The following is a 230,686-nucleotide window of genomic DNA, read 5'->3' as shown; positions in this document are numbered from 1 at the left end:
ACCCCGGGCGAGTTGAGAGAAGAGACCTTCACCTTCGATAAGCGCACTCATTATATCGGCGTCATGGCGGAATATATCCGTTACGACGACGCTTCCACCAAAGTGGTCTTCCAGATCGATCAGAACACCGGCAACAAACTGGATCTGTTCGTTGACCGCCTTGGCATGCGCATCAAGGATTAATCCGGGGCTATTCGATGTCATTTGAAAACCGCGTCGTATGGACGGAGGGCATGTTCCTTCGTCCTCAGCACTTCCAACAACAGGATCGTTACCATGAATCGTTGTTGGAAGCCCGCTGCAAGCCTCTAAAGGCTTTTTTCTGGGGATTTTATGATCTGGAGATAGACACCCAGGTGCTGAAACTTGGAAAGTTCTCCATTAATCGCTGCCGAGGTATTTTCCCCGATGGAACGCCGTTCAACGTTCCAGACATAGATTCTGAGCTTGATATTCTGGAGCCCGAGAAAGGACTACAGAATCAAACTGTCTATTTGGGTATTCCTGTTAAACGCCCAGGTTCGCCTGACACGCATCTGGAAGAAGACAATCAGACGCTGGTGCGGTTTAACGCCCGTGAGCTGGAGACCTTCGATTCCACATCCGAGCATAGCGACAGCACCAAAATTCAGATTGGACAACTGCGTTTTCGTATCCTGTTGGAAAGAGAAGACCGCAGTGGTTACGCTGTGCTGCCTATCGCACGGATACAGGATAAACGGGACGATGGAGAAATCGTTCTCGACTCCCAGTTTATCCCTCCCATGCTGGATGTCCGAGCGCATCCGCGCCTTGCCAATCTGTTGCAGGAAGTGGCGGGCAGCTTGAATTTACGTGCGGAAGCTTTGGCTGGACGCTTGAGAGACAGCGGCAGGCAGGGCACTTCCGAGATCGCGGATTTCCTGATGCTGCAGATGATCAACCGAGTTGAGCCATGGTTGTTGCACTTGGCGCAAATTCGTCCTTTACATCCTGTGGACGTTTTCGGCGAATTAATGCAAATAGCCGGTGAACTGTCTACGTTCACCAGTGTGCAACGCAGACCTCCCGCGATCATGCCGGCGTATCATCATGACGAGTTGGAAAAATCCATCCCGCAGTTGATGCAGATTCTGAATCAGTACATGAATACGGTGAGTGAAACCTCCGCCGTGTCTCTGGATCTGGTTGAGCGTCGTTATGGTATTTATGTATCTCCGATTACGGACCGGTCTTTGGTAGAGAAGGCGACATACATACTGGCGGTCAAAGCGCAGATGAAGTCGGACCAGATCCGCAGCCGCTTCCCAAGCCAGGTGAAGATTGCGCCGGTCGAAAGTATTCGCGACTTGATCAATGCGGCGTTGCCTGGCATCGGGCTGCAAGCCTTGCCAGTGGCGCCGAGACAGATTCCATTCCATACCGGTTTCACCTACTTCCAGTTGGACCGCAATAGCGATTACTGGCGAGCCCTGGCGCAATCCAGCGGCTTTGCCGTACATATCGGCGCGGATTTCCCAGGTTTGGAAATGGAGTTTTGGGCAATCAGGGATTAATCGTTTTTTGCTTCGAGAGAGGCGTTTAGCCCTCGCCGCGTTTCATTGCGAGACGCGGCGTTTTAATATGAAGCGAATGGACGGCTTTGAGCGAGATTAGAAGTCATGAGCAACGATTCTGATAAAACATTTTTCGGTGGCGCCGGCGGCGGTGATCGTACAGTCATTGTACCCACACCCGGAGGGCGCTCTTCTGGCGGGCTGTCAACGCAGCCTCCGCCGACTGCTTTTGCGCCCCATCAGGCGCCAGCGCCTCCTCCCGGCGCTATGGAAAGCGGGCAGGGCCTGGATGTAAAGCAGGGGTTAAACCCTCTTACCGCCAGCGCTTCGGAGCTGATCGCGTTACTGGGAGAGTTGCGTCAGACCGTTCAGGTGCAAAACCCCAATCAATTGCGCCAGCAGGTTATTCAGCAGATTCGCCGATTTGAGTCCGAAGCGCAGTCAAAGGGAGTCGCCTCTGACGTAGTGTTATCGGCTCGCTATGTTTTGTGCTCCGCACTGGACGAGGCGATCATGAATACTCCCTGGGGAGCGGAAGTCGGCTGGTCGCGAGCGACTCTTCTCAGTACGTTCCATCGCGAGAACGTGGGCGGTGAGAAAGTATTCCTGATCTTGGACAAGATACTGGCGACCCCAGCCAAGTATATCGACCTCATTGAGTTGATATACGTGTGCTTGAGCCTGGGCTTTGAAGGGAAATATAAGCTGGACCCCCGTGGCAGGGACTATCTGGAGACCATTCGCGATAACTTGGTGCGCACCATTCAAATGCAGCGCGGCGAGTTTGACGGAGACCTGTCTCCACGCTGGCGGGGCTCTACTCCTGCGAAAAAGCGTATTTCGGAATACGTGCCGCTGTGGGTTGTCGCGTCCATTATGGCGGCGGCGCTGTTGCTGAGTTATAGCGGCTTCCGTTATTGGCTGGGTACGGTGACCGACGCGCAGGCGCAGCAGCTTCAGGAACTGACGCAAAAGTATCAGTCTTAAGTTGATGAATTGATCGGACCGCTCCCCGAATCGGATATCCGGTCCTGTAGTTTGAACTCTCTTTTTCGGTTGCATGAGGAGACTTATGTCCCGCTTTTTTAAATGGATGATTGACCCACGGTTTTTGACGGTAGTGGGACTTATAGCGCTTTCTCTGGTGATATGGTTCGGGGCCGATTATGTCCGCTTCGGAGAAAAGGCGGAGCCTGCTTCAGGGGCGGTCAGACTGGTCGTCATACTCTGCGTCTGGTTTGTCGCCACCATTATCTTCTTGATAAAAATGCTGGGGCAGCGCAAGCAAAACAACTCCATGGTGGAGGCGATTCAAGAAGAAGCCAAACCCTCCGCATCTGATGAAGAAGCGAGAGTTGTTGGCGAGCGCTTCCGTGAGGCAATGAGTCTCCTGCGCACCGCAAAGTTCGACACCAAGGCGGGACGGCGTTCAGTCTATCAGTTGCCCTGGTATATCATCATTGGGCCGCCGGGCGCAGGTAAAACGACTGCGCTGATCAATTCCGGCCTGCATTTTCCGCTGAAGGAAAAGCTGGGACTGCAGCAAATTGGTGGCGTTGGCGGTACCCGTAACTGCGATTGGTGGTTTACGGATGAAGCCGTATTAATTGATACCGCCGGTCGTTACACCACCCAAGACAGCGACGCCGCGCAGGACCGCACAGGCTGGCGTAACTTCCTTGCGTTGTTAAAAAAGCATCGTATGCGCAGGCCGATCAACGGCGTTCTTTTGGCGGTGAGCGTCCAAGATCTGCTGAGTTCCAGCGAAGCTGAACGCTTGCAGCATGCGGAACGCATTCGCAATCGAATTCAGGAGCTGGCGGAGAACTTCCAGGTTCGTTTCCCTATTTATTTCCTCTTCACGAAAGCGGACCTTATCTCCGGCTTTAATGAGTTTTTTGAAAACCTTGGCGCCACTGAGCGTGAAAAAGTTTGGGGCATGACCTTCCCCAATACGGAAGATCAAAACGCATCTCAAACAGCGGAGTATTTTGCTCCTGAATTCGAAGCACTGGTCAAGCGATTAAATGAGAGGGTGATTTGGCGGGCGCATCAGGAGCGAGACACCCGCCGCCGCTCTAAGATTCTCGCTTTCCCTGGGCAAGTGGAGAACATGCGCTCAGTGCTGGACAGCTTTATCAAGTCTGTTTTCAAAACCAGCCGCTTCGAAAAACAATCTTTGCTCCGCGGCGTGTATTTTACCAGCGGCACCCAGGAAGGGCGCCCGATTGACCGGATTCTTGCGAACCTGTCTTCTAACTACGGCATCAACTATAACGTTGCCGCCAATGCTCCAGGCGCGGGTAAAAGCTTCTTCCTGAATAAACTGCTGAAAGAAGTTATCTTCCCCGAAGCAGAAATCGCCACGCTAAACACCCGCTATGAGGGCCGTATAAAGTGGACGCGTCGCGTCGCCTTTTTCACGCTGCTGCTCGCCTTTGGCGGGGCTCTCGCCGCTTGGACTTCTAGTGTGGTGAGCACGCAGAACATGATGGCTGATATTCAGGAACTGTTGAACAAACACAATCAGTTGGCGTCGGCTACTCCTGAACCCAATGAGTTTGAGCAAGTACTGGATATCTTGAAGCCACTGGAAGACGCTCAGCAGCTTTACTCTGAAGTGGATCATCCTTGGTTGAGTAATTTGGGTCTCTACGACGCAGGCGTTGTTGCGGAAACCGAAAAAACTTTCGATGCTTCATTGCGCCACTTTTTAACTCCGCTGTTGCGCCAGAGGTTGGAAGGCGTGCTGGTTACGGAAGATAACAACGACGCCATTTATGAGGCTTTGCGTGTTTACCTGATGATGGGTAACAGCCGCGTCCGTGACGACAACGAGATAAAGGCTTGGTTTGCGCGTTATTGGGAAGAAAAGCTTCCTGGTAAGGCGTCTGAGCAAAGCGCTTTGAAAACGCACCTGAACCAGGTGTTGGACGACAATTTCACCGATTTGACGCTGAAAGATACGGTTGTTGAGCGTAGTCGTGAAAAGCTGAGAACCATTCCGATCGAAAGACGTATCTACCAGCAAATCAAACGTCAGCCTGAATTCGCTGGCTTCCTGAACTTGCGTGATGACTTGGGCGTGGACTTCGCTGGCACTTTTGTCGTGGATTCGCAAGTAAGCTCAGATCTGAAGATTCCGCGTCTGTACACCAAAGCGGGGTATGGCAAGCTGGATCTTTCACCGGACTCTAATCTGGTTAAGCGCTACTCAAGCGAGCAGTGGATTCTCGGCGCGCAAGTGGAAGAAGACTTCTCTGAAAAAGATGTGGAGAACATTGTAGAGAAGATCAAGCACCTCTATTTCACCGATTACATTGATGTCTGGAACCGTGCGCTGAACTCGCCCAAAGTAGTTGATTTTGGCTCTATGGATGTGGCGCGTAACAAGCTGGCCAATAACCTGGACCGTACACAGTCTCCAATTCTGACTCTGTTGAACCGCGCCAGCAAAGAAACGCTGTTGACGCCTCCGCTGCCAGACGCAAATGTTAGTGGTCGTACTGGACAGGCTTTGGATGCAGCGGCGAATCTGGTAGCGCAGCAACGTGAACCTACGCCAGTGGATGATGCTTTCAAGTCACTGCATAGGTTGATGGAAGATAAAGAAATTGACCGCTATTGGGAAAAACTGCGCGGCATATTCGACAAGTTGGAAGAGACCTCTCTTGCGCCGAACTCATCTGAGGCCGCATTCAAGTTCGCACTGGCTCGTTTCAGTGGCGGAGAAGATCCAGTCAAAGCGCTACGTGTGACCGCGTCAAGAGCGCCAGGTTATTTGAAAGGCTGGCTGGAGTCCATGGGCGACCAGAGCTGGAAAGTACTGTTGGGTGCAGGTGGCTCACACTTGAGCGCGGCTTGGAATAGAGAAGTGTACTCTGTCTACCAGAAGACGTTGGCGAAGAACTACCCATTCTCTTCCCGGTCATCCAGTGACGCCTCCCTGAGCGACTTTGCTGCGTTCTTCAAGCCAGGCGGCATTGAAGACAGTTTCGTCAAGGCGAACATCGCGCCATTCATCACTTCATCCTGGCGCGCGAAAGGCGTGGATGGTCGTGGTATCGGCATCAGCAGCCAGGCCCTGCAGCAGATGCAGGTGGCCGACTCTATCCGTCGCGTCTTCTTTGGCGATAAAGGTGAAGATCCGCACGTACGCTTCCAGGTAAAACCGCATAAACTGGATAACACCGTTCGCCGTTTCGATTTCGAGGTCGGCAGTCAACGTTTGCGTTATACCCACGGTCCACAGCTGAAAATGAGCATGGATTGGCCAGCCGATAAGAGCGGCGCCAGAGTGGTGTTTGAAGACTTGAATGAGACGCTTCACACGGACGCGTACGAGGGGGATTGGGGGCTGTTCCGGTTATTGGATGCTCACAAGGTGAATAAAGGAAGCACTTCCCGTCTGTATAACGTAGTGATCAGTGTGGATCACCGCAATGGAGAAATGGAGCTTTTCGCCAGTAGCACGGTTAATCCATTCACGCCCGGATGGATAAAGCGGTACGACTGCCCGAGCGGTTTATAGAGAGTTAATGGTAGTGAAAACAGAACTAAATGGCTGTTCTAACTGGGTTGGGATGGTAGGGCTTGATAAGCGAATGGGGAGCAAGTGAATAACTCGTCTATTGGCTATTTTGGCAAGTTGCCGTCTTCGGGGGACTTTATCCAGCTGAACCTGCCTGGCGGGTTTGGTTCGGCGTGGGATAAGTGGTTGCAGAACAGTCTGTACGCAAGTCAGCAGTCTTTGGGGCAACGTTGGTTGGATTACTATCTTGTGGCGCCCTGGTGGCGCTTCATGATTATGCCCAAAGTCCTTGATGAACAGGCATGGATTGGGTTGTGGTGTCCCAGCGTTGACAGCGTAGGTCGATATTTTCCATTCACTGTACTGCATCCGCTGAGCTCTCGTATCAGTTATGTCGATACTTTGTTGAGCAATGGCGAGTGGTATGAAACATTGGAAACTCTCATTGGGCGCCTGCTTGAGCAGATTATTGATTTCGGCGAGTTTCGGTCAGAGCTTGCGGCCATGACGCCGCCGCTTGAGAAGTCTCTGGCGGGCGGCTCCATTCAAAGTCTCAGTCTGGAGATTCCTGAAGAGGATGAATCCACTTTTCCTGTGGCTATCGGGGCGTTGGACGTCATGCTTATGAAGCAGGAAGAGCCGCATAGCTTCTGGTGGACTCAGGGGTCCACCTGGGTGTCGCCAAGGTTTGTCACGGCAGAAAGGTTGCCTAAATTTCAAGGATTTACAGCTTTCCTCGATGGAAAATGGCAGCAGTGGGGATGGAACGATAGATAGGAATGGAAAATCGGACATTTTTCATCGGGCGCTACCTGCGTCCGGCGACCTGTGAACAGATGTAATTTTCATGGCGAACCACCTTAACTGGAAGTCTGAGCTGCGCACGCATGTGGGCAATGTAAGAAAACACAATGAAGATGCTGCGCTAGCCCGGGATGCGGGTGGGCTATGGGCGGTGGCTGACGGCATGGGCGGGCATCACGCCGGCGAAGTCGCCAGTCAGAAAATTGTCGAGCAGCTTGATCATCTGCCCCTGCGAGCATATCTGGTGGATGTGGTCGAGCAAATTGAAGACGCATTGATCAAAACAAACGATGATTTGCTGGCTTATGCGCAGCAAGAACTGAACGGCAGCAAGGTTGGTTCGACAGTAGCTTGCCTGTTTGTCAGATATGGTGTGGCGGTTGCGGTCTGGGCGGGCGATTCTCGCGTATATCTCATGCGAAACCATAAGCTGCATCGTATTACGCATGATCATAGCAAGGTGCAGGAGCTGGTTGATAAGGGTGATATGACGCCCGCGCAGGCTGAGCAAAGCAGCTTTCGCAACATGCTTACCCGCGCCGTTGGCGTGCATGAGCAATTATGTGTGGACGTTAACGCCATACTGGTTGAACCTTCTGATCGATTTTTAATTTGTACGGATGGCCTGTACAACGAGGTCGGAGAAGCTGGCCTGGCGAAAGCTATGCAAATTAGAAGTCTGAGCGAGGCGGCCGACACGCTGCTTACAGAAACCTTAAACGGGGATGCAAAAGATAATGTCACCTTTGTCGCCCTCCAAGCGCACTGAAGAGTGCGGGAGCAAACTGCATCCTGATCTGATGAGCATCAATTATCAGCAGTTAAAAGGGCAGATTGGCCGGGGAGAAGTGCGTCGCCAGAGGCGTGTGGTTTTGGAACAGCTTTTAGAAGAGAGAGCGCACGTCAATAAAGTTTCAGCCATTACCAAATCCCGTTTCAGGAATATTCTATTGACGCTGGTGGCGTCTTGCTGTGTGGCGGCTGGCGTCGCAGGTTTTTATCTTATTCTGCGTTAACATCTAGGGAACCTCTGAAAAACTACCTGCATTGCCATTGCGGCGTCAAAAGTCGGCTCAAAATGCTCATTTATTCACGATAAACTGCGCTTTTTCGCCGACTTTTTCCTTGCACTGGCGGTCTCGCCAACGTTTTTCAGAGGTTTCCTAGATTTGATTCGATTTGGGGCCGCTTTATGATGGCTTGACGTGGGCCGGCTAATCATATATTTCAACGATAACAAAAAAGGCGAGGGGGAAATCCCACTCGCCTTTTTTGTTTGCTTGGCGAGTCGCTCGTGAAGGAGCGACTCCAGATCCAAATTAGATCTTTTTGCCAGCTTCCAGGTCGTAACCAACGCGCTCTGGAGTCTTGCCAGCGTGCTTCTTGTCAGCAGCAGTGTAAGACATAGTTACTTTGGAGAAGCTCAGGGAGATAGACTCAGCTGGAGCGGATTCAGCGCCAGCGGAAATGCTGTAGCTGCTTACCATTACGTCTTCCATTTCGTAGGAAACGTACTTCTCGATTTTGTCAGCTTGAGTGCGAACGATATCAACCAGAACTTTAACGCCAGCAGTACCAGTCAAAGACTCTTTGAACAGACCGGAAGAAGCGGTGTCCATCAGTTTGGAAACTGAAATTTCGCTGATGCTAGGACGAGTAGCTTCGCGGTTGGACATGTGGCCGGCTTCCATAGTGATGTGGCGACCAACGCCGAATTGGAAGCTGTCCAGACGAATCCAGTCTTTGTAGCCTTCAGCAGTTACGTTGCCTTTAACTTTCAGACCGTCGTAGTTCATGTAAATAGCCATGTTGAAATTCCTCTAGTTGAGTTGTCTGTTTTAATTCATCTTCGAGAGTTAAAGCGTCGAAGATTTTGGAAACCCTTCAAAATTTTTTTCAGAAAATTTCTATCGCTTTTACTGCATCGGGTTACCTAAAGCGTGGATGCAGTATGAGCGGATATACTTTGATCTTCAAGGCTAAAAACCCATGTTTTTCAATAAATTAAAACGACTCTGACACTATTTAAAACCAGAAATTAAAGCGACTCTGGGCGATAATTAAACTTTATTTCTGCTTCACTCTGGCACTAATAAAATACTGATGTATTCGCTTTGGATACATATATAAACGAGGCAGGGAAGATTAACTCTGACACCATTTTTATTAAGTCACTCTGACACTAATTAATAAGAATTCTTCTGTGAAAGCACCGCGACTCGGTTTCCTATTTCGCCTTCTTTTTTTGAGCTAACGTGATCTGGTTGGCAAAATTTGGCGTGGATTCGGTAGACTTTTACTCCGCCACTCTCAACGAAGCGAATTTCTCCATTTTGCGTAGTACCTATGACCAGCGCTGATAGGGTGTTTGCAGGAGTGTTGTTGTTGTGCGCCTTTAGTATTCTTTTTCCAGTGTAAACAGGCTCTTAGCAAGCGTCGCTTGTCGTGGGGCTACCTATCTATAATTGGGAGAATCCTATGGCGTTACTGGGAAGATTATTGCTGCCGGCTCTAGCGGCTCTGAGTTTGGCTCCTCTGGCGCTTGCTGACACTTTTCAATACGACGCTCCAACTCGCATTGATCGCAATGCGGGTTCTGCGACCTGGAAAGAGGTCGTATTGCCTGTCTCTTATGTGGATAGCATAGAGAGCATCAGCGTGAACCTGAATTTAACTGACGCTAAATCCATTAACGCCGTGCTGACAGATCCTAGTGGGATGATGGTGGGGCGCTTCGCTGGTGTCGTTGGCGCGGGAGAGGGGTCCTTGAGTAAGCAGTACGTGATTGACCATACGTCAATCCCCGAGGTCAGTGGAAACTGGACGTTGCGCATCCTGGCGTATGGTAAAAGCCTGGACGCGCCAGTCACTCTGGATAAATGGAGCATTACCATCGACGATGGCAAGCAGACGACCGGAAATGACGACGGCGATGACCAAACTGATAGCCCTTCTATTTATACCTTTGATAAGGCCAGTCGTATTGATCGTGGAGCAGAGGGCAGCGCCTGGAAGCAGTTCAAGTTAAATGTGCCTTTTGAGAATAATGCGCAAAGCGTCGCCGTCACCTTGAACTTCCTTGATATAAAGTATGTGAATGCTGTGTTGACGGGTCCTTCTGGAACTCAGTTGGGTCGCTATACCGGCAAAGTGGGGACGGGGGAGGGCTCCGTCAGCAAACAATATATTATCGGTCCGATGGATCTGGCAGAGCTTCAGGGAGACTGGACATTGACCATCATGGGGTATGGGAAAACCTATAAAGCGCCCGTGATTCTGGATAGCTGGAGTGTCACGGTCGAGTAGATCGTCCAGGTCGCTGCGCTATCTTGGCTCTGATTTAAAAGGCGAAGGGGCTCTGATGGTTGGGTTTACCGGAAGGATATGTAGTAAGAGGGCTGTTAAGCCCTCATGCATTCAGCTTAAAAACAATCTAATGTTTAAGGCGCAAAATGCAGTGACTTCCAGGAGTCGGGCTCAAACTTAAACCCAGGAGACTTTCTGGCGACCTCTGGGATTTGAGAGTAGTTTATTGCCGTCTTTATCCCTTTTTTCTCCGCTAAGCGCAGCAAGGCGAATGCTTCAATGGAAAAATAACGGGACCAGGCCAATATCTCATCAGGAAGCGACTCATTTTCGGCCATTTTATCCAGTCTCGCCGCCCGCACATCCAATAGGGCACAGATGGCGTCATGCAACGCATCGCTGTCTTCGTCGAGAAAAGCTTCGCAAACATCTCTGTATTCTGAGTCTGCGCTTTCCGCTGCATCGTCATGACGTTCAATAATGCTCCTGCACTCATCTTCGTCTGCGCCAAGGAAAAAGTGTTTGATGATGAACAGGACAAAAAGAAAGTCCTCTTCCAGCTCATGTTTTTGATTCCAGGTCAGGCGACTATGTTTTGCGATATCTTCCGCGCACTCCCAATAACCTCCGCCGATGGCGTCATAGAAAGGCATCGCCCGGCTGGTGACTTTGTCGTTCTCCGGCGCAAAGTGAAGGTAGTGCTGATGTAGTGCGGCGCTTTGCATCAGGTTGACATACAAGGCGTCTGGCTCACCGGTCAGCAGTAATTCGCATGCGCCTCGTTGCCGAAAGTACATGCATACCGATTGCGCCTGCATGTTGGTCAGAGTTTCTTTTATTGCGATAGGAAGGGCTATTTCCAGTTCGTACTCTGCGTTTTCCTTATAATCTTCGAGGTAGGGTGAGCTCATAATAAAGGTTCCGTAATTTTGGCTTGCTCTATCTTAATGGATTTTAATTTCGCTAAAAACCAAATTTGTATGGTCGGCATTTAGTAATGCATTAACAAGCACTTCGCTGAATATGTACTCATCCGTCAGGTACTGGATACGAAACAGATGAGGGGGATTGCACATTTTGTTCTTATCAATGACCAGCCTTTCATAGCTGGAAATGTCGCCATTCTCTCTACGATCACAAACTGTTTTCTTCCAGTTAATGCAGTCGATAGAGCCTACAGGATTAAGGAAAACATAGTTTGTGCTATGTATCTTTCCTTTATGGTCAAATAGAGTGAATGGGATGACTTCGATCTCGGATTTTGGCCCGGACTGCGCCGTTGAGGTGATTAAGTCCGCTGAACTTTTACTAAATGCGAGAATACTGTTTGGGTTTCCAATATAGGAAGCAAGCTCTAGCCCTGCAAAGTTATCACCAAACCGCCAACAAACATCTTCTATTCTATCCGGGTATTCGTCAGAAAGTCTAAAGCCGGCAATTAAGTCATAATAGTCAATCCCACCTTCAGGAGCTTTTGAGGTGAAACAGTAACTATCATTATCGGTGTCACCTAGAGAATTAAATATAAAGTATTTCATCGTTTAGGTAACTTCAATATCATTGAATATTAGGTTTGTATGACCTTTACTCAGCAAAGTATTTGCTAGCAGCTCACTAAATAGGTAGAGGCTACTATTGAATCTAATGCGAAATAAGTGAGGAGTATGCTCTAGACTTTCTCTTGCAAAAACTAACTTTTCGTAAATTTCAATGTTACCTTCATTATCTCTAGTGCAAATAGATTTCTTCCAGTTAAGGCAATCCACAGCGCCAACAGGATTGATGAAGACATAATCCTCACTTCTAACTTTGCCTTTGTAGTCAAGTAGAGTAAAGGGGATGATTTCTGTCTCATTCTGGTTGATATCTATAATGACCTTCGCAGCATCGTTGCGAAAAGCAAGCATACGATCAGCGTTTCCAATATAGGAAGCCAGGACAAGGCCTGGATATTCTTCTTCCAGTCTCAGCACGGTTTTTTCAATTCCATTTGGATATTCGTCAGCTATGCGATATCCCGCGATTAAGTCCCAGGAATCAACGCCTCCTTCAGGTGTGTCAGAGGTGAAACAGTAGCCATCGTTGCTGGTGTCGCCGAGAGTGTTGAAGAGGAAATATTTCATATCAAGCCTGTCAGACTGCTTCGATATCTTCAAAAATTAAGTTTGTATGGCCGGCGTCTAGTAACGCTTTAACCAATGTCTCGCTAAATAAATATAAGCTGGTTTTGTGTTTTACGCGAAAGAGATGTGGAGCGCCTACTAGCTTGCCTTTGGAGAATGCAAGCCTATCATAGGACTCAATATCTCCCTCTTTATCCCGTTCACAATGGGACTCTTTCCAGCTTATGCAATCCCAACATCCTACAGGATTTACAAATACATAATCTTTGCTGTGTATCTTTCCTTTGCTATTGAGTAGCGTAAAGGGAACGGTTTCAGTCTCGGCTTGGTTGATGGACGTAATTATTTGAGCGGCTGTTGCTCTAAACGCAAGCATTCTGCAGGCGTTACCAATAAAGGATGCTAGCTCTAAACCGTGAAACTTATCATCTAGGCTTAAGGTAACTTCTTCTATTCCATCTGGATATTCATCCGACAAGCGGAATCCTGCTACTAAGTCATAAGAGTCAATGCCGCCATCAGGCGTTTTGATAGTAAAGCAGTAATTTTCATTTTGTTTATCGCCTAAGGAACTAAATGAGTAATATTTCATTTTTTAACTAGGCGACCTCGATGTTTTTGAAAATTAAGTTCGTATGACCTGCATCTAATAACGCATTTTCGAGCACTTCGCTAAAGAGGTAACAGCTAGTGTTAAACTTTATCCGAATGAGGTGTGGTGCGATTTTTAACTTTTCTTTTGAAAAAACTAGTCTTTCGTGTGTCTCAATATCGCCTTCGTCGTCTTTGGTGTAAATTGATTCTTTCCAATTTATACAGTCAAAGGGTTCTACAGGGTTAATAAAAACGTAGTCGTTACTATAAACCTTTCCTTTGGGCGTTAAGAGTATGAACGGAATAACCTCTATTTCAGACTGTGCTATTGATATAATTAGGTCTGCCGCCTTTTTGCTGAAAGCAAGCATTTGATTTGGGTTTCCTATATAAGAGGCCAAGACAAGGCTAGGAAACTGATGCTCAAGCTTGAGGGTAACCTCTTCAATGCCGTCAGGATATTCGTCAGCTATGCGATATCCTGCGATTAAGTCCCATGAGTCAATCCCTCCTTCCGGCGTATCAGAGGTAAAACAGTAGTCATCGTTACTGGTGTCGCCAAGGGTGTTGAAGAGAAAATATTTCATTTGGAATTAGGCGAACTCAATTTCTCTGAAAACCAAGTTTGTATGTCCAGAATTTAGTAGTGTATTAACTAGAGTTTCGCTGAATATATACTCTGAGGTCAAATGTTTAATACGGAATATATGGGGGAGGTCATCGGATTTTTCTTTGTTAAGGACTAGTTTTTCATAGTTGGCTACGTCACCATTATTTCTACGGTTACAAACTGTCTCTTTCCAATTAATACAATCAATGGAGCCTACTGGGTTGATGAAAACATAGTCTTTGCTATGTACCTTTCCTTTATAGTCCAATAAGGTAAATGGGATGATTTCGATCTCAGATTGAGTAGTTGAGGTTATCAGGTTTGCTGCGCTTTTATTGAACGCGAGAATTCTGTGCGTGTTTCCGATATAAGATGCAAGCTCCAGTCCTAAAAAGTTATCTCCAAGACGCCAATAAACATCTTTGATACCTTCTGGATACTCATCAGACAGTCTGAAGCCGGCGATTAAATCGTAGGAGTCAACTCCACCGTCCGGTGTTTTGGAAGTAAAGCAATAGCTTTCGTTACTTTTATCGCCTAATGGATTGAATATAAAGTATTTCATTGCATGGCTAAGAGATTTCAATTTCGCTAAAAAACAAGTTTGTATGGCCAGCGTCCAGCAAGGCTTTGACCAGCTCCTCGCTGAACAAACAGTAGCCAGTATGATTTTTTACTCTGAATATGTGAGGCGCTTCATTTAGTTTTGCTTTTGAAAAGACAACTTTGTCGTAGGTGGAGATATCCCCCTCGGAGTCACGAGTGCAGATAGATTCTTTCCAATTGATGCAGTCTCTATCTCCAACTGGATTAAGGAAGACATAATCCGTGCTATGTACTTTGCCTTTCTGGTTATAGAGGATAAAGGGAACTACCTCTATTTCAGACTCGCTCATTGACGTGATCAGCGTGGCGGCTTTTTTGTTGAAAGCGAGCATTTTATCAGTATTGCCGATGAAGGAAGCCAGCTCAACGCCTGGAAATTGGTCTTCCAAGCTCAGAGTTACTTCCTCTATGCCATCAGGGTATTCATCCGACAAGCGGAACCCTGCGATTAGGTCGTAGGAGTCAATGCCGCCATCAGGAGTTTTGGACGTAAAGCAGTAGTTTTCTTCTTTTTTATCGCCTAAGAAATCGAATAAATAATATTTCATTTTGAATTAGGCGAACTCAATTTCGCTAAAAATTAAGTTTGTATGTTCCGCTTTTAGTAGTGTATCAACCAGAGTTTCACTGAATATATATTCGCGAGTTAAAAACTTGATACGAAGTAGGTCTGGAAGGGTGTCTATTTTTTTCTTGTCAAGGACTAGCCTTTCAAAGTTGGAAATATCACCATTATCTCTGCGATCACAAACAGTTTCCTTCCAGTTGATGCAGTCGACAGATCCTACTGGGTTAATGAAAACATAGTCATTGCTATATAATTTTCCTTTAGCGTTAAATAGAGTGAATGGAATTGTTTCTATCTCAGATTGTACAACTGAACTTATTAATTTTGCTGAGCTTTTATTAAATGCGAGAATGCTGTTTGGGTTTCCAATATAGGAAGCGAGCTCTAGCCCAACGAAGTTGTCTCCGAGACTCCAATAAACATCTTCTATACCATCTGGATATTCATCGGAAAGCCTAAACCCGGCAACTAAGTCATAGGCATCAACGCCACCTCTAGGAAACTTTGAAGTGAAGCAATAATCATCGTTGCCGGTATCACCCAGGGTGTTAAATAAAAAGTATTTCATTGTCTGACTAAGAGATTTCAATTTCGCTAAAAACTAAGTTTGTATGGCCAGCGTTTAGTAATGCTTTAATCAGGGCTTCGCTAAACAAATATATGCTGGTTTTATGTTTTACGCGAAAGAGATGTGGCGCCCCCACTAGTTTTTCCCTGGAAAATACGAGCTTCTCATAAGACTTTATATCTCCCTTTGCATTTCGCTCACAGACTGACTCCTTCCAATTTATACAATCCCAGCTTCCTACAGGATTAATAAATACATAATCTTTACTGTGTACTTTGCCTTTGCTATTGAGTAGCGTGAAGGGGATGGTTTCAGTTTCTGCCTGGCTGATGGAAGTAATTATTTGAGCGGCTGATACGCTAAACGCAAGCAGTCTGTTGGCGTTGCCAATGAATGAAGCAAGCTCTAAGCCAGGAAACTTATCTTCCAGTCTTAGAACAACATCTTCTATACCATCCGGGTACTCGTCAGATAAACGAAATCCTGCTATAAGGTCGTAAGAGTCGACTCCACCTTCAGGGGTATCCGTAGTGAAGCAATAGTCATCATTGCTCTTGTCCCCTAAGCATTTGAAAAGAAAATATTTCACTTTTAACTAGGCCATCTCAATCTCACTGAAAATTAAATTTGTATGATTTTCATCTAGTAGTGACTTGGTCAAAACTTCGCTAAATATATATGCGTTAGTTAAATACTTGAGCCGAAAAAGGTGAGGAGGATTGTCTATTTTTTTCTTATCTAGAACTAATTTATCAAAGCTGGAAACATCGCCGTTCTTTCTGCGGGAGCAATCAGTTTCTTTCCAGTTTATGCAGTCAATCGCGCCCACAGGGTTAATAAAAACGTAGTCGTTACTATAAACCTTTCCTTTGGGCGTTAAGTGTATGAACGGAATAACCTCTATTTCAGACTGTGCTATTGATATAATTAGGTCTGCCGCCTTTTTGCTGAAAGCAAGCATTTGATTTGGGTTTCCTATATAAGAGGCCAAGACAAGCCCAGGAAACTGATCTTCAAGCTTGAGGGTAACCTCTTCAATGCCGCCAGGGTATTCGTCAGCTATTCGATAACCTGCGATTAAGTCCCATGAGTCAATCCCTCCTTCCGGCGTATCAGAGGTAAAACAGTAGTCATCGTTACTGGTGTCGCCAAGGGTGTTGAAGAGAAAATATTTCATATTAAACCTGTCAGATCACCTCGATATCTTCAAAAATCAAGTTAGTATGCCCCTTTTCAATAAGTGCATTAGCTAGGAATTCACTAAATAAATATAAATTTGTCTCAAATCTTACACGGAAAAGGTGAGGGGCTCCTTGTAATTTTTCCTTGGAAAAAACCAACTTATCGTAGGAGTATATGTCGCCATTATCTTCACGCTCACAACTGGACTCCTTCCAGTTTACGCAGTCCCAGTCTCCTACGGGATTAACGAAAACATAATCGGTACTGTGGACCCTCCCTTTGGGGTTAAATAAAGTAAAGGGAATAATCTCTGATTCTGCTTGATTTATGGAGATGATTATGTTGGCGGCTTCCTTGTTAAAAGCTAACATGTCATTAGCGTTACCGATGAAAGAGGCAAGCTCTAAGCCAGGAAACTTATCTTCCAGTCTTAGAATTACATCTTCTATGCCATCTGGGTATTCATCAGATAAACGAAACCCAGCTATAAGGTCATAGGAGTCGATTCCTCCTTCTGGGGTGTCGATAGTGAAACAATAGTCATTATTGCTTTTATCTCCCAGGCAACTGAACGAATAGTACTTCATGATTTTCAAGCCACTTCGAGCTCAATAAAAACTAAGTTGTTGTGCTGAGCTTTCATTAGGGCATCTACTATGGTTTCACTAAATACGCATAAGCTGCTTTTATTTTGTATGCGGAATAAATTTGGAAAGTCTTTTACTTTACTCTTATCCATGACAATTTTTTCATAGTTCGCTATATCCCCATTTTTTCTTCGGGTGCAAACCGTTTCATTCCAATTTACGCAATCAATGGCGCCTATCGGGTTGACAAAAACATACTCCTCGCTATGCACATTTCCTTTCGGATTTAAAAGGGTGAATGGTACTAGTTCTATCTCATATTCGCTTAACTGGTATATTAAATTTGCAGCCGAAGTGTGGAAAGATAATAAATTACTTGCATTACCAATATAGGAAGCTAACTCCAATCCTGGGAATCTATCATCAAGCTTCAAGAATACCGGTTCTATACCATCTGGATACTCGTCTGATAGGCGTAAACAAGAAGTTAAATCATACGTGCCTACGCCACCATCAGGTGTTTTTACTGTAAAGCAATACTCTTCTTTATCTCTGTTCCCTAAACAATTAAAGAGAAAGTATTTCATGCTTAAATCAGGCGACTTCAATATCCTTGAATACTAAGTTTGTGTGGCCTGCATCCAGTAGGGCTTTGACCAGCTCCTCACTGAACAAGCAGTAGCCAGTATGATTTTTTACTCTGAAGATGTGAGGCGCTTCATTTAGTTTTGCTTTTGAAAAGACAACTTTGTCGTAGGTAGAGATATCCCCTTCGGAGTCACGAGTGCAGATAGACTCTTTCCAATTGATGCAGTCTCTATCTCCAACTGGGTTAAGGAAGACATAATCCGTGCTATGTACTTTGCCTTTCTGGTTATAGAGGATAAAGGGAACTACCTCTATTTCAGACTCGCTCATCGAAGTGATGAGCGTGGCGGCTTTTTTGCTGAAAGCGAGCATTTTATCTGTATTGCCGATGAAGGAAGCCAACTCAACGCCTGGAAATTGGTCTTCTAGGCTCAGTGTTACTTCCTCTATGCCATCAGGGTATTCATCCGACAAGCGAAACCCTGCGATTAGGTCGTACGAGTCAATGCCGCCATCAGGAGTTTTGGAAGTAAAGCAGTATTTTTCTTCTTTTTTATCGCCTAAGAAATCGAACAGAAAGTATTTCATATGCTTTCCTTGGAATTGAGAGTATTAAAGTAGATTGGAAGAAGGTCTATAGCTTTAACGGGCCAGCAAGCTTTTTGGCGATACATCGTTAATCTTTGTTGCTTTAGCTTTTGCCCGATTAGCCGCCGCATCTCCCATAATTTCTTTATAAAGTTTCTTGGATGCGTCTTCTAATTTCTTCTTCAGCTCTACTGGGTCGGGTTTGCTGTGAGGCTTGTTCTTTTTCATTTCATTTGCGATTTTTTTGTAGGGCTGCAAAGCCTGCTTCACATGCTGCAATATGTCCTTGCTATAAGAAGGGTGGCTCCCGTAGTGAGAGGGAAGGCCGGTTTTGGCCGAAGCGCTTCGTTGTGTTGGCAGTATCAGGCTGTTGTCTTTATAGTTAATATTGTACTTTTCATCCAGCAAACCATTAACGATTAATACTCTAAGGTCGGGTAGATCTTTCGCTATTTCTTCAATACCGTTTCTTACCGAACTAATATTAACTATGTGATGCACCTGATTGCCGTAAGGGGCGAAGCCGGTGGTGAAGTTATTCACTTCCACTAAAGTCAGTGCATCACCTTTTTTGCTGGTGAAGCTTTTGCCCGCTGCGCCGTCGTGGCCGCTGCCGTCTTTGGTGTAGTTAGAGAGGTTGGAGGTGGCGACGGGGCCGGTACCTCTGCCTGTAATGTGATACTTTTCGTTTGGGTGTGCATTGTAGGCGTCGCAGCCGGGTTTCGTTTTGGCTTTTTCTACGCCCTGCCAGCGATAAGAGCAGCTGTTGTTTTTCTTGTAAGACTGTTCATGGCGAGCCAGGCAAGAACCGCCCTCCATGCCTTGCACCGTTTTGTGCGGGCCATAGCCGTCGGTGTAACACTCATGAGGTCCTTCTGACTTTTGCTTTTTGCTCATAACATCGCCTTTTGTAATATACACGCACAGGTGTCGCCGTAATCCGAGCTGGACAGGATCGTCGCATAAGGCGCCTGGGATTGTCCCAAGGCTAATGCCTGGGCGGCGATGGCGATATTCAGCGCGCCGCTGGCGGCGCCTGTTTCGCCCACTGACTCCGCCACCGCTTTGAATCCGCCCGCCAGGCTTGGTCCAATTGACGAGCCGGGAATCACCATGCCTAACTCAGTACTGCGCCAGTGCTCTCCGTTAATATCGGTATAGAGTTCTGTCTGAAAGTCCGGCCCGAAGTTCTGCATGGCTTGATTCAACGCATTGATCAATCCGCGCCCCTGGGTGCGGCCAATTTGCCAGAATCCATAATCGTCTTCGCTGCAGGCAGTGGCTTTCAACCAGGCCATTGGCTTGCCCCCGCGTTGCTGCAGGGCGTCGGCCCGCTCCAGAATCAGAGCTACTGCCGCCTCTCCCGGCGCCAGGCCGTGGGCGGAGTCAGGCGTTTTCAGACGCCCGGCTTCGTTCAGCCACAACAGGGAAAAACCATCCAGCATCGAGTCGACGGCTATGATAATGCCCCGGTGAATCGCGCCAGCTTCCATTTTACTTTTTAAAGCGAGAATTGCCTCACCGATCCCGGCATGGCCACTGCAAAAATATCCCCGTTGCTCCAGCGGGATGTTTAATCCGTGCTTGATCAGCAAGCCGCTGAGCAGGCTTTCAGAGCTGTAAGGAGGGCGTATTCTGCGGTCATAGTAGAAGCGGTCGCCTTCCAGGGTCGGCAAGACGATTGCGCAGCCGGTGGGCGTCTGAGTCAGTTTGGCTCCGGGAGTTTTACCTCGCTGGATAAGATTGCCCAGAGCGTGGTCCGCCAACAGGCGCCAGCGGGCAAGGGCGGAAAAGCCCTCAGTGACTGCGGCGACCGGATGTCCAATTAACGGAACCATGTCGTGCTCATCGCCATCGAACACTTTAAACCCGCTCACTTCAGTGCTTCTGGACATGCCGGCGAGGATCGAGGCGAAGCTGTCTTGCATGCCTCTTCCTACGGAAGTGATCGCGCCGACTTCGCTGACGGCGATAGGAAGCTCAGTATTAAAGTCCTGTGGGGTGCTCATAGGAAGGCTCTCTTACCACTGTCCTGGAGTATGGGCTGATCCGTGCTCTTGCACCCACTGGGCGATGCCGGATAACTGTCTATATTGTTGTTTGACGGGGTTCTCTACCGAGAACGGTGCACCGAGTCCGAACCGGATGCACAGTTCATACTGAATCCAGCGGCGCAGGAAGTCGGGCGTACGAGGGCTGGCCAAACTTCTGCCGATAGTTTGTGGGCAGGCGGGTTCCCCATAACGGTAGCGTAAAGCCGGATCAAATCGGCTCTCATTATCCAGCATCCATTGGCGCCATTTCGCTGGGTCCCGGGAGAGCTGCTCTATGTTCTCGCCATAGGGGCGTCCGCCTGGATGCTGGGGAGATTTACCGTTCTTAAAGTCCGCAATCTCATGATCAAACAGATCTTCTTCAAAAAAGCGTTCTTCATGGAAGGCTTCTTCATAAAGATTGGCGCCGACCAGTAGATTCAATGCGTGTGCGGCATGATAGGCCAATTCATCGTCAGCCAGGGCGGGCAATAAAAAGTTCACAGCTCTGAGATCGCCGCTGATGCCCAGCGCGGCAATCAGGTCGATATTCATTTCTTCCTTATTGATAGCCTGCAGAACGATCTGTATTTGCTGTCTAATGCCGGCCAGAGCAATAGGGATGGCGAATGTCAGAGGCTGATTGAGCAACTGAGGGAGGACATGGGTTTCGCCAAGCCGCAACATTCCCACCGCCGCCAACTGCCGTACTGCGGCGGACTCATGTTCCAGCAGCGGATAAAGCAGTTTGGCGTGGCTTGTCGTATGGTTCTCCGCTACATTTTCAAGCGCGCTTGGAAGAAAGGGAGAAGGCATGTTCTCAAGAAGGTTTTTAGCGCCTTTGTCCGACATTTTGCGGGTGATCGCTGCAGCGGACGCGATAATCGGAAACAACTTATGGTGAGTGGTTTCCAAAATCGCCGCCAGCTTGATGCGCCACTCTTGAGGGTAGTCCTGGCGCAGTGCGCGTGCGGCGGCGGTTATCTTGTCATATTCTTCAGACTCTTCCTCAAGCTCATCGTCGATGCCTTTCAGCAAGGTTTCCCATAACAGAGATATGCATTGCCCGTCATGAGCCTGACAAAAAAATCTTGCGATAGCGTAGATCTCGCCTGAGTCGGCTTTTGACAAATGCTTCAGACAGGTTTGCTTGGCCGCATCGCCGCCTGACGTGAGCGCGAAAATATGCGCATCCAACCGGTCCTCCAGATCTTGAAGATCTCTCCAGGTTATTTCCGGGTCATTTCTCCATGCGAGATAGCTGTTGTATAGAAAAGACGCTTCTTCCAGGTGCTCCAAATATAGCTGACGACAAAACTCGTCTACAGGAGCGAAGTTAAGAGGTCCTGCTCCCATGTATCTAAGACTCCAGTTTCACATGTTTCATGACTTCGACGCCGGGGATCTGGGCGTTTATTTCCGCTACGCTGTTAAAGCCGCCGTTAAGCGGTATGACGCAGCGCCAAATCAGGAACACCTTATGTTCGTCGGTGTTGACGATGAGCGTATCCAGTTCGCCTTTGTCCCTAAGAACGCCAGCTCCGCCTTGAAGCTGCACGTGACATTCCGGTGCAGGCAGGTTGGGCAGGAAAAACTGCAGGCGGCCACGAGGGGAAGCGTTCACTATGGTGACTTCTTCGTTGCCTGCCAGATAGCCGTCCAACACCAGTCCGGGCGATGCGGCGTTGTAAAACTTCTTGTTGAAGTCAAAAGGGAGTAAGGGCCTGCGCGTCTTCTCCCAGGTTTCATCGTAGGTGCCCGCGTACTTGATGCGCGGTTCCCAATGGCCTTCGATAAAGCCGAACCCAACGGGCGCTGGCGCATCATTGTAAGCGCGGATCAAATCGTCCGGATTCTCCAGGTTCGGCAGAGGAACGCCTTCTTCGAAATCTTCCAGCGGGTCGCGATACCCCACTCCCATGGGATTGCGGGACTCCTGGCTGATTTTTTCGCCATCGTCGCCACGGGGATCTTTGCCGCCAAATGCGCGCTCGTAGATCAGCGGTATTTTTTCGAAGGGCGCAGGAGCGGTGGCGATGGGGTGGGAAGGTCCCATTGTCCATTGCCGGTCTCCGAACACTTGCACAATTTTTCTTGCCGGGCCTACGCGGATGCCAACTTTAACGCTGGCGTCGTTTTTCCGTTCAGGGTAGGCGTGGCCGATCAGAACAATATCGGCGGCAGGTTTAAAGTAGACGCATTCAGGCTCGTATTTCAGGCTGGACTCGCCAGGTTCGCCCCAGTATTCGCCAGCTAAACATAGCGGCGCCTGTTCGTCCGCCAGTCGTAGCTGCTGGTTGCCGACGATGTCATAAGTCGCCTTCACAACCAGCGTCAGGACGGGGACGAACTCTTCATCATTCAGGTAAAGGGGCTCAACAACAAAAGGGGTTTTATTGGTTATTTCCGGGTGCGGCATTGTTGATCGTTATTCACTGACCGAAGATTAAAGTTCTTTTTTGCAAATGATGCACTTTGGTTTTTCGGTGATCGGCATCGCTATGATGGGTTTTTGCAGCACAGGGAAAGGCGGCGTATTCATCTTGTTGTGCAGCATGATGTCAAAGGCGCGCGGCACGTTTTTCCCTTCGAATTTGGTGTCGAAGGAGTACATGGAAAACTCCGCCTTATTCTTGATGGTGCCTGAAGCGACGCCGCCTCCCGCCGTACCGCCTTCGTCACCTGTACTGGTTGAGAAATTCGAGTCTTTCAGACAGACGGGATTACCGTCGCATTTAACTTTTTTAGCGCCCTTGGCCGAGTTGCTGGACATGGCGATGTTGGGATAGGGGATCGGAACAGGGCCGCCCGGCGTGGGTGTTTTACAGACGTCCGGGAAACAGATGGTCACTCCACCGCTGTCCTTGTGCACTACGGACATATGATTTACGCCGACTGTAACGCCCATTGCTATATTCCTTAATCTCTTGAAATCTCGTGTATATTCGCCCAGCGTCGTCTTCGACGCAACCGTTCTTAGTTGATCGCGACGTTGGCGCCTTTGATTTTGTTGGATGACATGGCGCGGTTCAGAATATCTTTGCCTTTGATGATGACCTTGCCGTCAGCTCGCAACAGGATGCTGCTTTTGCCGCACACTAATTGAATTTCATCACGCGCGTCGAAACGTACCTTTTTACCATCTATAACGGCGCCATCTGTCTTTCCAACAGGCAGCACGACCGTCTGACTTTCATTGGGAACCAGCGCTTCGCCAATGACGCCGATAATGATCGGAGATTTTTTGCGTCCGCCTTCGAATAACATCAGCAGTTGTTGACCTGGAACGGCCTGGCTGGGGGGGAGTGTGATGGTGGTTTTGGCGAGAAGCGCGCCTTCGCTGTTGCCGGGAAAGTCAATCCATGCGCGACCTTTAGCGTCCACTTCCACCAGTTTTCCAATAATTGGCGTGGCGGCGGTTTCCGCTACGGATTCAAATAACTCGTTGACTGCACCCATGGTCGCGCCTCTTTCCTTTGGTGTTGAAAATAAACTTAATAATCAAGCGACGTTTGACGTCGAAAACCGTCATGCAAAGTGGGGCGACGGTCAAAAAATTGATTCCACCAACTAGCCCAAACCCCTTGTAATAAAAAGGCTGTTGGCCGATGTGATTTGGCGGATCATTCATAAATACAAGTGTGACTAAAGGATACATCAGCCTATCACGCCTTACTACCGCCATAAGGCCGAGAGGGGCTCAGTGAGTTTGAGTTGGCCAGTTGAGACGGCTTGGTTTAAGGTTCCTGAAACAATAAGCAAATATGGAACAGGGAATGGACTTGCATATGAAACACGGTGGCGATCTGGTGGCTGAGGTCTTGTTGGAGCAAGGCGTTGGGGCGTTATTCACTCTGTGTGGCGGGCATATTTCGCCCATTCTTTCTGGTTGCCGCAAAGCGGGAATGCAGGTGATTGACGCGAGGCATGAGGCGAGTGCGGTATTCGCCGCTGACGCATACGCGCGCTTGACGGGAATACCAGGCGTAGCGGCGGTGACGGCGGGTCCAGGGGTGACCAACGCAGTCACGGCGTTGAAAAATGCGCAGATGGCGCAGTCTGCATTGATCCTGCTTGGCGGGGCCAGCGCTACGGTACTGCGCGGACGCGGCTCCTTGCAGGATATCGATCAGACCGGGCTATTGGAAACCACGATCAAACAATGTTTTGCGGTGGAGAAAGTTCGCGACATTGCTCCGACATTACAGGAGGCGTTCAGAGTCGCCTGCGCTGGCGTGCCCGGGCCCATATTCGTTGAACTCCCCATTGACCTGCTTTATCCAGAGCAAGTGGTAAGAGAATGGTATGGCGTAAAAGGAGGAGAGCAGGGGAAAGGCAGTCTTGGTGGGAAGGCGGTGCAATGGTATCTGGACTTTCATGCGGAACAGATGTTCAAAGGGGCTCAGGATTCGCCGCAGCGCAGCACGTTACGAGCCCTACGCCACACTGCGACGGACGTGTCTCTGGATGTGATTGATGCGGTCAAGAATAAATCGTTGGCGGCGGTGGCGGCGCCGTCCCTGCGTAAGGCGAAGCGTCCCGCCGTGGTGATTGGCGGTCAGGCGTTGCGTCATCCTGAGCAGGCGGACAAGCTCATCTCCGCGATTGAGGCATTGGGCGCGCCGGTTTATCTCTCTGGCATGGCGCGGGGCCTGTTGGGTCCGGATCACCCACTGCAGCTAAAGCATCATCGCAAGCAGGCATTGCGGGAGGCGGACTGGGTTTTATTGGCTGGCGCGCCTTGTGATTTTCGTCTCGACTATGGCTCTCATATCTCCCGTAAAGCGACGCTGGTGTCTGTGAATGCACAGCGCGAGGACCTGTTTAAAAATCGCTTGCCAACCATTCCGGTTTTGGGAGATCCCGCCGCTTTCCTTGTGCAATTGGCGGAGTCATGTGGAGAGACGGTGCAATGGGACGCTGATTGGCTGGAATCATTGCGTGAAAGGGATCGGCAAAGAGAAAAAGACATCTGTGCGCAAGCGTCAACAGCGGGCGGACGCATTAACCCTCTGGATCTGCTATTGCAAATCGACGCGGCGATGGACGAGAGAAGCGCGATCATTGCCGACGGTGGCGATTTTGTGGCCTCCGCCGCTTACACGCTGCGTCCTCGCTCGCCGTTGAGCTGGCTTGATCCTGGCGTGTTCGGGACGCTTGGCGTTGGCGGCGGTTTTGTATTGGGGGCCGCGGCGGCGACGCAAGGGGCTGAGCTGTGGCTGCTGTATGGAGATGGATCTTGCGCCTATTCCCTTGCGGAATTCGATACCATTGTTCGTCATAACATCGGCGTGATAGCCGTGGTCGGCAATGACGCCTGCTGGAGCCAGATCGCCCGTGATCAGATGGAAATTTTGCAGGACGATGTGGGCGTTATGTTGCGTCGCACGGACTATCATAAAGTCGCCGAGGGCTATGGCGGGGTTGGCTTTCTGCTGGATAAGCCGGCCGATATCGCTCCTGTGTTACAAGAGGCGAAAGTGCTGGCGCGTCAGGGCAGGCCTGTATTGATCAATGCGATTCTGGACCACTCGGACTTTCGCAAAGGCTCAATATCCGTCTGATCAGTCTCTCGAAGCCTCTATGTTAAGAGCGCTGTGATAACGATGTTCTATGGCTTCGTCGATTGGCTCGTCGCCAGCGTCGCACAAGGGGAGGGGAGATACCTCCGGCGGTGAGGCGCTGCCGGTGAAAGGCAGTTTTAGATGCATGAGACCGCTGCGAAACAGTTCGATTGGCATGATTTTCAGCTTGGGGGAAATACGTGGGCGGAACCCCATATGGGCGAGAATATCCCGATCAATCTGCACTCCGGGCGCAATTTCCGTCAGCTCCAGGCCGTCCGGTCGCAGACGAAACACGCAGCGCTCTGTGATGTAGGTGACCTTTTGTCCGCGCTCCAGGGCGTAGCGACCGCTGAAGGTGAGGTGCTCGACGTTGTTCACCAGCTTCATGGTGGCGTCCGCTACGCCGAACTCCAGGCCGTTGCCGGTGATGCGGATGTCGTAGTCGCCCGCCAGGAAGGTGCCGAGAAAGTACACTTCCTTGGCGTTCTGGCTGATATTGATAAAACCGCCGGCGCCGGACATGCGCTGGCTGAAGCGGCTGACATTGACGTTGCCCTCACTGTCCATCTGCGCCATGCCCAGGAACGCCTGATCCAGGCCGCCGCCATCGTAGAAGTCGAACTGGGAGGGGTGATCAATGATCGCCTCGGCGTTCATAACCGCCCCAAAACTAAGGCCGCCAGCGGGAAATCCACCGATGCCGCCAGGTTCGATAGTCAGCGTGACTTCATCCATCAAGCCTTCCTCCGTCGCAACCGTCGCCATGGTTTCGGGCATTCCGATACCGAGATTGACGATAGCGCCGGGACGCAGCTCCATTACTGCGCGGCGGCAAATCAGTTTGCGAATATCCAGCGCCGCTTTGTGATCGCATAAGTGCAGATTGATTTCGCCGCTGTAAGCCGGGTTATAGCTCTCCGCAAACGTCTGTTGATGGTGTTCGGGCGGCGCCACCACAACCTTGTCCACCAATATGCCGGGGATGCGTACACGGGAAGGGTGCAGACTGTGACGGGCGGTCAGTCTTTCTACCTGAACAATGACCAGACCGCCGCTGTTATGAGTGGCCTGGGCGATGGCCAGACTCTCCAGAGGCATCGCCTCTTTTTCCATCGTGATGTTGCCTTTGGGGTCTGCGGTGGTGCCGCGCAGCAGGGCCACATGAATGGGGAAGGCTTTGTATAGCAAATATTCCTGGCCTGCTACATTGAGCAGCTCTACCAGTCCCGGAGGCGTATTGTCGTTGATGCGCCCGCCATCGTAGCGGGGATCGACGAATGTATGCAGCCCGACATGGGTAACGACGCCGGGCTTGCCGGCGGCGATATCGCGATATAAATGCGTGATGACCCCTTGAGGCAGGTTGTAGGCTTCGATTTTGCCCTCGCAGGCCAGTTTGCCGAGTTTCGGCACCAAACCCCAGTGCCCGCCGACCACCCGTTTTACTAATCCTTCATGGCCAAGATGATTCAGCCCGCGCTCTTTGCCGTCCCCCTGGCCTGCCGCATAGACGAGGGTCAGGTCGCGAGGCGACTGGGTTTCCTTAAATCGCTTTTCCAACGCTACGGCGAGAGTTTCCGGAAAACCGATGCCGACGAAGCCTGCGGTGGCGACGGTGCGTCCGTTTTCAATCAGGTAAGCAGCTTGTTCGGCACTAATTACTTTCGGGTGCATAACAACCTCGGAGTCATGGATTGGCGTAAGCTTGCTGGGGTAGCCAGGTGACCAGTTGCGGCCACATGAATACCAGCACCAGGGCGGCCAGCTGGAGGAAAATAAAGGGGGTAACGCCGCGGTAGAGAGTTCCGACTTTGATTTCCGGCGGCGCGACGCCTTTGCAATAAAACAGGGCGAATCCTACCGGCGGCGTCAAAAAAGACGTTTGCAGGCAGACGGCGAACATGACGGTGAACCACACCAGATCGAAGCCGAGTTGCTGCACGACCGGCGCCACCAGCGGCAGGATGATCAAGGTGATTTCGATCCAGTCCAGGAAAAAGCCGAGCAGAAACGCGCAGGCGAGAATACATATGATGACGCCGTTAGGGCCAAATGGCAGGCCGGTCAGGGCGTTCTCAATTAACTCATCGCCTCCCAGTCCCCGTAAAACCAATGAAAACGCGGTGGCTCCGATCAGTATGGCGAAGATAAACGCGGTGGTTTTGCTGGTTTGGCGGCAGACATCGCGCAGCATGTTCACATTCAGCTTTTTATTGCGCCAGGCCAGGAAGGTGGCTCCGAAAGCGCCGACGCCGGAGGCTTCTGTGGGCGTCGCCAGACCGAAGAATATAGAACCCAGCACCGCCAGAATCAGTAACGCCGGCGCCATGATTGAACGTAATGCCGCTAATGCGACCTTACCGCTGAGAGGTTCTGCGTCCGCGGCGGCGGGTGCGATGCTGGGATCGAAGCTGGCGCGGGCGATGATATAAATAATGTAAGCGGAACCCAGAAGCACGCCAGGTATGACGGCGCCGAGAAACAAGTCGCCGACAGACATGGCCAGTTGGTCAGCCATCATCACCAGCATGATGCTGGGAGGAATCAGGATACCCAGGGTGCCGACGGCGCACACTGAGCCGACCGCCAGTTCCGACTGATAGTGGTTTTTCAGCATCACTGGCAGCGCCAGTAAGGTCAATAGCGCGACCGATGCGCCAATGATGCCGGTGGATGCGGCCAGCAGCAGTCCGATGATCACGACGGCGACGGCGGTGCCTCCGTTCATGCGACCAAATAACTTGGAGATGTCGTTCATCAGGTTTTCGGCGACGCCGGAGCGATCCAGCATTTGTCCCATGAAGACGAACATGGGCAGCGCCACCAGCACCCAGTTGTTCATGATGCCCCAGATGCGATCCACCGATAGCGCGGTGTAGTCCCAATCGACGCCGACGAATGCGTCCAGATAGGTGTCCGCGAACAGGGCGACGCCAGTGAATACCACTGCTACGCCCCCCAGTAACCAGGCGACGGGAAAACCGGAAAAAATAAGAACAATGAATGTGGCGAACATTGCGATGGCCAGGACTTCATTCAGCTCCATCGCATTACCTCGGTTTCAGAAAAAGATAGACGAACACGCGGCTGAATCGGGACGCCGTCGCGATGGAAAGAAGCAGCAAGCCAATGGGCAGCGCCGCCTTGATCGCCCATCGATAGGGCAGTCCGCCGGGAGACAAAGAGCGTTCGCCACTGAGCCAGGCGCCATAAACGTATGGAAATGCGTAATAAGTCAGCAGCGTAAGGAACGGGATCAGCAACAACAGAATGCCGAGAAACTCAATCCAGCTACGGGATCTCAGTGAAAGGCGTTCGTGGATGACATCCACTCTCACGTGATCGTCGGACTGATAGCAATAAGACAGGGCGGTGAGGAATCCAATGGCGTACAGATGCCACTGCAACTCTTCAAACTCAATGCGCCCTTCGCCGAAAAAGTAGCGCATCACCACATTGGTCATGATCACCAGCATCAGGACAGGCCAGATCCAGGCGCTGGCTTCGCCAATACGGCGTACGAATGTGTCCAGTAATCTGGACAGTCGCGTATGCGGCAGCTCCTGCGGTGGAGGCGGGCTCGCTTCGGCGCTCAAGTTAGAGAAAGCGTCATTAGGTTCAGAAGAAGAGGGCGAGAGGTGTTGTGAGGATGCGTTGAGGCCGCGCTCATGGCGCAATCGTTCGCTCTGAGACGGTAATGCGCCGCTCAGTGCGTCAGTGTTGGCGCTTTCAGCCTTGATAGGATGCGCCTGCATAAGGATACTCCTGCTTATTATTCTTACTGCGGGCTATAAAACGGGCGTCCCTTTGGCGGAACGGGATGGCCTCCAGCCGAAAAAGGTGGGGGCCGGGCCCCCACAAAGTGTCGTAGCGACACCCTAGAACGCTATGGGTACTGCTTACCTCAAGGAAATCAGACAAGGCTGCGCAACTTTCCGGCTAACCGCCTAGAAATCGCGCGGCAAATATCCCAGCTGCTTCCACCGCTTGTACTGCGCTTCGAAGGCCAGCTGATTTTCGTAAACCTTTTTGAAGTCCGCATCTTTGGCGGCTTCCGCATCGAGTACTTTTTTGGTCACTTCCTGCAGACTGCGCAGGATGTTCTCCGGCAATCTGCGCGCGGCGGCGCCGTCTGCCTCCAATTGCTCCATGGCGCGACCCTGAATGGCTTCGCTGCGCGCCAGATCGCGCGTAACGCCAGCCTGACACGCCATATTGATCATTTCCTTATCGCTATCGGAGATAGCCTCCCACTCCTGCTTGTTGACGACCAGGTGGAATGCGGAATGCGGTTGATGCCAGCCAGGGAAGTAGTTGTATTTGGCGACTTTGTTGAAGCCCAGTTTCTGGTCGACGGCGGGAAGGGAGAATTCCGTCGCATCAATGGCGCCTTTTTCCAACGCCTGGAAGATTTCGCCACCGGGCAATACTGTCACGGAAGCGCCGAGATCCTGCATGATTTGGCCGCCGATGCCGGCGAAACGGACTTTCAGACCTTTGAGGTCTTCAAGGCTATTGATTTCTTTTTTGAACCAGCCTGCGGTTTCCGGCCCGGTCAGGCCGCACAGAACGGGATGAATGTTGTCGCGATGATAGACGTCTTCCGCCATCTGGCGGCCTTCGCCCTCATACCACCAGGCGATGTATTCCCAGGGCTCCATGCCGAAGGGTACGGAAGAGAATAATACGGAGGAGGCGATACGGCCCTGGTCGTATCCCAGCCAGGTGTAGCCGGCTTCGATTTTCCCGCTTTTGACAGCTTCGGTGATGTCCAGCGTGGGCGCCAGTTTATTAGGCTCATAGTGCTTGATCATGATGCGGCCGCCGGAGGCTTTGTTAAGCGACTCCATGACGCCGGGAATCGTGTCGCCCAGAGCGGGAAGGTTACTGCCGTACGCCGCCTGCATTTTCCAGCGTACTTTGTCGGTCGCCTGCGCCACGCTTGCGCAAGTCAGTGTGGCGACAATCAGGACTTTGGCGAGCGCGCGCAAAGATAAGGATGAGGTTCCATGTAAATGCATAGTATTTCCCTAAATTTCTTTTTATTGCCGACTACTACCGGAAGGCAGAATACATATATTAGGCCAGCTTTTAAACTCCTTAATTTTCATATAGATACGTATCAAATATGACCTGTTGTCCAGCAGGTGTACGGAAGCCCGGACAGAAGGTCTGCCTGGCGCCCCTGGGAGCTTGTAATCGCTGACATTAGTGAGGCTATGGAGTTGTCCGTATTTTCAGACAATGTATGAAGAGTCGGACAAAAACGGTGGGGAGGTTAGTTATAAAATTATTAGTACAAGTTTATCTGTGCAGGCAGATTAAATATGTTTTTTATACCGTTTTTCTGCATATATCTGGCTAAAAAAGCTTGGAAAAGGCGTCTGGCGACGCCTTATATCAACTCATGCTTTTGTAGTTTTTCGTAGAAGGTGGCGCGGGATATCCCCAACGCCTTCGCACTGGCGGAGCGGTTGCCATTACAGGCGGACATCGCCTGCTTGAGAAAATTACGCTCCGCCTCCGCCATGGCCTCTGATAGTGGCTTGACGGCTTCGCGGCATTTTTCTTTATCTCCGGCGCCCTGCAGGTGGGCGAAGTCCGCGACGGTCAACTCAGTTCCCTCTGCGAAAATAAAGGCGCGCTCCAATGTGTTGTGAAGCTCCCGCACGTTGCCGGGCCAGTGATAGGTGTGCAATAACCGCATCGCTTCCGCGTTGGGTTTGCGCAAAGGTAATGCGGAGGCGTCGCAGAATTGTCGCAGCATGTTGCCAACTAATAGCTCAATGTCGCCTTCTCTATCTCTCAGTGGCGGCACCTCGATAGGCAAAACGTTTAAGCGATAGTACAAGTCGGAACGGAATTCACCGGTCTCCACCATTTGCTTCAGATTGCGGCTGGTGGCGGCGATGATGCGTACGTTGACGCGAATGATGCGATTGGAGCCCAGGGCTTCGAATTCCTGTTCCTGCAGCACCCGCAATAACTTGGTCTGCAGGCTCAAAGACAAATCGCCCACTTCGTCCAAGAACAGCGTGCCGCCGTCGGCAAGCTGGATTTTTCCGATGCGCCCTTTGCGGTCCGCTCCGGTATAAGCGCCAGGCGCTGCGCCGAAGAATTCCGCTTCCAACAGGCTTTCCGGTATCGCCGCCATGTTGACGCCGACGAACGGTCGCTCCGCGCGCACCGATGCGTGATGGATGGCGTGGGCCAGCACTTCTTTGCCAGTGCCGGTTTCGCCCAGCAGTAACACGGTAGTGTCCAGCTCCGCCGCTTGTCGCGCGCGCCGGATGAGTTCACGAATGACCGGGCTTTGTCCGATAAAATCCGCGAAGGAGTATTTCGCCTGCCGCATGTCCGCCAGCTGCTTTTCCGCCGTGGTGGGCACGCCGCGCAGGCGACCGAACTTTTCCACCAGGGGTTTCATGTAGTCCAGCTGCTTGTAAAACACGAAACCAATGCCGCCAATGACTTGATCCTGGTCGTCCCGGATCGGCATACGGGTCACCACCATCCAGGTGCCGCGAATGCGCATGAGATCGAGAAGAATAGGGCGGCCGCTTTCCACCACCTGGCGCATCATGCTGTTGGGAATGGCTTCTTCCACCGGGCGGCCGACGTATTTCGCGGCGTCTTCCGGCAGTTCCAGCAGAAGGCGATATTTGTCGCTGAGCCAGCGAATTCGGGCTTTTTGATCGACGATGATGCTGCCTTCGCAAAAACTGTCCAGCAGATCCATCAGAGGATTATCTTGAATAAAGGCTAATTGGGCTTCGATGGGAAGCCGACTGTCTGATATTGAGGTTGCCATGTCTACGCCGTCCGTTTCTTAATCCGACCCTGTCCATTGAGAGGGACCGAATGACAACAAAAGTACTCCACGTGTAACCGGGAAACATACTCCGAAAGCCGTCGTCAGGCAATGAAACTGTGGGGTTACAACAATGGTTTAGGTAAAAAGTTCAATGTTTGAACAATTCGGGCGGCGATTGCTGTTATTGACGCTGTGATCAGGTTTTTAGTTAGTGTGGGTCTGAAGGTATGATGGCTCGAAACGACGTCGTCACCTGATGTCGAGCCTATGTTTTAACAAGGACGCCCTGAATGCCGGAGAACGACTTGTTTACCCGCTGGCGACAATTGTTTCCCCATGCGGCCTCAGAAACTGTCAACAGCTGCTTTGACGGATTGCGCAACGCCTATTCGGAACCCCATCGTCATTACCATACCTTGGCGCATATTCAGGCTTGCCTGAGCCATCTTGATCAGGTTGTTGGCGATTTAGAAGACCCGCGTGGGGTGGAGTTGGCGCTTTGGTATCACGATATTGTCTATCAGATAGGACATGCGGATAACGAAGCGGACAGCGCGCGACGCGCGGTGGCTGAACTGGGTCAACTGGGTGAAAGGCCCGAGATGGCGGCGCAGGTGCGGGACTTGATTCTTCACACCCGCCATCCGTCGCAACCGGACTCTCATGACGCCGCGTTATTGGTGGATATTGATCTGGCGATATTGGGCGCCGCTCCTGCTTTGTATGACCAATATGAAGGCTGGATCAGGCAGGAATACCAAGACATCCCCTGGCCGCAATACTGCGCTGGGCGCTGTCGAGTGCTGCAAGGTTTTCTGAATGACGCCTTTATTTATCAGACGGATAGGTTCCGTAATGAGCGGGAGTCCAATGCCAGAGCAAATCTAAAGCGGGCGTTGACGAGCCTTGAGGAGCAGTCGGGAGATAATAAGAAGGCGTAGGCGAATCAGGGTTGTGAGGGCTTCAAGCCATAGCGCAGCATGTCCGTCGCGATGGTCGCCGGGACCGGTTTGCTGAAGTAAAAACCCTGGGCTTCGTGGCACCCCAGTTCGCGTAATTTTTCCAGTTGCTGAACGGTTTCGATGCCTTCCGCGATAACCTTGAACCCCATGTGCTCGGCGATCGCCAGGATGGCTTTGACGATGGCGATATCGTCGCTGGATTCACAGATATTGCTGATAAAGGAGCGGTCGATTTTGAGGCGGTTGAACGGGTACTTTTTCAGATATTCCAGATTGCTGTATCCCGTGCCGAAATCGTCGATGGCGATATCGAACCCCTGTCGCCACAGCGCTTGCAGTTGCCCGCCGCCTTTGGGGTCCATCAGGCTGCTTTCAGTCAGCTCCAGTTCAAAGTCGTTCGGAGACAGGTGATAGCGGCTGAAAACGTCGACAAAATCTTCGGTGAAGTCGTCTCGATACAGTTGCACCGGTGAAATATTTATCGCCATGCGCACCCTGGGCCCCATCCTGCGCCAGGCGACGATCTGCTGGCAGACCTGCTCGATCATCCACAGACTCAGGTCATAAATGTGTCCATTCTCTTCCGCCAGCGGGATAAAACGCGCAGGGCTGATAAAGCCTTTGTCCGGATGTTGCCAGCGTAGCAGGGCTTCAAAGCCAACCAATGTCTCTTTATGTATGTCCACCAGAGGTTGGAAGTACACCTCAAACTGTTGTTCGCGCATGGCCTGAAACAGCGCCTGGGACAGCCACCAGCGCTCGTAGTTCTCCGCATCCATTTCCGGAACGAACTTCTTCAGCAGGTTGCCGCCTTCTTTCTTGGCCTCCAGTAACGCCATTTCCGCTTTATTGAAAAGAACGCGCCATTCTCGCGAAGGCATGCTGGGCGGCATGTAGCCGATAGAGAATTTCAGCAAAAACTCTTGCGACTGGATCATAAACGGCTGTTGCAACCGGTGCTGCAACAAACGCAGCTGGGAGGCAGCTTCGTTCTCAGAGGCTTCCAGCACGACGCCGAACTTGCCTGGTCCGAGACAGCCCATCAATATGCCAGGCGGAAAAATGGCGGACATGCGCTCGACTACCGTGCGGCTGATCTGTTTTTCGGAGGTATCACGATCCTGGCTGCTGAGCAGGCCGATCAGGGTTTGGTCCAGGTCGACTTCACACACGCCGACGCAGAATGAACTGTCTTTTTTCTTCTTGAACAGCGTGTTGGCGATTTCCAGCAGGATTTCTTTGCGCGGCAGGCCGGTGACCGGGTCGTATTGCTCAAGCAGACGAATATTCTGATTCTGAAAGTCATGCAGCTTTTTCAGCTTCAGCAGGTTGTTGACCCGGGCGCGGAGCTCCCGGCGATTAAACGGCTTGCTGACATAATCTTCCGCGCCAGCCTCAAGTCCCGATACGCAGGAGTCCCTGTCCGCCAGTGCGGTCAGCAGAATAATAGGGATATGTTTCCAGGCTTCATGAGATTTGATCTCCCGCGTCAGCTCAAACCCATTTTTACCCGGCATCATTACGTCCAGGATGATCAGGTCCGGCTCATAACTGGCGACGGTTTTCAGTACGTCGCAACTGTTGTTCAGCTCGTGAACGTCACAACCTTCCGCGCGAAAGATATCCGCCAGCAGTCTGGTGTTGCGCTGTTCGTCATCGACTATTAACAGCCTGCTTCCCTCGAGCTGGAGCATAAGGTTCTTTTCCATCGCCTGATCTTTAAAGTCTAGTCAAGAATTGCAGCAAATTTAACGTCTCAAATCAGGACTTTTTGTAATAGGTGAGTTGTTTCTAATGCGATGGAGAGGGGGCGGATTCGACTGGCCAAGCCGCTAAGGCCGCTGTGTGTTTTTTTGTTAATTTCCAGCTTGTTTCTATACTGAGATTAACGGTTCAAGGGAGTTTCGAGGATATGAAACAACGACCGTCCGACCTCGCGAAAATAGCTGGATGTTGGCTGATGGCGCTATTTTCCACCACGGTATCTGCGTCAAGAGATGACCTGGTGCTGGATATTAAAGGCGCCAGTCTGGAGCAGCTTATGGGGCTGAAAATCTCCACCTTGTCTCGCAAGCAGGAATTACTCGCCAGAGCCCCGGCGGCGGTTTACGTCATTACCCGGGACGATATCCGACGCATGGGCGTCACTCATATTGCGGAAGCGCTGCGCTATGTTCCCGGGCTTGAAGTGAATCGCTTTGAGGGAGGCAAGTGGAGTGTGAGCGCCCGCGGATTCAGTTCCGCCACCACCAACGCGAATAAGATGCTGGTGCTGATCGACGGGCGCAGCATTTATAGCATGCTGTATTCCGGCGTGTTGTGGGAGGAAAAGGACGTCATGCTGGAAGACGTGGACCGCATCGAAGTGGTGCGTGGACCCGGCGGCACCTTATGGGGCGCCAATGCGGTTAACGGCGTCATCAACATTATCACGCGTAACGCCGCGGAGACGCAGGGTGGGGCGGTGACTGTCGGAGCAGGATTGGAGGAACGCGGTCTGTATCAACAGCGTTATGGCTGGAAGGTTGGTGAAGAAGGTTTTGCGCGGATCTATGGCAAAGGGGTCTATCGCGACAATAGTGGCGGCCTGGGGACGGAAGACGACAGTGAACATCTGCAAACTGGGTTCAGAGTGGATCTGGGGCGCGGCCGTCAGGATGAATACACGATTCAGGGAGACTACTATCGGGGCGAAGCCGGCTCGACGGAGGATTTCCACGGCGGCAATCTGATGTTCAATTGGAGCCATGCTTTTTCTGAGCAGCGTAGCCAACAACTGCTGTTTTATTTCGATAACACTGTGCTGGAAACCACCGGCCTCGACGATAAGCGCGATATCTGGAACCTGGAATACCAGCTGCGCAATCAGTTTGGGCTTCACGATGTCGTAGCGGGACTGGGTTATCGGGTGGTTCATGATGAAGTTCTGTCGCCTTCGGAGACATCCGGCTTAAGACCGGAGAGACGGAGTGATGAGGTCAAGAACCTGTTTATTCAGGATGAAATCAAACCCTTCGGCGAGAATTTTCGTGTCATCGCGGGAACCAAATATGAAGTGAATGACTACTCCGGCGAGGAGTGGCAGCCCAGTGTACGACTGGCTTATGACTTCCCTGACGCCATTCTCTGGGCGTCCTGGTCCAGGGCGGTGCGCGTGCCGACGCGACTGGAGCACGACCTGTATGCGCCGGGATTGGTGGGGGCTCAGAGCCTGCTGCCGGAGCGCGCTAAATTTTACGAGTTCGGGGGCCGAAAATCCTGGAAGCAGTGGACGCTGGACCTGTCCGCCTATCACGGCGAGTACGATGATCTAAGAACGGTAGGGCCTAGTGGCATCCACAATGAAATGACCGGCGATGTCCGAGGCGTAGAAGTCTCATTGGATTACAAGCCAAACCCCATCTGGCGGTTGCGTCTCAACGCCAGTCATATGGAAATGGATATGGAGCCAGACCCATCCAGCGTTTCACTGGTCAGTGCGGAGAGTCTCGAAGATGCGTCCCCCAGAGACATGGCTCAATTGATTTCTTACTGGGACATTTCACCCTCTTGGAGTTTGAACGCCTACCTGCGTTATGTGGATCGCATTCAGTATTCCAATATCCCCAGCTTTCTTGTGGCTGACCTCAGCGTGGTGTGGAAGCCGACGGAAGACCTGCGCGCGCAATGGGTTCTGCGTCATTTGGGAGACCCGCATCCGGAGTCAGTGGGTCTGAATGGCGAAGTCGAGTCTGACGCCGCGTTTTATCTGGGCTGGGAGTTTTAGCGGATGCTGACTCGACAGATGAGCTGGAAATGGGCGAGCGGCTTGGCGGCGGCGATTACCTTGTCACTTTCCGCCCTGGTTGGGGCGGTGGATGTCGAGTATCAGATCAAAGCTTCTTATCTTTATAACTTTATGCAGTTTGTCAGCTTTCCTCAGGAGTCCCTGGCTCACGATGGTCAGATCAAAGTCTGCATCGTTGGCGTAAACCGCTTCGGCGACGCGCTGGATGAAATAAACGGGGCCAAAGCGCCGCAAGGGACAGTCGTCGTCAGCAACCTGGGACGATACCGACCCGACCTGCCGATATATGGCTGCAACGTGCTGTTCCTGTCTTCGTCGGAAGAGAGGGAAACGGAGCGGATTTTAAAGCTGGTGGATGTGCGCGAAGTGCTGACCATTAGCGAATACTCCCCATTTATCTCCTTTGGCGGTTTGATCGAGCTGTACCAGAAAGATGACAGCATACGCTTCAGAGTCAACGCGTCTCTGGTCACGGAAACCAAATTCAAAATGGCGGCGCAGTTGGTGCAATTGGGAGTGGAATAACATGCAAGATGCGCAAGCGACGGAGTGGAGCTGGTGGCGGCGAGTTAGCATTCGCGCCAAGATGCAGATAGGCGTTCTCGGTTTTGCGCTGCTGCTGTTAGTGATCTGCGCGACCACCCTGACGGTGATGGCGAATCTCTATTTTCATCAGAAGATGCGCCAGGATCTGCAAATGCTCAGCAAGGTGCTGGCGGAGAACAGCGGCGCGGCGCTGACTTTCAATGATGCGACCTCCGCCGGCAAGGTGTTGTCGGCGCTGAAAGAAAATGCCTCTGTGGAGGCGGCAGCGTTATATCAAAATGGGGACGCCAAGGCCTTCGCGGAATATCCGCAACACGGCGCTGCGGTTGGTCTGGCGGCGATGGCGGGTAAGGATGGGGTTTGGCTGCGACAGGAATTTTACGTCACCTCGACGCCCGTGAAGGTGAATGAGGAAACCGTCGGATATCTGGTGCTGAAATCGAATCTGCAAGAGTGGGACAGATTCAAACAGAAGCTGTTGAGTTTATTTCTGGTGCTGATCGGCGGCATGCTGGCTCTGACGTTGCTGGTGTCCTATTGGCTGAAGTCTCATATAACGCAGCCGTTGGCGTCGCTATCGGAGTGGGCGATGCAGGTTTCCAAGCACAAGGACTTCAACGCCCGCGCCAGCAAGCGCAATGAGGATGAAATCGGACATTTGGTGGACAGTCTCAATGTCATGTTGTCGGAGTTGGCGCGGCAGGAAACCATCGTCTCGCTGAACCGGGAGCTGGAGTGGGAGATTCAGGAGCGCAAAGTGGTGGAGAAAGACCTGATCGCCACGCGCAATCGGGCGGAGGAAGCCAACAAGGCGAAAAGCCGTTTCCTCGCCAATATGAGTCATGAACTGCGCACGCCGCTCAACGCGATCATCGGTTACAGCGAAATGCTGCAGGAAGTCGTGGCGGAGGACGATTATGAGAGAGAGGAAATTCTCGATGATATCGGCAAGGTGCGCTCCGCTGGTAAACACCTGCTCAGTCTGATCAACGACATCCTGGATATCTCCAAGATTGAAGCCGGCAAGATGCAGATCAGCATTGAGGCGTTCAGCATGGAGGATTTGGTGGATGAAGTGGCCGGCGCATTGCGGCTATTGGCGGATGAACGACGCAATAAGCTGGTTGTGCGCGGCGCTGGCGAAGTCGGCGTGGTGCATAGCGATCTGGTCAAAGTCCGGCAGATCCTGTTTAACCTGTTGAGCAATGCAGTCAAGTTCACCCAGGACGGCGTTGTGGAGCTGATATGCGAACGGGAGTCTGCTGAAGGGGAGGACTGGATGTTGTGCAGGGTGCGCGATACGGGAATCGGTATCAGCGCCAGCGCGATCAAAGAGCTGTTTCGTCCTTTCAGTCAGGCGGACCCTTCCACTACGCGCCGCTACGGCGGCACCGGCCTGGGACTGGCGATCAGTCGCTCCTACGCCACGATGCTGGGGGGGGAAATCAGCGTTACCAGTAAAGAAGGCGAAGGCTCGGAGTTCTGCATACGTCTGCCCACCACGGCTGAAATCCACGGTCCGGAAGAGCGCACCGAGGGCGGGGAGACGGTGGCGTCCAAGCCGCCGTTGGCTGCGTCAGACACGGCGACGCCTGCGTCTAATGCGATGACTGGAGCCAGGCTGTTGCTGATCGACGATGACCCCACAGTGCATGACATCCTGAAACATCAACTGAACAAGCATGGCTTCCTGGTCAGCTCGGCGCACTCTGGCGCTGAGGGCCTGACTTTGGCGAAACAGGAAGAGTTTGACGTCATTGTGCTGGACATATTCATGCCAGGACAGGATGGCTGGCAGGTGTTACAGATGCTGAAATCCGATACAGCGACGGCGCATATTCCTGTGGTCATGCACACCATCGAGTCCAACGCGCAGAAGGGATACGCCCTGGGCGCGTCTGATTTTCTGGTGAAACCGATCAACGGCGCGCGCCTGTTGTCCATCCTGCAGCGCTTTCAGAAAAAAGATACTGGCATGAAAGTGCTGTATGTGGATGACGACGTACACAGTCTGGAGCTGGTGCGCGCGTACATGCATGGAACCGGGTGGAATCTGATCATGGCGGAGGACGGCCGGGAAGGCTTGGAAAAGCTGAGTCAGAACCCGGACGTTTCTATGATTTTGCTGGATTTGATCATGCCGGAAATGAACGGTTTCGAATTTCTTGAACAGATCCGCCGCAATGAGAAAACCGCGGATACGCCTGTCATTGTGATCTCCGCCAGAGATTTAACCCAGGCCGAGCGCAGCCTGTTGCGACAGCACACCCAGGCGGTGCTGCGCAAAGGCATGTATGACAAGAGTGCGCTGCTGAGCCGCATCAAGGAAGTGCTGGAGGAAAGGATGCCGGTAAGTTAGGGAGAAAGTCATGACGTTGCTGCTGATTGTCGAAGATAACGATATGAATGCGGACATGCTCACGCGTCGACTGCGTCGGAAAGGATACGACATCGCGCTCGCCTGCGACGGCGGCGAGGCGGTGACCATGGCGCAGGAATGCCGCCCTGCGCTGATCCTCATGGATCTGAGCTTGCCCGTGATCGATGGCTATGAGGCGACTCGAAGGATAAAGGAAGGCGGAGGGTGCGACGCGCCGATCATCGCGCTGACCGCTCACGCCCTGGCGGAAGATCGCGATAAAGCACTGGCGGCGGGATGCGATGATTACGAAACCAAGCCGGTGAATTTCCCCCGCCTGCTGGAAAAGATCGAGCGCTTTTTGGCGGCGGAATAACGGAATGAAAAGACGTTTCAGCGAAGATCGGGCAAAGGGTGCGCGCTGGATGGGCGGAAACGGTTGTGGAGATGGCGATGGCCCAAACGACAGATGTGCTGATAGTTGAAGATGACCCGGCCTCCAGACGTTTGCTGCTGGATGTCCTCGAAAATGCAGGCTACCGCTGTCAGGCCACGGATAACGGCGAAGAGGGCGTGGGGCTGGCGTCCGAGTTGTCGCCTCGGGCGATCCTCATGGACATCAAACTCCCAGGCGTCAGCGGTATCGTCGCCGCCGGCCGCATCAGAGAAGCGGAATCGCAACAGCGGAATCAAGCAGATAGGCGGGCCATGTTGATCATTGGCATGTCCGCCCACGCCATGAAAAACGATCTGGAGACTATCGAACAGGCGGGATTCGATTACTTCATCACCAAACCCTTTAGTTATCGCGTGCTGTTGCAGTACTTGCAGGAAAACCTCGCCATCGACTAAACGGATCATTGAGCGCACATCGCTTTGAATTGGCGCTCAATGAGAGTCTATTACCAATTGTTCATGGAAAATGCCCAGACCGGGCAATATTGTAGGAGTAAGTTGCAAATTCCGCTGGAGGCAGCGCTGGTTGCGTTCCTCTAACGGGCGCGTCATGGGAGCGCTTTATGTTTCACAAGCGAATGCTTGGCGGGATATCCGCCATTTTGGTTACGTTGACCTTAACCACCAACCTGTCCGGCTGCGCCACGAAAGCGGCGCGATATGACTATCAGCCCGGCAGAGACTTTTCCTCTCTAAAAACCTATGCCCTGACGCCGCCCAGCGTTAACGGCGGCGCGACCACGCTGAGCGACGCCCGGGTTGAAAACGCCATACGCCTGTTTATGCAGAACAAAGGCTTTCAAATGGTCGACAAGGCCAAAGCGGATGTCTGGAGCACCTGGCGGATCAAAGAGGAAAAGGAAATTCGCCGCGATGGAATCAGTTATGGTTTTGGCTATGGCATCGCGAGCGGCCGCACCGGCGTTGGCATCAGTCTGGGAACCCGGCCGCCGGCGGAAGAGGTGATGCGAGGCAAATTGGTGCTGGAGATGATCGATCCGCAGAACGCCAATGTTATCTGGAGCGCGGAGGCCGCTCGTCCTTTGAGCGAGAACGATACCCCGGCGGCTAAGGAAGCGGAAATCCGCAAGCTGGTGGGAGAAATGCTACAGAATTTTCCACCGAAAGACGCCTGATGGCATGAGTGATAGATTAGGCGTCAGGCTGACGCTGGTTGTGGAATGTAGGTGAGGAGACCTCAATGAACCTGTGCGGACAACTGAATTGGCTAAGTCGTGTGGCGACGCTGTGCGCGCTACTGCTGTTGGGCGGCTGCGCCGGTTATCAAGTGCGTGGCGATTACGCCGAAGAGTTCGACTTCTCCAGCATCCATACCTACCGCTGGGCGACGCAGAATCGCGACGCTCAGGGAGTGGTGGGACTGCGCGAACAGCGCATGCGTCAGACTGTCGAGCAGGCGCTGCAAGGTGAAGGCCTGTCTCCTGCTGAGTCGGCGGACGTGCTGGTGCGTGTCCTGTATCGCATTGATGACCGGCGGGAATTCCGTCAGGAGCCTGGGTTTGGGTTCTGGCGGCCTTTCTTTTCGCATGATCGCGATGTGGTGGAGCATGACTACCAAATGGGCGTGCTCACAGTGGAAATGATCGAGCCCAGTACGAATCGCGTCGTATGGCAGGGCTCTTCATCCAGGCGTATGAGTTACGACCAGACCCCTGAAGAAAAGATCAAAAACCTGGAAGAAGAGGTGCGCGCCATCTTCGAGCGCTATCCGCCGCAGCCGGCGGCGCAATAGTCTTTCCGGCTTCCTCGTCCTGTCAAAGCATCCTGCCGGGATGCTTTTCCCTGATCCCGAGACCGGGAAAATTTCTTTTTCGTGTGTTGTCAGGAAGAGTCACCCATACAGGTGATTCTTTTTCGTTTGTCGCTTTATTAACCTGAAAACGCTGTTGAGAAGTACAAAAATAAACATTAACGAAAGCAGAAGGTAGCGTAATGGAAAAAATAACGCACGCTGTATGTTTGGTCGTGGCAGCTTCACTCTCCTCCCTCTCACACGCTGATGGATGCAGCGCCTGGGCGGGTTCTTCAGATGGTTATACCGATACTCAACATCCCTTTCTGATGGTGCATGGCATTACCGGTTTCGATACCGTCGGCGGATTGTTGGGATACTTTCACACCGTGCCTATGAATCTGTGTCGTAGCGGCGCTGATGTGGTGATCGCCAGCGTATCGCCGTTCAACGATAGCGAACAGCGCGGTTTGTCTTTGGCGGACGATATCAATAGCGGCGTCTATGGCGATGCGGTGAAGTACAACGTTTTCGCCCACAGTCAGGGTTCGCCCACCACACGCGCCGCCATCACGTTTGACGCGCACGCCAATGGGGAAGGGCAAGGGCATATCGCCTCGCTGACTTCCGTGGATGGCGTCAACAATGGCTCCCGGGTGGCGGATATGATTCGCGGCGTCATTCCTGCGGACAGTTCCATTGAAGGCGGCGTCGCTGCGGTGGCGAACGCCTTCGGCGCTCTGATCGCCTGGATTGCGGGGGACGAGCATCAGCAAGACTCCATTGCGGCGCTGGATTCACTGACCTCAGTCGGCACTGCGGATCTCAACAGTCGTCACCCTTATGGGACTGCGTCTGGAGAGTGTGTGGAGGATCGCGATACCGTTGTGACTTATCGCGGCAATGAGATCCGTCTGTATTCCTGGGCGGGAAGAAGCGTGATGACCAACATTCTGGATCTGCTGGACCCGTTTCTCTTCACCACCTCATTGGCGTTCGGCGGGCAGCCCAACGACGGTATGGTCTCCGTCTGTTCGCAAAAATTGGGCGAATACCTGGGTGACTACGACGCCAACCATATCGACGTGATTAATCACGTGATGGGCGTGGGCTCCATCTGGCATAACCCGGTGTCGCTGTACCGCGTACAGGCCAACCGCCTGAAAAATATCGGACTCTAACCAGTAGTTTGAGCAGTGCGCCCTCACTATGACATGCGGTGAGCGCGCGCTGCGATTTGTCCCCCCGAGTTAATCGTAACAGTATGTTATAAAAATCAGGACGTTATAAAAATAAAAAGGAACCTCGCCATGAAAAATCTCTCCCTCGCCTTGTGCGTTGCAGCGCTGGCTGCCGCGGTGTTATTGCTTCTACAACCTGACGTCACTGAATCTCCCGTCGCGGCGGAAGCCAATCCCGAGGGCTCTCAATCAATGGGAGCTGGCGCAGTTAATGAGCCGCAGCCCCCCAGGCTTTCTCAATCCGATGCGCCAACGACGACGCCGGCATGGAATGGCGCCAACTTCGCCCGCGCCCTCGCTGGGACAGATATCGACGGTGATCTGCGAGTGGATGAGAATGGTCTTTTGATCATGGACATACAGGTGAAGGATTTTTTTGATTACTTCTTCCTCGCCGTCGGCGAGCGTACGTCGGAAGAAGTGGTCGCGGAGATTCGGCGACGTATTTATGAGCGGTTGCCGGGGCCGGCTGCAGAACAGGCGATGGGCTTGCTGAACGACTACATCTCCTATCAGGAGCGTATAGGCGAATTGATGGCGGCTCCGTTGGCGCCGGCGGAGAGCCAGAACTATGAATACTATGCATCGGTAATGGCGAACACCTTCGAGCAGCTGAAGTCACTGCGTCGGCAAATATTCGCCCCCGATGTGGTCGACGCCTTTTTTGGCCTGGATGAAGCCTATTCCGGTTATGCGCTGGCGGTTATGCAAGTGAAGGCGGATGCGCAGTTGAGCGACAGTGAGAAGGTCAGCCAAGTGGAGGCCTTGCAACAAAAACTGCCGGCGCAGATGCGCGACGCCCATCTTCAGGCCACGCAGCGGGAGAGTCTGACGCGGGAGGCGCGACGCATGTACCGGGAAGGATATGACGCGGACAGTGTGCGACAGGCTCTGCGAGGGCAGTTTAGCGATGAAAAGGCGGAAAAGATCATTGCTTATTATCAGAGGCAAGATGAGTGGCGCGCCCGCCTGGATGATTATCAACGCCGCAAGCAGGATATCCAGGCGGCTGCGCGTACCGATGCGGAAACCGTCGCCGGACTTACACAGTTGCGCAACAGCCTGTTTACCTCAGAGGAATTGAAGTTGGTGGATAGTTACGACGCAATCGACAGGAAAGCCGCACAATAGGATAAACCCTGAGCGACGCTGATGGCTTGAAGGTGGCGGCGTTGTTAAAGCGCCGCCACTGCTTCGATCTCAATATCCACCTCGGGAGAGAAAAAGCCGCTGACTTCCACCAGCGTACTGGCGGGGTAGGCGCCCTGATAATGTCTGTTGAGGCCCTCCCTCACCAGCGCGAGATGTTCGGTGGACTTGATGTAGGCCGTGACCTTTAGAACTCTGTCCAAACCAACGCCCTCTGCCTCAGTGATGCGCCTGATTTGAGCGAAAATAGCGTCGATCTGCTGATCCATCGGTTTGCTGACGCCACTGTCGTCATACGCTGTCAGCCCACTGATGAACAGCAGGCCGTTGAATGCGGTGGCGTGACAGTAAGGCCCAACGGGCTGCCCCAGCGCTGAATAATTTTGACGCCGGATTGGTTGCTTGTTTTCCATGTATCGACTCCCACTGTTTGCATTTTTTAGAAGTTAAGAGTCCGACCTGCGGCTTAATGTGGCGCTCGCCGCCATCAACTTCTCGGTGACTTTATTAACCGTCGGCCCCAGTGCGAAGGCGATGGTGAAAGCGGTCGGCCACGCCAACAGAAAGGCGCGCATCCAGTGTGCGGTGAAATCTCCCTGTAAACCCAGGTTGAGAAAAGTCACCCATGCGCTCATCAGAAAACTGAGAGCTAAAGACATGGTCAGGCTGTAGAAAAAACGAAATTTTACTGACATAAATTTCTCCTACTGATTACGAACGGAACTCAAGGTTTGCGGGTCAACCTGCGTTTTGATTGACTGGCGAATGCACGACTATTTTCTCGACTTGCGTCAGATTGAGAGCCATATAGCGCCGGGTGTGTTCATAGGTGAAGTGCTGGTCCAGCGCCTTTGGGCTTATCCATGACTCCCAAAGGATAAAGTGAGTGGGGTCGGCGGCGTCCTGGAAAATCTGGAAGGTCAGACAACCTAATTCTTTCTGCGTGTCCGCCTCCAGTTGCGCCAGTTCCCGGCGGATTAAATCCGGGTCGCTTCCTTCTGTGGCGCGTATGTGGGCGGTTAGATGGTGGGGCATGTTTGACCTCTTAATCCTTGTGAAGGGTTGACGTTATTAACTAAGGCCGACATGCTAGTGCCATTCATAAATAGAATATACGCGTATAAATTAAATCTTAAATTCCAAATTTGAAATCATGCTTGATGACTTGGCGTTATTCATAAAAGTGGCGGAGCTTGGTAGTTTTTCTAAAGCGGCTGCGGCTGCCGGAGTTCCCGCGCCGACGTTAACGCGGCGGGTGCAGAAGCTGGAGGCCGAACTGGGATGTCAGTTATTGCATCGCTCCGCACGACGATTGCAACTGACTGCAGCGGGGCGAAAGGTATTTGATGAGTCGTACCTGCATCTGTCCAGCCTCGATAAACAAATGGCGTTGATAAAAAAGGATATTTCGGCGGAAGAGGGCGAGGTCCGTGTGTTGGCCCCGGTGAACTTGGCCAATGGGCCGCTACGCCCTTTGTGGGGGGACTTTATGTCCCGTTATCCCAATATTCAGCTGACTTTGCAGCTAAATAACAGGGTGGAAGATTTCACTGGTTCGCAAGCGGAGCTGGCGGTGCGCGTCGGACCGCTCGCCAATTCCGCATTACGGCAAAGACTCCTTGGGTCGATCCGCACGGTACTGGTGGCGACGCCTGACGCCGCCGCGGAAATCGAGGCGCAAGGCGCAGAGTTAACCCCTTCAGAACTGGGACGCTGGCCCTGGGTGGCTTCAATCTCCGAGAGCATTCGCCGTCTGCGTCACCGCCATACAGGCGAGATGGTGAATATTGACTGGCGTCCTCGCGCTCACATCAACGACCTGTCCCTGGCGATCGATATCCTGAAAACTTGCGGAGGGTGGATGTTATGTCCCGTTTCCCTGGTCTGGGAGGACCTGCAACGCGGCGACCTACGGCAGATACTGAGTGATTGGGAGGGAGCCAACAGGGAAGTGCATGTGGTTTGGAACGACCGCAATATCCTGCTTAGACGCACCCAGCTGTTACTGGATTTCCTGACGGAAGAAACCAGACGCATACCGAGCTTGCTTGGTGAATTGCCTGCTGTATCAAAAGCCCGTAGATCGGGATTGGAGAGCAAATGAGTAACTTTGAAATTATTGACGTCATCACTTCACCGATAGGCGAGGACTATTTCCCCGAGCATTTTTTAAGGGAAAGCCAATACATAAGACAGATTCAATATGCTTCCTCCCCCAAAGCAAGCAGTAATGCAATACAACATTACAGGGGAAGCGTAGATGCAAACTGGCATGGGTGGTTGGAAGCTTATATCAGGCTTGTCGCCGAAGGACGTTTTCCCTATCTCTGGCCTTTGAGGCAGTACGGTCTGGGTTTTGATTTCGCTGGACAATTGGATGACTTCAAAGACGGCGCAAGTTTTTACTCTCTAGGTAGCGACCCCATTGGAGATTGGTTTGTTATGTCTATCGACACAGGATCTTGGGTCCATTTATGCGATCACCATGTTTATACATTGTATGACGGTTGGGATACGCCGAACCACCTGTTGGCCTGGGCTTTGAGAGTGGTGTTGGGCGATGAGTACGAGATTACGGCTGACGAACTTAGAGACCATTGGCGCACCAGGAAGCAACGTATAAACGAAGAGACGCTTGAAAGAATTATTGATGATTTGAGTTAGGCCGATAGGCTCTTTTTGTTTCTTTGAAAAGCTGAGAGGTATTGAGCGCTTGGGTTTCTGCCGCTATTTCAGATCAGTGTCTTGCCTCTTATGTTTAAGCCATGTCGCGTTACGACATGGCTATATAACTATTAATTTTACTTGTCCTCAGGCCCAACCCAGGCGTGAGGATTCCAGGCGATTTCCCACAGGTGGCCGTCAGGATCGGCGAAATAGCCGGAGTAGCCGCCCCAGAAGGTGTCTTCAGCGGGTTTGACCAGTTTGGCTCCGACCTCGACGGCCTGTTGGATCTGTGCGTCTACTTCTTCCTTGGACGCCAGATTATGGGCGAGGGTGACGCCTTTGAAGCCTGAGCCGTTGTCAGGCACTGTCGCATCTTCCGCCAGCAAGTGACGAGGGTAGAGGCCCAGCCAGGTCCCGTTGAGGGTGAAAAACGCCACATTGGCGCTTTCCGTTGGCATCTTGGGCAGACCCAGGCCTTTCTCGTAGAAGTCCACGGAGCGCTGTAAATCCTCAACGCCCAGTGTGATCATGCTGATTCTTGGTTTCATTGCGCCTCCATGTACATTGGGACTGAGCGAATCCGATCAGGATTTCGCTGCGTCTTTCGGGGGGCGGCCTCGTTTCATCGGCCGGACGGGTCGGTCCACCAGATCTTCAATCTGATTGATGAAGCGGTCTCCGCCTAATACCAGTTCATTGAGTAATGTCTGTTCGATATGCCGGCGTATCCAGGGTTCCATTTCGTACTGCATGAGATCCAGGAACGATTGCTGACGTTCTTCCGCATCATCCCCGAGATCGGTATACATGGGATGGTTACGAATCAGGCCGAGTTCGTCTTCGCCCCTGGCGTGCGCATGATAGCTTGACCAGGGGTATTCCGATTCATTCGGCGCCAGGCCGCGAAACACGGCCAGGGAGTCGATATAGCGATAGCACGTCAGCATATAGCCGGAGGAATCAATCAGACTGGATTTATAACGGCCTTCCCACAGCGTGCCGCTACGGTGGTAGCGGTGATTCACATACTGCACGTAACGGCGTCCCAAAGACTGCATCATCTGAGGGATGCCGTTTTCGATGTGCGGCGTGACCAGCAAGTTGAACTCATTTTTCAGCAACACGTACGCATGCACGTAGCACTGATATTGTTCAGACGCCTTGCCCACGCATTCAAGGAAGTACAGATAATCCTCTTTATCAAAAAAGCAGGGGAGGCGATTGTGCCCCCGCTGCATGATAAGTTGTGGATGGCCGGTAAGATTAAATCGTGTTTTTCTCGCCATGCGCGTCCAGTTGCACTCCTGTTAATTATTCGGCTGCGTCCGCATCGGCATCCACGTCTGCGTCGACATCAGTATCCACCACCGCCTGCGGTTCCGCAGACGCTGCAGCCGCGGCGTCGGCATTGAACAGATAACCGAAGTTACCTTCTTCCGTGGCGCTGATGTGGATATGCTCGATATGCTCCCCGTTCGCCAGTCTGCTCAGACATTCTGTGGACAGTTCAGGCAGCACGGTGCGGTTCAGTATATGTTCGATATTACGCGCGCCGGTATCCACTTCCTGCGAACGGGCGACGATGTTGAGCAATACGTCTTCGTCGTAGGTGAATGCGGCGCCGTAGTGATTGCGTACTCTCCGCGCAATACGATCCATGTTGATACGACAGATTTTGAACAGGTTCTCGTCGTCTAACGGATAATACGTAATAACGTTGGCGCGGCCCAAAAACGCGGGTTTGAAGTACTTCAGCAGCTCATGACGCATGCTGTCGAGCATGACATCCGGCTCCGGCTTCTCTTCAGACTGCGAGCAGATAGCGCGAATCGCTTCTTCGCCGGCGTTGGACGTCATGATGATGACGGTGTTCTTGAAGTCGATGTCGCGGCCTTCGCCATCTTTGATGGTGCCCTTGTCGAACAGGTTGTAGAACACGTCCTGCACGCCCTGGTGAGCTTTCTCCATTTCGTCCAGCAAAATGACTGAATAGGGCTTCCGACGAGCGGCTTCCGTCAACACGCCGCCTTCGCCATAACCTACATATCCGGGAGGAGAACCCAACAGCATGGAAACTTTGTGCTCTTCTTTAAACTCGGACATGTTGATGACGGTCAGATTCTGCTCGCCTCCGAACAGCGTGTCCGCCAGCGCCAGAGCGGTTTCGGTCTTACCTACGCCGGAGGGACCGACCATCAGGAAGACGCCGATGGGCTTGCGTGGGTCCGTCAGGCCTGCGCGGGAAGTACGGATCGCCTGGGCGACGGCTTCCAGAGCGTGGGACTGACCAATAACGCGTTTTTCCAACTGATCATGCAGATTCAGGATGCCGTTGATCTCGTCGCTCACCATTTTGCCGACCGGGATGCCGGTCCAGTTGGCGACAACTTCCGCCACGGCCTGGCCATCCACATGAGGCATCATTAACGGCTGATCTCCCTGCGCAGACGCGAGGGCGGAGAACAGGTTCTTGAACTCGACCTGCAGTTCCGCGACTTCTTCGTCGCTCAGGCGGTCGCCGGCGTCTTCAGCGCCTTTCTTGGCCTGGAAGTCTTGTTCCAGCTTGGTGCGCACATCCAGGATTTTGGCGATCAGGTCTTTTTCATTCTCCCACTGCTCGGTTTGCGCGGCGAGAGAAGCTTCCAAAGCGGCTTTTTCTTCAGTGAGCAGATCCAATGTCTCGTGATATTCACCGGAAGAGATATTCTCCTGGGAAATCAGGTCGAGGTTGGTGTCGATCTGTTGAATACGGCGACGGGTGTCCTCAATCAAAGACGGCGTAGCGCTTTGGCTCAAGGATACGCGGGCGCAGGCGGTGTCGAGCAGACTCACGCCTTTGTCCGGCAACTGACGGCCTGGAATGTAACGTGCGGACAGTTTCACCGCCTGGACAATGGCGTCATCAGAGATGCGCACATTGTGGTGTATCGCCAGGATTTTTGAGATGCCGCGCAGCATGTCGATCGCAACGGCTTCTGACGGCTCTTCCACTTTCACCACCTGGAAGCGGCGGGTCAGCGCAGGGTCGCGTTCGAAGTATTTCTTGTATTCCGCCCAGGTGGTGGCGGCGATGGTGCGCAGTTCACCGCGCGCCAGCGCAGGCTTGAGCAGGTTGGCGGCGTCGCCTTGGCCTTCTTTACCGCCCGCGCCGATCATGGTGTGCGCTTCATCGATAAACATGATGATCGGCACAGGAGACGCTTTGACTTCTTCAATAACGGATTTCAGACGCTGCTCGAATTCGCCTTTCATGCTGGCGCCGGCTTGCAACAAGCCCAGATCCAGAACATGGATGTGTACGCCTTGCAGAGGCTCCGGTACGTCTTTTTGCGCGATGCGCAGCGCCAGACCTTCAACGACGGCAGTTTTACCAACGCCGGCTTCACCGGTCAGGATGGGGTTGTTCTGGCGGCGACGGGTCAGAATGTCGATACACTGACGAATTTCCGGGTCGCGACCCAATACAGGATCGATTTCGTTGTTCAGCGCTCTTTCGGTTAGGTTGACAGTATATTTCTGCAACGCGCCGCCTTGCGCTGTCGGCGCCGCTGGAGCGCCGCCGCCCGCAGCGGCTTTCAGGTAGGCGCGGCTCTCGGAAGATTGTCCGGTGACGGCTTTCACCGCCGGCAATACTTTCTCCAGGGAGATTTCCTGCAGGGTTTTGACTGAGCTCAGCAGCTGGTTGCGCATAGTGTTGTGCGACATGATCGCCGCGAACAGATGCGCGGAGCTGATGAAGTTTACGCCCATCTCTACTGACGCCAACAGCCAGCCGGCTTTTAGCGCATCCACCACCAATGGTGAAAAGGGCACCATATCCCGGGGGTTGTCGCGGTGGAATTTGCCTACGGTCTGGCTCAGTTCTCTGCTGATTTTGCCGATGTCGACGCCCAGCTGTTCAAGCACTCGGTCCAGATCGCTGTCGCTTTGCTCCAGCACCTTCAGCAGCACATGTTCGATTTCCAGTGAGCTGTGACGTTCCTGTTGGGCCAGACGCAAGCCATCTTCCAGCGATTTGCGTACGACGGAAGTGGTGGGTTCAATGAGTTGGCGTAAGTTTAACTCAATCATAAGGTTTCCCTTTTCTTTTGTAGTCTTTCTATAGTTCGCTGCATTGCGTGCCGGGATACAGACACGGTAATGAACCGATCTTGTTGTCGTGTTGAAAACAGTTTTGAGTTCCAGCCCAGCAACGGCGGCGCCGTCGGGTGCGCAAGCTGGCTGTTTGGCAGTCGGTCCTGCCGGACTTTAAGCGATAAGTCAAAGTCTAGAGCAACCCCCGCCATAGTTCGAATCAGCTTGTACATGGCTCCCAGGATTTCCGTGCCGGAAACGATGGACAGGAAACGTGGGTAGTCGATGTCGTCGAAGTGGACGGTGAAACGGTTCTGCACCGACCAAGTTTTCTCGCCCAGAATAGCCTGCTGTCCCAGACAGTGATTCACGCCGGGGAAGCGGCTGCCGCCCAGGCGGGTTTGCACGTCGTCCGGCATGCGTCGCCATTGTCCGCGGAAGTGCAGGATGCTCACCTTGAGACCAAAATGCTGTCGGATGGCTTGCGACAGCGCCTCAGCGGAACACACGCCGCGACTCATCAGTCCGGCGACGTTGAAGATATCGCCGGACGATTGATAGAACTTGGCGCTGCGCATGCTGGCCAGGCCCATCAGTCCTTTGATCATCTCCGCATGCCGGTCGCGGTTGTATTTGGGGTCAAGCTGGTGGTTGGCCTCAAAAGTCAGCGGAATGCGGTACTTTTTCCAGGAGCGATAAAACAGCGACAGGGTGCGGTGGTCCAATAAGTCGAAGAAGTGCTTCATCGACTTATCTTTCTGCCGCAGACGCTGCAGAATCAGGTCGCGATAGTGGAACGGCAGTACGCCGCGCGAGCCGACCAGTCCCCAGAAATTCACAGACATCGCCCACTGATCGCGAGACGCCAGCGACTTATCGCCGCCGCGGGTGATCTTGTCTACAGCGCCGCCTTCGAAGCCCATGCTGGGGTTCACGACGAAGCGCACGGGCTCGTTCCTGGGCGGATAAAATCCCCCCAGAGGAGTGCGAGGTCGCGCATCCTGTGGATCGAAATGCTCCAGCAGACGCACCAGCTGGAAAAAATCGAACCGCCAGGGGTCCTGCTGCAGCCGTTTGGTTAGATGAGAGGCTGGGAGCCGATTCTCGGTGGCCATTTCTTGAGAATATCCTGTCGCCCTTTGATTCGGGCAATTAATCGGGTGAACGCGTTAATCGAACAATACATGGCGAAGAACCTTTCCAATATCGAGGCGAACAGGAAGGTGCTGTTGCCTGACATCAGGTTGTCGTCAAAGGTGACTTCGATTTCCACCCCACGGCACACGGTGGTTTTGCCGCCGATTGTGATCGGCGCCGTCATCGGCCGGGTCTGTACGTTGACCACGGCGGCGATGATCGCCCGTGAGGCCGCGCTGTCCTGAAAATCATATAGCGCCAAAATTTCTTTAAGTACGTCAATGGCTTCCGGACTATCGAGCGATAAATAGTTTAATGTCAGATGCGACACAAGACGCCAGCGCGCGCCATCCCGTAATGGTGGCCGTACGGTGGGCGTCAGGTGCGTCAAAGAGTCGATGCCGCGCAAGGAAACGCCTACGTCCAGACAGGTGAAGCGAGGCTGTCCGCCGCCAAAGGGCAGTTTCTCCGGCGTATTGCGATTGAAGCACATCACGTCGACGGTCAGAGTCTCGTCAGACAAATTCGCTGGCGCGTAATTCAGGTCCACGAGAGATATTTCCAGCTCGCTGCCGGGCTCGTTGCCAAGCTCGCCGCCAATTTTTGGATAGCGCTGGGCGTGCCAGAAAAGCTGGGTTTCTCGACCGATATCAAAGTGACTTAAGCCATAAAAGGGCTTGTATTCCTTTTTCTTGCCATCGCCGGTTAAACCTTGGACGCGATCAATGGAATATACTTCATAGTTATCCGGGAAACGCGCGTCGGGAATAATCGGATAGCTGTACTGATCATGCTCGATATCAATGGGCTCGGCGCGATGTTTGAAAAGATTGATGATCGGCGTGCAACCCAGGGCGAAATTGCTGGCTTCCAGATTGCGTTCCAGCTCCGCATGGGATTTGTTCAGATAGAAATACAAATCCAGGTTGGGGCCGAATTTCTCATTCAAGCGTTCGCCAAGGCCGGTCAGGTCAACGAACAGGAATTTTTCCGGGAACACCATGTATTCGGTAAGCAGGCGATAACCCGGGAAGGATTGCGGCGGCGTTGGAATCAGCGCCTCTTCCTCGGCGAATCCGACCGGCTGCAGACAACTGCTGTACAGGAACATCGGGTTGACGTCGTCAGCGCCTTTGGACGCCACGATCTGCACGCAGTGATTCATCAGCAGCTCATAGAGCGAATAGGCGTATTGCGACTGGCCGCGCAGGAAAAAGCGGAGTTTATCCAGCGGCAATTGCCCTAAATCGATTTCCGGCGCGAAACCTTCCAGGCGAACGTGAATCACCGCGGAGGCGCCTTGCACGGTTTGTGATCCTGGAGCAATGAAAGGGCGCTCCTTGAGGCTTGCTTTAGTGACTTCGATCGGAAGCAGATCCAGGTCGTAACCGGTGCTGAATCGACACACTTTATTCTGGAATACGTCGCTCTCCAGGCGTGAATGGCGCGCGACATGTAAGGGGCCATCCAGATCTTTCGCCGCTCTGAACTGCACTACCGCCATAGAGGGTATCGGGCGCAAATAGTGTGGATAGAGCTGGTCAAGCAGGGCGTCGGACAGTTCGGAGAAATCATCCTCCAAACGATACTGAATACGGGCGTTCAAATACGCGACGCCTTCCAGCAGGCGCGAAACGTGTGGGTCTTCCACCACGTCGCCGGAAATGCGCAACCGACCGGCGATCTTTGGATGTACGCGGGCGAACTCCGCGCCGGACTGGCGCAGGTAGGCCAGTTCCTTCTCGTAATAGGGTAATAATTCGTCGCTCATTAACGCGCCTCCTGAACGTTGACGATAGCCGAAATCGGCTCCAGGGAGGAATCAAAGGAGATTTCCTCGGGAGCCGGTTCGGCGAACAACACCGCCTCGATGCGGAAATGCAAGGTGGCGCCTTCCGCCCAGTCCTCATCCAGGGTTATGACCCTGACAGACTTAAAGCGGGGCTCAAACATGGCGATATGTTGTTCCACTGTACGGCAGAACTGACTTTTACCTTCCGCACTAAGGAAGTTGATAGTGTGCAGATCGGGCAGACCGTAATTGATCAGCGATTCGTCCAGCTGACGCAGATTGTCAGATGCGGAGATAGGGCGATAGCGCGTGTTGAGGAGGTCCTCAAGATCGCGGCGCACGGATTCGCGGAGCTCATTGAGCACCTGATGGCGATTTTTTTCCGGTTCAACTTTCAGGTCCGGCCTCTCATCTATCAGCCGGTCCAGCACCGAAGGGCGCAGTTTTTGGCTCTTACTTATTTTCGTCATCCGAATCCCTTAACTAGCGGTGTTAACCTCTGTCGTCAGATGCAGCTCCGACACCAGGCGATCGGCCTGATAATGTGGGCGCAAGTAAATAGTGGTGGCGAAGGAGCCGGGCTTCTCGGGAATCTCTTTGACCTGCACTGAGCCTTCACGCAACGGATAGCGCGCCTGCATGAACCAGTCCGCATCTTCCTGCGAGGTGACATACTGGGTCAGCCAACGCTGCAGCTCGCGCTCGCAGTCTTCCGCCCGCCTGACGGAGCCGATCATATCGCGGGTAATCACTTTGATATAGTGGGCGAAGCGAGAGCCGCACAAAACATGCTGTAGCAGTGAGGACAACCTGGAGTTGGCGCTGGCGATCCGGTCCTGAAATACTTTCGCACGGTGCAGGGTGGGAGTGCTGTAAAACACGCCCATGGGAACGTCGTAGCACTGACAGAGCGCAATGAGTCCATGCTCACTGAGCGCGCGTTCGCGTTCGTCGGAAAAAACGGCGTCAACAATCGGCTTATGCGCGATTTTCTTGGCGTCCGTAGCAAAAGCGTCCACGACCAGATTGTCGACAGCGCCCCCCGCCATGTGATCGCGAAGCAAACCGCGAATATGCGAAAACCAGCCTACTTCAGTGAATTCGCGTATCAATACCTTGGCCAACGCAAAGTTGGCGTATCCCCACAAGTAGTTTTCATTGGAGGCCTGGGCGCGCTTTTCTGAGAAAAGCAGTCCGCCATGAGGGGCGATCTGAATAGAGTAGGGATTGCGGATCAGCACGCGAGGCATCGTCAGTCCCAAAAAGCGCGTGTCAGGGTGATCGCGCAAACTGTTCCAGGAAATGTAGTCCTGCTCGCTGAAAAGTTGCTTCAGGCTGATCGGGCTGGTGATTTCCGGGAAACTCGCCATTTCAAACAACTGGGGCGCGGCGTTAAGCAGTATTGGCGAGAAAGACGCTGCGCCGATTTCCGCCAGACGCTCCAGAGTGGGAATATCGTTAAAACGGTGTCCCGCAAAGGGTTTATGGGCCACCTCAAAATTCATCAAGATGATGCCGTAGGGCTCGCCCCCAGGCACGTCGTATTCTTCGCTGTATATCTTGTGGAATAACTGACTCTGGTCGAACTCCACGGAGCGATTTACGTCCTTGGTGATTTCAGACCAAGTGATATCCAGGAAACGGATCTTCACCAGCTTGCGGCCATATGAATAACTTACCACGTCATACAGGCTGCGCCAGGCGCGCTCTAAATCCTGAAACTTGCTGTGGTGAAGGATATGGTTGACCTGGTTGATGATCTTGTTGTCGATCTGGGCGACGGCTCTTTGCAGCCAAAGAATCAGGTAGTCGTAGTCCAGTGGCTTACCGGCGGCTTTGTCCTCGTAACACCAATCTGGAAGTTTGATCAGTTGAAGTATCTTCTTGAGCGCGATCACTTCAGCGGAGCTTGGCCCCTGCGTGCGCTTCTGCACAACTCCGTAGGTAAACGGCATGGGGTTGTCGTTTGGAGATACTTTATTCTGCATCTTGGATTTGCGTAAGTCTGCCCGGAGAACGTTTATTTATTGGTTTAATTCTAAAATTTAAGCCGGGCTTGCACTCTAAGAGAGCAGGCCCGGCCCAAGCATGTCGCTTACTGTTCCTGAGCGGTTTTATCAACCGGACTTAGGAATTTCCGCAACCAGACGTAGAGAAGTGGTGAGCTCTTCCATTTGCAGCCATGGGCGCAAGTGAGCAACGGCGCTGAAAGAACCAGGAGATTCTGGGTTCTCTTTAACCTCAACGCGCGCTTCAGCCAATGGATACTTCGCCTTGGATTCGGGCGATGCGTCCGGGTTGCTGTTGCAGTAAGTGTTGATCCAGTTGTTCAACCAACGTTCTGCGCCTTTGGCGTCCATGAAGGAGCCAATCTTGTCGCGAGCCATAACCTTCAGGTAGTGAGCGACGCGCGAGGTTGCCATGATGTAAGGCAGTCTTGCGGAGATCGCTGCGTTTGCGGTCGCGTCGGCTTTGTCGAACTTCTTGGCCTTCTGGCAGGTCTGTGAACCGAAGAATACGGCATAGTCAGTATTCTTGTAGTGCAACAGCGGCAGGAAGCCTTGTTTGGACAATTCAGCTTCACGACGTTCAGTGATGCCCACTTCGGTCGGACACTTCTGGTCAACGTCGCCGTCATCGCTGACGAACAAGTGAGAAGGCAGGCCAGTTACTTTACCGCCATTCTCTGCGCCACGAATTGCTACACACCAGCCGTGTTCAGCGAAAGCCTGAGTCAGGGTGGTGCCCATAACATAGGCGGCGTTCATCCACGCAAACTTGTCGTGCTCGACGTTCGCGGCTTTGCCAGTTTTGGAGTCGATCGGCAGCTCTTCATAGTTGAAGTCTTCGATGGACTTGCCGTTTCTGCCGTAGGGCATGCGAGACAATACGCGCGGCATAACCAGGGTGACGAAACGGGAGTCGTCGGAATCCCGGAAGCTGCGCCAGGGGATGTATTCCTGAGTCTCAAATATTTTCTCCAGATCGCGTGGCGTGGAGAGTTCGGTGAAGTCATCAAAGCCGAACATCTGTGGGCCAGCAGCGGAAATGAAGGGGCAGAAACCAGCGGCGGAAACGCCCGCCATGTTTTGCAGCAACTCTACGTCTTCCGGGTGGTTGGAGAATTCAAAGTCGCCGATCAGCGCGCCGTAAGGCTCGCCACCTGCGGTACCAAATTCTGACTCGTAGATTTTCTTGAAGATCTGGCTTTGGTCGAACTCAACTGCGCGGTCCAAATCTTTATACAGCTCACGCTTGCCGATGTTCAGCATACGGATTTTCAGCGAGGAGCTGGTCTCGGAATTCATGATCAGGTGGTGCAGACCGCGCCAGGAGCCTTCCAGCTTCTGGAATTTATCGTCGTGCATGATGGCCGCCAATTGCTTGGACATCAACGCATCGATCTGGTCAATCGCTTTATTTATGGTGACGGTGAGGTTGCGGTCCCATTTGACCATACCTGCGCCCGCTTGTTTCGCCAGGTTTGCGATCAGGTCCTGGGCTTGCTCAGGCTCGGTTTGCTTGGTGGCGGTAATCGCCATGTCCAACAGACTGGAGCTGGATTCTTCCGCTGCTCCGGATTCCTGACCTTGTAATTCTGCGTCGCTCATTAGGCATCTCCTCCGTCTTCATCTTTGGCCGGGCTACGCTCTTCCACTTCTTTGCTCAATACCGCCATCTTGTCTGCGTCAGATAGAACCTGTTCCAACAAGCCCTCCAGCTCCTCAGAGCGGTCAGCCTTGCTCAGCAGGTCGCGCAGGCGGTTGCGCGCTTCCAGCAGCTCTTTCAGCGCTGGGATTTGTTTAACGATATTTTGTGGCTCGAAATCTTCAATAGAATTGAAAGCGAGACTCATGCCTACTTGCTTGTCAGGGTCGCCGGAAATTTCGTCTTGTACTTTAAGGTCCAAAGTAGGAGCGACTTTCTCCATGATTTCATTGAAGTTGTCACGGTCAATGTTGACGAACTTGCGCTCTTTCAGGGATTTCTTGGCGTCAGTATTGTCGCCTGAGTAATCGCCCATGACCCCAACTACAAATGGCAGCTCTTTTTTGACTTCCGCACCACCAGTTTCCACATCATAAGTGATGTGCACTCGCGGTTTGCGGACTCTGTTTAATTTATCCTGTAGGCTATCTGACATTATTAAGTCCTCTTTGATTTAGCTGTAGGTATCCGGTTAAGCGTCAAAAAAAATTTTAACCCTTTAATCTGTTGATTTGTCACCAACCCTCGCCACTGCCGCCGTCTCTACCCCAGTTTTCACTCGAGCTTTGCTCGGGCTCGGAAGCATCCTCGGCTTTCGCTTTTGGCTCAGGAATGGTGACCGCTCTCGCGGTTTGCGATAACTGGCCGATAGGAGCTGCGTCTTCGCCAATTTGAATACCCGTCATTAAAGCATAGCGCGCCCGCGCTTCTTCGTCAGGTATCAGCTCCATGAGCAGTTCTTGAATAGACATTCTACCCCAGCTGGCGGCTCTTTCAATGGCTCCGCAGAGAGGGGAGTGAGGCTCTGTCTTGCGGAAATATTCGGCGATCACCAATAGATGGTTGATAGCGTCTTCGCGACTTCTGAAGGGGCCGTGCGCAACGCCGCCTCTCATTTGCTGACCGCCTCCTCCGCCAGTGTTTCCGCCTGATTGGCCGTCATCGGACTGCATCGGCGCTTCATCATCATCGGAAAGCAGCTTGTTTTTCATCAGGCGCTTATACAGCTCTTCAACTTCCTGCAGCGCATTCTTGACGCCACTGGTGGGAAGGCTGGCTTTGCTGCCGCTTTCTGAGCATTTGGCGTCGACCAGCTCGCCAATCTCCTGCCATAACGCCAGCGCTTGCTGAATATCCTCGTAAGTATTCTGCGCTTTGTCAGGACTTATAGTGAGGAGCTGCTGGTTAACGATATCCTCACTAAGACTCAACTCTTCAAAGCGGCGAATGCGCTCCTCTGGATCTTCGATGTCCAGGGCGTCCTGAAGGCGACCGTAAGAGGTCAGCGTCAGCACATTTTCCGTATCATCTGTCAGTGGCGTATTCTTAATAGGCAGGACCAAAGTGCCAGAGCCATCGTCGCCGTTGAGCGATATCAGCGGGTAGATGCGGGTTTCCACGCCATCTTCGTCAGGAAGCGGGTAGACCGTGTCCCAAAAGTTTTCGACCAGGCCTTTAATGATCTGAAGACCATCGCGAAGTCCGGTGAAACCTTCCAGTTTAAGCAACGCTTCGGTAAGCCAAGCGGCGACTTCAAGGTCTTTGCTTTTGCGTTTAAGAATCGTTGGGGCGAGGCGACGGATCTCCCGCCATTGTTCAACCAGCTCCAGTTCGCCGTTGGCGTCAAAGCGCGCAGCCTTGGCCAGAGATACGACTTTGCGACGCGCGGCCTTGGCGGCGCTGAAGTCACTGTCGTTTTCATCTCTTAGGTCGGTTCCGGATGGATTCTCGTCACTGATTGGCGAGAAGAAAGGCTCTAACTCAATAATATTGTCAGACGCCATAATGTATTTACTCCATAAAATCGTTCGGCGCTCGGAAATAGAGGAGTATGTCCGATTTTTCCCTGAAATCAATGTTGTTTAAGACATCGGCCGGTCGTGAATCTTGTTTTTCACGGCTGGCAGGGGGCTTCTCACAACCCTTGTCCAGGGTTCCGGGAAGGCCGGTTAATATACTAAAGTATTCGCTTTCAGGCTAGCTCGCCCCTTACTTTTTTGGCGCTAGCCCTTTGTTTTAAAAGCTTCCTTTTGGGATTAGGGCGAATGGTTTAGCTGGGTGTCGTGCATTTGGCGGACCCAATTTTCAGGTCTGATTACTGAACGGAAACGGGCTTATTAAAGGTTGGGATAATTTGCAAAAAGCAGGTTTGTATAGTTTGACGTGGGGTGCTTCACATTGCCTTGTTAAGGGAAAAAAGCGCGGTAAATTCATTGTCTTACTAATGGTTTTATTGTGTTCTTTTGTTACTGGATGCGCAGGACTCGCTACTCCGCCGGATGTGGAAGAGGGCGTGGCGGGCTATGTGAATGCTGACGACTTTAATATGTGGCTGGCGTATAAGAATGAAGCCGTCATAGGGGCGGGCAGCATGCTTCATGCATCCGGCTTGCAAGCGCCCCTGATTGTTGCAATAGAGGGGGACGGCCTGCCTTGGAGTCGCCCTTGGCGCATCTCCTCCGATCCAACGTCTCCAGATCCTCTTATGTTTGACTGGTATCAACAATGGCAGGGTGAAGCATTGTATCTAGGGAGGCCTTGCTATTTCGGGGCCAGATCCAGTCGCGTTCCGCCAGCGCCCTGGGATCAGGAAAAACCGCCGGAAGCGCAGCCTTGTTTCGCCTATTGGTATACGCATGGTCGTTACAGTGAAGAAGTTGTGACGGCGATGGCTCAGGCTCTGCGAATGAAAGCTGGCGATCGCCCATTGTTATTGCTAGGGCATAGTGGCGGCGGGACCTTGGCGATGCTGCTGGCGGTGCGGATGAATAATGTTGCAGCGGTGATGACGCTGTCTGGAAATTTGGATGTGGCGGCATGGACGTCAGGGCACAATTTCTCCAGGTTGACGGGATCTCTCGACCCGGCAGTTTTGCCGCCTCTTTATCGTGATGTCAGGCAATGGCATTGGGCCGCCAGCGGAGATGAAACCGTGAAGCTGGAATGGATAGAGAAGGAAGCAGCGCGGCAGCAAGCGATTTTTCAGTTAGGCCCCGCCATTAAGCATGGCGACTGGCGACTCTATTGGCCGCAGATAAATGAAGCCATTTCGCAGCTAAAAGCAACTATAAGCCGACAAAGATAAACAATAATCGCGTTGCACAGGCGTTGGATGCGATCAATACTTTATTTGTAAAAAATTATTCTCTGTATCGAGCGGAGGCCGGACCGTCGGCGTTCAGGGTTTTGGGCGAGAACGTCGCTTTATCTGTTGCCTGTTCGGATAAGCAGGAGGCGCCATCGTTTGCGGTGACGCCAGGGCAGTACAGCAGCGTTGATAAAAGTGAGATGAATTATGACACGCAGACAAGGTATGAGCAGTAAACAGCACAGGTCATTAAAAAAGCGTACCCCATGGGGGCTGCCTGTCATGGTCGCAGCGGGCGCCTTGGCTGCGTGCAGCAGTCAGCCGGTGGATCAAGCTGGCGATAAGGGAACGGAAGCGGACAAATTAATGGTGGTGGACTGTCTGTTGCCAGGGCAGATTCGTCAGTTAGGGGCCAACGCCCGATTTTTGACCGCCCGCCGCCCGATTAAGACGACTGCCTCTGAGTGCGCTATCCGAGGAGGCGAATTCACCGCCTTTGATAGAGCCGATTACTCTACTGCGTTGAAAGTCTGGCTGGAGCAGGCCAAATCCGGAGATGCTGAAGCGCAGACATACGTCGGCGAGATTTATGAAAAAGGTTTGGGACTGGCGCCGGATTATGAAGTGGCTGCGGTTTGGTATCGCCGCGCCGCGGACCAGAATTTCACACGGGCTCAGATTAACCTGGGCAATCTTTATGAAAAAGGACTTGGGGTTAATAAAGACCCTATCATGGCGTTGAACTGGTATCGTCGCGCCTCAGGCCTGGATGGCGACAATCTGCAATATGCGTCCACCATTATTGCGAATGATGCCCTGCAGAAAGAACTGTCCAATCTGCAAGGCGAAGTAAGCAAGCTGGAGCAGTACAAGGCGCAAACAGAGGAAGAGAAACGTCGCGCGGCCGAAAAGGCGAGGGCGGAACAGCTGGCTAAGCAGGAGCGTGACAAAGCCAATCAGGCCACTCAGACTGCGACGCTTGAAGTAGCAAGCTTAGACCCCACTCTGGCGCCACCTTCCATCCAGATCCTTGATCCTCCTATTTCGTTGACTCGCAGTGGCCCCACGGTCCTGTTGCGCAACGCGGTGAGCGAGAAAGAGATTATCGGTAAAGTCGATTCCCCCGCAGGCTTGAAGTCGTTCACGGTGAACGGCAAAAGAGTTGATGTGGATGAATTCAACTTATTCTTTATCAAGGTGCCGGTACAGGGGCGTAAAACAGACGTCGCCATGAACGCAACGGATAAAGTGGATCAACGCGTCGGTTTCGGCTTTTCCATGTTCCTTGACCAGGCGGCGAATCAGTCCCGCACTCAGAAAATCGAGTTTGACGCCAGCTCGCAGTCGCCTAAATTCGATGGCGTCAGCTTTGGTCGCTATTACGCGCTGGTGATTGGTAACCGTGATTACGCCTATTACACGGATCTTGAAACACCAGAAAAAGATGCTCGCACCATTGCAGAAATGCTGAGCAAGCAATACGGCTTCAACACCAAACTGCTGCTTAACGCGACGCGCTATGAGCTGTTGTCCGCGCTAAACGAAATGCGTGAAAAACTGACGGAGCATGACAACCTGCTGATCTACTATGCAGGTCATGGCGAGTTGGATTCGCAGAATGATCGCGGCTACTGGCTGCCGGTGGACGCGGAGCCGGGCAACACGGCGAACTGGTTGTCCAACGTATCGATTTCCGACCAGTTGAACACCTTTAAAGCCAAGCATGTGATGGTGGTGGCGGACTCCTGTTACGCAGGCACTCTGTCTACCGCCTCGGTGGCGCGCCAGAGCGCAGTGGCGGAAAACGAACTACAGAAAGAGTGGTTGGAGCTGATGGTCGATGTCAAAGCTCGCACTGTGCTGACGTCTGGAGGCGTGCGTCCGGTATTAGATAGCGGCGGCGGCGATCACTCAGTGTTTGCGCGGGCGTTTATCGAAGCGTTGAACACCAACAATGGTCTGATGGACGGTAACCGTCTGTTTATCTCTGTGCTCGGCGATGTGCGTAAGCGCTCACAGCAATTCGGTATTGATCAGATCCCAGATTATGGCGCGATCAAATACGCGGGCCATGAAGCCGGTGAGTTCTTCTTCGTAAAAGCGAAATCCATCTAATTCGACATACTCTCCCCAGGGGGCGGACTTCTTCCGCCCCTTTTTAATTCTCCCACCGCAAACGTCGCTTTTTTCGTAGAGCATTAATTTGCTGGATGAAACTGACAGTAAGACGTTATTATTTTTCCACTGACGATTTCCCGGCTTACTCCAGGCACTTCGGATTTTGACGCTATAGTTATACTAATAGCGCTTCCCATATAGCGTTTGCGCGAGCAGGCGAAGTGCTTGGACAAGCGGACCTAACCCTTTGAATTAATTGATAGCGCTGGACAGTAATTGAACGATGTCTGATACGCAAATTTTCGATCCCGCCTCAATGGACTCTCAGTATTTCGGCAAATACAAGGTGCAGCGCGAACTGGGGCGCGGCGCCATGGGGGTGGTGTATCAGTGTTTTGACCCTGATTTTGAACGCATCGTCGCCGTCAAGGTATTGCTGCCGGAGTTGTTGGGCGCAGACGTGACGGGTGAGTTCCGCGAACGTTTTCGTAACGAGATGCGGGCGGCGGGCAAGATATCTCACCCTAATGTGATTAATGTATTCGACGCTGGCGATCAGGATGGCGCGCCGTTTTTCGTCATGGAGTATGTAGAGGGGTATGAGCTGAAAAGCGCGCTCGACGACGGGCAGCGCTTCCCCATCGACAAGACCCTGAAGATCATGACGGACGTGCTTTCCGGTCTCGGTCATATCCATGAACATGGCATCATTCACCGTGACCTGAAGCCCGCCAACATCTTTATTACCAAGAATGGCGTTGCGAAAATCGCCGACTTTGGCGTCGCCAAACTGGAGTCTTCCGAGCTGACCCGGGTGGGCACCATCATCGGTTCCCCCAGGTATATGTCTCCTGAACAGTGTCAGGGCCTGCCGGTAGACGCGCGTTCGGATTTGTTCGCCGCTGGCATTATTTTTTATCAGCTGTTGACCAATGAGCATTGTTTTAACGCCAACTCGCCGACAGCGATCATGCAGAAGATTCTGCACGCGAAACCCGAACTGCCCTCAATGTTGATACCGACTTTGTCCAAGCATTATGACGCGGTTGTCGTAAAAGCCCTGGAGAAGAGCCCAGAGAAACGTTACCAGTCTGCGGAAGATTTTATTCAGGGATTGATGCAGGCGGCTGAAGGTAAAAAAAGCGGTAATATCAAGGGCCCTATGTTCGCTGGCGTCGGTGGTTTGCTGGCTGTGGCGGCGGCAGGGTTGCTTTACGTTTTGATGCCTTCGGTGGGGCAGAATGGCGTAACGCCTCCCGCTGAGACGACCAAATTGGTCCCGAGCAGTGTTAATGGAACGGAAGCGATTTCCAGGCAATCCGACAACGGCGCTCAAGCGCATGCTGATAACAATGGCAATAGTAACCCTGATAGCGCTCAAAACGGCTCAACGCCTCAAAATGCGTCAACTGCAAATACTGACAATCCTGTACGTCCCGCCAACACTGAAGTGCAAAGCCTTAATCCGGAAATTTCCGCCAAGATTGAACGGTTGCTCAAGGTGGCCAAAGTCCATCGCTTGCAGGGACGATTGGTGACCCCTTCCGGCTCCAGCGCCTACGACGCCTATAAAATTGTGCTTGAGATTGATCCTACTAACCAGGTGGCGCAAGAGGGGCTGAAGACTCTGGAACACGATTTGGTGACTCGCATTGATGAGTTGCGGGATCAGGGAGAGTCGCAGATGGCTCTGGCGGAAGCTACCACCGGGAGTCAACTGTTTCCCAGCTCCGAGCAATTATCGAAGCTGGCGACGCAGCTGAAAAAGTAGCTCAGGCTTCCTCCGGTTCAGGCGCGATAGCGCCCTGGACCGAGCCGGACGCCAGGGGCAGCTCCACATAAAAAGTCGCGCCTTTGCCGACTTCAGATTCGAAATCAATCCGTCCATGCATGCCCTTGGCCAATTCTCTGGAGATAAATAAGCCCAGCCCGGTGCCGCCTTTTTGTCGGCGATCAGAGGAGTCAGCCTGGGAAAATTTCTTGAAGATGCGGGTATAAAACTCGGGCGGAATGCCGGGACCGCGGTCTGTGACGGAGATGCGCACGTAGTTCTCCCGACGCTGCACCGAGATGTTCACGGTTGAACCTTGCGGAGAGAATTTGGCGGCGTTGGAGAGAAAGTTGGCCAATATTTGCTGAAATCTCAATGGATCAACGTTCACGAGACTCCCATCTTCACGGTGGGTGATCTGATACTCCACCTCATGCTGCTGACCATAAACCAGATTGGTGTCAATGGACTGCTCCACCAGCGGCATCACGGGTTCGACGGAAAAGCTATATTTCACGCCGCCAGCAGTGATTTTCTCCATATCTAACAAGTCATTGATCAACAGGGCGAGTCGCTGACTGTTTTTGTAGGCGATTTGCAGAAAACGGGCGAATTCTTCCGTCGGCTGGCCCACCGCGCCGTTCAACAGGAGGCTGAGCGCCCCGGTGATGGAGGTCAGTGGGGTGCGCAGTTCATGGCTGACGGTGGAGATAAACTCATTTTTCATGCGATCGACGCGTTTGCGCTCGGTAATGTCGCGCACCACCACAATAAACAAACGTTCCGATCTGCGGTGTACTTCCGACACGGATATGCCCACGGGAAAGCGCTCGCCGTTCTGGCGTACGCCCTCTATTTCATGTTCTTCGCCGCTGGCGTCGCTACGTATAGAGGCGGATAGATAGTCCGACATGGTTTCCGAGGCGTCGTCGTCGGAATAGTTGGCGAATAATCGTTTAAGGTTGTAGCCGATGACGGAATCCGCGTTGTAGTGGAATATGCGCTCCGCCGCCCGATTGAAGGAAGCGATGAAGCCAATCTCATCCACGGTGATGATGCCGTCGTTGATATTATTCAGAATCGCCTGGGTATGCTGCGCATGTTCTTCCGCCTCCGCTTCCGCCATTTTTTGCTGGTGGATGTCGGAGATCGAGCCGGCCATTCTGATGGCGACATTCTCTTTGTTGCGAATGGCGGCGCCCCGGGAGCGGAACCAGCGCCATTCACCGGAGCGGGTCAGCAATCGATGCATGATGTCATAAGGCGACTCGCTCTCCAGATGCGCCTTGATGGCCTGCAGAACCGGGTTTTTGTCCTGGGGATGAATTTTCTGCTCAAACTCAGTAAAGGTGTTGCTGAAGCTGCCTTCCTCATAGCCGAGCAAAGCCTGGAAGCGAGGCGCGTAATACATGTGGCCGGTTTCCAGGTTCCAATCCCAGATCCCGTCATTGGAGCCGCGCACCGCCAACTGGTAGCGCTCCTCGCTCTGACGCAGGCGGGTTTCGTTGTCGCGAATAGTTTGCGTCATGCGCTTGGCCAGCTCTAACGCCTGCTCCCGTCGAAATGACAGGAACCAGACCAGTAGCGTCAGCAATAGACTGACCACGCCGCCGAGCCCCACCACTAGTTTGTCCAAGTGGGTGATAGCGTCGGCTTCAAACGCTGGCGTGTTCTCAAATACCACCGTCCAGTCATGTTGATAGAAAGTCAGCGTACGCGAGGCGGTATAGCGGGGAGGGGGGGCGTCTTCTATCTCCTGTAATCCAGTGTGGAAATCGTTTTCTTCTGTCTCGAACATCAGCGTTTCGTCACTGATGGTGTTGTTGTCGTAGATTCGAAATGAAATCTGTAAGCGACGCGGGCCAAGGATGCCGGCCATTAAATCGTCAATGCGATAGGGGCTGTATACGAAACCTTGCAGGGCGCGCCAGCGCGCCTGTTCCGTTTCAGGGATCACGCCTTTGGCGTAAATAGGCACGTACATAAGAAATCCGGACTGCACTTTTCCATGGGTCTCCTGCACCAGCGTGACCTTGCCGGACAGGGCGGTTTCCGCTGATGACGCCGCTTGGCGCATAGCGGCGGCGCGGGTTTCCTCGGACATCATGTCGTAACCGAATGCGGCCAGGTTGCGTCCCAGAAAAGGCTCCAGGTAAACAATAGCGGAATAAATTTCCCGATCGCCCTGAGGTTTGACGACATAGTTGGGAAATCCTTCTGCTCTTATGGTTGCGATATGTTGGGCGAGTTGATGCCTGGGGATGACGACGGAGTAGCCGACGCCAAGAATGCCTGGATAGTTCTTGTTCAGATTGAGGCTTTCGATATAAGTGCGCCACTCATCACGCCTGACTTCATTGCTGGCTTTGAACAAGGCTCCGCCGCCGAGCAGGATCTGCTCATGATCGCGCATGCGCTGGGTGATGAGAGAGGAGACCTCATCGACATAGAGTTGGAACTGTCGCTCGGCGCTGAGTTGCTCCTGGTTGCGAATAACGCCGGCGGCCAGAACCACCATGGCCAGACTGGCGATCAACACTCCCCAGGCGGCAAGTAGGCGGCGTCTGAACAGAGGGGCGACGGAGGCCCAAAATGCGTTGCCGGATTGAGGTCTGATGTTCGCCATCCTTTTTTAATGCGTTGCTGGCCGCCGCCGAGACGGCCGATTGATCATTGGCGCTTATGGAAAGTTCAGTTGGCGGGGCTGAACTTGTCAAGGAGACTTCCGCCTCCTGTCCATTGACGCGGCGACGCGCTGATGGGCGCGCCGCCGGAAAGAGATCGGGCGCAGACTAGAATTGATAAGAGACGCCAATGGCGATGACCGGCCAGTATTTGGCGTTATCCAGGTCATCGTTATTGATATTGTCCTCTTCTTTCGCCAATTCACTCTCCAACTGTGCTTTCAGCGCGGGGTTGGCGTCTGCGGCGGGACTATCCGCCGACAGGTGCGCCTGGGCGGTGTCGGTGAACAATATGCCCAGATCTGCGTTAAATCCCCATCCTTTGGTCGGCGCTACGGCATTGCCCCAGCCAATGCCCAGATAAGGCGAAATGGCGCGATCATAATCGATCTTGGCGTGCAGCGTGCCGACTTGTTCGGGGGTAAAGGTAAAGTCACCGATTTCCACATTTTCTGTTGGCGTTGCGGTACCGGTGAATTCATTGCGGTTGGAGAACAAACCGCCGCTGACGCGGAAGCCGCCTTCGAAGGGATGCCAGTCCATGATGAGGCCGTATGATTCCAGATCGATATCAATATCGTAGTCCACATCGTCCAGAGAGCGATCAACGGAGTGTGAGAAGCCGTTGACCATGCCACGCATATTCCAGCTCAGGTCATGCAGTGGAATAGTGACGCTGATGCCTGCGCCCAGGGTGCCTAACATAATGCCCGGGGCGATGGATTGTCCTTCAAGAGTATGGAATACACCGCTTTCTGCTTGCGGACCGCCCAGCTCCATACGCACGCCTGCCTGCCAGACGTCGGTGGAGAGGTTGTCGCGGGCGAAGTCGGTTCCATAGCGAACGTAGGCGGATGTGCCGCTTTTGAAAACGCCGGTGAGAGATAGACCGGCGTTCATATAAGTTTTATCCGCTTCCTCTGTTTGCAGCTTGAACGAACCTGCTTCAGGGAAGATTGATAACTGGGCTTCTATTTCGGTGGGATCGTTTTTCAACTCGTTCACGAACGCCAACTCCAGTTGTGGAATCAGCACGCCGAAGTTGTAGCTCAACGCCTGACTGACCCGTGCGCCAAGGGTGCCGGTCATGAGGTCTGTAGAGTATTCCATTACGTCCAGTCCCAAACCTGCGTCATTGCTTTCGCTGTAAGCGTCCACATTAACGGTGCGGTATTCAATATTAAGGAAGGCGTCGACCTGCCATTGCTGAACCTGGTAATTGATGCCGGTCCCCATAGCGGCGTTCCATTGGTCGCCGTCGGTATCGCCTTTGGAGGTCGAGGTGACGCCAGGAAAGTTGACGGCGCGAGTTGAGTCGATCGAGACGCCGCCGTAACCGGCGATCCAGTCAAAATACCAATTGTCCCGTGGATAATAGTTACCGTAGAAGGCAAGGTTCCAGGTATCGGTTTCCAGCTTGGTGACGGAGTTGTTTTCTTCGCTGTCTGTCGTGGTGTACCCGGCGGAAATACCGAGAATCAGTTTATTGGTGAAGCGATAGTCAACGCCGGCGAGCAGTTGTTGCGCGTCATAATCGTATGCGCGCTGATCGCCGTGTGCGTCAGCGTCGCCAAATATCAAAGAGCCGCTTAAGAATACGCCCAGGCGATTGTCGGCGAACATAGACTCGTCATCCCCAGCGGCGCCGCCGGTTCCTGTGACGCCTAATAACTTGCCGACGCTGAAATTCTGGCCTTGTACTTCCGTGCGTAGTCCTACCAGGCTTAAACCGGTAGATCCGTTGCGCAGATTGCTGAGACGGTCGCCCAAGCTTTTTACCTGTGACGCAGCGGCTTCTTTCATGGCGCCAGCCTGAGCGCCAATCTGGCGCAGCAGAATTTGTTCCAGCGCGTCCGCTCTTTCCGAATCGCTCAACGCGGCGAGAGCGTTACAGGTGGCCTGGAAGGTGGCGTCCGTCTCTCTGACAATGCCGGCGGAGTTGGCGTCGCAGGCGGCTTGCAGCACCCCGGCAAGCTGTTCTTGCTCCTCGTCTTTGGCGCCCGCCAGTAGCGGTTCTGAATCGGGATCGACGGAGATGGTCACGGTAGCAGTACTGCTGCCGACGCCTTCGTAGGTGACGGTGTAGTTGAGTACGACGTCGGTTGGTTCAGTTAAGTCGCTGGGAGGCGTGTATTTGTAAAGTCCGCTGATGCCGCTCAGTTGGGTGATGGAGCCTTGCTCTGGCGTATCAATGGTGAACTCCGATGGATTGCCGCTGGGTTTGACGTCGTTTTCCAGAGGGAAGATGGTGATGGCTTCTCGTCCCGCCAGATATTTATCGTTCACCGCTTGTAAGCTGCCAGCCTCTACTGTCAGGTCGACCGTCACAGTGGCGGTGCTTGTGCCCCGAATATCCTGCAGCGTGTAGGTGAACGTGACGGTGCCTGAAAATGAAGGATTAGGCACCAGGTTAACAGAGAGGTTATCGTCAGTATCGATCGCCACGCTACCCGCTGAACTGTTGCTCAGTGCAGATACGCTGGTAATCTTGGCTGCATTGATCGCCTCCTGAGTGCTGATATCGATAGTGTCGTTGTAGGTGACGACCAGCTTTTCCTGCCCGCCCCCTGGGTCGACGATGTAGGAATCGTTTACTGCAGTGGCGGCGAGGGAGTGTGAAGCGATGCAATTGAGTAGCAAAAAAAGCGTGGAGCAGAGGAGTGATCGGAGTCTGAGCGTCATGTTGCGTACCTTGCCTTTTTCTTGAGGTTGTTACAGCTGTCAATGCGATTGGATCGCGGCCGTGACCAAGACTTCAGCAGCTACCGCTGGCGGGCCAATTTTATTTTTAATTAGGAAAGTGTAGGCGAGGCCTATGGAATCGTGTAGGAAATTTGCGGATGTTTTTGCGCATCCGGCCCCATGAGGGCCGGATTCGTTCGCGAAAGACGTGAGCGGCCTCAGGGCGCTTCCGGCAACTCCAGGTAGGACTGTGCGGCGCTGCTATGCCGGAAGCTGACGGCGTAAGGCGTCAACGTCGGCGGGCCATAAAGAATATCGAAGGTATCAAAGGCAATGGCGATGCGATGTCCAGCGGGCACGTCATAAGCCGCCGCCGTCAACTCCATGTCCAGACTCTGATCCCGCCAGGGAGCGGCGTCGTGCAGCGTAGCCGGCGCATGGGTAATCAGTTTGCCAACGCTCAGCACATCGACGTCATACAGATAGGCATTTAACTGCACCTTGTTGTAGCTGGGTTCGATATTCAGATGTATTTTCGCCATCCCACGGATTTTCAGCGTTTCCGACAGCGCGCCGCTTTGATAGACGATGCCGTGAACGCGATTAATCAGCGGCATAGAGGCGTAAACCGGCAGGCCCAGACCATCCAATAGCGCGGACAAAAGGGGAATGCCGGTGCTGGCGCCGGAATCGAGCCCGGAATAGATCGTGTTGGTGCGGGGCAACCAGGAATCGTATTGAGTGTTTGATAGGCCCCCGTTGCTGAGCAGTCCTCTAGGATGCATATACAGCGTGCGTTTTTGCGCGCCGGGGATGGGCCACGCGGCGTATTCTTCCCGCTTGTGTTTGAGGTCGGTCAGCATGGTCAGGGGAGGGCGCGCCATGATGCCGGTATCTTCGCCTTTCAACCAATAGTCAAACCAGTCACTTGCGTTGTCCCAGGTGTAGTTGGGGATGCCGAGCAAACCAAGTCCTTCCGCAGACGCGTGCGTGCCCTGGTTCAGGTCCAAACGCTTGGGCCCGCTGAGCTGTTCGAAGAAGCGCAGCAGATTGTTAGGCTGGAACAGGTTATCGCCAAAGCTGTTGGCCAGATACACCGGCGCCTGGCGGGCGTTGATCTGATCCACGACGCGGGAGGGCGAACGTTCGTAGCCCCAGGCCATGGTTTCCGGGATATTTTTATGCTCCACCAGATTGCGGTATTTCTGCGCGATAGCTGGGTCCATATTGGCGGTGATCAGGCCGCTGGACACTAGGAAAAAGCCCCAGAACAAACGTGGCGTTTGCTGCGCGTACAGCGACTCCACCAAATCCCCCCAAGTGCTCATGGCGACGGCGGTTTTGATGCGCGGCTCATGAGCCAACCCCAGCAAACTGATGCCCGAGCCGTAGGAAATGCCGGTGACGCCGATAGCGTTGGGATCGGCCTGGGTGTTGGCCAACAGCCAATCCACCATGGCTGACAGGTCCGCCATATCGTTGGGGCCGGCTACATCCACCATGCCCTCGGAACAGCCCCAGCCCCGGGAACTGTAGCTCAGAGCCTGATAACCTCTTTCCGCGTATTTGGCCGCTTGCAGAAAGTATTCATGCTCGTCCAATACCCAGCTATTGATAAAAATCACCGTAGGGTAGCCGCTCGCCGGAGGCGGCGTATTGGGGATGAACAGATTGGCGTCGAGAGAAATACCGTCGTGGGCGGTGACCTTGATGTTGTCGTTAAAGCGATAATCGGCGTGATCAGGGAGGTCGAAATTGACGCAGATATTGGCGCTGGCGAGACTGGACCAGCCGAGCGCTAAAAGGGTCCATAACAGAACGGATCGTAACGTGACGTTCATGGGGAGTATCCTTGTCATGTTATTTTTGTTTTGTGTTTGATCCTTCCGCGCTAACGCACTCCTTCAACGGGGAGGACCTGACAAAGTATTCCATAAATAAACGTCGTTCATTTCACCCGAACGGGTGAGAGCGCGCGTTTTTGTGAACTGCGTTAAGGTTAGCTCTGACTATCCAGGGTGAAGTAGAACGTGGTGCCTTCGCCGCTGGAGGAATCCAGCCAGATTCGACCGCCATGCCGCTCTACGATTTTCTTCACGATGGTCAGGCCGACGCCGGTGCCGCCGTATTTGTCCTGAGGGTGCAGGCGTTTGAAGATCTTGAAGATTTTCTCATACAGATTAGAGCTGATGCCGATGCCGTTGTCCTTGACGTAAAAGATGTGCTGGGCGTTTTCCTCAAAGCTGCCCACCGTGATCCACTTTTCTTCTTTGTCGTTATACTTCATGGAGTTGGTGATGAGATTGCGGAACACCTCCGCGACTCTGACGCGATCGCATTTTATTTCCGGCAGTTTGTTGGCGATGCGGCAGTTGACGGCCAGCTCATTCAGGCGCGGCTCCAGCGTTTCGATCACTTCGGTGACCACGGTGTTGAGGTTGCAGCTCTCTATGGAGAGATCGGTTCTGCCCAGACGGGAGTAATGCAGTAACTCGGTTATCAGGCGCTCCATGCGACTGGTCAGACGCACCAGGCTCTGCAGCATTTGACGACCGCTGTCATCCAGCCGGTCCTGGTAATCCTCAATCAGGAAGGAGGCGTAGTTGCTGATGCCGCGCAGCGGCTCTTTCAGGTCATGTGACGCAATATAGGCGAAATCATCCAATTCCTGATTGGAGCGCAGCAGCGCTTCTTTATGCTTGATCTGCTCGGTAACGTCCGCAGCCATACCGATCAGGCAAATGAGCCTTCCATCGTCGTCCAATACGCCGTGACCTTTGTCTTCGATATAGCGCAGGGAGCCCCAGGCGTCGATGATGCGGTAGCTATGGGACCATTCGCCCTGCTTGTGTCGTTCCAGGCCCTTAAGGATACGATCGCGGTCTTCCGGCACGATCGCATCGATAAAGCCCCTGGGGTTTTCATACAGAGACTGGCAACTGCGTCCCCAGATTTCCTCGTAGCGACGGTTGATGAAGTAGATGCGGTCGAGTCCGGGGGCTGACATCCAGACCACGCCGGGCAGGGTTTCTGCGATAGTGCGAAATTTCGCTTCGCTTTCTTTCAGCGCTTTTTGGATCTCGTTGGTTTCACGGATGTATTTCTGGTGCGCCTGCTCGATTTGCTCCTGCATGCGCTTGCGTTCAGTGATGTCGATGACAGTGGCGATAATGGTATGGCTGTCATGCTCGTGGACAGCGGTCAGGCCGACTTCCACGGGGATCTGACCGCCATTTTTATGCCGCGCCCACAAGTCCCGGCCCACGCCCATCTTCCGGGTTTCAGGGCGTTTCAAGTAGGCGTTGCGTTGGATTTGGTGCTGGTGGCGGATACTCTCCGGCAATAACAGCTCAATCGGTTGCTGCTTCAGTTCATCTTTGGCATATCCCAACATTTCTGTCAGGACGGAATTAAAGGACTGGATCAGGCCATCGCTGTTGACCACTACCAGGCCATAACCGACGGCGTTGCTGATCGTGTTGGCGCGCTCTTCCGCCAGACGACGCTCAATATTCTCGCGCTCCAGGCGGCGGTTGAGATTTTGTAACTCCTCCGTGCGCTGCGCCACCTGTTCCTCCAGATAGGCTTTCACCTGGGTGAGTTCGTCACTGCGCAGACTGCTCAACGCCAGCTTGTTCTGCAAGCTATCCGTGAGTTCGCGCCACTCATTAAAAGAGGGGAGCTGGGTGATCTTGGGCAAGAGGGGCCAAACGACGATGGCGGTGATGGCGGAAACCAGCGCCGTCGCGACCTTGATGGCGCCTTCCGCGTAGTAGTACCCATTCCAGACGTTGACGATTTCCATGACGTGAGTCATGCCGCAAAACAGGATGAAGCAGGCGAACAGCGCGAGGGTCCAATTCAGTTCAAACTGCCGCTTGCGGTAAATGAAAAACAGCAGGGCCAGGGGAATACTGAAATAGGAGACGGCGATAATCAGGTCCGATCCCACATGCATGATCAGCAGGTCGTATTGCCAGAGCAGGCAGTGGCCATGAGGCATGTAGTCGCCGGAGAGAAGCCGGTCGATGATTGACATTGCGGTTTACTCCATAAACGCTGAAAGGCGTATTCAGGAGGATTTCAGCCCTTTCGCTGAATACGCGGGAAGTGTTCCATGAATTCTTTTAAAGACTGGTTTTCGCAGGGCGTTGGCTTGCCGAACAAATAGCCCTGCGCCAGGTCGCATCGCGATTTTTTTGCGTCATTCCATTGCTTATCGCTTTCAATGCCTTCCGCTGTCACTTTCAGTCCCAGGTGGTGTCCCAGTGCGACGACGGTTTCAATGACCTTCTTGTTGCGTTCATCGTGCTGCGCTTCCAGAAAGAAGCACTTGTCGATTTTCAAAATGTCGATGGGCAGACGGGTGAGATAGGCCAGGGAGCTGTAACCGGTGCCAAAATCGTCTACGGCGATGCGCAGACCCAGCTCATGCAAATTATTGAGCAGGCGAATGCTTGCGTCAGGCTGCCGCATCAGCGTCGTCTCAGTGATCTCCAGTTCGATAACCGAAGGGTCGATAGGATAACGACTTAGCTTGTTGCGAAACATATCCACCAGATAACTGTTATGGAACTGGTTGGCGGGCATGTTGATGGACAGAGAAATCTCCGGGAACTCCTTCGTCCACAGCACCGCCTTACGACAGACTTCGTCGATCAGCCATTCATTGAACGGTTCCATCAATCCCAGGCTTTCCACCATCTGGATCAGCTCCATGGCCTGAATATTGGGATAATCCGGCTTTGGCCAGCGACTCAGCAGTTCAAATCCACGCAGGCATTCACCGGGAATATCGACAATGGGCTGGAAATAGGGCTGAAGCTCTCCCTTTGCAATCGCTCTGGGCAAAGCCGCTTCCAGCGCTTGTTTGCGTTGCCAGATTTCCTTCTGCGACTGGGAAAACTCATGATACGTAGAGCGTCCGCGCCCTTTGGCGGCGTAGAGCGCAAGATCTGCATGCTTCAGTAGCTCCTGCGCGGTTTTCGCCGTGGCGGGATAGCGGGCGATGCCGATAGAGGAACTGACGGCCACCTCATGTTCAGCGATATGCGTGGGCCGGTTAACTTCTTCCAACAGTTTTTCCGCAACGCTGCGGGTGATATTGACGTCGACATTCTCCAGCAGCACCACAAATTCGTCGCCGCCGATGCGGGCTACGCTGTCGGTTTCCCGCACGACAGACTTGATACGGCTGGCGACGGCCTGCAACAGTGCATCGCCGGCGTCGTGGCCCAGGGAATCGTTGACGGGTTTGAAATGATCCAGGTCCAAATAGAACAGGCTGCATTCGTGGCTATTGCGTTCGGCTTTCTTGATCGCCAGCTGCAGACGATCAAGAAACAGCGCCCGGTTTAAAAGTCCGGTGAGCGCGTCGAAATGCGCCATGTAGTTCAATTGATGCTGCAGACTGCAGGTGCGTACGGCGTTGCCGATAGCGCGATGCAGCGACTCGGCGGTCAGGTCTCCCTTCACCAGATAATCATGAGCGCCATTGCGCATCAGTTGCACGGCGATGGACTCGTCTCCCTGACCAGTCAGCACCACCACCGGGATCATGTCGTCGATCCACAGCTTCTTTAGCTTGCGCAAGAACGTCAGGCCATCCATGCCCGGGAGTTGATAATCCAGCAAGCAGCAAATCGGTCGATGGTGCTGCAGGAGTTCAAGCGCCTCTTCCGCGCTTTCCACTTCTTCAATACTGGAGAAGGGTTCTTGGTATTTGGCCAGTAGTCTTCGGTATAAATAGCGATCGTCGGCGGAGTCTTCGATGATTAACAGGGAGGTGTCGCCGCGCATTCCATTCATGCCTCGTTGCCGCGTGGTAGAACTGCAATTTCAAACCAGTACTGCTTGAGCTCGCCAACTGCTCGAATCAAACCGGATAGATCGACCGGTTTGCAGACGTAGGTGTTCGCGCCAGAGAGGTAGCAGCGGGCGATATCCCTTTCATCGCTGGATGTGGTGAGTACGATCACGGGAATGCGGCGCAATTCGGGGTCGCTTTTGACTTGCTTCAGCACTTCGAAACCGTCAATGCCGGGAAGGTTCAGGTCCAGCAGGATCAACGCCGGCAGTTCGCCTCTGTCCTCGAAACGGTTGCGCGCAAACAGGTAGTCCAGCGCTTCCTCCCCCAACTGACAGTGGACAATGGGGTTGATCAATCCTGCTTTGGCGAAGGCGCGTTGCATGGCGGCATAATCATCCATGCTATCTTCGACCACCAGAATAAGCCGGGTGGACTGGTTTCCTGTCATGATTCCCGCCTTGAGAAACGTAGAAAGTCCATGCTGGTTGAGAGCGCCGCGTCTCATCGTATAACTATAGACAAATAGTCGCTGTTTGGCGCAAGTGCAAGCGGTTCATTTTTATTACATATTTATAGAGCTGCTTTGACAGGCTCAGATGCGTAACGCCTTCGCGCCCGAGCGGATGGTCTTCGCGGCGACCTCGCGTCATTTTGGCAGTGGTCTAAACTGATAATTGTCGGAAAAAGAAAGCGTTGAACATTTCCTGGCGACGTCTTTCGCGTCCGCTGGTACGTCGGGCGCAAACTGCTATGCCGTTTGCAGGACCACTCATAAAAAACTGATATCCGGGACATTGTGTGACTGAATCCACGACCTCCGGCTCCGCTTCCATCACCAAACAGATTTCTGTGCTGGAGAAAAAGCGGTCCGCGTTATTGCGCTTGGTAAGAGCGACGTCTTCCCTGGAAAAGCTGCGCCAGAGCTTCCAGGCGGTGCTGCAGTTGGGCGCGACGAAGATGACGCTGTCCACCTCTGCGTTGAAATCATTTGAATCACTGGGGCGCAAAGTCCGCAACCTGCCTGACTCCGAGGTGAAAGTTCGCCTGGGCAATCTGGACGACCACGTGCAGAGCAACCTGGGTCGGGTCACGGAAATGGCTTTGCAGCTGGTGGACGCTGAGGAGGCGATTGACGAAAAATTCGAAGAAATCAATCTGGTGGTAGGTGATTTCAGTCGTTATGCGCGCACCTCCATCGCCATGCGGGTGTTGTTGGAACGGCGCGGGGTGAAAATTGCGCCCCTGAAAATCAGCCTTCCCGTTGAGGATATCAAGCGGCGTTTGAGTCGGGTTTGTGAGCAGGAGAAGAGTTGCCGCAAGCAAGCGGAAGAGCAGATTGTCAGCATGCACGAGGACATTGGCGTCATGCTGAGCAATCCTACCTGTACGGGGATGCAGCGGCAGGTGCTGGAAGCTGTGGATACCGCGCTGATGGATAATCTGGAGCATATTCAAGCGGGTAAAAGCCTGGCGGATTTGCCCACGCCAATCGAAGAAATTGAGCTGGAAACGCCGCGGCCGGGTGCGGTGACGAAGACCGCAGAAGAGAAGGAGTCTGCGCAAGAAAAAGAGCAAGCAGCCAAAAGTCGCGAAGCGCCGCCGCATCCTCCAGAAAAGGCCAAGAAGCCGAGCGCCAAGCAAGCTGCTCAGCCGGAATCTTCGCCCAAACGTCCTTCAGGCGTGATGGGACGCTTTCTTGAATGGTTGAACACGCCTTGGAGCGTGGGTTGGAAAGACCTCAGGAAGAAGAAGCGCGATACGAGGCGCAAGTAAGTCTCAGGCCTTGTCTTTTGTAGACGAGATTCTGAAGCGGGCTTTGTCGATGCCATGTTTCTTGATCATTTTCCCCAGGGCGCGCCGCTCTTTACCTGACCGGCGCGCTGCTTCACTGATGTTTCCACGTGTGGTCTCCATCAACCAGTTCAGATAGTCGCTCTCGAAACGCCGAACCACTGCGCTTTTGGCGTCATTAAAGGATTGAGCTTCGAAGCTGACGTCAAACTGGGGGGGAATGGCGTTTGGCGACGAAGGCAGAGAAAATTGCAATTCCGCATTGTCGCTGAGCAGGTATTCCCGTTGCAGAAGATTCTCCAGCTCTCTGACATTTCCCGGCCAGGCATAGGACTTCAGCGCCTGTAAGGTCGCCATGTTGAGCTGTTTCTCGGGACGACGGTATTGTTGACTGAATCGTTGCAGCATATACCGGGACAGCAGCTCAATGTCTTCTTCGCGACCCCGCAGGGCTGGCATGGTCAGGGTCAGGATATGTAGGCGAAAGAACAGGTCTTCTCGAAACTCTCCCTGCGCTACTTGCTGCGCCAGGTTGGCGTTGGTGGCGGCGATAACGCGGATATCCGCAGTACGGTATCCCGCGCAGCCCAGCGGGCGGTATTCTCGGGTTTGCAGAAAACGGAGCAGGGCGACTTGGGCTTTGGCGGACAGGCTATCGATTTCGTCGAGAAAAAGGGTTCCCCGGTTGGCTAATTCGATCAACCCCGGCTGTGCGCTTTTGGCGTCGGTGAAAGCGCCCTTGGCGTGGCCGAATAACTCATTTTCCAGTAATTGCTCTGGCAATGCGCCGCAATTAATAGGAATAAACGGAAACTGTCGGCGCTCCCCCAGATAATGAATCGCCCGCGCCGCCATCTCCTTACCGGTGCCGGTTTCGCCTTCGATCAACACTGGCGCATCGCAGCGCGCGATCCGGGCAATTAGACGCAACGTAGCGGTGAACGCGGCGGAGCGACCGATCATATTCAGCGCATCGAACTGTTCCCATAAAGCGGCTTCCTGATGGGAGTCATGGGTATCTGCTTCAGCACCTTCCCGATGGCGTAGACGATCCAGTCGCAAGGCCAGTTCCGCCTTATGACAGGGCCAGCGCACAAACTCATCGAAACGCTGCATGAAATCCGCGTCCCACTCTCCCGCATCGGAGCTGTATACGCACAGACTTCTGCCGCGCTGTTCCGGCGTCAGGGCGGCGAGGATGGCGTCTTTGGGATACGGCTGGGCGCCAAGCAAAAACAGAGTAATAGCGTTGGAGCAAGGCTGAGGTTGATTCAGCCAGACGTCACCGGACACAAACTGAGGACGGTAGCCCAGCTCAGGCAGAATCCGGCTGAACTCAGAATGATGCTGTGATGAAGAGCTGAAGGCGATGCAGTCTAAGGTTTCCATATGCCTGCTCCAGGCGTTTCTTGTTATCGTCAGAGACGCGCCCGCCGATGACTGCACTGAGTAAACGCGTCCATGAATAAGCGCGCCGCTAACCCGAAGCGCTGCCAGGGAGTTTTAGTATAGTTCGAAATTTTCACTTTGCAGGGAGATCAAGAACACATTGTGTTATTACTCGGTCTGTGGCGCGCTGAGATCAAGAGAAAGTCAGCTTCCCTGCTGAATCCTCTAAATCAGTCCAACAAGCTCAGCGCCTTCTCTATTCCGCTGCCTTTTCCGGCGTAAACATCTTCCGGTTGCATGTAGGGCATCTCATATTTGGTAGGGACGCCGATGTTTTCGAACACTTCTCCTTGAGGGGAGGCGTAGACTTCGTTGGATAGTTGGGGCTAATCGCTGAAGCGCTTCACAAAATACAGCTCCTTAATGTCCTCCACTTGCTTGAGTTCACTAAGAATGGCCGCTGGCGCGCTGTTGACTAATACCAATGGCGAGTTTTGTGAGAAACTGTTTTGCATTACTAATCTGCAACAACATCAAACAAGCCATAGAGTTGATTAGGAGACCCGTAGTGAAAGACATCATCGAAGGCTTTCTGAAGTTCCAGCGCGAAGCATTTCCTGAGCGTAAGGAGTTGTTCAAAGACCTCGCCACTCAGCAGCAGCCGCGTACTCTGTTTATTTCCTGTTCCGACAGCCGTTTGGTTCCGGAACTGGTCACCCAGAGAGAGCCAGGGGATCTCTTCGTCATCCGTAATGCGGGCAACATTGTGCCTCCGTATGGGCCGGAACCCGGTGGGGTGTCGGCGTCGGTGGAATACGCCGTGGCGGCGTTGCGGGTGGCGGATATCGTCGTGTGTGGGCATTCCAACTGCGGCGCGATGACAGCGGTTGCTACCTGCCAATGCATTGATCACATGCCTGCAGTCGCCCACTGGTTGCGCTATGCGGACTCCGCCAAAGTGGTGAATCAGGCGCGTAAGCACGCCGATGAACGAGCGAAGATTGAAGATATGGTGAGAGAGAATGTCATCGCCCAGCTGGCGAACTTGCAGACACATCCGTCTGTACGTCTGGCGCTGCAGGAAGGCCGCCTCACCATGCACGGCTGGTTCTACGACATCGAGTCTGGCGGCATCGAGGCATACGACGGTTCCAGACATGCCTTCGTGCCGCTGGCGGAACATCCTGAAGCGCGGGCGATTCCTGGGAAGTTGTCGCACGCGGTCTGACTTGATCGCATAATTCTCATGCGGCGTCATCGTAGCTCAGGTCCTGGGCTTCGAGACGCCGTATTTTTTAGGTGGAGATTGCCGCTTATGAAGCTCCGCTTGCCTCGGCGTTTTTAAGCTGGATACTAATTCCGGCGAGCTTCCATCCCAGTCCTTCATACACGTAATGCAGCGCAAAGGTAACTCTCGTCGGTTGCGTGGGATAATAACCTTCGATGACCATAAACCCGTTCTCTTTTATCTCAGCTTCGCCATTGAAAATGGGCGAAGACTTGGAGAGGGCCGTCAGCTTGAGATCCAGATTAAAAAACTCTTCGAAGATGTTGTTCATTTCCTCAACAGAAGACTGGCTTTGCCATAGATTGGACGAGCTGCTGTACAACTTCTCCATCGATTTGTCTTCCACCCCTTGGGCGAAAGTAAGTATGGCGGTATTTACCAGTTTGATCTGGTCTTCTTCACTCGGTATATGAGGCGCGGAGCCCTTTTGAAAACCCGCACTGGGAATATACAAAGAGAGTATTTTCCACTCATCTTCCGTCTTGATAAGGGTTAGGTTGACGGAAAGCGCCTGACCGCCTTCTTGCTCAATCTCTCCTTCCAGAAACCCGCGTTTACCGCTAATCCGGCGGGAACTCCAAGTGGCGTCCACGTATTTATCGAAGCCGTTCTGGATGAGGTAGTTTTCGAGATCGGCGCGGCTAGTGTCGGATTTAAAGTCTTCGGAAAGGTAGCTGTAGGCTTGGTCAAAGTTCTTGTTTTTTGTGGCCAAGAAAAATTCGTCAGCAGCAGTGACGATATCGCCGGTGAGATAGAATATAGCTGCGAATAACAGAGCGACGAGGCCAATGACGGCGGAAATAATAATCGTCAGTTTGCCCATGTATCCTCCTTTGATTGGGTATGTATAGAATTTATGACGCTCGTTGAAAGCGGCCAGTGGGATTATAGAGACCTTTAGTAAATACAGACACGGCATACCGGCCGATTGGCGGTATTCTTGTGTAGAAGGCGGGTGGTTAGCCCTTTTGGCGTGTGACGACTATACGAACTGATGAGGCGGTCTGTAGGGGGCCTTGAATAAGACGGGAAGGCGTCGCCCTGAATAGAGAGACGGCTTCCTGATCTTGGTGCGGATCCAAAAAGTTAAATCCCCAAGTAATTCCCCACCTCAAACATATCCGGCTGGCCTTCTTCAAAGCCGAAATAACAGACGTCTTCCTGTTCACCGGTCTTCTCGTCGATGATGCCGATAACAAACTCGCATTTGAGGCGCTTGGCGATTTTATAAAGGCCGTCGAGAGGTTCTTTAAGTTGCTTCTTATTGCGGATGTTCATATTGACGCCGATGCGCCAGTCAGAAGGATCGTCCAGATCAATGTCTTCGGCGGCTTCCGGCTCGATCTGACGGTTATCGACAAACGTGAGGTCCAGAGCGGATTCTTTTACCCAACTTTCGATTGCTGAAGAAACATCTCCGGCAATGTCTTCCAAGTCTGTTCCATCGACGTAGATGTATAGCAACATGCTTGCTCGCCTCTGATTTCACTGATGCTTTATCTGTAAGAAATAAGATAGCCGAATACGCCCGGCGCGAAATGAAAATGGCGCGCTATCAGGCGTGAAAAAGTTCGGCTATTGATATGGCCGCACATTGTAAGCGTCTGCGGCCTAACTTTCTAACATTCCATGGCTTTCAGGCCCAATGAGGGATGGGTGGGGTAGTCAGAGGCGATTTAATCGCCGGTAATCGCTCAAATTCAATACAACTTATCGCGCTATGACGCTTACGCATTATTTTTGTTGCGGGTTTTGTTGCGGGTTTTGTGGCGCGACGCCGCATACCACTTTGCCTTTGTATCCTGGCTTTGGGATCACTACAATGCGGCGCGCGACAATAAATGCCGTTTCGAAGCTTATAAGAGCGGCCTTTCCAGTAGCTCTGTGCAAAGCGGACAAGTCAGAGCTAGTGACGAACATCGAATAAATTAAGCTGTGTGGAGAACAATAAAATGAAGATCGGGGTAGTGGGATTCAGCAAGCGCTGGTTTGACCAGCAAGCGGCCAGCGAAATCCTGGAGCGCTCTATCAAGACCTGGGTCGACGGAAAGGATAAGAGTGAGGTGGAAATTGTCAGCGGACTGACTAACGCCGGCGTGCCCAAACTGGCCTATGAACTGGCGGTGCGCATGGGGCTCACGACGGTGGGAATCTCCGCGAGAAGGGCGTTGAAAGTGCGTAGCGGTATATTTCCATGCGATAAGCAGATTCTGGTTGGCCAGGACTTTGGCGATGAATCCGAGGCGTTTATCGATTATATCGACTGCCTGATCCGCGTTGGCGGCGGCCCTCAGAGTCGCAAAGAGGTCGAGCTTTTCAAAGAGCGCAAAGGCTTCACTGCGGAGGAGGCCGGGTCTTATCTGTATGAAGAAGAAGTGGAGTGGTTCGGCAAAGACTGACCTGCGTACGCTAGGTCGAGCCTACGCGCAACTTAACGAATTTTGCAGCCACTCACAAAATACGGCGCGATTGTTATACAGTCGCGCTAATTTTTGGAGTAATATTGAAAACGTTTTCACTGTGTGAAGCTGTCGCAGCCTAGTTGCTGCGTTCCGCATAAAACGACGCTGAGGCCATTGTACCTATTGCGTCGGGCGAACCTGAGGGAGTGAAGGGCGCACTGGCGCAAGGCCTTGTAACTCAATTATGACAATAAGGATATCGCTATGCGTAAAAAGAGGTTTTTCACGTCGTCATTCGCCGCCTTGTGTCTGCTCAGCGCGGCTGTACAAGGGCAAACCCCGTCAGCCCATGAGGAGTATCTGCAATTCGCCCAAAACGAGGATGGGGAAATCCATCTCGATGACGGGCGCACCTTGTTTTACACCGTCAAGTCGCGCTCGAAGGTCAATGGAGTCGAGGTCATTCGCGCACAGGTGGATGATCCTGCTCTGGCGGAATTCATGGACTACAGCAGTTTTATCGTCACGTTGGATCACGACAAGCAGGAAATGTCGGGCTATTTGGAAACGGGTTCTGGTCAATTTCGTCTGCAGTCGTCTTCAGATGGAAATGAAAACGTTTTCTGGCGAAAAATCAAGTCGCCGAAAATGGACGATCGTATTCTGAAGAATCCAGATACGAGCTTTATGAGGCGCTTCAATCAAGAGGCGGCGGGAGAGAAAGACGCCTCAGGACGTTATGTCATTGACGTATTCATCGGATTCTCCGAGCAGGCGGCGCAGGACGTCGGCAATATCAACACCGAAGCGCAAATATACGTGGAGTCGGTGAATGAAGCCCTCAATAACAGCCAGATAGAAGGGGTATACCTGCGTTTGGTGGGAGTCGGCGTGTCGCCGCAAAACCCCGGTGTGGTGACTTCCGTGCTACGGGACGGCAAAGAGTGGTTTAAGGACGATATCGAGCGTTACGCGCCGGATCTTATTGGTTTGGTGCAACGGCCGACGGATGCGCCTGGAAGCGCAGGAGGCTGGGGTAATGTGCCGGGAGACATTGTGGTGATTGGCGCACCCTGGCCTGGCGCCTACCGTCATGAAGTGGGCCACAATGTCGGTGGGATGCACTGCAAATCCGAGGGTGACACGGGTTATAACTATGGGTTTAGCGTCAGACAGGGAAGAGGGACGGCGCAATGCGGCAATGATCTGAGCTACTACTCGTCTCCGTTGATCATGGATGATGAAGGCAACGTGCTCGGGACGACGCACTCACAGGATATGGCGCGCTTGTGGCGTGAACGTTCCGCCGCGATGTCCGCCAATCGAATCCATAAAGTACCGTTCCCGGGCGAGACCGGTGGCCGTTATCGAATGCAGAACTATTGGCGCGCCGATCAGTTTTTGCATATGGAAAACGGCGGACTGGAAAGTGGCGCTATTGAACAAGGCTGGTGGAGCGCCCAATGGGATATCAAAGCGGTTGGCCAGGATGATTATGTGCGAATCTGTAACCGCTGGCGCGCGCAGGCCTGCATGAATGTTGAAGATGGCGGTTTGCAGGCGGGCGCCATTGAGAGCGGCTGGCATAGCGCGCAGTGGAAGCTGGTGCCGGTGGAAGGACAGCCTGACCTGGTGCGCATCCGCAACCGCTGGAAACCGGACCAGTATCTGCATATTGAAAACGGGACGCCTGAGGCGGGGCCGATTCAATCCGGCTGGTTCAGCGCACGCTGGAAACTGACCTCTACCGATTAATCCATACAACGCCGTTCGCTTCGGTGGACGGCGTTTTTACTTGGCCCCTCATTGCGCGGAAGCGTCGCTTGCGTTAATTTGCTTCGTCTCGCGAGCCATCTTCGCCAAAAATCTGTAACGGAAAATGAGTTGTCCGCTGTCGCGGTCATCCGTCAGACTGCGTTTATGGAGATGATTGTGAGCGCCGCAAAATAATTGACGACGGGCCTGTACAAACGTGGAAGTGATTAAGTTTTATAGCGTAAATGATGAATTTGGAGAGTTTTCCAATTTCGCCCAATATCCGATCAAGCTCAAAGGAAAAGTGTGGCCCAGCAGCGAGCATTATTTTCAGGCCATGAAATTCGAGGAAGAAAAGGACCGCAGCGATATTCGCAAAGCCAAGTCTCCGCTGGAAGCCGCGCGTAAAGGCCGTGATCGGAAAAGAAAGCTGCGCAACGATTGGGAGACCGTCAAACTCAATATCATGCGTGAGGCCATTCTCGCCAAATTCACCCAACACGAAGCCCTGCGCGAACGCCTGCTCAGCACCGGTTCCGCCAAAATCGTCGAACACACGGACAACGACGACTACTGGGGCGACGGCGGCGACGGCAGTGGCCAGAACATGCTGGGCCGCATCCTGGAAGAGGTGAGAGCTCAGCTCAGCGAAGATTGACGCCTGCGCTGGGCTTGCAGCCATTCTGTTTACACATACTTATTGGAAAGTTTATGAAGTCTTCCAAACTGCCCGCAGTACTGGCGGTGGTTTATTTCTGTATTAGCTTTATCGCGGCTTATAGCCCCTCCTTCGAAACATTTTTGGGCGAATATGTATGGTCGATATTCAGCCGCGTGCCGGCTTTTAAAAGTTATACACAAGGCGCCCCTGACCCAATCGCAATCCAAAACGCGATTGTTGTAATGTGGGTGCTTAATTTTGCACTGCCAGTCGTGTTCGCCTTTAAGGCGTCCCATAGAGAAAACTTCAAGGACATGGAGATTACACGTCCGAAATGCATGAAGCGGGCGTTGATGGGAGCGCCGCTAATCGCGCTACTGTTTTCTATGTTTTTCTTTTTCGGATTGAATATGGAAAAGACGGATGGCGCCGCCGCTTTCTTCAGTAGCATATTCCAGCACTCTACTCCTGGCGCAATTGCCGTATTAGGTATGATCGGTTGCTCCGTCATGTTATTTATGAGCTTTTGGGCGTTGGATGTTAAGGGCGCAGTCTGGGGCGTTGAGACGGATAATAATCCGGCGGATAAATAGCGTTATCCTACTTGCCTGTAAACGACAAACCCTATCTTTTGCGGCTTGTCGCCAGGTAAGTCCGTCCCCGCTGTTTTTATGATCCCAATGCGATTTGGCGTTTTCACCTTTGCAGTCAAGGAAATGAGATGAAGCAGATACAGCAGTCTCCAGATAGCGTGACGCCTTTTTTGGTGATGGCGGCGTTGTCGGCGGTGTTTATGGGGACGATTGGCGTTATCGCTAAATACGCGCAATTAGGCGCGGAAACCGTGACTTTTTATCGGTTGTTTTTTGGCGCGGCGATGATGCTGGGGTATCTGCTGCTTATCCGTAAAGCGAATCTGCTGTGGTGCTGGCCTTCCTGGCGGGTGCTGATCAACGGCGGTTTTCTGGCGGGATTTATAGTGTTTTATATCCAGGCCATGGAGCACACCAGCATGGCCAATGCGATTATGACCATCTATCTGGCGCCAGTGGTCGCCTCCGTATTCGCGCATCTGTTTTTGTCAGAGAAACTCAGCGCCAGCGCGATAAGTCTGATTCTTACTGCGCTTTTCGGCTTTGCGATGATGATGGAATTTCGTCTTGAGTTCGGCGGTTCCCAGGACGCTTTGGGCATGTCCTACGCTGGGCTGGCCATGCTCTGCTATGCGGGTTTTATTATTATCAACCGCGCCACGTCTGCGCATGTGCATGTTTACGCAAGAAGCTGGTATCAAATGCTGATCGGCGCGCTGTGTATGGCTCCATTGATGCTGCAGCAACAGGAAGTGATTGCGCCAGCGCAGTGGGGCTGGTTGCTGGCGGCGGGCCTTGTGCCTGGCTTTCTCGCTATCCTGTTTGCAGTGATCGCACTGCGTGAGCTGCCTTCCGCCACCTTCGGCACGCTGGCCTATTTAGAGCCCATCGCTGTGGTGACATTCGGCTGGGCTCTGTTTGATCAGGCGTTGAGCCCTTTGCAGATGGCGGGCTGCGGCCTGATTATGTGCTCCGGCATCGCACAGGCGGTCCTGACGCAACGACGGAGCGCCGCCACATCAGGGCAAGCCTGTTCCGTCGCTCAGAACTGATGGGACTAACGGTTTTTAGCGTATTCCGTTAATTGATCTAAAAACGTTGTTTCATCTCTAATGCCGACCCGGTTACCGTCCGGGTCCTGGATATTGATGACTGACCCCCAGGCGTATCGCTCAATCTCCGCCGTTATGCCAAAGGCGCGCACTTCTTCCAACGCTTGCTCCAGATTGCTCACATTGAACCTTAGTTTAGTGGGGCGCTGGTGTATCAGGTTTTCCGGGGTTCCGGCGTAAGCGCTGCCCCCGGTTTCCACTAATAAGTAAGCGCCGCCGTAGCGAAAACAGGTCATTTGGAAGTCGCCGCGTTGTTCTTGAAATTGGATTTCGAGGTTAAACAGATCCCGATAGAAAACCACGCAGGCGTCGTAGTTTTCCGTGTTCAAAATGATTCCTGTTCTGGCTATATCCATAATGATTGGGCTCCAATAGCAGTTTGGTAAAACATGTGTCGTTTTAAATGCTAGGTTGCCGATTCTACAAGACGGCTCGACCAGGAACATTAACATGCTCACTACGCTCTCCATCAATAACTACCGTTCCATACTGCAGCTGACGATGCCATTGGGGTCGCTGAATGTGATTACCGGGCCTAACGGCAGCGGCAAGTCTAACTTGTATCGGGCGTTGCGATTGCTGGCGGAGACGGCGCAAGGCGGGGTGGTTAATTCTTTGGCCGGAGAGGGCGGATTGGGCTCCACATTCTGGGCTGGGCCGGAGAAAATCACTCGTCGGATGCGGACTGGCGAGATACCGGTGCAGGGCGGCCCACGTCGCGATGCGGTGCGCTTGCGGCTCGGCTTTTCCAGTGAGGATTTCGGCTACGCTATATCGCTCGGGCTACCCAAACCATCCCCTTCAGCCTTCGCATTAGACCCAGAAATAAAACGGGAGTGCATCTGGGCAGGACCGTTTTATCGCCCCGCTGGATTGCTGGTGGACCGGGACGGGCCGATGGTGAGAGTGCGCGACGGGCGCAGTTGGAACGTAGCGGCGCAGAATCTCAGCCTTTTCACCAGTATGTTCGATCAGCTGGCCGACCCTGGCGCTGCGCCGGAGGTATTTCGCGTACGCGAAACGATTCGCAACTGGCGTTTCTATGATCACTTCCGTACCGATCGCGATGCGCCTGCTCGTAAACCTCAGTTGGGCACACGCACGCCGGTGTTGCATCATGATGGGCGCGATCTGGCGGCGGCGGTGCAGACCATTCGTGAAATCGGCGACAGCGAAGCGCTTGATGCGGCCATCAGCGACGCCTTTCCCGGCGCCAGACTGGATGTAAGACTACACGAAGACGGCCGCTTCTCGTTGATGTTTTATCAGGAAGGACTGCTCAGGCCTCTGACCGGCGCCGAGCTATCCGACGGCACCTTACGCTATATCCTATGGGTGGCGGCGCTACTGACCCCGCGCCCGCCATCACTGATGGTGCTGAACGAACCGGAAACCAGCCTGCATCCTGACTTATTGCCGGCCTTGGCGCGTCTGATTTTACGCGCCTCGGAACATTCCCAGGTCTGGGTGGTGTCTCACGCCTCCCGTCTCGTCGCCGCTCTTAATGAACACCCGGAATGCAATGCAGTACAACTGGAAAAGCCCCTGGGCCAGACAGAAATCATTGGACAAGGCATTCTGGATACGCCGGCCTGGCATTGGGCGGATAAGTAGAGATTGTTGCGTTGGAAAGGGCGGTTCGAAAGGTGAATGAGAACAATAGGCAGGTGAGGGAAGTGGCGACCCTAATCTTTGAATAGGGTAGAAGGAAGGACCGCCATAGCCTCGCAACGCAGGATAACATTGGCCCGGCGGTGGCGTCCACCAAGAGGTAAGACTCGGTTGCAACCATGTTGATGGTATGGATTTATCCTCTACCAGCACCTAAAGTGTGGAGCTGTTCTTATCCACTTTACAGCCCTCGTTATGACACCCAAAACGCTTGCTCCAATGATTCCCCGTTTATCTATTCAAGAAGTCGCCCTCCGTAAAAAGCAGGCATTATATTTCAGCTCCGAAGCAGTCGGTTCATCCAACGCGCCAGCTGATCAGGTGGCGCAGTTGCAGGTGGAAGCCATGTGCCTGGGATTCGTATTCAGCGATAACACCTTACAGGCTTTGGCTGCCGGGCCAGGGCAGCGTGAAGAAGTCTTCCTCATTCTGCAAAAATTGGTCGGGGCGGATAAAGTCTGGCGACCCATGTATCCCAACTTCCCCTTGCAAGTGTTCAACGCATCGGAATGCGAACTGTTTTTTAACGCGCTGGCGCATTACCGGACACATGGCCAATGGCTGCCTGAGTATGTCGTCAATGAGCGCATGCCGGTCTTTGAAAAGGTGAAGCTCAAACCAATTGGGCTGCTTGCGGGCGATGCGTTATTGAGGCTGTTTCATGATTTATTGGCCGCCAATGGCTCCTTGGCGCCGATTGATAAAGCCTGTCTCCGCACCTTGTTGGAATACTTCGACGAGTCACTTTTGTTACCGCAAGTTCCTGACAAAATCCCGTTCAAAGAAACACTATGCCAGTTGGCGGCGGACGCTTATGCGTTGGATAAAAGGGCGTTGGCGTCAACCGGCGTCAGCAACGCGACGGACGTGCTGCGCATCGCCACTCACTTGTCCGGGGGAGATATTTCCCTGGCGACCAACACTCGGTTCAAGCTGAGCAAAGCGCAACGGAAATGGCTGGTCGGGCTGCTGGAACCGGTAGTCAATGAGACGGACCTCAGACGACACAAGGGGAAATGGAAACGGCTTTTCCACTGCCTGCATATAGGAACATTCGCCTCGGCGCCTAAAACCAATGCTCTGGCGGCGCGTTTAAGGGAAGACCAACTGCAGGGCGATAACCGACAAGTCGAAGCGGCGCTGGAGGCGGGAGAAGCGAATATATTGGTGCGGTTGTTAAGTCGCAAGCCAGGCGAATTCGCCCGCCGACTGGATCACTTGCTGAGACGCTTTTCGATCGATGTCGCCAAGAGCATTCTGGAGGCGTTTCTGCAAAAAATCGATGCAGTGGACACCCGGGTGTTAGTCCAGTTATTGGGTCACTTTGCTTATCGGCAGCAAATGTCTGATGAAGAGATTGCGCACGGAGAGATGGGTGCTGAGCGGGCGAGAATATTTCTTCCTAAAGGACAAATCGCGAGAGCCAAAGTGTTGCATGCGGCGCTTCCTGAAATTGATATTGAAATATTGCAGCGACTCCTTATCGCGATTCGCAAAGAACTTACAAAACGCTTCTCCAGATTGCCGCCGTTGGGCAAGGTCTGGATTGACCCGGCGCTTAGGCATTGTCCGACCCCTTTGCAAATGCGCAGCGCTTCTGAGGGGTTGAAAATCGTCCCGCGGGGCGCCCGACTGGAGATGGGAGATAAAAATACGCTGCGTTTCTTCCTGCATTGGGTGGGGCATGACTTGGACTTGTCCGCCAGCTTTCTGACGGAAGATCTGAAATACCATTCCTCTATCGCCTATTACGCGTTACGTGGCAAGGCTGCCGAGGTTGGATATCGCGCCGCGCACAGCGGGGATATCGTAGAAGCGCCTGAGCCGGATGGCGCCTGCGAATTTATCGACATTGATCTGGGTTCCATCAGTGATCCGTCCATTCGGTATATCGGCATGGACGTGCGCGTGTTCAGCGGCCCTTCACTAGCTCAACAGAACGCCAACGCCGGTTGGATGATGCGAAGGGGAGTGGGTGAAGGCGGAAAGGTGTTTGACGCCACGACTGTAGAGCAACGCATCGCTATCAGCGCGGCGACGCGCACCTGTTTGGCGGCGTTTTTTGATATCAAGCAACGAGAGGTAATCTGGCTGGATTTGGTCGGCTCTTCTGAAAGTCTGCATCGTGGCAACAATGCGGTAAGTAACGCCAGCAACATAGAGCAAATGCTTATGGCGGCGTTGAATTTTCGGCAGCTGTCTTTGTATGAGTTGTTGTCCCTACATGCTCAGGCCCGAGGGGATATGCATCCTGGCGCTGAAGGCGCTGATATGGTCTTCGGGCGGGATATGGTTTTTCAGTATGAGCAGATTCTGGCGCACTTTCTCCAGTAAATTCACCGGGTGTATCCATAGGCATAAAGGCCGCTGTGAAGCGGCTCGGGCTTATTTCCTCACATTTGAAATGTGATTTTTTCCACTGTGCTTTTTCTTCGGCGGCGTTAATTTGGAAATAACGACGGAGTTTCCTGTCGCACCAATAACAAGCGCTCACAATGAAACGGTGGAGAGTCATCATGGGACAACCCTGGGAAGATCGATTATTACAGGTGGATATGCGGCGTGTGGATTATCCCAACGCGCTATGGTCGCCGGCGGCGAATTTCAGAATACCGCCGGGGCGGCGGGACATTCGCTACATTATCATCCATATTACTGGCGGGCCCGCTTTGACCGAACGCAACGCCTTGAATACGTTTCGGGCGGGCCCCGCCAGCGCCCACTATGTTGTCAATCGGGAAGGGCGTGTGGTGCAGACCGTGAGAGAGGCGCACATCGCCAACCATGTCGATAATATCCATTCCCAAACCAATCGCGAGAGTATTGGCATTGAGCATGTGAATCCCTGGGACCCGAATCCAAGGACTTATCCCACGGATGCGCAATACATGGCGTCCGCGCGACTGGTGGCTTGGTTATGTCATCGCTATGGCATTCCCGTGCGTCATGAAACCGCGCCGCACACCGCTGGTATTCGAGGTCATATCGAGGAAGCGCCCCATTCCGGTCATCGTACCTGTCCTAATCCTGCTTGGAATTGGGATTTGTATATCGATCTGGTGCGCAGTATTCGTGTAGAAACCTTCGACGAAATGATTGGTGCTTTGGCGCGCTAAACGCTCGGATATTCACATCATTGCAAGCCTTTTCCCCAAAAACGCCTGACGACTGCCTTTACGTTTAAAGGCGGTCGTCAGGCGCCTTAGCAGTTGTTAAACCCGCCATAAGCCGTCAGTATAAAAATTCGACCCACTTGCAGAGTATTTCCGGCTCTATTCTTCCAATGGACGAGGAGGTCGCCGATGTCTCTTTCCTATAAGGCGTTGTTTCTTGATCTCAGTGGTGTGATTTATGAGGGAAGTCAGGCCATACCAGGAGCCGTCTCCGCCGTAGAGAGGGCAAGGGATAAAGGCCTGACGCTGAGGTTTGTCACCAACACCGCCAGCCAGTCGTCTCGCGATTTGCTGCAACGTCTGAGAAGCATGGGCCTCAGCTTGCAGGACTCAGAGTTATTCACCGCGCCCCTGGCCGCCAAAGCGTATATCCTCGAACACAAACTGCGGCCACTGTGCATTATCAACGACGCGGTGAAAGAAGATCTGGCTGATCTGGATCGCCATGACCCCAATTGCGTGTTGCTGGGGGACGCTCGCGACGGCTTGAACTACCCTAATCTGAACCGCGCATTTCGTCTGTGCCGGGCGGGCGCGCCTTTGATAGGCATTGGCATGAATAAATATTTTAAAGACGATGAAGGCCTGATGCTGGATGCGGGGCCTTTTATCCGCGCACTGGAGTGGGCGGCGGACATCTCGGCGGTGATCATGGGCAAACCCAGCCGGGAATTTTTTGATCAGGTGCGGGCCACAACCGGTTTCTCTCCAGAGCAGTGCCTGATGGTGGGAGACGATGTTGGCGGTGATGTGGAGGGAGCAATGAACGCTGGCCTGCAAGCCTGTCTGGTGCGCACCGGCAAATACCTCCCTGAGGATGAGCGGTGCTTGCCTGCCGGCGCTCAGGTGGCGGACAGCCTGGCGAAACTGTTTTAGCGCGAGGCTGTGCTAATATCAAAACACGGATGTTGTCCCTACCAATAACGGCAATCACGCCGAATAAGACGAATAATTATGGCGACGGTCACTTTCACTAATAACCTCAAACGTTACCTGTCTTGTCCGCCGCAGGCTGTTCCGGCGGAGACGGTGGCGGAAGCGCTGCAGCGGGTCTTTGCGGATAACGCGCGTCTGGCGGGGTATATTCTCGACGATCAGGACCGATTGCGTAAAAACATAGCGATTTTTGTGGATGGACAGATGGTCCGGGACCGACTTCATCTGACCGACGCGTTACAGCCAGACTCCGAAGTACATGTGCTGCAGGCGCTCTCCGGCGGATGACGGCGGCCCCAATCCTTCAATCTGATGGGAGCGGCGGCGATGAATCAAAAACTACGTATAGGAACGCGTAAAGGCTTGTTTGTCTACGAGCGTACGGGAAAGGGGCGATGGCGCTGCGGGGAGCCGGATTTTCTGGGCGACCCGGTGTCCATGGTGTTGCGGGACCCGCGTAACGGCAATAAGTACACTGCGCTTAATCTGGGTCACTTTGGCGTGAAGTTGCACAGGGCGGAGTCCGGTTCGCGTGAGTGGACGGAAATTGACGCCCCTAAATTTCCCAAAAGCGGCGACGAAGATGGTCCGGCGGTGGATCTGATCTGGGAGCTGGTTCCCGGCGGCGCGGATCAACCGGATACATTATGGGCGGGGACCATTCCCGGTGGTTTGTTCAAATCCACGGACCGGGGCGAAAGCTGGACGCTGATTGAGTCGCTCTGGAATCGGCCGGAACGCGCGAACTGGTTCGGCGGCGGGTATGACAAACCTGGTATTCACTCTATCTGTGTGCATCCCAATAACACCCGTTGCGTCCGGCTGGCGATCTCCTGCGGCGGCGTATGGGAAAGTCAGGACGCTGGCGACAACTGGACCCAGACCGGGCAGGGACTGCGCGCCGCCTTTCTACCACCGGATCAAGCCTACAATCCTGTGTCTCAGGACCCTCATCGCATGGTTAGTTGTCCCGCATCGCCGGATCATATGTGGATTCAGCATCATAACGGCATCTTTCGTTCCGATGACGGCGGGCATAGTTGGACGGAGCTCACGGATGTTCCTCCCTCTGTGTTCGGTTTCGCAGTAGCCGTGCATCCCCAGGACCCAAACACGGCCTGGTTTGCTCCGGCGATTAAGGATGAACGCCGCGTCCCGGTGGATGGCAAACTAATCATCAACCGCACGCGGGACGGCGGCAAAAGCTTCACGGCGCTCAGCAATGGTCTGCCGCAAGGCCCGGCTTATGATTTGACCTATCGTCATTCCTTAGATGTGGACGACAGCGGCGACATACTGGCGTTTGGCTCCACCACGGGCGGACTGTGGGTGAGTGAAGATCAGGGGGGCCATTGGCAGTGCCTGAGCGAACATCTGCCGCCGATTTATGTCGTACGCTTCGACAAGCATTTTTAGTCCGGTCGCAGCGGCCCCTAATTAAAGCGCAGGTGGAGATGGGAGCGGATCAATAGCGGGGCATGTCTGGGTCGACTTTGGCCGCCCAGGCGAGAATGCCTCCGCTTAAGTTATAGACGCGTTTGAAATCAGCATCGCTGAATAGCGCGCGGGCGCTGGCGGAGCGTCCGCCTGACTTGCAGTAGAACACCAGCGTTTGCTCTTTGTTGAACTCGTTTATTCGCGCCGGCAGGGTTTGCAGTGGAATGTGCAGGCTGCCGGCGATGGCGCAAATCTCTCGCTCGTAAGGCTCCCGCACGTCAATCAGCGTCAGATTCTCTCCCTGTTGCAGTCGCGCATGTAGCGCCTCTGGACTGATATCGCTTTCCTGCGTCAGGGTTTTGGGGATGCCGCAAAAGGCGTCGTAATCGATCAGCGCTTTGATGCTGGGATGATCTCCGCAGACCGGACACTGGGGATCTCTTCGCAGCCGCAACTCCTCAAAACTCATACTCAATGCGTTGTATTGCAACAGGCGGCCGCTCAAGGTGTCGCCTATGCCAGTGAGGATCTTGATAGCCTCGGTCGCCTGTATGCTCGCGATCATGGCGGGCAATACGCCCAGTACGCCGCCCTCCGCGCAGGAGGGAACCATGCCCGGGGGAGGCGGTTCTGGAAACAGGCAGCGATAGCAAGGGCCGCCATCATGATGAAACACGCTGGCCTGTCCTTCGAACTGAAAGATGCTGCCATACACATTGGGTTTGCCGGTGAGCACGCAGGCATCGTTGGTCAGGTAACGAGTGGGGAAGTTGTCTGTGCCGTCGATCACCAGGTCATAGTCATTGATCAGCGCAAGGGCGTTTTCTGAGGACAGCGTCATCGCGTAGGGGCGTGCGTCTACGTGAGGGTTCAGCGCGCTTAAACGAGCGGCGGCGCGCTCGGCTTTGAAGTGACCAATGTCATTTACGGTATACAGAACCTGCCGCTGCAGATTGCTTTCCTCCACCACATCGCCATCCACAATCCCCAAAACACCCACACCCGCCGCTGCTAAATACAATCCAAGGGGAGACCCCAATCCGCCTGCGCCCACGATCAGCACACGGGAAGCCCGCAGTCTCTCCTGACCTGTGCGTCCAAACTCCGGCAGGCTCAGGTGACGGCTATAGCGGCTGAGTTCAGCTGAAGTAAGCACAGTATGTCCTCCTTAGGGGAAAGTGATGGCGTTGAAAGTGCTGTTTTTATTCTAGGCGTGGGGTGGGAACTAAACCAATGAAGCGAAGAGGATTTGTTTTATTAAGGAAGGCAATAAGTGAGCAATGCTCAGGTGTCATATTTCTGATACAAAATAATCAGCTTGTTGCGCGAGCCATTTCGTGGTTAGGCTTATGTCTTTCAATAACAAAGAGAAAGTGAGGTATCTTGTGGTAAGTAAAAGGAAGTTTGTTGCGCTGTCATTATGTTTAAGCGCCGGTTCGGCGTGCGCGGGGGATTTCATGCTCGGCGTTGGCGCAGCAGCCTGGAAATCGGAGTACGAAGGCGTCAGCGGCTCAGATGAGCTGGCGGTCTATCCGGCGATTTCATACGAAGGAGATCGTTTCAGCATCAGCGGCACTGAAGCTGATTATCGCGTATTGGGCGATGGCGATAGTGGTTTGAGCGCCTATATCAGCCTGGGGATGGGAGACGGCGGATATGATGCGTCAGACTCCGTCGTCTTTGCCGGAATGGACGATAGAGACGCCAGTATCGACTTGGGCGTGGGAGTGGAGTACGCATTCGATCAGGGCTCGTTGAACGCCGCCATCGCCCACGATGTATCCGGCGCTTATAAAGGACTGGTCGCCAGCGCCAGTTTTTCCGCGCCGCAAAAGTTAAGCGATACGCTTTATCTGACGCCTTCAGCAGGCTTTTACTATCGCAGCAGTGACTACGTAGACTACTACTATGGCGTTCTTGACAGTGAAGCAACCTCCGACCGCGCCGCCTATGAAGGCGATGACACGCTGACGCCTTTTGTCGGCTATGAGCTATTCACTGCATTGTCGGAACACTGGCGTATCTCTCACTCAGCGGAAGTGCGCTGGTTGGGAGACGAAATCACTGATTCGCCGTTGGTGGATCGAAGCACGGTATGGAGCGCCGCGTTAAACTTCCTGTACTTGTTCTGAGCTGACCATGCTCGGATCAGCCATCAGACAGGGGCCAAATACGCCTTAGGGCTTGGCCTCTTCGCCTCAACCGTCGGTCAATCTTGCCTATTAATTCTGCAGTTATTTGAAAAAGTGAACTACCTCCCTGATTTTGATGAAAAATAACAGGTAATTGCTTTTCAAGTTTTGACTATCTTGGCAGAATCACTCGTAACAAGGAATCTTCCCGCCGGCATGGAGCACGCTAAATCGTCGCCCTGTTGAGAGAGCTCGGAAGCCTTTCGAATCGATTGCTCACAAGGAGACGTTATTCATGGAGAAGACTGTTTGTTTTATAAGCGGTCATCTTGATCTTACCCCACAGGAATTCGAGCAACACTACGCTCCCGCCATTGACCAGGCATTGGAAAGCCAAGCCGGTTTTGTTGTCGGGGACGCCCGCGGCGCGGACAAACTCGCGCAAGACTACCTTTTCGGAAAATCCAGCGCGGTGACTGTCTATCACATGTTCGACACTCCCAGAAACAATCCCGGATTTCCCACCCAAAGCGGCTTCACCTCCGATAACCAACGAGATAAACAGATGACCGCCGACTCTACCTGTGACATCGCCTGGGTCAGACCAGGGAGGGAGAAGTCCGGGACGGCTAGGAATTTGGCGCGTAGGAAGAGGTAATAGACCGATATCGTTCTGGTTACTTTAAAAGTGCATGTTCTTGCGGTGGAAAAGCCCCTCAGATTTTCGCCGAAATCTGTGCGGAGACGGTGTTTTTCAGGCTACGAATGATGCCTAAGTGCTACGCTTATTGTATAGTTGCCCAGCTTTTTGCGCCGTATGGCGCGATATTCAATGACGATGCAGGAGTAAGTGAACAATGAAAGGCGCTGGCGGAACCTCCGGTGGAGTAGGGCAGTTTTTTGTCGGATTAATCATGCTGTGCGGCGGGTTGTACATGTTGTTCAACTCTATCGTCGTCTCATCAAGTTTCGGTATGGGCATGCGTTTATATGGCTTCAATGCATTTGGCGGCCACTGGGGCATCACCTCAGGTATGGTGATGATTCCTTTCATGTTTGGCGTAGGCCTGATCTTTTTCAGCGCCAAAAACATTCTTGGCTGGATACTGACGATTGGCTCACTGACGGCGCTGGTGTTTGGCGTTATTTCCTCCATCCACTTCAGCATGCGTTCCATGACTGCTTTTGAATTGATTGTGATATTGGTTCTGGCGGTAGGCGGTTTAGGTTTGTTTCTGCGTTCTTTGCGCAACCTGGGCGGGGATTGATCCCCCGAACAAATCTTGTCATACCTCATGCAAGGCGTCTCAATCGAGGCGCTTTTTTATTGCCTCTCCAAATTTAGAGCCCGCAAACTCCCTCCTTATTTTCCCTGACTGGCTGATAACTAGCTTCCTGAGCGCGGGCGTCGGCGCCTGCACTTTATGATGCGGATCAAGCCGCTAACACTTATTAAGATTCTGTTACAGCTTAAAAATGGTTGATATTTGACCTGTGATCTATGCTTTTAAAGGGCTCGACAGGCGTTAGTAGGTGGTAGTTATGGCGGTTGGCGCTTTTTCCCGTTTCTTCTTTTTACGTTTCAATAGCATAGGCTTCCGCGTCGCGGCGTTGCTGCTAATCACCGCGGTGATAATCTCTGGCGCTTTTTCTTTTACCTGGAGCGGTATGTCATCGGTGCGGGACCGGTTTACGCACCTGATAGAAAACGTTAATCGTTCCGGTGACCTGGCCGACGAACTGGCGGTTAACTATCTGATCACCACCAAGGGCGTGAATAATATTCTGTCCGTCAATCAGGCGAGCGAGATCCGCGCCAAACACGAGACCATTAAGGCGCTTACCCCCGGGTTTATGGAGAACGCTTCGTTGCTGGCGGAGCTATCGCCGAGCACGCGGGAGCAAGTGGATCTGCTGATTGATCATCGCAACCAACTGGACAGGTTGGTGGACAGCATCGTCAAGAGTCAGACCGACGCTATTGAGCTGGAGCAGCGCAATATTACCGCTCTCGCTGCGTTCAGGGCGGAAGGGGATAAAATTTCCAAAATGCTGGCGGATATGATTTCCCTTATCAACATGTTCGAAAGCGATTATCCGGTGGTGATCGAAGCGCAGAATTTAAAGCAAACAATTTTGAGTCTGCAGATAGCGGTAACGCGCTACACCTCAGAAAAAGACCGCAATGCGATGAAGAAGCTGCAGGTGGAATTCGACGATGGCGTCAAAGAGGGCGTAGCGACGTTAGAGACTCTCAAGCGCATGGTGGAGGATGAAGCGACGCTGGCGGATATCGAAGACATTTATCGCGAATATAACGGCTGGATCAAAAAGCTGCAGGAGGAAAACGACATCTTTAACGCTTACCTGCTGCGCCTCAATAATCGGGATCAGGCCATTAAGCTCGCCAACGACAGCGATGCGATCATCGCGGATATGAATGCGGCGATTACCCGGATTAACCAAATCACCGGAGATCTGGTCGCCCAATCCAGCGAGGAGACTAATCAGGTCGTGGACGGGGTGAATCGCGCCATTGGTTTCGGCGCTATTGGCTCGCTTATTTCTTTTGTATTGGTGTCGATCATTATTCTTAACGTGGTGATCAAGCCTATCAAGGCAATTACCCGGCGTGTGATGGATATCGCCGAAGGGGAAGGCGATCTGACGCAACGTGTGGAGGTCGGCAGCAAAGGTGAGATTGCAGTGCTGGCGTCTTACTTCAATGCGTTTATCTGCAAGATTCAGGATGTCATCGTCAGCATCCAATCCGCCAGCGCGAGCATGAAAGATAACATCAGCGAGCTGGACAAGTGCGCCCACAATACCTCGGACGTCAGTCAGCGTCAGCGTAACGAGTCAGTAGTGTTGCGCGAAGATATGGAGTCTCTGTCGCAATCGGTGGATACCGTTTCGAAGTTTTCCGAAGACTCGATCTTGCTCGCGGAGCAGGCCAATCAAATTGGCGAGAAAACTAAAAATCTGGTGGTGGACTCCATTGAGTCCATTGAAGGACTGGCGACGGACATCAGCCAGGGGGCGGAGATTATTAAGGAACTGGGTTCTGAGATTGAGCAAATCGACTCCGTTGTCAGCGTGATTCGTTCCATTGCGGAGCAGACCAATCTACTGGCGCTAAACGCCGCCATTGAAGCCGCAAGGGCGGGGGAGCAGGGTAGAGGCTTTGCCGTGGTGGCGGACGAAGTGCGCTCTCTCGCCTCGCGGACCCAGGACAGCACCGCAGATATCCAGGCGATGACGGAGAAGCTGCAGGAAGGCTCGAAAAAAGCCATCAGTTTTATGAATAAAAGTCAGGTGAAAGGCAACGCCACAGTGGAAGAAGCGCGCGCCACCGGTGCGCATCTAGACGAAATGGCGCAGGCCATTGAAAGAGTGCGCAATATGAACAGCGAAATCAGCACCGCGGCGACTGCTCAAATGCAACTCGCCCATGGGGTGAATGATCGTATCCGCCTGGTGGACGAGATAAGCCTGGAGACCGACAAGGAAGCCCATCGCAGTGCGGAGAACAGCGAACATCTAAGCAACCTGAGTGAACAGCTGACGCAACTGGTGCGTAAGTTTCGCATCTAAAATTTGCTCAAGCCCCACAGTCAGATCCTGGTTCTTTTTAGTGGGGCGTCAGCGCGAGTTTTTGTCGTCATCCCCATTTGTCTATGTGTGTGATCACAAAGCCTTTTGACATTGTTATGGCTGGTTGTATTTAGCTGCCGGCTGGGGTATACCTCTGCGACAAATCCGCTTCGGTAGTTAATCCATGAAGAAACCACTTGCTCTGATAAGCGGCGTCTTGCTGCTTACTTCGTTTGTTCAATCCGCTTCCGCCGAATGGTTCAGTAAAGACTGGAATGGCATGGGGACAAAGATTCGCGCCGAGGTGTGGGTGGACGAGGGCGGCGCTGATGCGGCGGAAAAAGCGTTTACGGCAGTGGATGAGGAATTTGATCGACTTGAAGCGCTGATGAGCGTTTACATTGACAGTAGCGAAGTATCCAAAGTGAATCGGCTTGCCGCTAAACAGGCGGTGGTGATCACGCCAGAGCTGTTCCATCTGATTGAAAAAGCGCAGCGGGTTTCTGAGCTGAGCGGTGGGGCTTTTGATATCACTTTCGCATCCATCGGCAAGTACTACAACTACCGCGAAGGGCTGGAGCCAGATGCCAGGCAGATAGAGGAAAATCTGCCGGCGATTAATTATCGATGGATAGAAATGGACCCGGCGGCGCTCAGCATTCATTTTAAAGATCCGAGAGTCACCATTGATCTGGGCGGCATCGCCAAGGGCTACGCAGTAGACAAGGCCATCGAAAAACTGGCGGGGCTGGGCATTCAATATGCGCTGGTGAGCGCCGGTGGCGACAGTCGCCTAATGGGGGATAAACATGGCCGACCCTGGATTGTCGGCGTGAAAGATCCGCGCCTGGAAGATAAGAACGCCGTTCTGATACCTTTGGAAAATACCGCCATCTCCACTTCTGGAGACTATGAACGCTTCTTTATGCACGATGGCGTGCGGGTTCATCACATCATCTCACCAAAAACAGGAAAGTCAGCAGAAGAGTCTCAAAGCGTGACCATTATCGGCCCGGACGCGACGACGACGGATGCGCTTTCTACGACCGTCTTCATTCTCGGTGCGGAAAAGGGCTTGGAGTTGATTGAAAAGCTGCCGGGCATCGATGCGATTATTATCGATCGCAATCGCAAAATGCATTATTCATCAGAGCTGCAACCGCCGACGGCTGAGTAACCGTTGAAAATCTGCAGCTAAATCTCAGACCTACCTGTCTAGTCCTGAAATAGGTGTCAACCCTATTCAGGACGGGGCTCCACAATAAAAAAGGGCCCAATGGGCCCTTTTTCGCATGTCGTTCCAGTGAACGATAAACTTAACCGATGGTGCCGCTTACGATAGGTTGAAACGCTGTCAAACGGTCCAGATCGGAAGAGGAGCCCAGGCCGTGTTGTTCAAATCCTTTGGTGGAGGCGAACTGACTTTGTTCTCCATGCAGCGCCATATAGTTCAGCACAACAGTGTTCACCAACAGGTTGACGTTATTCGCCGCTGGACTTGAAGCGGTTTCTACTGAGGCGTCGGCGCGCATATGGCCAATCTGGCGATGTCTTTCCTGTAGCTCCGTGGTGGAGCCCATCAGCGCCGGGCGGCCGTTGGGGTTGTAGACCAGGAAGAAAGAGGCGGCGGTGGATGAGTTGTCCCCCGTCCATTCGCCTTTTCCGCGGCCGTCTACAGAACTATCTATACGTCCGTTACTGGCCAGTGAGCCATCGCTGAAGACATACATCATCAGAGGCATACCCAGACGCGCAGCATATTCCAGACAAGCGCCCATGCAGCGGCCAGCGCGTAGATCACGTCGTTCGCCTGTGGCGCGATCGCCGGTGTGGTAGTCAAATCCGCCCATGGTGATCGTGCCGGCGCCGGCATAGCCGTTCAGCACCATTTTCATTACCGATGCGGTTTTTCTGAACTCGCCGTCGCTATCAAATTCCGCCTGGGTAAATATGCCTGAAGGGCCGACTATATCAGCGTCGAGAGCTGGGTTCAGCGAGGCGGGGTTGCCGAAGCGGTCCGCCAGATCCGCGCTCTTGAGGTAGCCGCAGTCCACCAGCTTTTTAACGACCTCATCGGTGGTGACAACGCCGGTTTTTTTGTCGCTGATGCGATAAATCGCCTCCATTACCGCTACAGCGTCCGACTGGTCTAATAAGCCGACCAGGTCGCCAACGTCCACCAGGCCTGTCACGTCGCTGGGACGGTCGACCTTGGTGGGGCGTACTTTTGGGTTCATCAGCATCGCCGGGGCCATGGAATTGCCGCCGGAATCCGAGCTGCTGGAGCCAATCAGAGACACCAACGAGCCATCTGCGCCAGCATTGTATATCCCGTACATCGGGTTGTGCGGGTTGTTGCCAGTGTCATTGTCTGACCGCGCAGGAATGACGGCGCCGTTGACAGAGCCCCGAGTAGCGGCCTGGGTTTTCTCCAGAATACCGCGCAGAAAGGCGCTATCGGAGTGAAACGCCAGCCCCAGCTCCTGGTTGACGAAGCCGCCGGGAACACCGGGCGAGCTGCCGATGGCGGGGGTCATGTCGCCAGGCAGGCCGAGTTTGCTATAGCCCGCCGTGCTCAGGAAATCCAGCTGACCGCCTTGCTGTCCGACCAGAACGTTGGAGCCGGAGATGTTGGCGCCGCCAGCGAGGTCGAAACAGATAAAAGGTATTTTTCCTGCGCCTTGTACAGCGATGCCGCAGGAGGACTTCAATGACTCTAAATCCGAAGAGAGCGCAGCATGCGCTTCTCTTGGATTCGCGAAGAGACCCAGTATGGATGTGCCGAACATGGTTCCGGCGCCTGCCATAAAGCCTTGGGCGATAAAGTCCCTACGCGTTACCGGGCGCTTGTGGTCCGGGTGAAACAGCGGCTCGTCGAGGCCGTAAGGTCCACGTCTTCTTGCCATGATAAAACCACCTCTATCGAAATTTTTGCCGTTGATCGTAAAACTCTATTGCACCAGCATTGCTGCGCTGCCCAATACAGCGGCGCAACTTGCTTTGACAATGGTTTCGGTTCTGTCTGCGGAGCATCCGCCGCCGCATGCAACCAGTTTGTCGATCAACTGATTCAGTTCGGCTCTCACATCGGCGCTATCTGGTTGTGACGCCAAGTTTACACCCATGCCTTTATCCAGCAGTGGGTCAATGATCAGGTCTCTTCCTGCGCCGGAGAAGGCGCTGGATGCGCTGGCGTTGAAATCGAAGCCAGGGAAGAATGCGCTGCGCAGCGTGTTATCCTCCACCAGGGCGTCACAATACTGGATCGCCAACTGGGTAACCCCCATTTGATGCGACGCCAGGAACGTATTGATATTCTCGACAGTAGGCAACTGCTGCTTCACCGTTTCAAAGGTTGACTTAACGCCAGGGTCGGAGGCGTTCACGCCAGTAATGGCGGACATGGTTGCGTTAATTTCGTCAAAGTTACGCAGGCCGATTTCGGGAACTGGATCGCCATCGGCGGGCGCGCCAGGAGGCGTTGGTTCCGCTTCAAGAAACACGTGACTGTTGGACCCTAGCAGCTCGAAGGTCAGGAAGAACTCATCCTCCTCTGGCCCTTTCTCCAGCGCGATGATGGTGCCTCTGTCAGACATGACTTGCCCGCTACCAGGGGTATAGCTGGTTTCGTTCAGTGTGATGTCCATGTTTTTGTAGGCCTGGCCAACGGTGACTTCACGGCCGTTCATGCCAAGACGCATGCCTTTGACGGGAATGCTTGATGGCTCTGCGTTCGGATCAAGGCTGATAAAGAACGGCGCGTTGAACAGATAGCTGTAACTGTCGAACTGGCTGACTTCGAACACCACATAGCTCTGCGGGACGTCGATCAAGTGTGACGTGCCGAACAGCAGATAAAACTTCTGTCCGACGCCAGCTTCGAAGTTCTGGGATATTTGTGTTTCCGTCAGCGCGCGGTTGTGAATCGCCACCATCCGGATAGTGCCGTCCCAGGGGCGATTGTTAGAGGCCTCATTGCCTAATACGAAGGCGAAGGTGTCGTCCCAGTCATTCAGGTTGCCAGCGGTAGTCATATCCTCATCGCCAGTGAACTTTCCATTCACATAGATGCGGCGGCCGTTAGCGGGGCTGTATGTCGCCACAACATGTTGCAATGTCGCCTGCAGGTCCTGGTCGCCGTCGTCTGTAACAAGTGCGGGTTCGCCGTTTTGATCCGTTTCGCTGGTGCGATTCAGCAGGCTGTAGCTGTACTGAACCTGTCCCAAAGTGAAGTTACGAGCGTTGACGCCAGCGGAATAGCTGACGATGCGCGCAGGACCTTCCTGAGTTACATTGCCAGGAGCCACCCATGCTTCGATGGAGTATTCGCCTGTTGCAGTGATCAGGTCATGCAACTTCTTGCTATTGGTCGTGGACCCTTGCGCTTTCCCGCCGCTGAGTTTGATGCCCCAGCCGCCAACCCATTCGACGTCGTTACTTAGGGTCAGGTTCAGAGTGGGTTCGATGCCGCTAGTGTCATAAGCGGTGACGCCTTGGCCTGTTTTGAATTCGTACAAAGCGATGACATTCTGCTCATAGCGGCCGCCACTGTTCGCAGCCAGACCATCGGTCAGATTGAGCGCCTTGCTGGCGACCAAATCAGGGTCGACCTGGTCTGGGTCAATGCTGCCGGAAAAGGTCTCAACAGCTTCCAGCATTTTGGCTGCGTCGCTTGCGCAGGAGCCGGACCAGCAGTTGTGGAATTCATCTCTCAGTCGCACAACGAAACGGGAGTTGGCGGGCGTGCCCAGATCCATCTTGCTCTTCGCCGCTGCGTATGCGGCATCCACGTCAGCGCTGGCAAAGTAGGGCGACTGTGGAATGGCTGCGCTTTCACGGTGGCAGCCTGCGCAATTAGTGGTCAGCAGTGGATATACAGTGGAGCTGAACAACCCGGAGTCGCTTGGGAAGTTCTTGGTTTGTCCTGGCTCTTTATCCGCTGGCGCGATCAAGTCGATGGTCTTGGTGTCGCCGGAAACGCCGCCCGCCCAGTCGCTGATATATTTGGTGATGATGTTGGCGCAAAAATCGACGCTGCTTTCCCAGCAGTTATGCCCCTCGCGCACTTTTGAAACCATACGTGATTGGGAGGGATCGCTAAGGTTGACGACTCTATTGGCTTCGGAATAGGCGATGTTGATGTCGTCCTTATGCACGAACATCGGGGATTGGCCGCCGGTAGTGTGGCAGCCGCCGCAACGGTTAGTCGGGGAAAGTTTGTCCCACAGACTGAGTTTAAACTGTTGTACGTCGTCAGTGGCCGGGGCCGGGCCAGTATAAGTGCTGCCTTGCCCCGGGCGCGTCGTGTTGGGTAAGTTCTCGTTGGAGGCTCCGCTATTGCCGCCGCAACCGCTGAGCAGAATACTGATAGCGGCGATCAGTACGGCGATCGCTCTTGTTATCTGCTGTTGTAGTGAGCTCATGGTATTCACAGTCGTAATCCGATTCAGAATTCTTGTTTAGCGAGACGGATAAACCGCCTCACTCGCCCATGCAATATGCGGCTGACTCGGCGAATACACGCTTCATCTTGTAGCCGCTGGCTTTGAAAGAAGAAACCATAGCGCCGATTTGATCTCTGTCTGCGCTATCGATCGGCGACCGCAAGCACACCGTGCGGAAGACGTTTTTTACCTGGCATTGCGCGAAAGCTTCTGAATGAGCAAGCTCCATTCCCATGCTTTTTGCGCCCTGGCCGGAGCCGGTCAGGCCTTTATCCCAGCCCAGCAGGCTGTTCTGGCCTTCACGCCAGTAGTTGTCCCAATGATCGTCTGGGGTGACGTAGCCATATTGGAATGTGGTGGAGTTGATATGGTACTTGCCTTGCACGCGGGTGCCCGTATCTGGATCGGTCATACCTGCCGTGTTGTACACCAGCGCACCGTTTTCGCCATCGGGGTCGGCGTCCATATCGTATTCATATTCATAGTAGGCGAATGCCTGCGCCATCGGGTCCATGCCGCTGTGGCAGCCCACGCAGTTGTTAAGAAAGATCCGGCTGTCGCCGCCCGGGCTCCGTGAGACGTCCTGGCGGATGCGGTCAGGCGCGCGTGTGATGTCTTTCACCTGCTCAAGGTCGTTACACAGGTGGTTCATTAAAGTGAAGCGGAACATGGCGCGGTTGGTGCCGCCGCTGAAAAAAGCTTTGGCCGCCGCGCGGGTCGTCATAACGCCGGCAGTGGCTTCAGCAGGCAGCGACTGTGTGGTGTGCACCAAGTCGTCTTTCAGGCTGACGCGCTGGGTTTCCAGAAACTCATAATGGGCGTTGTTCGCTAAAGAATAGGCAGGTGCGCCCAAGCTGCTTTTGCCGACATACAGATGATTGCCGTAAAGCACTTCCCGAAAGTCTATCCCCAGAACATCTTCATCCCGAATCATACCGACGACGGTGGCGGTATAGTCGTTCAAGGGAACAAATAATGACTGCGCTTCATTGGTCCAGGGCGCAACCATATTTTTCAGGGTCACGTCGTAAAAATTTTTGTTTTCCATAGCGGTATAGGCTGCGGCGATGGGGTCGCCGGAGGTTATATCGCTGGCCATGTCGTTAAGGACCGCCTCGCTGGGCGGCACCCCCGCGATACGATCATGAATTCTCTTAGCCTGTTCCCTGGGGCCTGCCTCTGCTGCAGTAGATAGGGTTATAGCCAGTGAGAGTAGAGATATAACGCAACGCTTAACCTGTCTGCGCTTATTATCTATGGGAGTTAGACTACTCATATTTTATATTCTCCTGCAGCTCTCGTGCAGTGCGCTTAAACGAATGGTTAGGTGATAATTAATATTAATTGATAAAACGACAAATATTAAATGTTCATATGTTCTATGAAAAATGGCCTATACACAGAACTAGTCATAATTCTTTATAAAATAGTGTAGTAGAAGAGGCTAACGGAGTTTTGTGCTGGCCCGCACGGTATTACACTAACTTACAAATCCCTCCTGGCTTCTATAATTGTCCGAGACATAATTCAGGAGGGAGGGATATTAAGTATTTTCCACTTAGTATTTACTCAAGGTTTTATAACTAAACAAGCGTTTGAATGGAATTCGCCGAAAGTATTGGCGCCGGGCAGGGGATAAATTAAGCTCACCGGCTTGTAACATTAATTTAAAATAATTGGTCTGATGGCCATTTGGCATTACTGACTGTGAATGCTTATGAAAAAGATAAAAACGCCGCCCAATAATACCCTTACACCCGGAGGTCACCCGTTACTCCGAGTATTCTCACTATCTATATTATCCGCCGCGCTTGCGGCCTGCGGCGGCGGCATAGGCGGAGCTAATCAAGGCCCTGATCCCGTAGTTCAAGATATTCCCATCGCTTATGTAAAACGTCCCCTTGTTCGTAATGACGAAGGCGCTCTGGTGAGTCAGGACGCCCGCACTCCAATTGAGTTTCGTCCAGGAGCTGTCCTGTACATCCGAAGCCAGGCGTCCCCCAGTGCGACGGCGAGAGATATCAGCTCTCAGGCATTTCAAGGGCCGGAGTTCCTCAATGATGAAGGCCAACTTCTTTACGATGTGAAGGATGTTGATGTGTCCTCTGACGGCTCCAAAATTATATTCGCCATGCGGGCGCCGGAAATTGAAGATGCGGATGAAGATGAGCAGCCAACCTGGAATATCTGGGAATATGACGTCGCTGCAGGGACGCTGGAGAGGGTTATTGCTTCCGACAATGTCGCGGAAGCGGGAGATGACATGGCCCCCCATTATTTGCCGGACGGCCGCATCGTGTTTACCTCAACGCGTCAACGACAGTCGCAAGCGATTTTATTGGACGAAGGTAAGCCCCAGTTTGAAGCATTGAATGAAGATCGTGGCAATCCAGCAATGGTTTTACATGTCATTGATCCGGATACTGATGGAATCAAACAGATCACATTTAATCAGAGCAGTGATCTGGACCCAATAGTGACCCAGGACGGCAAAATAGTATTTACCCGCTGGGACAACATGGGCGGCAATAATTCCATGAATCTCTATCGGGTTAATCCTGATGGGACGGGATTTGAATATTTATACGGTCGCCACAGTCACGACACAGGCTCCAGCACTGAGGCGGTGCAGTTTCTTAAGCCTGTTGAGCTGGAGGACGGACGCATCATGGTGAGTTTGCGTCCCTATGTGAGCAGTCGGTATGGCGGGGCGCTGGTCGCCATTGATGCGGCTAACTTTACCGAGCACGACCAGCCTACATACGAAAATCGCGATGTGTTGACCAACGGTCAGACGGCTTTGACGCCTAGTGACGTCTCCACTGACGATGAAGTGCAAACGCTGGCTGGAACCTTTAATTCAGCATATCCCATGTGGGATGGCACTGGGCGCCTGTTAGTGAGCTGGAGCCAGTGCCGCTTGCTGGATGCGGATAATGATATTGTTCCGTGCACCAATGATCGTCTGGAGAGCACGGACTACCAGCCTGCGCCTCCTCTATATGGTCTGTGGATCTACAATGCGGTGGATGGTACTCAGCTGCCTGTTATCATCCCCACCGAGGATACTTATTACACAGATGCTGTCGTGCTGCAGAGCCGTACCAGAGCGGACTTTATCCCTGATGGCGACGGACCTGAATCCGATTTGGGCAAAGCGGGATACGGCGTTGTGCATATTCGCAGCGTTTATGACATTGACGGAACAGACACGACGCCCGCCGGCATTGGCGCTATGGCGGACCCGGTGCAGACGTCAGCGGATAATCGACCGGCCCGTTTCCTAAGAGTGGTTAAAGCGGTTTCTATGCCCGACCGTGATATCGCCAACGTGCCAGGGACCGCGTTTGGCGCCAGTGCAGGGCAATTAATGCGCGAGATACTGGGATATGTCCCCATCGAGCCGGATGGGTCGGTTAAGTTCGCTGTGCCCGCCAATGTGGCGTTTGCGGTGAGTATTGTTGACAAGGCCGGAAAACGCACCAGTCCGCGCCATCAAAACTGGTTGCAAGTGAGGCCTGGAGAGACGTTGGAGTGCGTTGGTTGTCATACGGCTAACAGTGAGTTGCCCCATGGACGCCCAGGCGCTCAGGCTCCCTCAATCAATTCTGGTGCGGCCACTACTGGGCAGCCTTTCCCGAATACGGAACCTGCTTTGTTCACCAATATGGGCGAAACCATGGCGGAAACCTTCGCCCGAATCAACGGTTTGCGTTACTTGAATCCAGACATTGTATTTGACGATGAGTGGACCGACGCTAATATTACTGCAAAAGCGGAGAGTTTCAGTTACGCCTACGCCGACTTGGCGGCGACTGCGCCAGTATCGACTGCTTGTGCGACGCCCAAGGATGCCAAATGTCGTATCGTTATCAACTATGCGACTCATATTCATCCTTTATGGGGCAAAGTGCGTCAAGTATTGGATGACGACGGGACGACCGTATTGGCTGATCATACTTGTAGTAGTTGTCACGGACTGACGGATGCGATGTCGGCGGTGCAGGTTCCAGCGGCGCAGCTCGATTTAAGCGACGGGCCGTCCACTGATCAAGCTGATCACCTGAAGTCATATCGCGAGTTATTGTTCAACGACGCCGAGCAGGAAATCATTGAAGGAGTGCTTGTGGATCGCCAGATTCCGGTTCTGGACGGAGACGGTAACCCAGTGTTCGAAACTGACGGCAACGGCGATCTTATTCTGGACGATGACGGCAATCCGATACCCGTGACGACTACGGTCGCCGTCAATCGCTCAATGACGCCGCAGGGAGCTGTGGCCAGCACTCGCTTTTTCGCGCCTTTCCAGACAGGGGGAAGCCATGAAGGATGGCTTGATCCGGTCGAGTTGAAGTTGATATCCGAGTGGCTGGATATTGGAGCGCAGTACTACAACAACCCATTTGACGTTCCACAGGATTAAAGACACTTGTTAGCGGTAAGAATATTCCCGGTTTTGTTGGTTATCCTTTGTTGCTTTTCACTGAAAAGTTTTGCTGAAGACGAATATCAGACTGTAAAAGTCGCCGAGCCCTATCTCGAGTTCCGTACGGGACCGGGCCGGGGCTACCCGGTGTTTTTCGTCGTTGAGCAGGACGAGCAGATTGAAATTCTCAAACGGAAAACCGAGTGGTTCAAAGTGCGCAACGCCAAGGGACAGGAAGGCTGGGCCAGCCGTGCGCAAATGGAAATGACTCTGGATGGAAGCGGCGAGCAGGTTGCTTTCAAGGAGCCTCGCTTTGACGACTTTTCCTCCCGTAGCTGGGAAGGCGGCGTCGCTACCGGCGATTTTGGCGGCGCAGCGGTGAACTCCATGTATGTGGGTTATCTGTTCACTCCCAATTTATCGACGGAGCTCTGGGCCTCTCAAGTCCTGGGGGATTTTTCCCAGATCATGATCGCGGACCTGAATATCGTGCACCAGCCTTTTCCCCATTGGCGGATTTCTCCTTTCTTTACGCTGGGAACCGGCGCCGCATTTATTAAGCCGAAGGCAACGCTGGTGAATGAAGACAACAGGGTTGAGGAAGCCTTACATTACGGGCTTGGGGTCAGATGGTACATGACCAATCGTTATTTTATCCGTATGGAATACAAAGACTACGTGGTCTTCACTGACCGCGACGAAAACGAAGAAGCAGAAGAATGGAAAATTGGATTAAGCGTATTTTTCTAAACGACGGGCGTCGTCCTGTCGCCAGTGCGGTATTAGCGTGTGCGATGGTCTCTGTCGGAGCGGGGCAGGCAATGGCTGAGGAGGTGGACGCTGAGTCTGAAACCGCCGTTAAGCCGCTGATCGAGCCGGAGGTGACGCCGCGTCGCGTGCAGGAAGATCTGATCGATACCGAAGACTTTGAAGTCGGCGTATTTACCGGATTGATGAGTGTAGAGGACTTCGGCGTTAACTTCGTGATAGGCGCCCGTCTGGCCTACCATATCAATGAAGATCTGTTCGTTGAGGCTAACTATGGCGTCACTGACACCAGCGAGACCAGCTATGAAAAGCTGAGCGGCTCCGCCAAGTTGCTGAAAGACGACGAGCGCGACCTGACCTATTACAACCTTTCTCTCGGGTATAACATTTTTCCGGGGGAGATATTCCTTGGCAGCAAGTACGCCTTCAATACTAATTTTTATGTCGTGGGTGGATTGGGCAGCACCCAGTTCGCCGGCGATGATCGTCTGACGGCCAATTTCGGCTGGGGATTCCAGATGCTGGGCACCGACTGGCTGTCCCTGCATCTGGGCATGAGAGACCACATTTTCGATACCGACATCCTGGGCGAGGATAAGAAAACCCATAACCTGGAAATGACGACGGGTCTGTCCGTTTTCTTTTAATGATGGTCGCTGAAATCGGCGTCGAAGAAAGAGTAGTTTGAGGAGTCTGAGCTATGAAAAACAAATTCTTTAAAAGTGTGGCGGCGTTTTGTCTGATGATTTCCGCCAGCACTCTTACCGTCAGCGCGAACGCTGCGGAGATCAAGGGCGCGGCGGGTGACTTTACCCTGAAAAGCTCTCTTGGCAAGAACCTGCGCCTGCAGGAGTATCGCGGCCAAGTGGTGCTCATCAACTTCTGGGCTTCCTGGTGCGGTCCCTGTCGTCAGGAAATGCCGATACTGGAAGACATTTACAAAAAGTACGAAAAGTTCGGTTTCACGATTTTTGCGGTGAATGTGGATGAGGATTCATCTCTGGCTAATGAGTTCCTGAAAGACACCAAAGTCTCTTTCCCGATTCTTTACGATAACCAGAACAAGGTCAGCCGCATGTACGACGTGAAGGCGATGCCGACGACGGTCATTGTGGACAGAAACGGCAACATGCGTTACCTGCACAAAGGCTATCAGCCAGGTACGGAAGATCATTACGTTAAAGAAGTCAAAGCGCTGATTCGCGAGTAAAACAACAATGAAAAAGTGGATATTCCTGCTGCTGGCTCCCATGCTGTTGGGAGGCTGCAGCAGTCTCGAACCCTGGGTTATGCCTTATGAGCGTAATAACCTCGCTGATCCGATCATGAGCTTTGGCCGCATCGGTATCGCCGGTTCTTACATGCATCACGTTTATCAGGCCCGGGAAGGCGCGCGCGGCGCTGAAGGCGGCTCCGGCGGAGGCTGCGGCTGTAACTGATATGAAAAACTTTCACCGCATTGCAGCGATATTCAGTTTGTTGGCGACGGCGTTATCCGCCAGCGCAGCCGTGTTGCCGGAAGAGAAAGCGGAGGCCATGTACCACCGCTACGAAGGCGGGGGCATGGAAATTGACGGCCCCTCCGTTCTGGTCAGAAAGAACTTCGACGCCAGTGTCTCGTTGAGCGCGAACTATTATGTCGACTCGGTCAGCTCCGCTTCCGTTGACGTATTGGCGCGAGCGACGCCCTATGAGGAGGAGCGGACGGAAGCTGGTCTCGGCGTGGACTATCTGTACAACAAGTCCATCATGAGCTTCGCCTATACCAACAGCCAGGAAAATGACTTTGACGCCGAGTCGATCCACTTCAATATCAGCCAGGACTTTTTCGGCGATCTGACCACCCTGACCATGGGGTACTCAAAAGGCTGGGATAATGTGCGCAGCAAGCTGGACCCATCCCTTGATGAGGAAGTGGACCGGCAGCATTATCGTCTTGGGGTCAGTCAGGTGTTAACCAAGAACGCCTTGCTTAACCTGGATATCGAAACGATCACGGATGAAGGTTACCTGAATAACCCATACCGGGTTTACCGTTTCCTGGACACCACCAGCCCCAAAGGCTACGAGTACAGAATAGAAAAGTACCCCCAAACGCGCACCAGTAACGCCGTGGCGCTGCGGGGCATGTATTACCTGCCATATCGAGCGGCCGTCAAAGGCGAGGTTCGGTATTTTTCCGACTCATGGAACATCAAGGGCTATAACTACGAGTTGGCCTATGTGCACCCGTTTGGCGATCAATTCATTACCGAGTTCAAGTTTCGTCACTACGAACAAACTAAAGCAGAGTTTTATGACGACCTGTTTGAAGGCGAGGATGTTCGTACTTTTATGGGGCGCGACAAAGAGTTGAGCACCTATAGCGGCGACAGCGTTGGCGTGGGTCTGACCTATGAGTTCAATAAAGGCTTTTCGTTTATTGAAAAAGGCAGCATCAACCTGTTTGTCGACTACATGAAATTCGCGTACGAGGATTTCCGCGACGTGACGCGGACCGGTTTTGCGCCGGGAGAAGAACCTTTGTACGAATTTGACGCCACCGTCATTCGCTTCTTCGTCACTGCGTCTTACTGACAGCGGTGAGGTTATCCATTACGGGATGCGATCAATTTAATTGGGATTGAAAGTATGAATTACAAAAACAGCCTGGCCCATGCATTGTTCCTGATATTGCTGCTGTTGTCGGCCATGGTGCGGGCGGAGGATGGCGCAGAAGACGCCGCTTCCGCTGATGTGATGCAGATGGCGGACGACACAGACATGGCTGCCGTGGACCCCGATACGCCTATCGTGGACCAGGTGCAGTCACTGAAACAGAAAGCTATAGAACTGAATCGCGATCTGTTCATTCTGGAGGAAGACCTGCTGTTTCCCGCCAGCACGCAGTTTGTGGTGTTTCTTTCCGTCGACGTTGGCGAGTTTTTCCAGCTGGATGCAGTGGAAGTCAAAATCGATGGCGAAACAGTGGCCAGCCACCTGTATACGCAGCGCCAGGCCAAGGCCCTGTATAAGGGCGGCATGCAGCGCCTGCATATTGGCAACCTTAAGACCGGCGAACATGAAATCACCGCATTTTTCACTGGAGTAGGGCCCGATAACCGCGATTATAAGCGCGGCGCTACGCAAAAATTTGAGAAGGGCTCGGACATCAAAACGCTGGAGTTGCGCATTACCGACTCGACTAAGAAGTACCAACCTGAATTCACCGTTGTCGAATGGGAATAACTTTAACTGTGTCTGGTAGCCGGTAGTCACTGAGGCAATGAAAAGAATACTTAGAAAAACAATACCGTCTCTTCTCGTCCTGGCGAGCCTGGGGCAAAGCGTCTTCGCTGCGGATGAGAAAAAGCCTGAGCGGGCGCTGGATTTGCAGTACGGTAAAGTGCTGTTCGAGTTCTATCAGCAGCGTTATTACGGCGCGCTCACGGATATATCGATCGGTGAGCTGCGTAACAATATCACCCATCATGGCGACCATCCTCAGGTGCTGAAAGGAGGCATGCTGCTTTCTTATGGCATGGTGGATGAAGCCAAACGTATTTTTGAAAACCTGCTGGAAGGCAAGGTGACCCCGGAAGTCCGTAACCAAGCCTGGTTTTATCTTGGTAAAGTGTATTACCAGATGCGGAAATGGGAGAACGCCAAGTCTTCGTTCCAGCGGGTGGATCGCGAACTGTTGGAAGACTCCGATTCGGAGTTGCTGGAGGAGTATTTTTACCTCCAGGGACAAACCGCACTGGGGCTGGAGGATCTGAACGCAGCGGAGGAATTTTTACAGCCGTTGCCGAAAGACTCCTACTGGCGCGCCTATCTGGAGTACAACCTGGCTCTGAATCAACGCAAGGCTGGCGGTCTGGATGCGGCGCTGCGCCGATTGGCGAGCGTTAGCGCGCCGACGCCGCAGGACGAGGACGACCCAAATGAATTTTACGCGTTGAGCGACAGAATCAGCCTCACTACCGGCGTCCTCAGAATGGAGCAAAACGATTACGCCGGCGCCATGACGGAGTTTCGCAAGGTGCGCATTAATGGTCCCTGGTCGGATCAGGCGCTGTTCGGATACGCCCTGGCGGCCTCCAACTCAGGCGAGTTCGGTCTGGCGATCCAGTCACTGCAGACCCTGAGCAGCAAGCAGGCCGCCAACCCTATCATTCAGGAATCTCACTTCGCCATCGGCTATGTCTATGAGCAGCTTGGGCAGAAAGTGAAGGCGCTCAATGCATACGCCAATGCCGTCACCCAATATCAGGAAAGCCTGCGTCTGCTGGAAACCAATATTGCTGAGCTGGACGAAGATCGTCTGTTCGACAGTCTCGAATTTGGCGGCGATCCAGAGCTGCATATTACCCGCCTGGACGATGACAACATTCGCGTAGATGAATACGGACGTCTGGATGTGCGTCCGGCTACTTACAGTCTGGCTCATCTGGTCGCCCAGGAAGAATTCCAGCGCGTGCTCAAAGAGCTGCGTGAGCTGACCTTACTGCAAAACACTTTGAACGAATGGTTGCGCAAAGTGGACAGCTTTGACGTGATGATTGACACCCGAAAGATTGCGCGGGAAGAGCGTATTCGGGAAACCCGTGAAAAAATGACCTCTCTGGACGCTGACCGCATTCGCGCCCAACGCGACGCGTTGGCGAAAGTCATCGCAGAGGGCGAGGCGTCTGGCGATGGTCTCTATTTCCTTACAGAAGATCAGCTGGGCTATAAAGCCATTATCGAACGCTCCAGACGCACAATCGAACTGATGCGGCAAGATCCCGACTGGGCCGAAGATGTACCGGAATATGAAGAGAAATTGCGTCGTATGGAAGGTTTCCTGAACTGGACCGTCAGCGAAGAGTTTCCCCAGCGGCTTTGGGAAGCCAAGCAGGAACTGGCGGCGCTGGATACGGCGCTGAAAGAATATTCACTGCGCAGCGTGAGAATTAACAATCTCATCGCCAAGTCAGAGCAGTTGGAAACGCTTGAGCAAAGAGTGGATAGCGCCAAACCCCGCTTGCTGGAATTGAACGATCAGGTGCGCCGCGCGCTTACCCGGGCGAAAACCACTGTCAGCGACATGGCGAGAGATGAATTGTTGCGGCAGAGAGATCAGGTCAACTATTACATGACGTCCGCCAAACTTGCGCGCACTCGTTTGTCCGATGAACTTCTCGACGGCGAAGGGGGCGGCTTATGAGGGCGTTGACGTTAACCGCCATCGCGGTTGTGGTGAGCGGCTGCTCGTTGTTTTCCGGTTCCGAGGAAAGTCGCCGCGCTGCGGATCAGCCGACGATCGCCGATTTAAAGCCCGCCATTATTGAGGATCAGGGCGAAGAAACGGTGAACATCAATATTGATGAGGTTATCGCCAATTACACGGATTTATTGACCGTTGTCGAAGACCCTGAAACCCGCACCAAAATTTTATATCGACTGGCGGATTTGCAAATGATCCGCAACGAAGAGTCTTCCGTGACTCAGGAAGTGGTGGACTACTCTGAAGGTTCCGCGGCGTATTTCGCGGTTGCCATCTCTGCTTACGAAGGGCTGTTAAAGAAATACCCCAATCGGGCGGAAAACGACCAGGTGCTCTATCAGTTGGCGAAAGCCTATGATCTGGAAGGGCGTCGCGATGATTCCTTCAACGCGCTGAACCGCTTGGTGAAAGAGTACCCGCGTTCATCTTACTTCCATGAAGCGCAATTCCGGCGCGGCGAGATACTGTTCACCAATGGCGATTATGACGCCTCTCAGCGGGCTTTTGAGTCGGTCATTCGCGGCGGCGCTAAAACCGGCTTTGAGCAACAGGCGCTCTACATGCATGGCTGGAGTCTGTTCAAGCAAGGAGAATACGAAACCTCTCTGGACAGCTTTGTCAAAGTACTGGATCTGGTGATGCCGGAGTCTGACGACCTGGACGCCTTGTCCAAAGAGTCTCGTACTCTGGTGGAGGACCAACTGCGGGTAATGGGCTTCGCCTTCAATTATCTGGATGGGGTGGATACGGTTACGAGCCTGTTTGCGAGAGTCGGCGCGCGTAGTTATGAACACCTGATTTATCAGCAATACGGTGAGCTGCTGGTCAAAGAGGAGCGTTATACGGATGCGGTTTCCGTCTATCGACGCTTTATCGAGCTGCATCCACTCAGCAAATGGTCGCCTTATTACCAGGAGCGCGTCATTCAAACGCTCATCGTCGCGGGCTTCGGCAGCTCTGTATTGCCGGAAAAGGCGGCGTTCGTGAAGAACTACGGCGTCACCAGCGACTTCTATTGGCGGCAGCAGGATGAGAAGGTGAAAACCTTCACGGCGGAAAAACTGCGCGTGTATATCGACGAGTTGGCTACACACCATCACGCCGCGGCGCAAACGCTGGATCGAAATGTCGCTGCGGCCCGCAATGGCCGCGCGAAAGGGTTGGATGGCAAGGAAATAAGCGCTCAGCAGGCGCGCTCCGCCATGCGTGACGAGTACGCCAGTGCGGCTGCCTACTATCAGGAGTTTGTGGATACCTTCCCGCAAGATCCGAAAGCGCCTCAAATGGTGTTCCTGCGCGGCGAAACCTTATTCGCCGTGCAGCGATACGAAGAGGCGATCGTCGCCTACGAAAAAGCGGCGTATGAATATAAGGGCTTCGCCAAAGGCGCGGAAGCGGGCTATGCGGCGATCACTGCTTTTGATGAATTGGCGTCAGGCTCCGCTGAAGCTGAGCGCGAGCAGATTGAACTGCGCAAAATTGAAAGTCAGATTCGTTTCGCCCAATCCTATGCGTCTGACCCCAGGGCGGGCGCTGTAATGGCTTCGGCGGCGGAAAAGCTGTTCGCCATGAAGGATTACCCGCGTGCGATAGATGTGGCGCAACGGCTGACGCAACGCACGCCGCCGCCAGACAATGCATCCTTGTTAGGCGCCTGGTTGATCATCAGTCATAGCCAGTTTGAGCTCAAGCAGTATGCGGAAGCGGAAAAATCCTATTCCCGCGTGCTGGCGCTGATGCCGGCGAGCGACAAGCGTCGCGGCGAGATCGTCGAACTGCTCGCCGCCAGTATTTATAAACAGGGCGAGCTGATGTTGGCGGCCAATGACGTCAATGGCGCTATTGATCAATTTTTACGTGTTGGACAGGCTGCGCCTACCGCGTCGGTGCGCGCGAATGCGGATTATGACGCCGCTACTTATATGCTGCAGCAGGGGCAGTGGGACCGGGCGATTTCTGTTCTGAACAGCTTCCGCCAGCGTTATCCGAAGCATGAGCTGGCGAAGGATGTGCCCGCCAAGCTGGCGATGGCTTATCGCAACACGGAGCAATGGGACGCTGCAGCCGGGGAGTTGGCGGTGATATCGCAGAGCCATCCTGACGGCGAAACTCGGCGCGAGTCGCTGCTGTTGTCAGCGGAGCTATACGACAAGAGCGGGCAGACCCAGAAAGCCATCGACACCTACCGGGATTACGCCAACAGCTATCCTGAGCCGGCGGATATGGCGGCGGAAGCAGGTTATACGCTGAGCGAGTTGTACGCTAAGGCGAATGATCCGATCAAGCAGCGTTTCTGGTTGCAGAAGGTGGTGCAAGGCTATGACGCCGCCGGGTCGAAAGGCTCTGACCGTATGCGCTATCTCGCGGCGAAATCCTCCAGCGTGCTGGCGGATGACGCTTTCATTCAGTTCAAGAGCATCAAGCTGACCGCGCCGTTGCAAAACTCTTTGCGCTCCAAGCAGGAGGCGATGAAGCGGGCGATGGCCGCCTACAAGAAAACAGCAAACTATCGCATAGCGGAATTTACCACGCGCTCGTCTTATCGCATGGGGGAGATCTACTCTCAACTCAGCCGCGACCTGCTGGACTCTGAGCGTCCCCGCAACCTCAATGAACTGGAATTGGAGCAATACCAGTTGTTGCTGGAGGAGCAGGCGTATCCCTTCGAGGAAAACGCGATTGAACTGCATGAGGCGAACGCGCAACGGAGTTGGAGCGGTACCTACGATGAGTGGGTGAAAAACAGCTTTGAGGCGCTGAAAAAGCTATTCCCTGCGCGCTATAAAAAATCAGAAGAGATCCCAGAGTTCAGTGAAAACATTCTTTAGTCGTAAAAGCAGTATTCGCCTTGGTGGTCTGGCATTGACTCTGTTGCTGGCGGCGTGCTCCGGCTCGCCCCAGAAACCGTCGGGCGGCGGGGTGACAGGCGGCGCTGACGCTTCCCAGGTTCCTGAGGGCGCGCGTAGTCAGTACGTAGCCGCGTTGCGCGATCAAAAAGCCCGTAACTTCGGCTCCGCGCTGAAAAAATTTCAGGCGGTGAGTGAAGACTATCCCCAGCTGTCCGGCCCATACATCAATATGGGCATCATTTATATGAATACGGATGCGCCTGACCAGGCGCAGGCGATGTTCGAGAAGGCGGTTAGCGTCAACGGATTGAACCCCGAGGGATACACTCTGTTGGGATATCTGGCCCGTCGCCAGGGTAAGTTCGCAGAGGCGGAAGAGTATTACCGTAAGGCGATCGCCGTTGACGGCTCCTATGCGCCCGCCCGACTGAATCTCGGGATTACCTATGATTTATATATGGGTAAATTGCAGGAAGCGTTGGAGCAATATCAGATTTATCAGAGCCTGCAGGCGCAGCCCGACGATGAAGTCAATCGTTGGATTGTGGATCTGCAGAGCCGTTTACAGTAGGAGGGCGGGGTATGAGCCGTCAATCCCGGCCTAAGAGCTTTTTTATCAGTCTGTCTCTCGTTACAGCGGTTTGGGTTGTCAGCCCGTTAGCGCAGGCGGAGACCGAAGTCATTACCGTAGATGGCGCTACATTGCGCGGAAATCAGGAGCAGCCTCAGGTGCTTTATATCGTGCCTTGGAGGAAGCCCCGTAAGCTCGCCGGTTTGGGCGACTCCGCCGCATCATTGATCAATGATGAAGTATTGAAGCCGATTGACCGCGAAGAATTTGTGCGGCAGGTGGATTACTACGAAATGTTCAGAGAAGAAGCCGCTGCGCAGCCTGAAATGTCTAAGTAATTTGGCGTTTTGTGGGAAGCTGACCCCGCCTCATTTCCAAATCGCCGCGTCAGCGGATAAGCGCCCGCCCATGATTGCTGGGCGGGCGTTCGCTCAGGATTCCGACTGAAGTTTGATCTCCAGCGCCCGCAGGACCTCCGGGTTGGGGTAGCCATCGGCGATCATGCCCTGCTTTTCCTGAAACGCGCGAATAGCGTCCCGGGTGGCCGGCCCCATAATGCCGTCAGGTTTACCCGCGTCGAAGCCTTTATCGGTGAGCTTCTGTTGCAAGTCGGCGACGGCGGTCAAAGGCAGGCGCGGCAGATCAGGCGGTGTTTGCCGCAAACGTCCTGCGCCGGCTATACGGTCGGCCAAGTGGCCCACTGCAATGGCGTAGGATTCAGAGCGGTTCCAGCGCATGATGACTTTGAAGTTATCGTAAACCAGAAACTTGGGGCCAAGGTGCCCGGCGGGAATAAGCAGCGACGCTTGCAGGTCCAGATCCGGCATTTTGCGCCCGTCTGCATCCAGGACGCCTAACTTGCCCCATTCTGACAGAGTTTTGCTGCGCTTCAGTCCTGCTTCGCCATAGGCGAATTTTTCCGGCAGCTTGACCTCGCGACCCCATTTAAAGCCGTTCTGCCAGCCCAGTCCATTCAGGAATAAGCCAGCGGATGTAGCGGCGTCAGGCAGGCTGCCCCACAAGTCGCGCTTGCCATCGCCGTCTTTATCGGTGGCATACTGGAGATAAACGGAAGGCATAAACTGAAAATTGCCCATGGCGCCGGCCCAGGAACCGAGCATTTTGTCCACGGTCACATCGCCTTTCTCGATGATTTTCAGGGCGGCTATTAACTCGCTGGTGAAATAGCCGCTGCGGCGTGGGTCGCAGGCGAGGGTGGCGAGGGAATCCATAATGGGCATCTTGCCAGTGTAACCGCCATAGTTGGTTTCCAATCCCCAGAATGCGACCAGATATTGAGCGGGAACGCCCGTCTCTTTGGCGATCTGATCAAGCAGGGGACGATGTTTGGCCAGCATTTCACGGCCTTTGTTCACCCGCTCATCCGTAACGCGGCGATTAAGGTAATTGGTGAACGTATCTATGAACTCAGGTTGCTTGCTGTCCAGTTCCATGACGCGTTCACTGAGCTTGACCTGGCCCAAAGCCTCGTTGACGACCTTCTCGGAAATCCCTTCCTGTTTCGCTTTTTCCTGCAGCCCCGCCACGCATTCTGCGAAGTCGGCGTGGGCGGTGAATGGCAGGGAAAGACCAAGAGTTATTAGTAATAAACGGGATTGTTTGCAGAACCGGGTTACTGCAGGCATAGAGCATCCTTCATCGGGAACTGGGGAAAGCAAAACTTTCGCAAGAGGCGCAGGGGGAGTCAATAGCTGCGGCCCGGAGCGACGTGTGCCGGGCCGTTAAATATTGTTTAGAAAAGAATAAGGACGATGTAGATGCGATTGGTTGATTAGCGTTTACCGCACTCACGGGTGACGAAGTTGACTTGCAGCGCGTCGGTCGCGCTCATACCCCATTGTCCGGTCAGGTCCCGTGGATCAACATCTTTGACTGCTTTACGGCTGTAGTTGGATTCAGTTTCTTCAGCGGGTTTGGCGCTGAGTTTTTGCAGCATTTTGATAAGTTTCATGTTTTGATCCCCCGAATCACTGTCTTTAATGCAGTGGTATCAATGAAAGCGACGCGTAGCGTCAAACCCCGTCAAAGAAAATGCTCACAAATTGATCGGGCTCCTCTGCCGTCATTCGGCGGCCGGGGGCCGATATAGGCTGTTAAGGTCTACTCATATAGGGATGGTTACTTTATAATCCGCGGCTTTGAAGGCCACCGCGTTAAGCGTAAGAGTAGTGTTTACATGCCCCATATTCAGTTTATTAATAGTGATAGCCTGCTTAAATGGCTAAAAGACCTGGAAGTTGATCACTACCTTTGCGGGCAGTGCCAGGGTGTGCACATCGCCGACCTGCAAAGTCAGGAAGGGGTGTTGGAGAGTCGGGTGTTTCTGGAGCAGGAATGTTTGATTTTTACTACCGAAGTGGAGTTGCGAGCGTCCGCTTTGTTGAATCTGGTTGCTGAATTGCCGCGTTTGAATGGCGCTTACGCCAATATCAAGACGTTCGCCGACTTGGCGGATGATGGCGCACCTCGCGTGATTATGTGCGATACCTTGTGGGTATCCGCTGGCGTCACCAAAGAGCAGTTGGGAGTATTTTTAAGAAACGCTCTGGAAGCCAAGCAGGATATTCTGCGTGAAATTCTCGATTGTGGCTTTGTCGCCACCGCGGACGCCGGCGCTCCTCCTGCGCCGATGGAGCGCGCTCTGCATTGATCCTTTCTCCGCGCAGTCCCGGCATGGTCGGGTGCAGGCGCGCGGTTGCATTGTCTCTCGTCAGGAGTTCGCCGCTTTGCGGGCGAAGACGAAGAACTCCCGATTACCGTCTCCCCCTGTGATGGAGCTAGGAAAGTAATCCATCACTCTGAGTCCTGCGTCCGCGCAAGCCATTTTGATCTTCTCTTCCACTTCAGTATAAAGACTTGCGTTTTTCACTATGCCGCCTTTACCCAAACCAGCGGGTCCGACTTCAAACTGGGGCTTCACCAGGCTGATCAACGAGCCGCCATCGACGAGTAGCGCAGCGACAGATTTCAGCACCAGCGTTTGTGATATGAAACTCAGGTCCATGACCGCAAAGTCATAGCCTGCTTTATTACTCGTCAATTCAAGCAGGGAGAGGGGAATCTCTTTGGCGTTGATCCCTTCAAATACCCGGACCTGAGGATGGTCCCGCAAAGATGGCGTCAACTGTCCGTGACCCACTTCCACGCCGACCACCAAAGTGGCCCCTTGCTTGAGTGCGCAGTCCGTAAATCCGCCGGTGGACTGACCCACGTCCAGCACCGTTTTGTCCTGAAAATCCGCGCCCACCTGCGTAATAGCGCCGGCCAGTTTGAGGCCGCCACGGGAAACGTATTCCTGCAATTCGTTATCGAGAACCTTTATTCTGGCGTCACTGAGCACCGTCTGGCTGGGTTTGGACACCGCCTCCCAGCCAGCGCCGACCTGCAGCATGATTTTGCCAAGACTGATCAACTCCCTGGCCTGATTGCGCGAGCGGCAATAGCCCTGATCCACCAGTAGTTTGTCAATTCGGCTCGCTTGCGCGCGGGAAGTGGGGAAGCGTTCGGAAATATCAGGCATTTTTTCGTCTTGTGCGTTTGGGGCGTTGCGAAATAATTACGCCCGTACGCAGACGGTTCTGTCCGAACTGGGACATGCGATCGAACTGGGCGCGGGCGATGGGGATATATTGGTTATCGATGGCGAGTCGGTGCGACTCTTCATCCACATCCGGGTCGTGAATATATACGAAATCCGAGTCGACGGCGCTGATCATCACCCAGTGCGGCGCTTTTTTCTGGTCGAAGTGATAGGTGCTGATCAACACCAAAGCCAGTTTACCTTGCTTGATTTCCTGCTCCAGTATTTCCTGGGTTAGCACGGTGTTATGAATGACCACATCGGTTTCTTCGAGCTGATGCATGAAATCCTTATGCACCAGTTTTAATACCTCCTTTTTCTCGGTGCGTCTTACACCTTCGAGAAACAGCGGTCCTTCGTAGTTGACGTAAATTTCCGCATTGAAGCCGCGTTTGTTAGCCGCCAGCGCAAGTCCGTGAGGGCCGCATCCGCCGTGTCCGGAGGTCATGAAAATCGTGGTGGCTTCACGCCAGATCTGTATCTCTTCCCAGTTGCGGGGAATGTATTCGGTATTCAGGGTCGCCATGGCCATCATCAGCGAAGCGGGGCCGCAGGTGAAATCCGTGCTCTGGCTGTAATAGGGAATCTGCAGCGTTTGATTAAGCGGAGCAAAACGGATGATCTGCTTCTGGAAACGGTAGGCGTCCCGATGATCTTCGTAATAATCGTGATAAACCCCAAACTGACGATAGCCCAGCTTTCTATATAGGCCGATCGCCTCCTGGTTGTCCGTACGTACTTCCAGGCGCATAAATATGCAGCGGCGTGAGATCGCCGACTGCTCAGCCATGTCCATCAATGCCCGCGCAACGCCTTTGCCCCGCGACTCAGGTACGATGGCGATAGAGTAGAGGCGGGCGAGACTGGTGCCGCGATGGAATAACGTAATCGCATAGCCGCACAGCTTTTCCTCCATTTCGCAAAGCACTACCGAGGCGGACTCGGATTTGATCATATGGCGAAAGCTTCTGCGGCTGAGCCGGTCCGTGGTAAAGCATGATTTTTCAAGCTCCACCAGCTCATCGAGATCTTCCATGTGGGCTTCCCGATAGTGGGGCGCCAAAGAGCGTATTACAGTTTGTGGCTGGTTTTTATTCATGCTTTTGAAATAGTTGGGGGTAAGGTCAAATATGTAGTGGACAGGCTAATTAAGTTAAGCAAGACTTAGCAAAGATGCGCAAGTCTAAAATGAACGTTCGTCATTTAATAGCGCTATAACTCCCTATCCCCAAGCTCCCGGAGGAACCCCAAGCCGTATGTCTCGTCTTTACATAGTCGTTGAGTCTTTAAAGGATTGGACCCCCTATTATCCAAGTGAAGACGTAATATCATTTGAAGACTACCTGGCTCTACCCATTAACAAAAATGATCGCGTCAGACTGATCAACCTTTGCCGTAGCTACAAGTATCTCAGCAAAGGCTATTATTGCTCATTGCTCGCTGAAGCGCGTGGGCACCACGTCATTCCTTCCGTGCGTACGCTGAACGAGATTGAAAAGCGCTCCCTGTATTCGCTGATTCTTGATCTGGATGACGACACCGCGTTGTCAGCGCTGAAAAAGCTGGCTAACAAGCCGGATCAGGAGCTGACCTTCCGCTGTTTCTTCGGTAAAACCAGCGATCCGGATCTGGAGCCATTAGGCGCTCTGGTGTTCGAGAAGCTGCCTTGCCCGGTGGTGGAAGTGGAAATCGAACAGAAAGGCGGCTGGAAATTGTCTGCTATGCGTCCGGTAAGCCCGAAAGGCTTCGACGATCAGGAACAGACGCTGTTCGCCAACTCGCTGGATGCCTTCAGCCGCAAGGTGTGGCGCAAGCCGAAAGAACGCAAAAAATATCGCTATGACATGGCGGTATTGGTCAATCCTAAAGAGGAAATGCCGCCCAGCGACAAAGCCGCCCTGAAGAAGTTAGCCAAAGTAGGCAAACAGCTTGGCGTGGCGGTGGATCTGATTGAACCCAAGGATTATCAGCGCATTCCTGAATACGATATGTTGTTCATTCGCGAAACGACTGCGATTGATCATCACACTTTCAAATTCTCCAAAAAGGCGGAAGCGGAAGGCTTGATCGTGATGGACGACTCCACCTCCATCATGCGTTGCACCAATAAGGTCTATCTGGCGGATTTGCTGCGGGCCAATCGAGTGCCGACGCCCAAGACTTTGATCGTCAGCAAGGGCGACAAGCAACAGTTGTTGGCGGCGGCGCAGGAACTGGGTCTGCCTATGGTGCTGAAGATTCCGGATGGTTCGTTTTCCCGTGGCGTTGTGAAAGTAGAGTCGCCGGAAGAGTTGGAGCAAAAAGCACAGACGCTGTTCAAGCAATCCGCATTGTTGTTGGCGCAAGAGTTTATGTACACGGATTACGACTGGCGTATCGGGGTGCTGAACGGCAAGCCGTTTTACGCCTGTAAGTATTTTATGGCTCGTAACCACTGGCAGATCTACAAGCACGGCGAAGGGTCGACAGCCGCTGGCGCCTGGGCGACATTGCCGACGTATGAAGTGCCCAAAGTGGTGTTGAATGCTGCGGTAAAAGCCGCTGGGCTGATTGGCGACGGTTTGTATGGCGTGGACGTAAAGCAGAAGGGAAATCGCGCGGCGGTGATTGAAGTCAACGATAACCCGAGCATCGAGTCTGGGGTTGAGGATAAATATCTGGGGGATGAGTTGTACCGTATTATCCTCGAAGAGTTCATTCGTCGAGCAGAAAAGAAACACAATTCCTAAGCGACGGAATTTCTGTCATTTTCGTGCTTGAGCCCGCCATCTGACTTTGTTATGATGCGCGCCACTTGTGAAGAACAGCTGTTCTTGACTTGCTATGGTGGCTCTGCCGGTCCCCTCGCAACAAGAAACCGTGAACCTGGTCAGGCCCGGAAGGGAGCAGCCACAGCGGTGGATATGTGTGCCGGGGTGTGGCTGGTAGGGCTACCTCCAACTCCTCCCTCCCATATCTAATTCTCCTGTTAATTTCACGTTTCCTGTAACGGTCTTCCTGCGTCTGCGCAATGTCGTTTCGGTGACAGAAAACCCCTTGCGTGCTAATGTATGCGTTTGAATTTTAGTTCTTCCAAAGAGAGCGCCGCACAGGCTATGGCGGGCCGGGTGAGCAAGTTGAAGCAATATCGTAATCCCTATGAATCGATAGGAGTGGCATGGCATATCAGGTTCTAGCCAGAAAATGGCGTCCCGGCAATTTCGCGGAAATGGCGGGGCAGGAGCATGTACTCAAAGCGCTGACCAACGCCCTGAATCAGGACCGTCTGCACCACGCGTATCTATTTACCGGCACTCGCGGTGTGGGTAAAACCACTGTGGCGAGAATCTTCGCCAAATGCCTCAATTGCGAACAAGGCGTCAGCGCTATCCCTTGTGGAGAGTGTGGCGTATGCCGTGAAATCGCCGAAGGCAGATTCGTCGATCTGATCGAGATCGACGCGGCCTCGCGCACCAAGGTCGAGGACATGCGCGAGCTGCTCGACAATGTGCAGTACGCGCCCACCCGCAGCCGTTATAAAATCTATCTCATTGACGAAGTGCACATGCTCTCCAACTCCAGTTTCAACGCACTGTTGAAGACCCTGGAAGAGCCGCCGCCTCACGTTAAATTTTTGCTGGCCACCACAGACCCGCAGAAACTGCCGGTCACGATTCTGTCGCGCTGTTTGCAGTTCAACCTCAAGAATCTGTCGCCACAACGTATTGTTAGTCACTTGACCCATGTGTTGCAGGCGGAGAATGTGCCTGCGGAAGAAGCGGCCTTGTGGGAGCTGGCGCGCGCTGCGGAAGGCAGCATGCGCGACGCTATGAGTCTTACTGACCAGGCCATCGCTTTTGGCGATGGCAAGTTGGCGGCGAAAGACGTCATTGAAATGCTGGGGACCATTGAGAAGCATGTGGTTATTGACCTGCTGCGGACAATCGCCGCTCAGGATTGCGCTGCGATGCTGGCGCAAGTCAATCATATGGCCCAGTTCGCGCCGGATTACGCTTATGTGTTGCAGGCGTTGGCGGAACTGCTGCACCGCGTGGCGGTGGAGCAAGCTGTGCCTGGCGGCGTCGATAACAGTTTTGGCGATCAACAACAGGTCGCTGAGCTGGCGCAAACGCTGACGGCGGAAGACACTCAACTTTACTATCAGATTGCATTGATGGGGCGCAAAGATCTGGCCTTGGCGCCCGACCCGCGTACCGGGTTTGAGATGGCCTTGTTGCGTATGATCGCCTTCCGCCCCAACATCAAATCAGCCAGACAGATTCAAGCGCCTTCCACGGCTTCGGCGACAGCCTCGGCTGAAGACGATAAGGAAAGCGCTCAACCCGGGCCAACCCAGACTGAGTCGGCGGCAGCGTCGCAACCAGCCGTAGAAGCTGCGCCAGAATCGGAGAAAGAAGTTGTGGTCCCGCAACCGGAGCCGGAGCTGCAACAACAGGTTCCAGAAGCGCCCGCTGAGCCATCGCCACAGGAGCCGACCCGACAGGGGAATCCTCAGCAAGAGTCGCAGCAGCCGGAACCGGAACCACATAATCAGGCGGATGCGCCAGTCATTGATTCTTCGCCTGTAACGCCTGTGCAGTCCGTGGAACGGTCAACCTCCAGGCATTCTGAAGCAGAGCCGCCGCCAGTTGACGATTACGACGCCTACTTTGCCGATGATCCGGGGCCTTCCGATGCGGATTATGGTTTTTCCGGTTATCCGGAGGACTCTGGCTATGACAATCAGGGAAATCATGCTGCGCCAGCGACGCCCGCTCAGCCCCATGGCGAGAGTCCTCAGGAGACTGCGCCAACCCAGACGCAGCAGAAACAACAGGCAAGGGAGGTTGTAGCTCCGCACCCAAAGCCAGTAACTGAATCTGGCCCGGGTCCGCAGACAAGTCCTGGGGGCGCTGAGTCAATCAATTCAGCTCCTCCTGTTGAGGCCCCGATCAGCGTCAAGAAACCTCCAGCGGGTCCTTTGACGCCGCCATTGGAGGGCGAGCCGACCATGCAGGGAATGGTGTGGAAGGATGCCGTCAGACGCCTCGCCATTAGCGGGATGACCGCCACCCTGGCGCAACGTTGCGCACTGGAAGCGGTGACGCCGGGCCTGGTCATATTCACGATTGATCGCGAACATCTCGACTTTTTCAATGAGGCTCAACGTGAGCGCTTGCGCGCGGCGGTGTCGGAATTCCTGGGCGAAGCGGTTAAAATCGAAGTTTCAGCCGGCGAATCGAAATGGTTGACGCCGCTGCAGTATGCGGAGCGACGCAGGGCTGAGTTGCAACAGCAGGCGGAGACGGCCATTCGCAATGATCCCAATATTCAGATGATGGCGGGACGCTTCGGCGCCGCAGTCATCGAAAACAGTATTGAGCCTATTTTTCAGGAGTAGACATATGATTAAAGGTAACATGGGCGACTTGATGAAACAGGCCCAAAAGATTCAGGAACAAATGCAGAAAGCCCAGGAAGAACTGGCTAATGCGGAAGTGAGCGGAGAGTCCGGCGGTGGTTTGATCAAAATTGTCATGAATGGCCGCCATGATGTGAAAAAAGTGGAGATCGACGCCAGTTTGATGCAGGAAGAGAAAGAAATCCTGGAAGATCTGCTGGCGGCGGCGGTGAATGACGCCGTGCGTAAAGTGGAAAAGAATAACCAGGATAAAATGTCGAACATGACTGCAGGTCTGGGCATTCCTCCTAATTTCAAAATGCCGTTTTAATGACGGGGTAGTATCCATATATGTCTTCCAGTTTGACGCCTGCTATCGATCAGTTGGTCCGTTGTCTGCGATATCTTCCCGGCGTGGGGGCGAAGTCCGCCACTCGCATGGCGCTTAACCTGCTGGAAAGAGATCAGGGCAGAGCCGCGGACCTGGCTATCGCCATCAGCGATGCGCTCACCAGGGTGAGACGCTGCTCCCGCTGTCAGAATTTTTGCGAAGCGGACCTGTGTTCGATTTGCGAAAGCCCGAAGCGGGATGATCGCGTTCTCTGCGTAGTAGAATCGCCGACGGACGTGCTGGCGATTGAGCAGACGTCGGACTATAGCGGCCGTTACTTCGTGCTGATGGGGCACTTGTCGCCGATAGACGGTATTGGCCCCGAAGACATTGGCGTTGATAAGCTCAAGCAGCTATTGCAGGAAAGCGCCGTCAGCGAGCTGATCCTGGCCACCAACCCCACTGTGGAGGGCGAAGCGACGGCACATTTTATCGCCCACATCGGCAAAGACTTGAACATTCCTGTGTCCCGAATCGCCCATGGCATTCCTCTTGGAGGGGAGCTGGGTATGATCGACAGCGGCACGTTAAGTCACGCACTGCAAGGTCGAAAACCTTTTGCCTAACGATACGCCACTCTCCGCTATATATCCGCCGGATTATGAAAGTCTCTGGATAGACACCCCCGCCGCCTTGCAGGACGCGCTGCAGCGCCTGGAAAAGGCCGACTGGCTGGCGGTGGATACGGAATTTATCCGTGGAACCACGTTTTATCCCGCGCCGGCGCTGCTGCAGCTTTATGATCGGCAGTGCGTGTATCTGGTGGATATGCTGAAAATCACCGATTGGAGCGGAGTCAGTCGACTGTTCGAGAACCGCGACATACTTAAAGTGGTGCATGCCTGCAGCGAGGATCTGGAGCTGTTTAACTGCGTTGGCTTGTCGCAGCCATGCGGCATGATCGACACTCAGGTCGCCAATGCGCTGCTGGATGGTGAGCTGAACGAAGGGTTGCAGTCGCTGGTGCGTCAGAATCTGGGGATTGAGCTTGAGAAGCACGCCACGCGTTCAGACTGGACGCAGCGCCCGCTCACAGACAAGCAGATTCAATACGCCCAGGAAGATGTCGTAGTGTTGTGGCCGCTCTATCAGAAGCTGGAAGAAGGCTTGCGACAGTCCGACAAGTACGACATTGCGCTGGAGGAAGGTGAGGCCATGCGTTTGGCCGCCGCCGGGGTTCAGGACGTTGGGCGTTACTATTTGAAGCTGCGTGGCGGATGGCGTTTGCGGAAAGGCGCGCAGCAGTTGCTGGCGAAGCTGGCGGCATGGCGCGAACAGGAAGCGAGAGGAAGGGATATTCCACGCAAGAAAATCTGTCCTGACGATGAGTTGATCGCTATCGCTCAGCGTCGGCCGCGAAGTCTGGGGCAGCTCACGGACATTACCTCTATCCAGGGCGCTGGACTGCGTCGCTACGGCGCGGAACTGGTGGGGATAGTGCGTGAGCATATGCAGTCTGACGGCGATGAGCCTGAGACCGGGTTTGAAATGATACGTCCGCCGATTCCGCGGGAATATCAGGACTTGGTGAAGAAAGTAAAAAAACTGACGCAAAAGCTGGCGCGAGAGCACCGCATCAACGTGGGCTTGCTTGCCAGTCGGGGATTGCTGGAAGAGTTTGTGTATTGGCATATCCAAGGCGGCGCGGGAACGCAACCGCAGTTGCTACAGGGCTGGCGCGGCCGTATCTGCGCTGCGCCGCTTGAACGCTGGTTGCAGGACGACAAGTCCGTCCCGCCCCGGCAATCGTCGTAAGACCCCAGATTATTGCGCAAAGCGTGAAGTTAGGTATTGAGGTAAAAACAGGTTATGACTCCGGATCGCAGACTGATTTCCATTTTCAGAAGCTCCAAGAAAGAGGAAATGTATGTCTATGTGGATAAAAAACAGGGCGTCGGCGCATTGCCGGAAGCGTTACTGCAACTTTTTGGCAAACCGCAGCATGTTTTTGATCTGTTGCTGACGAAAGACAAGCCATTGGCCAGAGCGGACGCGGCGGAAGTCATGAGCGCCATCGATGAAAAAGGGTTTTATCTGCAGATGCCCTCCGTCCAGGACGATTACATGATGGATGTGGTGCGCGCGCGTGAACAACGTCCTGCTGTGGGACGCAAAGATCAAGATGACTGAGTCGCGCTGGTGGGAGCAGCCACTGGATGGGCTGAGTCACGCGCAATGGGAGTCGCTATGCGACGGCTGCGGCAAGTGCTGCCTGCACAAGTTACAGGATGATGAAAGCGATGAGCTTTACTTCACCGCCGTCGCCTGCCGTTATCTGGATGCTGAAAGGGTGCAGTGTAATTGCTATACTGCGCGCGCATCGAAGAACCCGGATTGCCTGATTATCTCGCCGGAAAATCTTCCCGAAATCAGCGACTGGCTGCCAAAGACTTGCGCTTATCGTCTTCGCTTTGAAAACCAGACGCTGCCAGCGTGGCATCCTCTGATCAGCGGAGATACGCGCTCCGTGGAAGCGGCGGGTCAGTCCGTACGGCACAGAACGATAAGCGAAGACGATATCGACCCGGATGATTGGGAAGAGCTGATTCTTATCGATATGATTTGAGCGCTTGAAGCAACTGTTATTGAAAAGTAGAAAATTATGCTGACAGATTTTGGTTATATCGCCGGTTGGGTTGCTTATCTTCTAGCGGCGCTGGCTTTATACGCATTAATGATGCCGTTGTTCAATCGTTGTGGTCCCCGTCCCGTGCAACTCTTCCTGCGCAGCTTGTTGGCGGTGGTGCTGTTTACGCCGGCGATGTCCGTTCCCAAAGACGGACTGTGGGCGCCCGCCCATATTGTCGCCGCCTACAACTGGCTCCAGCATGATGACAACGCCGCCTTGCAAGCCGGCCTGCTGATGTTGGCCGCCTGGTGCGTCATCGGTCTGCTGTTCGCGCTGCAAGTAGTGCTTGGCAAGCTCTTCGTTACCGCCAAACCCGCGCCAGCTAAGCCTAGACGGCGTACATAATTACTTAAAAATCAATTAAGTCCCTTCGCTTTTTTAAGCAATTCCTGCGTATTTTATTGTTGTTGCAACAAAACCTGCTATAACTTGAAGTAAGGATGGCCGCGGGCACGGCCGCGCTGCGCCCGCCAGCGGTCGATATTTCCAGCGGAGACGGCTGCTGAGCGGCTTCATTCGCCTGCGCCAACTTGGAATACGCTCGAATATGACATTGCTTTTCCGCCAGATTCTCGTTTGCCTGTGTTGTAGCTTGATGCTGTGGCGAGTCGCCTCCGCGCAGATGGAGTTGCCTCCGCCTGCGGACGTGCGCGTGCTCATCGATATTTCCGGCAGCATGAAAAAGAATGACCCGAAAAACCTGCGGCGTCCGGCTCTTAATCTGGTGACGGAGCTGTTGCCTGTAGGCGATTCGGCGGGAGTATGGACATTCGGGCAGTATGTGAATGAGCTGGCGCCGCATCAGGTCGTTGATCCCAATTGGCGTCGCCTGGCCAAGGACAAAGCCAAGGAAATCAGCTCGACGGCGCTATATACCAATATCGGCGCGGCGCTGGAGAAAGCTTCCGAGGACTTTGTTGAAGGTAAGGATTACAGCAACACGCATTTCATTCTGCTCACCGATGGCGTGGTGGATATCTCGCAAAAGCCGGGGGAAAACGTCGCGGAGCGGGATCGCGTTTTGACCCAGGTGCTGAAAAGAATCGCGAGCTTCGGCGCCAAGATTCACACCATTGCGTTATCCAAGAATGCGGATCAGATGCTGCTGCAACGGCTTTCTATTGGCAGTAATGGCATCAACGCGATTGCGGAAACGTCTGATCAGTTGAGTCGCGTCTTTCTGCAAGCCTTCGAGCGAGCGGCGCCGGCTGAAGAGGTGCCTCTGGAAGACAATGCATTTGATGTGGACTCCAGCATCGAAGAGTTTACCGCCCTGGTGTTTCGCGCCAGCGAAAATGCGGAAACCGCCATTGTCGAGCCTACCGGCAAGCGCTTCACTGAAAAGGACCGTCCTGACTATGTTAAGTGGTTCAAGGCGGCGGGTTACGATTTGGTGACCGTGCAACGGCCTCTTGAAGGGGAGTGGAAGCTGGACGCGGAGCTGGCTCCGGGTAGCCGGGTGACGGTCGTGAGCAATCTGAAAATGGTGGTGGACCCACTGCCGGCGAACTTCTACGCGGGAGACCAGCTGGAGCTCAAGATCGGTTTTTTTGAAGACGGCGAATTAGTGCAAAACCGGACTTTTCTGGACTTGGTCGCGGTGGACGTCACCATTCGGACAGAGGACAACAAATCCGGTACAAAACGTATTTCCAAAGAAGGCGCTCCTCCAGCCGATGGCGTCTTTCGTGAAAGTATCACCAAGCTCAAGCAAGTCGGCAGGTACGAAGTGCTGGTGCAGGCCGATGGTCGCACATTCAAGCGGCAATCTCGGCAGCTGATCTCTCTGAACGCGCCCATGGCGGTGGATCTTGAGGCCACCGGCGCTGGGGCGGATACGCGCTACAAAATTGTCATTAGTCCCCTCAGTCCAAATATCAACGAAGCGAAAACCTCGATTATCGCCAAGATCAAAGGGCCGGACGGCGGTAATTTGATTAAATCCATTCCCTTTACCCCGGAAACGGGGCGCTGGGAGCTGGAAGTCGACGCTACCCGGGGCGATGGCGTATATGAAGTCATGCTGAGGGTGGAAGGGGAAACCCGTTCCGGCTCAGCTTTCCGTTTCGAGCCTGACAGTGTGATGGCGGAATTCCCTCGCCAGGAGGCGTCGCCGAATGAATATCGCTCGTTGGTGAACGACAGCAGCGTGGAACAAATGAATGAGACGCTGGTGGAGGAAACCGTTAAAGCCCCAGAGCCTCCGAAGCAGCCTGAAGAAGAGAGCATCGTAGCGCCGATTACACCGGAAATGCAGGATCAGGCGGCGACGGAGCAGCAGGATGCGGAGGTGGAGGAAAAGGGCTCCAACGCCATGCTGTGGATTATCATCGCAGCCAGCGGCGCCACGTTACTGTTGCTGGCGGTAGGAGGCGGCTATTGGATCTACCGCAAACGCCGTATTGAAAAGGAGGTTCGAGAGCCGGTAGAGACCACCAAGCTGGATGATTCCGATGACGTTCCTTCCCTGGAAGAGTCCGGGCATGATCTGGAAGACGAGATAGAGCAGTTGGAACAGCCTATTGATGTCGCTGAAGAACCCTCTATGATGAATGAGGCGGACGACATGGAATTCGGCATGGAGGAAGCAGCGGAGCCGAAAAAAGAGGAGGAGGCCGAGCCGCCCATGAGTTCATTCGACGCTGAAGATACGGACGCAGAGTCGCTCGCCGATGAGATTCTGGCTTCCAATGAGAAAGCCAGGGATATGGATGATGAGTTCAACCTGGAAGATTTTGATATATCCGATACTGACGACCTCCCCGCTGGATCGGAAGACGAAGACAAAAAGTAGTTAACTTCTGAACATGTGCCAACTTCTTGGAATGAGCGCGAATGCGCCGACGGATATTTGTTTTTCCTGGACCGGTCTGATGTTTCGCGGCGGCCAGACCGGCCCGCATAAAGACGGCTGGGGCATCGCCTTTTATGAAGGCAAGGGGCTGCGTGAGTTCCGTGATCCCAATCCCAGCGCTACCTCAGAAATCGCGCGGTTTATCAGTCAGTATCCCATTAAAAGCCGTACGGTTATCAGCCACATCCGGCAGGCTAATGTCGGCGACATCAGCCTGGAAAACACCCATCCTTTTATTCGCGAGCTGGGCGGATATTACTGGTGTTTTGCGCATAACGGACAACTGAAATCCTATCAGGATCTGCCTTTGGGACGTTTTCGTCCGGTGGGGGAGACGGATAGCGAGCATGCGTTTTGCTGGCTGCTGGAGGATGTCGCCAGCGGCTGTAATGACTTCAACAGCCTGGAATGCCTGGGCGGAAGGCTGTATCGGAATTGTCTGGAGCTGACGTCGAGAGGCGTGTTCAACATGCTGTTCACCAACTCGGAGTATCTGTTCGCGTATTGCTCCACCAAATTGTACTGGATCACCCGTCAGGCGCCCTTCGGCTGCGCTTCCTTGGAAGATGGCGAGATTCGGGTGAATTTCGAAGAGCACACCAATCCCACAGACAAAGTCACCATGATTGTCACGGAGCCGCTGACCGTCGATGAAGAGTGGCGACAAATGCGCCCAGGGGAGTTAATCGCTTTTCGAGATGGCGCTGTCGCCGCCAGATGGTACGAAGAAGGGACGGTGAAGCCTGCTGATGCTTAAAAGCGGAGAAAGTTAATCCCGCGAGTAAAAGCTCAAACGCCGGCGCGAAGGCCGGCGTTGTCCAACTACTGCACGTTTTCCGCTTCAGTAAAGAAGTTGTCGAATAAAGCCGTGGACAGGTAGCGTTCTGCGCTGTCCGGCAGAATAACCACGATATTCTTGTCCTTGAACTCGTCACGCTCCGCCAAGCGAACCGCAACGGCCGCCGCGGCTCCGCAGGAGATGCCGCAGAGGATGCCTTCTTCCCGCATCAGGCGATGAGCCATTTCCATGGCCTCTTCGTTGGTGACTTGCTCAACCAGATCCACCATGTCCAAATCCAGGTTCTTCGGTACGAAGCCGGCGCCGATGCCCTGGATTTTGTGAGGGGCGGGCTGTAATTCCTGGCCTTTGATAGTTTGAGTGATCACAGGGGAGGCAGTGGGCTCCACGGCCACGGATGTGATGTTTTTGCCCATGGTGTTTTTGATGTAGCGAGAGACGCCGGTAATCGTGCCGCCGGTGCCGACGCCAGCGACCAGGACATCGATTGCGCCTTCCAGATCCCGCCAGATTTCCGGACCGGTGGTCTTTTCATGAATTTCAGGGTTGGCGGGGTTGTCGAACTGTTGCAGCATCAAGTGTTGCTGCGGGTCCTGAGAGACGATTTCCGACGCCTTCTCGATCGCGCCTTTCATGCCTTTGGGGCCTTCGGTCAGCACAATTTCCGCGCCCAGCGCTTTCATCGCCTTGCGGCGCTCCAGGCTCATGGTGGCGGGCATGGTCAGAATCAGCTTATATCCCCGCGCGGCGGCGACAAAGGCGAGAGCAATACCGGTGTTGCCGCTGGTGGGCTCAACCAGGGTCATGCCTGGCTTGAGACGACCGGATTTCTCCGCATCCCATACCATGTTCGCGCCGATACGGCATTTCACAGAGTAGGCCGGGTTGCGGCCTTCAATTTTGGCGAACACATTGCCTTTGGTGACGCGATTCAGCTTCACCAGCGGCGTGTTGCCGATGGACATGGAGTTGTCTTCGTAGACGTTCATTACGTATCTCCTTGCAGATTAAGTAGATTTCCCCGGCCATAACAATACGAGCGTGAGAGATAGCTTAGCGGCTGGCATGAAATATTTGAATGTTTTCGGGTAATATATCCGCTTATAACTCCTCTAATAATTATGCATTCACACAACTTACAAGGTTTCACACATGAAGTTTTCCGGCACCAAGAATTATGTCGCCACTGACGATCTGCAGCTGGCGGTCAACGCGGCCATTCGATTGCAGCGGCCGCTTCTTATCAAAGGCGAACCCGGTACAGGCAAGACCATGCTGGCGGAAGAGCTGGCGGAAGCCCTGGGGGCGCCCCTGATTCAATGGCATATCAAGTCCACCACCAAGGCCCAGCAAGGATTGTATGAATACGATGCGGTCTCGCGCCTGCGTGACTCCCAGCTGGGCGACGACCGTGTTCACGACATTCGCAATTACATCAAGAAAGGCAAGCTGTGGGAGGCGTTTGAGTCTGAACAGCAGTCCGTACTGCTGATCGATGAGATCGATAAAGCGGATATCGAGTTCCCCAACGACCTGTTGCTGGAGCTGGATAAGATGGAGTTCTATGTTTACGAGACGCAGGAGCGAATCCGTGCGACCACTCGGCCTATCGTCATCATCACCAGCAACAACGAAAAAGAGCTGCCAGACGCTTTCTTGCGTCGCTGCTTCTTCCACTACATCAACTTCCCTGACAAAGACACCATGGAGTCGATCATTGACGTCCATTACCCAGGCATCCAGCGTTCGCTGGTGAAGGACGCCCTGGATGTTTTCTTCGACGTGCGCAAAGTACCCGGGTTGAAGAAGAAACCGTCTACATCGGAGTTGATAGACTGGCTCAAACTGCTGATGGCGGACAATCTCCCCGAGGATGTGTTGCGCAACCACGATCCCAGTCAGGCGATTCCTCCCTTGTACGGCGCGCTGGTGAAGAACGAGCAGGATGTCCACCTTTTGCAGAAACTGGCGTTCATGACGCGCAGAAAAGGCTGATTGCAGCAATGAGCGGACGCAATGCTGCGTCCGCGAGCAAAGGAGGACACTTATATGTTGATTGATTTCTTCCTGACGCTGCGCAAGAACAAGGTGCCGGCGTCCTTACGGGAGCTGCTCGACCTGCTGGAGGCGCTGCAACAGGGGTTGGCGTTTGCGGATATGGATGACTTTTATTACCTGAGCCGCGCCTGTCTGGTAAAAGATGAAAAGCACTACGACAAGTTCGATCAGGCTTTCGGCGTCTACTTCAAAGGACTGGAAGACCTGAATGCGGTGTTGGAGGCGCTGATCCCCGAAGATTGGCTGCGGGCGGAATTTGAAAAGCAGCTCACCGATGAGGAAAAGGCCAAGATTGAATCCCTGGGAGGCCTGGAAGAGCTGATCGAGGCGTTCAAAAAGCGGCTTGAGGAGCAGAAAGAGCGTCATCAGGGGGGCAATAAATGGATTGGGACTGGCGGCACGTCGCCATTTGGAGCGAACGGCTATAACCCGGAAGGTATTCGCATCGGGCAGAACGGCTCCCGCAATCGCCGTGCGGTGAAGGTTTGGGAGCAGCGTACTTATAAAGATCTGGACGACTCCATCACCCTTGGCATTCGCAATATCAAGGTGGCGTTGCGTCGTCTGCGCAAATTCGCCCGTCAGGGCGCGGCGGAAGAGCTGGACATGCCGGATACCATCCGCAGCACCGCCAATAACGCCGGATACCTGGATATCAAGATGGTGCCGGAGCGCCATAACTCTGTAAAAGTGTTGCTGTTTTTCGATATCGGAGGCTCCATGGACCCGCATATTCGCGTGTGCGAGGAGCTGTTCTCCGCCGCGCGCAGCGAGTTCAAGCACATGGAGTACTATTACTTCCACAACTTCATTTATGAAGGCGTGTGGAAGAACAATATCCGCCGCGTCAGCGAAACCATTCCAACCTGGGACATTCTGCATAAATACGCATCGGATTACCGGGTGATTTTTGTGGGCGACGCCAGTATGGCGCCTTATGAGATCACCCATCCCGGCGGCAGTATTGAGCATTGGAATGAAGAGGCCGGGGCGGTCTGGATGCAACGGGTGACGGATAAGTTCGACAAGGTGATCTGGCTGAATCCCTATCCCAAAGACTATTGGGGTATGGGCGGTTCGTTGGAAATCACCCGCCAGTTGGTTAACCAGCATATGTATCCGCTCACCATTGATGGGTTGGAGCAGGGTATGAAGTACCTGAGTAAGTAGCTCCCTCAAGATCTTTTCTAAGCGCCGTCGCTGGACGGCGCTTCTTTCATTACTTTCTCTTCTATTGCTTACCTTATTGCGCTGCGCTGGCGAATCAGGCATCAGTGGCGAACGCTAACTATGTCTCGTTTTGTAAACATTTGTGTAGTTTGGTGAATCGAGTTCACACTATCGCCGGCGACCCGGTGCTACCATGGCTTTCGTCTCTTTCTGCGTTCACCCGAGAGTTCGGCTCTCACAAGGGTATTGAGGATGAAGGCTTTGCGAATAATTCCAAGAATAATCATCACAGCGTTGCACATACTGACATTCGTCATTTCCTCCCAGGCTCATAGCGCCGCGACCGAGCGGGATATGGAGGCCCTCAAGCAGCGCGTCATCGAGCTCAACCGCGAGCTATATAAACTGCAGGAAGAAGTCCTGTATCCCATCGACACGCAAGTGGTGTTTTTTCTGGCCGTAGATGAAAACGTCGGTTTTGAGCTGGATTCCGTCGAACTCACTCTGGACGGCGACATGGCGACCACCTACCTCTACTCCGCACGTGAACTGCAGGCATTGCAGCGCGGCGGCGTGCAACGTCTGTTTATGGGGAACCTGCCCGCGGGCGCGCACAAGGCGGTGGCGGTTTTCAATGGACGCAGCGCCGGCGACAAATACCTGAGAAAAGCGGCGACACTGTCTTTCAATAAAGAAAACGGCTCTAAATACCTGGAATTGCGGGTGCAGGGCGATGGCGTCAGAACGCCCCGTTTTCTGATCAGAGAGCTGCGCTAGGCGCTGCTGATTACGGTCGAACGTCATGAAAGGGGATGTAACGCCAACCATGCATCGAATGTCCGTCCTGCTGCTGATTCTGAATGCTCTGTGCATGCTCGCCGGCGCTGTGCGGGCGCAAGAAGCCGCCGACGAATTACTGCACCGGGAAGCTCTGTTTCACTACTACACGAATGACTTTCTACAATCCCTGGTGCTGTTGGAGAACGAGCACCTTGGCTCCAATCATGTGGATAATCAATATCATAACCTGAACCATATTCTCGCCATCGAATCCGGTCTGGAGTTCGGTATGCGGCGTAATGCGGAGTCGCTCCTGGAGCATTTACAATTTACCGCTAGAGAACCCGAGGTCAAACAGCAGGCGCAAATGATCAAAGGACGTCTCGCCTATCGCGATGGCGAATGGGGGACGGCGGTGGAGTTGTTCGCCGGAGCGATGAAAGGGATGGCCCGGGATCGCAAAGACGAAGCCCTCTACTATATGGCGAACAGCTACCTGCAACTGCGGCGCCCGCAGGAGGCGGCCAAGGTTCTTGGTGAGGCCTCCCAGGGCAGTCTGTGGGCTGCGCATGGCTATTATAACCTGGGAGTGAATTACGCCGCGGATGATCCTGATTCTTCTCGCGCGTTGGTCGCGCTTCGCGTCGCTGCAGCCATGGCTGATGACAGTTATGAAGGGCGCGAGTTGAGTGATCGCGTCCTGTTGGCGGCGGGACATATCGCGCTTCTGGACAAGGATTACAACAAAGCCCTGCCGTTCCTGAAAAACGTCCATGCTTCCGGTCCGGGAGCGCCGGCGGCGATCTATGACTACGGTATGGCGTTCGCGGGACTGGGGCGTTATCGCACGGCTATTCAATCCTGGCATCGGGCCAAAAAATTCGCCCTCACGTCTTCCGGCGTTGCGGAGACCTTCCAGGCCATCGCCTATGGTTATGAGCAGGAAAAGCTGCGCGCCACCGCCATTGACGCATACCTGGAAGCCATCGCCGTGTATGAGAAAGAAAAGCGTCAGGTTGATGAGGTCGTGACCGAAATCAACGCTAAAGGCGTGTTGGACTTGCTGTTGCAGGCGCCATTGCAGAACGGCGAAGTGGAATGGTATCTGGCCACGGATCTGCTCACCAATACGCCAAAGATCGCCTTTGTTCATTATTTGATGGATAAGCCTGATTTCTTTCCCTTCGCCAAAGAATTGCTGCAAATGCACGGTTTACTGCAGTCGCTGCAAAATGGCGCGCAACGCATGGAGATCTTCTCCGCAGCCCTGGAGCGCCGCGCGCATCAGGCGAAGCAGGACGCCGCTGGAGCGCTTGCAAAAATGCGTCCGCAACAACTCAATCAACTGGTGTCGGAACGCAATGCGCTGGCCAAGTCCGCCGCCCAGGCTTCCGACGATCAAAAGGCGTTGCAACTGCTGGCGTTGCGCGAGCTGGACGAAAAGTTAAATCAACTCAAGGATAATTTTGTCAGTGTTCAGGGCGGCCTGCGCCAGGGCGGCGATCTCTACAAGGCGCAACTACGCAAAGTTGAAACTCTGCAAACAGAGTTCTCCGGCATGCAGCGAGAACTGGCGGGGAAAATCAACGATTATGATAAGAAACTGTCACAACTGGCGGTCAAGTTGTTGCAGCAGCACTGGCGTGAAATAGACGGCTATCACGTGCGTAGCCAATTGGCGTTGGTGAATTTGTATGACGATTTGGCTGTGGCGGAGCTGCGTAAGAAGCAGCCTGTTGCGCCAGATGCGGCGACAGCCGGAGAGGGGGCGTTATGAGAGCTGCGGCCCTGGCGCTCAGTGTGAGTCTTCTTGGATTTATTCCTTTGCGAGCGCTGGCGGACACGCTGGCGCCGATCGTCATCGTGGAGAAGGACGAGGCGGACAAGACTATCGGCGAACTGAAACCCGCCTATATCGACTTCAGCTATCGGGTAGCGCCGCGAACGCCTTTGAATGAGGTGGCGTTGCGATACAGTCGCCTGATCCGCGAAGCCTCCGATCCGGAAGTGCGCATCAAGGCGCTGCATCGGCTGATCAACCTGGAAGAGCTGTTCTACGACGCCAAACCCCAGGGGCTGATCGACGACGAAATATGGAGTATCGCGATAGAGAGCTACGAAGCCTTGTTGCAGCGTCAACCGGGGGACAAAGACAACGATCGTATTCTTTATCAGTTGGCGCGCGCCTGCGGCATGCTGGGGCGTACCGACAAAGCGCTGACCAGTCTGGAGCGATTGGTAGGACAGTATCCGCGCTCAACTTATACGACAGAGGCGTGGTTCCGCATTGGCGAGTTACGCTACAGCGCTGGCGAATATATCAAAGCGCAATCCGCATACAGCCGTGTGCTGGCGGATCGCGGCGATGGCGACCTGGCTTCCAAGGCCCGCTACATGTTGGGCTGGACCCAGTTTAAACAGGAAAACTTCAGCGCGTCATTGCAGACTTTTTTGCAAGTGTTGTCTCACTTGGAGTCCAATTCCGCTCCTGCAGGACAGATGGCGCCTGGCGTCCGTGAAGCGGGGGATGACGCCCTGCGCATCGTCAGCATCATGGCCAGCTACGGTAAAGGGCCGGAAACGCTGAAAGCGGCTATTGCGCTGGGCGATTATCGTACCTTGGCGCCTAAACTGTATGCGGCGCTATACGACTACTACCTGCAGCGCGAGCGCTATCAGGACGCCGCCGCCAGCGCGCAGGCTTATATCGCCGCCTATCCGGCGGCCACGGATCGCAGTGACTTCCATGACCGCATTATCGCCGCTTACGACCAGGGCGGCCTGCCTTCGCTGGCATGGGAGGAGAAAGCCCGTTTCACCCGAGAGCTGGGGCTGTCGTCGAACTATTGGACATCTCAACAAGAGACCGCCAAAACCCGCCTGCGTCCTTCTCTCTATCAATATCTGGATGATTTGGGGCAAAGAGAATACTCCCTCGGTTTGAAGGCGGCAGGGGTGGAGCGTCGTACGCACCTGCAGAACGCGGTGGCGTATTTTGACGGTATGGAGGAGATCTTTCCCTCCGAAGGGAAAACCGCTGAAGCGCTTTACTTGCAGGGCGAAGCGTATTTTCTGCTGGAGGAATGGGAGCTTGCGGTGCGGGCTTATGACAAGGCGGGCTATTTCTATCCTGACTTTCCTCAACGTCATGAGGCGGCCTATGCCGGCGTTAACGCTTTGAGCAAAGCAGTGGACGCTAATCAGGAAGACGCTACATTGCGCAGCCGCCGTGTGGATGCGCTGCTGCGGTTTGCAAAAACTTTCCCCCGGGATACTCGCGCGACAGAAAGCCTGTTGTTTGCGGCGAATGAACTCTACGCCATGGAGCAGTACGGCGCAGCCCTGGATGCCGCTACCCAGACGGCTTCTTTTACAGATGATAAGGCGACCCGTAATGCGGCATGGACCGTCGCCGGTCACTCCGCTTTTGCATTGAGCCAATATCAGGACTCCGAGCACGCCTACCGGCAGGCGCTGTCGTTGCGCTCCCGCAAGGCGCCGGATTATGACGTGCTGATGGAGAATTTCGCCGCCAGCATTTACAGCCAGGGCGAGCAGGCGGAAGCGCGTGGAGAGGTCTCCGCGGCGTTTATTGAATACAAGAGAGTCATCGACGAAGCGCCGGAATCCCAGGTGCGCGTCAGCGCCCAGTACGATGCGGGCATGCGCGCGATTGACCTTGGACGCTGGAAAGAGGCCATTGCTCTGTTGAATGACTTCCGTCAGCGCTATCCCGACCACAAGCTGACGACGGGTATTGGCGAGAAACTGGTCTACGCCTATCAACAGCATCAGCGTCCAGAATCCGCTGCGGATGAGTTGCTGCGTATCGCTGCGGGCGAAAAAGACGCTGAACGTAAGCGCAAGGCGCTGTTGCAGGCGGCGGAATTGATGGAAAACGCGGGTCGGGAGCAGCAGGCGGCCAAGGTGTACCTGCAATATGCGAACGAGTTTCCGGCTCCGTTCGAGACCGCTATCCAGGTGCGGGACGCATTAATTGATTACTACTCCCAGAGCGCGCAGATGCAACAAGCGGATCAATGGCGCGAGAAGTTGATTCAGTTTGAGGAGAGCGGCGGCGCAGATCGGACTCCCGCGAGTCGATCTTTGGCGGCGGAAGCCAGCTGGACGCTGGCGCAAAAAGAAAAGGCGGCGTTTGACGACGTGCGCCTGACCTTGCCGTTGAGCAAGTCGTTGGCGGCCAAGCAAGCTGCGCTGAAAAAAGTCATGCAACGCCTCAATCGCATCAACGGTTATGGCGTGAGCGAATACGCCACTGCGGCGACTTACATGATGGGCGAAGTGTATCGCCAGTTGGGTAGAGACATTATGGAATCCAATCGCCCCGGTAATCTGAGTGATCTGGAGCGGGAGCAATACAGCCTGCTGTTGGAGGAACAGGCGTTTCCCTTTGAAGAAAAAGCCATTGAGTTTCTCGAGCTCAATGCAAGCCGGACCCAGCAAGGGGTTTACGACGAGTGGGTTAAGAAAAGCTATCTGGCGTTGCGGGAAATTATGCCCGCCAGATATGACAAGCAAGAGGTAAAGGTGGATGTCGCGCAAACGTTGCAATAAACACGGCGTTACAGGTTTGGCGCTAACGGCGGCCTTGTTGCTGGTTGGTTGCGCTGGTTCGCCGATGCGCAAGGACGCTGCCGCTGATATCTCTCCTGCCGGAGAACAGGCTCAGATGAAGTACGATCAGGCGCTGGCGGCGTTAAACAATAATCAGGTCGCTTTGGCGGAGAATTTGTTCAAGCAGGTCATTGCCGATAAACCGGGTCTCAGCGCGCCTTATTTCAATCTGGGAGTCATTGCGGAAAAGCAGGGCGATCTGCCGTCCGCCAGGACATGGTACGCTCAGGCGCTGGATGTAAACCCCAAAGACGCCAGAGCTTTGAATCAGTTGGCAGTTTTAGCGCGGGAGGAGGGTGATTTTGAGAATGCCTTGGCGTTTTATGAAAGAGCGCTGAAGGCGGAGCCGAATGAGCCGGTTTATCATCGTAATATAGCTATACTTTACGACATGTATCTGGGTGATTACGTGCGGGCGTTGGAGCATTACCAGCGCTGCCAGGAACTTCGATCCGCTCCCGACGAGCAAGTGGCGATGTGGATCGCCGACCTTGAGCGGCGTATCCAATAGGCGGAGAAGGTATGAGATTTCAAATACTTGCCTTATGCCTCTGCGGTCTCTACAGTAACGCAGGTTTTGCGGCTGAGTTGATCGAGCTCGAAGGAACGGCGTTGAGAGGCGAGCAGGAGCAACCTAAAGTCTTGTACCTGGTGCCCTGGGGAACGCCGGATAGTCCGGCGATTGAAGTTCCGGAGCCGGAAAAAGAATTGGACGGCGCGCTCAGACCGCTAGATAGACAGGCGTTTCGGCAAAGTCTGTACTATCGTAAAAACCTTAAGATAGGCGATTTAGACCAGCAATAACCTAGAAGTGATTAAGGAGTCAGCGCGATATGTTCGAGACTGTCGTTCGCTTTTTTCAAGATGGTGGTGTTTTCATGTATCCCATCGCCATTGTCCTCGTGATCGGCGTAGCAATCGCTGTTGAACGATATATCTATCTCAGCGTCGCCAAGTTGAGCAACCGCGCGGACTTCAACAAACTGATCATGATGATCGGGCGCAAGGATTACCTCAACGCGCTGAAGCAGGCCAAACAATCCAAGACCGCCATGTCCACCATCGTGGAAGCGGGTTTGACCCGTTTGCTGAACCGTCAGCCGCGGGATCAGATTGAATACGCGATGGAAGAGGGGTTGATGGAAGTTCTGCCTCGTCTGGAAAAGCGTACGCAATATCTGGCGACGCTCGCCAACGTCTCCACGTTGTTGGGACTCTTGGGGACCATCATCGGTCTGATCGCCGCCTTTACCGCGGTCGCCAACGCGGACCCCGCGGAGAAGGCCAACTTGTTGTCGAAGAGTATTTCGGTGGCGATGAACACCACCGCATTCGGCTTGATCGCGGCGATTCCTTTACTGCTGGTGCACGCCATCCTGCAAACCAAAACCAACGAAATCGTGGATAGTTTTGAAATGGCTGGCATCAAGATCATGAACCTGATTTCGGAGAAACCAGCCCAGGCCGCCCCGGTAGCGAAAGCCGCACCAGAAAGAACATAGGACAGACCGATGCGTCGTAAACACCGTCGTCCGGAGGCTGTCGCTGACCTGGACATCACGGCGTTCATGAATCTCATGATCGTCCTGGTGCCGGTGCTGCTGATCAATCTGGTGTTCTCTCAAACCAGCGTTCTGAACCTGAACTTCCCTGAGTCCGCCGCCAACTCCGCTCAAGACAATCAAGACCAGAGACAATTGCAGGTCATGATTCTGGAAGAGCAGTTGGTGATTGCGGACAATAAGGCCGGGGTCCTTATGCAGATCCCGAAACAGGCGGGTGGCGAGCACGATTATAAGACGCTCGCATTGGCTATGCAGGACATCAAGGCTCGGCTTCCAACTAAAAAAGACATTACCCTCCTGCCTCAGGAAAGCACGTCCTATCAAACACTGGTTAGTGTGATGGACAAGGTGCGCTCCTACAAAGCCGTTGTGGCGGGCAGTGTGGTTAACGCGGAGTTGTTCCCGGATATCTCCATTGCAGATGCGCCCGAGATCATTCCGGCGGGAGGCGCGCAATGAAGCAGTCAGGCCGCGCCAAGCGTTATCAACGCCATTACCGAAGAATGCATAAAACAGCGTCGCTGAATCTGGTGTCGCTGATGGATATATTCACTATTCTGGTGTTCTTCCTGATGGTGAATTCATCCGATGTGCAGGTGCTGCAGCAAAACAGCGCTGTAGAGTTGCCCGTGTCCATTGCCGACCAGCCGCCCACTGATCAGTTGACCGTCACGGTGACGGATGACGACATTATTGTCGGCGGCAGAGTGGTCAGTAAGGTCGCCGCCGCTGTTAATCAGGCTCCGTTGTTGATTAACGGACTCAAGCTGGAATTGGACTATCAGGTGTCTCGCGTCAACACGCCGGCGCCGCCTGAAGGCAGACCAATCACCATCATGGCGGATAAAGAGCTGCCCTATAAGTTGTTGAAGAAAATCATGTCCACCTGTGTGGAAGCGGGCTACAGCAGTATCTCACTGGCGGTAAGACGCACTACCGAGAAGGAGGCCTAGCATGGTGAAAGCACGCGCCGGCTCTCCTTTGCCGTGGAACGTTGACGCTAGGGAGCGAGATCGTTTCTTTCTGATTCTCGCGTTCGCCATGTTGGTTATGCTGGTGGCGGGCGTGATTATCCCGTTGGTTGATTTGCCTGAGAAGTCCCGTGAAGAGTTGGAGGCGTTGCCTCCCCAGCTGGCGCGGGTAGTGATTGAAAAACGGGAACTGCCAAAACCGGAAATCAAAAAGCCGGAACCGAAGCCGGAGAAAAAGGAAGAGAAGAAAGAAGAGCCCAAGCCGAAACCCGAGCCAAAGCCAGAACCGAAACCACAGCCCAAGCCTGAGCCGAAACCTGAGAGAAAGGTGACGCCGAAGGCGGAGCAACCCAAGCAGCAGACGGTAGATCAGGCGCGCGAGAAAGCACAAAGCTCTGGTTTGTTGGCGCTGAGCGATCAGCTCTCCGATATGAGAGCGCTGGCGGACACGGCGGATGCGTCAGACCAGCCACTGTATACGGCGACTCCGATCAGCAAGAAGGCGTCGGATAAGTTGGTGAACAATGTTTCCACTTCAGGGAGTGGGGGAGTGGACGCCAACAAGCTGGATAAGTCTACCCAACAGGTGGCGCTGGCTTCGCGTAAGGTGACGGAAGTGCAGGAAAAAGCCCAGCCGGGCGGAGGTGGTTCCACCAGCAAGAAAACGTCTGGTTCCGGTTCTGGCAATCAGCGTAGCGCAACGCGCACGCTGGAAGAAATCAGGAAGGTGTTCGACAGCGCCAAGGGCGCATTGGCGTCCATCCATCAGCGGGCCCGTCGTCAGGACCCTACTTTGAAAGGGACTCTGGTGCCTGAATTGATGGTGGAAGCGAACGGCAGTGTATCGCAATGCAAGATCGTGGAAAGTAATCTGAATAATCCTGACTTCGAGAAGAAGATTTGCGCTCGTTTAAGGCTGCTGAACTTCGGCGCCAAATCCAACGCCAGCAAACAGGCGATCAGATATCCCATTGACTTGCTGTAAGCCTGAGCAAAACAAAAAAGCGCCCCTGAGTGGGCGCTTTTTTTATGGAGAAAATTGAGCGGCGGACTTGATGAAGCCGGTCGCTCTTAATTAGCGAATCACTGTTCGCCGCTGATGGATATAGCCGGTAGTGTGGGCCTTTCCAGTGAAATTTTCTCATCTGGGGCGATGACCTTCGCCTGACCTTCCACTACCAATACGCCATTTTGATTGTGAATGGCGCAATCCAGAACCACCCGTTTCTTCGACAGCTTTTCCGTTACTGTGAGGGTGACCGTCAGGACATCGTTTAACTTTACCGGACGCTTGAAGCTCAGGTGCTGTTCCAGGTAAATGGTGCCGGGGCCCGGAATAACGGTGGCCAAAGCCGCTGAAATCAATGCGCCGGACCACATGCCGTGGCCGATTCTCTCCTTGAATACGGTGGACTGCGCGTACTCGGCGTCCAGATGCACCGGATTGATATCACCGGAAACGGCGGCGAACAGAACGATTTCCTGCTCTGTCAGTGTACGGGTGTAAGTGGCGGAGTCGCCCACATGAAGTTCGTCGTAGGTAATGTTTTCTAGCGCGTCCATAGTGAACTGATAACTTGATTGGGTTGCTGACAACGCACGCCGGAGAGTGGCGACGCAGGGATTAACTTTCCTTTATATATTAGTGTAATCCATATTTCTCTAACGCGTCTGTTACGGAGTGTGCGCGGTCACCCATGAGGACAGGTCGTTCAGCACTTGCTGGCGATTGATCTCGTTGAGCATTTCATGGCGTCCGTCGGGGTAGAGCGTGCAGCTAAGGTCGCGTACGCCTGCCTCGCGTAAGTGGCGCTCCAGTCTTTTTACCCCCTTGCCGAACTCTCCAACCGGATCTTTATCTCCCGAGATCAGATAAATAGGCAGATTGGGGTTGATGCGGGAGAAGCTGGCGGACGTGAAAATGCGCCGCAGACCATCCAGCATCGCGATCCAGGTGGCGGTGGTGCAGATGAAGCCGCACCATGGGTCCTTGATGTAGTTGTCCACTTCGGCGGGGTCGCGAGAAAGCCAGTCGAATTCCGTACGATTAGGAGCGAAGCGATGATTGAATGAGCCGAATGAAAGCTGATCCAGCAGGCGACTGGCGCTGCGCGCGCCCAGGCGTAGCTTTTCCGCCCTGGCGATGGCCGCCGCCGCAAGATATTTCAAGGGCGCGCCATAATTGCTGCCAGAAAGAATAACGCCATGAAAGGGCGGGCGGTGCGCGATCAGGCATTGCAGACTGATAAAAGACCCCATGCTGTGGGCGAAGAGAAAATGCGGAACGTCTGGATGCCAGCTTTTTATCTGGTTGGCCATAAACAGCAGGTCTGCGGCGACTTTGTCCCAGCCGTCGCGATCAGCGTAATGACCGGTCTGGCCGTTGGCGATAGAGCGGCCATGACCGCGGTGATCATGCGCGACGACCGCGTAGCCCTGGGCGCAGAAGTGCTCAGCCAGATTTCGGTAGCGTCCGGCGTGCTCCGCCATGCCGTGGGAAATCTGAATAACGCCGCGTATGACGGGGGAGTCCGGTATCCATCTGTAGTACCCGATTTTATGGCCGTCCGTGCTGGTCAGGAAATCTTCCAGGTTGCGCATGATGTTTGCTATTTATTGGATTTTATTGGTGTTTTATCCGCTGATTCGCAACAATTTAGCTACCGTAAGTATCAGCGTCAACGATTATTGTCGCGGTATTTCCGCTCTGCATTGTCCCAGGGAAACCAGGGAAACTCCGATAATTAAGTAAGACTTTTGTCTACATAAGCCAAAATAAAGCTGCTATTCTATCGCGCACTATAAAAAACGAGCCCACTATACCGTTCCGGCTTAATGGGGTAATCACCCGACCGGGTGACTCTCCTGAAAATAGCGCCGCCCGATGACAGAAGTAAGAATGGGGTAGTGGTCGTCAGGGATTCGATGATTGGCTTATATATGATCGCGAGTAAGAGTTTCTAATGTGGAGTGCGTCGAAACCGCCGGGTGCGGAAGTCGACGTTGCTCTGTGCAGTGGAATTCACTCATTTTAAGGGTTACGGCGCAGGTTCGAGCGCCGGGCGCATAAGCGTCGAGTTAGCTGCGGCATTGCTCCGTCATCCTTGAAGCCGTCGCCTCGGGCGACGCGGTCATCTCTCAGTCAGTCCCGTTTGCCGAAGACAATTACAAATATAAATCAGATTGCCTATTAACAGCGTTGGCCAGGAGATAGCGGTATGGATAATTTTTTCAAGGATAAATATCCCCCCGGAGTTCCATCCGAAGTTGAATTGGGGAAATACAAATCGGTTGTCGACATGTTCGAACAGGCATGTAAACGATACGCGGACAAACCTGCGTTTACCGCCGTCGGCGCCACCATGACATATGGCGAAATGGAGAAGCACACGCGCGCATTCGCCGCCTACCTGCAGAATGAAACCAACCTGAAGCCCGGCGACCGTATCGCCATCCAGATGCCTAACCTGCTGCAATATCCGATCGCTGTTTTCGGCGCCATGCGGGCGGGACTGATCGTGGTTAACACTAACCCGCTTTATACCCCGCGGGAAATGGAGCATCAGTTTAACGACTCCGGCGCCAAGGCGCTGGTGGTTCTGGCCAATATGGCTTCGCAGGCGCAGGAAGTGCTTCCGCATACCGGCGTGGAGCACGTCATCGTGGCGCAGATTCCGGACATGCATCCGCCAATCAAGCGCATGGTGATGAACGCGGCGATCAAGTACGTCAAGAAAATGGTGCCGCCTTATAATATTCCCAACGCGGTCCCGTTTACTAAAGTCATGTCCATGGGCGCGCGCTACACCTTTAAGCCTGTGGACGTTAACCCCGAAGATATCGCGGTGTTGCAGTACACCGGCGGCACGACCGGCGTCGCCAAAGGCGCGATGCTGACCCACCGCAACCTGGTTTCCAACGTAGCGCAATTGAAGCCGTTACTGACGGTGCGTCTGGGTGAAGCCATCGAGACCGTCATTGCGCCGCTGCCGCTGTATCACATTTATTCATTCACTATGAATTGCGGCGTCATGCTGGATACCGGCAACCACAGTATTTTGATTCCCAACCCGCGGGATTTCGACGGCTTTATCAAAGAGCTGGGCAAATGGAAATTCACAGCGTTCCTGGGCATCAATACGCTGTTCGTGGCGCTTTGCAACAATGAGAAATTCCAGGAGCTGGATTTTACTTCCCTGAAAGTGACTGCCGCCGGGGGCATGGCGCTGACTAGCGATACGGCGAAAATGTGGAAGAAAGTCACGGGTTGTGATGTGACGGAAGGCTACGGCATGACAGAAACCTCGCCGGTGGTTTCCATTAACCCCATGAACGCCATTCAAATCGGCACTATCGGCCTGCCGATTCCCAATACCATGGTGAAGATCATGGATGACGAAGGTAAAGACCTTACCGTCGGGGAAGTCGGCGAGCTGTGCGTTAAAGGGCCTCAGGTAATGAAAGGTTACTGGCAGCGTCCGGATGAGACCGCAAAAACCATGACTGAAGACGGCTGGCTGAAAACCGGCGATATCGCCATGGTGCAGAACGACGGCTACCTGCGCATTGTGGATCGTAAGAAAGATATGATCCTGGTGTCTGGTTTCAACGTCTATCCCAACGAAATTGAAGATGTGGTGACCAGTCACCCTGATGTGGTTGAGTGTGCGGCGATTGGCGTGCCTGACCTGAAAAGCGGCGAAGTGGTGAAAGTGTTCGTTGTGAAGAGCAATCCCAACCTGACTGAAAGCGCGCTGAAAGAGTTCTGTCGCGAGCGCCTGACCGCTTACAAGGTGCCCAAGACCATCGAGTTCCGCGATGAATTGCCGAAAACCAATGTCGGCAAGATTCTGCGCCGGGAGCTGCGCGATGAGGAAATCAAAAAGCAGAAAGACAAAGCGGCGTAACTCTGCGCGGTGAGTTCAAGAAAGCTGAAAAGCGGGCGAGGGCCCGCTTTTTGTGTTATTAAAGGCGGGTTCTTTCAGTTGTAGAGCGTTGTTAATTGATTATGCAGAAAGCGGTCAGTCTGTTCGCGCTTGGGTTTTTGGCGTTTATTCTATGGATTATCTATCTGGCGGATACTGGTGGCGCGAGCATTTTCTTCGACTTCGTCCAATCCATTCCCTATGGCGATAAACTGGGGCACTTTTGCTTATTCGGCGTTCTCACCCTGGCCGCTAACTTCGCCTTCAAAACCAAACACCTGAAACTGGGCCCGATTCCTCTCTATGTCGGCGCGCTTTGCGTGCTTACATTCGCAATAGGGGAAGAGTTGACGCAGGCGTTCTTTCCCTCCCGCACGCTGGACATCACCGATGTCATGGCGGATGTGGCCGGCATTGCGTTTTTTTCCTGGGTGACCCTATTGCTGTCCGCCAATAAGGCGGCTGAATCTTAATATTGTATTGGGCTTTGCGCCGGACTTATTAAATTCTCCATGAAGAGTGAAGAGTGAAGAGTGAAGAGTGAAGAGTGAAGAGAACAACTGGTGTTATTAATAAAATAATGAAACTTGATGTCGTGGATAGTCTCGCGCCAGTGGTCATTTTTCTGAGTGCAAATTACGAGTATGACTGCCTGAATTTCAAGCTGTTGCGTGGTTACGCTATCCCATTTACCGCTTAACTATTAACCCATTTCCCGCTAACATCCGCATCCTGAATTAGTATTGGTTAAAAAGTATATTGCATGTCGAGTGAGTCTCGTTTTGACCCGTCCCTGGTGTTAATCAAAGATCGTTTTAGATTGCAGAGGCAATGGCGGGAAATCGCAAAGGGTTCTGTTGCGGAAAAGGACGTTGAAAAGTTCTGGCGCGCGACATTGCGTTCTATGGAAATTCGGGCGACGCGCCTGCAAGCGATGCCGCAGGTGCGGTATCCGGATAATCTGCCAGTCGTCGATAAGCTGGAAGAGATCAAAAAAGCCATTTCTGAAAATCAGGTGGTTATCATCGCCGGTGAGACCGGCTCTGGTAAAACCACGCAGTTGCCGAAAATCTGTCTGGATCTGGGACGCGGCGTGGATGGTTTGATCGGCCACACGCAGCCTCGTCGTCTGGCGGCGCGCTCCGTCGCCAACCGCATTGCCGAGGAGCTGAGCTGCGAAGTTGGTAAGCAGGTGGGGTATCAGGTCCGTTTTACTGATCATACCGACGACAGCACGTTGGTGAAGTTGATGACCGACGGCATACTGCTGGCGGAAACCCAGAATGACCGTTTCCTCAACCGTTACGACACGATCATTATCGATGAAGCCCATGAGCGCTCGTTAAATATCGACTTCCTGATCGGTTATCTGAAAAACCTCCTGCCCAAGCGGCCTGATCTCAAAATCATCATTACCTCCGCCACGATTGACCTGGAACGCTTCTCCGAACACTTCAATGGAGCGCCTGTGGTGGAAGTGTCTGGCCGCACTTATCCGGTAGAGCTGCATTACCGTCCCTTGACCACTATGGACGACGAGGTGGATATCGGTCTGCAGGATGGCGTTGTGCATGTGATTCGGGAAATCGAGCAGATGGAGCGTGAGCAGCGCAAACCGCCCGGAGATATCCTGATATTCATGGTTGGAGAGCGGGAGATTCGCGAGACTGCGCAGCGATTGCGTAAAGAAGAATTTCGTAATACGGAAATCCTTCCCCTGTACGCGCGACTCAGTAATCAGGAGCAGAACCGTATTTTTCAGTCCCATGGCGGACGTCGCATTGTGGTCTCCACCAACGTGGCGGAAACTTCCCTGACGGTGCCGGGCATTCGTTATGTGATCGATCCGGGGCAGGTGCGCATCAGCCGCTATTCATACCGCTCCAAAGTGCAACGACTGCCGATAGAGGCGATTTCGCAGGCCAGCGCCGAGCAGCGCAAAGGCCGCTGTGGTCGGGTGGCGGAGGGTGTGTGTTTCCGGCTGTACTCTGAGGAGGACTTCGTCGGTCGCGACCCCTTCACCGATCCGGAAATTCTGCGCACCAACCTGGCGTCGGTCATTCTGCAGATGCTTTCGTTGCGTCTGGGCGATATCCAGAAGTTCCCTTTTATGCAGAAGCCGGACACGCGTTATATCAATGACGGCTACAAGCTGCTGGAAGAGCTGGGCGCGGTAAACGCGCAACGGCAGATGACGGCGATAGGGCGAACCCTGGCGCGTTTCCCCATTGATCCTCGTCTGGCGCGAATGCTGGTGGCCGCTGCGGAAGGGCATTGCCTGAAAGAGATGCTGATTATTGTTTCCGCCCTGGCGGTGCAAGATCCAAGGGAGCGTCCCATGGAATTCCAGCAGGCGGCGGATGAAAAGCATGCGCAATGGGCGGATGAGCAATCAGACTTCGTCAGCCTGCTGAATCTGTGGAACGGTTATGAGGCGCAACGCCAGGAACTGAGCGCGAATCAACTGCGCAATTACTGTAAGAAAAACTTCCTGTCGTTCCTGAGAATGCGCGAGTGGCGTGACACTCATCGTCAGCTGCTGTTGCTCTGCCATGAGCAAAGCTACAAAGAAAACACGGAGCCCGCTGCTTATGACGAGCTGCATCAGGCTCTATTGGCGGGGCTGATTACCCAAATTGGCCAGAAAGACGAAAAAGGCGAGTACGCCGGCCCCCGTCAGCGCAAATTTGTGATCTTTCCGGGATCGAAAGTACGGAAAAAGGCGCCGAACTGGATTATGTCGGCGGAAGTGGTGGAAACCAGCCGTCTGTTCGCCCGCACCGTCGCTCGCATGGAGCCCGGCTGGATAGAAAAGGTTGCGCCGCAACTGCTGAAGAGCAGTTATCTGGAGCCGCACTGGTCGAAGAAGCGAGGCGAGGCGTTGGCGTTCCAGCAGGTCTCTTTGTATGGCCTGATTGTGGTGCCGCGTCGCCAGGTGAGCTACGGCCGCATTGATCCGCAGTTCAGTCGCGAGGCGTTGATCCGGGAAGGGCTTATTGAAGGCGAGATCAACAGCCGCCTGCCGTTTATTCTGCACAATGCGGAATGCCGGGAGGAAGTCGAGCAGATAGAAGCCAAAGCCCGTCGTCGCGACCTGTTGGTCGATGACGAAGTGTTGTTCCAGTTCTACGATGAGCAACTGCCCGCGGATATCACCACCGTCAAAGGGTTGGAGTATTGGTACAAGCGCTTGTCGGACGGTGACAAAAAGGCGTTGCTGTTATCGCCGGAAGCGCTGTTGCGAGTGCTGCCGGAGGTGAAGCTGGAAGAGCAATTTCCCGACGCACTGTTGTGGAATGGGCAGCAATTTCAGCTGAGCTACAAGTTTGAGCCGGGCGCGAAAGACGATGGCGTGACGGTGCGCATGCCCGCCGCAGCCATGGCGCAGGCGCCAGTGGGTCTTCTGGACTGGTTGGCCCCGGGAATGCGTAAAGAGAAGTGCGAGGCGTTGATTCGCTCGCTGCCGAAGGCGATTCGGAAAAACTTTGTGCCTGTCCCTGATTTCGCTAAGGCGGCCAGTGACGCCATGGTTCCGGATAACCATCCCATGTCTCTGGCGTTGGGTGAGCAGTTGCGCAAAATGACCGGCATGCAGGTCGCTCCTGAGCAATGGGATGAATCCCTGCTGCCGCCTCATCTGCGCATGAATATCCAGGTAGTGGACAGCCAGGGCGGCGTAATTGACCAGGGACGAGATTATCATGAGCTGGTTAAAAGGCTTGAAGGACGCCTGGAAAAGTTGGCGCAGGAATCCGGAACCTTGTTCAAAGAGCAGGCAGGGCTGACTGAATGGAGCTTCGGCGCCATGCAGGAGAAAGTCGCCGTCAGCCAGGCGGGCGCCAGTCTGTTCCTGTATCCCTATTTGCAGGATCAGGGAACGTCCGTAGCGCTAAAGTCGGCGTTCGACGCGGGGTTCGCTCAGGCGCAGCACCGTCTCGGCATGGCGCGGCTGATCATGTTGAGGCTGGCGGATACGGTGAAGTATCTGAAAAAGAATCTGCCCAAACTGAAAGAGATTGGGCTCTACTATGCGCCAACCGGAAAGCTGGATGGTCTGGTGGACGAGCTTGCCTTGACGGCCTGTATCGAGGTCTTTCTTAAAGACAAACCTGCCATCGCCAATGCGGATGAGTTCACTCGACGGGTGCAGCAGTATAAGGCGGATTTAATTCCCAAAGCGGAAGAGCTTGCGTTGTTGCTGCATGAAATTTTGCAGGCCTATCACCGCATAACCAAAGCACTGAGCAAAAACACGGTTTTGGCGCTGGCGATGTTTTTGGGAGATGTGAAGCGGCAGCTGCAGCACTTGGTGTACCCCGGGTTTCTCACGGAAGCGCCGCTAGAATGGTTGCGGCAATATCCGCGCTACCTTGCCGCGATCGAGGAGCGGTTGGACAAGATGCCACGGCAGATCACTCAGGAACGCCAGTTTCAACTGATGTTCGAGACGCTATGGTCGCAATACAACGCGAGAAAAGAGAAGCACCAACGGGAAGGTTATGTGGATGAAGAGCTCGCCAATTTCCGCTGGATGTTGGAGGAGTATCGGGTTTCCTATTTTGCGCAGAAGCTAGGCACCCTCATGAGCGTGTCGGAAAAGAAGCTTCAGAAGCAATGGGAAAAAGTCCGAATTTAATTCCGCTTCTTAACATAATGGTCACATTCTTCTGGGCGCGCCGGGGCAAATTCATCCAGCCCCGGCGCTGTTATGTGCTAAGATTTCTCGTCAATACGCGAGTGCAATAACTAATTAAATAAGTAGAGGCTGAATCGTGAGTTCTGTAGTCATTAGCGGCACGGGCCTGTTTACCCCGGCTTACAGCATATCCAATGAAGAGCTGGTGGCTTCGTTTAACGCCTATGTGCAACGTTTTAACGAAGAGAACAAAGAGAAAATCGAGTCAGGGGAAGTCGCCGCGCTACAAGAATCCTCGGCTGATTTTATCCTCAAAGCATCCGGCATCAAAAGTCGCTACGTTCTGGACAAAGAGGGCGTACTGGACGTAGACCGTATGCATCCCTATATCCCAGAGCGCAGCAACGAAGAGCCAAGCGTGCAGTGTGAAATGGCGGTCGATGCGGCGAAAAAAGCCATGACTGAAGCGGGCAAGACCCCGGCGGACATTGATGCGGTCATTGTCGCCTGTTCAAACCTGCAACGCGCTTATCCCGCAGTGGCGGTGGAAGTGCAGAGCGCCTTGGGCATTGACGGTTTCGCCTATGACATGAACGTCGCCTGTTCTTCCGCTACGTTTGGCATTCAGGCTGCGGTCAACGCGATTGAATCCGGTTCCGCTCGCGCGGTATTGGTGGTGAATCCGGAGATTTGCTCCAGCCACCTGAATTTCAGGGATCGCGACAGCCACTTTATCTTTGGCGACGCCTGCACGGCGATTCTTCTGGAGAAGGCGGAGACAGCGACCAGCCAGCACCAGTTTGCAGTTATCGGAACCAAGCTTAAGACACTGTTCTCCAACAATATCCGCAATAATTTCGGCTTCTTGAACCGTTGTGATGAGTCCGGGATTGGCAAGCCAGACAAACTCTTCGTCCAGAATGGGCGCAAGGTGTTTAAAGAAGTGGTGCCAATGGTCTCCGAGATGATTGTGGAGCATTTGGGCGGCAACGATATCGACGCCTCCAGGCTCAATCGCATGTGGCTGCATCAGGCGAACTTGAGCATGAACCAGCTGATTTCAAAGAGAGTGCTGGGACGGGAGGCGACAGCGGAAGAGGCTCCAACCATTTTAGACACCTACGCCAACACCAGCTCAGCCGGCTCCATCATCGCATTTCACCTGAACAAGCAGGACCTGAATGGCGGCGCATTGGGCGTGATCTGCTCCTTTGGCGCAGGTTATTCCGCAGGCAGCATTATTGTTCGCAAGGTTTGATTCAGTCTGAAATCCAGGCCTTTCTTTTCTCTGGCCGTGGCGTATGCGTCGCGGCTTTTTCATTTCTGGGCCTGACTCCTTCTTTATTTTGGATAGTCAGCGCAACCCGTTTCATTGAACTGTAACTATTCATACGTGTCATATTGAGACAGACTCGTGGACGGGAACTGAGTTGAAGGACGCAAGCTGGGATCGCGAACCATAAAGCCCGGGCTACAGAGGAATACCTACTTTGAAGTGGACACTTTGTCAGGTAGACTGCTCGGCCGTTGCAAAAATGTGAGTTAGCCCGCATATTAAACGGGCCTTTGAGCCAACCCGCCGCCATATCCAATAAAAATAAGCGCCCGCGGCCAGTTCAGCATTCCGCGTAGCGACGACGTTGAGAGGTCGCCGCAAGAAGACGGAAGCTTTGAGAGTCTTGAATACCGCCGAAGTTAAGCCAGACTGAAGAATACAGAGAGCCCCCCAAGGCGCTTAAGTGGGATTTATGGATACGAGTAAACCGCAGCATACAAGGCGTTTGTCCGCCGTTTTGTTATTGTCAATGGCCGCACCCGCAGGGGCGATGGCTTCTCACCCACAGGACCCGTGGGAATCTTACAATAGAAAGGTTTTCGCCTTTAACGAATTTCTGGACGACTACTTTCTACGCCCCGTCGCCAAAGGCTATCGGGCGGTGACCCCGGAAGTCGTCGATCGCTCAATTACGAACTTTTTCGGCAACCTTGGCGATGTCGTTACGCTAGCCAACAATATTCTGCAGTTGAAGCATCACGAGGCCGCAGCGACGGCCAGCCGCATCATGTTTAACAGCACTTGGGGAGTTGGCGGTCTGTTCGATGTGGCGACAGCCTTTGATATTTCCGTGGACAAAGAGGATTTCGGTCAGACGCTTTGTTATTGGGGCGTACCCCAGGGCAATTATCTTATGCTGCCGTTCCTGGGCCCAGGCACGATTACCGACACCATTGGCCGCATTCCTGATAGTTATGCGGACCCGGTAGGGTATCTGTTCTCTGAGCCGGAAAGATATATCGCCAGCGCAACCCGTATTGTCGACAAACGCGCCGATATTATTCCGGCGGAGAATCTGATCCAGGGCGATCGTTATACCTTCGTCAGAAACGCTTATCTGCAGCAGCGTGAGTTCCTGATCAACGATGGCAAGATCGAAGATCCCTTTACCTCCGACGACTTCGACGAAGACTATTGATCCTGTCAGGCGGGAGCCAGTCTCTCGCCGTCTCATCCTCATCCTTTTTCTCGCCACGCCTCTTCCCGTCCTTCACTCGTATAGCTACTTGCGGCCCTCCCTGCCCGATAAGCTATATTTAATCTAAGGATTTGATAGCTGGGTGGGAATGATGTCGAGATATTTGAACACGAAACTTCACAAGTACCGTAAGGCGATGGCCGAGGCGAGAGATTACGCCACCTGGCGTGACGCCGCGCTGGAGCTGGACTATCTGGAAGGTCATGTGGAGTGGAAGGAGTCATTCGCCAGCGATTTATACAATTACGAGCTGATTTATGACCGCCTGATGGAGCTTCGCAACGCGATGCAGGGGCGTGATCATTCCAAGCTGATCCGCAGTTTGCGCGAAGGGTTGCACCATGACCTCGGCAATATGGGGAATGCGTTGCTGTATCAGCACAGTTATATCGGCACCAAGCACTTGATTGAGGAGTACGTCAATCAAGTCTGCGATGCGCTCAATTACGTCTGTGACAATGATATTCCCGAGCTGCCGCCGCGGCAGAAACTGGAGTTTTTCAAAGATACGTCGATCAGCTTCGGCCGGCCTTCGTTATTGCTGAGCGGGGGCGCGACATTGGGGCTGTTTCATCTTGGCGTGATTAAGGCGCTGTGGGAGCGCGGCCTGCTGCCTCAGGTGATCGCTGGCTCCAGTGTAGGGTCCGTCATTGCGGCCATGCTGGGGACTCATACTGATGCGGAAATTCCGGAAATGCTGGAGCCCCATCGCCACAATCTGAAAGCCTGGCGCTGGATGGGGATGTTCAATGGTCTGCGCGGGCGCGGGTTTATGGATATCCGCCAGCTGGAGAAATGTCTGCGTTCGAATATTGGCGAGTATTCCTTTTTAGAGGCCTATCAGCGTACTGGCCGCAGCATTAATATCTCTGTCTCGCCCGTGCATCATCACCAGAAGGAGCGCTTACTTAGCGGTTATACCTCGCCTTATCTTCTGGTATGGAGCGCCGCACTGGCGTCGTCGGCGGTTCCCGCGGTGTTCCCGCCCGTGCGTTTGATGCGCAAGGATGAGAACGGCGGCATTGTTCCCTACATGCCGAAACTCCGCTGGGTGGACGGCTCAGTGGTGAGCGATCTGCCTATAGAGCGACTCAAGCATTTGTATGACATTAACTTTTCCATTGTGAGCCAGACCAATCCGCATATCGTTCCATTTATGAATGCGAAGAAGCGCGACCAGAAAATCAGTCTGGCTTCGCTGCCGTTGCGGGTGATCAAGGCGGAAATGCAATTTCACGGCATGGGCGCGTTCGATTATTTGCGGAAACAGGCCGAGCCGGAACTGCTGCGGCAGCTCTGCGGGCAGGCCTATACGGTTTTGGCGCAGCGCTATTATGGCGATGTCACCATTGCGCCCCGTTATAGCTTTTGGCATTTCAGGCGGATGCTCTCCAATCCCTCGCCGGATGTCGTCGAGCGGCTGGCGCTGGAAGGCGAGCGCGCCACCTGGCCAAAAATATCCATGATTCGGACGCACTCCAAGATCAGTCTGACATTGGAAAAAGGAATCAAACGATTGAAAAACCGGCTGCAGGGACGCAAGGCGGAATTGCGGGTGGTGAACGTTACCAAATAGACATAATAGAGCGCAGTCGCGACGCTGGCGGGGAATTTGTATGTTTCATGGACGAATCCCTGAAATTTGCCGTTTCTATAATTTAACTCCGTCGTCCGGCGCGTTACACTAGCGCGTTGACAGTAACTATGCCCGCGCCAACAGGCGCAATTTTGGATTCCATGTACGAAGCGTTTTTCGGTTTAAAAGAAAGCCCATTTTCCATCGCGCCTGATCCCCGTTATCTCTACATGAGCGAACGCCACAGAGAGGCTTTGGCGCATTTGTTGTACGGCATTGAAAGGGAAGGGGGCTTCGTGCTGCTGACCGGTGAAGTCGGCACCGGTAAGACCACCACCTGTCGCTGCTTTTTGCAGCGGGTGCCGAAAAACACGGACATCGCTTTCATCCTGTATCCGAAACTCACCGCCAGAGAGCTGTTGGCCACGATCTGCGATGAGTTGCACATCGCTTATCCCGCCCAATGCTCCATCAAGATCCTGATTGACGTTATTCACAAGCATTTGCTGAAAGCGCACGCGGCCGGCAAGCATACTGCGCTGGTGATTGATGAAGCGCAGAATCTGTCTTCGGATGTACTGGAGCAATTGCGACTGCTCACCAACCTGGAAACAGAAAAAAAGAAACTGTTGCAGATTATTTTGCTGGGGCAGCCGGAATTGAAAGAGCTGCTGCAGCGGCCGGAATTGCGTCAGTTAGTGCAGCGCATTACGGCCCGTTATCACTTGGACGCGCTCTCACCCGTGGATGTGCGCGCCTATATCGGTTATCGCCTGTCCGTTGCAGGCTGTCGCAAAGAACTGTTCAGTAATGCGGCGATCAATAAGGTTTATAAGCTCAGTCGCGGCATACCTCGTATTATCAACCTGATCTGCGATCGGGCGCTGTTAGGCGCTTATTCGGAAAACAGCCAGGTGGTGACCCCTGCGCTGGTCAAGATGGCGGGCAAAGAAATTGGCCTTAACGCCAAACGCACCACCGTGAAATGGTTGGACAACTGGATCGTCAAAGGCTTCGCCGCTGGGGCGTTAGCGGGTGGTTTGACCCTGGTGCTGGGCTTGTCTCTCAATCAGGATCGTCGCCAGCCGGAAAAAGCCATTGGCGCGGTTGCGCAGGCCTCCGCTTTATCGGATGCGGGGGAAGGTCAGATTCAGCGGGATGAGGGCGCGCTTAAAGACGCCGCCTTACCCTCCGATGAGAAAGGCGCGGCTTCAGAAGCTTCCGTCGGCGGTGCGACTGCAACCGCCGCCGCACAGCCCGCCGCCTGGGTATCGCCAGTGGCGGCCTCAGCTTCCAAGGTGCTGGGTTCCTATCGGCCCAAGGGCGACAATACGCGTAAGGCCTATCAGTCCGTGATGCATATCTGGGGACTGGCCGACAACGCCGGCGCCCGCGGTTTGGTGTGTGAATTCGTAGAGACTCGCGGGCTGCGCTGTCTGCATCGACAGGGCAACTGGCGCAGCCTTCTGCAGCTGAATCGTCCAGCCGTGTTGAAATTGATGAATAATACCGGCGAAACCTTCAGCGCTGCGCTAATCTCCGTATCGGCGGATCAGTCAGCGGTGATTGAACTGGATGGGGAACGTCATACTATTCCTTTGGCGGAACTGGATGGGCATTGGCAGGGCGATTACAGTATTTTGTGGAAAGTCCCCCCTTATGCGTCCATGGTGATTCAGCCAGGGGAAGTGCAGGATGAAAATGAGTGGATTGACGGTAAGATCAAACGGGTGAATGAGGTTTGGCTGTCGCAAGGCGAAATGCCTTCACTGGAGCCGTTGCCTGACACCTCATTGAAAGACCGGGTGCGTTGGTTTCAGCAGGAGGTCGGGATATTGCCGGACGGCATTCCCGGCGCCATCACCCTGATCATGTTAAACAGCTGGACTGACAGCACAGCGCCTCTGCTTATTCCGATCAAGCGCTCATAGGAAAACGACATGTCCTATATACTTGAAGCCCTGAGACGTTCCGAATCAGAAAGATATCAGGAAAAGCTGCCTGACGTGGTGCAAGGCGGCGCATTCATGATGCCCCGCAAAGAGAAGCGCGCGCCCTGGGCGCTGATTCTCATTCTGTTGCTGAGCCTCAACGCCATCGCCCTGGCGACTTTCTTTTTTATGAATCGCCCTTTCGAGAAAGAGACGCCGGTGGAGGCAGTTTCCGCTGACGCCGCTCCTGCTTCATCTACAGCCTCGGCGGCGACCGCTCCTGCGACGCCGGCGCAACCCCAGTCAGTGCAGCCAACTGCCGCGAACGCTCCGAGCCAGACGGTTCCCGTACAACCGATGAGCGCGAATAACTCGGACTTTATGGTTGATAAGGTGCCGCTGGATACAGCCTCAAACACGGATATCTATGTGGACCTCGGCGGAGAAGAGGAAGAGTCGGTCAATGCGGATGGCGGCATGCTGATCGCGCCCTCCAGTGGTGCTTCACGCAGGGCGATGATCATCCCCGGCTCCGGAACGGCGGAAGCGGCTCAGAACGTGGAAGATCAGTATCCTAATATATCTGAGCTGAGCGTCGCTTTTCAGCAGCAGATTCCAGCGATGGAGTTCAATAGTCATATCTACAGCGCCAGTCCGGATGACCGTAGAATCATGATCAACAATAACTATCTTCGGGAAGGGCAGCGTTTTTCCGGCCTGAAGGTGTATCAGATTACCGAGAACGGCGTAGTGTTGGATAAAGGCGGCCAGTTATTCTGGATTCCCGTCATCCGTAACTGGGCTCCCGAAAGTTAGGCGAGCATGGTAAGTGAAGGTATAAAGGAGCAGATTCAGTCCGCCTATCGAAAGTATATCGCCGCCCGTAACATCAAGCCTCGCTCCGGGCAGCGGCATATGATCGCTGAGATAGCGCGTTATCTGTCCTCCATCGAACTGGACGGCGAGTTTCGCCGTAGCAACGATGCCACCACTTGTGTTGTGGAGGCGGGGACCGGCACAGGGAAAACCCTGGCCTATTTAATGGCGTCCATTCCGTTCGCGGCCGCGTTGCGCAAAAAAATCGTTATTTCCACCGCCACCGTGACGCTGCAGCAGCAAGTCGTGCAGCGTGAATTGCCGTTGCTGGCGGAGCACACGGATCTTGAATTCAAAGTCGCGCTGGCGAAAGGGCGCGGCCGCTATATCTGTCTGCATAAACTTGATTCCTATCTGGCTGGCCAAGAGCAAGGGATTTTGTTGCTGGATGGACCGCAGGAGAGCGGTGGGCAGGATGTGGATGCGGAGGCCTACCAACGGTTCATGAACTGGATGGTGGACAAAGGGTGGAGCGGAGACTGGGACAGCGCTCCGGAGCCCATCGAAGAGACGATCTGGTCAACGGTGACCACGGACCATCGCCAGTGCCTGAATAAACGTTGCTCGTTCTTTACGCAGTGCGCCTATTACAAGGCGAAGATGGAGGCCGAAAAGGCGGAAATTATCGTTGCGAACCACGATCTGGTGTTCGCGGATCTGGCGTTAGGCGGAGGTTTTGTTCTGCCGCCGCCGGAAGAAACCATTTACATCTTTGACGAAGCCCACCACATGGCGGATAAGGCGTTGAATCATTTCGCCTTCAGCGCCGGTTTGAAATCCTCGCAGAAAATGTTGCGTGGACTGAGTCGCGCCCTGGTGGAAGGGCAAAGCGTATTCGCCTACGACGAGCAGATCACCAACCGGGTCAGCCCAATGGCGGCGTTGTCTCAGGAAATGCACCACCATCTCGACGCCGTCGGCCGCTTTCTGAACGAAACCATCGAGTGGGAAGAAAACGACGAGCGCGCCACCTTTCAATACCGTTATCCCATGGGCGTGATTCCCGAGGAGCTGCGCAAGCTGTCAGCGGCGATGGCGGATAAAGTCGCCGAGATGAGTAAGGAACTGGAGGCGGTGCTCAAGCGCTTGCGGGATCTTGCGGAAAAAGAACAGCAGGGCGGCGCGCAGCGACAGGCCTATGATCAGGCGGTGATGGCGCTGTCGGTGTATCAGTCGCAAGTGGAGAATCTGGAAGACGTATGGCGAATCATGGGCGAGGAAGTCCAGGCGGGCCATACGCCAACCGCCCGCTGGCTGACGACATGGGCTAAAGAAGCGGATAGCGATGTGGTCGTGCATGTCAGCCCCACCAATGCGGCGCATCTGCTGCGCAAGCGGCTGTGGTCGCGAGCGTTTGGCTGTGTGCTGACTTCCGCGACGCTGAGTGTGGCGGGGCGCTTTGACCGCCTGGCGGGACAGGTGGGCCTTCCCGACGGCAGTATCTTTGCGATTCATCACAGTCCGTTCGACTTCAACAACAATTGTACTCTGGAGTTGTGCGATCTTGGTCGCGACCCGCAAGACTCCGAAAGCTATCTGGAAATGCTGAGCCAGGCGCTGCTGCGCATCATCGATGAAAAGCAAGCCACACTGGTGCTGTTCAGCGCGCGGAAGCACATGCAGTTCGCCGCCCGCGCCCTGGCGGATACCAAACTGGGGAGCCTGATCATCACCCAGGACTCAGGCAACAAAGGCCAGCTGATCGACAATCACCGTTCGCGAGTGGATGAAAACAAGGGCAGCGTACTGTTTGGTCTGGCCAGTTTCGCCGAGGGTCTGGATTTGCCGGGAGATTATCTCAAGCACGTCATTATCGCGAAGCTGCCCTTCGCCGTGCCGGATGACCCGGTGGAGGCGACCTACGCGGAGTGGCTGAAATCCAAGGGCGGCAATCCGTTCAACCAGGTGGTGCTGCCTGACGCGATCACACGCTTGCTACAGGCATGTGGACGCTTACTGCGCAGCGAGAGGGACAGCGGTAAGATTTCGATTATGGACCGTCGTCTGTGGACGCGCTCCTACGGGCGTATCATTCTCAACGCGTTGCCGCCTTATAAAGTGGTCTCGGCGGATATTCGTCAGCCCACCACCAGTGAATCCTAGGCTTATAACTTATAAAGAGCCACGTCATCCTTCTATAAGCAGGAAACAACGGCATATTGCACTGCGCTAAAGTATGGGCGTTGTCTGAAAATGCCGAAGCGGCCGGAAAAAGGGGCGGCGAGTTCGAAGCTGCATAGCCAGACATCGCCGCTGGCGCAAAACAGGAGATGAAACTTCCTGCGCTCTTAAGGAGACAAAAAAAGCAGGGACAAGCCCTGCAAGAGAATTCGAAATGAAAGGCTTTGTCGAATTCGATTCATAGGGCTAGCGTAAAAAATGAGGGGGCGTAGCCGCATCGTCCATAGGGCGTAAAAAGGAGGTAATGGATCACAACAGGCCTAGATGACGGGCCCGGGCCAATGCTTCCGTACGGCTCGCCGCGCCGATTTTTCCGTATATATTGCGAATGTGCGCCTTTACGGTGGCGGGCGCCAGGAATAATCGGTCCGCGATCTTTTTATTGGGGAGCCCTTCGTAAATCAGCGTCAGCACCTCCATTTCCCGCTTACTTAACTCTTCCAGCAAACCTTCTGTCTGGGTTTGCGGCTCTTCTTCTCGCATTGGCGCAGCATTCTGGGAAGATGAGGTGACTTGCAGCTTTTCCAGGTAAGCCGGGCTTGTTTCGGCGATATCCAGGTTGGCGTATAACGGCCTCAGATAGGCGTCGTCCGTCAGGAACATGGCGACGAAATCGTTGCTTTCACCCAGCGCCAATGCCTCACTTATCAGCCGCTGCGCGGCCTCTGGCTGATTTTGTCCTCCCATAGCGGCGGCGTGCAGCAATTTGGCTTGCGCCTGATAACGGGAAGAGCCGTGGTTTTCGGCGAGAGCCAGTATAAGCTCAGCGGTTTCCTGCAAATTGCGCCATTGCTGTTTGCGTAGAAAATAACGCGCCTGTGCAGACAGGTTTTCCATGGCCTCAAAAGGAGAAGCCTCTTTGGGGTCTTTGCCCAGAATAAGGGCGCAAACGGATTCAGCACTGGCCATGTCGCCTTTATCCAGCAGGCAGTGCAACTTGCCGGCCAGAACGGGCGGGGCGAACGCAGCCAGTTCGCGCTGGTTATACTCCAACTGTTCGCGAGCCTGCTCATAATGACGCAGCGCTTGCGGGTAATCGCCGCAATGGCGGTTGAATTCCGCCCAGGTGTAGTAGGTGATGAGCTTCTGTTGCGGCTCCGCGTTATTTACGAATGACAGCATCGGTTTGAGAAAGCGTTCGGCGTGTTCCTGATTGCCCAAGGCGCAATAGATCAGCACCAGCGAACTATTCAGCCAGCACGAAACAATATTGGGTTCAGGGCCATCCTTATGATAACTCTGCACCCAGAGTTCCGTTTGTCGGAACAAATTGATCGCATGTAGGAACTCCCCCTTGATTTGCATGATCCATAACAGCAGGCCCAGGCTGGAAAGCACGGTGGAGAAGCGTTGCTCCAGTTTGCCCAGCGTGACGGCTTCCTTTAATGCCTCCATGGCGTCATCCAGTCGCCCCAGGCCGTAGTAGTCGTTGCCGAGGCCGAAGTAGGCCAGAGACTTGATTGGAGCGTTGATCTGCTGCAGGTCCTGTAAGACGGACTGCGTCAGCGCGCTGGCGGTCTGGATGTCCTTGCGGCTCCGCGCGGCGTAGGCTTCCAGCAGGCGCAACTCATGGCGCACGGTATCATCCTGCTCGGGCAGCAACGGGTGCTTCTTCACCGCTTCCACCAGGTCGGGAATGGCGGCGAACTGGTTGTCGTAAAGCAGACACCATATTTTCAGCAGTTGCAGACGCAGTGACTGGCCAAGTAGCTCTTGCGGGGCGTCGTTAAGCCATTCAATGATGTAGAGGTGGTATCCCTGCCGGACCAGTTGGTTGCCGATGCTCTCCAGGGTGGATTGCAGCAGATCCCAGGCCTGAATGTGCATGATCAATTGCACGGATTCCAAATAAAGTCTGCGCTCCAGGCAGGCTCGCACGACATTGCGGCAGTGCTGTAGATGAACTTCCGGCTGGCGCTGTCTCAAGTAGTGCAATGCGCCATCGCGGAACAGCTCATGGAAACGAAACCATTGGCCGGCGTCATCCAGAGGGATCAGAAACAGGTTGCGCGCTTCCAGCTCCTGCAATATCTGATGGCTGTCCTGAGCACTCCTGACCTGATCGCACAGCGGTGCGTCAAAGCGGGGTGCTCCCGCCATTTCCAGAATGAATTCACGCAGATGGGATGGTAGATCGTCCAGTACTTCCTGGGCGACGTAGTCGTCGATTTCTTTTTTGGCCTGGGCTAGCGCCTGCTCAAATTTGTCGTTTGATAAGGCTCCGTCCGCCCGTTTCAAATCCGCTTGCGACAATAACTGCAACGCCGCCGCCCAGCCGCCGGTGGAGCCGACGACGCGAGCCGCAGCTTCTGGGCTGACTTTGACGTCCAATGCGAGGGCGAATAAGTCAGCGACCTCCTGCGAGTCGAACACCAAGTCTGCGGAATAGAGCAGTTTGGCGTAGCGTTTTACCTTCCAGCGAGCGAGCGGGAATGTCGGCTCGTTACGGGACGTGACGATCAAGGTGAAGTTGGCGGGCGCGAAGTCCACCAGATAGGTTAAGCCGTCGAAGATGTCCCTGTTGACGATATGATGCAGGTCGTCCAGAACCAGCACAAAGTGGCGATTCTGATGCTGGTGGAGCTGGTTGATTAGCGCGGTCACCAGCACCCTTGCGTTGGCGTGAGCCGTTTCCTGCAAGTGCGCGCGCAGCTCCCCGATGTCGTCCAAGCCGTTACGACGCAACCCCTCTACGACATAGCTCCAGAACGTCGCGGCGGAATTATCAGCAGGATCGAGCGAGATCCAACTGGTAAGCGCATGATGAGACTGCGTCCATTGCCGCGCCAGCGTGGATTTTCCAAAGCCGGCGGGCGCAACGAGGCCAATAAAGCGGGCGCTGCCGGGTTCGCCGATGCGGGCAAGCAGACGCTGCCGCGTTAACAGGCTGTCGTCGAGGCGAAGCGGGAAAAGTTTGGTTTCGAGAACGATCATGCGCAGAGTGCAGTCAGTATGGCCAAAAGCGGGTTTCAGTCTTTATGGAAACTGAAAACTTGTCAACTGAACTCAATTAAATCAATGAAATATGCACGCCATACCCCGTTAGAGTTGGCTCTTTAACGGGGTGCTGGATGAATAGAGACATTAGTCGTCTGCGTCAATTATCAGAAAAACGCGTATTTGACGCCGATGATCAACAGCATGCTCGCCAAAGCGGGGCGCAGCACGGCCGAAGGCATCCGTTTAGCCAGGGCGGTTCCGAAATGGATCGCTGGCAGAGAGCCGATCAACAGGCTGCCGAGCAGATAATAGTCTATGTTCCCTAACTGCATGTGTCCGAGACCAGCAATGAAGGTCAGGGGAACGGCGTGAGCGAGATCCGTGCCGACGACGCGGGATGAAGACAAAGCGGGATAAAGCAGCATAAGCAGGGCGGTGCCGATAGCGCCTGCGCCGACGGAGGACAATGTCACAAACACGCCCAGGATGACGCCCATAAATACGGTGACCCCGGCGCGTCGCTCGTCGCTCATGACTGTCGCTCCGGAGCTGGCGCGCAGCAACCGGTCTTTAAATAGAAGCACGGCGGCGGTGACGATCAGCATCAAGCCCAGGCTGGTGGTCAACAGGTGTTTATACGCTTCCGGGTGAGGGAAGTAGTGCGCGAGAACTTGGGTGGTGATGATCGACGCGGGAATACTGCCAGCGCCGAGGGTGGCCGCCAGCTTCCAGTTTACCGTGCCGCTGCGGGCGTGAGTGACGACGCCGCCGGACTTGGTGATAGCGGCGTAGAGCAGATCGGTGCCGATCGCCGTATGCGCGGGAAAGCCGAAAAGAATCAGCAATGGCGTCATCAACGAACCGCCGCCAACGCCAGTCAAACCGACCAAAAAACCAACGCCGGCCCCGGCGACAATATATAAAAGAATTTCCATAGAGATGGTCTAAACTAACAAATGCGTAATAAGCCAAGAATTATTTGGCCAATCTAGCTAGATTTATCTATTCTTAAAAAGAATATTTATTTATATTTTTATCTCCAATTATAATAACGCCGGGCTGCAAGGAGACAATTCAATGAAACTGCAACAGCTGAGATACATATGGGAAGTCGCCCATCATGATCTCAACGTGTCCGCCACTGCTCAGAGTCTTTACACCTCACAACCCGGCATCAGTAAACAAATCCGTCTGCTGGAGGATGAACTGGGCGTGGAGATTTTCTCTCGCAGCGGCAAGCACCTGACCAGGGTGACGCCGGCGGGAGAGACCATCATCAAAGTCGCCGGTGAGATTCTGCGTAAGGTCGACGGCATCAAACAGATCGCGCAGGAATTCAGCAATCAGCGTAAAGGCGACCTCAGCATCGCCACGACTCACACGCAGGCGCGATATGCGCTGCCTTCCATCATTCGCAGCTTCATTCAGGAATATCCGGAAGTCTCGTTGCATATGCATCAGGGCACGCCAATGCAGATCGCGGAAATGGCGGCGGACGGCACCGTGGACTTCGCCATCGCCACGGAAGCGCTGGAGCACTTTTCCGATCTGATCATGATTCCCTGCTATCGCTGGAACCGCTGTGTAGTGGTGCCGAAAAACCATCCTCTGGCCGAGAAGAAGAAGCTTGAAATAGAAGATGTGGCGGCGTTTCCTATCGTTACATACGTGTTCGGCTTCACTGGGCGCTCTAAATTAGATGAAGCCTTTAGTGAAAAAGGGCTGACGCCAAAAGTAGTGTTCACCGCGGCGGATGCCGACGTTATCAAGACATATGTGCGACTGGGACTGGGTGTGGGCATCATCGCCCGCATGGCGTATGACCCGGTGGCGGACTCCGATTTGGTGGCCCTGGACGCCAGCAAGCTGTTTCGTCCCAGCACGACGAAAATCGGCTTTCGGCGTGGGACGTTCATTCGCGGTTACATGTACGAATTTATCCAGCGCTTCGCACCTCATCTCACCAGAGAACTGGTGGATCAGGCGTCTCAAAAGGCCACCAAGGCGGAAATCGAAGAGCTTTTCGAGAATATCAGCCTGCCCACGTACTAGAGGTTGCTGCGGGGCAGGCGCGTGGGGCTCAGCTTTTGAGGTTGCCTGCATGTAGCCCGCATTCCTTGATGGTGGACTCCTCCCACCACCAGCGTCCTTCACGCTCATGTTGATTGGGTAGCACGGGTCGCGTGCAAGGTTCGCAGCCGATACTGATGAATCCTTTTGTATGCAGTTCATTGTAGGGAACATCGAACATCCTGATGTAGTTCCATACGTCCTGCGACGTCCAGTGCGCCAAAGGATTGAACTTGACCAAGGGGTGATCCGGCGCGCCAAATGCGGCGTCTTCTTCTACTAGCGCCACTTTATTACGTGTGCTGGGACTTTGGTCTTTTCTTTGCCCGGTGATCCAGGCGTCGACGTTAGCGAGCTTACGCCTTAGCGGCGCCACTTTGCGAACGCCGCAGCATTCAGAATGGCCATCTTTATAGAAGCTGAAAAGTCCCTTCTCCTTGACCAGACGCTCCACGTCCTCTGCATTAGGGGATAGGGTTTCAATTTGCAGATTATAGTGATCGCGTACTTTTTCGATGAATCGATAAGTCTCGGGATGCAAGCGACCTGTATCCAGTGTGAACACCTGGATGTTCTTCTTTAGTTTGCTGGCGATTTCTATCAGGACCACATCTTCTGCGCCACTGAACGAAATTGCGATATTGTCGTAAAGCTCCAACGCCTTACGCATCACTTCCTTGGGGCTCCACTCTTCCATCTCCCTGGCGAGTTCCTTTACATCATATTCGGGTGTCATCAACTGGCGCCTTGTAGCAGAGAAATTAGACGCCTGTAGGCTAACAAATTGTTGATAGTGCTAAAAATAATAAAGACTTATATCTAAAGAACGAAAACAAAAAAAGGAGGCCAAGAGGCCTCCCAAGATTTGATTCTAAGCTGTTGACACAACAGGTCTGTGTCACTACGAGAGAAAGTGTAGACCAAGAAAAAAATAATGCCTCATGAAAACAGTCAACTTTACGTTTGGATGTGGTGAGGTGTGACTGCGCGCCAATGCTCCTGATGTTTGAGGCCTGATGCTGTGGGATAGGACAATGAGGGAAGGTGCGCTAAAAAGAAAAAAGGAGGCGTTCAGGGCCTCCTAATTCGGTCGGTGGCTGCTTCTGCAAGGGTTTATCACCACCGTAAGATCAGTATAGTCCATTTGGATTAACTATGTCTGCATGTTTAACTGTAAAGACTTGTAACCGAACCCGTAATATTAAAAGGGAGTCATATGTCGATAACCTGGAATGATCTGACAGTGAATATCGAGCGTCTTGATAAGGACGGTCTCATAAGTGACTGGCGTTGGTTGGTGGGAGACGCCGCGCAACCCATTTTGATTTCTTCCACAGGCGACGCTTATCTCCAGGAACGCAACGGAGAGGTATTTTTGTTATCCACAGGCGATGGGACTTATGAGAAAGTGGCGGATTCCTACGAGGACTTTCGTCATAAACTGCGAGATACGAATCTGGTTAATGAGTGCTTTTTGGCGGCTATCGTCGCGCAGCTCAAGGAACAAGGCTTGGTGTTAAAACCTGGGATGTTGTATAGCTTCAAAGAACTGCCCGTGCTGGGAGGCGACTATGTGGCGGAAAACTTTGAACTTGCGGATATAGAGGTTCACTTTTCTATAACTGGCCAGGTTCACAAACAGGTCAAAGATATACCCGCTGGCGAAGCAATTCAGTTAAATGCCGTGTGGCGAGAATGAGATAGGTGGTAGAAGAGAAGGCGTCCTCAATAGATTCGGGACGTCAGGCAGCCGTCCCGGACTGCAAACCGGGACGTGACTAATTATTCGAGTTAGAGGTGATTTAAAGTATTTGATTCGCCAAAACTAACGTCAGAGTTAACCCTAACGCGTTAAACGCAACTAGACCAGCCAGCTTTTTTGCGCTGATGTACATCGGACTCTCCTCTATAGTTTGATCTTGTTATTCTTTTCGTAAACTTATGTGAAATCTTGTTTACATCTTTAATCGATTTTAGCTTTATTCATCGAATATGCAACCCCCTGCTAAACCCTTATGATTAAGGCGCTTTTTAGGAGAAGCAGGACTGGCCTGGGCTGCTGCGGAACGCTGCGTCACGCCTGAAACGAGCGGCGTAGATGTTTGTTTCTGTAACTTTCAAACGAATAAAGATGACAGGAGTGAATCGTGGAACTAGCGTGTCTGGATTTGGAAGGGGTGTTGATACCCGAGATATGGATCGCTTTCTCGGAAAAAACTGGGATAGACGCTTTACGTGCGACGACCCGGGATATCCCGGACTACGATGTGTTGATGAGGCAGCGATTAAAAATCCTTAATGAGCATGGCTATGGGCTGCCGGACATCCAGGCTGTTATCGCCACATTGGAACCGCTTCCAGGCGCCCAGGAATTTGTCGCCTGGTTGCGCCGCCGGTTTCAGGTGGTGATTTTGTCCGATACCTTTTACGAGTTCGCGATGCCATTGATGGAGAAGCTGGGGTGGCCGACATTGTTGTGTCATCGCCTGGAAGTCGATGAGCGCGGTAGAGTCGCAAATTATGTGCTGCGCCAGAAAGACCCAAAACGGATGTCGGTGCAGGCGTTTCATGGCCTGAATTACCGTGTTATCGCTGCGGGGGACTCTTACAACGACACCACGATGCTGGCGGAGGCGGATGCCGGTATTCTGTTTAATGCGCCTGACAACGTGATAACTGAATTTCCGCAGTTTCCCGCGGTGCATACCTACGATGAGCTGCGAGCGGAATTTATCAAAGCCAGTCGCCTGGTGACGGACTAATCTTCGCGTTTGCCGGGAAGCTCTCCGCCGAGGGCTTCGACAATGTGTCTGATTTTTACGACAGACTCATTGTATTCAGCAAGGCAATCTGAGTCCGCGACAATGCCGCCTCCGCCCCATACATGCATGTCGCCCTGTCTGCAGGTCATGGTGCGGATGGCGATATTGCTGTCCATGCGGCCATCATTGGACAGATAAAATACGCTGCCGCAGTAAGCGCTGCGGGCGTGACCCTCAAGCTCATCAATAATTTCCATCGCCCGCTTCTTGGGAGCGCCAGTAATTGACCCGCCCGGTGAACAGGATATCAGCGCTGCGAAAGGTGAGACGTCGTCGCGCAAGGTGGATGTCACTGTGCTGACCAGATGATGGACGTTGCTGTAGGTCTCCAGCGCGCAGAGCTTTTCCACTTTGACGCTGCCGACTTTGGAAATCTTACCCAGGTCATTGCGCAGCAGGTCCACAATCATCACGTTTTCCGCTCGATCCTTGGGACTGGAGGTAAGATCCTCAATGTGGCGAAAATCGTCGGCGGCGCTGGCGCCGCGCGGGCGGGTGCCTTTGATCGGCTTGGTGACGACATCGCGACCGTTCACCGTCAGAAATTTCTCCGGCGAAAAGCAAAGCAGATCGCCATGACCGCTGCGGAAAAAGGCGGAATAGGGAGCCTTGGCCGCCTGCCTTACATTTATATAAGCCTCCAGAGGATCGCCTGCGTAAGCGCCTGAAAAGCGTTGCGTCAGGTTAATTTGATAGCAATCTCCAGCGAGAATGTACTCCTTGATTCTGTCGAACTCGGTTGCGTACTGCTCGTAGCTCCAGTCCGGAGCAATCGCCCGAGTGACGTTGAAAGCTTCTGTGGCGGGGGCGTTTTGTTGCAGCAGGCTCTGGAAAGCGGGCGTTCCGAAGCCAGTAATCGTCTGTTTGTCGTGTTCTACGATCAGGTAATGGTCATAGGCGCCAATGCAGGCGGATGGAAATACGGACTCTCGACGCCAGTTGTGGTCGCCTAGCAACTGGTTGCGCCCAAACTCATAACTGATGAATCCGATCAGGCCGCCTTTGAAACAGGGCGTCGGAAGGGCGGCGCGGGATTGCTGAGCAAGCGCCAGCAGGTCGGCATAGGAGATGGGCGTCTCTGTCTCGCCGGGACGGGAGAGAACGTGGGTGTTACCCTGGCTGCGGGCTATCCATTCCGGATCACAGGCGATAATTTCAAAGGCGCGCCCCTCTTGAGTTCGACTGTCCAGCCAACAGAAGCCAGGACGGGAAGATAGCAAGTGAATGACGGCGTTATAGTCTGCGTAGGGAATGGTGAAAACTGACATCAACAAATATTGGCCTGGTTAAAAAGCGCCTCTTTCGGCGCTCGCTAAGCGCCATTGGCTTATTAATCCGACATTTTAACCTTCCGGCTTCCATTTTTCAGGCGCTCGGACGGCTGTGTTTCGCGGCCGGACTTCTTATTGTCTTACGTCTATTGGCTTGAGAGGTCTCAAAAGACTGCGGAATTGTAGTGTTAGCGAGCGCATATTTGAAGTTGCTCACGTTTTTAAGTCGCTGGCGGCGGCGTTTGGACCTCCAGTTCGGTCGCAATTAGCCGTTTGGCTGGCTCTTGGCAGGAAATTTAAAAGGATGTTTATCTATTGTGATGCGCTTTTTGGCGGGCCTTGTCGGACCGTATATAGGCCAGATGGCCAAATAGTGTCTACTCGTTAACACTTCTTAACAAACGGGCTGATTTCTGTGATTTCATTCACGGATTCGCCGGTTACACAACCCTACACTGGCCTCGTGATTGTGAAACACAAATCAAACAAAAACGAAACGTTTCACGATGCTCAGGCGGTTGTACTTAGTCGCTAATTGTTTGTTTTTAAATGGAATTCTAGACGCATATTAATAATATGGAAACTGTGAGAGTAATCACGGAAAACCAATGAAGCGTAAACTAAATTAACAATCGCTCAGAATTATTCGGTCGGTTGTCAAACAATTTGTTTGATTATTGAGCGGTAATCTGAAGCTCACGAGAGTTTCCTGAAATTAAAAAAATAAACATTAGGAGAATTTTAATGAAAGGCCTGAAAAAATTAGTTTTGGTATCTGCTATCGCTGCGGCTCCTCTGGCTGCGCAAGCTGAACTGAAAGCAGTTGACGACGCTGTACTGGCGGACGTTTCCGGTCAAAGCGGATTGGTCATCGAAGCCGGCTTCGGTTCTTTGACTTACTCAGACATCGCTGTAATCGCTGACAGCGACTGGGATACTGACGCTGGCATCCACATCGACGCGTTCAAATGGGAAGTTGACGTAGAAGCATGGGATTCCGCTTCTAACGCTACTCTGGGCGCTTCTACTGGCGCACTGGGCGGCTTCATCGCGAAAGACATCTCAATCAACGGTAGCGTTGACGTTACTATCGACGCCCTGGCTGACGCAGCCACTCTGGGCACTACTAACCTGGGCGGTATCGGCATCACCTTCGCCAACTCCGACATCAACATGCGCGTAGGCGACATGGGTGTTTACCTGAACCAGACTGGTCTGGGTCAAGTTAACAGCATGGGCGCTGTTGAAATCATCGGTATGAACCTGGACGGCCTTGAGCTGGTTGTTCACGGTAACTAATACCGGGCGGACCTGACGGTCAGTCGATTGATGATGGAAAAGGCATCGTTCGAGATGCCTTTTCTTGTGAATATCTCTTAAGCATCTATTTGTTCTGCAGTAAAAATCATCCTTTCTCAGACAGACGATACATACACTGGCTTCAGTGAGTATGGCGTAACGTCTGCCTTGCGCTGAGCGAAAGGCTCTTAAGCGCCAGCAGTAACAAAAGCTCTAGAGATGTAAGGAGTGTGGAGGGGAGTATGAAAAAGACTGTGTTTGTTTGCGCAGCGATGTTCTCCACGGCGGTAATGGCCGAATTAAAACCGATTAACGATCAACAGCTTAGTGAAGTTGTGGGGCAGGCGGCTCCCGTTATCGAAATAAACGGTCAAGTTACCTATGAGGCGATCGCCTACACTAACCCCGACGGGGTGCGGGAAGTTATTTATCCTGGTCAGACGTCCAGCGACGGGGCGGTTCACGATGATAATGTCTCCCTGCAGGGGATGACCTTTGGAACCCCGCGCACGGGGACGCTCGTTGACCTGTTTACGGCCGTTTTACCTTTGCGTTATGGCCAGATCGACACCAACGGAGATGGCGTTGAAGACCGTGGCGCCGCAATATTCAGCTTTCAGCCCAATGTAGGGTTTGGCACAGGATTTATGCCGCTGGATATACAGCAGAGCGATACCTCTGTGAACATAGATGATCAGGTTTTTCTTACCAAGCAGGGGCTGGTGATTCTCAACGCCCCGATCAATACGGATATTATTAATGTCGGCGCGGATGCGTATAAGCTGACGCCGATAAAGATGTTCTGAAAATGTCTGATGGCGTTAGGCCGGGATGGAGGCCCGCGTCTGGCGCGCCTGCTTTGATAATCAGCCGAAGCGGTTAGTATCTGTCATCCGGCTGGTGTTTCTTGTGACTCCGCAAACAAAAAAGCTCGCTGTATTAGCGAGCCTTCTGTACTTCTCTTTTACTGCTGAGGCATTGTCAGCGTCAGATCAAACCCGCCACTGTCCCGTGGAACTAAATCAATCATGCCGCCCTGGATTCGTTCAGGGATGATGATGTTATCGACGCCGGGTAAATTGTTTCCAATCGTGATAGTTAACTGCTGGCCGTTGGATTGCAGATTTAACTGGTCGCCGTAGGGCAGTTGCGCCATATCCGGGTTCAAAGGCGATAGAACCTGCTGGAATGTGAAGGCTCCGTCTGGAATCACCAAGTCCGGATGAGGCAGCGGACGTTCGCTCAGCGCCGCCAGCTCTGGTTGCGTATAGGGAATAAACGCAAGCTCTCTTATCACTTGGGCGGCGGCTTCTGAAGAGTCTTTAAACTGTTGCTGATCCACCGTCAACGCGGTGTTCAGTTCTGACTGCTCTTCAGCTTCTGTTTTTACGGGCTCGCCGGGTCCGATGGTGTAGGTGACGACCCGTTTTTTCTCCGGCTTTTTGGGAGCAGGGGTAACGATGATGGTGGAATCTTTAATATAGGTGTCGGTCAACTCGCCGCTGGTCATTGATTTGACTTCCGCGCGGGCGGTCAGAACAAGGCCGGTGGCGGCCAATCCGAGCAAAATCCTTGAGTAGTTCATAGCAGCGCCGTGTTTTACAATTTCGTGTTAAACGTAAATTTTCCAACAACCGATTCTCATGAGCCCGCTGCCGAAAGCATGCGTGGAGAAAAAATAATTGCGTTCGGCCACAAGCGTTTAGGTGGAATCCAGTTTTACTGCGTATACTTACATTTTCAACCGATTGATTCGCAAAAGCCACTGTATCGCGCGAATTTTGATTAATTTTTGTAAGCCTGTATTTCCCTGGCCTGCAAAAGACAAGGACAGAAGTTAAGTAGTAGTGTTATGACAACCGGCATCAGGCAAAAATCAGGGGCGCGCATCGGCGGTCAACTCGGGCGCCGCATTGATAAGTGGGTGGAAAAGCGGCTGCCGCCGGTAGAAGAAGCCACATTGTCGCATCGGGCTATTTTTGTGTTGCCTACGCGTTGGGGCGTCGGCTTTGTGATGTTGGCGGGACTGATTCTTCTTACCGGGATCAATTATCAGAACTCCATGATTCTGGCCGTAGGCTTCTTTCTTATTTCTATTTTTGTGGTCAATATCCTCATCGCCTACCGCAATATGTCGGGACTGGTTATTCGCTTTCATCGCGCGGCTTCCTGCTTCGCTGACGAACTGGCCGGGTTTGAGTTTCTAGTGTCGGCGTCGGAAAATGGCGCGGCCGCGGTGCAACTCGGTTGGACGCCTGACAGCTATGTTACTTTGGACTTGGATCAGAATGGGCAGCGACGCGCGGTGATTGAGTATCGCTGTCGCAAACGAGGCTGGCTGACGCCGGGGCGTATGCTGATTACGTCCACCTATCCGATGGGACTGATTCGCGCCTGGTCCTGGCAGGACCTGAACGCCAAGGCGCTGGTCTATCCCAGGCCGGCGACGCAACCTCAGTTTAAGTGGAGCGCCTCCCTGGCTGAGGGCGAAGGTAAAGGCGATTCGCACATCGTGGGGCAAGAAGATTTCGCAGGCCTGCGCACTTATGTTCCCGGCGAGCCGTTAACCCGTATCGCCTGGAAGAAGTACGCGCAGCAGGGGGAGTTATACAGTAAGGAATTCAGTCAGCCGGAATTAGACCCGGATTGGATTGATTTTGACGCCTATCAGGGGATGGAGACGGAGCTGCGCCTGTCTACTCTGTGCGCCCAGATTTTGGAGCTGGAGCAAAAAGGGACGCCTTACGGATTACGTATGCCCGGTTGGGCGTGCGGGCCTGGCTCGGGTCTTGAGCATCGCAATAAATGTCTGACTGCGCTGGCGAAGTATCCCGATCATGTTTAAGCGAAGTTTTGAGGAGTCTCCCGCACTGGATACGCGGGCGCTGGTATGGATGGTGGTTTCTCTGGCTGCCGCCGCAGGCGCGCACTGGAACCATGTGCCAGTGTGGCTGCTTGGATTCGCGTGCGTGTCCGTGTTTTGGCGCACCCGGGTGTATCAAGGAAAATGGTCCGCACCCTCGACCTGGGTGAAAGGCGGAGTCATGGTGGTGACCTCCGTCGCCTATGTGTTCTCGACGCAGGCGCAGTTTACGGTGGAGACGGCGGTCGGCTTTTTTGTGTTGGCTTATGCGCTGAAGTTGCTGGAGCTGAACCAGCGGCGCGACGCCTTCCTGTTCAGTTTTATGACGTTGTTTTTGCTCTGCCTCGGCTTCCTGTTCACCCAGTCCCTGTTCGTCAGTCTCTATATATTCATCGCCATGGGATTGAGCTTTGTTGCTCTGATGGCGGTGAACCAGTCGCTTAAATCCCGTTCCATTGGCGCTACTTTTAAAGGCGTGTATGGCTCCATGGCGGTTGCAGCGCCGTTGTTGATCGTGATGTATCTGTTCTTTCCCCGATTTGGTCCTTTATGGGCGATGCCGCTAAAGAGCTCCACCGCGTTTACCGGGCTTGATGAAACCATGTCGCCGGGAGATGTGGCGAATCTTGCCCAGTCAGGCGAGCGAGCGTTTCGGATTGTGTTTAATGGACCGCGACCGGCCTACCGGGACCTATACTGGCGCGCTTTGATCCTGGATCGCTACGACGGTACGAGTTGGAAGCGGTCATTCAGTCAGACCAATCGCGACCGCCAAGGCGCGGTCAGACCGGGCGCCAGAACTCAGACTGAGCAGTGGGATTATGAGGTGCTGCTGGAACCCCATAATCGTGAATGGGGCTTTGCGCTGGATGACGCCAAGGTGGCGCGGGGCGCGCCTTTCTCAACGCCGGACCAGCTGGTGAGATTTATGAGAGACGTGAAGTCGCCAGAGTGGTATCGCGTCATCAATCAAGCTGAGGAATATAGAGAAAGCGCCCAAAGCTTCGCCCGTTTCAGCAGTTTGCCGCAGGGCTCCAATCCCCGTACTGCTGAATGGGCCAAACAATTACGTGAGACGACGCCTGACGCCGGAACCTTTATAAAGACGGTGTTGACGCGTTTTAATCAGGAACCCTACGCCTATACGCTATCGCCGCCGCTGTTGACCTCGCCGAATAGAATCGATGAGTTTTTCTTCGACACGCGTCGCGGCTTTTGCGAGCATTACGCCAGCACGATGGCGTTCATTTTGCGCGCGGCCAATATTCCGTCCCGGGTGCTCGCCGGGTATCAGGGCGGAGAGTGGAACGAGCAGGGTGGCTTTCTGGTGGTGCATCAGTATGATGCCCATGCCTGGGTGGAAGCATGGCTGCCTGAACGCGGTTGGGTGCGTGTCGATCCGACGGCGGCGGTGGCGCCGCAAAGGGTGGAGTCGGGCATTAGAGACGCCGTCGCGGAAGAGGGCACATTCCTGCAAAATACGCCGTTGTCCCTGGCCAGATATAACCATATCGGCGTCTTCGCCTGGGTGACCAATAATCTGGAATACATGAATTACATGTGGCAGAAATGGGTCGTCAACTACGATCAGGAGAAGCAGAGCAGTTTCTTCAAACGCTGGTTTGGCGATAGCGACATGAAGACGATGCTGATGATACTCGCAGGCGTCTCCATGATGGTCTTTCTCGTTCTGTCATTACTGACCCTTAAGGCGGAGTGGCGGCGCAATAAAGGCGATCCCATGGTGCGCTTGTATCGATCTCTGCTGAATAGAATGCACAAGAAGGGGTTGTTGCTGGATGCGGGCTTGACGCCTGGGCAGGCATTGGCCCTGGCGATTAAAAAGTGGCCGCGGCAGCGTAAATTGCTACGGCAGATTTTCAGCGAGTTTGAGCAAAACCTGTATGCGGATGACGGCGGCGGCAGTCCAGACAGAGTGCGCCGCCTGAAGCGGGACATCAAGCAACTGGCTTTGAATCCTTGAGTCGCCGAAACGACCTTCACGAGGTTGGCGTGATTAATAGTCTTGCACATGCTTGCGCCTGCGCGACGGCATGCCGCGGGAGGCGGGCCTGATATCTACAGGTACTGCTGTTGCAGGTAGGTGGCAGTCAGCTAGACGCTACTTGTCTGCCCGATAAACAAAAACTGAATAGCACCAAATATCGAGTACTAATGTCCGAATCGACGGAAATATCTCTGGATCAACTTCCCTGGCTCAACAAAACCTGGCGCGACTGGGTGGGGCTGGCGCACAACGATAAAGTGCCTTCCGCTATTTTGGTGGCGGGACAACGCGGCGTTGGCAAGAATCGCCTGACTTCTGAATACGCCAAATTCCTCCTCTGTGAGCAGGCTCTGCGTCTTGAACGTCCCTGCGGCGACTGTCGTTCCTGTAAGCTGATAGAAGCGGGGACGCACCCCGATTTGCAATGGTTGGCTCCAGAGGACGGCGCCAAGGCCATAAAAATTGACCAGGTGCGTGGACTGGGAGACTTTATCTACGCCAAGCCGCAGATCTCCCGTCGCCGAATATGCGTGCTGACCCCGGCGGAGGCGATGAACGCCTATTCCGCCAACGCCATTCTGAAAACACTGGAAGAGCCGCCCGCCAGCGCCGTCATTCTGCTGGTTTCGCAACAAATCAGCCTGCTGCTGCCGACGATTCGCAGCCGCTGTCAGATATATACGCTGGCTGCGCCGGATAGAGAGTCTGTGGTGAATTGGCTGACTCAACTGGATGTGCCGAAAGAGCGCGCCTATAGTTTGACGGAAAGCGCTGGCGGTCGCCCTTTGACCGCATTGGCATGGCACAGTCAGGACATACTGGAGTTACGGGCGGAAGTCTTGGCGGACTGGCTCAACTACCTGGAAGGGCGCGTGGATGCGTTCACCCTGGCGGAAACCTGGAGCAAGCTCGATCTTGAGCGTTTGGCGGATTGGCTGGCTATCTGGCTGAAACAATTGCTGACCGCCACGCAGGTAAGTGCGGGCGAGGGGGGCGAGACGGAAGCGACTCTGGCGGGCGTGGGCGCGCGTCTGGACACGCAGCAGCTGGTTTCACTCTATGCGGAGCTCATCGAGATAAAGCGATCTCTGGTGGAGCAGCGCAACCTGAATCCACAACTGATGTTGGAAAGCTGGTTATTGGCGAACAAGCGCGTACGCAAGCGCAAGAAATAGTCGCCTCTACCGAGTGAGTCATATTTGATGGCTTTGCGCCTGCGACAATGCGGTCGCAAAATGAGTTGTCATACGCTCCTTTAACAGGAGCCTGGAAAACGAGTTAAGTAGTAAGTTAGCAAAAGGAAATATACGCGCGTGGATGTTTATTGCAGATACCATCCCACCCATGGCGCCAACTGGCAGTGCCTGGGTTGCCATGTTCAACTCTGCGGTAGCTGCGTTCCGGTAAAGCCGGGCAAAGGCGCCGCGACCTGTCCGTTGTGTCAGCAGGTCATGCGGTATTCCGCGGAAGGCTCTGCGGCGGAGGTCACGCCGTTCTGGCAGCGGCTGAACGACTTCTTCGCCTACCCCATGGCCAGGGACCCCATGATTTTGGTGGCCATCTGCACCTTGGTGCCGCTGGCGTTGGGTAAAGACCTGATATCGCTGATCATCGCTATCGCCCTGTTTTGCGCGCAGGTCAAATACATGTATAGCGTGATTGAGACCACCTCCAAAGGCGTGTTGAAGCCGCCTGAGCTGTTGTCCGCATTCAGCGGCGGCGGGTTATTGCTGGTCATTCAGCAGACCTTGATCTTCATTGCCTTCGGCGCGCTCATTGTCGTCTCCGGCATATGGGGCGGCTCTTTTCTGATGATTCTGGCGGTTGCGTTTTCAGCACTGGTTCTGCCAGCCAGCATCATGCTGCTGGCGATTGAAGGCAATGTGGTGGATGCCCTGCATCCGACGCGTCTGATCGGATTCATCTCCAGCATTGGCTGGCCGTATTTCGTTCTTTATGGCTATCTGCTTCTGCTGTTTCTGGGGCTGGGCGCGGCGCAGGATTTTGTGCTGAGCAACTTTTCCCAAACCCTGGGCTTTCCACTAGCGGGTTTTATTTCCAGTTACTTCATGCTGGTGATCTTCAATATGCTGGGTTATCTGTTGTTTCAGTATCAGCATCGCCTTGGCCTGGCGCCTGATGAAGCTCTTGATGCGCCGCCGCAGAATCCAGAAGCGCTGGCGCAGCGGAATGATAAGCTGGCGATGGCGGAAATTGACATCAATCTTAAGGAAGGGCGTTACGAGGCGGCGGCTGGGCTGCTGCGCAACTTGTATAAACGCAAACCGCATGATTTGGTGGTGCTGGACCGGCTGTACAAACTGCTGCTGGAGACCAACGCCTGGCCAGAGCTTTTGAAAACGTCAAAGCCTGTTTTGCAGATGTTGGCGGACGCAGGAAGGATTCATGAGCTGAAGCTGGTGCTGAGAGGGCTCTATGGACATTTCCCGGACTATACGATCAACGATGAGACGCTGTTGTACAACGTGGCGCAGAGTCTATATCACTCTGGCGACTTCAGGCTGACCTTGAAGTTGCTGCAGGGGTTCAATTCCCGGTTTCCAGAATCCGCGCACGCCGCTGACGCGATCATTGTCATGGCGCGTACCCTGGCGAATGGGCTGCACCGAGCGGATAAAGCCAAGGAATATTTGCTCTATGTGCAGAAACATTACCCGGACCATTCCGCCGTGCCGGAAATTCCTGCATGGATTGAAGCGATGGCGAAGAATGGCAGGCTGCCGGAGCCGGTCGCCAAGTTTGGACTGTCATCCTGAGGGCGCGGGTTGCGCGCCCATTTGCGGCGGGTTCTTAAGATTCTTAACCTTCAAGCTGCTTTAGTTCGCGCTCATATTTCTGCGCTTTGACGTCCATTTGCCGTGCTTTGAGCGCCTGAATCAACGTGCGGTAGCACTCTCGCACCAGCTCTGGATTGCTGATGCTTTTCACTACTACGCCAAATACCTGCTCTGCTTCTTTGATCAGGTTGTTGTTGAGACAGGTGTTCAGAATACGGAAGTGATACTTGTCTTCCAGACGAGAGTTTTCCTTGGCGTACTTCTGATACTCGCTCCAGATGAAATAGGCATGATTAAAGTCCTGCATCTTCAACGCATGCTCAAGCACTGTGATGGTGAACTGCAGGCTTTCCTGGGTGTCCGGTTTTACTTTGTATAAATGGAAAAGCTGCTCCTGAATCCCGATGTGCTCAGGGTGTTTTTCCCATAACGCTTTGAAGCGTTCCCGCGCGCGTTGAAAGTCGACTCGCCCAACGGCGTCCATGGCGCGAGCCAGTTCTTCTCGCATGGACTGGTCCTGTTCTTCCGGGGAATGAGTGATTTCCTGCGCAGCCCTCGGCGCCAGGCGATCCAGGGGGAAGATGATGGCGGCGCCCGCGACCAGTCCCGCGGCGTGAGCGACATAGGCGACATTGGAGTCGACGTAAGTGAAGTACTCGTAAAGCTCTTTGCCTACCCAAACCGGCAGCATGATTAACGCTGGCGCGCGGAAGTAGTTGAAGTAGACATAAAGGAAGGCGAAGAAACGGATTTGCTGCAGCCGGTAGTGCGCCACATACATCCCCATCAGACCTGACACAGCCCCGGATGCGCCCACCAGCGGCGTCAGACTGTCGCCTTCCACCATACTGAAAATAAAGCCTGAAACCACGCCGCAGAACAGATAAGCCATGACATAAAGCGCAGCGCCAAGAATGCGTTCAATGGCGAATCCGAGTAAAAACAGCATTACCATGTTGCCGAAAACATGTCCGAAGCCGCCGTGGAGGAATTGATAGGAGAGCAGATCCGCCAGTTCCATCTCTCCAGGAATAAGTCCCATCTGTAGGTGACTGAGCTGGCTGAGATAGTGCTCCTGGAGGTAAGTGCGCTGGGACTTCCAGGTTTCAAAGGCTTCCGGCTCAATGAACTCCTGCCCATTCTGCATCAGATAGTTAACGAACTTTCTATCGGTCAGCATGTAGGGAATCAGTTCGTCGCCGCGACCCTCGTTGACGGCTTTACGCGCCGCCGCCGACAGCTCAAAACGGTTGTCCTGGCCCAGGCCGATATGGCGCTGCAGATAGTCGGCGAATTCAGGCGCCTCCAGTTTGACCATCTGATTTTGTTCGTAGTAATGGGCGGCGTCCTGCCAGACTCGATTATCTTTGCCGCTGAGGTAAAAGAATATGGCGAAATTAATGAAGATCAACAGCAGTGTGGCGACCGGGGGCTTGCGCCAGTTGATGGTCTGTTCAGCGGGAATAATCAGCATCTTGGATCTCTAACTACCTACAGGGAAAGCACAAGGAACGGATTGAAAAGTCATAGAAAATAATTATCGGAGATAAGCGGGAAACGCGCCACTGCGGCGCGCATCCAATGCTGGCGATCAGGCGCCGGGAGTCAGGTTCTCCAGATAACGGGGCAGCATTCGCTCCAAGCTGTCCACCAGCGTTTGCGTCTGCGGGTCGACCTCTATGTTGACCTTGTCGCCCGGTTGCAGGGCGCTGAAAGTCGTGACACGCAGCGTTTCCGGTATCAGGTTCACTCTGAACCCGTCCTTACTGACGGAGCCGACGGTCAGACTGGCGCCATTTACGCCAATAAAGCCCTTGTCGAAGACGTACTTGCGCAGTTCCGGGGGCAACTGGAAATCCAGCGCCACGTTATTTTCCGTGCGCTCGATATGAGTCAGCACCGCGACATCATGGATATGCCCTGACATCAGATGGCCGCCAATTTCATCGCCAATTCGCGCGGCATGCTCGAAATTGACTTCATCACCTTCATTGAGATCGCCAAGGTTGGTCAGGCGCAATGTCTCTGTCATAAGATCGAAGGCGATATAGGCCCCATCAATGCGCACCGCTGTCAAACAGGTCCCGTTGATGGCGACGCTGGCGCCTGTTTCTGTTGAAGACTGGTCGGTAGGGAACTCAAAATCGTAGGTGTAGAGACCTTCGCGGCGTACGGCTTTGCGCAGTGTGGCTTTGCCTTGAACGATTCCTGTAAACACGGTGGACTGATCCTTTCGCTGAGGTAAATGCTTTTTATGCAGGTGGTCATAATAAGCGTCCATGGCTGTATTTTCTAACTTTTCAGGCGTATTTCTCTGGGTAGTTGAGTCGAAAGAGGCGGCCCAGCGGTATGTTTTGTCGCAAGGGGAGGGCGTATTCGCCAAATACTCGGCGTATGTCATATCTAGCTAAGTCTCGCATCGCAGCAATGTACAGGTTTTTCTAATGAATTCAGGTGACTGGCGCGTCTATTGCTAAATAGTCTGAGGCTGACGAGGTTTTGGCGCAGTGGGCGCTGGTGACCCGTCCTCGTTATTACTCTATAGTTTTCGATATGAAGATACATAACCCTAATGATTTTGATCTGGATCCCAAGACGCTGCGCTCATTGGCGCGCGGTGATATGGACCCAGTGCGGCGTGCGGTGGAGGAACACCGGAGCAATACGCTACCCGCCGCCAAGGAATCTCAGCCTGCTGCAAAGTCTCCCGCAAAAACGCCGGCAGCGCCGCCGTCGGACCCGCGCGCTAATAAAGACTTAGCTAAGACGAAAAGCAACGGCGTTGCGCCACCCGCTCAGGGCGCCAAAAAAGCGGAGCAGAAAAAGGCGGATGCGGCGGAGAGTGAAGAGGATCGTAAGCGCCGCTATCGGGAGACCGTGGCGCAGCGCAATCAACTTACTCAGATTCTCCGGGAGTGTGAGGCGCTTGAAGTCATGAACTATGACGTGTTGGCGATCAAGCACTATCCGCAGACGATTGATTTGATCAGCGCCCGGCGGCGCAGGGATCTCTGGCTTTTATCCTGTCTGCTTAGTTTCGCGGTATTCCTGATTGGCTGGCAGGGCGGGCTTAACGCCTGGATTGCTGGTATCGCTTTTGGTTTCTTTGTCGCTTTATCCGCCTTGGCTATTCCACCCCTGCGGCGTCTTTTCATCAAGAATGCAGGGTACGGTGAGTTAGTGCGTCAGAGAAAAGAGTTGGAATTTCGCGCGATCACCCACATCCGTATGCTGGAAGGCTCCAACGGTTTGGCGTATCAATGTCTGATGATGTCAACCTACCGCAAGAGTCTGCTGGACAGACGCTATCGGCGTCTTGTCACTTTGAGTCAGCAAGGGCAGTTAATCAAAGCCATGCGGACGGTCGCTGCGATTCGTCTCTATCTGCAATACCTGCTGGAGGCTCAGCAGGCTTTTGAGATCACCAAGAATAAATACATGGAAGCCAGCGCCAAAATTAAGACGGAGTTTGCGGATCTGGCGTTAGCTGAAGCCTGAGTATGAGCCTTCCTGTGCTCGTTGGTGGCTGTCAGCGTTCGCTTCGCATCCTCACTTATCCCACCAATTCACGTTTAATCCCTGCTGTCGCTCTCGCCATTGACTTTGCTCTCTGAAGTAGGGAGCGGATCTCCTGTGTTCATGTATGCGCTTTTATGGCGCGTCTTTTCGACTTTTATTTGTCTCTGTCTCATTAAAGTGCGTCGTGCGATAGGTCTGGCCTTAAGTTGGTGCGTGTTTGGTCTGGAATTTGCTGATTTAGTCGAAGAGTTATGGATGGCAAGTGTGATTTGTGGCTGTAACTCTGCGAAAAACAAAGAAAAGCAAGGGACTGCCTAACTCTAAGACGGATCGACAATAACAAAATCAAAAGCACTATTTGTGTGCGTTGTGATGAGCGGCGCACCATGCAAGAGCGTAACAGGAGATGGAATGAACGACACGAATAATGCGGTGGAGACCTTGCTGCAAGGCGCCGACACCCTGTTTATCCTTTTGGGAGCCATTATGGTGCTGGCGATGCACGCTGGCTTTGCATTTCTCGAAGTGGGAACCGTGCGCCATAAAAACCAGGTAAACGCCCTGGTGAAAATTATGACGGATTTTGGCGCGTCTACATTGGCGTACTTCTTCGTTGGCTATCAGATCGCCTATGGGGTCAACTTCTTTTCCAGCGCCACCGAATTGAGCGTCAACAACGGTTATGAGCTGGTGAAGTTCTTCTTCCTGCTGACTTTCGCCGCGGCGATTCCCGCCATTATTTCCGGAGGCGTCGCAGAACGCGCCAAGTTTTACCCCATGCTGATCGCCGCATCAATCTGTGTGGGCGTGGTGTATCCCTTATTTGAGGGAATGGCCTGGAACGGCGCCTTCGGCTTTCAGGACTTCTTACAAGAGCGCTTTGGCGCTACTTTTCATGACTTCGCAGGGTCCGTCGTCGTACATGCTGTGGGGGGCTGGATCGCCTTCGCCGCGGTGTATCTGCTGGGAGTGAGAAACGGCCGCTATCGCAATGGTCAGCTGGTCGCCTTCGCGCCATCCAACATTCCTTTTCTTGCGCTGGGCGCCTGGATACTGACGGTGGGGTGGTTTGGCTTCAACGTGATGTCTGCGCAGACGCTGGGCGGCGTAAGCGGGCTTGTCGCGCTTAATAGCCTGATGGCGATGGTGGGCGGCATTGTGACGTCTATGCTGGTAGGGCGCAAAGATCCTGGATTCATACACAACGGTCCTTTGGCCGGGCTGGTGGCGGTGTGCGCTGGATCTGACATTATGCATCCGATTGGCGCGCTTATTACCGGCGCAGTGGCGGGAGCGTTATTTGTCTTCCTGTTTGAGTACATGCAGAAACGCCTGCGAAAACTGGATGATGTATTGGGCGTTTGGCCCTTACACGGCGTCTGTGGTTTGTGGGGCGGCGTGGCGGCGGGCGTTTTCGGTTTGCAGTCATTCGGCGGCCTTGGCGGCGTCACATTCCTGTCACAGCTGGTCGGATCGGTCACCGGCGCGGTGCTGGCGTTTGTGGGCGGATTTGTCGTCTATGGCGTGGTGAAAAAGCTGTCTGGACTACGCTTATCCGAAGAAGAGGAATATCAGGGAGCGGACTTGGCGATTCATCGCATTGGCGCCAACAGCATGGACTGAGTTCTCCGGCTCCGGTGGGTATGACGCTGTAAGTCATGCCCGCCGGCGCATAAGGGAACTTCCGACTGTTAATTTATCTGCATTCAGCGCAAACTTGACCGGCCTTTCCGCTGAACTGGTTCGTTAAAATCGTGTGTGCAATAATTGCACAATATAAAACGTTGTCAGACTTGACATTCCAGCCTATCAAACGTATGTTTCAAACACTTGTTTGGAGCGGTACGTCAGAAGAATAAACATGTCTCAGTCAGATACAGTTGATCGGATTTTAGATGCTGCAGAGCAGTTATTCGCGGAACGGGGGTTCTCGGAAACATCACTGCGGCAGATAACCAGCAAAGCCAAAGTCAATCTGGCTGCGGTAAACTACCATTTCGGTTCCAAGAACGCGCTGATTCAAGCCGTGTTCGCACGCTTCATTAATCCATTCACCCGCATATTGCGAGATAGACTTCAGGGCGTCGTTGCGGAAAGTCGCAAAGTCGAACTGGAGGAACTGCTGCAGATCGTTACTTCCTCCGTTATCGACATTCCAGCCAGAAACAGCAAGAGCCTGTCAATTTTCATGCGTCTGCTCGGGCTGGCTTACACGCAATCTCAGGGACATTTGCGCAAGTATCTGGAGCAACAGTATTCCACAGAATTCCGTTTGTTCATGCGCCTGTTGAAGGACGCTACGCCAGAGCTGAATGCGGTGGAGCGTTTCTGGCGTATTCAGTTTATGCTGGGCGCTACAGCGTTCACTATGTCCTCCTCAGAAGCGTTGGGCAGCATTCTTGAGAAAGAACTGGGTGTAAAAACCCCTGTGATCGGCATCGTCAATCAGCTGGTGCCATTCCTGGCTGCGGGCATCAATGCGCCCTCGGACGAGTCGCGTCACACTTCTACGGAAGCCGCCAGCGCAGGGTGAGTCAGGGGCGGCTGTAAACCCGGCGAGGATGTAATATTCTTGGGGGCAGTCGCCAATCAACTCCTGGAGCCTCATGTCGCTTTCTATTGTCATCTCTGTACCATTGCAAACGTTAACGCTGCTGGATTCAGGTAAAGCGGTGGAGACTTTCACCGTGTCCACCGCCAGAGCGGGCGTTGGCGAACGTAACGGCAGCGGACAAACGCCACGGGGCGAACATATCATTCGCGCCAAAATTGGCGCAAAGGCGCCGCTTAATGCTGTGTTTCGCGGCCGCCGTTGGACCGGTGAAACGTATTCCCCAGCGCTTGCTGAAGCCTACCCTGAACGCGACTGGATTCTCACGCGCATTCTGTGGTTGAGCGGGACCCAAAAGGGCTTCAACCGCGGCGGTGATGTGGATACGATGCGTCGCTACATTTATCTACATGGAACTCCAGACTCCGAGCCTATGGGCGAGCCGTTGTCGCATGGCTGTATTCGAATGCGAAATCAAGATATTATCCGGCTTTTTGACCGCGTCGGCCCTGGAACTCCCGTTCTCATCAACGGCTAAACTGCGCGCGGCCTAAATCCAATCAGCCAGATACGCGATTTCTTATGAGCAAGACAGCAAAACTGGGTCCTTTGATTATCGATCTTAAAGGGCTGGATGTTAGCGCGGAGGAAAAGGAGCTACTGAGCCGACCTGTCGTGGGTGGCGTCATATTCTTCGCACGTAATTACACCGATCCTCAGCAACTGGACGCGTTAGTCAAACAGATTCGCGCTATACGTCCTGAACTGCTTTTGTGTGTGGATCAGGAAGGCGGTCGGGTGCAACGTTTCCGGGAAGGACGCACTTTATTGCCGGCCCCCGGAAAACTGCGCGCAAGCTACCAAGAAGACCCTGCTACAGCCAAGGCAATTGCGACAGAGCTGGGCTGGCTCACCGCCATAGAGCTGAGAGAGTTTGACCTTGATTTCAGCTTCGCGCCCGTGCTGGATGTGGATTATGGCAAAAACAAAGTCATCGCCGACCGCGCTTTTGGTGATACGCCGGCTATGGCGGCGGCGTTGGCGCGCGCCTTCTGGCGCGGGATGGGGGAGGCTGGCTGCGCAGGCGTAGGCAAACATTTCCCTGGACATGGCTTTGTGGCGGAAGACACGCATGTGGAGAGCGCCCGCGACTTGCGCAGCTATGAAGATTTACTGGACGCGGACATGCTGCCTTTCATTGAAATGATTGACGCCGGCGTCGAGGCGATGATGCCTGCTCATGTCATTTATCCTGCCTGCGACCCCTCACCTGCAAGTCAGTCCGCTTTCTGGCTCACCCAGGTCTTGCGTGAGCGCTTGCAATATCAGGGCGCTATTATCAGCGACGATATGGGCATGCAGGGGGCGGATCTGGATGGCGAGGAGGGTGAAAGCGCCAGTGTTGTCAGGGCGCTGCAGGCGGGTTGTGATCTGCTGATGGCGTGCAACAATCCTGAGCGCTTACTCAAGGTCGCCAATAAATTGGAGGCCCTGCCTGAGGATCTATTATTCCCGGAAGATTCACTGCGCCGTCGCCACAGTATGCGACGACGCCCTTTAGGGACGGTGGACCAGGCGAGGCTGGCCCGAGCCCGTGAGCTGGCGCAAAGCCTGCGTCAGTAAACGTGATGAAATAGCATACTAACGTAACGATAGGGGGAAGTTGTGTCCTGGAGTGAAGCGAGTTCTTGGTTGGGGTTTGCCGACGATTCCATGCATTGGATTGTGCGGGTGTTTCTCATCGTCTTCGTAACCCTGGTCGCCAATTATCTGTGCCATAAAATAACGGCGCGAATCGCGCGTCAGCTGGCGAAAACCCGGAACTTGTGGGATGACACGCTCCTGGACGCCGGCGCCAAGCCGCTTGGGGTATTCATCTGGCTGATCGGGCTTTCCTGGGCGGCGGAAGTGGCGCAGCGTGAAACTGGCGCGGTCGTATTTGAGGCGGTGGATATTATCCGGGCTATCGGCGTCATCGTGCTGATTATCTGGTTCCTGATCCGTTTCGTCAGAGGCGCGGAAGAAATTCTGGTGTCGCCGGACAAGATGAAACAGCCCATGGACAAGACCACCATGTCGGCGATCAGCAAACTGCTGCGCGCCTCCATCATTATTACCGGGGCGCTGGTTATCATGCAGACCCTGGGTTACAGCGTATCCGGGGTGCTGGCGTTTGGGGGTATCGGCGGCATTGCAGTGGGTTTTGCCGCCAAGGATTTGCTGGCCAACTTTTTCGGCGGCCTGATGATCTACCTGGATCGTCCGTTCTCTGTGGGAGACTGGATTCGTTCTCCAGACAAGAACATTGAGGGAACAGTAGAGCAGATTGGTTGGCGTCTGACCTGTATTCGCACTTTCGACAAGCGTCCGTTGTATGTGCCCAACTCCACCTTCACTACGATTTCGGTGGAGAACCCTTCCCGAATGACTCATCGCCGTATCTACGAGACTATCGGCGTTCGCTATGACGATTTCAAACAAGTGCCGGTGATTGTGGAACAGGTGAAAACCATGTTGGCGGAGCACGATGAAATAGATGAAACCCAGACCATGATTGTCAATTTCAACGCCTTTGCGGCGTCATCTCTGGACTTCTTTATCTACACATTCACCAAGACCACCAACTGGATCAAGTACCACGAGGTCAAGCAGGACGTGCTGATCAAAGTGATGGACATTATTCAGCAGCACGGCGCGGAAGTGGCGTTTCCAACGCAAACGGTGCATTTGCCGGACCAACTGAAAGTGTTGAAAGAAGCAGAAAGTTTACAAGATCGGAGAGAATGACATGTACGCCATTATTGGAGGCACTGGACTGACTGAGCTGGAAGGTCTGGAAATCAAGGGGCAGGACAAGATCGATACGCCTTGGGGCGCGCCCTCGGCGGATATCGTACGCGCGCAGTTGCAAGGGAAAGAGGTGCTGTTTTTGGCGCGTCACGGCAATCCGCACCGAATCCCGCCTCATGAAGTGAATTACCGCGCTAATATCTGGGCGCTGAAAGAAGCGGGCTCCAAAGGCATCCTAGCGGTAAACGCCGTAGGCGGCATTCATCCGGATATGGGGGCGACCCATGTGTGCATCCCTGACCAGGTGATCGATTACACTTATGGGCGCGAGCATACTTATTTTCAGGGCGATATCGACCATGTCACCCATATCGATTTCAGCTACCCCTATGATGAAGCGCTGCGCAAACTGATTTGTGAAAAGGCGACCGCCTTGGGCGTCAAGCACAGCAACTTTGGCGTTTACGGCGCTACCCAGGGACCGCGCCTGGAGACGGTGGCGGAAATCCGCCGCATGAAACAAGACGGCTGTGACATCGTTGGTATGACGGGAATGCCGGAAGCGGCGTTGGCGCGCGAGCTGGATGTCCCTTATGCCTGTATTTCCCTGGTCGTTAATCCGGCGGCGGGCGTCAGCGAAAATATCATCACTATGGAAGAAATCCATGAGGCGATTGATCAGGGTATGGGGTATGTGAAGCAGCTGCTGGCGGCGCTGGTTGCAGAGAGCTGACCTTCAGCGTTGTGCGTTATACATGCTGATCGTTGAATGAAAAAAGCGGGGAAATTACCCCGCTTTTTTATTGGATGCTCAAAGCCGTCTAACTTTGGTGGGTTATATCAGTCTTCCGACGGACTGTCGGTTTCGCTTTCTTCCGACTCTTTCTCGTCCTCGCCAGCCAGGTTGCCTTCTGCGGTGTCGACGGAAGTCTGGATGCGCACATTGCGGACCGGGATAATTTTCACCAGTACGCCTACGACAGGATGATCCAGATAGTGGACCTCGCCGCTGCGCATGCGGCGTGATTGTCGGTTGCGGTAGCGGGCGACAGGCTCAAGTCCTCTGAAGGCCTCTTCCATGAACGGCTCCTCGCTGTCGGGTGCGGTTACCTTTGCTTCCGGCGTGTTTTGCGGCATTGGTGTGAGCGCATTGGCGGCGCCCGTTTGCTCGGGGAAGGGCGTAAACATGTCATCCATAGCGCCGCCTGGCTGCTTTTGCCTCCACTCCACCAGGGATAAATCAATCGTGGTGTGCAGGTAACGAGTGCGTGACAGGCTCACCACGCCCTCTATGCTGTAGCCTTCGCCCAATCTTTCCGTATCAAAAATACGCACGGGCGTATCTTGGTTGTACGCGAGATTCGACACCCAGGATTTATGCCAGACAACCTGATAACCAGAGCGACGGTCAAGGTTGTTGGCGATCCATTTTAACAATGTCTGGTTTGCGCCGAGCGCCTGTTTCTGCAGACTGCTCAGCGGTGTGAAATCCACTAGGAGCGGCGCTTCGGGATTGTAATCGACGGGATAATATTCGAAGTTCTCTTCCCCTTCCGGCACGGGGGTTTTGAACATGATGAGGTCGATTTGATAAAGCCCTGCATAGGCGCGCAGGCTGGAAGACATAAGCCCAAGAAACAGCGTGAGAAAGAGTGCAATGCTTCGCGCTGAGAAAGGGCAAAGTTGAGGTGTTCGGCAAAATAGCATTTATTTGGACAACTTCTTTTGTTTTGTGATTGGAAGGCGTGCGCCAGGGAATAAAAGCTAGGGCGGGTTGATGGCGCCAATGGGGAAGTGGCCATCCATCAACAAACCCTCACAAAGTATACTACATTTCCCTGGCGCCGGGGCCGCCCGGCAGGGTTATGCGCGGGCGGGAGCGAAGGACTTCAGAAGTTTTTCCACGAATTGCATACGGTCTTCCTTGTCCTCCAGTGAGCGAGTGACGCGTAACTTGGAGCCTCCGTCCAATTTATAGTGCTTGGGTTCACGCTGGATGAGATTGACCAGTTTGATCGGTTCGATGGTGGTCTTCGCGTTGAATTCGATCACGCCGCCCCTGGCGCCGATATCAATTCGAGCAATGCCCAGCCTGTCGGCGGTCAATTTCAGACGAGCCTGACGGAACAGATTTTTGGTTGCGTCAGGCAAGAGGCCAAAGCGGTCAATCATCTCAATTTGCAGAGACTGCAATGCGTCCTCATCCTTGGCGCTGGCGACGCGTTTATACAGGATCAGACGGTTGTGAACATCCGGCAGATAGTCGTCGGGAATCAGTGCGGGCAAACGCAGATTGACTTCACAACCTTGATCGAGAGGTTGGGTCAGATCCAGCTCTTTGCCCTCGCGCATGGCTTTGACCGCTGCATCCAACAATTGCAGATAAAGCGTGAAGCCAATGTTCTGGATATGCCCGCTTTGCTCTTCGCCAAGCAATTCCCCTGCGCCGCGAATTTCCAGGTCATGGGTGGCCAGGGTGAATCCAGCGCCAAGATCCTGGGCGCTGCTGATGGCGTCCAGCCTTTTCTTGGCGTCCTCAGTGAGGTTGCGTGGCGGAGGGGTCAACAGGTAGGCGTATGCCTGATGATGAGAGCGGCCGACCCGGCCCCGCAACTGGTGCAACTGCGCCAGACCGAATTTATCCGCGCGCTCGATGATAATGGTGTTGGCGGAGGGGATGTCGATACCGGTTTCAATAATGGTAGTGCACATCAGCACATTGAAGCGCTTATGGTAAAAATCCGACATGACCTTTTCCAGCTCACGCTCACGCATCTGGCCATGGGCGACAGCCACGCGCGCATCCGGAACCATCTCCTGCAGCTCGGCCGCGGCTTTGTTGATAGTGTTAACCTCATTGTGCAGGCAGAACACTTGGCCGCCCCGTAAAATTTCCCGCAGCACGGCTTCTTTGATAATACTGTTGCTGTGTTCCTGTACGAAGGTTTTGACGGACAGACGCTTCTCCGGCGGAGTGGCGATAATCGACAAATCGCGGACGCCCTGAAAGGAAAGGTTCAGGGTGCGCGGTATCGGCGTGGCGGTCAGTGTGAGTATATCGATGTTGGCGCGCAGAGATTTAACCTTCTCCTTTTGCTGCACGCCGAAACGATGCTCCTCGTCGATGATCAACAAGCCGAGATTCTTAAACTGGATGTCTTTCTGCAGCAGTTTATGGGTGCCGACGAGAATGTCGACCTTGCCTTCCGATAGTTTGTCTTTGACTTTTTCTATATCGCCGGCGCTGCGGAAGCGGGAAATCAGTTCGACATTGATTGCGGTGTCGGCGAAGCGGTCCTGGAAGGACTGAAAATGCTGTTGTGCGAGCAGCGTGGTAGGCGTAAGTATCGCCACCTGGCGTCCTGCATGCGCGGCGAGGAAGGCGGCGCGCATGGCGACTTCCGTTTTGCCGAAGCCTACATCGCCGCAGACCAGCCGGTCCATGGGGCGTGGCTTCATCATGTCCTGCAGGACTGCGTTGATCGTCGTGGCCTGATCCGGCGTTTCCTCAAATGGGAAGGCGGCGGAGAAGGCGCGATAATGCTCATCCGGCGGCGGGCAGGCGTAGCCTTTGTGCAGTTCTCGTTTGGCGTAAATATCCAGCAGCTCCGCCGCGCTGTCTTTAATCTTCTCCGCTGCTTGACGCTTAGCGGCGGACCAGCGATCCGTACCGAGTTTGTTAATCGGCGCCAGATTATCGTCAAGGCCGGCATAGCGGGAAATCAGGTGCAGAGAGGATACCGGTACATAAAGCTTGGCTTCGTTGGCGTATTCCAGCACCAGAAACTCCTGTTTCTGGCCGTCCACTTCGAGTGACTGCAGACCTTTATAGCGGCCGATGCCGTGATCGATATGCACAACCGGCGCATTAAGCTTCAGCTCGGTCAGGTTTTGAATGATGTTTTCCGGGCTTTCCTGCGTCCGCTTGCGTCGTCTCCGCTGCAGGACCCTGCCTTCATACAGGTCTGCTTCCGCTACGACCAGAATCCGGTTTTCGTTGTCAGCGAACCCTTTCGCCAGCTCCGCCACCGTGATATTCCAGGGGGCGGTGGAACTCAGGCACGCTTCCCAGGACTCTAACAAGTTCAGTGGTCTACCGTGCTCCTTGAATGTATCCATCAGCGCTTGCTGGCGACCGGCGGACTCCGCGCACAAGACTATCTTGTAACCGCTGTCCTGCTGGGCGCAGTCAATAGCCTGTAACGGGTTTTCCTTCTTGGCGTCCAGAGCCAGGTGGGGAAGGGGAGAGAACGGCTTGTCCGTTTCCTCGGATTTGGCGCTGAATTGCGCGCGTGGGAATTGCTTCAGTCCCTCAAACAGCTCATCAACCCGCAGATAAATATCCGCTGGAGGTAAGAGGGGCCGCTGAATGTCGTGACGCAAATCCTCGTAACGCTGTTCAAGGTCTTTCCAGAAATGCAGCGCTTTTTCGTGCAGCCCATCATAAAGGGCGAAGCAGGCGTCTTTGGCCACATAATCCAGCAGGCTGGCGGTCTCAGTAAAAAATAGAGTGAGGTAGTACTCCAGCCCGGGCGTGGCGATGCCGCGGCTTATGTCTTGCAGCAAAGGAATGTTGCGGGACGCGCCGGGAAACTTCTCGTAGAAGTTGTCTTTGAATAACTGGATAGATGCGTCGTTAAGTGGAAACTCGTGTGCGGGCAGCAGACTGATTTCATCCACCTGTCCAGCGGAGCGCTGAGTCTCTGGATCAAACTGGCGCAGGGTTTCGACTTCTTCGTCAAACAGGTCAATACGATAAGGCGCTTTGGAGCCCATCGGGAATATGTCAAAGATCGACCCTCTGACGGCAAACTCCCCGTGTTCATAAACCGTATCGACGCAGCGGTAACCCGCTTGCTCCAACTCGGATCTATAACTGTCTATCCTGAGCGGCTGGCCTTTGCGCAGGATCAGGGTGGAGCGTTGCACAAACTCCTTTGGCGCCAGACGCACCATGATGGTGCTGAGCGGGACAATAAGCAGGCCGCTGGCGCAGGTCGGTAGTTTATGCAGGGTCTGAATACGCTGGGAAATAATGTCCTGGTGAGGCGAAAAAGTATCGTAAGGAAGGGTTTCCCAGTCCGGTAAGGTCAAAATTGGGGGCGTGTTCTCATTTTTTTTCACGTCCCCTAAAAAAAATTTCACCGCTGATTCGAGCTGATCCGCCGAGGGCATATCTGGTGTTATTACCACCAACAGGCGTTTTTGCTCTTTGAGCGCCTGCGCCAGAATGTAAGCGTCTGACTGTCCGACGGCCTGAGGCCAGTACTTGATAGTCGTTGAATTTGAAGGAAGTTGGCGCCGCTCTGTCAACTTTATATCTCCACCTTAAAGTCAAGGGGCATTCTACAATTGTTTCGTAAAATCACAACCAAACCCCGGAAACGTGATAGCCAGTCCACTTGTGTAAGGGCCCTGAAACGCCTTGGAAAGCGTTAAAAATCAAGGAGCCTAAATTGCTTCGGATGTTTTGAAAAGGGATAATGAGCGCCCGATTTGCGCAGACGAGAGGTGCATAAAAGTGAGTCAAGAAAAATTGGATGCTTGTTTTGGGGAATGGAAGGAACGCGAAACCGTCGCTGAAGCGATGATTCCCCTTATCGGAAGACTGTACAGAAAATATAACGTCATCACATCCATATATGGTCGCCCAATCATCAACCGTTCAGTGATCGGCCTGTTAAAAGCGCACCGTTTTGTGCGTCAGGTAGCTGATCATGAACTGTCCGTGCACAACACTTATCCTATATTAAAGTTGCTGGACGAGCTGGAACTTGGGCACGCTCACGTAGATATCGGCAAGCTCGCTATTAAATATGAAAAAGTAAAAGATACAGTTGCGCTGGAAGATTTCGTGCGCAGCGAGCTGGACGAAGTAGTTGGGAAATGCACCGCCGAAGGAAGTATGGGGACTTCCGGAGAAAGCAAAGACGTCGTGCTGTTCGGTTTCGGACGTATTGGACGTTTGTTGGCGAGAATTCTTATCGAGAAAGCCGGTGGCGGCGCGAACCTGCGCTTACGCGCAATTGTCGTGCGCAAAGGCAATGCGGACAATGATCTGGAAAAACGCGCCAGCCTGCTGCGTCGCGATTCCGTACACGGTTCCTTCCAGGGCACGATCACCGTGGACGAGAAAGAATCCGCCATCATCGCTAACGGCAACTACATTCAGGTTATTTACGCGAATAACCCGGATGCAGTGGATTACACCCAGTATGGCATCGATAACGCGATTGTTATCGACAATACAGGCGTATGGCGCGATGAGGCCGGCCTGTCCCGTCACCTGGAGTGCAAAGGCGTCAAGGGCGTGTTGTTGACTGCGCCGGGCAAAGGCTCCATCAAGAACATCGTATACGGCATCAACAACCATTTGATCACTGCGGAAGATCGCATTCTTTCAGCGGCCTCCTGTACGACCAACGCCATCACTCCGGTGCTGAAAGCGTTGAATGACGAGTACGGCATCAAAGACGGTCACGTGGAAACCGTTCACTCCTATACCAACGACCAGAATCTGATCGATAACTACCACAAGGGCAGTCGCCGCGGACGCAGCGCGCCTCTAAACATGGTTATCACGGAAACCGGCGCCGCCAAGGCTGTCGCCAAAGCGCTGCCTGAGCTGGCTGGTAAGCTGACCGGCAACGCCATTCGCGTGCCAACGCCAAACGTGTCGCTGGCTATCCTGAACCTGAACTTGGGTCGCGATACATCTGTGGAAGAACTGAACGGCTATCTCCGTGACGTGTCTCTGCACTCTGATCTGCAGAAGCAGATTGACTTCGTCAACTCGCCGGAAGTGGTGTCCACTGACTTTGTTGGTTCTCGTCGCGCAGGCGTTGTCGACGCGCAGGCGACTATCGTCAATGGCAATCGCGCCGTGTTGTATGTTTGGTACGATAACGAAGCTGGATATAGCGCGCAGGTGGTTCGCGTTGTGAACCAGATGGCGGGCGTTACCTATGCTGTCTATCCCAAAAGAATGGGATAAACGAGCCATTGTCGGATCAACCCTGAAAGGTTGACCAACTGGTTAAAAAGGCGGGCCAATGTGCTCGCCTTTTTTGTTGGTGCGGAAATTTTGAGCGGTTGAGTGAGCGCCCTAATACTAAAGTCTAAGGGTGTGTGTGGGCCGTATTTCCTGGGAAATGCGCCTGAATAATTGTAATCCGATGGTAATAAACCGCAGCGGGGCCGCTGAATGACTGAATTCGCTGAAAAAATAGGGGATTGGCCGTATAAGCTCGCCCGGCGTAGTAGAAAATCCGGATTTGCGTCACTATAATTATGGCGTTTTTTGGTCGGCCATCCTGTGCATCCCTCCAACAAGGGCAATCCTAAATTCCAATCACAAGAGCGCATTCGTGGTGGCTGTAAATCAATTTATTCTGATGATTAGGCGGGGCTGATGATCAAGATCAAGAAAGGCTTGGATCTTCCGATAGCCGGAGCGCCTGCACAGGTCATTGAAGATGGTAAGCCTGTAAACCAGGTTGCTTTAATCGGATTTGACTACAACGGCATGAAACCTACCATGGAAGTAAAGGTAGGCGATCGTGTTAAGTGCGGCCAGCTTCTATTTACTGATAAAAAGACGGAAGGCGTCCGTTACACTTCGCCAGCGAGCGGTATAGTGTCAGCGGTGAACCGAGGCGAACGTAGGGTGTTTCAGTCGATTGTCATCGACGTTGAAGGGGACGAATATGAGCAGTTCGCTCAATACAGCCCCGAGGAACTGCCCAGTTTGTCTCGCGAGCAGGTTGCTGAAAACCTGATCGCTTCTGGAGATTGGGCTGCGTTGAGAACGCGTCCGTACAGCAAGGCTCCTGCTATTGACGCTGAGCCTCACTCCATCTTCGTAACGGCGATGGACTCCCACCCATTGAGCGCTGATCCGGCGGTCATTATCAACGAAGCCAAGGCCGACTTTAAAAACGGCTTGACTGTTCTGGGCAAACTGACCCGCGGCAAAGTCTTCGTCTGCGCCCGCGCTGGCGTCAGCTTCGATCTGCCTAACGGCTCCAACGCCGTGCAGGAACAGTTTGACGGCCCACACCCCGCCGGTCTGGCAGGCACCCATATCCATTACCTTGATCCTGTGAACGCGTCCAAATTTGTCTGGACGATCGGTTATCAGGACGTAATCGCTATTGGTCGCCTGTTCACCTCCGGACATAAGTCTGTGGAGAGAGTGGTTGCATTGGCTGGCCCTATGGTCAATAAGCCTCGCCTGCTGCGCACCCGTGCGGGCGCATCGCTAACCCAGCTGACTGAAGGCGAACTGAAGTCTTCCGATGTGCGTCTGATTTCCGGTTCCGTACTCGGCGGCCGCAATGCGAAAGGCAGCGTGGCTTTCCTGGGGCGTTACGCCAATCAAATATCCTGCCTTGAAGAAGGCTACAAGCGTGAATTTATGGGCTGGTTGTCACCGGGCTCCAATAAATTCTCCTTGTTGAATATTTATCTTTCCAAGCTCAACCCGGGCAAGTTGTTCAACTTCACCACCACTACGAACGGCAGCGAGCGGGCCATGGTCCCCGTTGGTTCGTATGAAAAGGTGATGCCGTTGGACATTCTTCCAACACAACTACTGCGCTCTCTGATTGTCGGCGACACAGAAATGGCGCAAAAGCTGGGTTGTCTGGAGCTGGATGAAGAAGACCTTTCCCTCTGCACCTTCGTGTGTCCGGGTAAATATGAATACGGTCCTATTCTTCGCGATAGCCTCACTCGCATTGAGAAAGAGGGTTGATGCATGGGAATGAGAGAATTTCTTGACAAAATCGAGCCGCAATTTGAAAAAGGCGGCAAGTATGAGAAGTGGTACGCGCTTTACGAAGCCGTCGACACCATCTTCTATACGCCTTCCAAAGTAACCAGCGCCAACACGCACGTGCGTGACGGCGTTGACTTGAAGCGCATCATGATTACGGTGTGGTTCTGTGTATTCCCGGCCATGTTCTTCGGCATGTACAACGTGGGCTACCAGTCCAACACCTACCTCGCCGCTAATGGCCTGACCATGGATATGGACTGGCACGGCGCGATTATCGCCATGCTTGCCGGAAATAACCCCGCCAGCATCTGGGATAACTTCATCTATGGCGCGGTTTACTTCCTTCCTATCTATGCGGTCACCTTTGCTGTGGGCGGATTCTGGGAAGTGGTGTTTGCGACGATCAGAAAGCATGAAGTTAACGAAGGTTTCTTCGTAACCTCTATTCTGTTTGCGTTGACCTGTCCTCCAACCATTCCATTGTGGCAAGTGGCGTTGGGCATCAGCTTTGGCGTTGTGATCGGTAAAGAGGTATTCGGCGGCACAGGTAAAAACTTCCTGAACCCGGCGTTGACTGGGCGCGCTTTCCTGTACTTCGCCTATCCGGCGCAGATATCCGGTGACGCGGTCTGGACCGCTGTTGACGGTTTCAGCGGCGCGACGCCTCTGGGTGTGGCGGCTTCCGGCGGCTTGAACGCGCTGACCGCCAACATTTCCTGGATGGACGCGTTCCTTGGCTTCCAGCAGGGCAGCGTGGGTGAAACCTCTACGCTGGCGATTCTGTTGGGCGGCGCTGTACTGCTGATCATGGGCATTGCGTCCTGGCGTATCGTCGCTGGCGTTTTCCTGGGTATGGCCGCGACTGCAACTCTGTTGAACTTTATCGGTTCCGACACTAACCAGATGTTCCAGGTGCCTGCACACTGGCATTTCGTATTGGGCGGTTTCGCGTTCGGTATGATGTTTATGGCGACGGACCCCGTATCCGCATCCATGACCAATACCGGTAAGTGGGCGTTCGGTATATTGGTTGGCCTGATGACCGTATTGATTCGCGTGGTTAACCCGGCGTTCCCTGAAGGCATCATGTTGGCCATTCTGTTCGCCAACTTGTTTGCGCCGTTTATCGACCATCTGGTGATTCAAGCCAATATCAAACGGAGGCTGGCGCGTGTCTAAGTCAAACGATTCAATTCAAAAGACGGTCATCGTCGCGCTGGCGCTGTGTATCGTCTGCTCTATCTTTGTATCCGCTTCGGTCGTACTGCTGAAGCCGGTTCAGATTCAGAATAAAACACTGAACCTGAAAGAGAATATTCTCCGCGCGGCGGGCATGTTGAGCGCGACTCCCACTAAAAAAGAAGTGGAAGAGAAGTTTGCTCAGATAACACCGAAGATTGTCGACTTGGATACTGGTTTGTACGTGGAGCCCAAGGACATCGGTTTTGAAAGCGTAGACGCGTTTGATCAAAAGAAATCTGCGCAAAACCCGAAATTGTCCAAAGTGTTGGATTCTTCTGAAGACCTGGCGAGCATCAAGCGTCGCGAGCGTTACGCGAAAGTGTATCTGGTCAAGGAAAATGGCGCGCTGACTCGCGTGATCCTTCCGGTCAAAGGCTATGGCCTGTGGTCGACGCTGTACGGCTTCCTGGCTTTGAAAGCGGATGGCGACAGCGTAGTGGGGCTGGGCTTCTACGAGCACGGCGAAACCCCCGGTCTGGGCGGTGAAGTCGACAACCCTAACTGGAAAGCGCAATGGCCTGGTAAAGAGGTGTACGATGACAACTTTGATGTTGCAGTGCGTCTCGTTAAGGGCGGTGTGAATCCTTCTTCATCTGACGCCAAGTACTCTGTTGACGCATTGTCTGGCGCCAGCCTCACCAGCCGCGGCGTGGAAAATCTGCTGCACTACTGGTTGAGCGAGAGCGGATTCAAAACGTATTTGGAAAAGGTAAGATCCGGGGAGGCAGGAAATGTCTGACGTAACGCCGAAGAAAGTTCTTCTAGAGCCTATTCTCTCCAATAACCCGATTGCGCTGCAGATTCTTGGGATCTGTTCCGCGTTGGCTGTCACCACCAGCCTTAAGCTGTCAATCGTAATGGCGATCGCGGTGTCGTTGGTAACAGCGAGCTCCAGCTTCTTTATCGCGTTGATACGCTCACAGATACCAAGCAACATCCGGATCATCGTACAGATGACCATCATTGCGTCGCTGGTAATTGTAGTTGATCAGGTGTTGAAAGCTTACGCCTACGAAATCAGCAAACAGTTGTCTGTATTCGTCGGACTGATTATCACCAACTGTATCGTAATGGGACGTGCGGAAGCTTTCGCCATGCAGAATGGCCCTGTGCTGAGCTTCCTTGACGGTATCGGCAACGGCGCAGGCTACGGCGCTATATTGATTACAGTTGCTACAGTGCGTGAGCTGCTGGGCGCCGGTAAGCTGTTCGGTGTGGAAATTCTTCCCACCATCGCCAATGGCGGCTGGTACCAGCCAAACGGCCTGTTGCTGCTGCCTCCGAGCGCGTTCTTCATTATCGGCTTGATCATCTGGGGGCTGCGTTCCTGGAAGAAGGATCAGGTGGAAGCGGCGGAGTACAAACTGTCCGCGCACAAAGTTAAGGAGGCGTTTTAAGCATGTTTGAACATTATCTGAGCCTCCTTGTCAAGGCGGTATTCGTTGAAAACATGGCCTTGGCCTTCTTCCTGGGGATGTGTACGTTCCTGGCTTTGTCCAAAAAGATGGAAGCGGCTATTGGTCTCGGCATTGCGGTTGTCGTCGTACTGGCTGTGACCGTGCCTGTTAACAACGCCATTTATAATGGTTTGTTGCGCGAAGGCGCATTGAGCTGGGCGGGACTGCCTAATGTTGACCTGAGTTTCCTTGGGTTGCTGACTTACATCGGCGTTATCGCCGCTATCGTACAGATACTGGAGATGGTGCTGGATAAATTCTTCCCCGCGCTTTATAACGCGCTGGGTGTGTTTCTCCCGCTGATTACCGTTAACTGTGCGATCATGGGCGCTTCCCTGTTCATGGTTGAGCGTGATTACACATTCGGAGAGAGTCTGGTGTACGGTTTCGGCGCTGGGCTGGGCTGGGCGTTGGCGATCATCGCTTTGGCCGGTATTAGAGAGAAGCTGAAATACAGTGACGTTCCTGAAGGTCTGCGTGGTCTGGGCATCACCTTCATCACCGTAGGTCTGATGTCGCTTGGTTTTATGTCTTTCTCAGGCATTTCTCTGTAATCGGTCCGAACAGGTGAAGGTTAATAACAAATGAACACTGAAATCATATTGGGCGTAGTCATGTTCACCGCCATAGTGCTATCACTGGTGGCGGTGATCCTGGCGGCGCGCGCAAGACTGGTCAGCTCGGGCGACGTCACCATTGAGGTGAACGGCGATCCCAATCACACAATCAAAACGCCAGCTGGCGGCAAGTTGCTGCAAACTTTGGCTGGAGAGGGCGTGTTCCTGTCGTCCGCCTGTGGCGGCGGCGGCAGCTGCGCGCAGTGTAAATGTAAGGTTTTCGACGGCGGCGGCTCCATGTTGCCGACGGAGAGAGCGCACTTTACGCGTCGTGAAGAGAAGGAAGGCTGGCGTTTGTCCTGTCAGGTTGCTGTTAAGCAGGACATGAAAATTGAAGTGCCGGAAGAAGTCTTTGGCGTTAAAAAGTGGGAGTGCGAGGTGGTGTCTAACCATAACGTTGCTACTTTCATTAAAGAGCTTGTACTGAAGCTGCCGGATGGCGAAGTTGTCGACTTCCGCGCGGGTGGTTACGTTCAGCTTGAGACGCCTGCTTACGATGTGACCTTCGATAAGTTTGAAATCGAAGAGCGTTTCCGGGAAGACTGGGACAAGCACAACCTGTGGCGCTTCCGTTCTGTCGTTAAAGAGCCGGTAATTCGCGCATACTCTATGGCGAACTATCCGGAAGAGCGCGGCGTACTGAAGTTCAACATCCGTATCGCGACGCCTCCTCCAGGCACCAACTTCCCGCCCGGACAAATGTCTTCATGGGTATTCTCGTTGAAGCCAGGCGATAAGGTAACGGTATACGGACCCTTTGGTGAGTTCTTTGCTAAAGAGACTGATGCTGAGATGGTGTTCGTTGGCGGCGGCGCCGGTATGGCTCCAATGCGTGCGCACATTTTCGATCAGCTGAAGCGTCTTAAGACCAGTCGTAAAATGTCCTTCTGGTATGGCGCTCGTAGCCGTCGTGAAATGTTCTACGTGGACGACTTTGACGGTCTGGCTGCGGAGAATGATAACTTCCAATGGCATGTGGCTCTTTCCGATCCGCTGCCTGACGACAACTGGACGGGCTACAAAGGTTTCATTCACAACGTGTTGTATGAAAACTATCTCAAGGAGCATCCAGCGCCGGAAGATTGCGAGTTCTACATGTGCGGACCGCCCATGATGAACGCGGCGGTTATCAAAATGCTGAAAGACCTGGGTGTTGAGGACGAGAATATTCTGCTAGACGACTTTGGTGGTTAATATTATTTCTGCGTTCCTCAAAATCAGAAAGCCCGCCAGTGCTTTACTGCTCTCCAGCAGTCTCGCATTGGCGGGCTGCTTTCATTCTGGCCCGGAATTGCACTCTTCTGAGGGCAAAATCATGGGTACGACCTATCATGTCAAATGGGCTTCTGATTCGAGCAAATCAGAGCAGGAACTGGCGCAGGGCGTATTGGCGCAATTGCAGCTGGTTGATCGCCTGATGTCGACGTATAAGCCTGAATCGGAATTAAGCCGCTTTAATCAATCTGAACCTGGAAGCTGGTTTGATTTCTCGCCTGAGTCATTCGAAGTCTTTCAAATTGCGCAAGGCGTCAGCGATATCAGTGGCGGCGCTTTTGATATCACAGTGGGTAAGCTGGTGAATCTGTGGGGCTTTGGTCCTGATCTTCGGCCAATTAAGATTCCGGATGAGGCCACGCTTTCCAACGAGTTGTCCAAAGTCGGCTATCAGCACCTCAAATACCAGGCGGACGGCGATAAGGTTCTCAAAGAGACGGCGATGTACGTTGATCTCTCCGCCGTCGCCAAAGGCTATTCCGTTGATCTGGCGGCTAAATACCTGGAGTCGAAGGGCGTTACTGATTATCTGGTTGAGGTTGGCGGCGAAGTCATGCTGAGTGGCCACAAGCCTGATGGTCAGCCATGGCGGATCGCCATAGAATCGCCGGTAGTGGGCGAAAGGCGGGCGCAAAACGTGGTGGAAATGGACAGGGGCGCGGTAGCCACTTCCGGAGACTACCGTAATTACTTCGAAGAAGATGGCGTTCGCTATTCCCATACCATTGACCCCCGCACTGGCAAACCGATTGGCCACAACCTCGCCTCGGTAACCGTCATCGACGATACGGTGGCGCGCGCGGACGCGTTGGCGACCTCCTTTATGGTAATGGGGCCGGAACAAGGTATGGATGTTGCGGTCAAAAACGATATCGCTGTGTTGTTTATTGTCCGGCGGGACGGTAAGTTTGTAGAAGAAACGTCCCCCGCGTTTTTGAAACGTATCAAACGATTGGAGGAGTAGAGCGATGTATGTGTTTCTTGTTGTTTTCGGCGTCATGCTGCTCATCGTTGTGGCCATGTCCATCGGCGTTATCCTAGGCCGCAAGCCCATCTCAGGTTCATGCGGCGGTATGAGCGCCCTGGGAATGGAAGTCGCCTGCGATATTTGCGGAGGCGATAAAAACAAGTGTGAAAAAGAGACGGAAGCCGCCGCCAAGCAATCTCAGGCGCGGGCTGAAGATCTCGCATACGACGCCACCCGTAAGGGGTGAGCTCTTACCTTATAGAAGCAAGTCCGCGAATGCCTCAATGGCGTTCTGCGGTTTGTGATTGAGTTGTCGCACGCGACGGTGCGTTTATCTGACGTCGCGACTTAAGTATTAAATTATAAAGATGTTCCGTCTGGTGGCCTGCGGCGGCTGCAATCCGGCGGGATGGGATTTCAGGAGACCGACAGCGCATGGCTGAATATCGTTATGATGTGGTTGTAATTGGCGCCGGGCCAGCTGGCGAAGGCGCGGCGATGAATGCGGCGAAGCACGGCAAGCGCGTTGCAGTGATTGAGGATAAGAGTCAGGTTGGCGGCAACTGCACCCATATGGGGACGATTCCGTCGAAAGCGTTGCGTCACGCAGTCAAGCAAATCATCCAGTTCAATACCAATACTATGTTCCGGGATATCGGGGAGCCGCGCTGGTTTTCTTTCCCCAGAGTCTTGCAGAATGCGGAGCGAGTGATTGGTAAGCAGGTTAAAATCCGTACGCAGTTTTACGCTCGCAACAGAGTTGATCTGTATCGCGGTCGCGCCAGTTTCATTGATGAGAATCGCATCGAAGTGCGGGGCGGTCTGAACGGTAAAGAAGTCTTGTATGGTAAGCAGGTCGTTATCGCGACAGGCTCCAGGCCCTATCTGCCTGAAGACGTAGACTTCACTCATCGTCGTATCTACAACAGCGATAGTATTCTCAAGCTGAGCCATACGCCGAGAACGCTGATTATATACGGGGCTGGGGTTATCGGCTGTGAGTACGCCTCCATTTTCGTCGGGTTAGGCGTTAAAGTGGACCTTATTAATCCCGGCGAACGTTTGCTGTCTTTTCTTGACGGAGAAATTTCCGACGCATTGAGTTATCACCTGAGGGATAACGGGGTGTTGGTGCGTCATAATGAGCAATACGATAGCGTGGTCGGGGATGATCATGGCGTTGTGTTGACAATGAAATCCGGCAAGCGTATTCGCGCCGACGCCTTTCTCTGGTGTAACGGGCGCACCGGCAACACAGATAATCTGGGGCTGGAGAATATTGGGCTGGAGCCCAATGCTCGCGGCCAGTTGGCAGTGGATAATCACTACCGCACCAAGATCCCGCATGTATTTGCGGCGGGCGACGTGATCGGCTGGCCCAGCCTGGCTAGCGCCGCCTATGACCAGGGGCGCTCCGCGTCCTCGGAGATAGTTAAGGATGATTTCTTCCGCTTTATTACCGATGTGCCTACCGGGATTTATACTATTCCTGAAATTAGCTCCGTTGGTCGCACAGAAGCGGAGTTGACTGAAGCCAAGGTGCCTTATGAAGTAGGGCAGGCGTTTTTCAAGGATTTGGCCCGCGCGCAGATTACCGGCGACACGGTGGGTATGCTGAAACTGCTATTCCATCGGGAAACAATGGAGTTGCTGGGCATTCATTGCTTCGGAGATCAGGCCTCCGAGATCGTGCATATCGGACAGGCCATCATGAATCAGCCTGGTGAACTGAATACTATCGAGTATTTTGTTAACACCACCTTCAATTACCCCACGATGGCTGAAGCCTATCGGGTGGCGGCGTTAAACGGTCTTAATCGGATATTTTGATCGGGCTTAGGCGAGGGGGATTGTGCATCCCGCTCGCCTGCTGTCGCGAAAGCGACTACTGCGCGTGAGTCAGGTGCGGTTGCTGGGTCTTCAGATATTTGAGGACGTGGCAGGGGTAGTCGGTGATGACGCTGTGCACCCCCAATTCCTGTAGGCGTAATACATCGGGAATCATATTTACCGTCCAAGTGGAGACTTCCAGTCCCGCCTTTCTGGCTTCTGTCATCAGCTCCTCGTCGGCCAGCTTGTAATACAGCACCAGCATTCGGCAGTTGAGCTTGAGTGCGGTTTGTATTGGCCCAGGAAAGCGCTTCTCCGCGACATATCCCGTATCGATGGAACCATTCAGTCGCTTGATCTGCTGCAACACCCATGAGTTGGATGACGTAACGACGACGCGTCCGAACAGCTTTTCGTGTTGGATCAGTTCTACCAGTCGATTGCAAAGAATGTTTAGCCTGGGCTTGGTGTCAGTCTTGATTTCCAGCTGTATCGACTGAAACTCAGGACAAACCGCCAGGATGTCCTGTAGCGTCGGCACTGGAGCTGGCTCATGCCAGGGTGGAACATGCAGTCCTGCGTCCAAATCGCCCAGTTCAGCCGCAGTTAGCTCTGCGACCTTGGCGGCGTGGCCGGTGGTGCGATTAGTGGTTTTATCATGAATGACCATCAAGTGGCCGTCTTTGCTGAGCTGGAGGTCCAGCTCAAAATTGCGGATGCCTTCCTGGTAGGGATGGGCAAAGCCGGCGACGGTATTTTCCGGCGCTTCGCCCTTGGCGCCCCGATGACCCACAATAATCATATTGAGTTTCCGTTATTTGGCCTTTTTGTAGATTGTTTGGCGTTTAAGATAGGTTTCCCTGCATAAATTCGCATCTTCCAGAAATGCTGGCAAATCCGGCATGGTCAGCGCCTGCGGGCCATCTACCAGAGCTTTGGATGGGTGAGGGTGGAAGTCCACCAGAACCATATTGGCGCCAGCGATGATACCCTGAGCAGTGGCGTGAGTAACTTCCAGTATGCCGTCAGGCGCGCGCTCATGATTGCCGACAGAATGTGAAGGATCTACGCAAACAGGCATCCGGGTGAGGCGTTTGATGACAGGGACATGGGCGAAATCCACCAGATTGCGGTGAGGCGCTCCGCCGTCGGTTTTCATGCCTCGCAGGCAGAAGACGACATTGGCGTTGCCTTCGCTTGCCAGATACTCCGCTGCATTGAGAGATTCATTCAGTGAGATGCCAAACCCTCTCTTCAGCAGCGCCGGATATTCTTTTTGTCTACCGATGGCTTTGAGCAGCTCAAAGTTCTGTGTATTGCGGGTGCCGATTTGCAGCATGACGCCAGTAGGGCGACCGGTTTTCTCCAAGCACTCATCAATTTCCTCGATGTGGCTCTCGTGAGTAATCTCCATGGCGATGACTTTGATGTCGTATTTGCCCGCCAGCTCGAAGACGTAGGGGAGGCAGTCTTTGCCGTGACCTTGGAAGGTATAGGGATTGGTGCGTGGCTTATAGGCGCCCATGCGGGTGCATTGCTGGCCGTTCTCTTTCAGGGCGCGCATCATTTCTTCGACGTGAGTCGGGTTGTCCACTGCGCAAAGGCCTGCGAACACATGGAAGCTATCTTGATCGAAGGTCAGTCCATTGTAGTGAAATCCGGTAGTGCGCTTGCTGTCCGCGTGGCGGCCAAGAATGCGATATTCTTCAGAAATGCGAACGACTCGTTCAACAGCGGGTAAGGCTTCCAGCTCTTCGGCGTTCAGCTTCTTGGTGTCGCCAAGAAGATAGATTTCCGTCAACTTCTGCTGCTGGCCCTGAATTTCATGGACTTTGCTGGAGACGCCCGGCAGTGCGTCAATAAAGTTCAAGGTTTCTCTATAAGCTTCTGAGGAAATATCTGTGTCAGGGTGAAGAATGATCAGCATAGCGGTTTCCTGAAGTAGGGGTGGACTCTTGAGGCGGACGGGGTCCGATGCTTATTTTTTTTCGCCGCGGGCGACGATGTTCCTTATTGAGCTTTGGTATTCTGGCAGGTCATGCCCGACGCACGTCGAGCTGCGCGCTTTTCCTGTCGTTTACGCCAGTCATGCCTGATTTTGCGGCGCCACAGGTACTCGACGACAACATAGCCCAGTACGGAAAAGAATAGCCCGCAAATGAATGAGCCGAAATAGAGCGGCAAACCAATCTGATACAGCTTTTCTCCCAGCCAGGCGAAACTGAGCTCAAATTCAAAATGAACTTTCGGCATGCCTAAAATGTGTGCGCCAACCAGATAGTTGAAATAAAAAATAGGCGGCATGGTGACAGGGTTGCTAATCCATACGAGTGCGACGGCCAGTGGCAGATTGCAATTTACCCAGACCGCGATGAATGCGGCCACCACCATTTGGAAAGGCATGGGAATAAAGCTGCAGAACACGCCAACCAGAACGGCCTTGGCGATGGCGTGGCGGTTGATATGCCAGAGGTTGGGCTCATGTAAGATGTCGCCTAAAAAATGCAGAGACTTGTTTTCTTTGAGCTTGTGTGGATTTGGCATCCACTTCTTGATGAAATCTTTAGGCATTTGCTGATTACAACCGCGTGAAAGTCGTATAGAGTGCTGCTCCGAAAAAAGCCGCCATATATTAGAGTGTAATGTAAATTTAGGGAACAACCGATGCGCACATGGATGCTCGCGCTAACCGCCGGATGGCTAACAGTTTTTTTATTCGGCCATCATTGGCTTTCATTCGTCTCCCAGTATGTCTGGGTTTCCCCTCTTTTAAGCATTTTAGCTTTGCTGAGCGTTATTGCGGGGAGTCTCAGCGGCCGAGGTCGCTATTATACCCCGGCATTGTTTCTGTTTGGGGTCATTTTCGCCGGAATTCGATTACAAAATATTGCGGAATCCTTGCCGCCGTCACTGCTTGGCGAACCCCTGCAACTGCGCGGTGAGATATGTAGTTCCGTGCGCGCCGGCAATGTGCAGTCCTTTTCCTTTTGTGTCGCAGAGGCCCGTGTGGATGGCGTTTTGCTGCCAGAGCTGGCGAGCAAGACCATCCGTTTATCCTGCTACTACTGTGACGTGGAGTTGCACGAGTCCGGACGTTATTCCCTGCAGGCGAAGCTAAAAGACCTTCGGCCATTACAAAACTTTCATGATCCATGGGGCTGGCAAAAACTGTGGCGGTCAGGTTTGTACGCCAGAGGTTCCATTGCCCAGGGCTCTGTTGAATTGTGGGGGATGGGGCGGGCTGAGGGGCTTATGGGGAGGTTGGCTGAGTTTCGGTCTCGGACTCGGGGTCTGGTTCGCTCGACGACGGAGTCGATGGCGCATCAACGAAGTTTCCTGGCGCTATTTCTGGGCGCTCGCACAGAGCTGGATGAGTCGCAATGGGATGTGCTGAGGCGCTCCGGTCTGACGCATTTATTGGTTATCTCCGGCCTCCATATTGGTTTGATAGCAATTCTGGTTATGTTCGCCTTGCGTTGGGCGTTTTGTTGGCTCCCACGGCAGTTCGCCGACTGGGTTGCATGTGGGTTGACCATATTGGCGATACTCTCCTATGTCGCTCTGATCGATTGCGGTCTGCCAGCGATGCGCGCTGCATTGGCGGTTTCTCTTGCGCTGCTTATGCTGAGGATGCGTCGCCGGATATTGCCGTCGACTTTCTTTATTGCGGTTCTCACCTGCAGTTTGCTTCTGGACCCTTTGGCTCCCTGGAGCGCGGGCTTTTGGTTGTCTTTCGTGGCGGTGGGGCTGCTCTTTGTGGCCTTTAGTCATCGACCGCTGCAATCCTTTTCGAAACCAGGATCGCTGTGGCGGTCGCAAATGGCTTTGACAGTGGGTCTGGCAGGGATTTTGGCGATAAGCTTCCAGCAGATTCCGTCGGCGGCTCCACCGGCTAACCTGGTTGCAACGCCATTGATTACGCTGGTTGTGGTTCCCTTGGGGCTGTTGGCGCTTGCCGTGGCTTTGGTCTGGCCGGCAGGCGGGGAGATGTTGTTGCGAATGACGGATATTTGTCTGGATGGGTTTTGGCGGGTGGCCGAGCTGGCCTCGTTAGGTCCTGTTCTGCAAACGCCTCTGGAGATGACGCTGGCGTCAGTCAGCTTCGTCATCGTCGGAATCTGTGTAGCGGGGGCGATGCGGATGCCCGGCGCTGTCTGGTTTATCGGAGTGCTGGCGCTAATTGGGACCGGAATGCGTGAGCAATATGAGCAGGTTTGGTTCCGTTTTACCTTGTTGGATGTTGGGCAGGGATTGGCGTCAGTGATAGAAAGTCGTGGCGAAACGGCTTTGTATGACGCAGGTCCTGGCTTCGCGGATGGGTGGAGTGCTGGGGCAACTGTGGTCGATCCTTACTTGCGGTCTATTGGCGTCAAAGGATTGAAGTACGCGGTTATTAGTCATGGAGATAGCGATCACGCTGGCGGCTGGGGCGATGTGCGCGCAAATTTCATCGTGGCGTCCGCGCTTTCTGGTGAACCGGACAGAGTGGAAAGCTCTAAACCCTGTATCGCTGGGGCTAACTATCAAGTCGGGGTGGCGAGGATGGAGGTCCTTTGGCCTCTGGAGGGTGCGAGAGGGAAAGGTAATAACCGTTCCTGCGTTATACGTTTGACGGGGAGGGGGCTTAGCATACTGATGACAGGAGATATCGAGGCGTCGGCGCAGCGGGCGCTATTAACTGAAGCCAAAGATAAGCTGGCGTCTGACATACTGGTCTCGCCGCATCACGGTAGCGCGTCCAGCTTTTTGCCCGAGTTCGCTTCCGCTGTGTCGCCCCGGGTTGTCATTGCCTCCACAGGTTATCTCAATGCCTTTGGGCATCCACATAAGCTGGTGCGTGATTGGTTTGAGCGCAGAGGCGCAGCTTTTTATAACACGGCCGAGGTGGGCGCTGTGCAGATATCGATTGAAGAGGGCGACGGCGCGGTAAAAATACAGTTTGGCGGACCTTGGGGCGAGGTTCTGATGGCGTTGGATAAGAATCGCTGATTCTGTGAACAACCCCGTGCTTTTAAAGGACTAAGATTACTTTCCGATAAGCTTTTGCTGTTACGGTTTGTTTATAGGCTGTGGTAAAGTATGGCAATTTTTTTGAGGAGACAGATGCGTGTACGAGTTGTTAAAGGCCGGCGGCTTGATAATGATCCCTATTTTGCTGTGTTCAGTGGTGGCTCTAGCGATCATTATTGAAAGATTCTGGACTCTGCGGCCGCAAAAAGTTGCGCCGCGCTCTATCGTTAACGATTTGATGGCGCGCCTTAAGAAAAAAGAACTTAATGGCAAAACCCTGAAAGACCTCCAACAATCCACTCCCCTTGGTCGCGTTCTCGCCGCGGGTCTGATCAACGCCAAACATGGCCGTGAGATCATGAAAGAAAGTATCGAGGAAGAAGCCAGTCATGTTGTGCATGAACTGGAGCGTTTCCTGACGGCGTTGGGTTCTGTGGCGGCGATTGCTCCTCTGTTGGGACTGTTGGGTACGGTTATCGGTATGATCGACGTGTTCGCCGAAATTCAAATTGCCGGCACTGGCAATACGCAAGCATTGGCGGGCGGCATTTCCAAGGCGCTGATTACTACCGCGGTGGGTTTGACTATCGCTATTCCTGCACTGGTATTTCACCGTTACTTCCAGCGTCGTGTGGACGAACTGGTGGTTGAGATGGAGCAGCAGGCGTTGAAGCTGGTTGAAGTCGTGCACGGCGATCGTGACGTCGACATGAGCGGAGTGAAAAGCAAGTGAAATTCCGGCGCCAATCCAGAGAAGAGTTGTCAGTAAACGTAACGCCTCTGATTGACGTTGTTTTTCTGCTACTGATCTTCTTTATGGTCTCAACCACGTTCACCAAGGAAAGCCGTCTTGCGGTGGAGCTGCCGAAGTCCTCAGGCGAAGCGTCTGAAAGCCTGGCTGATCAAATTGAGGTCGTGATCAATAAAGACGGTCAGTACACAGTTAATCAGCGAGTACTGATCAATAGTCAGATCGCTACATTGAAAAGGGCGGTGGAGCAATTGTCCAAGGGCAAGAACGATCTTCCGTTCATTGTTACGGCGGACGCCAAAACCCCCCACGAATTCGTGGTCCGGGCAATGGATGTCGCCGGTCAGCTCGGGTATCAGAAGTTGAGCATCACTACTCAACGCACCGAAGCCGAATAACCCTATCCTGACTAAGGGCTGACATGTCAAAAGTCGCAAAGCAGTATGCCGGCGCGCAAGTGTACGGCAGGCTGCTGTCATACTTGAAGCCGTTATGGAAGGTCTTCGCTCTAGCGGTGCTGGGTAATGTGATTTACGCATTAGCCAGCGCCGGAATGGCGGATGCAACCAAGTACATCGTCGCGGCGATCGAAACTCCAAGCCCGGAAGGGCGTTTCCTGGTTCCCATGCTGATCATCGGCATATTCGCCCTGCGCGGCCTGGGTTCATTTTGTGGTGGCTATTTCATGGCGCGTGTGGCCAGGGGCATTGTTCACAGAATGCGCCTGGAGCTGTTTCGCCATCTGACCGTATTGCCGTGTCGCTTCTTTGACTCCAATTCAACCGGACATCTGGTTTCCCGTATTACCTATAACGTGGACCAGGTGACAGGCGCCGCCACCAATGCGATTACGGTTGTCCTGAGAGAAGGATTTACGGTCATTGGGTTGATGGGGTACATGATCTTTGTCAGCTGGAAGTTGACGCTTCTGTTTCTTGTCCTTGGTCCGATCATCGGTGTCCTTATCAGCTACGTTTCCAAGCGATTCCGGCGTATTAGTCATCGCATACAAAGCAGCATGGGAGACGTTACTCATGTGGCTTCGGAATCCATTGGCGGATATCGCGTGATGCGGACTTTTGGCGGCGAGGAGTACGAATTCAATCGCTTCATGAAAGCGAGTGAGTACAACATCGCGCAGGCGCTGAAAATGTCGCTCACGCAGGCGCTGTCAACGCCGATCATTCAGCTGGTTATTTCCGTTTTTATCGCCTTGTTGGTGTGGCTGGCTCTTAGTCCTGAAATTCGCGGCAATATGAGCACTGGCGAGTTTCTGGCCTACATCACTGCTGCGACGACCTGCGCTAAGCCCATCAGGCAGTTGACTGAGGTTAACGCCGTCATTCAGCGAGGGATCTCCGCGGCGCAGGATGTATTCATGCAGTTGGATGAGCCGATTGAAAAAGACGAAGGCGCATTTGCGACGGAGCGAGTGCAAGGCCGATTGGAGTTCAAGGGATTGGGCTTTAGTTACGGTGATGAGGGCAAGCCTGCGCTGCAGGACATTAACCTTGTAATCGAGCCGGGCGAGACCGTTGCGCTGGTTGGGCGTTCCGGTAGTGGGAAGTCCACGTTGGTCAGTCTTCTGCCTAGATTTTATGACTATGAAACTGGCGAAATTCTGTTGGACGGAAAACCGCTCAAAGATTTCACTCTGACGTCTCTGCGTCGCCAAATCTCCATTGTGACTCAGCAGGTTGTGCTGTTTAACGATACGGTCACCAACAATATTGCCTACGGCGCTTTGGCTGATGCAACGCCTGAGCAGGTGCGTGAAGCGGCGAAATCTGCAGACGCGTTGGATTTTATCGAGCAGCTGGAGCAAGGCTTCGACACGCTGCTGGGCGAAAATGGGACGCGTTTGTCAGGAGGGCAGCGGCAGCGCATGGTTATAGCGCGGGCGCTGCTTAAGGACTCTCCGATACTGATTCTCGACGAAGCCACGTCCGCGCTGGACACTCACGCGGAGCGGAATATTCAGAGTGCGTTGGAAACCTTGATGAAAGGTCGCACCACATTGGTGGTTGCCCACAGGCTTTCCACTATTGAGAACGCCGATAAGATCGTGGTCATGGATCAGGGGCGTATTGTGGAAGTCGGAACGCATCGCGAGTTGATTGAAAAAGACGGCGCTTACGCGGCTTTACACAAGCTGCAGTTCAGTGAAGCCGACGCATGAGCGCATGGATCGAGGGAGTCTGGTACGGTAAGTCGCGTTGGAGATTTCTGCTGTGGCCGCTGTCATGGCTCTACCTGTTGGTCGTTGCAATCAGAAAAACCATTTTCACCATGACAAAGCCCCCGGCTTCCGCCGCGGGTGTTACGTCTATGCGTCCGCCGATTATTGTGGTGGGCAATCTGACGGTGGGGGGCGCTGGTAAAACTCCCTTGGTGGTAGCGCTGGTGGAGTACTTTCAGCGTAGAGGACTTAGACCCGGCGTTGTTAGTCGGGGATATGGCGGTGTGAGCGAATCATACCCTGTTCTGGTGGAGCGAAATCCTGACCCTAGAATAACAGGCGATGAGCCTGCCCTGATTCACATGCGCACGGGGTGTCCCGTTGTGGTGGCGCCTAAGCGGGCGGAAGCGCTGCAAAAACTGCTGGATGTATATGATTGCGATGTGGTGATCAGCGACGATGGATTGCAGCACTTGGCATTGCCGCGGGATATGGAAATTGTTGTGGTGGATGCGCAGCGAGGGTGGGGCAATGGACTTTGTCTTCCTGCAGGCCCTTTGCGGGAACCGGTCAGGCGCGTGCAGTCTGTGGACCTGGTTGTCAGTAATGGTTTGCATGCGCAGGTCAATGCTGACTACGCAATGCAGTTACGTCCTGTGCGCTGGAAAAAAGTGTCTGGCGAGGAAGAAAAAAGTACTAATTACTTTGCTGGGCGCACTGCGCATGCTGTTGCGGCGATCGGGAATCCGGGGCGCTTTTTCGCAACCCTGGCGGATCTGGATGTGGCCTCCATTCAGCATGCGTTTCCTGATCATTACAGTTACGCCCAGAAGGATATAGAATTCAACGATGATCTTCCCGTTTTGATGACGGAGAAGGATGCGGTCAAGTGTAAGTCGTTCAATCTTGAAAACGCTTGGTACCTGGAAGTTGGCGCTGAGCTCAACTCTACGTTTTATGAGAGGATCGACGCCAGACTAAACGAATTGCGGAGTCACAAAAAAGATGGATAAAAAACTATTGGCCATCCTTGCCTGCCCAGTGTGTAAGGGCGACTTGAAGTATGACCGGGAGAAGCAGGAGTTGGTCTGTAAGAACGACGGTATGGCTTTCCCTATTCGCGACGGCATCCCGGTGATGCTGGAGAAAGAAGCGCGCACGCTGACTACTGATGAGCGGTTGAGCTGATATGAGCGTGTTCACCGTTATTATTCCCGCCCGCTACGGTTCCTCCAGGCTGCCAGGCAAGCCTTTACTGGATATTGCCGGCAGGCCTATGGTTGCGCATGTATACGAGAGGGCGCAGGAAAGTCTGGCCAAGCGTATTTATGTCGCAACGGACGATGCGAGAATTGCTGAGGCGGTGGAAGGTTTCGGGGGCTCTGTTCTGATGACTCGTACGGACCACCCTTCAGGCACGGATCGTTTGGCGGAATGCGCGGATATTCTCGAGCTGGACGATGATGAAATCGTCGTTAACGTGCAAGGGGATGAGCCGATGCTGCCGGCGGAACTGATTAGTCAGGTCGCTAATAATCTGACGGCGAATCCGCAGGCGGGAATCGCCACGCTGTGCGAGCGAATTCACGACCGGGAAACTTTATTTAATCCCAATGCCGTCAAGGTTGTGAAAAGTGAAGCGGGTATGGCGCTGTATTTCTCCCGGGCGCCGATTCCCTGGGCGCGGGATTATTTTGCCGACCCAGGCGCTGGGCTGCCTCCTACTTATGACTTTTATCGCCACATAGGCATCTACGCATACCGAGTTGGCTTTTTGCGGGATTATGTCACCTGGGGAAGTTGCCCGCTTGAGGGGATTGAAAGTCTTGAGCAGCTGCGCGCCATGTGGCGCGGCGTGCCCATTCATGTGGATGTGGTGGCGAAGGCTCCGCCGGCGGGAGTGGATACGGAAGCTGATTTGCAGCGCGTACGCGCGATGATGGCCAAGACATCATGATCAATATTTTGTTTGTGTGTATGGGTAATATCTGTCGGTCGCCCACAGCGCATGGCGTTTTCGAAGCGTTTCTGCAGCGTGCAGGGCTGACGGACTGCGTGGCGGTGGATTCCGCCGGCACGGGCGGCTGGCATGCGGGTGAGCTGCCTGACCGTCGGGCGCGTGAGTTTGCCGGTAAGCGCGGTTATTCTCTTGAGCACATTCGAGCTCGACAGGTGACCGCAGATGACTTTGAGCAGTTTGACCTGGTATTGGCGATGGATCGGGACAACCTCGCGAACTTGCAACACATCTGCCCCCAGAAGCATCAATCTAAAGTGAAGTTGTTTTTGGACTTTGCTTCGTCCAGTGATGAGCGTGAAGTGCCGGACCCCTATTACGGCGGCCCTCAGGGGTTTGAGCATGTGCTGGACTTGGTGGAAGACGCCTGCCAAGGGCTTGTTGAACATGTTCAAGGACAACTAAAGCATCGTGGCTGATATGCATTGGGAGTTGAATGCGGACTTGGCGATGCGCCACACCATGGGGTGTCCCGCTCGGGCGGAGCGCATGGTGACGGTGGCGAATATTGATGATATTCGATGCGTACTGTCAGAGCTGACATCTACATCTGTCCCTGCTTTTGTGCTTGGCGGCGGCAGTAACGTTGTTTTTACCCGTGATCTTGCAGGTGTTGTCATCAATATGGGGAACCGTGGCGTCAGTGTGGATGCTTCGGATTCCAGTGGCGATATTGTGCGGGCGGCCGCTGGCGAGAACTGGCATGAGTTTGTCTGGTGGACGCTGGAGCAAGGCTACATAGGGCTGGAAAACCTGGCTCTGATTCCGGGTACAGTGGGCGCCGCTCCGATTCAGAATATCGGCGCCTATGGCGTGGAGCTTAAGGATCGGTTGCACTCCGTGCGGGCAATTCACATGGATACACTTGAGGAGCGGGAGTTCTCTCTGTCTGACTGCCGCTTCGGCTACCGCGACAGCTTTTTCAAGTCGGAGTCGGGAAGGCGATGGCTGATCTGGGAGGTGGCTTTCAGGCTGTCGGCTGAAACTCCACTGGTTCTCGAATATGCAGAGCTAAAAAGGCGCTGGGAGCTGGACGGCGCTCCCTGTGACGCCAGAGCGGTCGCCAAATTGGTGGAGGCTATTAGAACGGAAAAGCTGCCTGATCCGGTGCAATTGCCCAATTCTGGCAGCTTTTTCAAAAACCCTATTGTGTCTGCTGCGCACTTTCTTGCTCTCAACGAGAAATTTCCTGACATTGTCTCTTTCCCGCTGGCGGACGGCTCTAGGAAGTTGGCGGCGGGTTGGCTGATTCAGGCTTGTGGCTGGAAGGGCTTCCTGGAAAATGGCGTTGGGGTTTATCCCAAACAGGCTTTGGTGCTTATTAACCCCGGTCATAAGTCGGGTGCTGAAGTGAAGTTGCTCGCCTCCAGAATACAGGCCTCTGTAGAGGAGCGCTTTGGCGTGTCTTTGGAAGTCGAGCCTCTCATTTTGTAAACAATCTGTGCGCCATTGGCTTGTTGTCGACTAAGTGAGTGGCGCTTCCTTCTTCTTCCGCCTTGTTTCGCATTCATTCTGCATTTGTGGTTAGTTCGGATACGCTATTTGGATCGTAGTGTCGGGCTGTCAAAAATCTCATGTAACATCATGAAAAAAATGGATTTTGTCTTCTTCTATAAATATCTGTGATTCTGAGCGGCCAGGCAGAGCTTGCTTTAAGGGTATTCCGCTATTGTAAAAAACGGCTTGAAGCCTCTTTCTCTTTGTTGGCAAAATTGTTTACAATCCTTTGGCGTGCGCCGACGCAATGGTTGTGTTGGCGCGATACAGGAGAAAATTGTAAACAATATGGCTGCGCCTGACTCCCGAACTCTTGCTGACCAAGCTTTTGAGCGCCTGCAGACTGCTATTGTCAAAGGCGACATTCGAGCAGGAGAGAAAATTAGTGAGGCGGAGCTGTCTGCAAAATTTGGGTTTGGCAGAGGGCCCTTGAGGGAAGCTCTGCACAGGTTGGAAGGCAGAGGGCTGATTGTTCGCAAGGCCCATTCCGGCGCCAGAGTGGTGGCGCTGACCTTCGAAGAGCTGATTGAGTTGTATGAAGTGCGTGAATCCCTGGAGGGGATGGCGATTCGATTGGCGTCAGAGCGCATGTCGCAAGAAGAAATAGACGATTTGAAGCGGCTGATGGACATCCATGCTGAGCAAATCAAGGAAGAGAAGGGGCTAGCCTATTACCAAAAAGAAGGCGACTTCGACTTTCATTTCCGAATTATCTCCGGCAGTAAAAACCGTAAGCTCAGCAATATGCTGACAGGTGAGTTATATCATTTGTTGAGGCTATATCGATATCGTCTCAGCACATTCAGCGGTCGACCCGAAAAAGCGTTTCATGAGCACTGGCGTATTATCGAGGCGCTTGAAGAGCGGGATGGCGACTTGGCTGAACTCTTGATGCGGCGACACATTTCCGCTGCGAGAAACAATTTAATCAGGAAGTATCGCGATGGAGAGTTGCAGCTATAGCACGCTGTGAATCATCCGTCTCTCAATGGTCTGCAACAGGGGGCTTATATGTCAGCAGGACGTCGCTTTCGCAAAGCGCTAGAAGATAACCAACCGCTGCAAATTGTCGGGGCTATCAACGCCTATTGCGCGATGATGGCGGAAAGAGTAGGGCACCAGGCTATTTACTTGTCAGGTGGTGGTGTGGCCAATGCGTCATTTGGACTTCCTGATCTGGGAATGACCAGCATGAATGACGTCCTGGAAGATGTGCGCAGAATCACCGCTGCGTCGGAGCTGCCTTTGTTGGTCGATATCGATACTGGATGGGGCGGCGCCTTCAATATCTCGCGTACAGTCAAAGAAATGATCCGCGCTGGGGCTGCGGCGGTACACATTGAAGATCAGGTGGCGCAAAAACGCTGCGGGCACAGGCCTAATAAAGAGATTGTCAGCCAGGAAGAAATGGTGGATCGGATAAAGGCCGCGGCGGATGCGCGCACGGACAAAGACTTTTTCATCATGGCGCGAACGGATGCGTTTGCTCAGGAAGGGCTGCAGGCGGCGATTGACCGCGCTGGCGCCTGTCTGGAGGCTGGCGCCGACGGCATCTTCGCTGAAGCGGTGACGGAGTTGGAGCATTATAAGGCCTTCACGGATGCGCTGAGCGCGCCTATTCTGGCCAACATTACTGAGTTCGGGCAAACCCCGTTATACAACAAGGCTGAACTGGCTGGCGTCGGCGTGGCGATGGTTTTATATCCGTTGAGCGCTTTCAGGGCGATGAATCGCGCAGCTTTGAATGTGTATGAAAGTATTTTGAGCAAAGGCGATCAGAAAGAAGTGGTCGACTCCATGCAGACTCGTATGGAGTTATACGATTTTCTGGGGTATCACGATTACGAAAAGAAATTGGATGCGCTGTTTGCGGCGGGGAAAAACAAATAACGCATAAGTCGCTGCAAGCATTGAGGTTTCGCCTTGGCGAAACTCTTAAAACAGTCTGATGCAAGAGGAGAATTAGCAATGGCGGAAAAAAATATTGGAGGCGCGGGCCTGAGAGGTCAGGTCGCAGGACAGACGGCGCTATGCACGGTAGGTCAATCAGGGCATGGTTTGACCTATCGGGGATACGGCATTGAGGTGCTTGCCGATAAAGCTGAATTTGAGGAAGTGGCCTATTTGCTGCTGCGAGGCAAGCTGCCCAATCAAGCGGAGCTGAGCGCCTACAAGGCGAAGTTGAAGTCGCTGCGGTCATTGCCTCAGGCTCTTAAGGAAGTCCTGGAGCGAGTTCCCGCCGATGCGCATCCAATGGATGTGATGAGAACCGGCTGTTCCATGCTGGGCGTTTTGGAGACGGAGGCTGATTTTTCGCAGCAAGATGATCATATCGACCGCATGCTGGCGCTTTTCCCGTCCATTATTTGTTACTGGCATCGCTTCAGTCAGGATGGCGTGCGTATCGATACGGAAACTGACGATGACTCCATCGGCGCGCACTTCCTGCACATGCTGCATGGAAGCAAGCCGGACGCTTTGCATGAAAAAGTGATGCACGCTTCTCTGATTTTGTATGCGGAACATGAGTTCAACGCCTCGACATTTACGGCCAGGGTGTGTGCTTCTACGTTGTCGGACATTCATTCATGCATTACCGGCGCTATTGGGTCGCTGCGCGGTCCTTTGCACGGCGGCGCCAACGAAGCGGCGATGGCGATGATTGAAAAGTTCAAGAGCCCCGAAGATGCGGAAGAGCAGATCATGGGCATGCTGGAGCGCAAGGAAAAAATTATGGGCTTCGGGCACGCCATCTATCGTGAATCCGATCCCCGCAACGCCATTATTAAGAAGTGGGCGCAAAAGCTGTCGGAAGAAGTGGGCGACAAGGTGCTCTATCCCGTGTCCGTGCGCTGTGAAGAAGTCATGTGGCGTGAGAAAAAACTATTTTGCAACGCAGACTTTTTCCATGCTTCAGCCTATCACTTCATGGGCATTCCCACCGAATTGTTCACGCCGATTTTTGTTATGTCGCGCCTGACTGGTTGGGCTGCGCATGTGAAAGAGCAGCGTGAGAACAATCGCATTATTCGGCCCTCGGCGGACTATACCGGTCCAGAGTCCGCTGAATGGACTCCGATTGAACAGCGTCATTAATACGAATAACCAAATTGAGGAAGAAAGAGAATGGGTGCGAATGTAGATCTGAATGATCGTCCTGATTATGACAAGGTCATTCAGGATATTGCTGACTATGTCCTGAACTTCAAAATCGAATCCCAGGAAGCGCTGGATACTGCAAGAAACTGCTTGATGGACACTCTGGGGTGCGGCCTGTTGGCGTTGAGATTCCCTGAGTGCACCAAGCACTTAGGCCCGATTGTGGAAGGCACGGTCGTGCCCAATGGCGCTCGCGTTCCAGGTACGCAATTCCGTCTGGACCCTGTTAAGGCGGCATGGGATATCGGTTGTATCATTCGCTGGCTGGATTACAACGATACTTGGCTGGCGGCGGAGTGGGGGCATCCCTCCGATAACCTGGGCGGTATTCTGGCGGTGGCGGACTACTTGTCTCAGAAGCGCGTCGCAGCTGGGAAAGAGCCTTTGACCATGCGGGATGTTCTGGAAGCCATGATCATGGCTCATGAAATCCAAGGCGTCATTGCTCTGGAGAACAGCTTCAACCGCGTGGGTCTGTGTCATGTGCTATTGGTGCGTATTGCATCCACTGCTGTGGTGACCAAGCTGAAAGGCGGGGATAGAGAGCAGATTATGGCGGCGGTTTCGCAGGCCTGGGTCGACGGCTCTTCGCTGCGTACTTATCGCCACGCGCCGAATGCCGGTTCACGTAAGTCCTGGGCGGCGGGCGACGCAACCTCTCGGGCGGTGCGTCTGGCTGACATCAGCATGCGCGGTGAGATGGGAATTCCGGGCGTTCTGACGGCTCCACAGTGGGGATTCTATGACGTATCCTTCAGCAAGACCGTAGCCGACCAGAAGGTTAAAGCGCCCGAAGATCGGGTCTTCAAGTTCCAGAGAGACTATGGTTCATACGTGATGGAGAACGTACTGTTTAAGATCTCGTTCCCTGCGGAATTCCATTCTCAAACGGCGGCGGAGGCGGCGGTCACGTTGTATCCTCAGGTCAAGGACAGGTTGCAGGATATTGATAAGATCGTTATCACGACTCATGAATCTGCGATCCGTATTATTTCTAAAGTTGGCCCTCTGGCGAATGCGGCGGACCGCGATCACTGTCTGCAATACATGACAGCTGTGCCGTTGGCGTTCGGTAATCTGGTGGCGGAACATTATGAAGATGACTTCCATGCTGCGAACCCGATTATTGATGAACTGCGCAACAAAATGGAAATCGTAGAAGATAAGCGCTATAGCCAGGAATATCATGAGCCGGACAAGCGCTCCATCGCTAACGCGGTGCAGGTGTTCTTCAAAGACGGAACGTCCACGGATAAAGTTGAAGTAGAATATCCGGTTGGCCATCGCCGCCGTCGCGAGGAGGGTATTCCTTTGTTGGAGAAAAAATTCCGCGCCAATTTGGCGACGCGTTTCCCTGGTAAGCGGTGCGACGACATTTTTTCTCTGTGTAAAAATCAGAAAACGCTGGAGGCGACGCCAGTTAACGAGTTTATGGACTTATTTGTTATCTGATGCTTGTGATCTGACGCCCTCTTTTTCAGGGGGGGCGGCGTAAAAATAAAAAAAAGCGCGGATATCCGCGCTTTTTTATTGTTTAGTTTCTGGTTGGCCCTACAGGCGTCCATCCACCGAGTCTTTCGGAAGAACATACTTGACGTCGAAGAGGACGTGGTTGTCCTTGCCGAGTTTGCGGATATTTTCTATTCCCATATCTTTGAACTGCTTATGAGCCACAGTAAGAATAATGGCGTCATAATGGTTTGCTTTCAGTTCTGGAATAACGCGAATGCCGTATTCGTGCTCCGCTTCCGCAGGGCTGGCCCAGGGGTCGTAGACATCAACGTTGGCGTTGTACGACTCAAAGGCGCTGATAACGTCGACTACGCGAGTGTTGCGGATGTCGGGGCAGTTCTCCTTGAACGTCAATCCCAATACAAGAATGTTGGCTTCAGCCACATGTTGCTTGCGCTGTGTCATCATGCGAATGACGCGTTCCGCCACATGTTCGCCCATGCCGTCGTTAATGCGTCGGCCGGACAGGATAATTTCTGGATGGTGACCAACCGCCTGGGCTTTGTAGGTCAGGTAGTAAGGGTCGACGCCGATGCAGTGACCGCCAACCAGGCCAGGGCGGAAGGGGAGAAAGTTCCACTTGGTGCCGGCCGCTTCCAGTACTTCCAGTGTGTCGATGCCAAGCTTTTCGAAAATCAGCGATAGCTCGTTAATCAAGGCGATATTGACGTCTCGTTGAGTGTTCTCGATAACCTTGGCCGCTTCAGCAACTTTGATGCTGCTCGCTTTGTGGGTGCCCGCGACAATGATGGATGCGTAGAGCTCGTCTACGTACTGGGCGATTTCAGGAGTGGAGCCGGAGGTGACCTTCAGAATGTTGATGACTCTGTGTTCTTTGTCCCCTGGGTTGATTCGCTCAGGGCTGTAGCCGGCGAAAAAATCCTGGTTGAACTTCAATCCAGAGATTTCTTCAAGTATTGGGACACAGACTTCTTCCGTTGCGCCGGGATAAACGGTGGACTCGTAAATAACAACGTCATCTTTTTTCAGTACTTTGCCGATTGTGCGGCTGGCTGACTGTAAGGGTCTCAGGTCGGGTGTCTTGAAGTCGTCGATAGGCGTTGGGACGGTGACAATGTAAACATTACAGGATTGTATATCTTCAAGTTTGTTGCTGTAGGAAAGTTTATTGGCTTCAGCAAGTAGTTCGGGTTCCACTTCCAATGTGCTGTCTTTACCGGATTTCAGCTCCTCGATACGGGCGGCATTGATGTCAAAGCCAACGGTAGAGAACTTCTTGCCGAACTCGACGGCCAGTGGCAGGCCAACATAACCCAGGCCCACAACTGCAATTTTTGCGTTCCTCAAATCTGTCATTGGAAACCCTTTAAGCGAGATAGTAGTAGTATTTTATTTAAAAAATCGAACTATAATGAGCGTCCGTCGTTAGACGGTCTCCGCGGAAGCCCTTGGCAATTCCGTGGAAACTCAGGAAATAGCCCGCGCATCCATGATTGGATCATGCGCTTAAGGCTAAATCATTCAAGACTTCGTTTGGGCTGATGTGCGCATCTCGACCGTTGTGACAATATCAAGCGAACTCTTGAGAAATTTAGCCAAAGCGCGTCGCCGCGCAAGTATATCGGAAAATACGCGCCAAGATATTTGAATTTAGTTTAACAATACTCTTTTGTATTTGCTTAACTTAAGTTGTCCAAAAAAATTTGATAGCATGAGCGGCCCTCAAGTCTAGGCTGCAAGTCCGTGTTGGTAAGGAGAAAAGGCTTGGCCCACGTACGTATATTCCGGCATTACATACATTTGCCCTACATTATCATGGGCGCCGCGGACCTGGTGGTCTTAGGCGCAGTATTTTACTGTGGCGTTTTCTTCCGTTATTTCGGCGAAATTAATTTTTTCCTTGATAACTATCAGGTCGCCTTCCCCGAGGCGCTGACCTTCGCGGCGGTGAATCTGATCATCATGATCGCGATGGGGGTCTATCCCGCCAAAACCCAAGAGGGGATGTCGGGCATGATGTTGAGAACGATATTCTCGATTCTCATGTCCGCCGCAGGTTTGTCATTCCTATTTTATGTAACCGAATCCTGGTTGTGGTACTTCGGCAAGGGCGTTTTGGCCCTTTCGTCCGTCCTGGCGATTTTTATCCTGGGAATATCTCGTAGTCTGTTCCTGTTTTTCGCCAATGAACAAAGCTTCAAGCGCAATGTCTTAGTGCTCGGCGCAGGAAATCGTGCGAGTAACCTTTATGACGACTTAAAAGAGCCCCTGGACCGTCGAGGCGTTGAGTTGATGGGGTTTGTGCCTGGGCTTGATGAAGAGGTCAAGGTGCCTCATCAGAAAGTATTGACGATTCCTGGAACGTTGAAAGAGTACGTTCTACAGCATCCTGTCGATGAAATTGTTATCGCGCTGGATGACCGCAGGAAAAAATTGCCCTTGGATGATCTGCTGGAATGCAAGATGGAGGGGGTGCATATCGTAGATGCCCCTACGTTCCTGGAGCGCGAAGGACGCAAAGTCGCGCTGGACTTGATTCAGCCTAGCTGGATGATTTTCGCAGACGGGTTTGGGGCTGTTTCCACCCGCAGCATCACCAAGCGTGGCTTTGATATTTTATCCAGTCTAAGCCTGTTGCTCGTGACTTGGCCTATTATGTTATTGACGGTGCTCGCCATTAAGCTTGAGGAAGGCTGGTCGGCTCCGGTGTTATACAAGCAGGAGAGGGTGGGGCTAAACGGTCAGCCGTTTCCTGTTATGAAGTTCCGTAGCATGAGGGTTGATGCGGAAAAGCATGGCGCTGTCTGGGCGCAGAAAAATGACACTCGTGTGACCCGTATTGGCGGCTTTATTCGTAAAGTGCGTATCGACGAGTTGCCGCAAATTTTTAATGTTTTGCTCGGAGATATGGCTGTAGTCGGGCCGCGCCCGGAAAGACCTATTTTTGTGGAAAAGCTTTCGGAAAAGATTCCTTACTATAACGAAAGGCATAGAGTGAAGCCCGGTATTACCGGTTGGGCGCAGCTCTGTTTCGCTTACGCCGATAGTGAGGAGGACACCAAGGAGAAGCTGCGGTATGATTTATACTACATTAAAAATCAGAGCCTACTGCTTGATTTGATTGTATTAATTCAGACCGTTGAGGTTATTTTGTTTAAGAAAGGCTCCCGGTAAGCGGGCGCTCGGGTTTTTAACATTGGCATCATTGTTTTGAAGTATTTAGCAGGGCGTAATGTTGGAAAACTATCCGGAAAAACCTGGCTGCTGAAGAGTCGCATTGGATTCAACTGCTGATTAACTTGGGATACTAATGATGAAAATTAACGCCTTGAAAATATGCGTTCTAGCATTGCTGGCTGTGCTGTTTAGCGCCTGCAGCACGGTTAAGCCTTCCGACAATGCTTTGGTTAGCGCCGCTCTGAAAGACCGGCCGAAGATGCTGGAGTCGTATATTCTAGGGCCTGGCGATGTGGTTAACATAAATGTCTGGCGCAACCCTGAATTGTCTGGAGGAGTGCCAATTAGGCCGGATGGCAAATTGTCTACGACACTGGTTGGCGATATCGTAGCGTCCGGCAAAACTCCGGCTCAGTTGGCTGAGGAAATCAAGCAAAAGCTGTCGGTTTATATTCGTGAGCCTCAGGTAAGCGTTGTTGTCACCGGAATGCAGAGCTATGAGTTTTCCAGTAGGGTGCGCGTTACTGGCGCTGTGAAGTCGCCGATTTCAATACCTTATCGTCATGGTATGACTGTTATGGATGTTGTATTGACAGCCGGCGGGCTGAATGACTTCGCCAGCGGCGACGGCGGCGTGCTGTACAGGCAGTATCAAGGGAAGACCGTTATCATTCCTGTAAAATTAAATGAAATCTTTCAGGAAGGCGACGTGACCACCAACTATGAGTTGAACCCTGGGGATATAATTACTGTTCCTGAGAAGGTGTTGTAATACGACGCAGTTGGGGGCGAAATTGAATTTGAGACAGAACTTTTCTCTTATGACTATGCTGGTGCAATGATATGGCGGTTCCTTTAGATCAGCTACCAAAAGAAGCCTTCAGGGAGATTCGCTCCCGGAAATGGCTGTCGTTCTTTGTTTTTCTTGCTGTCAGCTTCGGAACGCTTGTCGTGGGCGCATTTTGGCCGCAGCAGTTTACTGCTCGAAGCGTTATATATGTCGATGATCAAAATATCATCCGGCCTCTGATGGATGGCTCAGCCCTAACCACCAAAGTGAAGGATCACGTTGCTTCTGTTGAAGAGGTTATGTTGTCGAGAAGAGTTCTGACCCGTCTCGCAGAAATGGAGGATATCTGGGGGACTGTAAAATCAGACGCTGCGAAGGAAGGCATTATTTCCAAAGTGCGAAATAATGTCGCGGTCAAGAAGACCGGAGCCCCCAACTTTATTGAAATAGAATACAAGGATTCTAATGCGCAACGAGTCTTTGATGTAACTCGTGAGTTGACGCAGCTCTTTATCGAAGAGACCGAAAACAGCAAGCGTGAAGAAAGCCGCAATGCGTATGAGTTTGTTGATAAGCAAGTTAAGGCATACCAAACGCAATTGCAGGCATCTGAAGAGCGCTTGAAAAACTTTTTGCAGGATAATGTGGACGGTACTGCTGAGTCAGTTGGGTCGAGAATATCCGCTCTTGAGCGTCAGATTGAAGAAGCCGAGCTTGCGTTGAAAGAGGCGATGGCTCAGAGAGATGCGCTGCAGTCACAGTTGTCGGGACAGTCTAGAGTTGTGAGAAGAGAAATCGCAGATGATGCGTATCAAACTCGCATAGATGAGTTAAATAAGAAGCTTGATTCCTTGCGGTTGATTTATCTGGATAGCTATCCCGACATTATTGCTTTGAAGCAACAAATAGTCGAACTGGAGAAGCAGCGTGCAGAAGCCGTGTCCAGCGGTGGCTCGTCTACGCGTTCGGAGTCTTCTTTTAACCCTATATATCAAGAGCTCCAGAGTGAGCTTTCAAAAGCGCTCGCTAACATAGATACATTGCGTACAAGACAAAAGTCCTTGGCGATTTTATTAGAGAAAGAGCGCACCCGAATGCAGCGCATTCAGGAGAATCAGGCGAAAATTGCTGAGCTTACCAGGGATTATGAGGTTAACAAGAATATATACGATGATCTCTTGAAGCGAAGGGAAAAGGCGCGAGTCTCAATGCGTCTTGATGTAGAAGGGCATGGTCTTAGTTATAAGATCCATGAGCCGGCTGCCTATCCGCTGAAGCCGTCCGGGTTTACTTTCCGTCACTTTGCCATGGCGGGACTGTTTTTAGGTTTTCTCGCGCCTATAGGCATAGCTGTCGCGTTCTGCCAGGTGGACCCGCGCGTACGTACAGGATCTATTTTGCAGGAAAATACGGGTATCCCTGTGTTGGCGACGATTCCCTATATTTCCACTCCATTGGAACGGAGAATTGACCGGCGTCGAACTAAAGTCATTCTTTTCTTGGCATTAGTCAGTATCGGCGTTTATTTAGTATATGGGTGGATGCGTTATACGGGAGTTGTCTTGTGACCGATAAGCAAGAGAATATCAAAAATATCTACGATATTGATAAGGGGCAGGCTAAACCTAAAGAGCCTCAGCCAAATAGCTCCACTGCTGATAGAGTGCTTGTGCCCAGTTCGCTGGAAGTCAAGTCAGGCAGTGTAGAACGCTATGTAATTAGTAAACAGATCGCCAAGATGCGAGAGCCTTCTCTCTTGTCAGTAGACGATCTGAACCAAAAGCGCATTATCCATCCGGAATCTCCTGATCGAACGATTATTGATAAATTTCGAGAGTTGCGAACCCGTTTGCTGGAGATTAGCAAAGGTAATAATTTCACCTTGGCTGTTACAGGTGTTACAGAAGGGTGTGGCGCTTCCTTTGCGGCAATAAATCTGGCTGCAGCATTTGCTTTGGACAGCAGTAAGACTGCGCTGATTATTGACTGCAACCTGAGAGAGCCGTCACTGCATAACATTTTGGATTTGATGCCTGATCTGGGGGTAACGGACTTTATTGAAGATCCCGATATGGATATTGCCTCCGTGATCTACCCAACAGGCATCAAAAGACTGAGATTGATCCCGGCGGGAAGTAGACGAGAATCGTCGGGAGAATTTTTTACATCGTTTCGTATGAGGCAGTTTTTGCACTCATTAAGAAAGCGCTATCCAGACCGCTTTATCATTCTGGATACTCCTTCGATTGCAGTGTCGCCCGATGCGCGGATTATCTCCGAGCTGTGTGATTTGACATTAGTTGTCGTACCTCATGGAAGGGTTACAGAAAGTCAGATTGTGTCCGCTGTGTCATCGATTCCGTCGCAGAAGTGCGCGGGAGTCTTAGTAAATGGCTGAAAACAGCTAAAAGAGACT

At 53.3% G+C, this 230,686-nt stretch carries 201 protein-coding genes and 1 other RNA gene (1 of these 202 only partly in view); 128 read left to right on the top strand and 74 right to left on the bottom strand.

Annotated elements, in window-relative coordinates; genetic code table 11:
* The 7 genes from tssJ to ONV78_RS09980 form a co-directional block, all read left to right on the top strand.
* Positions 1-183 carry the 3' end of a type VI secretion system lipoprotein TssJ gene (tssJ, locus tag ONV78_RS10010; protein WP_241566823.1) on the top strand. Its footprint begins 264 nt before the window's first position, so 183 of the gene's 447 nt are visible here — the last part of the coding sequence; its start codon lies beyond the left edge, outside the window; the stop codon is at positions 181-183.
* Positions 184-197: 14 nt separating this feature from the next.
* Positions 198-1,535: a type VI secretion system baseplate subunit TssK gene (tssK, locus tag ONV78_RS10005; protein ID WP_279502995.1), complete on the top strand. Its 1,338-nt coding sequence runs from the start codon at positions 198-200 to the stop codon at positions 1,533-1,535.
* A 105-nt stretch (positions 1,536-1,640) separates the two neighbouring features.
* Complete coding sequence (gene icmH, locus ONV78_RS10000; RefSeq protein WP_127971851.1) at positions 1,641-2,522, top strand: type IVB secretion system protein IcmH/DotU; 882 nt, start codon at positions 1,641-1,643, stop codon at positions 2,520-2,522.
* An 85-nt stretch (positions 2,523-2,607) separates the two neighbouring features.
* Positions 2,608-6,066, top strand: a complete 3,459-nt coding sequence (gene tssM, locus ONV78_RS09995; protein ID WP_279502993.1) for a type VI secretion system membrane subunit TssM — start codon at positions 2,608-2,610, stop codon at positions 6,064-6,066.
* 84 nt (positions 6,067-6,150) lie between these two features.
* Complete coding sequence (gene tagF, locus ONV78_RS09990) at positions 6,151-6,843, top strand: type VI secretion system-associated protein TagF (RefSeq protein ID WP_216740264.1); 693 nt, start codon at positions 6,151-6,153, stop codon at positions 6,841-6,843.
* 70 nt (positions 6,844-6,913) lie between these two features.
* Entirely contained in the window at positions 6,914-7,639 is a 726-nt protein-coding gene (locus ONV78_RS09985; protein WP_279502990.1) for a protein phosphatase 2C domain-containing protein, read from the top strand.
* Complete coding sequence (locus ONV78_RS09980) at positions 7,608-7,886, top strand: hypothetical protein (RefSeq protein ID WP_216740262.1); 279 nt, start codon at positions 7,608-7,610, stop codon at positions 7,884-7,886. Before ONV78_RS09985 ends, ONV78_RS09980 begins: the two co-directional genes overlap by 32 nt.
* A gap of 303 nt (positions 7,887-8,189) precedes the next feature.
* Here ONV78_RS09980 and ONV78_RS09975 read toward each other — a convergent pair whose 3' ends face one another.
* Positions 8,190-8,678 carry a type VI secretion system tube protein Hcp gene (locus tag ONV78_RS09975; protein WP_216740261.1) on the bottom strand — a complete coding sequence of 163 codons (489 nt, stop codon included), beginning with the start codon at positions 8,676-8,678 and terminating at the stop codon, positions 8,190-8,192.
* 670 nt (positions 8,679-9,348) lie between these two features.
* On the opposite strand from ONV78_RS09975, the gene ONV78_RS09970 reads away from it, so the two are divergent.
* Positions 9,349-10,176: a proprotein convertase P-domain-containing protein gene (locus ONV78_RS09970; protein WP_279502986.1), complete on the top strand. Its 828-nt coding sequence runs from the start codon at positions 9,349-9,351 to the stop codon at positions 10,174-10,176.
* Between the two features lie 134 nt (positions 10,177-10,310).
* On the opposite strand, the gene ONV78_RS09965 is transcribed toward ONV78_RS09970, so the two are convergent.
* The 19 genes from ONV78_RS09965 to ONV78_RS09875 all read right to left on the bottom strand — a co-directional run bounded on the left by ONV78_RS09965 (position 10,311) and on the right by ONV78_RS09875 (position 23,682).
* Complete coding sequence (locus ONV78_RS09965) at positions 10,311-11,087, bottom strand: hypothetical protein (RefSeq protein WP_279502984.1); 777 nt, start codon at positions 11,085-11,087, stop codon at positions 10,311-10,313.
* Between the two features lie 33 nt (positions 11,088-11,120).
* Positions 11,121-11,714, bottom strand: a complete 594-nt coding sequence (locus ONV78_RS09960; protein WP_279502983.1) for a DUF1629 domain-containing protein — start codon at positions 11,712-11,714, stop codon at positions 11,121-11,123.
* A gap of 3 nt (positions 11,715-11,717) precedes the next feature.
* Positions 11,718-12,299 (bottom strand): hypothetical protein, encoded by a 582-nt coding sequence (locus ONV78_RS09955; protein ID WP_279502981.1) that lies wholly within the window; start codon positions 12,297-12,299, stop codon positions 11,718-11,720.
* Positions 12,300-12,309: 10 nt separating this feature from the next.
* Positions 12,310-12,891 (bottom strand): DUF1629 domain-containing protein, encoded by a 582-nt coding sequence (locus ONV78_RS09950; RefSeq protein WP_279502980.1) that lies wholly within the window; start codon positions 12,889-12,891, stop codon positions 12,310-12,312.
* Between the two features lie 7 nt (positions 12,892-12,898).
* Positions 12,899-13,480 (bottom strand): hypothetical protein, encoded by a 582-nt coding sequence (locus ONV78_RS09945; protein WP_279502978.1) that lies wholly within the window; start codon positions 13,478-13,480, stop codon positions 12,899-12,901.
* Positions 13,481-13,486: 6 nt separating this feature from the next.
* Positions 13,487-14,068 (bottom strand): DUF1629 domain-containing protein, encoded by a 582-nt coding sequence (locus ONV78_RS09940; RefSeq protein WP_279502977.1) that lies wholly within the window; start codon positions 14,066-14,068, stop codon positions 13,487-13,489.
* A 7-nt stretch (positions 14,069-14,075) separates the two neighbouring features.
* Positions 14,076-14,657 carry a DUF1629 domain-containing protein gene (locus tag ONV78_RS09935; protein ID WP_279502975.1) on the bottom strand — a complete coding sequence of 194 codons (582 nt, stop codon included), beginning with the start codon at positions 14,655-14,657 and terminating at the stop codon, positions 14,076-14,078.
* A gap of 6 nt (positions 14,658-14,663) precedes the next feature.
* Positions 14,664-15,245, bottom strand: a complete 582-nt coding sequence (locus tag ONV78_RS09930) for a hypothetical protein (protein WP_279502974.1) — start codon at positions 15,243-15,245, stop codon at positions 14,664-14,666.
* Between the two features lie 7 nt (positions 15,246-15,252).
* The gene (locus ONV78_RS09925; RefSeq protein ID WP_279502973.1) at positions 15,253-15,834 is read right to left on the bottom strand and encodes a DUF1629 domain-containing protein; all 582 of its coding nucleotides are present in this window, start codon (positions 15,832-15,834) and stop codon (positions 15,253-15,255) included.
* Positions 15,835-15,840: 6 nt separating this feature from the next.
* Positions 15,841-16,422, bottom strand: coding sequence for a hypothetical protein (locus ONV78_RS09920; RefSeq protein WP_279502971.1), 582 nt, complete (start codon positions 16,420-16,422; stop codon positions 15,841-15,843).
* Positions 16,423-16,432: 10 nt separating this feature from the next.
* Positions 16,433-17,014 (bottom strand): DUF1629 domain-containing protein, encoded by a 582-nt coding sequence (locus tag ONV78_RS09915; RefSeq protein WP_279502969.1) that lies wholly within the window; start codon positions 17,012-17,014, stop codon positions 16,433-16,435.
* A gap of 5 nt (positions 17,015-17,019) precedes the next feature.
* Positions 17,020-17,601, bottom strand: a complete 582-nt coding sequence (locus ONV78_RS09910) for a hypothetical protein (RefSeq protein ID WP_279502968.1) — start codon at positions 17,599-17,601, stop codon at positions 17,020-17,022.
* A 7-nt stretch (positions 17,602-17,608) separates the two neighbouring features.
* Complete coding sequence (locus ONV78_RS09905; protein WP_279502967.1) at positions 17,609-18,190, bottom strand: DUF1629 domain-containing protein; 582 nt, start codon at positions 18,188-18,190, stop codon at positions 17,609-17,611.
* A 54-nt stretch (positions 18,191-18,244) separates the two neighbouring features.
* Positions 18,245-19,087, bottom strand: coding sequence for an AHH domain-containing protein (locus ONV78_RS09900; RefSeq protein WP_279502965.1), 843 nt, complete (start codon positions 19,085-19,087; stop codon positions 18,245-18,247).
* Positions 19,084-20,199 carry a hypothetical protein gene (locus ONV78_RS09895; protein ID WP_279502963.1) on the bottom strand — a complete coding sequence of 372 codons (1,116 nt, stop codon included), beginning with the start codon at positions 20,197-20,199 and terminating at the stop codon, positions 19,084-19,086. The genes ONV78_RS09900 and ONV78_RS09895 overlap by 4 nt, the downstream gene beginning before the upstream one ends.
* Before the next feature lie 12 nt (positions 20,200-20,211).
* On the bottom strand, positions 20,212-21,579 hold the full coding sequence (locus tag ONV78_RS09890) for a hypothetical protein (protein ID WP_279502961.1): 1,368 nt from the start codon (positions 21,577-21,579) through the stop codon (positions 20,212-20,214).
* A gap of 4 nt (positions 21,580-21,583) precedes the next feature.
* Complete coding sequence (locus ONV78_RS09885; protein ID WP_279502960.1) at positions 21,584-22,642, bottom strand: DUF2169 domain-containing protein; 1,059 nt, start codon at positions 22,640-22,642, stop codon at positions 21,584-21,586.
* A 27-nt stretch (positions 22,643-22,669) separates the two neighbouring features.
* Positions 22,670-23,131, bottom strand: a complete 462-nt coding sequence (locus ONV78_RS09880; RefSeq protein ID WP_216739476.1) for a DUF4150 domain-containing protein — start codon at positions 23,129-23,131, stop codon at positions 22,670-22,672.
* A 68-nt stretch (positions 23,132-23,199) separates the two neighbouring features.
* On the bottom strand, positions 23,200-23,682 hold the full coding sequence (locus ONV78_RS09875; protein WP_279502957.1) for a DUF6484 domain-containing protein: 483 nt from the start codon (positions 23,680-23,682) through the stop codon (positions 23,200-23,202).
* A 317-nt stretch (positions 23,683-23,999) separates the two neighbouring features.
* Between ONV78_RS09875 and ONV78_RS09870 the strand changes: the two genes are divergently transcribed.
* Positions 24,000-25,787, top strand: a complete 1,788-nt coding sequence (locus ONV78_RS09870; RefSeq protein WP_279502955.1) for a thiamine pyrophosphate-binding protein — start codon at positions 24,000-24,002, stop codon at positions 25,785-25,787.
* Here the strand turns inward: ONV78_RS09870 and ONV78_RS09865 are convergent, their stop codons facing one another.
* The 5 genes from ONV78_RS09865 to ONV78_RS09845 all read right to left on the bottom strand — a co-directional run bounded on the left by ONV78_RS09865 (position 25,788) and on the right by ONV78_RS09845 (position 32,601).
* Entirely contained in the window at positions 25,788-27,464 is a 1,677-nt protein-coding gene (locus ONV78_RS09865) for a CoA-transferase (protein WP_279502953.1), read from the bottom strand. It lies immediately after the preceding gene.
* Positions 27,465-27,477: 13 nt separating this feature from the next.
* Positions 27,478-28,836: a TRAP transporter large permease subunit gene (locus tag ONV78_RS09860; protein WP_279502951.1), complete on the bottom strand. Its 1,359-nt coding sequence runs from the start codon at positions 28,834-28,836 to the stop codon at positions 27,478-27,480.
* Positions 28,837-28,840: 4 nt separating this feature from the next.
* Positions 28,841-29,545 carry a TRAP transporter small permease subunit gene (locus ONV78_RS09855; RefSeq protein WP_279502948.1) on the bottom strand — a complete coding sequence of 235 codons (705 nt, stop codon included), beginning with the start codon at positions 29,543-29,545 and terminating at the stop codon, positions 28,841-28,843.
* Positions 29,546-29,737: 192 nt separating this feature from the next.
* Positions 29,738-30,811, bottom strand: a complete 1,074-nt coding sequence (locus ONV78_RS09850) for a TRAP transporter substrate-binding protein (protein WP_279502947.1) — start codon at positions 30,809-30,811, stop codon at positions 29,738-29,740.
* 374 nt (positions 30,812-31,185) lie between these two features.
* On the bottom strand, positions 31,186-32,601 hold the full coding sequence (locus ONV78_RS09845; protein ID WP_279502946.1) for a sigma 54-interacting transcriptional regulator: 1,416 nt from the start codon (positions 32,599-32,601) through the stop codon (positions 31,186-31,188).
* Positions 32,602-32,894: 293 nt separating this feature from the next.
* On the opposite strand from ONV78_RS09845, the gene ONV78_RS09840 reads away from it, so the two are divergent.
* On the top strand, positions 32,895-33,545 hold the full coding sequence (locus ONV78_RS09840) for an N-methyl-D-aspartate receptor NMDAR2C subunit (protein WP_279502945.1): 651 nt from the start codon (positions 32,895-32,897) through the stop codon (positions 33,543-33,545).
* A gap of 5 nt (positions 33,546-33,550) precedes the next feature.
* Here ONV78_RS09840 and ONV78_RS09835 read toward each other — a convergent pair whose 3' ends face one another.
* A complete protein-coding gene (locus ONV78_RS09835; RefSeq protein WP_279502944.1) occupies positions 33,551-35,260 on the bottom strand; it encodes an EAL domain-containing protein in 1,710 nt (569 codons plus the stop codon).
* Between the two features lie 218 nt (positions 35,261-35,478).
* Between ONV78_RS09835 and ONV78_RS09830 the strand changes: the two genes are divergently transcribed.
* The 9 genes from ONV78_RS09830 (at position 35,479) to ONV78_RS09790 (ending at position 44,839) form a co-directional block, all read left to right on the top strand.
* Positions 35,479-37,332: a TonB-dependent receptor gene (locus tag ONV78_RS09830; RefSeq protein ID WP_279502943.1), complete on the top strand. Its 1,854-nt coding sequence runs from the start codon at positions 35,479-35,481 to the stop codon at positions 37,330-37,332.
* A gap of 3 nt (positions 37,333-37,335) precedes the next feature.
* A complete protein-coding gene (locus ONV78_RS09825) occupies positions 37,336-37,878 on the top strand; it encodes a YfiR family protein (protein ID WP_279502942.1) in 543 nt (180 codons plus the stop codon).
* 1 nt (position 37,879) lies between these two features.
* Positions 37,880-40,258: a response regulator gene (locus ONV78_RS09820; protein ID WP_279502941.1), complete on the top strand. Its 2,379-nt coding sequence runs from the start codon at positions 37,880-37,882 to the stop codon at positions 40,256-40,258.
* 10 nt (positions 40,259-40,268) lie between these two features.
* Complete coding sequence (locus tag ONV78_RS09815) at positions 40,269-40,634, top strand: response regulator (RefSeq protein WP_279502940.1); 366 nt, start codon at positions 40,269-40,271, stop codon at positions 40,632-40,634.
* Between the two features lie 77 nt (positions 40,635-40,711).
* Positions 40,712-41,110, top strand: coding sequence for a response regulator (locus ONV78_RS09810; RefSeq protein WP_279502939.1), 399 nt, complete (start codon positions 40,712-40,714; stop codon positions 41,108-41,110).
* 167 nt (positions 41,111-41,277) lie between these two features.
* On the top strand, positions 41,278-41,850 hold the full coding sequence (locus tag ONV78_RS09805) for a DUF4136 domain-containing protein (protein ID WP_216739490.1): 573 nt from the start codon (positions 41,278-41,280) through the stop codon (positions 41,848-41,850).
* 65 nt (positions 41,851-41,915) lie between these two features.
* A complete protein-coding gene (locus tag ONV78_RS09800) occupies positions 41,916-42,467 on the top strand; it encodes a DUF4136 domain-containing protein (RefSeq protein ID WP_279502938.1) in 552 nt (183 codons plus the stop codon).
* Positions 42,468-42,667: 200 nt separating this feature from the next.
* Positions 42,668-43,648 carry a triacylglycerol lipase gene (locus ONV78_RS09795; protein WP_216739492.1) on the top strand — a complete coding sequence of 327 codons (981 nt, stop codon included), beginning with the start codon at positions 42,668-42,670 and terminating at the stop codon, positions 43,646-43,648.
* A 129-nt stretch (positions 43,649-43,777) separates the two neighbouring features.
* The gene (locus ONV78_RS09790) at positions 43,778-44,839 is read left to right on the top strand and encodes a lipase chaperone family protein (protein ID WP_279502937.1); all 1,062 of its coding nucleotides are present in this window, start codon (positions 43,778-43,780) and stop codon (positions 44,837-44,839) included.
* A 44-nt stretch (positions 44,840-44,883) separates the two neighbouring features.
* On the opposite strand, the gene ONV78_RS09785 is transcribed toward ONV78_RS09790, so the two are convergent.
* Genes ONV78_RS09785 through ONV78_RS09775 form a run of 3 tightly spaced genes read right to left on the bottom strand, consistent with a single transcriptional unit; the run spans position 44,884 to position 45,892 of the window.
* Positions 44,884-45,270, bottom strand: a complete 387-nt coding sequence (locus tag ONV78_RS09785) for a RidA family protein (protein ID WP_279502936.1) — start codon at positions 45,268-45,270, stop codon at positions 44,884-44,886.
* Between the two features lie 33 nt (positions 45,271-45,303).
* Positions 45,304-45,552 carry a DUF2798 domain-containing protein gene (locus tag ONV78_RS09780; protein WP_279502934.1) on the bottom strand — a complete coding sequence of 83 codons (249 nt, stop codon included), beginning with the start codon at positions 45,550-45,552 and terminating at the stop codon, positions 45,304-45,306.
* Between the two features lie 43 nt (positions 45,553-45,595).
* The gene (locus tag ONV78_RS09775; RefSeq protein WP_279502932.1) at positions 45,596-45,892 is read right to left on the bottom strand and encodes a putative quinol monooxygenase; all 297 of its coding nucleotides are present in this window, start codon (positions 45,890-45,892) and stop codon (positions 45,596-45,598) included.
* A gap of 118 nt (positions 45,893-46,010) precedes the next feature.
* On the opposite strand from ONV78_RS09775, the gene ONV78_RS09770 reads away from it, so the two are divergent.
* Both ONV78_RS09770 and ONV78_RS09765 read left to right on the top strand, forming a co-directional pair.
* Positions 46,011-46,961 carry a LysR family transcriptional regulator gene (locus tag ONV78_RS09770; protein WP_216739497.1) on the top strand — a complete coding sequence of 317 codons (951 nt, stop codon included), beginning with the start codon at positions 46,011-46,013 and terminating at the stop codon, positions 46,959-46,961.
* Entirely contained in the window at positions 46,958-47,521 is a 564-nt protein-coding gene (locus ONV78_RS09765) for a hypothetical protein (RefSeq protein ID WP_279502931.1), read from the top strand. The genes ONV78_RS09770 and ONV78_RS09765 overlap by 4 nt, the downstream gene beginning before the upstream one ends.
* A 137-nt stretch (positions 47,522-47,658) precedes the next feature.
* Here the strand turns inward: ONV78_RS09765 and ONV78_RS09760 are convergent, their stop codons facing one another.
* The 10 genes from ONV78_RS09760 to tssA form a co-directional block, all read right to left on the bottom strand.
* A complete protein-coding gene (locus tag ONV78_RS09760) occupies positions 47,659-48,072 on the bottom strand; it encodes a VOC family protein (RefSeq protein ID WP_279502929.1) in 414 nt (137 codons plus the stop codon).
* Between the two features lie 36 nt (positions 48,073-48,108).
* Complete coding sequence (locus ONV78_RS09755; protein WP_011398028.1) at positions 48,109-48,810, bottom strand: transposase; 702 nt, start codon at positions 48,808-48,810, stop codon at positions 48,109-48,111.
* A 25-nt stretch (positions 48,811-48,835) separates the two neighbouring features.
* Positions 48,836-51,595 (bottom strand): type VI secretion system ATPase TssH, encoded by a 2,760-nt coding sequence (gene tssH / locus ONV78_RS09750; RefSeq protein ID WP_279502926.1) that lies wholly within the window; start codon positions 51,593-51,595, stop codon positions 48,836-48,838.
* Positions 51,592-52,713, bottom strand: a complete 1,122-nt coding sequence (tssG, locus tag ONV78_RS09745) for a type VI secretion system baseplate subunit TssG (RefSeq protein ID WP_127971766.1) — start codon at positions 52,711-52,713, stop codon at positions 51,592-51,594. The genes tssH and tssG overlap by 4 nt, the downstream gene beginning before the upstream one ends.
* A complete protein-coding gene (tssF, locus tag ONV78_RS09740) occupies positions 52,677-54,506 on the bottom strand; it encodes a type VI secretion system baseplate subunit TssF (protein WP_279502924.1) in 1,830 nt (609 codons plus the stop codon). Before tssF ends, tssG begins: the two co-directional genes overlap by 37 nt.
* On the bottom strand, positions 54,506-54,997 hold the full coding sequence (gene tssE / locus ONV78_RS09735; protein ID WP_011398024.1) for a type VI secretion system baseplate subunit TssE: 492 nt from the start codon (positions 54,995-54,997) through the stop codon (positions 54,506-54,508). The genes tssF and tssE overlap by 1 nt, the downstream gene beginning before the upstream one ends.
* Before the next feature lie 9 nt (positions 54,998-55,006).
* Positions 55,007-56,515, bottom strand: coding sequence for a type VI secretion system contractile sheath large subunit (tssC, locus tag ONV78_RS09730; RefSeq protein ID WP_279502920.1), 1,509 nt, complete (start codon positions 56,513-56,515; stop codon positions 55,007-55,009).
* A 129-nt stretch (positions 56,516-56,644) separates the two neighbouring features.
* On the bottom strand, positions 56,645-58,138 hold the full coding sequence (gene tssC, locus ONV78_RS09725) for a type VI secretion system contractile sheath large subunit (RefSeq protein WP_279502918.1): 1,494 nt from the start codon (positions 58,136-58,138) through the stop codon (positions 56,645-56,647).
* Entirely contained in the window at positions 58,138-58,671 is a 534-nt protein-coding gene (gene tssB / locus ONV78_RS09720; RefSeq protein ID WP_216739504.1) for a type VI secretion system contractile sheath small subunit, read from the bottom strand. Before tssB ends, tssC (ONV78_RS09725) begins: the two co-directional genes overlap by 1 nt.
* 79 nt (positions 58,672-58,750) lie before the next feature.
* Positions 58,751-60,019, bottom strand: a complete 1,269-nt coding sequence (gene tssA / locus ONV78_RS09715; RefSeq protein ID WP_279502914.1) for a type VI secretion system protein TssA — start codon at positions 60,017-60,019, stop codon at positions 58,751-58,753.
* Between the two features lie 440 nt (positions 60,020-60,459).
* On the opposite strand from tssA, the gene ONV78_RS09710 reads away from it, so the two are divergent.
* The 3 genes from ONV78_RS09710 to ONV78_RS09700 all read left to right on the top strand — a co-directional run bounded on the left by ONV78_RS09710 (position 60,460) and on the right by ONV78_RS09700 (position 65,212).
* The gene (locus ONV78_RS09710; RefSeq protein WP_279502912.1) at positions 60,460-61,320 is read left to right on the top strand and encodes a hypothetical protein; all 861 of its coding nucleotides are present in this window, start codon (positions 60,460-60,462) and stop codon (positions 61,318-61,320) included.
* A 210-nt stretch (positions 61,321-61,530) separates the two neighbouring features.
* The gene (locus ONV78_RS09705; RefSeq protein ID WP_279502911.1) at positions 61,531-63,438 is read left to right on the top strand and encodes a caspase family protein; all 1,908 of its coding nucleotides are present in this window, start codon (positions 61,531-61,533) and stop codon (positions 63,436-63,438) included.
* 286 nt (positions 63,439-63,724) lie between these two features.
* Positions 63,725-65,212, top strand: coding sequence for a serine/threonine-protein kinase (locus ONV78_RS09700; RefSeq protein WP_279502910.1), 1,488 nt, complete (start codon positions 63,725-63,727; stop codon positions 65,210-65,212).
* 1 nt (position 65,213) lies between these two features.
* Here ONV78_RS09700 and ONV78_RS09695 read toward each other — a convergent pair whose 3' ends face one another.
* The 6 genes from ONV78_RS09695 to ONV78_RS09670 form a co-directional block, all read right to left on the bottom strand.
* Positions 65,214-67,838, bottom strand: coding sequence for a CHASE domain-containing protein (locus ONV78_RS09695; RefSeq protein WP_279502908.1), 2,625 nt, complete (start codon positions 67,836-67,838; stop codon positions 65,214-65,216).
* Positions 67,839-68,004: 166 nt separating this feature from the next.
* Positions 68,005-70,578, bottom strand: a complete 2,574-nt coding sequence (locus tag ONV78_RS09690) for an autotransporter domain-containing protein (protein ID WP_279502907.1) — start codon at positions 70,576-70,578, stop codon at positions 68,005-68,007.
* Between the two features lie 218 nt (positions 70,579-70,796).
* Complete coding sequence (locus ONV78_RS09685; RefSeq protein WP_279502906.1) at positions 70,797-72,419, bottom strand: CocE/NonD family hydrolase; 1,623 nt, start codon at positions 72,417-72,419, stop codon at positions 70,797-70,799.
* A 158-nt stretch (positions 72,420-72,577) separates the two neighbouring features.
* A complete protein-coding gene (locus tag ONV78_RS09680; RefSeq protein ID WP_279502903.1) occupies positions 72,578-74,617 on the bottom strand; it encodes a PAS domain S-box protein in 2,040 nt (679 codons plus the stop codon).
* Positions 74,618-74,661: 44 nt separating this feature from the next.
* Complete coding sequence (locus tag ONV78_RS09675; RefSeq protein ID WP_279502901.1) at positions 74,662-76,386, bottom strand: GGDEF domain-containing response regulator; 1,725 nt, start codon at positions 76,384-76,386, stop codon at positions 74,662-74,664.
* Positions 76,383-76,835 (bottom strand): response regulator, encoded by a 453-nt coding sequence (locus ONV78_RS09670; RefSeq protein ID WP_279502900.1) that lies wholly within the window; start codon positions 76,833-76,835, stop codon positions 76,383-76,385. The genes ONV78_RS09675 and ONV78_RS09670 overlap by 4 nt, the downstream gene beginning before the upstream one ends.
* 350 nt (positions 76,836-77,185) lie before the next feature.
* On the opposite strand from ONV78_RS09670, the gene ONV78_RS09665 reads away from it, so the two are divergent.
* On the top strand, positions 77,186-78,160 hold the full coding sequence (locus ONV78_RS09665; RefSeq protein ID WP_279502899.1) for a hypothetical protein: 975 nt from the start codon (positions 77,186-77,188) through the stop codon (positions 78,158-78,160).
* A 3-nt stretch (positions 78,161-78,163) separates the two neighbouring features.
* Here ONV78_RS09665 and ONV78_RS09660 read toward each other — a convergent pair whose 3' ends face one another.
* Both ONV78_RS09660 and ONV78_RS09655 read right to left on the bottom strand, forming a co-directional pair.
* Complete coding sequence (locus ONV78_RS09660) at positions 78,164-79,567, bottom strand: sigma-54 dependent transcriptional regulator (RefSeq protein WP_279502898.1); 1,404 nt, start codon at positions 79,565-79,567, stop codon at positions 78,164-78,166.
* Between the two features lie 386 nt (positions 79,568-79,953).
* The gene (locus tag ONV78_RS09655; RefSeq protein ID WP_255509286.1) at positions 79,954-80,082 is read right to left on the bottom strand and encodes a hypothetical protein; all 129 of its coding nucleotides are present in this window, start codon (positions 80,080-80,082) and stop codon (positions 79,954-79,956) included.
* 53 nt (positions 80,083-80,135) lie between these two features.
* On the opposite strand from ONV78_RS09655, the gene ONV78_RS09650 reads away from it, so the two are divergent.
* A complete protein-coding gene (locus tag ONV78_RS09650) occupies positions 80,136-80,795 on the top strand; it encodes a carbonic anhydrase (RefSeq protein WP_127971732.1) in 660 nt (219 codons plus the stop codon).
* Between the two features lie 85 nt (positions 80,796-80,880).
* Here ONV78_RS09650 and ONV78_RS09645 read toward each other — a convergent pair whose 3' ends face one another.
* Together ONV78_RS09645 and ONV78_RS09640 are read right to left on the bottom strand one after the other, a co-directional pair.
* On the bottom strand, positions 80,881-81,678 hold the full coding sequence (locus ONV78_RS09645) for a hypothetical protein (protein ID WP_279502897.1): 798 nt from the start codon (positions 81,676-81,678) through the stop codon (positions 80,881-80,883).
* Between the two features lie 263 nt (positions 81,679-81,941).
* Positions 81,942-82,322 (bottom strand): hypothetical protein, encoded by a 381-nt coding sequence (locus ONV78_RS09640; RefSeq protein WP_279502896.1) that lies wholly within the window; start codon positions 82,320-82,322, stop codon positions 81,942-81,944.
* A 485-nt stretch (positions 82,323-82,807) separates the two neighbouring features.
* On the opposite strand from ONV78_RS09640, the gene ONV78_RS09635 reads away from it, so the two are divergent.
* The 5 genes from ONV78_RS09635 (at position 82,808) to ONV78_RS09615 (ending at position 87,318) form a co-directional block, all read left to right on the top strand.
* On the top strand, positions 82,808-83,254 hold the full coding sequence (locus ONV78_RS09635) for a hypothetical protein (protein WP_279502894.1): 447 nt from the start codon (positions 82,808-82,810) through the stop codon (positions 83,252-83,254).
* A gap of 267 nt (positions 83,255-83,521) precedes the next feature.
* Entirely contained in the window at positions 83,522-85,012 is a 1,491-nt protein-coding gene (locus tag ONV78_RS09630) for a hypothetical protein (protein WP_279502893.1), read from the top strand.
* Between the two features lie 217 nt (positions 85,013-85,229).
* Positions 85,230-85,670, top strand: a complete 441-nt coding sequence (locus tag ONV78_RS09625; protein WP_216740402.1) for an NADAR family protein — start codon at positions 85,230-85,232, stop codon at positions 85,668-85,670.
* Between the two features lie 53 nt (positions 85,671-85,723).
* Positions 85,724-86,266 carry a hypothetical protein gene (locus ONV78_RS09620; protein WP_279502891.1) on the top strand — a complete coding sequence of 181 codons (543 nt, stop codon included), beginning with the start codon at positions 85,724-85,726 and terminating at the stop codon, positions 86,264-86,266.
* Positions 86,267-86,394: 128 nt separating this feature from the next.
* Entirely contained in the window at positions 86,395-87,318 is a 924-nt protein-coding gene (locus ONV78_RS09615; RefSeq protein ID WP_279502890.1) for an EamA family transporter, read from the top strand.
* A gap of 5 nt (positions 87,319-87,323) precedes the next feature.
* On the opposite strand, the gene ONV78_RS09610 is transcribed toward ONV78_RS09615, so the two are convergent.
* Positions 87,324-87,734, bottom strand: coding sequence for a VOC family protein (locus tag ONV78_RS09610; RefSeq protein ID WP_279502888.1), 411 nt, complete (start codon positions 87,732-87,734; stop codon positions 87,324-87,326).
* Positions 87,735-87,828: 94 nt separating this feature from the next.
* Here ONV78_RS09610 and ONV78_RS09605 point away from each other — a divergent pair, with 94 nt between their 5' ends.
* From ONV78_RS09605 to ONV78_RS09580, 6 genes are all read left to right on the top strand, one after another.
* Entirely contained in the window at positions 87,829-88,992 is a 1,164-nt protein-coding gene (locus ONV78_RS09605; protein WP_279502887.1) for an AAA family ATPase, read from the top strand.
* A 252-nt stretch (positions 88,993-89,244) separates the two neighbouring features.
* Complete coding sequence (locus tag ONV78_RS09600) at positions 89,245-91,383, top strand: hypothetical protein (protein ID WP_279502885.1); 2,139 nt, start codon at positions 89,245-89,247, stop codon at positions 91,381-91,383.
* Positions 91,384-91,544: 161 nt separating this feature from the next.
* On the top strand, positions 91,545-92,165 hold the full coding sequence (locus ONV78_RS09595) for a peptidoglycan recognition family protein (protein WP_279502884.1): 621 nt from the start codon (positions 91,545-91,547) through the stop codon (positions 92,163-92,165).
* A gap of 186 nt (positions 92,166-92,351) precedes the next feature.
* The gene (locus ONV78_RS09590; RefSeq protein WP_279502882.1) at positions 92,352-93,098 is read left to right on the top strand and encodes a TIGR01458 family HAD-type hydrolase; all 747 of its coding nucleotides are present in this window, start codon (positions 92,352-92,354) and stop codon (positions 93,096-93,098) included.
* A 78-nt stretch (positions 93,099-93,176) separates the two neighbouring features.
* Positions 93,177-93,446, top strand: a complete 270-nt coding sequence (locus tag ONV78_RS09585) for a MoaD/ThiS family protein (protein ID WP_279502881.1) — start codon at positions 93,177-93,179, stop codon at positions 93,444-93,446.
* A 39-nt stretch (positions 93,447-93,485) separates the two neighbouring features.
* Positions 93,486-94,574 (top strand): exo-alpha-sialidase, encoded by a 1,089-nt coding sequence (locus ONV78_RS09580; protein WP_279502879.1) that lies wholly within the window; start codon positions 93,486-93,488, stop codon positions 94,572-94,574.
* A gap of 49 nt (positions 94,575-94,623) precedes the next feature.
* Here ONV78_RS09580 and moeB read toward each other — a convergent pair whose 3' ends face one another.
* The gene (gene moeB / locus ONV78_RS09575; protein WP_279502878.1) at positions 94,624-95,751 is read right to left on the bottom strand and encodes a molybdopterin-synthase adenylyltransferase MoeB; all 1,128 of its coding nucleotides are present in this window, start codon (positions 95,749-95,751) and stop codon (positions 94,624-94,626) included.
* 301 nt (positions 95,752-96,052) lie between these two features.
* Here moeB and ONV78_RS09570 point away from each other — a divergent pair, with 301 nt between their 5' ends.
* The 5 genes from ONV78_RS09570 to ONV78_RS09550 all read left to right on the top strand — a co-directional run bounded on the left by ONV78_RS09570 (position 96,053) and on the right by ONV78_RS09550 (position 101,498).
* Entirely contained in the window at positions 96,053-96,727 is a 675-nt protein-coding gene (locus ONV78_RS09570) for a MipA/OmpV family protein (RefSeq protein WP_279502876.1), read from the top strand.
* Positions 96,728-97,022: 295 nt separating this feature from the next.
* Positions 97,023-97,385 (top strand): hypothetical protein, encoded by a 363-nt coding sequence (locus ONV78_RS09565; protein WP_279502875.1) that lies wholly within the window; start codon positions 97,023-97,025, stop codon positions 97,383-97,385.
* A gap of 199 nt (positions 97,386-97,584) precedes the next feature.
* Positions 97,585-97,995, top strand: coding sequence for a hypothetical protein (locus ONV78_RS09560; protein ID WP_216735513.1), 411 nt, complete (start codon positions 97,585-97,587; stop codon positions 97,993-97,995).
* A 274-nt stretch (positions 97,996-98,269) separates the two neighbouring features.
* A complete protein-coding gene (locus ONV78_RS09555; RefSeq protein ID WP_279502872.1) occupies positions 98,270-100,321 on the top strand; it encodes a methyl-accepting chemotaxis protein in 2,052 nt (683 codons plus the stop codon).
* 184 nt (positions 100,322-100,505) lie between these two features.
* Positions 100,506-101,498, top strand: coding sequence for an FAD:protein FMN transferase (locus ONV78_RS09550; protein ID WP_279502870.1), 993 nt, complete (start codon positions 100,506-100,508; stop codon positions 101,496-101,498).
* 139 nt (positions 101,499-101,637) lie between these two features.
* On the opposite strand, the gene ONV78_RS09545 is transcribed toward ONV78_RS09550, so the two are convergent.
* Genes ONV78_RS09545 through ONV78_RS09535 form a run of 3 tightly spaced genes read right to left on the bottom strand, consistent with a single transcriptional unit; the run spans position 101,638 to position 106,864 of the window.
* Positions 101,638-103,227, bottom strand: a complete 1,590-nt coding sequence (locus ONV78_RS09545) for a general secretion pathway protein GspF (protein ID WP_279502869.1) — start codon at positions 103,225-103,227, stop codon at positions 101,638-101,640.
* A gap of 45 nt (positions 103,228-103,272) precedes the next feature.
* On the bottom strand, positions 103,273-105,744 hold the full coding sequence (locus ONV78_RS09540) for a LamG domain-containing protein (RefSeq protein ID WP_279502868.1): 2,472 nt from the start codon (positions 105,742-105,744) through the stop codon (positions 103,273-103,275).
* Between the two features lie 58 nt (positions 105,745-105,802).
* On the bottom strand, positions 105,803-106,864 hold the full coding sequence (locus ONV78_RS09535) for a hypothetical protein (protein ID WP_279502866.1): 1,062 nt from the start codon (positions 106,862-106,864) through the stop codon (positions 105,803-105,805).
* 618 nt (positions 106,865-107,482) lie between these two features.
* Between ONV78_RS09535 and ONV78_RS09530 the strand changes: the two genes are divergently transcribed.
* Genes ONV78_RS09530 through ONV78_RS09480 form a run of 11 tightly spaced genes read left to right on the top strand, consistent with a single transcriptional unit; the run spans position 107,483 to position 119,965 of the window.
* Positions 107,483-110,188 carry a hypothetical protein gene (locus ONV78_RS09530; RefSeq protein ID WP_279502864.1) on the top strand — a complete coding sequence of 902 codons (2,706 nt, stop codon included), beginning with the start codon at positions 107,483-107,485 and terminating at the stop codon, positions 110,186-110,188.
* A 6-nt stretch (positions 110,189-110,194) separates the two neighbouring features.
* Complete coding sequence (locus ONV78_RS09525) at positions 110,195-110,941, top strand: SH3 domain-containing protein (protein WP_279502863.1); 747 nt, start codon at positions 110,195-110,197, stop codon at positions 110,939-110,941.
* Complete coding sequence (locus ONV78_RS09520) at positions 110,911-111,606, top strand: outer membrane beta-barrel domain-containing protein (protein ID WP_279502860.1); 696 nt, start codon at positions 110,911-110,913, stop codon at positions 111,604-111,606. Before ONV78_RS09525 ends, ONV78_RS09520 begins: the two co-directional genes overlap by 31 nt.
* A 53-nt stretch (positions 111,607-111,659) precedes the next feature.
* On the top strand, positions 111,660-112,169 hold the full coding sequence (locus ONV78_RS09515; protein ID WP_216735521.1) for a TlpA disulfide reductase family protein: 510 nt from the start codon (positions 111,660-111,662) through the stop codon (positions 112,167-112,169).
* Between the two features lie 7 nt (positions 112,170-112,176).
* Complete coding sequence (locus tag ONV78_RS09510) at positions 112,177-112,398, top strand: DUF4266 domain-containing protein (protein ID WP_216735522.1); 222 nt, start codon at positions 112,177-112,179, stop codon at positions 112,396-112,398.
* A 1-nt stretch (position 112,399) separates the two neighbouring features.
* Complete coding sequence (locus ONV78_RS09505; RefSeq protein ID WP_216735523.1) at positions 112,400-113,536, top strand: DUF3570 domain-containing protein; 1,137 nt, start codon at positions 112,400-112,402, stop codon at positions 113,534-113,536.
* A gap of 54 nt (positions 113,537-113,590) precedes the next feature.
* The gene (locus ONV78_RS09500) at positions 113,591-114,187 is read left to right on the top strand and encodes an AraC family transcriptional regulator (RefSeq protein ID WP_279502855.1); all 597 of its coding nucleotides are present in this window, start codon (positions 113,591-113,593) and stop codon (positions 114,185-114,187) included.
* Positions 114,188-114,224: 37 nt separating this feature from the next.
* Positions 114,225-116,147 (top strand): tetratricopeptide repeat protein, encoded by a 1,923-nt coding sequence (locus ONV78_RS09495; protein ID WP_279502853.1) that lies wholly within the window; start codon positions 114,225-114,227, stop codon positions 116,145-116,147.
* Entirely contained in the window at positions 116,144-119,035 is a 2,892-nt protein-coding gene (locus tag ONV78_RS09490) for a tetratricopeptide repeat protein (RefSeq protein WP_279502851.1), read from the top strand. Before ONV78_RS09495 ends, ONV78_RS09490 begins: the two co-directional genes overlap by 4 nt.
* The gene (locus ONV78_RS09485) at positions 119,019-119,627 is read left to right on the top strand and encodes a tetratricopeptide repeat protein (RefSeq protein WP_279502849.1); all 609 of its coding nucleotides are present in this window, start codon (positions 119,019-119,021) and stop codon (positions 119,625-119,627) included. The genes ONV78_RS09490 and ONV78_RS09485 overlap by 17 nt, the downstream gene beginning before the upstream one ends.
* Positions 119,628-119,638: 11 nt before the next feature.
* Positions 119,639-119,965, top strand: coding sequence for a hypothetical protein (locus tag ONV78_RS09480; protein WP_279502848.1), 327 nt, complete (start codon positions 119,639-119,641; stop codon positions 119,963-119,965).
* Positions 119,966-120,058: 93 nt separating this feature from the next.
* On the opposite strand, the gene ONV78_RS09475 is transcribed toward ONV78_RS09480, so the two are convergent.
* A complete protein-coding gene (locus ONV78_RS09475; protein WP_279502846.1) occupies positions 120,059-121,273 on the bottom strand; it encodes a lytic murein transglycosylase in 1,215 nt (404 codons plus the stop codon).
* 146 nt (positions 121,274-121,419) lie between these two features.
* Complete coding sequence (locus ONV78_RS09470) at positions 121,420-121,599, bottom strand: hypothetical protein (protein ID WP_011396467.1); 180 nt, start codon at positions 121,597-121,599, stop codon at positions 121,420-121,422.
* A 225-nt stretch (positions 121,600-121,824) separates the two neighbouring features.
* Between ONV78_RS09470 and ONV78_RS09465 the strand changes: the two genes are divergently transcribed.
* Positions 121,825-122,298, top strand: coding sequence for a YbjN domain-containing protein (locus ONV78_RS09465; protein ID WP_216735530.1), 474 nt, complete (start codon positions 121,825-121,827; stop codon positions 122,296-122,298).
* Positions 122,299-122,358: 60 nt separating this feature from the next.
* On the opposite strand, the gene ONV78_RS09460 is transcribed toward ONV78_RS09465, so the two are convergent.
* Both ONV78_RS09460 and ONV78_RS09455 read right to left on the bottom strand, forming a co-directional pair.
* Positions 122,359-123,168 (bottom strand): TlyA family RNA methyltransferase, encoded by an 810-nt coding sequence (locus ONV78_RS09460; RefSeq protein ID WP_279502844.1) that lies wholly within the window; start codon positions 123,166-123,168, stop codon positions 122,359-122,361.
* On the bottom strand, positions 123,161-124,264 hold the full coding sequence (locus ONV78_RS09455) for a peptidase C39 family protein (protein WP_347815409.1): 1,104 nt from the start codon (positions 124,262-124,264) through the stop codon (positions 123,161-123,163). The genes ONV78_RS09460 and ONV78_RS09455 overlap by 8 nt, the downstream gene beginning before the upstream one ends.
* A gap of 220 nt (positions 124,265-124,484) precedes the next feature.
* Here ONV78_RS09455 and ONV78_RS09450 point away from each other — a divergent pair, with 220 nt between their 5' ends.
* The 11 genes from ONV78_RS09450 to ONV78_RS09400 all read left to right on the top strand — a co-directional run bounded on the left by ONV78_RS09450 (position 124,485) and on the right by ONV78_RS09400 (position 135,239).
* Complete coding sequence (locus tag ONV78_RS09450) at positions 124,485-125,957, top strand: RimK family protein (RefSeq protein WP_127971652.1); 1,473 nt, start codon at positions 124,485-124,487, stop codon at positions 125,955-125,957.
* A gap of 104 nt (positions 125,958-126,061) precedes the next feature.
* An RNA gene (gene ffs / locus ONV78_RS09445) (signal recognition particle sRNA small type) lies at positions 126,062-126,158 on the top strand.
* A 227-nt stretch (positions 126,159-126,385) separates the two neighbouring features.
* The gene (gene dnaX, locus ONV78_RS09440) at positions 126,386-128,608 is read left to right on the top strand and encodes a DNA polymerase III subunit gamma/tau (RefSeq protein ID WP_279502841.1); all 2,223 of its coding nucleotides are present in this window, start codon (positions 126,386-126,388) and stop codon (positions 128,606-128,608) included.
* A gap of 4 nt (positions 128,609-128,612) precedes the next feature.
* Positions 128,613-128,939: a YbaB/EbfC family nucleoid-associated protein gene (locus ONV78_RS09435; RefSeq protein ID WP_011396473.1), complete on the top strand. Its 327-nt coding sequence runs from the start codon at positions 128,613-128,615 to the stop codon at positions 128,937-128,939.
* A gap of 20 nt (positions 128,940-128,959) precedes the next feature.
* Entirely contained in the window at positions 128,960-129,565 is a 606-nt protein-coding gene (recR, locus tag ONV78_RS09430) for a recombination mediator RecR (RefSeq protein WP_279502836.1), read from the top strand.
* A complete protein-coding gene (gene rnd, locus ONV78_RS09425; RefSeq protein WP_279502835.1) occupies positions 129,558-130,754 on the top strand; it encodes a ribonuclease D in 1,197 nt (398 codons plus the stop codon). The genes recR and rnd overlap by 8 nt, the downstream gene beginning before the upstream one ends.
* A gap of 54 nt (positions 130,755-130,808) precedes the next feature.
* Positions 130,809-131,129, top strand: a complete 321-nt coding sequence (locus tag ONV78_RS09420) for a YcgL domain-containing protein (protein ID WP_216735536.1) — start codon at positions 130,809-130,811, stop codon at positions 131,127-131,129.
* Positions 131,086-131,565, top strand: a complete 480-nt coding sequence (locus ONV78_RS09415; RefSeq protein WP_279502833.1) for a YcgN family cysteine cluster protein — start codon at positions 131,086-131,088, stop codon at positions 131,563-131,565. Before ONV78_RS09420 ends, ONV78_RS09415 begins: the two co-directional genes overlap by 44 nt.
* 36 nt (positions 131,566-131,601) lie before the next feature.
* The gene (locus tag ONV78_RS09410) at positions 131,602-131,973 is read left to right on the top strand and encodes a hypothetical protein (RefSeq protein ID WP_279502831.1); all 372 of its coding nucleotides are present in this window, start codon (positions 131,602-131,604) and stop codon (positions 131,971-131,973) included.
* Positions 131,974-132,175: 202 nt separating this feature from the next.
* Positions 132,176-134,422 carry a VWA domain-containing protein gene (locus tag ONV78_RS09405; protein WP_279502829.1) on the top strand — a complete coding sequence of 749 codons (2,247 nt, stop codon included), beginning with the start codon at positions 132,176-132,178 and terminating at the stop codon, positions 134,420-134,422.
* 13 nt (positions 134,423-134,435) lie between these two features.
* Positions 134,436-135,239, top strand: coding sequence for a class II glutamine amidotransferase (locus tag ONV78_RS09400; protein ID WP_279502827.1), 804 nt, complete (start codon positions 134,436-134,438; stop codon positions 135,237-135,239).
* A 65-nt stretch (positions 135,240-135,304) separates the two neighbouring features.
* On the opposite strand, the gene cysK is transcribed toward ONV78_RS09400, so the two are convergent.
* Entirely contained in the window at positions 135,305-136,270 is a 966-nt protein-coding gene (gene cysK / locus ONV78_RS09395; RefSeq protein WP_216735540.1) for a cysteine synthase A, read from the bottom strand.
* Positions 136,271-136,433: 163 nt separating this feature from the next.
* Here cysK and ONV78_RS09390 point away from each other — a divergent pair, with 163 nt between their 5' ends.
* The 11 genes from ONV78_RS09390 to ONV78_RS09340 all read left to right on the top strand — a co-directional run bounded on the left by ONV78_RS09390 (position 136,434) and on the right by ONV78_RS09340 (position 147,445).
* Positions 136,434-137,276: a MoxR family ATPase gene (locus ONV78_RS09390; RefSeq protein ID WP_127971634.1), complete on the top strand. Its 843-nt coding sequence runs from the start codon at positions 136,434-136,436 to the stop codon at positions 137,274-137,276.
* A 54-nt stretch (positions 137,277-137,330) separates the two neighbouring features.
* Positions 137,331-138,509 (top strand): VWA domain-containing protein, encoded by a 1,179-nt coding sequence (locus ONV78_RS09385; protein WP_216735541.1) that lies wholly within the window; start codon positions 137,331-137,333, stop codon positions 138,507-138,509.
* Between the two features lie 252 nt (positions 138,510-138,761).
* Positions 138,762-139,286: a hypothetical protein gene (locus tag ONV78_RS09380; protein ID WP_216735542.1), complete on the top strand. Its 525-nt coding sequence runs from the start codon at positions 138,762-138,764 to the stop codon at positions 139,284-139,286.
* Between the two features lie 25 nt (positions 139,287-139,311).
* Entirely contained in the window at positions 139,312-141,066 is a 1,755-nt protein-coding gene (locus ONV78_RS09375; protein ID WP_279502823.1) for a hypothetical protein, read from the top strand.
* Positions 141,063-143,864, top strand: a complete 2,802-nt coding sequence (locus ONV78_RS09370) for a tetratricopeptide repeat protein (protein WP_279502820.1) — start codon at positions 141,063-141,065, stop codon at positions 143,862-143,864. Before ONV78_RS09375 ends, ONV78_RS09370 begins: the two co-directional genes overlap by 4 nt.
* Positions 143,842-144,435: a tetratricopeptide repeat protein gene (locus tag ONV78_RS09365; RefSeq protein ID WP_216735545.1), complete on the top strand. Its 594-nt coding sequence runs from the start codon at positions 143,842-143,844 to the stop codon at positions 144,433-144,435. The genes ONV78_RS09370 and ONV78_RS09365 overlap by 23 nt, the downstream gene beginning before the upstream one ends.
* Before the next feature lie 11 nt (positions 144,436-144,446).
* Positions 144,447-144,728 (top strand): hypothetical protein, encoded by a 282-nt coding sequence (locus ONV78_RS09360; RefSeq protein ID WP_011396488.1) that lies wholly within the window; start codon positions 144,447-144,449, stop codon positions 144,726-144,728.
* 29 nt (positions 144,729-144,757) lie between these two features.
* The gene (locus ONV78_RS09355; protein WP_127971622.1) at positions 144,758-145,426 is read left to right on the top strand and encodes a MotA/TolQ/ExbB proton channel family protein; all 669 of its coding nucleotides are present in this window, start codon (positions 144,758-144,760) and stop codon (positions 145,424-145,426) included.
* A gap of 9 nt (positions 145,427-145,435) precedes the next feature.
* A complete protein-coding gene (locus ONV78_RS09350; protein WP_279502816.1) occupies positions 145,436-145,948 on the top strand; it encodes a biopolymer transporter ExbD in 513 nt (170 codons plus the stop codon).
* Positions 145,945-146,442, top strand: a complete 498-nt coding sequence (locus tag ONV78_RS09345) for a biopolymer transporter ExbD (RefSeq protein WP_127971618.1) — start codon at positions 145,945-145,947, stop codon at positions 146,440-146,442. The genes ONV78_RS09350 and ONV78_RS09345 overlap by 4 nt, the downstream gene beginning before the upstream one ends.
* Position 146,443: 1 nt before the next feature.
* On the top strand, positions 146,444-147,445 hold the full coding sequence (locus tag ONV78_RS09340) for an AgmX/PglI C-terminal domain-containing protein (protein WP_279502813.1): 1,002 nt from the start codon (positions 146,444-146,446) through the stop codon (positions 147,443-147,445).
* Between the two features lie 98 nt (positions 147,446-147,543).
* On the opposite strand, the gene ONV78_RS09335 is transcribed toward ONV78_RS09340, so the two are convergent.
* A complete protein-coding gene (locus ONV78_RS09335) occupies positions 147,544-148,023 on the bottom strand; it encodes a MaoC/PaaZ C-terminal domain-containing protein (protein ID WP_216735549.1) in 480 nt (159 codons plus the stop codon).
* A 111-nt stretch (positions 148,024-148,134) separates the two neighbouring features.
* On the bottom strand, positions 148,135-149,061 hold the full coding sequence (locus ONV78_RS09330) for an alpha/beta hydrolase (protein ID WP_279502811.1): 927 nt from the start codon (positions 149,059-149,061) through the stop codon (positions 148,135-148,137).
* Between the two features lie 617 nt (positions 149,062-149,678).
* On the opposite strand from ONV78_RS09330, the gene ONV78_RS09325 reads away from it, so the two are divergent.
* The 9 genes from ONV78_RS09325 to dinG all read left to right on the top strand — a co-directional run bounded on the left by ONV78_RS09325 (position 149,679) and on the right by dinG (position 165,041).
* Entirely contained in the window at positions 149,679-151,367 is a 1,689-nt protein-coding gene (locus ONV78_RS09325; RefSeq protein ID WP_127971610.1) for a long-chain fatty acid--CoA ligase, read from the top strand.
* A gap of 101 nt (positions 151,368-151,468) precedes the next feature.
* The gene (locus ONV78_RS09320) at positions 151,469-151,858 is read left to right on the top strand and encodes a VanZ family protein (RefSeq protein WP_279503115.1); all 390 of its coding nucleotides are present in this window, start codon (positions 151,469-151,471) and stop codon (positions 151,856-151,858) included.
* Between the two features lie 290 nt (positions 151,859-152,148).
* Entirely contained in the window at positions 152,149-156,021 is a 3,873-nt protein-coding gene (gene hrpA, locus ONV78_RS09315; protein WP_279502810.1) for an ATP-dependent RNA helicase HrpA, read from the top strand.
* Between the two features lie 136 nt (positions 156,022-156,157).
* Positions 156,158-157,279, top strand: a complete 1,122-nt coding sequence (locus ONV78_RS09310; protein ID WP_279502809.1) for a beta-ketoacyl-ACP synthase III — start codon at positions 156,158-156,160, stop codon at positions 157,277-157,279.
* 490 nt (positions 157,280-157,769) lie between these two features.
* The gene (locus tag ONV78_RS09305) at positions 157,770-158,495 is read left to right on the top strand and encodes a VacJ family lipoprotein (protein ID WP_216735554.1); all 726 of its coding nucleotides are present in this window, start codon (positions 157,770-157,772) and stop codon (positions 158,493-158,495) included.
* A gap of 163 nt (positions 158,496-158,658) precedes the next feature.
* Entirely contained in the window at positions 158,659-160,131 is a 1,473-nt protein-coding gene (locus ONV78_RS09300) for a DUF3336 domain-containing protein (RefSeq protein ID WP_253938152.1), read from the top strand.
* Between the two features lie 161 nt (positions 160,132-160,292).
* Entirely contained in the window at positions 160,293-162,062 is a 1,770-nt protein-coding gene (locus tag ONV78_RS09295; protein WP_279503114.1) for an AAA family ATPase, read from the top strand.
* A gap of 9 nt (positions 162,063-162,071) precedes the next feature.
* The gene (locus tag ONV78_RS09290; RefSeq protein WP_279502806.1) at positions 162,072-162,878 is read left to right on the top strand and encodes a general secretion pathway protein GspB; all 807 of its coding nucleotides are present in this window, start codon (positions 162,072-162,074) and stop codon (positions 162,876-162,878) included.
* A 6-nt stretch (positions 162,879-162,884) separates the two neighbouring features.
* Entirely contained in the window at positions 162,885-165,041 is a 2,157-nt protein-coding gene (dinG, locus tag ONV78_RS09285) for an ATP-dependent DNA helicase DinG (protein ID WP_279502804.1), read from the top strand.
* 327 nt (positions 165,042-165,368) lie between these two features.
* Here the strand turns inward: dinG and ONV78_RS09280 are convergent, their stop codons facing one another.
* Together ONV78_RS09280 and ONV78_RS09275 are read right to left on the bottom strand one after the other, a co-directional pair.
* Complete coding sequence (locus ONV78_RS09280) at positions 165,369-168,053, bottom strand: LuxR C-terminal-related transcriptional regulator (protein ID WP_279502802.1); 2,685 nt, start codon at positions 168,051-168,053, stop codon at positions 165,369-165,371.
* 170 nt (positions 168,054-168,223) lie between these two features.
* Positions 168,224-168,994: a sulfite exporter TauE/SafE family protein gene (locus tag ONV78_RS09275; protein WP_216735559.1), complete on the bottom strand. Its 771-nt coding sequence runs from the start codon at positions 168,992-168,994 to the stop codon at positions 168,224-168,226.
* A gap of 142 nt (positions 168,995-169,136) precedes the next feature.
* Between ONV78_RS09275 and cysB the strand changes: the two genes are divergently transcribed.
* Complete coding sequence (gene cysB, locus ONV78_RS09270) at positions 169,137-170,111, top strand: HTH-type transcriptional regulator CysB (RefSeq protein ID WP_279502797.1); 975 nt, start codon at positions 169,137-169,139, stop codon at positions 170,109-170,111.
* Between the two features lie 28 nt (positions 170,112-170,139).
* Here cysB and ONV78_RS09265 read toward each other — a convergent pair whose 3' ends face one another.
* Positions 170,140-170,865 carry a phosphoadenylyl-sulfate reductase gene (locus ONV78_RS09265; protein ID WP_279502796.1) on the bottom strand — a complete coding sequence of 242 codons (726 nt, stop codon included), beginning with the start codon at positions 170,863-170,865 and terminating at the stop codon, positions 170,140-170,142.
* A 480-nt stretch (positions 170,866-171,345) separates the two neighbouring features.
* Between ONV78_RS09265 and ONV78_RS09260 the strand changes: the two genes are divergently transcribed.
* A complete protein-coding gene (locus tag ONV78_RS09260) occupies positions 171,346-171,828 on the top strand; it encodes a T6SS immunity protein Tdi1 domain-containing protein (protein ID WP_279502794.1) in 483 nt (160 codons plus the stop codon).
* A 448-nt stretch (positions 171,829-172,276) separates the two neighbouring features.
* Positions 172,277-172,891: a bifunctional phosphoserine phosphatase/homoserine phosphotransferase ThrH gene (gene thrH, locus ONV78_RS09255; protein ID WP_279502790.1), complete on the top strand. Its 615-nt coding sequence runs from the start codon at positions 172,277-172,279 to the stop codon at positions 172,889-172,891.
* On the opposite strand, the gene pabB is transcribed toward thrH, so the two are convergent.
* Positions 172,888-174,219: an aminodeoxychorismate synthase component I gene (pabB, locus tag ONV78_RS09250; protein WP_279502788.1), complete on the bottom strand. Its 1,332-nt coding sequence runs from the start codon at positions 174,217-174,219 to the stop codon at positions 172,888-172,890. The genes thrH and pabB overlap by 4 nt on opposite strands.
* A 747-nt stretch (positions 174,220-174,966) precedes the next feature.
* Between pabB and ONV78_RS09245 the strand changes: the two genes are divergently transcribed.
* A complete protein-coding gene (locus ONV78_RS09245; RefSeq protein WP_127971576.1) occupies positions 174,967-175,521 on the top strand; it encodes a DUF6160 family protein in 555 nt (184 codons plus the stop codon).
* A 242-nt stretch (positions 175,522-175,763) separates the two neighbouring features.
* Positions 175,764-176,327, top strand: coding sequence for a DUF6160 family protein (locus ONV78_RS09240; protein WP_279502786.1), 564 nt, complete (start codon positions 175,764-175,766; stop codon positions 176,325-176,327).
* A gap of 158 nt (positions 176,328-176,485) precedes the next feature.
* Here ONV78_RS09240 and ONV78_RS09235 read toward each other — a convergent pair whose 3' ends face one another.
* On the bottom strand, positions 176,486-177,106 hold the full coding sequence (locus ONV78_RS09235) for a hypothetical protein (RefSeq protein WP_127971572.1): 621 nt from the start codon (positions 177,104-177,106) through the stop codon (positions 176,486-176,488).
* Positions 177,107-177,373: 267 nt separating this feature from the next.
* Here ONV78_RS09235 and ONV78_RS09230 point away from each other — a divergent pair, with 267 nt between their 5' ends.
* The 4 genes from ONV78_RS09230 (at position 177,374) to ONV78_RS09215 (ending at position 183,169) form a co-directional block, all read left to right on the top strand.
* Entirely contained in the window at positions 177,374-178,366 is a 993-nt protein-coding gene (locus ONV78_RS09230; protein WP_279502784.1) for a DUF58 domain-containing protein, read from the top strand.
* Positions 178,359-180,368 carry a DUF3488 and DUF4129 domain-containing transglutaminase family protein gene (locus tag ONV78_RS09225; protein WP_279502782.1) on the top strand — a complete coding sequence of 670 codons (2,010 nt, stop codon included), beginning with the start codon at positions 178,359-178,361 and terminating at the stop codon, positions 180,366-180,368. Before ONV78_RS09230 ends, ONV78_RS09225 begins: the two co-directional genes overlap by 8 nt.
* A gap of 191 nt (positions 180,369-180,559) precedes the next feature.
* Positions 180,560-181,567, top strand: coding sequence for a DNA polymerase III subunit delta' (gene holB, locus ONV78_RS09220; protein WP_279502781.1), 1,008 nt, complete (start codon positions 180,560-180,562; stop codon positions 181,565-181,567).
* A 138-nt stretch (positions 181,568-181,705) separates the two neighbouring features.
* Positions 181,706-183,169, top strand: coding sequence for a hypothetical protein (locus ONV78_RS09215; protein WP_279502779.1), 1,464 nt, complete (start codon positions 181,706-181,708; stop codon positions 183,167-183,169).
* 43 nt (positions 183,170-183,212) lie between these two features.
* Here ONV78_RS09215 and ONV78_RS09210 read toward each other — a convergent pair whose 3' ends face one another.
* Both ONV78_RS09210 and ONV78_RS09205 read right to left on the bottom strand, forming a co-directional pair.
* Positions 183,213-184,664 carry a rhomboid family intramembrane serine protease gene (locus ONV78_RS09210; RefSeq protein WP_279502777.1) on the bottom strand — a complete coding sequence of 484 codons (1,452 nt, stop codon included), beginning with the start codon at positions 184,662-184,664 and terminating at the stop codon, positions 183,213-183,215.
* Positions 184,665-184,781: 117 nt separating this feature from the next.
* A complete protein-coding gene (locus ONV78_RS09205; protein WP_279502776.1) occupies positions 184,782-185,591 on the bottom strand; it encodes a riboflavin synthase subunit alpha in 810 nt (269 codons plus the stop codon).
* A 152-nt stretch (positions 185,592-185,743) separates the two neighbouring features.
* Here ONV78_RS09205 and ONV78_RS09200 point away from each other — a divergent pair, with 152 nt between their 5' ends.
* From ONV78_RS09200 to ONV78_RS09170, 7 genes are all read left to right on the top strand, one after another.
* Positions 185,744-186,688 carry a hypothetical protein gene (locus ONV78_RS09200; RefSeq protein ID WP_279502775.1) on the top strand — a complete coding sequence of 315 codons (945 nt, stop codon included), beginning with the start codon at positions 185,744-185,746 and terminating at the stop codon, positions 186,686-186,688.
* 432 nt (positions 186,689-187,120) lie between these two features.
* Positions 187,121-188,332, top strand: a complete 1,212-nt coding sequence (locus ONV78_RS09195; protein ID WP_279502773.1) for an ammonium transporter — start codon at positions 187,121-187,123, stop codon at positions 188,330-188,332.
* 238 nt (positions 188,333-188,570) lie between these two features.
* Entirely contained in the window at positions 188,571-189,242 is a 672-nt protein-coding gene (locus tag ONV78_RS09190) for a TetR/AcrR family transcriptional regulator (RefSeq protein ID WP_216735573.1), read from the top strand.
* A 73-nt stretch (positions 189,243-189,315) separates the two neighbouring features.
* A complete protein-coding gene (locus ONV78_RS09185; RefSeq protein WP_279502770.1) occupies positions 189,316-189,798 on the top strand; it encodes a L,D-transpeptidase in 483 nt (160 codons plus the stop codon).
* A 44-nt stretch (positions 189,799-189,842) separates the two neighbouring features.
* A complete protein-coding gene (gene nagZ / locus ONV78_RS09180; protein WP_279502769.1) occupies positions 189,843-190,883 on the top strand; it encodes a beta-N-acetylhexosaminidase in 1,041 nt (346 codons plus the stop codon).
* Between the two features lie 42 nt (positions 190,884-190,925).
* The gene (locus tag ONV78_RS09175; protein ID WP_279502767.1) at positions 190,926-192,047 is read left to right on the top strand and encodes a mechanosensitive ion channel family protein; all 1,122 of its coding nucleotides are present in this window, start codon (positions 190,926-190,928) and stop codon (positions 192,045-192,047) included.
* A gap of 1 nt (position 192,048) precedes the next feature.
* Positions 192,049-192,783 (top strand): S-methyl-5'-thioinosine phosphorylase, encoded by a 735-nt coding sequence (locus ONV78_RS09170; RefSeq protein WP_279502765.1) that lies wholly within the window; start codon positions 192,049-192,051, stop codon positions 192,781-192,783.
* A gap of 107 nt (positions 192,784-192,890) precedes the next feature.
* Here ONV78_RS09170 and ONV78_RS09165 read toward each other — a convergent pair whose 3' ends face one another.
* Both ONV78_RS09165 and mfd read right to left on the bottom strand, forming a co-directional pair.
* A complete protein-coding gene (locus tag ONV78_RS09165) occupies positions 192,891-193,757 on the bottom strand; it encodes a peptidoglycan binding protein CsiV (RefSeq protein WP_279502763.1) in 867 nt (288 codons plus the stop codon).
* 156 nt (positions 193,758-193,913) lie between these two features.
* Complete coding sequence (gene mfd / locus ONV78_RS09160; protein WP_279502762.1) at positions 193,914-197,363, bottom strand: transcription-repair coupling factor; 3,450 nt, start codon at positions 197,361-197,363, stop codon at positions 193,914-193,916.
* A gap of 208 nt (positions 197,364-197,571) precedes the next feature.
* On the opposite strand from mfd, the gene ONV78_RS09155 reads away from it, so the two are divergent.
* The 10 genes from ONV78_RS09155 to sthA all read left to right on the top strand — a co-directional run bounded on the left by ONV78_RS09155 (position 197,572) and on the right by sthA (position 208,217).
* The gene (locus ONV78_RS09155) at positions 197,572-199,044 is read left to right on the top strand and encodes a glyceraldehyde-3-phosphate dehydrogenase (RefSeq protein WP_279502761.1); all 1,473 of its coding nucleotides are present in this window, start codon (positions 197,572-197,574) and stop codon (positions 199,042-199,044) included.
* A gap of 417 nt (positions 199,045-199,461) precedes the next feature.
* Positions 199,462-200,805, top strand: coding sequence for a Na(+)-translocating NADH-quinone reductase subunit A (locus tag ONV78_RS09150; protein WP_279502759.1), 1,344 nt, complete (start codon positions 199,462-199,464; stop codon positions 200,803-200,805).
* A 3-nt stretch (positions 200,806-200,808) separates the two neighbouring features.
* Positions 200,809-202,008 (top strand): NADH:ubiquinone reductase (Na(+)-transporting) subunit B, encoded by a 1,200-nt coding sequence (locus ONV78_RS09145; protein WP_127971538.1) that lies wholly within the window; start codon positions 200,809-200,811, stop codon positions 202,006-202,008.
* Entirely contained in the window at positions 202,001-202,810 is an 810-nt protein-coding gene (locus ONV78_RS09140; RefSeq protein ID WP_127971536.1) for a Na(+)-translocating NADH-quinone reductase subunit C, read from the top strand. Before ONV78_RS09145 ends, ONV78_RS09140 begins: the two co-directional genes overlap by 8 nt.
* A complete protein-coding gene (locus ONV78_RS09135) occupies positions 202,803-203,468 on the top strand; it encodes an NADH:ubiquinone reductase (Na(+)-transporting) subunit D (RefSeq protein WP_127971534.1) in 666 nt (221 codons plus the stop codon). Before ONV78_RS09140 ends, ONV78_RS09135 begins: the two co-directional genes overlap by 8 nt.
* Before the next feature lie 2 nt (positions 203,469-203,470).
* Positions 203,471-204,082 (top strand): NADH:ubiquinone reductase (Na(+)-transporting) subunit E, encoded by a 612-nt coding sequence (nqrE, locus tag ONV78_RS09130; RefSeq protein WP_127971532.1) that lies wholly within the window; start codon positions 203,471-203,473, stop codon positions 204,080-204,082.
* 30 nt (positions 204,083-204,112) lie between these two features.
* On the top strand, positions 204,113-205,339 hold the full coding sequence (gene nqrF, locus ONV78_RS09125) for an NADH:ubiquinone reductase (Na(+)-transporting) subunit F (RefSeq protein ID WP_216735582.1): 1,227 nt from the start codon (positions 204,113-204,115) through the stop codon (positions 205,337-205,339).
* 121 nt (positions 205,340-205,460) lie between these two features.
* Positions 205,461-206,384, top strand: coding sequence for an FAD:protein FMN transferase (locus ONV78_RS09120; RefSeq protein WP_279502753.1), 924 nt, complete (start codon positions 205,461-205,463; stop codon positions 206,382-206,384).
* Positions 206,385-206,388: 4 nt separating this feature from the next.
* Positions 206,389-206,634 carry a (Na+)-NQR maturation NqrM gene (gene nqrM / locus ONV78_RS09115; protein ID WP_279502751.1) on the top strand — a complete coding sequence of 82 codons (246 nt, stop codon included), beginning with the start codon at positions 206,389-206,391 and terminating at the stop codon, positions 206,632-206,634.
* A gap of 188 nt (positions 206,635-206,822) precedes the next feature.
* Positions 206,823-208,217, top strand: a complete 1,395-nt coding sequence (gene sthA, locus ONV78_RS09110) for a Si-specific NAD(P)(+) transhydrogenase (protein ID WP_216735585.1) — start codon at positions 206,823-206,825, stop codon at positions 208,215-208,217.
* A gap of 55 nt (positions 208,218-208,272) precedes the next feature.
* Here sthA and ONV78_RS09105 read toward each other — a convergent pair whose 3' ends face one another.
* The 3 genes from ONV78_RS09105 to ONV78_RS09095 all read right to left on the bottom strand — a co-directional run bounded on the left by ONV78_RS09105 (position 208,273) and on the right by ONV78_RS09095 (position 210,788).
* On the bottom strand, positions 208,273-209,019 hold the full coding sequence (locus tag ONV78_RS09105) for a glycerophosphodiester phosphodiesterase (protein ID WP_216735586.1): 747 nt from the start codon (positions 209,017-209,019) through the stop codon (positions 208,273-208,275).
* A gap of 12 nt (positions 209,020-209,031) precedes the next feature.
* Positions 209,032-210,144, bottom strand: a complete 1,113-nt coding sequence (locus ONV78_RS09100; RefSeq protein ID WP_279502749.1) for a 3-deoxy-7-phosphoheptulonate synthase — start codon at positions 210,142-210,144, stop codon at positions 209,032-209,034.
* Positions 210,145-210,227: 83 nt separating this feature from the next.
* Positions 210,228-210,788: a DUF2062 domain-containing protein gene (locus ONV78_RS09095; protein WP_216735588.1), complete on the bottom strand. Its 561-nt coding sequence runs from the start codon at positions 210,786-210,788 to the stop codon at positions 210,228-210,230.
* A 213-nt stretch (positions 210,789-211,001) separates the two neighbouring features.
* Here ONV78_RS09095 and ONV78_RS09090 point away from each other — a divergent pair, with 213 nt between their 5' ends.
* From ONV78_RS09090 to prpD, 13 genes are all read left to right on the top strand, one after another.
* On the top strand, positions 211,002-213,206 hold the full coding sequence (locus tag ONV78_RS09090) for a DNA internalization-related competence protein ComEC/Rec2 (RefSeq protein ID WP_279502747.1): 2,205 nt from the start codon (positions 211,002-211,004) through the stop codon (positions 213,204-213,206).
* Between the two features lie 118 nt (positions 213,207-213,324).
* The gene (locus tag ONV78_RS09085; RefSeq protein WP_127971518.1) at positions 213,325-213,960 is read left to right on the top strand and encodes a MotA/TolQ/ExbB proton channel family protein; all 636 of its coding nucleotides are present in this window, start codon (positions 213,325-213,327) and stop codon (positions 213,958-213,960) included.
* On the top strand, positions 213,957-214,376 hold the full coding sequence (locus ONV78_RS09080; RefSeq protein WP_216735590.1) for a biopolymer transporter ExbD: 420 nt from the start codon (positions 213,957-213,959) through the stop codon (positions 214,374-214,376). Before ONV78_RS09085 ends, ONV78_RS09080 begins: the two co-directional genes overlap by 4 nt.
* Before the next feature lie 23 nt (positions 214,377-214,399).
* A complete protein-coding gene (gene msbA, locus ONV78_RS09075; protein WP_279502742.1) occupies positions 214,400-216,157 on the top strand; it encodes a lipid A export permease/ATP-binding protein MsbA in 1,758 nt (585 codons plus the stop codon).
* On the top strand, positions 216,154-217,170 hold the full coding sequence (lpxK, locus tag ONV78_RS09070; RefSeq protein ID WP_279502740.1) for a tetraacyldisaccharide 4'-kinase: 1,017 nt from the start codon (positions 216,154-216,156) through the stop codon (positions 217,168-217,170). The genes msbA and lpxK overlap by 4 nt, the downstream gene beginning before the upstream one ends.
* Entirely contained in the window at positions 217,163-217,345 is a 183-nt protein-coding gene (locus ONV78_RS09065; RefSeq protein WP_127971510.1) for a Trm112 family protein, read from the top strand. The genes lpxK and ONV78_RS09065 overlap by 8 nt, the downstream gene beginning before the upstream one ends.
* 1 nt (position 217,346) lies before the next feature.
* On the top strand, positions 217,347-218,114 hold the full coding sequence (kdsB, locus tag ONV78_RS09060; protein WP_279502737.1) for a 3-deoxy-manno-octulosonate cytidylyltransferase: 768 nt from the start codon (positions 217,347-217,349) through the stop codon (positions 218,112-218,114).
* Positions 218,111-218,593, top strand: coding sequence for a low molecular weight phosphotyrosine protein phosphatase (locus tag ONV78_RS09055; RefSeq protein WP_279502735.1), 483 nt, complete (start codon positions 218,111-218,113; stop codon positions 218,591-218,593). The genes kdsB and ONV78_RS09055 overlap by 4 nt, the downstream gene beginning before the upstream one ends.
* A gap of 1 nt (position 218,594) precedes the next feature.
* On the top strand, positions 218,595-219,608 hold the full coding sequence (gene murB / locus ONV78_RS09050) for a UDP-N-acetylmuramate dehydrogenase (protein WP_279503113.1): 1,014 nt from the start codon (positions 218,595-218,597) through the stop codon (positions 219,606-219,608).
* 351 nt (positions 219,609-219,959) lie between these two features.
* Positions 219,960-220,634 carry a GntR family transcriptional regulator gene (locus tag ONV78_RS09045; protein ID WP_253938155.1) on the top strand — a complete coding sequence of 225 codons (675 nt, stop codon included), beginning with the start codon at positions 219,960-219,962 and terminating at the stop codon, positions 220,632-220,634.
* 48 nt (positions 220,635-220,682) lie between these two features.
* The gene (gene prpB, locus ONV78_RS09040) at positions 220,683-221,561 is read left to right on the top strand and encodes a methylisocitrate lyase (protein WP_279502733.1); all 879 of its coding nucleotides are present in this window, start codon (positions 220,683-220,685) and stop codon (positions 221,559-221,561) included.
* A 78-nt stretch (positions 221,562-221,639) separates the two neighbouring features.
* On the top strand, positions 221,640-222,767 hold the full coding sequence (gene prpC, locus ONV78_RS09035; RefSeq protein ID WP_279502731.1) for a 2-methylcitrate synthase: 1,128 nt from the start codon (positions 221,640-221,642) through the stop codon (positions 222,765-222,767).
* Between the two features lie 30 nt (positions 222,768-222,797).
* Entirely contained in the window at positions 222,798-224,282 is a 1,485-nt protein-coding gene (gene prpD / locus ONV78_RS09030) for a 2-methylcitrate dehydratase (RefSeq protein ID WP_279502729.1), read from the top strand.
* A 99-nt stretch (positions 224,283-224,381) separates the two neighbouring features.
* On the opposite strand, the gene tviB is transcribed toward prpD, so the two are convergent.
* Positions 224,382-225,659, bottom strand: a complete 1,278-nt coding sequence (gene tviB / locus ONV78_RS09025; RefSeq protein ID WP_216735598.1) for a Vi polysaccharide biosynthesis UDP-N-acetylglucosamine C-6 dehydrogenase TviB — start codon at positions 225,657-225,659, stop codon at positions 224,382-224,384.
* 408 nt (positions 225,660-226,067) lie between these two features.
* On the opposite strand from tviB, the gene ONV78_RS09020 reads away from it, so the two are divergent.
* The 4 genes from ONV78_RS09020 (at position 226,068) to ONV78_RS09005 (ending at position 230,668) form a co-directional block, all read left to right on the top strand.
* Positions 226,068-227,477, top strand: coding sequence for a TIGR03013 family XrtA/PEP-CTERM system glycosyltransferase (locus tag ONV78_RS09020; protein WP_216735599.1), 1,410 nt, complete (start codon positions 226,068-226,070; stop codon positions 227,475-227,477).
* A 136-nt stretch (positions 227,478-227,613) separates the two neighbouring features.
* Positions 227,614-228,252 (top strand): XrtA/PEP-CTERM system exopolysaccharide export protein, encoded by a 639-nt coding sequence (locus ONV78_RS09015; protein ID WP_216735600.1) that lies wholly within the window; start codon positions 227,614-227,616, stop codon positions 228,250-228,252.
* A 71-nt stretch (positions 228,253-228,323) separates the two neighbouring features.
* A complete protein-coding gene (locus ONV78_RS09010) occupies positions 228,324-229,838 on the top strand; it encodes an XrtA system polysaccharide chain length determinant (protein ID WP_279502725.1) in 1,515 nt (504 codons plus the stop codon).
* Positions 229,835-230,668 carry an XrtA-associated tyrosine autokinase gene (locus ONV78_RS09005; RefSeq protein ID WP_279502723.1) on the top strand — a complete coding sequence of 278 codons (834 nt, stop codon included), beginning with the start codon at positions 229,835-229,837 and terminating at the stop codon, positions 230,666-230,668. The genes ONV78_RS09010 and ONV78_RS09005 overlap by 4 nt, the downstream gene beginning before the upstream one ends.
* Positions 230,669-230,686 lie beyond the last annotated feature (18 nt).

This window comes from Hahella sp. CR1, from assembly GCF_029813005.1.
In the GTDB taxonomy this organism is placed as follows: Bacteria; Pseudomonadota; Gammaproteobacteria; order Pseudomonadales; family Oleiphilaceae; genus Hahella.
Note: the sequence above shows the minus strand (reverse complement) of the source record. Positions and strands in the feature narration are given on the sequence as shown.

Bases quoted from the DNA above. Each gene is read 5' to 3' on its own strand.
- tssK (WP_279502995.1), top strand. From the start codon at position 198: ATGTCATTTGAAAACCGCGTCGTATGGACGGAGGGCATGTTCCTTCGT.
- icmH (WP_127971851.1), top strand. From the start codon at position 1,641: ATGAGCAACGATTCTGATAAAACATTTTTCGGTGGCGCCGGCGGCGGT.
- tssM (WP_279502993.1), top strand. From the start codon at position 2,608: ATGTCCCGCTTTTTTAAATGGATGATTGACCCACGGTTTTTGACGGTA.
- ONV78_RS09985 (WP_279502990.1), top strand. From the start codon at position 6,914: ATGGCGAACCACCTTAACTGGAAGTCTGAGCTGCGCACGCATGTGGGC.
- ONV78_RS09980 (WP_216740262.1), top strand. From the start codon at position 7,608: ATGTCACCTTTGTCGCCCTCCAAGCGCACTGAAGAGTGCGGGAGCAAA.
- ONV78_RS09975 (WP_216740261.1), bottom strand. From the start codon at position 8,678: ATGGCTATTTACATGAACTACGACGGTCTGAAAGTTAAAGGCAACGTA.
- ONV78_RS09970 (WP_279502986.1), top strand. From the start codon at position 9,349: ATGGCGTTACTGGGAAGATTATTGCTGCCGGCTCTAGCGGCTCTGAGT.
- ONV78_RS09965 (WP_279502984.1), bottom strand. From the start codon at position 11,087: ATGAGCTCACCCTACCTCGAAGATTATAAGGAAAACGCAGAGTACGAA.
- ONV78_RS09960 (WP_279502983.1), bottom strand. From the start codon at position 11,714: ATGAAATACTTTATATTTAATTCTCTAGGTGACACCGATAATGATAGT.
- ONV78_RS09955 (WP_279502981.1), bottom strand. From the start codon at position 12,299: ATGAAATATTTCCTCTTCAACACTCTCGGCGACACCAGCAACGATGGC.
- ONV78_RS09950 (WP_279502980.1), bottom strand. From the start codon at position 12,891: ATGAAATATTACTCATTTAGTTCCTTAGGCGATAAACAAAATGAAAAT.
- ONV78_RS09945 (WP_279502978.1), bottom strand. From the start codon at position 13,480: ATGAAATATTTTCTCTTCAACACCCTTGGCGACACCAGTAACGATGAC.
- ONV78_RS09940 (WP_279502977.1), bottom strand. From the start codon at position 14,068: ATGAAATACTTTATATTCAATCCATTAGGCGATAAAAGTAACGAAAGC.
- ONV78_RS09935 (WP_279502975.1), bottom strand. From the start codon at position 14,657: ATGAAATATTATTTATTCGATTTCTTAGGCGATAAAAAAGAAGAAAAC.
- ONV78_RS09930 (WP_279502974.1), bottom strand. From the start codon at position 15,245: ATGAAATACTTTTTATTTAACACCCTGGGTGATACCGGCAACGATGAT.
- ONV78_RS09920 (WP_279502971.1), bottom strand. From the start codon at position 16,422: ATGAAATATTTTCTCTTCAACACCCTTGGCGACACCAGTAACGATGAC.
- ONV78_RS09915 (WP_279502969.1), bottom strand. From the start codon at position 17,014: ATGAAGTACTATTCGTTCAGTTGCCTGGGAGATAAAAGCAATAATGAC.
- ONV78_RS09910 (WP_279502968.1), bottom strand. From the start codon at position 17,601: ATGAAATACTTTCTCTTTAATTGTTTAGGGAACAGAGATAAAGAAGAG.
- ONV78_RS09905 (WP_279502967.1), bottom strand. From the start codon at position 18,190: ATGAAATACTTTCTGTTCGATTTCTTAGGCGATAAAAAAGAAGAAAAA.
- ONV78_RS09900 (WP_279502965.1), bottom strand. From the start codon at position 19,087: ATGAGCAAAAAGCAAAAGTCAGAAGGACCTCATGAGTGTTACACCGAC.
- ONV78_RS09895 (WP_279502963.1), bottom strand. From the start codon at position 20,199: ATGAGCACCCCACAGGACTTTAATACTGAGCTTCCTATCGCCGTCAGC.
- ONV78_RS09890 (WP_279502961.1), bottom strand. From the start codon at position 21,579: ATGGGAGCAGGACCTCTTAACTTCGCTCCTGTAGACGAGTTTTGTCGT.
- ONV78_RS09885 (WP_279502960.1), bottom strand. From the start codon at position 22,642: ATGCCGCACCCGGAAATAACCAATAAAACCCCTTTTGTTGTTGAGCCC.
- ONV78_RS09880 (WP_216739476.1), bottom strand. From the start codon at position 23,131: ATGGGCGTTACAGTCGGCGTAAATCATATGTCCGTAGTGCACAAGGAC.
- ONV78_RS09875 (WP_279502957.1), bottom strand. From the start codon at position 23,682: ATGGGTGCAGTCAACGAGTTATTTGAATCCGTAGCGGAAACCGCCGCC.
- ONV78_RS09870 (WP_279502955.1), top strand. From the start codon at position 24,000: ATGGACTTGCATATGAAACACGGTGGCGATCTGGTGGCTGAGGTCTTG.
- ONV78_RS09865 (WP_279502953.1), bottom strand. From the start codon at position 27,464: ATGCACCCGAAAGTAATTAGTGCCGAACAAGCTGCTTACCTGATTGAA.
- ONV78_RS09860 (WP_279502951.1), bottom strand. From the start codon at position 28,836: ATGGAGCTGAATGAAGTCCTGGCCATCGCAATGTTCGCCACATTCATT.
- ONV78_RS09855 (WP_279502948.1), bottom strand. From the start codon at position 29,545: ATGCAGGCGCATCCTATCAAGGCTGAAAGCGCCAACACTGACGCACTG.
- ONV78_RS09850 (WP_279502947.1), bottom strand. From the start codon at position 30,811: ATGCATTTACATGGAACCTCATCCTTATCTTTGCGCGCGCTCGCCAAA.
- ONV78_RS09845 (WP_279502946.1), bottom strand. From the start codon at position 32,601: ATGGCAACCTCAATATCAGACAGTCGGCTTCCCATCGAAGCCCAATTA.
- ONV78_RS09840 (WP_279502945.1), top strand. From the start codon at position 32,895: ATGCCGGAGAACGACTTGTTTACCCGCTGGCGACAATTGTTTCCCCAT.
- ONV78_RS09835 (WP_279502944.1), bottom strand. From the start codon at position 35,260: ATGCTCCAGCTCGAGGGAAGCAGGCTGTTAATAGTCGATGACGAACAG.
- ONV78_RS09830 (WP_279502943.1), top strand. From the start codon at position 35,479: ATGAAACAACGACCGTCCGACCTCGCGAAAATAGCTGGATGTTGGCTG.
- ONV78_RS09825 (WP_279502942.1), top strand. From the start codon at position 37,336: ATGCTGACTCGACAGATGAGCTGGAAATGGGCGAGCGGCTTGGCGGCG.
- ONV78_RS09820 (WP_279502941.1), top strand. From the start codon at position 37,880: ATGCAAGATGCGCAAGCGACGGAGTGGAGCTGGTGGCGGCGAGTTAGC.
- ONV78_RS09815 (WP_279502940.1), top strand. From the start codon at position 40,269: ATGACGTTGCTGCTGATTGTCGAAGATAACGATATGAATGCGGACATG.
- ONV78_RS09810 (WP_279502939.1), top strand. From the start codon at position 40,712: ATGGCCCAAACGACAGATGTGCTGATAGTTGAAGATGACCCGGCCTCC.
- ONV78_RS09805 (WP_216739490.1), top strand. From the start codon at position 41,278: ATGTTTCACAAGCGAATGCTTGGCGGGATATCCGCCATTTTGGTTACG.
- ONV78_RS09800 (WP_279502938.1), top strand. From the start codon at position 41,916: ATGAACCTGTGCGGACAACTGAATTGGCTAAGTCGTGTGGCGACGCTG.
- ONV78_RS09795 (WP_216739492.1), top strand. From the start codon at position 42,668: ATGGAAAAAATAACGCACGCTGTATGTTTGGTCGTGGCAGCTTCACTC.
- ONV78_RS09790 (WP_279502937.1), top strand. From the start codon at position 43,778: ATGAAAAATCTCTCCCTCGCCTTGTGCGTTGCAGCGCTGGCTGCCGCG.
- ONV78_RS09785 (WP_279502936.1), bottom strand. From the start codon at position 45,270: ATGGAAAACAAGCAACCAATCCGGCGTCAAAATTATTCAGCGCTGGGG.
- ONV78_RS09780 (WP_279502934.1), bottom strand. From the start codon at position 45,552: ATGTCAGTAAAATTTCGTTTTTTCTACAGCCTGACCATGTCTTTAGCT.
- ONV78_RS09775 (WP_279502932.1), bottom strand. From the start codon at position 45,892: ATGCCCCACCATCTAACCGCCCACATACGCGCCACAGAAGGAAGCGAC.
- ONV78_RS09770 (WP_216739497.1), top strand. From the start codon at position 46,011: ATGCTTGATGACTTGGCGTTATTCATAAAAGTGGCGGAGCTTGGTAGT.
- ONV78_RS09765 (WP_279502931.1), top strand. From the start codon at position 46,958: ATGAGTAACTTTGAAATTATTGACGTCATCACTTCACCGATAGGCGAG.
- ONV78_RS09760 (WP_279502929.1), bottom strand. From the start codon at position 48,072: ATGAAACCAAGAATCAGCATGATCACACTGGGCGTTGAGGATTTACAG.
- ONV78_RS09755 (WP_011398028.1), bottom strand. From the start codon at position 48,810: ATGGCGAGAAAAACACGATTTAATCTTACCGGCCATCCACAACTTATC.
- tssH (WP_279502926.1), bottom strand. From the start codon at position 51,595: ATGATTGAGTTAAACTTACGCCAACTCATTGAACCCACCACTTCCGTC.
- tssG (WP_127971766.1), bottom strand. From the start codon at position 52,713: ATGGCCACCGAGAATCGGCTCCCAGCCTCTCATCTAACCAAACGGCTG.
- tssF (WP_279502924.1), bottom strand. From the start codon at position 54,506: ATGAGCGACGAATTATTACCCTATTACGAGAAGGAACTGGCCTACCTG.
- tssE (WP_011398024.1), bottom strand. From the start codon at position 54,997: ATGACGAAAATAAGTAAGAGCCAAAAACTGCGCCCTTCGGTGCTGGAC.
- tssC (WP_279502920.1), bottom strand. From the start codon at position 56,515: ATGCAGAATAAAGTATCTCCAAACGACAACCCCATGCCGTTTACCTAC.
- tssC (WP_279502918.1), bottom strand. From the start codon at position 58,138: ATGAGCGACGCAGAATTACAAGGTCAGGAATCCGGAGCAGCGGAAGAA.
- tssB (WP_216739504.1), bottom strand. From the start codon at position 58,671: ATGTCAGATAGCCTACAGGATAAATTAAACAGAGTCCGCAAACCGCGA.
- tssA (WP_279502914.1), bottom strand. From the start codon at position 60,019: ATGGCGTCTGACAATATTATTGAGTTAGAGCCTTTCTTCTCGCCAATC.
- ONV78_RS09710 (WP_279502912.1), top strand. From the start codon at position 60,460: ATGGTTTTATTGTGTTCTTTTGTTACTGGATGCGCAGGACTCGCTACT.
- ONV78_RS09705 (WP_279502911.1), top strand. From the start codon at position 61,531: ATGACACGCAGACAAGGTATGAGCAGTAAACAGCACAGGTCATTAAAA.
- ONV78_RS09700 (WP_279502910.1), top strand. From the start codon at position 63,725: ATGTCTGATACGCAAATTTTCGATCCCGCCTCAATGGACTCTCAGTAT.
- ONV78_RS09695 (WP_279502908.1), bottom strand. From the start codon at position 67,838: ATGGCGAACATCAGACCTCAATCCGGCAACGCATTTTGGGCCTCCGTC.
- ONV78_RS09690 (WP_279502907.1), bottom strand. From the start codon at position 70,578: ATGACGCTCAGACTCCGATCACTCCTCTGCTCCACGCTTTTTTTGCTA.
- ONV78_RS09685 (WP_279502906.1), bottom strand. From the start codon at position 72,419: ATGAACGTCACGTTACGATCCGTTCTGTTATGGACCCTTTTAGCGCTC.
- ONV78_RS09680 (WP_279502903.1), bottom strand. From the start codon at position 74,617: ATGTCAATCATCGACCGGCTTCTCTCCGGCGACTACATGCCTCATGGC.
- ONV78_RS09675 (WP_279502901.1), bottom strand. From the start codon at position 76,386: ATGAATGGAATGCGCGGCGACACCTCCCTGTTAATCATCGAAGACTCC.
- ONV78_RS09670 (WP_279502900.1), bottom strand. From the start codon at position 76,835: ATGACAGGAAACCAGTCCACCCGGCTTATTCTGGTGGTCGAAGATAGC.
- ONV78_RS09660 (WP_279502898.1), bottom strand. From the start codon at position 79,567: ATGGAAACCTTAGACTGCATCGCCTTCAGCTCTTCATCACAGCATCAT.
- ONV78_RS09655 (WP_255509286.1), bottom strand. From the start codon at position 80,082: ATGCAAAACAGTTTCTCACAAAACTCGCCATTGGTATTAGTCAACAGC.
- ONV78_RS09645 (WP_279502897.1), bottom strand. From the start codon at position 81,678: ATGGGCAAACTGACGATTATTATTTCCGCCGTCATTGGCCTCGTCGCT.
- ONV78_RS09640 (WP_279502896.1), bottom strand. From the start codon at position 82,322: ATGTTGCTATACATCTACGTCGATGGAACAGACTTGGAAGACATTGCC.
- ONV78_RS09635 (WP_279502894.1), top strand. From the start codon at position 82,808: ATGAAGATCGGGGTAGTGGGATTCAGCAAGCGCTGGTTTGACCAGCAA.
- ONV78_RS09630 (WP_279502893.1), top strand. From the start codon at position 83,522: ATGCGTAAAAAGAGGTTTTTCACGTCGTCATTCGCCGCCTTGTGTCTG.
- ONV78_RS09620 (WP_279502891.1), top strand. From the start codon at position 85,724: ATGAAGTCTTCCAAACTGCCCGCAGTACTGGCGGTGGTTTATTTCTGT.
- ONV78_RS09615 (WP_279502890.1), top strand. From the start codon at position 86,395: ATGAAGCAGATACAGCAGTCTCCAGATAGCGTGACGCCTTTTTTGGTG.
- ONV78_RS09610 (WP_279502888.1), bottom strand. From the start codon at position 87,734: ATGGATATAGCCAGAACAGGAATCATTTTGAACACGGAAAACTACGAC.
- ONV78_RS09605 (WP_279502887.1), top strand. From the start codon at position 87,829: ATGCTCACTACGCTCTCCATCAATAACTACCGTTCCATACTGCAGCTG.
- ONV78_RS09600 (WP_279502885.1), top strand. From the start codon at position 89,245: ATGACACCCAAAACGCTTGCTCCAATGATTCCCCGTTTATCTATTCAA.
- ONV78_RS09595 (WP_279502884.1), top strand. From the start codon at position 91,545: ATGAAACGGTGGAGAGTCATCATGGGACAACCCTGGGAAGATCGATTA.
- ONV78_RS09590 (WP_279502882.1), top strand. From the start codon at position 92,352: ATGTCTCTTTCCTATAAGGCGTTGTTTCTTGATCTCAGTGGTGTGATT.
- ONV78_RS09585 (WP_279502881.1), top strand. From the start codon at position 93,177: ATGGCGACGGTCACTTTCACTAATAACCTCAAACGTTACCTGTCTTGT.
- ONV78_RS09580 (WP_279502879.1), top strand. From the start codon at position 93,486: ATGAATCAAAAACTACGTATAGGAACGCGTAAAGGCTTGTTTGTCTAC.
- ONV78_RS09570 (WP_279502876.1), top strand. From the start codon at position 96,053: ATGCTCGGCGTTGGCGCAGCAGCCTGGAAATCGGAGTACGAAGGCGTC.
- ONV78_RS09565 (WP_279502875.1), top strand. From the start codon at position 97,023: ATGGAGAAGACTGTTTGTTTTATAAGCGGTCATCTTGATCTTACCCCA.
- ONV78_RS09560 (WP_216735513.1), top strand. From the start codon at position 97,585: ATGAAAGGCGCTGGCGGAACCTCCGGTGGAGTAGGGCAGTTTTTTGTC.
- ONV78_RS09555 (WP_279502872.1), top strand. From the start codon at position 98,270: ATGGCGGTTGGCGCTTTTTCCCGTTTCTTCTTTTTACGTTTCAATAGC.
- ONV78_RS09550 (WP_279502870.1), top strand. From the start codon at position 100,506: ATGAAGAAACCACTTGCTCTGATAAGCGGCGTCTTGCTGCTTACTTCG.
- ONV78_RS09545 (WP_279502869.1), bottom strand. From the start codon at position 103,227: ATGGCAAGAAGACGTGGACCTTACGGCCTCGACGAGCCGCTGTTTCAC.
- ONV78_RS09540 (WP_279502868.1), bottom strand. From the start codon at position 105,744: ATGAGCTCACTACAACAGCAGATAACAAGAGCGATCGCCGTACTGATC.
- ONV78_RS09535 (WP_279502866.1), bottom strand. From the start codon at position 106,864: ATGGCCAGCGATATAACCTCCGGCGACCCCATCGCCGCAGCCTATACC.
- ONV78_RS09530 (WP_279502864.1), top strand. From the start codon at position 107,483: ATGAAAAAGATAAAAACGCCGCCCAATAATACCCTTACACCCGGAGGT.
- ONV78_RS09520 (WP_279502860.1), top strand. From the start codon at position 110,911: ATGGAAAATTGGATTAAGCGTATTTTTCTAAACGACGGGCGTCGTCCT.
- ONV78_RS09515 (WP_216735521.1), top strand. From the start codon at position 111,660: ATGAAAAACAAATTCTTTAAAAGTGTGGCGGCGTTTTGTCTGATGATT.
- ONV78_RS09510 (WP_216735522.1), top strand. From the start codon at position 112,177: ATGAAAAAGTGGATATTCCTGCTGCTGGCTCCCATGCTGTTGGGAGGC.
- ONV78_RS09505 (WP_216735523.1), top strand. From the start codon at position 112,400: ATGAAAAACTTTCACCGCATTGCAGCGATATTCAGTTTGTTGGCGACG.
- ONV78_RS09500 (WP_279502855.1), top strand. From the start codon at position 113,591: ATGAATTACAAAAACAGCCTGGCCCATGCATTGTTCCTGATATTGCTG.
- ONV78_RS09495 (WP_279502853.1), top strand. From the start codon at position 114,225: ATGAAAAGAATACTTAGAAAAACAATACCGTCTCTTCTCGTCCTGGCG.
- ONV78_RS09490 (WP_279502851.1), top strand. From the start codon at position 116,144: ATGAGGGCGTTGACGTTAACCGCCATCGCGGTTGTGGTGAGCGGCTGC.
- ONV78_RS09480 (WP_279502848.1), top strand. From the start codon at position 119,639: ATGAGCCGTCAATCCCGGCCTAAGAGCTTTTTTATCAGTCTGTCTCTC.
- ONV78_RS09475 (WP_279502846.1), bottom strand. From the start codon at position 121,273: ATGCCTGCAGTAACCCGGTTCTGCAAACAATCCCGTTTATTACTAATA.
- ONV78_RS09470 (WP_011396467.1), bottom strand. From the start codon at position 121,599: ATGAAACTTATCAAAATGCTGCAAAAACTCAGCGCCAAACCCGCTGAA.
- ONV78_RS09465 (WP_216735530.1), top strand. From the start codon at position 121,825: ATGCCCCATATTCAGTTTATTAATAGTGATAGCCTGCTTAAATGGCTA.
- ONV78_RS09460 (WP_279502844.1), bottom strand. From the start codon at position 123,168: ATGCCTGATATTTCCGAACGCTTCCCCACTTCCCGCGCGCAAGCGAGC.
- ONV78_RS09455 (WP_347815409.1), bottom strand. From the start codon at position 124,264: ATGGAAGATCTCGATGAGCTGGTGGAGCTTGAAAAATCATGCTTTACC.
- ONV78_RS09450 (WP_127971652.1), top strand. From the start codon at position 124,485: ATGTCTCGTCTTTACATAGTCGTTGAGTCTTTAAAGGATTGGACCCCC.
- dnaX (WP_279502841.1), top strand. From the start codon at position 126,386: ATGGCATATCAGGTTCTAGCCAGAAAATGGCGTCCCGGCAATTTCGCG.
- ONV78_RS09435 (WP_011396473.1), top strand. From the start codon at position 128,613: ATGATTAAAGGTAACATGGGCGACTTGATGAAACAGGCCCAAAAGATT.
- recR (WP_279502836.1), top strand. From the start codon at position 128,960: ATGTCTTCCAGTTTGACGCCTGCTATCGATCAGTTGGTCCGTTGTCTG.
- ONV78_RS09420 (WP_216735536.1), top strand. From the start codon at position 130,809: ATGACTCCGGATCGCAGACTGATTTCCATTTTCAGAAGCTCCAAGAAA.
- ONV78_RS09410 (WP_279502831.1), top strand. From the start codon at position 131,602: ATGCTGACAGATTTTGGTTATATCGCCGGTTGGGTTGCTTATCTTCTA.
- ONV78_RS09405 (WP_279502829.1), top strand. From the start codon at position 132,176: ATGACATTGCTTTTCCGCCAGATTCTCGTTTGCCTGTGTTGTAGCTTG.
- ONV78_RS09400 (WP_279502827.1), top strand. From the start codon at position 134,436: ATGTGCCAACTTCTTGGAATGAGCGCGAATGCGCCGACGGATATTTGT.
- cysK (WP_216735540.1), bottom strand. From the start codon at position 136,270: ATGAACGTCTACGAAGACAACTCCATGTCCATCGGCAACACGCCGCTG.
- ONV78_RS09390 (WP_127971634.1), top strand. From the start codon at position 136,434: ATGAAGTTTTCCGGCACCAAGAATTATGTCGCCACTGACGATCTGCAG.
- ONV78_RS09385 (WP_216735541.1), top strand. From the start codon at position 137,331: ATGTTGATTGATTTCTTCCTGACGCTGCGCAAGAACAAGGTGCCGGCG.
- ONV78_RS09380 (WP_216735542.1), top strand. From the start codon at position 138,762: ATGAAGGCTTTGCGAATAATTCCAAGAATAATCATCACAGCGTTGCAC.
- ONV78_RS09375 (WP_279502823.1), top strand. From the start codon at position 139,312: ATGAAAGGGGATGTAACGCCAACCATGCATCGAATGTCCGTCCTGCTG.
- ONV78_RS09370 (WP_279502820.1), top strand. From the start codon at position 141,063: ATGAGAGCTGCGGCCCTGGCGCTCAGTGTGAGTCTTCTTGGATTTATT.
- ONV78_RS09365 (WP_216735545.1), top strand. From the start codon at position 143,842: ATGTCGCGCAAACGTTGCAATAAACACGGCGTTACAGGTTTGGCGCTA.
- ONV78_RS09360 (WP_011396488.1), top strand. From the start codon at position 144,447: ATGAGATTTCAAATACTTGCCTTATGCCTCTGCGGTCTCTACAGTAAC.
- ONV78_RS09355 (WP_127971622.1), top strand. From the start codon at position 144,758: ATGTTCGAGACTGTCGTTCGCTTTTTTCAAGATGGTGGTGTTTTCATG.
- ONV78_RS09350 (WP_279502816.1), top strand. From the start codon at position 145,436: ATGCGTCGTAAACACCGTCGTCCGGAGGCTGTCGCTGACCTGGACATC.
- ONV78_RS09345 (WP_127971618.1), top strand. From the start codon at position 145,945: ATGAAGCAGTCAGGCCGCGCCAAGCGTTATCAACGCCATTACCGAAGA.
- ONV78_RS09340 (WP_279502813.1), top strand. From the start codon at position 146,444: ATGGTGAAAGCACGCGCCGGCTCTCCTTTGCCGTGGAACGTTGACGCT.
- ONV78_RS09335 (WP_216735549.1), bottom strand. From the start codon at position 148,023: ATGGACGCGCTAGAAAACATTACCTACGACGAACTTCATGTGGGCGAC.
- ONV78_RS09330 (WP_279502811.1), bottom strand. From the start codon at position 149,061: ATGCGCAACCTGGAAGATTTCCTGACCAGCACGGACGGCCATAAAATC.
- ONV78_RS09325 (WP_127971610.1), top strand. From the start codon at position 149,679: ATGGATAATTTTTTCAAGGATAAATATCCCCCCGGAGTTCCATCCGAA.
- ONV78_RS09320 (WP_279503115.1), top strand. From the start codon at position 151,469: ATGCAGAAAGCGGTCAGTCTGTTCGCGCTTGGGTTTTTGGCGTTTATT.
- hrpA (WP_279502810.1), top strand. From the start codon at position 152,149: ATGTCGAGTGAGTCTCGTTTTGACCCGTCCCTGGTGTTAATCAAAGAT.
- ONV78_RS09305 (WP_216735554.1), top strand. From the start codon at position 157,770: ATGGATACGAGTAAACCGCAGCATACAAGGCGTTTGTCCGCCGTTTTG.
- ONV78_RS09295 (WP_279503114.1), top strand. From the start codon at position 160,293: ATGTACGAAGCGTTTTTCGGTTTAAAAGAAAGCCCATTTTCCATCGCG.
- ONV78_RS09290 (WP_279502806.1), top strand. From the start codon at position 162,072: ATGTCCTATATACTTGAAGCCCTGAGACGTTCCGAATCAGAAAGATAT.
- dinG (WP_279502804.1), top strand. From the start codon at position 162,885: ATGGTAAGTGAAGGTATAAAGGAGCAGATTCAGTCCGCCTATCGAAAG.
- ONV78_RS09280 (WP_279502802.1), bottom strand. From the start codon at position 168,053: ATGATCGTTCTCGAAACCAAACTTTTCCCGCTTCGCCTCGACGACAGC.
- ONV78_RS09275 (WP_216735559.1), bottom strand. From the start codon at position 168,994: ATGGAAATTCTTTTATATATTGTCGCCGGGGCCGGCGTTGGTTTTTTG.
- cysB (WP_279502797.1), top strand. From the start codon at position 169,137: ATGAAACTGCAACAGCTGAGATACATATGGGAAGTCGCCCATCATGAT.
- ONV78_RS09265 (WP_279502796.1), bottom strand. From the start codon at position 170,865: ATGACACCCGAATATGATGTAAAGGAACTCGCCAGGGAGATGGAAGAG.
- ONV78_RS09260 (WP_279502794.1), top strand. From the start codon at position 171,346: ATGTCGATAACCTGGAATGATCTGACAGTGAATATCGAGCGTCTTGAT.
- pabB (WP_279502788.1), bottom strand. From the start codon at position 174,219: ATGTCAGTTTTCACCATTCCCTACGCAGACTATAACGCCGTCATTCAC.
- ONV78_RS09245 (WP_127971576.1), top strand. From the start codon at position 174,967: ATGAAAGGCCTGAAAAAATTAGTTTTGGTATCTGCTATCGCTGCGGCT.
- ONV78_RS09240 (WP_279502786.1), top strand. From the start codon at position 175,764: ATGAAAAAGACTGTGTTTGTTTGCGCAGCGATGTTCTCCACGGCGGTA.
- ONV78_RS09235 (WP_127971572.1), bottom strand. From the start codon at position 177,106: ATGAACTACTCAAGGATTTTGCTCGGATTGGCCGCCACCGGCCTTGTT.
- ONV78_RS09230 (WP_279502784.1), top strand. From the start codon at position 177,374: ATGACAACCGGCATCAGGCAAAAATCAGGGGCGCGCATCGGCGGTCAA.
- ONV78_RS09225 (WP_279502782.1), top strand. From the start codon at position 178,359: ATGTTTAAGCGAAGTTTTGAGGAGTCTCCCGCACTGGATACGCGGGCG.
- holB (WP_279502781.1), top strand. From the start codon at position 180,560: ATGTCCGAATCGACGGAAATATCTCTGGATCAACTTCCCTGGCTCAAC.
- ONV78_RS09210 (WP_279502777.1), bottom strand. From the start codon at position 184,664: ATGCTGATTATTCCCGCTGAACAGACCATCAACTGGCGCAAGCCCCCG.
- ONV78_RS09205 (WP_279502776.1), bottom strand. From the start codon at position 185,591: ATGACATACGCCGAGTATTTGGCGAATACGCCCTCCCCTTGCGACAAA.
- ONV78_RS09200 (WP_279502775.1), top strand. From the start codon at position 185,744: ATGAAGATACATAACCCTAATGATTTTGATCTGGATCCCAAGACGCTG.
- ONV78_RS09195 (WP_279502773.1), top strand. From the start codon at position 187,121: ATGAACGACACGAATAATGCGGTGGAGACCTTGCTGCAAGGCGCCGAC.
- ONV78_RS09190 (WP_216735573.1), top strand. From the start codon at position 188,571: ATGTCTCAGTCAGATACAGTTGATCGGATTTTAGATGCTGCAGAGCAG.
- ONV78_RS09185 (WP_279502770.1), top strand. From the start codon at position 189,316: ATGTCGCTTTCTATTGTCATCTCTGTACCATTGCAAACGTTAACGCTG.
- nagZ (WP_279502769.1), top strand. From the start codon at position 189,843: ATGAGCAAGACAGCAAAACTGGGTCCTTTGATTATCGATCTTAAAGGG.
- ONV78_RS09170 (WP_279502765.1), top strand. From the start codon at position 192,049: ATGTACGCCATTATTGGAGGCACTGGACTGACTGAGCTGGAAGGTCTG.
- ONV78_RS09165 (WP_279502763.1), bottom strand. From the start codon at position 193,757: ATGCTATTTTGCCGAACACCTCAACTTTGCCCTTTCTCAGCGCGAAGC.
- ONV78_RS09150 (WP_279502759.1), top strand. From the start codon at position 199,462: ATGATCAAGATCAAGAAAGGCTTGGATCTTCCGATAGCCGGAGCGCCT.
- ONV78_RS09145 (WP_127971538.1), top strand. From the start codon at position 200,809: ATGGGAATGAGAGAATTTCTTGACAAAATCGAGCCGCAATTTGAAAAA.
- ONV78_RS09135 (WP_127971534.1), top strand. From the start codon at position 202,803: ATGTCTGACGTAACGCCGAAGAAAGTTCTTCTAGAGCCTATTCTCTCC.
- nqrE (WP_127971532.1), top strand. From the start codon at position 203,471: ATGTTTGAACATTATCTGAGCCTCCTTGTCAAGGCGGTATTCGTTGAA.
- nqrF (WP_216735582.1), top strand. From the start codon at position 204,113: ATGAACACTGAAATCATATTGGGCGTAGTCATGTTCACCGCCATAGTG.
- ONV78_RS09120 (WP_279502753.1), top strand. From the start codon at position 205,461: ATGGGTACGACCTATCATGTCAAATGGGCTTCTGATTCGAGCAAATCA.
- nqrM (WP_279502751.1), top strand. From the start codon at position 206,389: ATGTATGTGTTTCTTGTTGTTTTCGGCGTCATGCTGCTCATCGTTGTG.
- sthA (WP_216735585.1), top strand. From the start codon at position 206,823: ATGGCTGAATATCGTTATGATGTGGTTGTAATTGGCGCCGGGCCAGCT.
- ONV78_RS09105 (WP_216735586.1), bottom strand. From the start codon at position 209,019: ATGATTATTGTGGGTCATCGGGGCGCCAAGGGCGAAGCGCCGGAAAAT.
- ONV78_RS09100 (WP_279502749.1), bottom strand. From the start codon at position 210,144: ATGCTGATCATTCTTCACCCTGACACAGATATTTCCTCAGAAGCTTAT.
- ONV78_RS09095 (WP_216735588.1), bottom strand. From the start codon at position 210,788: ATGCCTAAAGATTTCATCAAGAAGTGGATGCCAAATCCACACAAGCTC.
- msbA (WP_279502742.1), top strand. From the start codon at position 214,400: ATGTCAAAAGTCGCAAAGCAGTATGCCGGCGCGCAAGTGTACGGCAGG.
- lpxK (WP_279502740.1), top strand. From the start codon at position 216,154: ATGAGCGCATGGATCGAGGGAGTCTGGTACGGTAAGTCGCGTTGGAGA.
- ONV78_RS09065 (WP_127971510.1), top strand. From the start codon at position 217,163: ATGGATAAAAAACTATTGGCCATCCTTGCCTGCCCAGTGTGTAAGGGC.
- kdsB (WP_279502737.1), top strand. From the start codon at position 217,347: ATGAGCGTGTTCACCGTTATTATTCCCGCCCGCTACGGTTCCTCCAGG.
- ONV78_RS09055 (WP_279502735.1), top strand. From the start codon at position 218,111: ATGATCAATATTTTGTTTGTGTGTATGGGTAATATCTGTCGGTCGCCC.
- murB (WP_279503113.1), top strand. From the start codon at position 218,595: ATGCATTGGGAGTTGAATGCGGACTTGGCGATGCGCCACACCATGGGG.
- ONV78_RS09045 (WP_253938155.1), top strand. From the start codon at position 219,960: ATGGCTGCGCCTGACTCCCGAACTCTTGCTGACCAAGCTTTTGAGCGC.
- prpB (WP_279502733.1), top strand. From the start codon at position 220,683: ATGTCAGCAGGACGTCGCTTTCGCAAAGCGCTAGAAGATAACCAACCG.
- prpC (WP_279502731.1), top strand. From the start codon at position 221,640: ATGGCGGAAAAAAATATTGGAGGCGCGGGCCTGAGAGGTCAGGTCGCA.
- prpD (WP_279502729.1), top strand. From the start codon at position 222,798: ATGGGTGCGAATGTAGATCTGAATGATCGTCCTGATTATGACAAGGTC.
- tviB (WP_216735598.1), bottom strand. From the start codon at position 225,659: ATGACAGATTTGAGGAACGCAAAAATTGCAGTTGTGGGCCTGGGTTAT.
- ONV78_RS09015 (WP_216735600.1), top strand. From the start codon at position 227,614: ATGATGAAAATTAACGCCTTGAAAATATGCGTTCTAGCATTGCTGGCT.
- ONV78_RS09010 (WP_279502725.1), top strand. From the start codon at position 228,324: ATGGCGGTTCCTTTAGATCAGCTACCAAAAGAAGCCTTCAGGGAGATT.